Genomic DNA, 230686 nt, shown 5'->3' with positions numbered 1-230686 from the left:
AATTAGCTATAACAAACTGTATTACAGCAGGTAATAGCTCAATATCTTTTCACTGTAAAAACATTACATTTTGTCGATAAAATTAATCCTAACAAATAGCCAAATATTCCGTTTAAAAATTACATTTTTGCCCCAAAATTTTTAAGGATGCAGAGTTACCAGGAATTTCTTGACTTAAGTGTAGGCTTTCCACAGGATGGTTTTGAGATCATCGACGATGAGCTATACTTTCAGGACCTAAATTTGATGGAGATGATTGAAACGTATGGTACCCCCCTACGCTTTACTTATCTGCCTTTGATATCTAAAAAGATCCAGCAGGCTAAACTGCTGTTTCAACAGGCTATCATCAAAAACAACTATCGCGGCAGTTATAAATACTGCTATTGTACTAAAAGCTCGCATTTCAGGCATATTGTTGAAGAAGCGCTGAAAAACGAGATCCACCTGGAAACATCATCAGCATTTGATATGCCAATGATTGATGCCCTGGAGAAAAAAGGTACCGTAACAAAAGATATTACCGTAATATGTAACGGTTTTAAAACTTTCCAATACAAAACTTATATCATCGATATGCTGCATGATGGCTTTAAAAACATCATCCCGGTATTGGATAATAAAGAGGAATTTAACCTTTACGATGATGAAATTGAGATGGATACTCCTTGTAACCTGGGTATCCGTATAGCGGCCGAAGAGCAGCCAGACTCTCAGTTTTACACTTCACGTTTAGGTGTACGTATGGAGGATGTTATCGATTTTTACCACAATAAAATTGAGGACAATCCTAATTTCCAGGTTAAATTATTGCATTTCTTTATCAACTCAGGTATCTCTGATACACCATACTATTGGAATGAGCTGGAGAAATATGTAACGCTTTATTGCAAATTCAAAAAAGTAAACCCACATCTGGATACGCTTGACATTGGCGGTGGTATGCCATTTAAAGATTCCCTGGTTTTTGATTTTGATTATGAATACATGATCAACGAAATTGTGAGCCGCATTAAAGAGATTTGTGCCGAACACGATACCATGGAACCGGATATCATTACCGAGTTTGGTAAATATACCGTAGCCGAGGCTTCAGGAATCCTGTATAAAGTGTTAGGCCGCAAGCAACAAAACGACCGCGAACGCTGGTTGATGCTTGATGGTTCGTTTATTACCAACCTGCCTGATGTTTGGGCGCTGAACCAAAAGTATATTCTGTTGCCTGTAAATAACTGGGATTCGGAGTACGAGCGCGTAAACCTTGGCGGTATCACCTGCGATGGTCAGGACTATTACAACCAGGAAGCGCATATGAACAGCGTATTTATGCCTAAAACCCGTAAGGTGCAATATTTGGGCTTCTTTAATACCGGTGCTTACCAGGAAGTATTAAGTGGTTACGGTGGCATCCACCACTGTTTGTTGCCATCACCTAAGCATGTGATTATTCGCCGCAACCGCGACGAGACTTTCAACTTTGAGGTATTTGGCGAGGAGCAAAACAGCAAACAGGTATTAAAGATCCTGGGCTATACTACATAATTCTTACAATATCAATATAAACAAAAAAGGTGGCCATTTTGGTCACCTTTTTTGTTTGTTAACGGCCTATTGTGCCATCACCAACGCCTGCTCCCTCAACATTTGGATCCGGGAGATCGGCCAGACTGCCATCCTCATGTAAAACTCTAAAGTGTAATTTTTGAGGACCTTTGGTTTCGAGGCATGGATTGCGTCTAACAGCATTGTTGTAGCTGTCGTTCATGTGGCTTCCCATTGCCCCTTTAATATTACCCTGCCCGCGGGCAGCGTCATCATTTCTATAATCAATCATGATTATATCCTCCTTTTTATTAAATCCCTTCAGTACCGGGCTCATGACCAAGCATACGGCCAGTTGTGCGGCCATGCGGACGGCTCTCAAAATCAGTTTTGGCCGGTCCTACCGAAGGAAACTCCTTTTTATTTGGCGGGGTTACATCTGTTTGCTCGCTAAACGAAGTATCTGCGCTTCTGTTGGGCTGATCTACTTCTGATTGACTATGGGTGCCCACCCGTTCTTTTTCGGTCTTTTCTACCTCGGGTCTGTCATCATCAGCTATATCGTTAATCTCATCCAAATCATCGTCATCACTTTCGAGATCACGGTTTGCTCTGGCTTCAACGCCATTTATAGAAAACGAATTGGTATTGTTTTCAAAATCATCGCGCTCATTATCCCGGTTTTCCCAGTTCTCATTATTGGTATTCATAGGTTTTAATTTTAGTTGTTATTAAATTAAACCTACATTACAGTCGTATTGTTTTATTTTTTATCCTTTTAAGAAAGGTTGAAAAACAATAAATTCAACTTCTATCCCACAAAGTTCCCTGATTAATTAGGAAGTGATCCGAAATGGTTTATAAATTTTTTAAATAGAACTAATTGATTGCACTTCTACCGGAAGCTGGTTGCATCAGCCACTTATAGTGATTTTCTCACAAAGAGGTAGTAGCTACTCAATTACAATTAATTAACGTTTTTAAGAATTAAAAAGTATGTTGAGGGCACGTTACTTTATAACGGTTATTAAGCAGGATACCCAACACAATTTCGTGCGAACCGTGGCTTACTGTGTTTAAAGCAGATGTAGTAAAGTCATAAGAATAACCAACATTGATGAGCGAGTTCAGGTTAAAACCTACTAAAGCTGCATATGAATCATTACGACGGTATGAACCTCCTATCCAGAATTTGTCTTTGAACGACATCTTCATGTTTACATCGAAAGTTACCGGAACCGGCGCGATAAATTTCAATAAAGCCGAAGGCATCAGTGTAATATCGTCAGATACAAAAAGCTTTACACCGCCGGTTACAAAGTAATGTGGCACTGTTTTGTTTTGTACGGCAGTAGTTGAAGTGGTTACATATAAATTTTGCGGAAGGATTTGCTGTACCGATGCACCGAAGAAATAATTAGACGAATATGCCCATACACCTATACCCAAATCTGGTTTCCACTGCGACCCGGTAATGTTATTAATTGTAGGATCGTTTTGATCAACGTAGGTAAGTTTGCTCACATCGATAACATTATGGCTCACCCCAGCCGATACCCCTACTGCTAAATTCAATGTTTCGGTAAGTCCAAGGTGATAAGCGTAAGTAGCATCAATATTGGTTTGCGTTATTGGCCCTGTTTTATCAGATACTACCATTAAACCCACACCATGATGCGGCTCGGCAGCCATGTAATTTTGTGTATATGACCTGCTTGACGGATTTAAGCCACCACCAGCTGGAAATGCAGTAGCATCGCCCTGTAAAAATCGGTTACCTATAGGCGTGTTTACCGAAAAATAAGATGTTACCGGTGCACCTTCAAGGCCTGTCCATTGGCTGCGGTACCCTAATTTTACATCGGTATAGTTTTCAATACCGCTTAATGCAGGATTTAAGAGATAGTTATTAAATACGTATTGCGTGTACTGCGGTCGTTGCTGAGCTTTTGCAAATTGAGTTGTTGCAGCAATAACAATTAAAGTATATAGGATTCGCTTCATTTTTATCTGATAATGGTCACATTACCTGAAATAACCTCTCGGCCATTTTTGGGGTCAATAATATAATAATAAGTTCCGGGAGGCAAATATGAACCGTTGTATTTACCGTCCCACGGTACACTATAACCAATTGACGAATATACCCTTTCTCCGTATCTGTTGTATACGTCAACCTTATTATTTGGATAACTTTCTAAATATTTAACATTCCAAATGTCATTTACGCCATCCCCATTAGGAGTAAACACATTGGGGATAACTAAAAACTTTAAAACCTTTACCGATACACTAGTCATGGCCTGGCACCCGTGTGCCGATGTAACTACCAGTTGGTAGGTAATATCCTGAGCCGGGCTCGCTGACGGGTTGGCTACATCGTCATGATCCAGCCCTGTTGCCGGCGTCCATTTATAAGTTAAATTATCGTCGTTAACTATCGGTTTAAAGATATGTTTAGTGCCTTCGAGCATGGTAAAATCCTGCCCTAACGAAACAAGCGGCGACACGTCCACTTTAACCTGTTGTACAACCGTATCTGCGCAGGCATCGGCAGTTGTATAAATATACCTGATGTCAAATGTGCCGGCATTGGAAACGGCAGGGTTAAACATGCCATCTGCACTAACCCCGGTTCCTGAAAATACTCCGGAACCTGTGGGCCCATCAAGCTTAGGTATCAGTTTATAAGGCTGTGATTCGATGCAAAAGACCGGCGCCGGATCAAAGGTTACATTGGGAGATGCTTTTAACGTGAACTGAATTGCTTTAACATCAGAGCATGAAGTACCTGAATATGCTATTGCCCGTATAGTAACCGTACGCGTTCCCGTAGTAAACAAAGGATATTTGTGTCTTAGCCGTAGCCCTAATGCTGGGTGATCATAAACCACAGTGGTTGTTGGATCGGCGTCGTCATATGTAACCTCAAGCCGGGTGATCTCACCGAAATTAACCGACGACTGGTTTTCAAAAAAAACCTCTTGCGCACTGCATAAGTCGGCAGGATTCAGAACAGTTATTGCTGCTTTTGGCTTACTCCCGTTAATTGTTAATGATTTTGAAGCAGAAGTAACAGAACATCCGTATTTTGACGTAACCTTAAGCGTAACCTGGTAATTACCGGCTAAAAACTTGTGCTTAGGATTTTTATCATGGGAAATATCAGGATTACCTGCAGTTGCATTGGCATCGCCGAAATTCCATTCATAAGCAAAATTGGCTTCTGTTGCATCGGCAATAGTACTTTGATCAGTAAATTGAGCAAAGTCATCTTCACAAGCATCGGGTAATAAAAAATCAACTACTGGCACAGGATAAATGTTAACAACCTGCGGAGCTATATTACTTATGCAACCATTACTATTTGTTACGGTTAGCTTAACCAAATAATCTCCCGGCGTATTATACTTATGGTTAAACGGATTTTTACTCGTAAGGGTTTCAACAGGTGTGCCATCGCCAAAGTCCCATTGCCAGCTAACAATATCCCCATCTGCAGATGTGGAGTTATCAGTAAACGTAATATCCTGACCAACACAGCCAGGCGCTGAATAACTAAACAACGCGACAGGAGGCTTTGATATATGTACTTTTATGGGATCTGATGTTTCTCCGCAACCATTTTCATTGGTAATAAATAAAGTAACCAGGTAATCGCCGGGTTGGGTGTATTTGTGTACGGGGTTTTGTACTACATCGGTTGTACCATCGCCAAAGTCCCAGTGCCATGTTTTTATTTGCCGGGTACCTGATGTTGACTGGTCTGTAAATTTAACGTCGTTACCAAAACAGGTATTTGCAAAAGTAAACTTTACAACCGGCGGCACCGAAATATTGAAATCAAACTCAATATCTTCGTTTGATCCACACTCGTCGGCAATTGGGTTAAATACAGTGGCTACTACGCTGTAGTCACCATCGGGATACACTTCGTCTGCAGGATACTCATAAGTGTAAAGCACTTTTGAGTCTTTTACTGTAGAACCGGTTGGTATTGGGTTATTAATAGTGACGGGCTGGGTTCCGTTTTTAAGATCCCATGTAATTTTGTTTGTTTGAAATGGCAGTGTAAGCTGTAACTTATAATGTATCCCGACGCAGCCATTGGCCTGTGTTGAGTTATTTGTCGGGTTTCGTAATACAATAAACTCATTCAGGTTTTTAAGGTTGGTACCTGCAGCATAGCCATATGATTCTGTTCGGCCAAACCCATATGCTATGGCATTAAATCCATCTGACGCTTTAATATTATGTACGCCGGCGTTTACGCTGATCTGCGCGTATGAATAACTACTGTTAGGCACTTGTGAAAATTGGGTATAAGGTTGGCCGTCGAGCGAAAAAGTAGGTACGGCAGCTGTTTTTATAATGACATTAATAAAATCATTTTGTATCAGGTAATTATGGGTTGAGTTTAGCGTAACATGATCAAGTGTTTGCTCAATAGGCGTTAGATATATCATTTCAGGGTCACCTATATCTCCGTTAATGAGCTGGCAATTTAAACCCTCGCCCTGGGTTACCGCGTATTGTACTACCTGGATTGGCTTATCAGCAGCAATAACATTGGTTGTAGTTGAAGTAAATTCATAATAAAGGCCATTAATTAACCCTCCCTGAGGTGCCGCCCCATTTACTGTTACCTTTGTATCCGGCGAACTAAGTACTATTCTTAAAATATCATAGTTGCGGGTCTTTAAAGGGGCGGTTATATAATTTTTACCCCAAACCGCTAAAGGATAAACCTGCTGAAAAAGGTTGTCTGATGATCCCTTATCGCCCTGGCACCCGATGCTTATTTTTGAACTGCCTGAAAAAACGGCAATTTTTTTGCAAGCCCCGGTGGCACTAACGATTGAACGGATGCGGGTGCCAGTTAAATCCATGGCAGATAAGCCCTGGTATACCTCGCCTTTTTTTAAATTTATGGTAAAGGGCTGGTTTGCGGGAATACCGTTTAGCAATGGCTGTGAAGGTGTTATTTCAACGGCGGTATTATCTTCAGTTGCTATTACTGCAAAAGTTGAATAAGAAGGCACCCCCTCTGTAGTTTTTGTACCATTGTTTGAGTTTGATATTTGTTTATAGTTGATAGAAAGATAATCTTTACCCAGGGTATTTACAGGTAGCAAAAGTGTTGCCCCGGATACATTCTGCGCAAAAATGTGTGCGTAAACTGCAATAGGTTTAAGCGAAATAATATGAATGCCCTTTAAAAATTGCCCCTGGGTGCCAATAAAAGCCCCCGGCGGGATATCGACAGTCAATATATCATTGGCCTTAACCTGGTATGTGCTTAAAAAACTACCATCAGCAACTTCAACGGTTACAGATGTATTTACATCTGCAGTTATATAAAGTTCCATCCGGCTACCATTGCCCAAAGCGTCGGGATTGCCAGCAGCACCATCAACATGGTCAATATACGCGGTGTAAAATTCTGTACCTTGGTTTGATGACCCTTGAGCGTGAGTGAAAATAGCAAAGCATATAAAAATAAACGCGAGGCTTAACGACCGCAAAAAAGTTAAATTGCTCAAAGGAGTTCAGTTGGATTTGGTTTTGCAGTATTAAACTACCCTTTAAAAGTACAAAAACCTTTGATGCTACAGCCGGATAATTATGTAAAATTAACCACGCTGTTTGATTGCGTAGCCATTTTAATAATATAACATCCCATCAGTGTGAATTAAAGTTCAATGATCTAAAACCCACTGTTCTTTTAAACTGGGCTGATAGTTAAAAAAACTTATCCGGATTGGGCACCAAATTCAGGAACTTTTCAAAGTTTTCTTCGTAATGCGACTGATCAAGTTTGTAGTAAAATGCGCCTTTTTTTGACGAAAGTTTGTCTTTTTCAGGAAGCTTTACAAGCAGCCCTGTCGAAAGCAGTTTGCGGCTAAAGTTTCTGTCATCAAACTTAGTTTGATAAACGCCTTCATAAAGAGCCTGCAATTGCGGAATGGTAAATTTTTCGGGCAACAGCTGGAATAATATAGGGTGAAGCGCAGCTTTGTAGCGAAGTTGTCTTTTGGCAAACCGCACCATCTCATTATGGTCAAATATCAGGTCGGGCATCTCATTAAGCAAGAACCATTCCGGGTGATATTCCTCGCTCAACTGTGCCTCATATTTATGAATATCAATAAGGGCAAAATAAGCTACAGAAAGGGTTCTTTCTACCGGGTCACGTTCAGGCTTGCCAAATACCTGAAATTGCTCCATGTATACATTTTTAAGCCCCGTACGCAACTCAAGCACACGGTTCGCAGCATCTTCGGGTGATTCGGTCGGTTTTATGAAACCGCCTATCAGGCTCCACTTGTGTTTTTCGGGCTCCAGGCCACGCTGTACAAGCAATAATTTAATGTTTGCCCCGTCAAATCCAAATATGATACAATCTGTTGCAACTAAAATGCGCGTTTCGCCGCTATACTTATGCATAACTTAGGTTAAGTTTATATGCAATGGTAAAAATAATTTAGCAATTATTTAGTGTTAATCGGACAACTATTTTATACAATAGTATTTTATTAACCTAAATTAAAAGGATTTATCATGCGCTAACGAAAACGGGGCAGTTTTCAGATATCTCAACTAACCCTTTTACCTTGCAGCAACAGATCCATAGCATCGTCAAATGACCCTGCTCTGATCACCTCGCCTGAGTTCACAAAAAATATTTCATCAGCATTCTCAATCGTATTCAAACGGTGTGCTATGATTACCCTGGTAGTAGTTTTTGGCAGGTTATCCAAAATATCGCTTAGCAGCTTCTCAGTAATGGTATCGATATTGGCAGTAGCTTCATCTAATATCAGTATCTCCGGGTTTCGTAACACTGCGCGCATGAACGCAATAAGCTGCTTTTGACCTAAACTGATGCTATCTCCACCAGATAAAACTTTGGTATCCAGCCCCTCTTCAAAAATTGCCAGCAAGCTGCCCAGGTTTGCATCCCTGATCACCTGTTCCATTTCCTCGTTGGTATGATCTTTAAAAAGTTCGTTACCATATAGAATATTATCCCTTACCGTACCTGTAAACAAAAATGGCTCCTGCAAAATAAACCCTATCTTTTGGCTTCGCTCTTCTGCTGTAAAGCTGCGGATATCTTTTCCTCCAAGCAATACCAAACCTTTAGTTGGGTCATATAAACGAGCTATTAATGAAGCTGTTGTTGTTTTACCGCCGCCTGTGGGGCCAACCAAAGCATAGGTTTTGCCGCGTTCCAATTTAAAGCAGATATTATGGAGTATCTCCCTGCTTTCGTCATAGCTAAAATGTACGTGCCTAAACTCCAGCAAGGCAGCTTCCGGCTCGTCAATACCAGCTTGAATTATCGGCAGGTCAGTTTCGAGGGATAAAATCTGCGAAATCCTGTCCCAACCTGCCATGGCCAGCTGGAAATTTGTCCATAAAGCGGCCAACTGTCTTAAGGGGTTATAAAAGTTAGTAGCGTATGATAAGTAGCTCACCAGTAAACCAACAGAAAACAAACCCTTACTTATGAGGTATATGCCAAACGATAGTACAATAAGTTGAGCTATGCTGGCAAATAAACCATAAACCGGTACAAACACATTGTTAGCAAGGCCAGATCCAATAGCTGTTTTATAGTTTTGATCATTAGCGATATTAAAACGCTTACGGAAATAATCGCGTCTGTTAAAGGCAATGATTACCTTGAAGTTGTTTAAACTTTCCTGTATCTCTCCACTTAGGGCACCTGTGCTTTTCAAGTTAGCCGCATTTTTTCCCTTTATCCATGACGATAACGTCAGCGTTAAAAAGAGGATCACCAATGCAGGGCACAAAGCAGCAGCCCCCAACTCAATATTAATAGCCAGTAAAAATATACCGGCACCAATCATGATAGATATATTACCAATAAACTGCATCAATGACTGAGAGAAAAACTGGTTAAGCTTGTCAGTATCATTGTTTACCCTCGATATCAGGTCGCCGGCTTTGTTTTGGTTAAAGAAAGCAACAGGTAACTGTTGTAACTTATTAAAGATAGAATTACGCAAGGTAAACAACATCCTTTGCCCAACCCCTCCCATCAGCGTAGTTTGCTTATAACTGGTAAACAAAGCTAACAGGTACATGCAAAATAGAATAGCAGCGTTATGTAAAACACCGTTAAAGTCCTTGTGTTGCACATATTTGTCTATTGTATGGCCTATAATAAGCGGCCCCAGCAGGTTAAGTGTTGAGTTAAGAAGGATGGCAAAAAAAGCTATAATGAGCGTACGCTTTTCATGGGCAATTAGCTGTAGCAGCTTTTTTAACCCCGCAAGCGTAGATGTTTTCTGTTGATTTTTACCTAATTGGTTAAGATCGTAGTTCATTGTGATGAATATTTTTCAGTTGCTAACGCAATGTTTAATGGTTAACACCTTGTTCGTAATTGCTGGTACTTTGCTGCGAATTAAAGATTTGCACATAATCCGGACTGGTTTTCATCAGGTCGTCATGAATTCCGCTGGCTACAATTTCACCTTGCATTAACAAAATGATCTGGTCGTAGTGTTCAACAGACGCTATTTTCTGGGTCACCGAAATCAGTGTTAAACCCGGATAATTTTTTTGAATATTGGCCAGGATCTTCTGCTCCGTGCTGTTATCAACCCTTGCCGTAAAATCATCAAGCAACAAAATCTTTGGATTAACAGCGAGCGCCCGGGCGAGCATAATACGCTGTTTTTGACCACCCGAAAGACTTGATCCCCGTTCAGAAACAACGGTGCTCAGCTTATCTGGCAGGTTATCTATAAATGTACTTAACTCGGCTGTTTCAATAGCCTTTTGAAGTGATTCATCGGTTACAGTATCACTGAAAGCGATATTTTCACGGATGCTCATGTTAAAGATGATACTATCCTGAAAAACAAATCCTACTTGCCGGTGAAAGGTTTCGCTATCATATTCTGCAAGCGCTTTACCATCAAACAACACTTCGCCACTGGTGGCAGGGATTAACCCCGTGAGCAGGTACAGCAATTGCGTTTTACCGGCCGATGTCGGCCCGATGATAGCAATCTTTGAACCCGCTTTAACATTGAACGTAACGTCTTTCAGCGCCGACTTTTGACCATAAGTTATGGTAACATTCCTGAGTTCAACATCGCCATGTAAAGTTTCCTTTAATGGACCACCATCCGTAACATCCGGCGCATTCAAAACAATACTTATGCGGGTAAATGAAGCTGAAGCCTGTGCTATCAGATTGCTCATAAAGCCCAAAATAAAGATCGGGAATATCAATAATGAAAGGTAGCTGTTAAAAGCAGCGAAACTACCAAGGCTCATGCTGCCGCTGATCACGAAATGTCCGCCCATCACCAAAATAGTAAACGCCGCCATATTAGCTGTGAACGTTACAATGGGGATAAGGCCAGCGAAAAAACCAAGGATTCTCAGGCCGTAATCTTTAGCTTCGGTATTGGCAGCCAGGAATTTATTATATTCCAATTGTTGTGAGTTAATCACCCTGATAAGCGCCGAGCCAAGTATACTCTCGTTAATAACCTTATTAAGCTGATCAATGACGCCCCGGCTTTTCATAAACAATGTACGCACATTTTTTAAAACATAGAAGAAGGTGCCTCCTATGATAGGAATAATGGTGATTACCACCAAGGCAAGTTTCCAGTTAATGGTTAGCAGCATAACACTGCAACCAATAATGATAAACAAAGATGATACAATAGAAACCAGTGCCTGCGATACAAATAACTTAATAGAATCTATATCTGATGTAAGGTTGGTTAGTAGTTTTGATGGATTTGCCTGTTCGATAAAAGCATGGGTTTGGCGGGATATTTTGTCTGCCAGTTGCTGCCTAAGGTCTCGCGCTACCTTTTCAGATGCAAATATCTGAACAACAGCCTGTAAACCTGCAAATAAAAACACCACTAATGTAGCGGTCAGGAATTTGGCCATTACCTCACTTATCACAAAATGATGATTGGAATAGGCATCAATACCGTTAGCTATAATTTTAGGAAGCCAAAGGTTCATGGCATTGCCAAGTAAAGCAAATAGCAGCAATAGCGCCACAAGGCCCTTATATGGTTTCAGTAAGCTAAATACACCAGGTGGCTTACCGTTTGTTTTTTTTGTAGGATCAGGTTGCATATGATCTTTGATTTATAATTCTTTTTTGCGGATCTCAATTGAGCCTTTATTGTGGTTGACGACTGAGCCAGAAAAACATTTTTATTCAACTTAAAATTATCGAAATAAATCAGAACCAGACTGCAAGCTTTTCTTATTTTCCAAATACTTCAATTTCGATACAGTTCAACAAATATATTTCTATTTGGAAACAATTAAAACTATTTGGAAATAAATATTTAATTTTACATCCAAATTGTAATAAATGAAACCAATAGTGCAATTAGTTGAGGAATGGACTGCTTTTGAAGAAGTGAGCGATCAACCCAGTGTAGAAGCATTTTGCCGTTATTATCTGCAAAAGCAGCGTCCTAAGCCCAAACAAGCTGGTAAAAAAGGCGAACGGATCATGAATGGTGCTTATTTACTTAAAACCATTGGCCGTATATTAAGTGCTTATTCGCTGTATTTCCGGTCGGCGGTAAATTATATTGGCATCCCTCCTGCCGAAAGCTTTTATTACCTAAACGGCTTATTGCATCTTGGCGAGGTAAGGAAAAGTGACCTGATCAATTATATGTTTGCCGAAACAACTACCGGCATGGAAGTCATCAACCGGCTCATCCGTGAACACAAAATAGATGAACGCGTGTCACCGGATGACAAACGGGCTAAATTGATTAAGGTAAACCAAAAAGGACTTGCAGCACTGGATGAATATTACAAGGTATCGGGTAAAGTGGTTGAGATGACATTTAAAGGTATCGACGATGATATTTTAATAGATTGCTACGAAATGCTCAAATACTGCGAACAACGAAATTCATCGACGGCTATCGAACTAAAAAACAAACCGTTCGATCAGATGTATGAGCATATCATGACTGATAAAGCTTAGTTTTTAAACTGGCTTACATTAACTTTTAACCAGTATTAAACTCAATGTCAGCTAAAAGTAAAGATGGCATAATACTTGAATAATCAATGGCCGGGCTTGGTAACAACCCTGGCTTTTTTGTATCTATACCATAAAAAAATATCTGTGGACAATATCCTCAACATCTCCAATTTAAGTAAAACATACCAAAGCGCAGGTCGCACGCTTACAGTACTCGATCAAATAAATTTTTCGGTAGCAGTCGGTTCAACCAATGCCATAGTTGGGCCATCAGGTAGCGGAAAAACTACCTTACTTGGACTTTGCGCCGGGCTCGACCGCTCAACCTCGGGCGCTGTTGAGCTCAACGGCATCACCCTCAACAAACTTACCGAAGATCAGCGTGCGCAGGTACGCAATCAGCACGTGGGATTTATATTTCAAAATTTCCAGTTATTACCAACGCTTACAGCACTCGAAAATGTGATGGTGCCACTCGAGCTCAGGGGCGAAAAAAACATTCGGGCAAGGGCTTTGGATCTTTTAGATAAAGTGGGCTTGTCAGAACGTGGTCATCACTATCCACTCCAACTTTCGGGTGGTGAACAGCAACGTGTATCATTAGCACGTGCTTTTTCAAATGCCCCCCGAATCCTTTTTGCAGATGAACCTACAGGAAACCTGGATGCAGAAACCAGCGATAAGGTGATCAAACTTATTTTCGACTTGAATAAAGAAGCGGGTACTACACTTATAGTGGTGACCCATGATCTTGAGCTGGCAGCCAAAACACAACGCATCATCAGGATCAAGGGCGGTAAACTGATTTCAGACGAAAAAACCATTAACGGATAAGCTAATGGATAATACTGCGATTGATTTCAAAAGAAAAATAAATATCCCCTGGCTGTTTCGGATGGCTTGGCGCGATAGCCGGCGCAACCGGTCAAGGCTGTTCCTTTTTATATCGGCCATCGTATTTGGGATTGCTGCGCTGGTAGCTATTTATTCTTTCAAATACAATGTACAAAATGATGTGAACGACCAGGCTGCTACGCTGATTGGCGCCGACTTATCTATTTCCGGCAACAAACCTGTCGACGATAAGTTAAAACACATGCTCGATTCATTAGGCGATCAACGTTCGCAGGAACGAAGCTTTGCATCTATGCTTTATTTCCCCCGTACCAAAGGAACGCGGCTGGTGCAGATCAGGGCATTGCAGGGAGGCTTCCCCTACTATGGCACATTAGAAACCACACCAGAGGCTGCCGGGCTTACCTTTAAAAAAGGCAGAATGGCACTCGTTGATAAAACCCTGATGCTACAGTTCGATGCCAAGGTAGGCGATTCCGTAAAAGTTGGCAATCTCAATTTTCAGATAGCCGGCATCCTGAATAAGGCACCCGGCCAAAGCGGCGTAATGGCTGGTATTGCCCCTGTGGTTTATATCCCAATGCAGTACCTGGAGCAAACCGGGCTTGTAAAAATAGGCAGCCGCGTTAATTACAGCTTTTATTACAAGTTTAATTCGTCGGTTAATGCGGATAAGCTTGGCAAAAAGATCGACCCAATGCTTGACAAGGCCGGCATGCGTTTTGAAACTATCGAAACAAAAAAAGATAACACTGGCCGCGCCTTTGGCGATTTAAGCCGATTTTTATCATTAGTAGGCTTTGTTGCCTTACTATTGGGCTGCGTTGGGGTAGCCAGTGCTATCCATATTTATGTAAAAGAAAAAATTGCATCCATTGCTATCATGCGCTGCCTGGGTGTTAAATCATCCGAAGCATTTTTGATTTACCTGATACAAATTGTCGGTATCGGGATTATCGGTTCGGTTACCGGGGCTATATTGGGTACAGCTGTTCAACATTTATTGCCCCTTGTATTTAAAGACTTTTTACCGTTTACTATTTCGGTACAAATATCATGGATGGCTATTGGCCAGGGCATTTTGCTGGGCGTGATTATCTCTATTCTATTTGCGCTGCTACCTTTAATCTCTGTTCGAAATATTTCGCCACTCAATACACTTCGTATTTCGTTTGATGAAAGCGGCAACAGGCGCGATCCTTTGCGTTGGCTCGTGTATTTGCTGATACTGATCTTTGTAATAGCTTTTACTTATTTGCAGTTGGACAGCGTGGTGGGAAGTATACTGTTTACGTTAGGAATCCTGATTGCCTTCATGATACTAACCGCAACAGCCTGGCTGTTAATGCGCATCACAAAAGCTATAGTAAAAGGTTCATGGAACTACTTATGGCGACAGGGATTTGCGAATTTGTATCGTCCCAATAATCAAACCATTATCCTTATTGTATCTATCGGCTTAAGCACCATGTTTATTTGTACATTATATTTCGTGCAAACATTATTGGTACAGCAGGTTAACCTTTCAACCAGCGGCAATCAATCAAACATGATCCTGTTTGATATCCAGAGCAGCCAGGAAAAAGGGGTTGTTCAATTAACCAAACAGCAGGGACTTCCTGTATTACAGCAGGTACCTATTGTTACGATGCGTATTGAACAGATCAACGGTAAAACCGCTGCAGATCTTACAAAAGACACTACTATTAAAATACAGCATGGCGTGTTTGCCTGGGAGTACCGGGTAACATTCAGGGATTCGCTAACGTCGTCAGAAAAACTATTGGATGGCAAATGGATTGGCAAGGCCGATCCTTCAAAAGAAATCCCAGTATCTGTTGAAGAAAACCTGTCTAAACGGGGCAATCTTAAAATTGGCGATAAGATAGTATTTAATGCACAGGGCGTGCAGATGCCGGCCTATGTTGCCAGTATCCGCAAGGTTAACTGGGGTAAAGTGCAAACCAATTTCCAGGTAGTTTTCCCTAAAGGAGTACTTGAAGATGCACCGCAATTTCATGTATTGATGACACATGTGCCTTCAAACAAAGTGTCTGCAGCTTTTCAGCAGGTTATAGTGAAGGCCTATCCTAATGTTTCCATAATCGATCTGGGTTTGATTTTAAGTGTTGTTGATGAATTGCTGAGTAAGATCAGCTACGTTATCCGTTTCATGAGTGCATTCAGTATCATTACAGGTATTGTAGTGCTCATAGCTTCGGTACGTATCAGCAAATATCAGCGTATCCAGGAGAGTGTCTTATTGCGTACCCTTGGCGCAAGTCGTAAGCAAATATTCACTATCACTGCGTTGGAATATTGGTTTTTAGGGAGTTTGTCGGCATTGACGGGCATCCTGATTGCATTTGCTGGCACTTATTTCCTTGCAAAATATAGTTTCGAAATATCATACAGCGTTAATGTTTTACCTGCTCTTGTATTATTTTTGATAGTCAGCTTGCTAACCGTTGTTATCGGTTTGCTGAACAGCCGTGGAGTGTTAAACAAACCACCGTTGGAGATTTTAAGAACAAACGCATAAACGCATTGTATTTATCTGATATGAACAAAGTTACTTTAAGCGGGATCCTGCTTGCAGCCCTTATTATGGCGGGCTGCGGCAACAGCGCTAAATCACCAAATAATGACCAGGCCCAGGCTACTACCGAAGTGGCAAAAACCGACTCGGCATCAAAGAAAATAGTTTTATTTTTTGGCGATAGCCTTACCGCAGGGTACGGGCTCGATGACCCGGCAGATGCTTTCCCGGGAGTGATCAGCCACATGGTTGATTCGCTGAAACTGCCTTACAAAGTAATAAATGCAGGCTTGAGCGGCGAAACTACCGCAGGCGGTAACGGGCGCATTAACTGGCTGTTAAAGCAAAAAATAGATGTGTTTGTACTTGAACTCGGCGCCAACGACGGACTTCGTGGCATCCCCGTGAATGAAACAGCGAAGAACCTGCAATCTATAGTTGATAAAGTTAAAGCTAAATACCCCGATGCTAAACTTGTTTTATTAGGCATGCAGGTGCCACCCAACATGGGGGCCGATTATACCGGTAAATTTAAAACCGTATTCCCCGATTTAGCTAAGAAGAACAATATGGCACTGGTACCCTTTCTGTTAAAGGATGTAGCGGGCATACCATCACTCAACCAGGGCGATGGCATCCACCCTACTGCCCAGGGTGCAAAAATTGTAGCCGATAATGTTTGGGCGGTTCTGAAAGACGAATTGAAATGATCAATCATTCAAAGCCTGGTACACCATAGCTCTGAATTTATCCTGGATCTGGTTGTGAGGAAAGGGCCAGTTTTGTACAAATAACAGGCAAACAAGGTGCTCTTTAGGATCAACCCAGTACAACGTTCCGTAAAAACCGCCCCAGGCAAAGGATTCTTCACTGATACCGAGTTTGGCCGAACTGTTTTGCGAGGTGAGGCCAAAGCCCAAACCAAATTTATCTTTATCGGGATTAATATACAGATCGCCAATTTGGTTCATTGTCATCAGATCGACGGTATGGCGGGCCAGTAAACGTTGCCCGTTATACACGCCGCCGTTAAGCATCATTTGTAAAAAAGTGGCGTAATCTTTTATAGTTGAACTTAGGCCTGCGCCACCGGCAAAGTATGTACCATTGGCCTTGGGATAATTCACATCAAACGCAGGAAATGTAGATTTGCTCCAATTGGTGATGCGGCCACTTTGATCAAAGGTATAAGCAGTAACCAAACGGTTTTGCTTTGAGGCAGGGATATAAAAATAAGTATCGTTCATGCCCAGCGGGATAAAGATCCGCTCTTTGAAAAACTGATCAAGACTTTTGCCGGATATTTTTTCTACAAGGTAACCCAACACATCAATATTCATTCCGTAAGTCCATCGTTCGCCAGGTTGGTGCAGCAAGGGTAGTTTGCCCAATTTGGTCATAACGTCGGCCAGCAGGATCTTATCAGCTACAAAACCAGCAGGAATACCTGCCTTAGCATAAATAGCCTTCATTTTTGGAGAACCGATCTGCGCATATTCGATACCCGAAGTATGGGTTAGCAGATCACGAATAGTAATTTCACGCTTTGCGGGAATGGTGGTATATGTGCTATCCTTATCATTAAACTGATCAACCACTGTAGGATGCGCGAAGGTGGGCAGATATTTGGAGATTGGATCGTCCAGTAAAAACTTGCCCTCCTCAAAAAGCATCATCACGGCCACACTCGTAATAGCTTTTGTTTGCGAGGCTATACGAAAAATGGCATCGGTACTCATTAGCCGCTTTTGCTCTTCATCCGCCAGGCCAAATGATTTATTATAAACTATTTTTCCATCGCGGGCTATAAAGCCCACCACACCTTTTACATATCCCGAGTCGATATTTTGCTCGATCATGGCATCTATCCGTTTTAACCTATCCGGCGAAAACCTTGCCGAAATTGGGTCGGCAGTTTTTAAAACGGTGCCTTGCGCAAAGGCATTGGCAACAAATGCTACAAATAATAAGAAAGTAAAGGTTCTTTTCATCACGCAAGGTCCTGGTTTATTGGTGATGCAAAATAGCTATTTTAGTTTGATGAATCCCTGATAATTAATTCTGTAGCCAATGTTATGTGTTGATTTTTTTGTTCGGAGGCAGTGGCATTAAGCCTTTCCATCAGCAGCTTGATCACGTTATCAGCTATTTCGTCAATGGGCTGGGCTATAGCGGTAACTGCCGGAGTGTACAGTTCAAAAAGCTCATAATCATCAAAAGCAATCAAAGCGATATCTCCGGGCACACTTTTTCCTGCTTTTCGGATAGCCTTCAGCCCGCATTTTCCCAAATGATTATTGGCAAACAAAATAGCGTCCACATTTTTGTTGTTTTCAAGAAAATCCGCCATTAATTTAAGGAGGGCCTGATCTGTTGTATGGAAATCAACCTCAGTTATGTTGGACTTCAATTTACTTTGGCGCATAGCTTTTTCATAACCTTCTAACCTTTCCATCATTTGGGTTTGGATAGAACTATAGGTTATAAAAGCAATATTTTTATGCCCTTTATCTATTAAATATTGTGTAGCATTAAAAGTGCTGAACAGGTTATCAACCACAACATAATCCGTTGCCACTTTAGGCAGATAACGGTCAAAAAGCACAACCGGAAAGCCATCTTTGATCAAATCGCTGATATCTTCTTCAATATTATCCGGAGGGGTAATAATATAACCATCAACATGCCTGTCACGAAACATAGCAATCAGTTCCTGAGTTTTTTGAGTATCGTTATCAGTACTGCTGTAGATGATCTTGTAGCCGCTTTGATAAGCCAAATCTTCAATCCGACGGGCTATAGTAGCAAAAAAGTGATTAGAAATATCCTGTACCAATAAGCCTATGATATTTGATTTACCTGTCCGCAAGCTCTTGGCTAATGAGTTAGGTTTGTAACCTACCTCCTTTACATATTGCAATACGCGTTTTACAAGTTCATCGCTGATGCGTTTTTCCTGTGCCCGCCCGTTAAGGATAAAAGACACAGTGGTTTTAGAAATATTCAGACTATTGGCAATGTCAACTATAGATAATTTCTTCTTCAAGGATTTAGTATTTAAAACCAAATATATAATATAAATGGTAATGCTAAACAGGTTTAGTAGATAATAAACGGTTTATTTTGCTTATTAATTTAATTACCGCCGGATAAGTTCCAAAATCTAAATAAGTTTTAAAACAAAAAAAGATCGCCCCTAACAGGCGACCTTTCAGTTAATATATAGGGAGTTAGAATATTAAAATCTGCGCATGCCCCTGCCGGAGTCTCTGTTTTGAGTAAAACGTTCTCCACCGTTACCTCTGTCATGACCGCCATCATTTGATGGTCGGCCGCCCCAATTGCCGCGGTTGTCGTGATCGCCATGATTGTCATTGTTGCCGTTATTTTGTTGATGGCCGTTGCCCCAGCCGCCATGATTATCGTGGTTTCCGTTGTTAGGTTGTTGGCCATTACCCCAACCTCCGCGGTTGTCACGGTTACCGTTGCCCCAGTTGTGATTATCCCTGTTATCTCTGCCATTACCCCAGTCGCCACGGTTATCGTATGGATTAGGCCTTCTACCCCAGCTGCCACGGTCGCCTCCCCAGCCTTGACGATAAGCGTAACCATTCATAGGCCTTCTGTCAAAACGGTGGCCCCAGTTACCACGGTCGCCCATGTAGCCACCCCATCTTTGCCTGTAAAAGTCGTGATGCAGGTACGGACGCGGAGCCCTTACTTCATAACGTACACCAGTACGCCAGTTATAATCCCTGTACGCGCCGGGTAGGTAAGCGCAGCTTACCCAACGGCTGCCATCATTGTAATAATAGCATCCTGCGCCTACATTATAGTAAGCTTCAACTTCTGGCAAATAGTAGTAATCATCATCGTCACTAACGTTTACGTTGTCGTTATCATCATAAACAGGTTCTTCTTGAACCACAGGTGGCGGAGGAGCCGGTACATAAACGCGATGAGCAGGGATATTAATACCAAATTGTATAGATACCTGAGCGTTGGCTTTGCTGATAAATAAGCTTCCGGCTGCTATTGCTGATAATATGACTAACTTTTTCATAATTGTAAATTTTATATAGTTAGGACGATATCTATCAGCAATGGTTTAACCAGATATTACTTTATGTGTTAAAACATTAGTTGATTAGTACTATCTTTTATTTAGAGCGGCTTTAACCAAACTTTATTTCGAAACAAAGCCAAGGCAATCTATTGCTGCCAAATTTTATTAGCCTGGCCGATCGCAATAAAAATGAAAGTCTCACTTTAATACTACAAAACAGATTTTAGGATTATAGGTATATTTACTTAATTTGATAACCTTTAATCAATTACCATGAAAAACCGCAAATTATTACATTCCATACTACCCATAGTTGCTGTGGGAGGCTTTATGTTTTTTACAGCCTGTAAAGGCAACAATGATTCAAAGAAAGCTGCAGACAGTACATCTACCCCTGCTTCGACAACAGAAAACGCAGGTCTTAAAACTCCCGAAGGCTTTAGCGCCAGTATTATTGCCGAGAAACTTGGTGGTACCCGCCATATTGCTATCACTCCGCAAGGCGATATTTATGTAAAGCTCACCAACGTTAAAAACAGCAAAGGCATATTAATGCTGCATGAAGAAGGTGGCAAAGCTTCAGTTAAAAACAGCTTTGGCGCTTACAGCGGCACGGGCATGTCCATCAAGAATGGCTATCTGTATGCTTCATCTGACGAAGAAGTTTTTCGCTACAAGCTGAACGATAAAAGCGAAATTATCAATCCTGATCAACCTGAAAAAATTGTTACAGGTTTGATCAGCCGTCATGAGCACGAAGCTAAAGCAATAACACTTGATAACGATGGCAACCTCTACGTTAATATCGGCGCCTATTCAAACGCCTGCCAGGTTCAAGACCGTAAAAAAGGTTCACCCGGTCAAAAAGGTTGTCCTATCCTGGATTCTGCAGGCGGCATCTGGCAGTTTAAAGCAGATAAGCTCAACCAGCATTATGGCGACGGCCTGCGTTATGCCACCGGCCTGCGCAATGTTGTAGGTATCACCTGGAACCAGCAAAACAACCAGCTTTTTGTGATGCAACATGGCCGTGACCAGCTTTACGAATTTTATCCTCAATATTTCACAGCCAAACAATCGGCTATATTACCTGCCGAATGTATGTACGCCCTTAAAAAAGGTGACAACGCAGGCTGGCCCTATATGTATTATGACCAGGAACAGCACAAAAAAATGCTGATGCCTGAATACGGCGGCGATGGTAAAATTGAAGGCGGAAAAGATGCTATCGATCCGGCCGCTGCCTATCCTGGACACCTTGCCCCTAACGGTTTGTTATTTTACACCGGCGATCAGTTCCCGGCAAAATATAAAAACGGCGCCTTCATTGCTTTTCACGGTTCATGGAATCGCGCACCGGAGCCACAAGCTGGCTATTTTGTAGTATTTCAACCGTTTAAAGATGGCAAGCCAGACGGCCAGTGGGAAGTTTTTGCTGATGGCTTTTCAGGCTCTGCTGCTAATACAGCTTCAGGTGCAGCAGCGCATCGTCCATGCGGTTTGGCGCAAGGCCCAGATGGTTCGCTTTATGTTACCGATGATGTAGCTGGAAATATTTACAAAATCACCTATAAAAAATAACAATGGACTTTAAAAAAGCCCTTCTGCTATTATTCATAATCTTATTTACAAGCGTTGCCTTACAAGCACAAACAAAACATAAAAAGCCGGCAGGCAGGAAACCTGCCGCCGGCTTAAAAGCATCCATAACCCGAGGTCAGGCACTCTTCACTCAATATTGTGTAGCTTGTCATCAGGCAGATGGTTTGGGTGTACCGCATATGAACCCACCATTGGTTAAAACCACCTATGTTTTAGGCGATAAAAGCAAGCTTATCAAAATAGTACTCAACGGTTTTGACGAAGATGTAGAGATAAACGGCGAAACCTACTCAAACACCATGGCCGCGCATGATTTTATGAAAGATCAGGAAATTGCCGATGTGCTTACCTTTGTACGCAACAGCTTTGGCAACAAGGCAAGCGCTGTTACTATTGCGCAGGTAAAAGCTACAAGGGCTACTAATAAAAAATAGCAGAATCAGACTTACGAAGTTTTGGAAACTTCGTAAGTCTTAATATATATTACTTCTTTCTGATAATCGCAGTCGCTTTTATCTCAATTAAAATATCATCCCTGAAAAGTTTGCTCACTTGTACCAACGTACTTGCCGGTGGTTGTTTGGTATTCACAAACTTATCTCTGATACCACGAACCAGCTGAACCTGCGATGCATCCATAAGGTAATAGTTTAGCTCAACGATATCATTCATAGTGCCGCCTGCAGCTTCAACTATATTCTTGATATTAGTAAAGATTTGTTCTGTTTGATTGGCCAGGTCGCCATTACCGGCAAGTTTGCCATCTTTATCCAAACCAACCTGGCCCGACATGATCACCATCTTACTTTTGCCAAGATCAACAATTACCGCATGCGAGTAGCCGAATGGTTTACCTACTGTAGCTGGATTTAAAAAAGTTACGTCTTTATTTACTTCCTGGGCAAAACATGCCGACGAAGCGCTGAACAAAATGAGATACAGGATTTTTTTCATAAGGTAGTTTTTATCGCACAAAGTTGAGCATCCTGCTGCAAACTTACAATATGGTTATACCTGCCGACCAGCCAATCCAGCCTTTTGTGCGATTTCCCCAATCAATCAAACCCGGTTTATTTTTTATGATCTGCTGAATATCGCTATCGCCGGGGTGATCGCCATAATTGGTGTAAACGTTAAACGATGGCCCTGCAAAAAAGCTCGCTTTTGAACCGGCCCTGAAATTAAGCAAAGCGCTTACCCGGTTTATCTGATTTTGGTTTTTCCATCCTTTGGCCAACAATGCATGTGTTGAACCTTCGGCAGAAAGGGAGAAGCTATTATTAAAAATAAAATCATGGCCCAACCCAAAACCATAGCTGTAAAAAGCGTGCTTCTCGGTAAAATTAACACCTCCGGAAACAACAGAATACAGCTTGGCATTACCCGATTTGAAAGCAATATTTGTTGTGGTGACCTCATCACTGTACACTTCAATTTTAGCATAACCATTACGCGATATATTGAGTAAACCTATACCATAACCATCCAGCGTATCTGCAATATTTACCAATGCAAATGATGCGCCTTTTATAACCCGGGCCTTATTAAAAATCCCGGCTACCTGCATCCCGCTTGCTTCATTACCGGTAACGTTGGCTATCCCGGCAATGCTGAAGCCTTTGGTATTTTTGCGGGTGTAGTTGTAAATACCGGCAGCCTGAAAACCTTTACTATTGCCGCTTACGTGATTAAAGATCCCGGCCAGCTGTACACCATTAAGGCTATCCTTTACCATATTATATAAACCGCCTGCCTGAATACCCGTCATGCTTTTTTGATCATTATTACTTACAGCAGCCAGTTGAATCCCCTTACTGTTACCTCCCACAATATTGAAGAGCCCGGCAGCCTGAACATATTTAACATCCTGCTTGTTGATATTAAATAGCCCGCCAAGCTCAACACCATTAACGCCTCCGTTATATCCCCCTAAAAGATTAAAAGAAAAGTTATTGACTATTTGTCCGCTCATGATACCGTGGCTCCCCAAACTTGGCACAAGCGAAGCCTGTACCGGAACAGTTGAAAGATACCCACCCAGGTTAAGGTTCTGTATTTTTTGCCCTGATGAAAGAAACATCCTGCCCAGCCAGCTCCTGTCTGATTTTGAGTTGGCTGCATCTGCGCTGTAATAATACTCGCGCGGCTTTATAGATACATTTACGTTGTTTAAAAGATTAATGCTTGTATCACGATAAAGCTCCTTGCTTACATTAAGCGTGATCATGCCATTGGCTTTTATTTTAAGCTGAAAATGCCCATTTTGATCGGTAAGGGTAGATTCGAGGGAGTTTCTTTCATACACACTGGCATTGTAAAGTTTTTTACCTGTTACATCATCGTACACATAACCGCTTATGTAATAAACATTGCCCGGACCGGCTATAGTATCGGGCACAAGGCTTAACCTGTACGGCGTAGGCCGGAGTATAATATACCCCGGCGATTCTTTATAATCAACCTTACCATGAAACAGTTCATCGAGTAAATTCTTGATAGTTTGGCCCGATGTTACCATGCTCACCACACTATCGGTTTTAATAACATCGTTACTGTATGAAAAATAAAACTTACCCTTTTCGCCAATGATGTTAAGGATGTCGGCTATCTTTTTTTGTTTAACATTGAGTGCTACGGTACGGTTCAAGTTATCCTGCGCAAGTGCATTGGTAATTAGCAGGCACCCCGCCAACACCAGCATGATATAAAATAATATGTTTAGTTTCTTTTCCATCAGTTTTTAATTATGATGAGATGAGGTTTTTTGATCACTTTAACATCTCCAAATGTTTCTGCAATTGTTTTCAGGATGTGATCCAATGAATCCGCTTTAAATGTGGTTGTTATGGTTCTGTTAGCCAGCTTTTTATTATCTATTACAATATTTGCGTGGTAAGCTTCATTAAGCACATCAACCAGTCGCCACAGCGGTGTTTTATTGGCCACAAACTTCTGGGTGCGATAATAATTATACAACTCATCCTGGCTGCTGCTTTTTTGCATACGGCCGCCCTGTACCGATGCTTTCTCTTTCGGTTTCAGCTTCACTACAATTTCCTGTTGAATTACCTGCACCACGCCGGTTTCAACAATAACCTCGGTATTGGGGCCAGTGGTTTTGATATTGAACGATGTACCAACCACCTTTACAACCACATCATTCACATGGATCATAAATGGCTTTGATTTATCATGGGCTACATCAAAAAAAGCTTCCCCTTTAAGCGAGATTTCCCTGGTGTCGCCGGTAAACCTGTCGGGATAATTCAATACCGAATTTTTATTCATGGTGATAAGCGAGCCATCGGCTAAAGCAACCTTGCGTACCATATTGCCGCTTTGCAGCGTAAGCACGTTGGGCTTACCGGGCTTAAGCACTGTATATAGTATCCCCGCGCTTCCTAATATGACAAGCCACATAGCCGCAATTTTAAGCCAGCGGTTTGCAGCGTTTAAATGCCGCACTTTAGCTGATACTTCAGTCCTGTTTTGAGCCAGCTGCTTAAATTCGGCCCATGAGGTATCGGGATCAATCTTGCTTTCTATCTTAAGCTCGCGACTGGTATCCCATATCAGTTTAAAGTGATCGAAATACTTGCGGTTGTCTTCACTTTCGCTGAGCCAGCGGTTGATGGTTTCATTCTCAACCGGCGTGGTTTCATTCAGCATGTATTTGGTTAATAAATCTTCCATCATCTTAAATAATATTAAAAGCCCTGCTAATAAGCCAAATGATCAACGGCAGGTAATCAACTAATTTGAGCCGTAATGTTTTCAGGGCCTTGCCCATCTGATTTTCTACTGTTTTTATGGAGATACCCAATTCATCGGCAATTTCCTGGTATTTCAAATCCTCAAACCTGCTCATCTGAAACACAGTACGGCATTTTTCAGGTAGGTCATTCAATGCTTGCTGTAACTTTTCTTTAAGGTCAAGCAACTCCATGCCTGTGCCTTCATCCACTTTATCCTTCGTCATATACAGTACATGTTGCTGGTGGTTAACCTTTACTTTTTGGTGCCTGAGGTTATTAAGGCATTCGTTATAAACGGCCCCATACAGGTAAGCCTTTATCGATCCGCTGAAGTTCAGCCGCTCTTTACGTTCCCACAGCCGCATGAAAACATTTTGTACCATACCTTTGGCGGTATCTTCATCTCTTAAAATAGAGATAGCATACACGTGCAGCGGCCTGATGAAGTGCTTATACACCTGTTCAAAGGTTGCTTCATCACCGGAGAGCAGCAGCGGGATCAGTTGTTCGCTATTTAAATCCAAAATATGATCTGTTTGGGTTAACATTCAATTAAATCTCAATGCGGTAATTAATAGTTGGAAGTATGCCTATCCATTTATTTTTCTCAATTATCCGCTTGCTCTGGTTATAAAATAAACCTGTGTTGTTGCGCCTGTTAAGCAGATTCTGGATATCGAGCAGTAAAAAGTGCGATACTTTTTTGCTGTTGATCCTGTAGCTGGCCGAAAAATCGACACGAATATAGGGATCAGCAGTTAATGTGTTGGTTTTAGACTGATCAATCACCTGCTCATCACGCTGAAAGGTTTCATCAACTAAAATAGGTGTATACCTCCTGCCACCTGCATAAATAACCTTTCCGTTTAAACCGAACAGGTTTTTATGATTAGGCCCGGTGGCCCATTCCTTCCCCGCTACCAGGTTAGTTACATACTGGGTGTTAAATGTGGTATTAAATTCCTGCCCGCTCAGGGCTTTGTATTTTGAATTGAACACAGAGGAGGTGATCATAAAATAATACCCTTTATTTAACGACCGCTCTACAGAAAACTCAATGCCATAGTTTTTGCCGGTTCCCTTGTTCACTAACGAATGATAGTCGGTACCGCTGATGGCAGAGTTATCTGATACATTAAGCACCGAGAAATTATTAGCAGGATCGCTGGATACGGGCACATCATACAAATGCTGATAGTATGCCTCCGTTTTAAATTTCAGGTGACCGGAAAATAACTTCTCATAACCTAGCACCAACTGTGCTGATTTGGTTGGCGAAAGCTTGGTGCTTACCGCATCATTAGACTCGGCACTTTTGGCAAAATAAAAAGACAGTGGTTCGAGCCTGCTGTAAGCACCAGCCGCTAAAGATATTTCCTGATCAGATGTAACATACCAGTTTAAACCGGCTCTTGGTTCGTAGCTCCAGGTTTTGCTCAGATCAAAATAGTTGACATGGATGCCGGTGTTTAAACTCAGCTTATTACCAAAATCATGCTTGTTTTGAATGAAACCATCAAAAGTTGCTACGCTGCCTTTCTGGTTTAAAAGTTCCTTAAGTTGCCGTGTATCATATTGGTATTCCAGGTCATATAAATTATAAGTGAGAAAACCGGCGTTTAAACCAGCCCGAATGTTATTATTTTCGCCGGAGCGATAGTTTACAATACCGGCATAGCGGACAGCTGTATTATCATAATGATTTTTCTGCAATAAACTCGGCTCAAATTTAGATGTGAGACTATCTACCTTGGATGCATTACGACTGCCTGAGAAAGATATGATGTTACTGAAGTTAAGCTTGTTATTGGCGATGTAGATATTCTTCAGGCCAACACTTCCGGCTTTATAATTATAACGAAGATCGTACGAATCCATTCTTTCGTCCCATTTGGTAGTATCACGTTTAGCATCGGTATTTACATTACCCGCACCGCCTACGCCAAATACAGAGAACGTACCCATGCTTTTTGTCGGGAAAACAAGATTAAAAGATAAATCCTGGTATTGCGGGATACCTGAATCAGATACATCAACACCTACAGCTTTAAGCAAACCAAGTGTGGAATAGCGATAGCTGACTAAATAAGAGGCATTTCCTCCCTTAACAAACGGCCCTTCCATGGTTGCGCCAAGTCCAAGCACACCGGCAGTAAAAGTATATTCGCGTTTATCTGTATTGCCTTTTCTGAAACGCAGGTCAAAAACACCTGCTGTGGCGTTGTTATATTCGGCAGCAAGCGCACCTGTATAAAAATCAGATGTACCAATCACGGTTGAATTAAGCATACTCACCCCACCACCTGCCGAGCCTTCATTATTAAAATGGTTAGGGCTGATGATCTCTATACCCTCCAAACGCCATTGCAAACTTTTGGGCGAATTGCCGCGCACAATAATCTCGTTATTATCGCCGCCTGCTACCACGCCTGCAAAGCCCTGCGCCATACGCGCCGGATCAAAAAGGGCACCGGCATAACGGTTAGTTTCTTCGGGCGAGAATGACCTGCCGCTGGCCATCGCCATTGAATTAATAGGGCGTTTGTTGGATGTGGCGCTTACAACTACTTCGCTAAGCTGAGTGTTGGCCGTTTCCAGCTCCACGTTCAGTTCAATTTCTTTACCGGTTGTTACCAGCACATCTGATAATACCACTTTATTGTAACCCGCGTAACTGATTTCAACTATCTGCCTGCCGATAGGTACCTGAGTGATATGAAAAACACCATTTGCATCGGTAATGCCTGCTCTTTCGGGTTGTATAGAAACAACTTTCACGGTTACACCCGGCATGGTCAGCTTTGAGCTTTTTTCAACAACTGTACCTTTTATGGTTTGGGTAAAAGTTGCTCCGCCGGGTTTGACCTGGGCCGTGACTTTATAGCCCTTGACCAGTAAAATAAATAAAAGTAATAAGGAGGATAACTTGTTCATTTAAGTAAAATTTCCCCTGAAACACGCCAGGATTATTTTACCCCTATGAGCAAATTAAATTTTTATTCAGATGTCAAATTAAGACACTTAAGATTTTTTCAGGCGTGCTCCTGCTTAAAAACGTAGTGCAGCACCTTGCTATGCAATTCGTCGGGTAAAAATGGCTTCATTACGATGTCGTCAAAGCCTGTATTATAAGCTTCGTCTTCCACGTCCTTAGGAAGATTGGCGGTGAGCGCTATAATAGGGATATTTACTCCGTTCAATCTCATTTTTTTTGTGGACTCATAGCCATCCATAACAGGCATTTGTAAATCCATCAACACCAAACGATGCTTTGATGTATCCAACTTGTCAAGTGCTTCCTGACCGTTGGTTGCTACATCGGTAGTGGCGCCCCAGCGCTTTAGATAAGTTTGGGCTACCAGCACATTCATGGGGTTATCATCAACCAGCAAAATAGAGATTCCGTCAAGAAGCTTATCCGCCGCATCTTGCTTAACGTTAACATTAACTGCTTCGGGTATATCGTCGCCTTTTTCAAAGGTTTGAATAAAGTAAAATATCGACCCCACTCCTTCCTCACTAATCAATTGCAAAGACGAATCCTGTAATTCCAATATTTTTTTGCTGATGGCAAGACCTAAGCCTGTTCCCCCAAAACTTCTTGATATAGATGAATCGGCCTGGGTAAAGCGTTCAAATATTAATTTCTGTTTGCCACGGGGGATACCGATACCTGTATCTTTCACAAACACCATTAACGTAGCAGTCGTATCGGTTTGCTCCTTCACCTCCATCCCTAATACCACCTCGCCGCTTGGAGTAAATTTGATGGCGTTATGAACAAGATTGCTAATCACCTGCGATAACCGGGTGGGGTCGCCAAGCAGTTTGTGCTTCAGTTTTTTATCAAAATCAAGCCTCAGTGCAATACCCTTATCATGAGCTGCTGTTTGTAAACCGCCTACCACATTACGTGCAATAGCAGCCAGATCCATCTCTATGTGTTCGAAGGTAATTTTACCTGCCTCTATTTTGTTATAATCAAGCACATCGTTCACTATCGCCAAAAGGTTATTAGCCGAAAAAAGCATGACATCCAGATGTTCGATTTGATCTTTTCGCGGCTCGTTCCTGAGCAGCAGATGGCTCATGCCTATTACCGAATTTAGTGGTGTTCGAATCTCATGGCTCATCGTACTTAGAAATTCGCTTTTAACCTTTAACCCCTGCTCAGCTTCGGCCTTTGCCTTTTTCAACACAAATGATACCCTATGCGCCAGAACAAGCGATTGCAAAAAGAAAAATGCGATATAACCAAAAAAACTAACCAACTGCAAAGGAGGTATTAACGCCCAGTAGTGAAAAAGAGAAATACCAAATACCGACATTAAAGCAAATGCGCTCATCAAAGCATAAACAGACCCCGGCCGGTTGTTGCGCCATGCTTTTGAGTACACGTAAGGAATATAAACGAGGCAAAAAAGCATCACCACTAAAAAGGGGTTTACCAACTGAGTAAAAATCAAAGCAGGGCTGAACAATGTCATTAAGGTAAATGAAAAGCTTATACCATTAATGACATTAACTACCCGGCTGTTTACATCTGCAGGGTATAAGTATAATGTGTAAAGGCCAAACAAACCTATTCCTAAAAATAAGCTCATATATTCCAGTCTTGCCGTTATGTACCAGTTAATATCAGGCAATAAAGTATGCAGTACATAATTATCCGTACCGATGATCCGGTAACTATAAACCATTGAGAAGAGGGCAAAAAGTAAAATGGCTTTATCCCGGCTGCCCAACAAATACAAACCAAGAAAAAATAACCCTCCCATCATTAAACAGCCCGTCAGCATCAGGTCAATACCCTCTGCCCTATGCCTGGCAAGATCAATTCTATCTGCGGGGCCTATGAATATGGGCTTGCCGATACCACCTTTACTGTGTATGAAATTGGAAATTTGCAATGTTATATTAATAGTATCACTATTGGGCAAGTCGATAGCATGATACTCCCAATGCGCTTCAAAACCCTTTTCGGAAGTGGTAACCTTTCCGTTTGATGACGATAATTTACTGTTAATATAAAGCCTGTAGGCGCTGTAAACATCTGGCATCGCCAATTTTAAAACACCATGCTTTTGAGGCAGTAAAACTTTAAGCCTATAGGTTCCATAACCAAACGCAGGTAATTTTTTCCCTCTCCAGGTATAGCCGTTCCATTTAAAAGGAAACTCAACCAGCAGCCTGTCTTTAATAACATCCGTATCACTGGGGCTTAGCAACTGGTTCCAATAAAACAACCAATTCCCGGTAAGCTCAATTTTATCGTTGATAGGTTTGCTGCGCAGATCTAATATACCGTGAACCGCTGCTACATAATTAGTTTGTGCAGATACCCGTGCAACGGTTCCGATCAATAAAACAAACGCGATATATAGAACTCTGCTGATCCTCATTGACTTACGGCCTTTATTATGAAAATCAAAAGCCAATAAATTTGTTTCGTTTTAGATTAGGGAATACGCTTAATTTTCCATAACCGGCTTAGGGATTTTCATAATAAAGTGTGAATATAACAACCCATACGAATATTTTGAACTATTATTATTGCATATCGATTGATATAAACAATAGGTTAAATTTACAATCGGGTATAAGTAGTAATAGTTAAAGTCAACCCTAAATTATCTTGATTAGCAATTACAAAAAAGGCGGCAGAATGATTTTCCTGCCGCCTTTAATCGCATTCAATTAATTAAATGAATATTATTTGATTACCGGGCCATCTAATACAGGCACAGTTACGGTATTAATCTCTGTTTGTTTAGTATCATTTAATTGATCAAGTACAACGATACTATTTGCTCCTTTTTTAAGCCAGCAGCCCGGCAGGTATAATGTTTGTTGCGGACCAATCTTCCAATAGCGGCCGATGTTAATACCGTTTACAAATACAATACCTTTACCCCAGTTTTTCATATCCAGGAAGGTATCACCCAGTTTGCTGAGGTCAAATGTTCCCTGGTAAAGTGTCGGGTTACCGGTTGTATTTGTTGTTCCTGTCGTAAGTGCCGGAACCTTATCCATAGGCAGCTTGTACATTTGCCAGTTACCGGTAATTTCATGATCATCAATTTTTACCGGGCTGATAATACCTTTTAGGTTGTGAATGATTTCGCCACCGTAATTGATGCGGCCAAGATTTTCAACCAAGATATCCAAACGGGCATTAAATGGAATATTTATCGGGCATGTAAATTTATTGCCTTGCCTGTTAACCTCGCCAACTCTTTCACCGTTTACATAAATCGTTGCATAATCTCTTAATCCTTCCAGATTTAAAGTACCACTAATGGGTTGTGTAAACTTGCGGCTGTATAATACATAGCCGTGCCCCTGGTTAAGCGTTTCGAATGTTTGCGGGGTATCGCTTTCTACGGCTTGCTGATTTTTTGCAAATTCCAGCAAATCGGCAGTTTTAGTAAGTTTAATAGCAGGGATCTGGATCACAGGGATTGATGCAGGCACTTCAGGAATTGAATAAGCCGCATATTTCTTCATCAGGTTACGGATAGCCGTAAATTTAGGTGTAACCCATCCGGCTTCACTGATTGGGGCATCGTAATCGTAACTGGTAATATCCGGTTGAATCTGATGCTCTTTGCTATAATTGGCACCGCTTGTAAAACCAAAATTGGTACCGCCATGTGCCATGTAAACATTAAATGACACAGTATCTTTCAGGTATTTCTCCAGGTCTTTAATTACTGAAGTCTCTGACACTTTCTCAAACTTCTCACCCCAGTGGTCAAGCCAGCCTGGATAATATTCGGCCACCATGTATGGGCCTTTTCCATCGTTATATTGATTAATAAGCTTCTTCAGGTTTTTGGTATCCCCTTCTCCGTTAGCTGTTGGCAATGCGCCTTGAATTACGCCGCCTTGAAACAGCCAGTCACCATCTGAAGTAAACAGAGGTACGTCAACACCGGCTTTTAAAAGTAAATCTTTTATAGCGGCACTATAGATTTTATGATCGGCAAGCGGCACGTCCTTGCGCTGCGCCACATATGATCCAAATTCATTTTCGGCCTGAACCATGATTATAGGCCCTCCGTGAGTTATTTGCAGGTCTTTAACCTGGCTCATTAACTGGTTAATGTACGTTTTGCAAGAATCCAGAAAGCGATCATTTTTGCTGCGGATAACCAGTTGTTTGTCATTTTGCAGCCACCAAGGATATCCCCCAAATTCCCATTCGGCACAGGCATAAGGCCCCGGTCTTAATATCACCATCAGGCCCTCCTGCTGTGCTGTTTTTATAAACTCGCGAATATCGCGGTTATCAGTTTTAAAATCCCAAACACCCGGACTAACTTCATGATGGTTCCAGAAAACGTAGGTTGCAACGGCATTCATGCCCATTGCGCGAAGCATCTGCAGGCGCTGTTTCCAGTAAGCCTTTGGGATCCTTGCAAAATGCATTTCGCCGGAGTGGATCTGGATTGGTTTTCCATCGTAAATAAAATTACCATCGGCAATTTTAAAAGTGTGTTTTGCCTGGCTAAAAGCCTGTGAAATAATGAGGATTAAAAGGAATAAAGAGAGAAGTGCTTTTTTCATTTGCATTTGTAGAGTTGACTCATGATAGATCATGTATAATTATACCGACCGCTATGTTTACGAGCCCCTAAATTATAAAGCTTAAATAGGAATGCCTAATTTCCGGCGATCTTAATTTAACGCAAACGTTTGCCAAACAAAAAAGCTGTAATTAGATGCAGTTACTGCAGGATTTGAATCCCCAATTAAACAGATGAGGTTGGTCGATAAGAAAGCCACAGTAAAGTTCTGAATACTAATAGATTTCAAACTTTTGAAGCCGGGCGTTTTCCTGAAGCTTGGTGATTGCGCGGTTCCTTAGTTGCCTCACCCTTTCTGCGCTAACCCCAAGCCGGTTACCAATTTCGGGGGCAGAAAGTTCACTGTGCCCGTCCAGGCCATAATGATAAAATATAACCGACCGTTCGGCACCATTCAACCTGGCAAGTAAATCATCAAGTTGTTGTTTAAGTTGTGATGTCTCCAAAAAGCCTTCAGCTCCCGGTTCATCAACCTGTAAACGATCAAGCAAACTATAACCGTCATCGCTGGCCGAATCTGCTTTATCATACGAATGCGTAAAAGGAGCTACATACAGCGCCTCTTTTACCTTCCACTCAGCAGTTTCCAAAAATGCAGCTATCTCATCCTGAACAGGCAGCCGTTCGAGCTGTTGCTCCAAAACACCTGTTGCCCTGTTAACGTGAACAATCATATCTACCTGGTTGGCAGGCAGCCGGATCATGCGTGTTTTATCAAGGAGTGCTTCCATAATGCGCTGCCTGATCCACCAAACAGCATACGATATAAACTTGAAACCGCGGGTTTCATCAAAACGCTTCGCCGCTTCAAGTAAGCCTAAATTACCTTCGCTTATCAAATCGCCCATGGGCATGCCCTGATGCTGATATTTTTTTGCGACCGATACCACAAACCGCAGATTAGCCTTTACCAACTTATGCAAAGCCGATAGGTCTCCCTGCCGGATCTTTCCGGCCAGCAAAACTTCTTCTTCCGCATTAATAGTTGGTTCACGGGCAATCTCGCTAAAATATTTCTCCAGCGACGCAGCATCCCTTGCGGTGATTGATTGGGTAATATTCAGGTCTCTCATTAGGCCTTCGTTTAACTCATAGTTGCTGCATTGCTGTTTTTATAAACCGGCTCCAGGTGATCAAACATGTCTTTGGTCATTGCTGTCAAATCGTATTCTGGCTGCCAGTTCCAGTCATGCCTTGCTACGGCATCATCAACGCCGGCCGGCCATGAATTTGCGATGGACTGGCGCTTGTCTGCATTATAGCTGATGGTAAAGTCGGGGATATGCATTTTCAACGCTATTGCAAGTTCGGCAGGGGTAAAACTTAATGCACCTATATTATAAGCACCGCGCTCTTTGAGGGCTTCTTTTGGTGCGTTCATCAATTCGAGTGTAGCCCTTACCGCATCATCCATATACATCATAGGCAATGCAGTATCCGGGTTCAGATAACATTCGTAAGAACCGTTTTGTAAAGCTTCGTGGAATATAGCCACAGCATAATCAGTAGTACCACCACCAGCCGGAGCGCTATAACTGATCAACCCGGGATACCGCAGGCTGCGTACGTCCAGCCCGTAATGCTCCCTGTAATAAGCACACCATTGTTCGCCAGCTTCTTTGCTGATCCCGTAAACTGTTTGAGGGTCGAGCAACGCATCCTGCGGACTTATTTTACGGGCTGTTGACGGGCCAAATACGGCAATACTGCTTGGCCAAAACACTTTATCCAATTTATGATCTTTAGCTACTTCCAATATATTAAGCAGGCTTTGCATATTCAGGTGCCATGCTTTAAGTGGTGCTTCTTCTCCTTTGGCAGATAAAGTAGCCGCCAAATGATAAATTTGGGTTACGCCATAAGTAACAACCAGGCTTTCCAGGTCATCTTTATCCAATACATTTAACTGATGATATGGTCGCTGCTGATCCGGTATTGCTGCGGCATCATGCAGGTCGGTAGCGATTACTTGTTTCCGGCCGTAAACCTTTCTTAAAGCGGCAACGAGCTCCGTGCCAATCTGCCCACGGGCGCCGGTAACGAGGATTACAGTTGATGGTTGATTTTTGTGATGTTCCATAGTATTATGATGTAAAATTGTATATTCACAAACTCATAATCCATAGAGTACTTAAAATTTGGTTTTTAGAACTATTTTTACATTAAAAAACAGTTTGTAAAACTTTTGATAAATATTTAAAGCTTCCATTTTAGTTTTTATAACTCCTATGCTCAACCAACTCGACGAAACCGATATTCGCATACTCCAGCTTTTGCAGGAAAATGCCCGCCTTACCGGCCAGGAAATAGGCCTTAAGCTCAACAAAACCACTACACCTATCAATAACCGCATCCGCTCCTTACAGGAACGGGGGTATATTAAAAAATACGTTGCGGTACTTGACCATGAAAAACTGGAGCTTGATTTCATGACTTTTACACACGTGCAATTAAAAGACCATAGCCAGCACAGCCTGAGCCACTTTGAAAGCGAGATCATTAAACTACCCGAGGTTTTGGAATGCTATCACCTTACGGGCGATTTTGACTTTATCCTTAAGGTGACTGTAAAAGACCGCAAAGAATACTATGACTTTTTGATGAACCGGCTTTTCGCGGTAGTCGCTATTGGCAAGGTAGAAACCAAGCTGGTAATGAAAGCGGCAAAAACAGAAACGGCATTACCTATCGGGAAGCAGTAGTTCAAATCGTCAAAAATAAGATTCTGTTGAGGCAATCAGCTCAAGCAGTTCAAGCTTAGGTTCAACCTCTAAATCACTGGCTTCAAGTTCGGTGGCGAATTTATGAAAGGAAGCCAATCCCTGTAGCACCAGGTGAGCTTCCTCATTTTCCAACTGATCGAAATGCATAAATGTTTTACCGTCGGGCAATAGCCATGCGGTGTACTTTATGCCGGGATGATTTAAGGTTTTCAACTCTTCAACAATGGCGGCTATGTTGCGTTGATTGATTGCAGCAAACTCGGGCCGTGTGGTATATTGTACTCTTACTACTTTCATATCATGAAGCTACGTTAAATACCATCTGCATTAAACAGGCAAACGCGCCAAGCAGCAGGGGCATTTGTGACAAATTTTAAGCATCACCAAATGTTTTCGTTTAACCGGCAACTATACCAGCTTCAGGATTGTCATTTTTATGTTTTAAATACATAGAAATATTTCTATATATTAATATTATCCTACCTTTGCATCACCAATGTTGATTAAATATCATCTGAAGTAAAAGATAATGGACAATAAAAAAATAGAAAAAATATCCAGGGCGCTAAGTGACACAAACCGGATAGCTATTTTACAACAGTTTAAAAAGAGGAAGGATTGTTTGTATTGTGCCGAGGTGAACGATCTTCTTGACCTTACCCAGCCTTCTGTTTCACATCACCTTAAACAATTAGTTGATGCAGATTTGTTGTTACCGCAAAAGGAAGGCCGGAACCTCAAATACGTGCTAAACCAGGAAGTACTTGACGAGTACATCGCTTCGTTGAACGATTTAAAAAGTTAAAATTAGTTTTTATCAATAAAATTTAGTTTTCAGGACACGAAACATCGAAACATTTAAATATTCAAATACATCTACTCATGAATAAATCAATCTACATTATGGCGCTGGGCGCATTCGGTATAATCACTACCGAGTTTGGGGTTATAGGCATCCTCCCCGACCTTGTAAAAGAGTTTCATATTTCAATTGATACAGCAGGATGGCTGCTTAGTGCCTTTGCATTAACAGTGGCGCTTGCCGGGCCGTTTACTAATATGCTCACCGCCCGCCTTAACCGCAAATTTGTAATGTGCCTGGTATTGGGAATATTTGTGATTTCCAATTTATTATCGGCAGTTGCGCCAAACTTTACCGTGTTGATGATAGCCCGCATATTACCGGCATTTTTACACCCGGTATTCTGGGCTGTGTCTATGACTGCAGCCGCCAAACAGGCGGGACCTAAAGATGCGCCGAAAGCCATTTCTATAGTTATGGCAGGATTAAGTGTAGCAACCGTACTTGGCGTACCTTTAACCACCTACATGGCCGATCTTTTTAGTTGGAGGATATCATTTGTTGTATCAGCTATCGTAAACTTACTGGCTTTTGGTGCGTTGGCGCTTTTTTCACCATCAATGCCGGTTAATGAAGAATTGGCCAGCCCTAAAAGTCAAATAAAACTGCTTCGCAATGTCCATTTATGGGTCAAACTACTGGCTTCAACCATCATATTGGCGGGTATGTTTGCCACTTACGGATATCTTGCCGAATACCTTGATAAAGTATCGCACATGAGCGGGGCTCAAATCAGTATCATGCTGCTGGTATTTGGCGGTACAGGCATTGCCGGTAACTGGTTAATGGGTATTGCGCTTAGCAAGAATGTAACACTTACCACACGCCTATTTTTACTTTCATTGATTGCAACCCATATATTGGCTTATCAGTTCGGCGGGCATTTTATTCCGATGGTTATTATTCTTTCGGTTTGGGGGTTTATACACACCGGGGGATTTTTGGCTGCCAACATACAGCTTACACACGGTATCGAAGAGCCTGCACTTGACTTTGTAAACAGCCTGCTTCCCTCCTTTTTTAATGCAGGCATCACACTGGGCACTTTACTTGGTGGCTTTGTGATTGCCCATTACGGTATTCAACAGGTAATCTGGATGTCGGTACCGTTGCTTTTACTTGCATTTGGCATGAGCTTTATTAAAGCAAATACTTCAGAGAAAACTGTATCGAAAAATATTGAGGAAATACCGAAACCCGAAGCTGTACAAATGGCTGTTTGCGAATAATCGATCAGCTCAATAGCGAACTAAGGTATTATTAAAAAAGAAAGGCCCTGATTAGTATCAGGGCCTTTCTTTTTAGCATTCTTAATTTTTAAATAATTTGATATTAAACACAGTGAAGTAGCTGCCAGGATTGCCATTGCCGACAATATTTCCTAAGAACCCAATCGACACCACTTGCGGTGAAGAAAGTGTAAATGTGAATGACCGCACTTCTCTTGAGTTTGGACTTGTAGCACCCACACCGGCCCCGTTAAACATGCTAACAGACCCTAAAGCTGTAGACAAATTAGCAAGCACCGGAATACCGTTACCACCTGCAGCAACCACACAATAAACAGACGAATTTGATTGTACCTCTGAATATGAATCAAACGTAACAATATAATTTCCGGCAGGCAATGCTGAAGAAGTAGGCTGGTATACAATTCCGTTTACAACAGGTGTATTATTCCATGTTTCCCAGTTAATGGTTCCACCTCCGTCTGAACTGTAGCCACCGTTCGTTCCTCCGTCTTTATTTTTGGCGGCAGCATTGGTTATCCACGGGGCAGCAAGAGTTCCCCAGCGACCATCAAAAGTATTTCGTTGAAAAGGCCCGGTATTTGAGAGGTAAATACTGGTTACATCGGCCTTAACACTATGATCCTGGAAATCTGTATAGAAGGTATCAATAGCTGTCTTATTAGGTTTAAATGAGGTACGATAACTGATAACACTACCGGCTTTGAATTTAGGCAGCGATGTACTTAACCCCGAAGGCAATGAAACAATAAGCGTATCATGCTGTTTGTTAGAGGCATCTGTATATTTGATCTCCATCGACTGCAATCCGTCATCGGCGTTTACATCGGCCCAGTTAATTAAGGCCGAGCCATCCGTTTGAAGTTCGGCCTTGGCAATACCACGGTTAATAAGGGAGCTTTGATATAAGCTGCCATAAACATTGCCTGCAAGGGTAACCGGAATAGATACATGTCCTTCACCATCATAAGTGCGAACTTCAAAGGTCATGACGCCTTCGGGCAAATTTGGTATAAATAACTTTGCTGTATCAACCCCGGAAGTACGGGTTACAGGGGTTACTATCGAGTCCTGTTTGCTGTTCCAGTATACCTTATATTTTACGATTTTAGGATCTGACGTAAACAGACCGGTTAGTAAAACCCTGTTCCGGCCCGAAAACACCTGTACCGAATCCAGTTTGCCCGGGTATATGATAGGCCCGTTGGGCTCATATTTCTTTTTGTAGTCATCCATTTTAGTACAGGCGCTCATAACGAAAGCCGTTAACATTAACAGATAGTATGATATGATTTTATATGGTTTCATAATTGAAATTAAATTGAAAGAAAGCTTCCGCACATTTTACTACTTTCCAAATAAGGTAAACTCACTGATACTCATAAAGTACGACCCTGTCCAGTTGCGCAGACTTCTGATCCTGAGGTATCTGTAACCGCTTAAGCCAGCCGGGAAGTCAAAGCCCCACCCATCATGGGCATAATTATAATCGGCGGCAGTTTCTGTACCGGATGGTGAGCCTGATGGTTTTACCACATTACAGGTTATCAGTTTTGTCCACGAAGCATCAAGGGCGCCATTCACATTTGGTGCGTTCGATCCCCATATTTCAAAGTCGCGCAGGTTACCACGTACATAATAAACATTACCGATCTCGATGAATGGGTTCAATATAAAGCGGCTGAATACACGCTGTTTACCAAGATCGATAGTAACCATTTGCGGGCTGCCTGCACTTTCAACAGTGAAAAGACAATTTGGCCAGCCGCCGGTAAAGTTTCCATCAAAAATTTTGGTTACATCGGTATATGAATACAGGTTGGTAGCATCACCAGGCAATGCATAAACAGACCAATCAGCTTTCGAAAACTGCTCTTCATAAAACGGTGTAAACTTTAAGAACAAGGTATCAGACTTATTTAAAAACCTGTCACGTACAAAAAATGCGTATTTACGTTCAACCGCAGGCTGGCCCCTTACTGCAGCCTTTATCAAAACGCTGTTGCTGTAAATATTGTCCATACCCTTTGGTTGCACGTATTGGCCATTATTGGCAGTATCAACCATAGGCACAATAGCAAGGTTATCTTTAGCTGCGTTATCACATACCACATTAAAGCCACCGAAAGTCGGCGTTACCTTAAGCGAACGGAAGGCAAGCAAAAATGGGGGCGTTAAAGGGTTTACTGTAACTGAAACCGGTGCCGAAGCCTTTTCGCTGGAGTTAACCGCGTATAGTTTTACCACATGTGCCAGTGTATCGCCGAAGCCATCAACAGTTAAATTGTTGGTATAATGCGAGGCAATCACCTCACGCGTTTTACCCGGCGAGGTTTCGTAAACAGCTTTTACATAAAAAAGATCATTATCGCCGGGCAGCGAATATGTTAAAGTAGCCTGACCATTAAGGTTTTGCACCTGAACATTGCTTACAACTCCGGGGCCATTATTATTTGTTATAGTTGGTTTATTGAGTGATTCCTGCTTGCACCCTGCTATTACTATCATTGATAACAATAGGCACCAAACAGCTTGTATTTTCTTTGTTTCCATGTTAATGCTTTTTGTGTTAAACATATTATTGCTACGCAATTACCAGTTAGGGTTTTGCACCAGGTTTTGATTAACCAGCAGGTCACTTTCCTGTATTGGCCATAAATAATCGCGGGGGATCACGAAATGCCTCGAATAAATGGTGCGTTCGCGATAATACAATTCGGGCGAGTTTTCACTGATTGACCAACCTGTTACGTTTCCGTTAAGCTCAACACCGGCGGTTTTCCAGCGTAGTAAATCCCAGAAACGGTGCCCTTCAAAACAAAGCTCAAGGCTACGCTCACGCTGAATGATTGAGCGCATACCATCTTTTGTTGTATACTTAGTTGGGTTGATGCTAAAGTTTGACCATGACTGCTGAACCGTAGGCAAACCAGCCCGTGCCCTAATGCGGTTTACATAGGTATACACATCCGCTACAGGCCCCTGTGCTTCATTCAATGCTTCCGAATAAAGCAAATACAGGTCAGACAGGCGCATTTCGGGCCATGGATAATTAATATAAGTTACAGTTGCCCACTCATAATGCCAGTTCAGCGCTTTTTTCATGTAAAAACCAGCGATAGGTATTGGCGATGACTGCCCTACTTCGGCGCCGCGCGATTTCAACCACCAGGTGTTTTCGTCGGTTTTGGTTGGGCTGTTGGCCATATACCAAACGCCGCGATCAAATCCCAAATCGGCATAATAACGGGGCTCTCTGTCAAAATTGAGCCTTGCAGTGGTTTCGCCTTCTTTAATATTAAAACGATCTGCATGTGTACCAACCTTTAGCTGTGCTATGTCGCTAAAGTCAAGCGTTTTATCTTCATTAATCGGTACACCGTTTTTAGTGTAAAACATTTTGGCCATTTTTATAGTGGGGCCAAGCAACGGACGGTTTGCTGATTTCGCGGCATCAGCATTGTTGAAATCATACTGCCCGGCACACATCGACTGAAAAAATGAATTATAATTGATGTTGTTATTGGCAGTTAATCCCCATATCAGCTCATCATTCCATTTTTCGCTCATTGCATTCCTGATACTCATTTGCGTCATAGTAGTATCGCTAAGCGGAATTGTTGGCGTAGGGAAAGTATATAAACTGATATTTTGTGATTCGCAGAAATCTATAGCTGTTTTGCAGGCATCTGCAGCACGTTGCCATTTTTCGGCACTAAAAGCAGGATTAAATAGCTGCTCGCCATCTTTATTTTTAAATGAGCTATAATCCGGGTTGCCATTAAACAGCGGGCTTGCAGCTGTTACCAGCAATTTTGCCTTCATACTTAAAGCTGCTGCTTTTGTAACGCGACCAAGCTCGCTCCCTTCATTACGGATTGTTAAAGGCAATTTTGCTGCCGCCTTATCATATAAATCGGCTATGTAGTTCACAACCTCATCAACCGGGCGTCGCTTCACCCTAATTTCATCAATAGATGCATCAATAGCCAGGTTTTTATCGATGATAGGTATTGGACCATAAGCCCTAAATAACTGAAAATGATAAAAAGCTTTCAAAAATTGAGCTTCGGCAATCCAACGTTCACGAGTGTCGATATCAAGATCGCGAACTTTGGTTTGGTCGCTTACATTTTCAATAAAAACATTACAATCGCGAATTGCTTTATAATTCGCAGCAGCATCCCTGGTACCATTCATGTAGTTGGCAATAGGATCTGATGAATTTTGAAACCCTCTTGGTAACTGCAACACGTTTGTCGACCGTATGTGATTTGCAGGGTCTTCTACCCAAACCTCGTCACCAGCAGTTAAACCAACGTTATAAGTAGGATCGGTTTCTGTAGGCAGGTATGAATAGCAGGTAAAAAGGTATTTTTCTGCCTCGGTTTTTGAAACAAAAGCATTAGCTATTGTTGATACGTTATCAGGAACAACATCCAGAAATGACTTTTTGCAGGATGATATCGGAACAATCATTATCAAGATCAGCATTACAAAAGAGATATACCCTTTAGGCGCGTGACTTAATACTGAATCCTTAATTTTTTGTATAAAATTACTTTTCATATAAAGTGATTTGAAAGCTTTTAAAATTCTACCCTTAGGCCCACGTTAAATACTTTTTGAATTGGATAGCCAAGGCCTGATGTTCCCATTTCCGGGTCCCAAAGTTTAAAGCTGCTTAAGGTTAGCAGATTGAGGCCGTTCAAGTAAATACGGGCACTGCTCAAATGGATAAACTTAAGCTGGTTCTTGGTAAAATTGTACCCAAGTTCTGCTGATTTAAGACGAACAAACGATCCGTTACGCAGCCACCAGGTGGACGTTTGGGTATTGTTACCCTGTATATTGGTACTTAATCGCGGCCAAAATGCATAGGGGTTACGATTATCTTCCGACCAGTGGTCGTTAGCTATTGTGCTTAAAAGCCCGCTTTGGTTACCAGTATTAAGGAGGTTAGGCTGTAAACCGTTAACCAGGTAAAAAGGAGAAATATCTGCTGAATTAATAACAAAAGATGAGCGTGCCGATCCCTGGAAGAATGCGCTGATATCGAAATTTTTGTAGCCAAAAGAAAAGCCAAATCCGTAGATAATTTCAGGTACAATCGGGTAACCAATCGGCACAACGTCCGAACTCGATATTTTCCCGTCGCCATTCATGTCACGGTATTTGATATCACCGGCTTTATAATCGCCAAAGCTTTGTACCGGTGAGTTGGCAACGTCTTTATCATCGATAAATAACCGCTCGGCAACAAGGCCGTAGATCTGGCTCAATGAGTTGCCAACCTTGCTCAGGTATTTAAGGTCATCCCCATAAACCGGCTCTTCGTTTTTTAACAATTTACTTTTAGAATAAGTAAGCGTACCACGGGATTGAACCCAAAATGAATTGCTAAAGCTCTTTTTATAATCCATGGCTATATCAATGCCTCTGCTGGATGATTTCCCGGCATTTGATGATATATTGGCTTGTAAACCCATTGAAGTAGGTATGGTGCTACGTACCATCAGGATGTTATCGCGTTTTTGCTGATAGGCGTCTACGGTTAAAGTAAAGTTTTTAGCCACCGTTAAATCCATACCAATATTGGTTTGCCTTGATTGTTCCCAGGTTATGTTTTGGTTTTCATAACGGTTGGTAACTATACCCGGCCTGCTGTAGGTATAGTTAGTACCAAACTGACCATATGAGCCATTATTTAAGTTAACATCTGAGAGGTAGAAGAAACGGTCATTGCTCGAACCGATTTGGTCATTACCTACTAAACCATAGGTAAACCTGAATTTAAGATTATCGATAGTTGACAGCAGTGGTTCAAAAAACTTCTCGTTTGATACAACCCAACCGGCACCTACAGAAGGGAAAAAGCCAAAACGGTGATTGCTCGCAAAACGTTCAGAACCATTATAACCAAAGTTAAACTCAACCAGGTAACGGTTATCATATCCATAAGTAAACCTGCCCGATACCCCCTGGTTTCTTGATGGTAAGGATAATTGAAGCGTTGGTGCATTAGCAGTAAGATAATTACGCATAGTGCCGATTAACAAACCGCTAACAGCATGTTTTTGCCCAAATGTGCGGTTGTAATTTACTGCTGCTTCAATATATGTAGTTGAGTTGGATACGCTGCCGCCGGGACTATAAGTTAAATACTCGGTTGGCGTTGGACCTACACTGCCTGCGGCTCCGCTATTAAGTAAAGTTAAACCATTAAATTGCCCGTTAACTACATTTGACTGGTAATAGTAAGGACTGTATTGACGTGAAACTGTGAAGTAAGAATACCGCGTTGTGTACGCCATTACCCTGCTGGATAAGCCTTGAGTAATAAAATCAAGTTTTTGACTTAAGTTTAATTGCGCCGTCAGGGTGCTTGTATTTGAAGTTTGGTAACCCGATAGAGATTGCGCATACGGGTTCATATACAGGCCGCCGCCGGGTATAAGAGCATTACCAAAAAGCGGGTGACTTGCGTACGGTAACAAATTACCGGGATAAATAGCCGGGAATGCTACCGGGTTACTCCACAAAGCATTTAAAAAAGTGTAACCGCCGCCATTAATTGGCCCGTGATAGCTATCAAACTGACCTTTTAAGCTCACCACCGCCTCGGTTGTTTTGGTAAGGTTTAAAGTAGTATTTGATAAAATAGAGTACGATTGCAGCTTAATGTTATTACTAAAATTATTAAGGCTGTTTTCGGCAAGGTTACCATTATCAATATTGTAGGTCATGGCCAAATAATACTTAGCCTTTTCTGACCCGCCACTGGCGTTCATGTTATACCGTTGATTATTGGTTTTGGTTTTGATCAACTGCTTAATCCAGTTATTACTGGGATATAGCAACGGGTCATCTCCATTTGCAGTATGATCTATTTTATTTTGTGAGTAAGGCAAGATGCCCAGTGGATTACGCGTAAGCACAGCTTCATTAGCCAGTGTCATATACGTAATATTATCAGCCAGATCAATGTTTTTAATATTAGATGAAGTTGAGTTTTCACCCCGGATATTAAACTTAACAGCGCCTACGTCGCCACGTTTGGTGGTTACCAATATTACGCCGTTTGCCCCCCTCGCACCATACAATGACGAAGCAGTTGCATCTTTCAATACCGAAAAGCCCGATATATCGTCTGGCTGAAGTCTTGCCAGATCGGTGGTACTCGATTCAATACCATCAATTAATATCAATGGGTCAACCTTGCCTGCACCGAAAGTCCCAACCCCCCTTATAAAGAACTGGGCATTATCCGCACCAGGTTCACCGCTTCTTTGATAGGAGATCATGCCGGGCACAACACCTGCAAGCATGGTGGTCAGGTTACTCGAAGGCCCTTTTAGTTGCTTTGGGTTTACAGTTGTAATGGAGCTAACAAGACTTGTCTTTTTTTGCGTACCATAGGCAACAACTGCTACTTCTTCAAGGGCATTTTTATCAGCGCCCATTTGCACATTTATTTTATAAACGCCGGTGGCCGATGGAGAATAATTTGCCAGATCAAACTCCTGCGATTTTGATCCTACAAATGAGAACACAATAATTGAACTTCCGCCCTCCTTTAAGGTAAGGGTATACTTTCCGTCCACGTCTGACTGCGTTCCATTCATGGTTCCCTTAACTTTAACGCTCACGCCAGGTAAGGTAAGCCCCTTATCATCAGACACAACACCTTGCACTCTTTTTGGGATAACGGCGCCCGAGGGTTCTTTTTTTGATGGAGCTACCACAGGAGCGGGTTCGCTTTTTTCAATAACAATGAGCTGATCGCGCAATACATAGTTCAAGTTTTTTCCTTTTAAAAGAACGCCGAAAACTTCTTTCAGCTCGGCGCTTTTAAAATCCACAGTAACAAGTTCCTTGTCGTTCAAAAGATTGTTACTGTAAAAAACTGTTAAGCCTGTTTGCTTTTTAATTGATTTAAATACTTCGGCCAGACTAATATTGGCCTTTTTAAGTGTTATTGGTCCCGTGGTCTGTGCTTGCACTACACCGTACCGGATTACCAATAAAAGAAAAATAAAGGGCAGTATAAGCCGCCGGTTGAATAAAATTCTATCCATACTTATTGGGTTTATGATTTGGTTTTCTATAAGACCGTATCCTGATGAAACGGGTGAACTGGAACAGGAAAAAAAAAGTGTTTTTTTTATTTTTAAATTCAAAAACTTATAATAGTCAGTATTTCAATTGGTTAAATACCAATAACTCAATTAATAAATGACAATAAATTCCCATATGCCCAAAAAAAGCATTCAAAAAATATCCGAAATGAATTGTGATTTATCCCCGGGGAGATAAGTTACCTGATATGTAAAACCCCTTCCTTTAAAACAGCCGTAACCCCGGCAGATGCTCTGATATTTTGTATAAAAACATCAACCGGTTTATTTTTCTGAATAGCACCGCTAAATGTTTCGTCGGCTGTACCGGAATCATCAAAAACAACCTTTACGTCGAACCAGCGTAGCAGCACATCGCTTATGTCATGCAGTTTGGTGTTATGGAAATAATAAATATCGTTCATCCACGCCAGCTCAATGGCAGGATCAAATGGTTGAGCACGAAAACCGCTTCCCGAAGTATAGACTGCCTGATAGCCCGGCTCTAAAAGTATTTTCTGCTTATCCTGGCCACTTGTTGATACTGAGCCTTCAACCAAAGACGTTACCGTTTCATTGGCTTTGTAAGTATTTACATTAAACTCAGTACCTAAGACTTTTACATCTGTTTGGCCGGTATGAACAATGAAGGGATGAGCGGCATTTTTTGCAACTTTAAAAAATGCCTCGCCAGTTAAATACACTTCCCTGGTTTTGCCTAAAAATGAAAACGGGAAGCGAAGACTTGACACCGAATTTAACCAAACCTGTGTACCATCTGAAAGTACAATCTTGTAATTTAATTTTGAAGGAATAACAAGCGTGCTCCACTCTTCTTTTTTATTATTATCTACTTGATAGCTTAATCCGTTAACACCTTTTTGTAAATGGGCAAAAGGCATATTAATTACCCTTTTTGAAGTATCCGACAGATCGATATGCTGCCCATTTGCCATTTGTAGCTCAATGGTCGGCGCTTTAACATCCTGTTTTGTTGCAGCGGTTTCATTAAGAGGCGTTTTTCGCCAGTAATATCCTGCCGTAAAAGCTATACATAACAAAGCCGCCATAGACATCCACTTTATTACTTCTCCCCGGCGTGACATAGTGGGCCGCGATGTTTTTATTTCCGGCTCAATTTTATCCCATGCCTTATTTTCATCAATACTGTTAAAAAAAGTTTGAGCTTTATTGGAGTTTAGTGTCTGTTGCATTTCATCCCACAGTTGTTTTACCCTGGGATCATTTTGTATAGCTTCATTAAGCAAAAGGCTGTCTTCGTCACTTATTGCGCCGGCAATTTGCTCAATTATTAGTTCCTGAAAATACGCTTTATTGTATGTCATTATATATAAGACCTCATTATGGATAAAAGGGTGAACTTATTTAGCACTTTTCAACCCTGCTTTTAAAGTTTTTACCGCCAGTTTTAAATGAGTTTTCAAAGAATTTATGCTGATGCCCATTTCAAGGGCAGCATCTTTATATTTTTTATTTTCATAATGTACCAGGGTAAAAGCCTGCATCCTTTGCATTGATAAATCGGCCAGTATTTTTTCCGGATAAATTTCGGGCAACGGTGCCTCTTCTTCCTCCTCTATTTCGGTAAGTGTATATTTATAGTCAATTAATTTTTTTTGCGCGCGTGATTCACTTTCAACTTTTTTCAGGCAACGGTTACGGATCGCTGTAGTTAAATAAGCCTTTAACGACGAATTGATATTGGTATATAATTGTCTTTCCCAAAGATCAACAAAAAAACCCTGAACAGTATCTTCGGCTTCCATTTCATCCTGTAAAATGTAAAAAGCCGATACATTAAGCAACTTGTAGTATTTTTTAAATACTGCCTCAAAGGCCTCCTTGTTCCCTAATCTTAATTGCTCAACCATATGAGCATCGTTCAAAATTTCCATGAAGTAGTATTAACTGGTTTATAATTAAATAGGTTGGGCTATCTAAAGAAAGCTAAATGTAAAAACTTTTATTGTCAAAACAACAATTATTAAAAATTTATTGAAAATATCTCCTTCATCAAAACCACAAGTCCTAAACAAAGCCATTTCTAAGCCATTATACTTTAAAGAGGCAGGATTTATAGCTAAAAAACAAGGCAGAGAATTATGAGGCCGGGCAATCATCTGTTTTGAAAAGGTTGTTTCAACGCAATCGATATCGAAGATAAATTAATGTACTTAGAACAATTAAATAAAGTTAATACCCAAGGTAAAACCCGTTCAAATATTTAGTAGTGATGGCTTGTTTTAATATAACTAAAGAAATAAAGTTATGATGTTGATGAGCAATCAGCATCAAATGATACTTGTTTTATGCCTGGTTAACCCTATTCGGATGCATTTACCTGGGTTAATATCTCAAATTTGATTTAATCCGGCTTTTGTTTTTAAATTTGTGTTGATGATGAACAGCTTACAAATTAAACTTAACAAAGGGCAGCTTGATGAGCTAAAGAATGAGCCTGCAAGCTTAGCAACGTTTCTGGATATTGTATTCGAGCCACTTTCGGCAAACTACGAACAACTTAAACATGCGCTTGAGCGCGAATTCAGGCCGGAAGGTTCGCCGGAAGTAACGCGTTTAAATTTCGACAGGATCAAATTTGATCAGAACACGGGACAAGGAAGTTTCCGTATAGTGCTCGACGTTAACTATTCGTTTGGTTGCGAAGACCTTGTTACTTACAAAAAAGATCAAACTTCAGAATGGACATTCCTTGTTGATTACGACCTCTTGATTATAAGTTTTTATAGTTCGCCATATATTGATAGCCGAACCACGGCCGACGAGTTTTAACTCTTCATTTCAGGCATGCAACAGTCCGAAGCTATAGCACTGATAGAAAAAGGAATCACAAATGAACTGCCTCAACACTGGGTTGATCTGGGTTGCGGAAACGGCACATTTACGTTTGCCCTTGCAAGCCTGTTACCTCCGGAAAGTAATATTACAGCTATCGACAAAACGCAACAATATTTTCCTGCTTTTAGTGGTAACGTCAAAATAGATTTTAGAAAAGTTGATTTTGTAAATGAAGCGATTGGCGCAACATCGCTCGATGGGTTACTTATGGCAAACTCATTGCATTTTGTAGCTGATAAACCAAAATTGATAAAACAGTTAGAGAAAGTATTTAAAGGTGATCCCAAATTGCTGATTGTAGAATATGATACCATTAAAAGCAATCCCTGGGTTCCCTACCCTATATCATTTCAAAAGTTAGAGATCGAGTTTACCCTCTTGGGCTATAAAATCTCCAAACTGGCACAGGCACCATCAAGGTTTGGAGGAATAATCTACTCAGCAATCGCTCTTAAGTAAACCGCCTCTCTGTTGGCATCTGTTCGTATCCTGATTACTCTTTTTGCGCCGTTACCTGGTTGTTATAAATCCTGATATCCTGGCAGTCTTTTAAACTTATCAATTGATCAATATTTTTAATACTGCCGGTTCCTGCAATTCTATTCCCTGTAACTTTAATTCCGGCTGTACTTGAAGCTTCAAAAAATTGGGTATCCTTCAATGTGATCTTATTATCAATTATTTTAATCCCGGAATGAACCGGAGCCGTTGATTTTACTTTGTTTTCCGGCGACAAGGCTATAACCGGCCCTCCACATTCGTAAAAGGTATTATTTGCAATAGTAACATCTTTTACCGCCCCCGATTCATACCAGCTCGACGCATCATCATTGATCATAATTGCGCTGTTGTGGGTTCGGTTAATGATATTGTTTTCGATTATCACTTTCCTGGGAGTGGTAACCAGGATACCCCTTGTCGGGATCTTTTCAATGGTATTATGATGGATCCATACCTGTGGCGTGGCAGTTATGTTCTCCACAACGTCGCCTGTTTGCATATCATCGGGCATCGGGTTGCTAAAATTCAGCAAAAACTCCCTGTTATTCAGTTTCTCAACTTTTGATACCTTATTACTTTGATAAGTAAGCAAGCTTGCCGGATGAACAAGACCAATACTGTCATCCGCAGCAAAAGCATCAAATCCGTAAGTTTGATCGTGCATGAACCTCACTTTAACCTGCGTTGAAGAAATCTTTTCTGTTATTTTCAGAAAAGTACCATGTACATTAATTGCATCGTCATTGGCCGCCGACAGGTATGAACCTGCAACTTCGATTTTACCGCTACAACCCGAAAAATGCAGGATATCTGCCCAGGCAGCGCAGGTACGACCATCTTTCGCCTTTACTACAACATGATTAAAGTTCAGGTCCTTGCTAAACTGGCTTACCACGCCCATACCATGCATAAAGTAAATGCGAATGTGGTTTAAACTGATATTACTGCTTTTCTGTATAAAAAAACCGGCGCAATCGCGGGTAACATCACGATTTTGATAGGTTAAGCCTTTTTTAAAGCCCGGATTGTTTTTGAAAAATATTCTCAGGTTATGCTCTCCTGCTGCTTCATAGCGAAGCCCTTCCTGCGGAATATCCATTCTCGATAATTCGTTGGTGGCGTGATCATACACCTGCCAGTATGATCCGGGCTGATAACTCCAGCCCTCTCCAAGCCATGTTAGTTTGCCCTCTTTAATACTGAATTTGTATTCAGCATTAACCGCAACATCAGCATATTTTGATGTTATTGTTACCACGCTAAATTCGGAAACCGTTGGGCGCTGGTAATCAAAACTCAAGCCGCTCAATTTAATATGATGGCTGTTATTGACATATGTTTCGATCATTTTTCCGCGAAGGTTTACAGTTGCCCCGACACCGTCAATATCCACAAACCTGCTGCTATCAAGCATTAATGCAATTGCTTTTAATCCGTAAGGAACATCATTGGTATTGGAGATTTGCAATTGTGTTCTGTAAGCTCCATCCGGAAAAAAATTATACTGCCCTGGGGCAAACCAGATCTTTACAGGTCTGTTTTTAGTTCCGAAAGCCATAATTGCCAGTGTTTCATGAAACCCTCCCGGCGATAACACTTTCACAACATCACCCGGCGATAAAATAAGGCGATTAATACATATAAATGTTTTCCATGCCTTTGCGTCCGTTAACCCTGTATTATTATCATTGCCCTTAACAGGATCGATATAATAGGTTCGGTTGCCTCGAGAAACATGCCTTGCCGACGAAGCTAAATATTCAACAGGCTTATTTTGAGCTTTTAATAAGTTGCACACCAGCAACGAGGTTAAAAGTAACAGGCATTTTATTGTAAAATATCTCATGGTATATATCAGGTCACTAATATATGGTGTAGATGCCAAAACATGTAAACACAACATCTATAAATTTAGCCGCCCCGAACCTGCATTTAAAATTTATGCTGTTTTTACTTCAGACCTTATAGTTAAAACAGTTATCTCAATGCCTATAATATCTAACGCAATTGACCATACGCGAATAAAATACAGGTTAAATATTTGCCGTCCACCGAAAGGTGCTGATAGTCAATCGTGCCCGTCATCGGATGATTATATTATTTTTATCATTATCATTGTTCCTCAAAACCATTGGCAACGGCGGCATCAATTTTAAATTGACACTGGCCGAAATACTGATGAAAATAACTATATGAACGTTTTATCAAGGAAGATACTGCTTGCTTTTTTAGCTTTTACCATAATTTTAGTTATTGCTGCCCTTTTTGTGAGAGACAAGATCACCGAAAGATTAGCCCATACAGCCCAGATATCGCACCTGATGGACCTTAACAATTCCAGGCCCCAACAAGCGCTGCTATTACTTCACCAAGCCGAGGATTTATTTCAATCTTCACTCGTAGATGCCGACGCAACTAAGGCCCAGGCTTACCAGTCCAAACTATCATTAGCCTTTGCCGAAATTGATACCCTGCTAAACATGCAGCATGACACTACTAAACTAAATGCTGAACAGCGCGCTCAACTTCATACATGGCATAACCAAAAGGTAAAACTATCCACTGATCTTATTTCTGCCCGGCACGACTTTGATTCCCTGCTCACAACATACGCCGATTACAGCACCGCGACCACTCAAAATAAACTTGCTGTTAAAAGCAGCCGTACCGTGCAAAACAGTACAGACACTTTAACTCAACCCGGCAAACTAAAAAAGAAAGGCTTTTTTGCGCGAATTAAGGAAGCCATTCAAAATAAAAATGCTTATGCTACCGGTTCCGGCGGCGTCGTTATCAATCACCGGACACGGATCTATGTAGACTCCGTTACGCAAAAACTTCGCAATAAAGATCAATCCAACTATCTTAATAAAATCAGGCAGTTACAACAAAGCAACTCCAAGTTACAGGAAGCGCAAAGGCAACTCATCGCCCTCAATATGCGCATTACCCATAAAATGGAGCAGTTAATTACTACTATTAAGGATATTAACTACAGCATGACCGATGCCTTTAAAGGTTTAGCTTTTAACAGTTACCTGGAAACAACAAGTTTATTAAACAGGCTTTACCTTATTGCACTTTTATTGCTTTTGGCTTTCGCAGTGCTGCTGATTGTGTTTGTTATTAAGCTGGGACAATCTGAAGAGCTTTTACTTAAAGAAAACGAACGTGCAGTAATGATAGCGCGTCAAAAGATGGATCTGTTACTGCATATGAGTCATGAAATCCGTAACCCGCTTACATCTATAAATGGCTTTTTATACATTTTCAGCCGAACGACCTTAACACCAAAACAATCAGAAATGTTGGGCACAGTAAGGGCTTCATCCGACTTGCTGCTGCAAACACTCAACGATACACTCGACGCTGCAAAAATGGAAGGCAGCGAACTCAAGATACATCATGATCCTTTCTGCCCGGATAAAACATTGAAAGAAGTAATTGAAAGTATGGCATTTAGTGCCGATAAAAAGCAGCTGGAATTAAATTATCATTTTGAAGGTGATCCGGAAGCTGAAGTTTTAGGAGATAGTTTCAGGCTAAAGCAGATTATCGTAAACCTTGTCAGCAATGCTATTAAATATACTGAGGCAGGAAATGTAAAGATTAAAGCTACGCTGAAATTAACCGCAGGCAAAGGCGGATTAATAGTTGATATTATCGATACGGGTGCCGGTATAAGCCAGGAACAGCAGATTAACTTATTTTCCAAATATTACCAAACCAATTCGGCCAAAGGCAATACCGGTACAGGTCTTGGTTTATATATCTGCAAGCAATTGATCGAACTGCAAAAAGGTAATATCAGCGTAAAAAGCGATGCGGGCAAAGGAAGTACTTTCAGCTTTGAAATCCCGTACGAGAAGTATGAAATAGATTAAATGCCGGCGTTATTGGATTGAGCTTTAAAGCTTTTTATTTTCTGGCCAATAAAAAGGCATGAAACTAAACCTAAAAGTACCATTCCCATACTAAACGGAAATATATACAACATTCCGAAATGACTGGCTACCCCTCCTATCAGAGGCCCGGTGAGCCCAAGCGAAATATCAAGGAACAAACCGTAAGCTCCTAATGCAGCGCCTTTATTTGAACCAGGCACCAATTTAACTGCTTCTACCCCAAGTGCCGGGAATACAAGTGAAAACCCGAGCCCTGTTATTCCTGCACCAACAAGTGCTACCTGCGGCATATTGGCCAACCAAAGCACCGCCAAACCCACCGATTCTAACGCCATACAGGCAACAGCCGTCTTTAGTCCCCCGTAATTGTCAATTGCACCGGCAAAAATTAACCGGCCTAAAATAAAAAAGACGCTAAAAACTGAAAGACAAAGTACTGCGTTAGTCCAGTTTAAATATGCATAGTAAAGGGTTATAAAGGTAGATATAGTGCCAAAACCTAAAGCAGCCAATGTTAGGCATATCCCGTACGGAGCAATTGTTTTAAGTACCGAAGCAAATGATTTTCGTTTTTCGGTACTTTTAATTACTGCGTCGTTTTTTCTTGTGGCCAGCAAGTAGCCAACGATGCCAAGTATAAAAACCACAATACCAATACCTGCTATACCATAATTATCGGCAAGCAAAATCCCTATGGGGGCGCCTACTGCAAGTCCGCCGTAACTTGCTATTCCATTATAAGATATAGATCTTGCTGTATTTTGTTCACCTACGGTATTAATAGCCCAGTTTATAGGGCTTGATCCTATCAGCCCTTCGGCAAAACCGGTTATAAGTCGGGTAAGCGCAACTAAAATCAAACATAGTTCATGATGCTCTTTAAACAAAAAGGCTATACACAAAAACAGGCCGCTAATAGCAAAACCAGCTAATCCGGAAAGTACAGCAGTTTTTGGGCCTTTTTTATCTATGATGTTGCCCGCATATCCCCTGAACAAAAAAGTACTTAAATATTGCAGGCTTATCACTATACCCGCAATCATAGCACTATATCCCAACTGATTATGTATAAAAACAGGAAGCACACCAAGGCTTAAGCCAATGCTGACATATCCTATAAAAGTAAATTTAACAAAACCGGCTATTTCTAAAGCTATTGACGACGTTGCACTTTTTATACCAGAACCTGCTTCCATGCCGCAAAGATAGCCAGTTTCTTCACGTACTTAAGTGTAAATAATACACTTTACTTTTAAATAACATTTCATAAAAGTTAAGGCTGATCAGATTGTATGGTTCTTTTATTTCAGACAAAGTATTATACCCTCAACAACACGTTTGGTTTCATCCGGGTTGCGCACCTGAATACAATCTGCTCCGGTTGTACGGGCCGGATGATCGTTACCGCCTTCAAATAAGGCATCGCCAATAAATATCATTTTCTTGATTGGGATGTCTAAAGTATGCTGTAGCTTATTAATGCCGTAAGCTTTATCAATACCGGGTTTGGTGATATCAATAGAAGTAGCCCCTCCTATTTGTACCGAAAAACCAGTGAGCGATTTATCGAGCAGGGCTTTGATTTTTTTGCGTTTGGCATATTTAGGGTCCCACTTCTTTTTTTCATCGAGCGGAGCATGCTGGCCTAACGCCGAAAAGGTGATCTGACTGCCACGATCTTCTACTTGCTTGCCCCAGGTTCTCTTAAATTTTATACCTGATGCTTCAACTGCATCATTCAATTTACTCATGATCTCTCGCCTTTCGGCATCAGTAAAATCTTCGGAATACAATTTTTTCCAGCCCGATTTTTTATACTGGTAGTATTTGGTACCACAGGTTGGCAATATCGATAAGTTTTTGAGTGATCTTTTGTCGGGAAGGTTTGATAATACCTGCTTTTCAAATTGAGGCCAGTCGCCACCCGATATGATAGCCACTTTTGCGACTTTCATTAAATCGGATAGTAGTACAGCCATTTCTTTATCAAGGGCTGCCTTACTTTCGGCAAGGGTGCCGTCCAAATCAAATATGATCAGTTTTTTCATTATGGGCAGATATGTAAATAACCCAACAGTAATCAACTGAGCTTGTTTTATAACAATGCTGTTATAAGTTACACCAGTACGTCCACTTTAAAGTAAGCTGTCGGTTTTTTACGGTATAGGGAGACGGTGTAGTGTTATCGCCATAAACTATAAAAAGATCCGATGCCGGCTTATAACGCCATTGCAGGCGCGTGTTAATATTGATATTATCAATCTGCTGGTTGTATTGTACGTAAGTTGTAAAGTACAGGCTGTTGGTGAAGGTGACATCAACTTTAGGACCTACAAGCCAGAACGTGTTATGCCCAAAAGGTTGCGGCAACCTCAAATCATTGAATGAAGTATTGACAGCGATGTTTACATAAGGCTGAAAACGATAGCCGATCAAACTTGTAATGCTATTACGTATGCCCTTATCATAATAGCCCCCGTGCGATGCCTCAAGCAAATAAGTAAATACATTTTGCGGCTTTGAAGCAAACTGAACATCAATGGTATTCCAGTTGTGTTCAGAGCCTGTTGGCAACAGACCTTTACCTATGTTGGTAGGATCGTAAGGCTTTAACAATCGCACATAATCGTTAATACCAGATACCGATAAGGTTGCCCGGTTGCGGAATGTAATAAGGTACGACAGGATACTTTCATTATCTGTCCGGTGAAATGATTCGTTAAAAAAGTAATTAGATGTAAGCTGAACGCCGTGGCTCAGGATATTTCCCTGCTTAGGGAAAAAATTACGCAGCAGCAGCGGGCTTAGCTTCACATAACCAACACGGGGCACATAACCCACTTCGGCATTATAGTTTCTGCCCACATATTCTTCCTGCATGTACAATGTCCAGTATTTGCTTAGGTATTGGAAATGATCAGAAACAACGTAGTCATGCCCGCTTACACCCGGTGTAAATGATTTAAGTGCAAGCACTTTGCCTGTCCAGATATTGCTTCGCGATGCAAGGTTAAACTCGGCACCAATATTACGGTTATACGCTGTTGAGCCTGTATTAGAACCGGGGATATTGGCTGTAGCATCTTTGTTTATAAACAGGAAACCAATATTGGAGCGGTCGAGCACTCGTCTTTGCAAAGTAATAATACCATAATTTTCAGGCGCTTGTGCAACACTGCCCGAACCGCCGGTTTGAATATCCATAGCGCCAATACGCCAATCTTTATCCAATTTACCGGTAAGTCGTGCCCCAAAATCTATCGGAACATTTAAGCCTATCCGCCTTGAAAAAAATGGCCGGATATCCGAATAACCAAAATTGGCAAACAAATCACCATTCTCTAAAAAGAACTGCCGCTTTTCGGGGAAGAAAAGCTCATACCTGTTGAGATTAATTACCTGTTGATCAACATCCACCTGTGAAAAATCCGGATTAACCGTTAAATCAAGATTTAAAGATGGCGTAACCGATATCTTGGCATCTCCTCCTATCTCATGTTTATATTCAGTTTTGGTATTATGCTGATAATCCTTGGATAAACCTGTAAGTGCATAAGGGATAATAGATACGTTACTGCTTGCAGTTGGTGGTGCTTCGTCCCAAACCAAAGTGCCGGTATATGCCAGTGAGGCGGTAGGGAATTGCCTTGGAATGGGTGTCCAGCTTGATTTTTCGGCAGTTTTAAGATCATTACGACTAAAATTGATTCCCCACTCTTTAATTCCTTTTTTATAACGGATACTCTTAAACGGAATAGAAGCCTCCCAAACCCATTTATCAGGATAATTTTTTACGGCAGAGTACCAGCGGTTATCCCAGCTCAGGTCAACTTTACCTCCCTCGTACATGCTCCCATCCCACTGGCCCCCTGCTGCGTTGGCTCCAAAACTAAACCCATCCGTACGGGCATCAAACGGATCCATGAAGATCAGGAAATTATCATTTTTAAGAAAATTGAAATCACGTTTCAATGACTCAACCATATACGGCCCCGGTACCGAATTATAGTTGATGGCTATAATGTACAGGTTTTTATCATCATAGGTCATCCGTACTTCGGTTTTCACCTTAGCCTTACTGGTATCCATCGGCAGTACCATAAAAAAGTCGCCCGCCGAATCGGCCTGCATCCAGGCCTGCTCGTTCATCACCCCATCGATAGTAATAGCCGATGTTGCCCTGCGGATATGGTACTTATACCCGGCGTTCTTTTTTTGCGCGGATGCATAAAAGCAGGTTACGCAACACAACATGATAAGCAATAGCAGTTTTACAGGAAGCAGGCAGGCACGTTTAAGGGGCATTAAGACAAGAGTATATAAGTTTATTGGTTACGGATTTTAAAACTACATTTTTTAACCACAAATCTGTCAGTTGTATCACATTATTTACGGCCGGCCCATGGTTGTGTACACCGATAATTGCATACACACCAATCTGTATTACTTTTTGTTAAAAAAATATCAACCAATACCCCTATCCGTTAAAATTCCGATTATTTCCAACCGCTGCCGTTTTTCTCACAATCGATTGCGAAAAAGCTCAAAAAACCCTGTTTTAGCGCATTAATATGGCCTTTATTAATGTATTATTTATTTTTTATTAATGCACGCCTGTTGTTTTGCACTTGAAATTATAAACCAACAACAGTGTTTTTTACGGCTTGCCAGCAACAAATCACTGTATTAACCAACGCTTTTAAACCATGTATTACCACGACCCTAACCCACCGTAAGGCATGCCGCGGCATGCGCTATTTAGTACCCAACCGGGTAATGATCAATTTAACCTTAAACAATCAACAAAGAGAGACGATATGAAAAAATATAAATACTTACTTATACTTTTCTTCCTTTTCCCGCTTGGTTTGTTAGCCCAGCAAACTACCATTAACGGGAAAGTTATAGACTTAACCGATGGGTCGACACTTCCGGGGGTAAGTGTAAAGATCAAGGATACAAATACTGGCGCCATTACAGATGTAGCCGGCAAGTTCCAGCTCCAGGTACCTGGGCCTAACGCCATCCTGCAGCTATCCTATATAGGCTATGTAACACAGGAAATAGCCGTTAAGGATATCAAAGACGGCACCATCGCCCTAAAAACAAACAATAAAAGCCTTGAGGAGGTTGTAGTTGTAGGTTATGGTGTGCAAAAAAGGGCAACCATTACGGGTTCCATTGCTACACTTCAAAGCAAAGAGATCACCACAACCAAAAACGAAAGTGTTATCAATATGCTTACCGGTAAAATACCAGGTGTACGTATTGTTCAAAATACTGCTGAGCCAGGGTCATACGCCAATAATTTAAACATTAGGGGCTATACCAATGCGCCGCTCGTTGTAATCGACGGTGTTATCGGAGGAGACCAGTCAACTATTGGCCGTATGGATCCAAATGAGATCGAAAGTATCTCGGTACTCAAAGATGCCGCTGCTTCTATTTACGGTATGCGCGCTGCCGGTGGTGCTATTTTGATAACGACTAAAAAAGGCGGTAAAAACGGCAAAATCAATATTAATTATTCAGTTAACGATGCTATTCAAACATTTTTGGGTATGCCCGAAGGCGTAGGCGCTGTTGATTATATGCTGCTGACAAACGAAAAGGTTAAACGCGATTTTGCTAATAACTTTGTACACAACGTAACTCCGCAATATTCATATGCGGATATGAAACCATGGCTTGATGGTACCCGCAAATCAGCTGATTGGATTGGCCTGGCTTTCAAAAAAACAGCTAACCAGATACAACACAATTTAAATATTGATGGTGGAACTGATAAGATCAGCTATTTCTTCAACTTTGGTTACCAAAAACAAGATGGTGTTTTTAAAAGCGGCGACTTAAATTACAATAAGTATAATTTCCGGTCGAACGTTACTGCAAGTATCACCAAAGGATTAAAGGCACAGGTATTAACATCGGCTTGGATGGATGAGAAAAACCAACCCTATACCGATGAATGGACCATTTATAAGTATACCTGGAATCAGATACCTATAAACCAGGTTTATGCAAATGACAACCCATTATACCCCAGCCTGATACCTCAGGGTGATAACGTGAACCCAGCCATTGCCACTGATGCTGATAAGGTAGGTTCAAAAAGATTCAGGAACAAAAACATTACAAGTCAGTTAAATTTACAATATGATATACCTGGCGTCCCTGGCTTAAGCGCTAAGGCCTTATTCAACATCGAATATGGTACTGCTGATAATAATATCATAAAAAGGTCATTTAACTTATACACCTACAATGCAGAGGACGATACTTACCTCCCCAACCTTGTAAATTCCCCGGGCGGCATTACCCGTCAATATTACACCCACCTGAATACCTTAAGCCAGGTAACATTAAATTATGCTCATACTTTTTTTAAAGACCATAACATTACTGCTATGGCTACTTATGAGCAAAGTCATGAAACTGCCGATAACTTTAATGCTTATCGTGATGTTGAGATCCCTGTCGACTACCTCTTCGGCGGTTTGCAAAACTCAAACATGGCTGGCGGTATGGATGCTGGAGCCTTACAGGACCGCGCCCACAGAAGTATCATAGGCAGGTTCAATTATGATTATAAAGGCAAGTATCTTGCCGAGTTTAGCTTTCGTAGGGATGGTAATAACCTGTATAAACCAGGGCCCGATCAATGGGGGTTTTTCCCGGGCGGGTCAATCGGCTGGGTATTAACCAGGGAGAATTTTTTCCGCAAACTGGTATCTGAAAACATCCTTACCAACTTAAAAATCAGGGCTTCATACGGCCAAACAGGTGATGAGGCCAACGCGCCCGCATTTAACTACGTTGATGGGTATACCTATCCTATTAACAGTTACATATTTGGAGCAAGCGCGGTAAATGGCTCTGCCCCCAAATTGGGCAATGCCGGTTTAACGTGGTCAGTAAGTACCATCAAAAACATCGCCGTTGATTTTAGCTTATTTGGCGGAAAAGTTGACGGTACTGTCGAGGTTTTCAGAAACGACAAAACAGGGTTACCGGTTACACCAGCTGTAGCCTTACCGGGAACGGTAGGTGCCCCGGTGCCATCTATCAACTATGAAAGTAATCGGGCACAGGGTTTAGATTTTAACCTTTCGTACCGTAACACATTTGGTCCTGTAGGTTTAAACGTTACCGGAAACATCGGTACAACCCGTTTAAAGAAAATAAAAGTACTTGAAGGCCGCGCCGGTAATGAGTACGAACAATGGAAAAACAGCCAGGCCAACAGGTACCAGAACATTTGGTGGGGACCTGAATATGCCGGCCAATTTACCTCATATAACCAGATCTATAATTATGGTGTAAATACTGGTGGTGGTAACAATAATACCATTCCCGGTGATTACTATTACAAAGATTGGAATAACGACGGCGTAATTGACGGCAAAGACAGTCACCCTATTGCCACTTCTGATATCCCCTTGTACAATTATGGCCTTACCATTGGCGTAAGTTATAAAGGCTTTGATATGAACATGCTTTTACAAGGGGCTGCCGGTGTTTACGTACAATACGGTGAGCAGTTTGCATCGCCACTGATGTATAACAGGAGTGCGTTAACACGTTTCCTGGACAGCTGGCACACGGTTGATCCATCTGCCAACGTATTTGACCCAAACACCCAATGGATACCCGGATTTTATCCTGCAATGGGTTCACCAGACGCGCAGGGCACAAAAGCTATCCAGAGTGCCAGTTACCTCCGTTTAAAAACACTTGAATTTGGTTACTCACTATCGCCATCTGTATTAAAAGCCATTGGTGTCAGGAAATTCAGAGTTTATGTAAACAGCTATAACCTATTGACATTTACAGGTTTAAAAAACTACGATCCAGAGCACCAGGGGCCTAAACCGGGAGACAACGGCTTTGGCGCTACCGCTTTAGGCGGATACACCTACCCAATGAACAGGACTTTTAATCTGGGCGCTAACGTTTCCTTTTAAATTATCGACACATGAAAAGTATACATAAATTAATCTTAACAATATCTGTCGGGGTAGGTACTCTGGTAACTTCATGCCAAAAACTAAATATTCCGCCAACAAATATCTTTACCCCTAATATTATCTACGATAGCGAAGCTGGTGTTAAATCATTTTTAGCAACCATTTATCGGAATCTCCCCATTGAGGATTTTAAATACCGGCCCGATGGCGGAGAGGATGTGGATGTTAACGGTATTCATTATTCGCACCCGGGCTTTAATCCGGGCAACCCGTGGATGAACTTTTATACTTCGGCCTCTGTTACAGGCGAAGAAGTTGGGCCTTTCGGCGGTATGGACATTGGCGCGGGTTTTGGCTTTTGGCCATATGGCGACATCCGCAATGTTAACACGCTGATTGCCGAACTACCTAAACATGCTGCGGCATTAACACAGGCTAAGGTAGACGCATTATTGGGTGAAGCTCATTTTTTAAGAGCTTATTATTATTTCGGCATGGCTAAACGTTATGGCGGAGTACCTATCATCACGGTACCGCAGGACCCGGCAGCCCCCATTTCTCAATTGCAGGTTCATCGTGATAAGGAAGAGGCCACCTGGGATTTTATCGGTGCCGAACTTGACTTGGGTTACAAAATGATGCCCGAAACTAACGATGCCGGCAGGGCTAACAGGTATGCTGCCGCCGCCTTAAAATCGCGGGCTATGCTTTACGCTGCCTGCGTAGCCAAATATGGTTCAGTAAATTTTGTCGACGGTCCGGCTCATTCACAAGGCCTGGCGGGGATTCCGGCTGCTAAAGCAAATACTTATTTCCAGGCAGCTTATGATGCTGCAAAATTGCTTGAAGGTCATTATTCGCTTTACACAGCAAATTCAGACAAAGTTCAAAATTTTGCCGACGTGTTTTTAAAAAGCGGAAGTCCGGAAAACATCTTTATCAAACAGTATTCAATTGCTAACAATACGGCCCATAGCTGGGATGCAACCATGTCGCCGCGTTATATGACGGCAAATGCCTTATCACGCGCATACCCAACGTTAGATTTGGTGCAACTTTGGGGAGACTTGCCGGTAACCAATTCAGACGGCACACCTCGGCGTTTTAATGACCGAAGCGAATTGATGCAGGGTGTTGAGCCAAGGCTGTTGGCCACAGTATATTTTCCCGGCGCTACTTTAAGAGGGCTTACCTTTGATATGCAAAGGGGTATTTATCCATCCTTTAGCGGAACGGCCGCCGCCGAGGTTGCTAAACAACCAAACTCACGATTATACATACTTTCGGGTGATACCAAAACATTATATCAGGGAAAACAGGTAATTGGCTTTACAGGCCCTTGGACTGGCGGCGATGAGCTAACCCGTACAGGTTTTTACGTGCGCAAATATGTTGATTACAACAAACCTCAGGCCTCCGTTGATCTTTACCGTAGTGAGCAACCCTGGATAGATCTGCGTTATGGCGAAATATTATTAAATCGTGCCGAAGCCGCAATGGAATTAGGTAATGCAGGCGATGCCCTGACATCTGTTAATCTTATCAGGAGCAGAGCAGGTGCTACACCTTATGGTTCTATCGATCTGGATAAAGTGCGTAAAGAACGACGCATGGAACTCGCTTTTGAAAATCAGTATTACTGGGATTTAAAAAGATGGCGTATTGCTGACGTGGTGCTTGACCGCGCGCACTTTAAAGGCCTGATGCCTTATTATGTATTTAACGAAAATAAATACATTTTCCTGGCCGAACCAGAGCTTTATAATCGCGAATACACCTTCCAAAAACAGTTTTATTATGAGCCAATACCGAGCGGTGAAATTGGCAAAAACCCTAACCTGCTTCCTAACAACCCTAATTATTAAGAATTTAAAAGTTAAAGACATGAAAAATCTGATTGGTAGAATTTTGGTGGGCATAGCTATACTGGCAAGTTCTGCATGTACAAAAACAGATAACTACGATGGCCCCAACGCTTCATTGCAAGGCAATATATTATCATCCGAAGGCGGCAATCTCCTTACCTCGGGCGGCAGTACCACTATCAAACTGCAGCAAATAGGCTGGACTACCCCGCAAACCATTCCAAGTAAATTTGATGGCACTTATGAGGATTCAAAGTTGTTTAAAGGCGGGTATAAAATTGTGCCTACCGGCGGCGCTTTCTGGCCGGTTCTTGATACCGTAACCGTTAACATTGGTCAAGGCACCAAGCATGACTTTACGGTTACACCGTATATCGTGATCAAAAACTTCACACATACGTTAACCGGTACAACGCTTACGCTCACATTTGATATCGATGCGCCTATTATTGCCGGTTTACCAACTATTAAAGATGTGCAGCCATATGTAAATACCACCAAACTGGTAGGTACAGGCGCTTCAATCCGCGACTTTTCCGACTTGAACGCCAAAACCATCAACAAGGCATTTATTGACATGAGCGCTGCCGAAAAATCGATAACACTTACCGTATCCAATCTTATTCCGGGCCGTACCTTTTTTGTGCGGGTGGGCGTTCGTCTAAGCGATAGCTTCAACAGCTCAAATTTTTCGGAGATAGTACAGGTAGATATTCCTAAAAGTTAACCTAAAACCAAAAAGGAAATGAAATTCAATAAAACAATGATGGCTTGCTCCATCCTCATGATAGGCTTGATTGCTGCAGGCTGCAAAAAAGAAAAATATATTTCACGGGATACTTCGTACCTGAAACCACCGCCGCCTGATACCACGGCGCCACCGGTGGTCGACCCTACGCTGATCACCTTTGACAACGCAGATAAAGCTGACGGCTGGCAAACAGTTGGTACCCCCGCAATAGCCACTACCGGTCAAAAGGAAGGTGCAGGCTATTTGAAAAACACTATAGCCAGCGGCAGCGATTTTATGCAGTTCATCAAAGACCTGTCTACCCCGCTTGATACCAAACTCACCGGTAATAACGGGCAGTTCAAATTCTGGTGGTATGTATCGGATGTATCCTTGCTGAAAGCCGATGGCTCTATTGAGATCACCAGCTCAGGTAAATCAGATGATCATGAATCGGCCTGGGATGTGGCACCATTGATCCCTACCCTTAAGAACGGCTGGAATGAGATCGCCCTTAATTTTAGTAAGGCGATCAAAACAAACGACGGCGGGGCCGATTATTCGGCTATCAACCACTTCCGGATCTTCTTTTTTACAGCAAGTAAAGATCATGGCGATTTGGTAACCGGGGTTGATGACCTCGTATTCAGGGCCGCACCAGCCCCACCTCCGGTAGTATTTGACAATGCTGACAAAGCTGATGGCTGGCAAACGGTTGGCACACCAACAATAGCCACAACCGGCCAAAAAGAAGGCACAGGCTATTTAAAGAACACTATTGCCAACGGCAGTGATTTTATGCAGTTCATTAAAGATGTTACCCCGCCGGTTAACAGTTCTTTCAGCGCTGCTGATGGCAGGTTCACATTCTGGTGGTATGTTTCGGATGTATCGTTACTTAAAGCCGATGGTTCTATCGAGATCACCAGTTCGGGCAAATCCGACGATCACGAGTCGGCCTGGGATGTAGCGCCGTTAATACCAACGCTTAAAAACGGCTGGAACCAAATCACACTGGATTTTGACAAGTCTATAAAAACCGGAGATGGAGGTGCCGACTACACAGCTATTAACCACTTCAGGATTTTCTTCTTTACCCAAACCAAAGATCACGGCGATTTGGTTACCGGTGTTGATGACCTGAAGTTCATATCCAAATAATTATTCCCCAATCATAATAAATAGAAAGCCGGCCGCAGGATATCGACTGTGGCCGACTTCAATAACACGAAGATATCGTAATGAATTTAACCAATCTATTTAAACCACTGGCAATAAAAACTTTGCCTGCAACGCTGGCTATAACATTTGTGCTTGCCGGAAACAGTTGCACCAAAGCCCAGGAAAAAGCAAAACCACAGGAAAAAACTACCGCCGATACCACCACCGGCAACCCATTTATCAGGAGCATGTACACCGCCGACCCATCTGCACACGTTTGGGCTGATGGCCGCTTGTATGTTTATGCCTCACACGATATTTTCCCGGCAAGGGGTTGCGATCTGATGGATCAGTATCATGTTTTTTCGACAGATGATATGGTACACTGGAAAGATCATGGCGAGATTCTCCGCGCCGCACAGGTGCCCTGGGGCCGTAAAGAAGGCGGTTTTATGTGGGCCCCGGATTGTGCTTATAAAAATGGTACCTATTATTTCTATTTCCCGCATCCAAGCGATACCAAGTGGAACGACAGCTGGAAAATTGGTGTAGCAACCAGCAAAAGCCCGGCAAGCGGCTTTACCGTTCAGGGCTATATTAAAGGGCTTGAATCGATGATTGATCCTTGTGTATTCATTGACGATGATGGACAAGCCTATTTTTATTACGGAGGCGGCGGTACCTGTAAAGGCGGCAAACTCAAGGATAATATGATGGAAATTAACGGCGAAATGAAAACAATGGAAGGCCTTAAAGATTTTCATGAGGCAAGCTGGGTGCATAAACGCAATGGTATTTATTACCTCTCATATTCAGATAACCATGACGTTAACGGAAAGCATAACCGCATGAACTACGCCACCAGTAAAAGTCCGCTGGGCCCATGGACCTACGGTGGTATTTATATGGACCCAACAGATAGCTATACCAATCACGGCTCCATCGTTCAATATAAGGGCCAGTGGTACTCATTTTATCATACCAGTGCATTATCACATGAAGACTGGTTAAGATCCATCTGCGTGGATAAACTTTATTACAATGCCGATGGTTCTATCAAAATGGTTGAACCAACAGCTTCAAAATAGCCAATCGAACACATAACCCCTTTAATCAATGATCGATGAAAAATATCAGAAGTAAAAATTCAACAACATTTTGCATTGCCGCCATGATGGTGGTAGCATTAAGCTGTTCAAAGAAAAGTAGCGGAGGAGGCGATGTTACGCCGCCAGATAAGCCAAAAGACACAATAGACCTTACCCCCTCTCCCGTTGGCGACGTTGTGGGTAAAGTAGTTGTAGGTTACCAGGGATGGTTTGCAGCAATTGGAGATGGCTCACCGATTGACCGGTACTGGCATTGGGCACAAACCTGGGAACAGCAGCCCTCTCCTACCAATGTTGCTATCGCGTCATGGCCCGATGTTCGCGACTACACCAAAACCTTCCCTACTAAGTATGCCAACCTCAACAACGGTCAGCCGGCTAATGTATTCTCATCTTTTTCAGATCAAACTATTGATGTGCAGTTTAAATGGATGAAGCAATACGGTATCGACGGCGCGGCCCTGCAGCGTTTTAACCCAAGCGGATTGGAAGGTCCGGTACGTGATGCCATGGCGGCGAAAACCAAAATAGCAGCCGAAGCAAACGGCGTTAAGTTTTACATTATGTATGATGTAAGCGGCTGGAAAGATATGCAATCGGAAATCAAAACTGACTGGACCAACAAAATGTCGGTTTATACCGCATCTCCGGCTTATGCAAAGCAAAATGGCAAGCCGGTAGTATGTATCTGGGGGTTTGGTTTTAGCGACGACAACCACCCTTTTACCGCTGCACAATGCCAGGATGTGATCAAATGGTTTAAAAGCAAAGGGTGTTATGTTATTGGCGGTGTGCCTACTCACTGGCGTACCGAGGATAGCGACTCAAAGCCGGCATTCCTTTCAGCTTATAGTGCCCTGGATATGATATCCCCATGGATGGTTGGCCGCATTGGCAATAAAAGTGAATCGGATAGCTTTTACAGCTCGGTTAACCGCCCGGATGTAGCCTATTGTAAAGCCCATGGTATCGATTATCAGCCTTGTGTTCTTCCCGGCGATTTACAGCAACATCAGCGTGCCCACGGTGATTTTATGTGGCGCCAGTTCTTCAACATGAAAAGCGTTGGCGCGCAGGGCCTTTACATTTCTATGTTTGATGAATATAATGAAGGTAACCAGATAGCCAAGACCGCCGAAAGCCAGGATTTTGTACCGGCAGGCTCATCATTTGTAACCCTTGATGAAGACGGTACAGCTTGCTCTGCCGACTACTATCTGAGACTTACAGGCGATGGTGCAAAGATGTTTAAGGGATTAATTCCGCTAACGCCAACAAGGCCTACACCGGTTAAATAATAAGGCCTTGTCACAAATGTAACAGCCCCATTTACGGATCGGTAAATGGGGCTGTTGCATTTTTATACGGGTGCGGAGGCCTGTCACCCTGAGCTTGTCGAAGGGTCGTGCGCAGAGGCCTTGCCCACCATGCTTCGACAGGCTCAGCATGACACCCATATTTTTAACTATTTTTAATTAATACTCTCCAGCATCTTAATATACAACTCAATACCTTCCCTGATCTCATCCACATAAACAAACTCATCAGCAGTATGTGAACGTGCGGAATCGCCGGGGCCAACTTTTATGGATGGAATATCCAGTAATGATTGGTCGGATGTTGTTGGTGAACCGTAGGTGGTACGACCGAGTGCTATGCCTGCCTGAACTATGGGGTGTTCTTTTGGGATAGATGATGGTTTTAATCTGATAGAACGTGGTTTTACATCGCTTGCAACATGTTCACGGATGATCTCTAATACTTCCTCGTTACGGTAAGCATCGGTAACGCGCACATCAACGGTATACACACAGCTGGCAGGCACTACGTTATGTTGTGAGCCTGCGTTAATAATGGTAACCGACATTTTTATCGGCCCAAAAACTTCCGACTCTTTAGGAAATTTAAACGAGCGGAACCATTCAATATCAGTAAGGGCTTTGTAAATAGCGTTCTCCCCTTCTTCGCGAGCGGCATGACCGGCACGGCCATGAGCGGTACAATCCAGCACCATTAAACCACGTTCGGCAATGGCCAACTGCATCAGTGTTGGTTCGCCTACAATACCAAATGATAACTGCCCTAATTCGGGGATGATCAGCTCCAGGCCATTCACGCCTGAGATTTCCTCTTCGGCAGTAGTGGCTAAGCAAAAATTGTACTTTAGGTTTTCCTTATCATGAAAGTACAGGAACACCGCTATGAGCGAAACAAGACAGCCTCCGGCATCATTACTGCCAAGGCCATATAATTTACCGTCTTCAATTTTGGCATCGTACGGATCGCGTGTATAACCCGAATTGGGTTTAACAGTATCATGATGCGAATTAAGCAGGATGGTTTCTTTTGCCGGATCGAAATGTTTGTTCCAAGCCCAGATGTTATTTAGTTTGCGATAGGTGGTTACTCCATGCGACTCAAGAAATTCGTTGATCAGATCGGCTGTGCGGTCTTCCTCTTTACTAAACGACGGGATGGATATCAGTTGTTGCAGTAATGTTACTGCCAGTTGAAATAAATTACTTGTTTCAGTCATAAATTTAAGGGTTATCCCTTGTAATGAACGGGCAAAATTAATACTTTTTATTCACGTGGATGAAATACATTTCCTGAACATTAACCAGGCTTGATAGATTTATCATTAATTTAACACCTAATTTACGCGAAGGTTACATACCATCTACACATCTGTAATTTGCACATCTAAAAATTTACTCATCTTCCATTTTTGAGTGTTTACGCGTATCGTTCATAGTGATGTACAGGATCAATGACAGCGCAATGCAAATAGTTACATACCAGTAAAACCATTGCGCATGATGTTCATTCTTGAACCATAAGGCGATATACTCGGCAGTACCGCCAAATAACGATACGGCTATGGCATAAGGGAAGCCCACCCCAAGCGCACGAACATTAGCAGGAAAAAGTTCGGCCTTTACAACCGCATTGATTGAGGTATAGCCACTTACGATGATCAGTGCGCAAAGGATCAATGCAAATGCTACCCATACATCTTTGGTATGACTTAGCAAGGTCATAATAGGGATAGTGCAAATCGTACCCAGTATCCCGAAACCAATAAGCAGTGGTTTACGGCCAATTTTATCTGATAATAAGCCGAATAACGGCTGTATCACCATAAATACGGCTAAGGTTAAAGTTGAGATCAGCGTAGCATCGCTTTTACTGAAACCGGAAGTATTAACCAAAAACTTTTGCATGTAGGTAGTGAAGGTATAAAAGGCCAATGTACCACCAATGGTTAAACCTATTACCGTAAAAACAGCTTTTGGATGCTGCGTTAAAGCTTTTATAGTACCGTTCATGGCATTAGATTTAGCCCCCTCCTTTTCAAATGAGGACGATTCCTGTAAGCTCCTTCTTAAGTACATGGTGGTAACAGCCAGTATTGCTCCTATACCAAAGGGAATGCGCCAGCCCCAGTCGTGCAATTGTTTTTCGGATAAAAACGCTCTCTGCAGCAAAACCAATACGCCCAGTGCCAGCAACTGCCCCATGATGAGAGTTACGTACTGAAAGCTTGAGTAAAAACCACGATGCTTTTTCGTGGCCATTTCGCTTAAATATGTGGCGCTGGTACCGTACTCACCACCTACACTCAAGCCCTGGATAATACGAGCCAAAACCAGCAATATAGGTGCGGCAACACCAATAGATTTATAGCCCGGCGTTATGGCAATGATGAGCGAGCCAACGCTCATCAACAATACAGAAAACGTGAGTGCGGTTTTGCGGCCGCGTTTGTCGGCAAAGGTCCCCATCACCCAGCCTCCTATAGGCCGCATTAAAAAGCCGATGGCAAAAATACCCGCAGTATTTAATAGCTGTACCGTTTGATTATCTGAAGGAAAAAAAGCGTCTGAAAAATAAAGGGAAAAGGCTGTATAAGCATACCAGTCGTACCATTCAACCAAATTACCCAGCGATCCGCCAATGATGGATTTGATGCGCCCACCCGTTGTTTGGGATACTGGTGATTTTATTTCATTCATAGGCTTGGGAGATATTGTTGGTTTCCGTAATATTAGGGATTTTAAAATAGAGCTGCAATACCCGGGTAATAACCAGGCCTATATAAACAGATGAAAACCTAAATAACCAACAGTATCACATGATAAGTAACTCTTACACCGTTTTACAGGTTAGTCCAGTATCTAACGGCTTTTCTTTTTACCTTGTAATTAAATGGTGGGAGACTTTAGCATTTATTGCTATAATCGTTTTAATAATCTATTTAATAAGGAGAAAACGAAATAAAATATAATTAGTATTTTAAACCTTTAGGATCTAAAGGAAAGTTGCAAACCGGCATATTTAACTTTATAAAACAACATAATCAACCCAATCTAACCTTATCAACCACTCACCGAACATGCTTTTCACCGAAGATTTTTTGCATTACATCTGGAAATTCAGACTTTTTGAGCGCGAAAACCTGCAAACTGTAGATGGTGAAGAACTGGAGATCTTTTCGGCAGGACTACATAATTCAGATTCAGGCCCTGATTTTCATAATGCAAGGATCCGTATCGGCGAAACGATTTGGGCCGGGAATGTAGAAGTGCACCTTTCTGCTTCCGACTGGCAAAAGCACGGACATACGCATGATGGTGCTTTTGATAACGTGATACTGCATGTAGTTTATCGCAATGATGTGCCGTTGTTTCTGCCAAACGGGCGCAAAGTTCCAACACTTGAACTGCAAAGCCGCATCAGTGAAGAGCTTTATAACAAATACCATAAACTGGTTTTCGGCAATCAAACCTTTATTCCCTGCGAAGCTGGCATTGCAACCGTTGATGGCCTCACCATGCAAAACTGGCTTACCCGCGTGCTGGTTGAAAGGATGGAAAAGCGATCGGCCAATGTAGCGGCAGCTTTAGCACTTAATAAGGGCGACTGGGAAGAAACTTTTTACCAGTTTCTGGCAGCGAATTTTGGCTTTAAAGTTAATGCCCTGCCATTTGAACTAATGGCTAAGTCCCTGCCACAGTTGATCCTCGCCAAAAACAAAAACAACGCCATGCAAATAGAGGCGCTGATATTTGGGCAGGCAGGCTTTTTGGAGGGTGAGTTTAAAGATGAATACCCTTTGAAGCTTCAAAAGGAATACGGATACCTCAGTAAAAAATACAACCTTAAACCGATAGAGAACCACCTGTGGAAATTTATGCGGTTAAGGCCTCAGAACTTTCCAACCATCAGGCTGGCGCAGTTCGCGGCGCTTATAGTACAGTCAAACCACCTGTTATCCAAAATACTGGAAATTAAAGAAGTGAAGGCATTGCGTGGTTTGTTCACGGAGATCAAAGTGAACGATTACTGGGAAGATCATTACCGGTTTGATTTACAATCCAAGCCGTCGTCAAAAAGTATGGGTGATGGATCTGTTGATATCTTGCTGCTCAATACGGTGGCTTTGTTCCTGTTTAGTTATGGCAAACAGCATCAGCAGCAATATTATATTAGTCGTAGTCTTAAATTATTAGAAAATTTACCGGCCGAAAAAAACAATATTATCGCCGATTTTGTTAACTTAGGAGTGAAAATTGATACTGCGTTTGAATCACAGGCATTGCTTGAGTTAAAAAATAGTTACTGTAACTATAAGAAATGCCTGCAATGCGGCGTTGGTAATAAGATACTAAAACTGGCCTGACACCATGCTACAGCGAATACTCACTTTTTTTGAACGGTACTCTTTTGGCGTATGCACCTATCTTGGCGAACGTTTTAATATTTCTATCTCCAAAATCAGACTTTTCTTTATCTACTCCTCTTTTTTAGCAGTGGGCTTTCCGCTGATATTTTACTTTTTTGCGGGCATTGTGTTGGATATCAGGAATTTCATCAAACGTAAACATACCGGGGTTGCCGATCTTTAACCGCTGACTTTTTTGATTACATTGATTTCGCTGATTTTTGTTCTGGGGATTTCACCAATTGCTTTCTGATTTCACCGATTTCGGATTGGTGAAACCTATATCATTCATTAAACCAATTTGCCCGTTTTGACTGCATCCTGTAGGTTGCGCACTTTAAATTTGGGAGTGTAGCAGTATTGAGCCAGCTGTTTAACCCATGTGGTGTTGTAGCCAAACATCAGTTTTATCATTTTTACCCGGGTTGAGCCTTTGGGATAGCCATATTTATACCAGCTGAATTTGGATGGATCGACATTAAATTCTTCGGCAAAATCTGCAAGAAAAAGGTCTATCTCAATATCAAAAATATCCAGATCAAGATCGATACTGGTCTCGAGGCTCAGGCTGTGCGGATCAACCTTATGGATCTTATACCTGTTGCAATAATCAACAATAAATTCTTTTAAGGGTGGCAGTATCTCTTCCATTTAAACGAATATTAATTTGACCATTTAAGTTATGAGACGTAGCTTTTGAAATAAGGTTGCATACAAATTTACTTTATTTTTAAATCGCTTAAATTGAGCTCAATAGTTAATAAATGTTAAATATTTATTGATGCTTAACGGCCCTTTATGCTGCTAAAATCAACCTGATGTATTATTATTGCACCAGGTAAACCAGATACTTCAAATGAACCTAAAAGTAATTGCCTTTGATGCCGACGATACCCTTTGGGTAAATGAACCTTACTTTCAAGCTACCGAAGAAAGGTTTTGCAGTCTGCTCGAAAACTTTTCGCCCCAGCATACCATTTCCAAAGAGCTTTTTAAGGTTGAGGTTGATAACCTGCCGCTTTATGGCTACGGAATAAAAGGCTACATCCTGAGCATGATAGAGGCAGCGCTAAGCATTTCCGAAAAAAACATCAGTGTTGAGGTAGTTGAAACCATACTACAGTATGGCAAGGATATGCTTAATCAACCTATAGAGATCCTAAATGATGTAGAGCATGTATTATCTTCATTAAAAGACCACTACAGGCTGGTTGTAGCTACCAAAGGTGATCTGCTTGACCAGGAACGCAAGCTCAAAAAATCTGGGCTGGCACATTACTTTCACCACATCGAGATCATGAGCGATAAAAAGGAAGATGATTACATCAAGCTGATCAAACACCTCGACATCAATCCCGAAGAATTTATGATGATCGGTAACTCCCTAAAATCAGATGTGATGCCGGTGATCAATATTGGCGGGCATGCTGTTCACGTACCTTTTCATACTACCTGGGCACATGAACACGTAGAAACTGTTTTAACCCACGAAAACTTTAAACAGGCTGATAAGATCAGCGAGGTGCTGGAGTTTGTTTTGAAGTCCTAAGGCTTAAGTTCTAAGTCTTGAGTCTGAAGCTCTAAGCCGATTTATACCAAATTCAACCAATGAAGTTCTAAGTCTTGAGCCTTAAGTTTAAAGTCAATTTACTCTGCTTAGCACTTTCGACTAAAAACTTAGAACTTAAGACTTCCGACTAAAGACTCTAAATACTTTTCTCCATCACTATCAGTTCAATATGCTGTTTAGCATCGCCGAAACGTCCATGGGCGTGAAAAGGCTGGATTTCGCCGGTTGGTTTGTAGCCGCGGCGTTCGTACCAGCTTATCAGTTCAAAACGGGTGCTGATCACTGTCATGGTTAGCGTATGGCAATTGTGTTTACGTGCGTAGACTTCCGCTTCTTCAATTAAAGCACGCCCTACCCCTTTATTTTGCAGCAATGGCGATACACTAAACATGCCCACATACAGCTTCGGGTACCTGATCTCAAGATAAACCGTACCGGTAATATAGCCATCTTCGTCGGTATGTTTTAAAATGATGATATTTTCATCATTCATATAAGTGGTAAGCGTTTCTTCATCAATGCGGATGCCATCAATTAAGTTGGCTTCAGTTGTCCATCCCTTTTTGGAGCTTTCGCCACGGTAAGCACTGTTCACTAAAACGTTAAGTTCAGAAACATCAACAAGGGTAGCTTGGGTTATTACAGGCATATGCTTTAATTTAAGGACGCCAAATGTAGTATTTGCAAACTTTAAATAAAAGGCCACTGGTCATAATTTTAAAGCCGGTGCACTTATATCAAATGACATTAAAAAAGCCATTCGTTTTAAAACCAAGCTGTATATTTAATAGTTAATAACACATCTGTTTATATTAAACCCAGCCATGGCTTTTATAGATTATTACAAAGTATTAGAGCTTGATAAAAATGCATCCGAAAAGGATATTAAAAATGCATACCGCAAACTGGCCCGCAAATATCACCCCGATCTTAACCCTAACGACGAAGAGGCCAACAAAAAGTTTCAGCAGTTAAACGAGGCAAATGAGGTATTAAGCGACCCTGAAAAGCGAAAGAAATACGATAAATACGGTGAGAATTGGCAGCATGGCGAAGCGTACGAACAACAGGCACGTCAACAGGCCGGCGGCTTTGGAGAGTATGGCGGATTCGGCGGTGCGGAGGGATTTAGCAGCGCTGATGGTTTTGGAAGTGAAGATTTTTCAGACTTTTTCCAGTCGATGTTTGGCGGTGCCGGAAGCGCGCGCGGAGGCAGGCAGGCAAAATTCCGCGGGCAGGATTATAATGCCTCGTTGAGCTTAAATCTTCGTGACGTACTTGAAACACACAAGCAAACACTAACCGTTAACGGTAAAAATATCCGCATCACTATACCCGCAGGTATCGAGAACGGACAAACCATTAAAATAGCCGGGCATGGTGCTCCGGGTGTAAACGGCGGCCCTGCCGGCGACCTCTATATTCAGTTTAACGTTGCCCCTGATGCCAGCTTTAAACGTGATGGAAACAATTTATATACTACATTAAAACTTGACCTGTACACCGCGGTTTTGGGCGGAGAAGTAACTGCTGATACATTAAACGGCAAGGTTAAAGTGAAAGTAAGCCCCGAAACACAAAACGGTGCCAAAGTAAAGCTGAAGGGCAAAGGTATGCCCGTATATAAAAAAGAGAATGAATTTGGCGATCTGTACCTGACCTATGATATCCAAACTCCAACCAACCTTACCGAGAAACAAAAGCAACTGTTTGAAGAACTGGCAAAATCATCAGCCTAAATTAAACGCATTATGAAAACAGCAGAGTTAATAGCCGCAAACGATTTTTGTGTATATCATAATGTTGAGTACACGTTCATTACTTCATTACATGAAGCCGGGTTGGTTGAAATTACCATCATCAACGAAACCACCTTCATCCCCCAAGCCGAACTTCAAAAGCTGGAAAAGCTGATCAGCCTGCACGAACTGGATATCAATATAGCAGGTATTGAAGCTATCTCCCACCTACTTGAACGGGTTGAAAAACTACAGGAAGACATGAGATATTTGAAAAACCGGCTGAGGTTGTATGAGGATTAATTAATGAGATTTTGTTAAAGTTCCCTCAGGATTTCTGCAAGAGCCCCCGAGGGAACATGAAAAATATGCCATTGCGAGCGTAGCGCGGCAATCTCGCAGCCAATGCATGTCCAGTCTGTATAGCTACGAGATTGCTTCGTCGTGCCTCCTCGCAATGACATGACCTTTTAAACCAACATTTTCAATTGATCTGCATCTTCCGAACACCTGTGCGGCTTACACCAAATACCTATTCATCATTCGCTCACTAATAATATCAGCTTCATCAATAATAGTTTCGGGATATCCCATTGATTTGAGTATGGCTATGCCGTTGGTGCTTTTAAGTAAACCTTGTTTCAACAGATAATCAAACACGAGTACCCGACCGTCTTTTGAATCAGAAAATGAGTACACAATAAAATCTTCATCAAGCAGTTCGGCCAGCTCCAGGTCATGGGTTGAAACAAACACAAAGTTCTGGTTAGCGGTGATATACGAAAGCACCGATTTCGCTGCTGCTATACGTTCAATGGTATTTGTCCCCCTGAAAATCTCATCGATGATCACCAGGCTTTTTATATCTTCTTTCTGAGAGCTGTTATCGATGATATTTAAAATAGCAGAGGCCTGCGCCTGGAAATAACTCTTTTGTTCATCAATATTGTCGCTGGTTTTAATACTGGTTTTTATTTTTAACACAGGCGCTTTATAGGCCTTTGCGCAGCTTGTAAATATGGTTTGCGACAGCAGCGTATTTAATGCCAGCGCTTTAATGAATGTAGTTTTCCCCGCCATGTTCGACCCGGTGATCAACGCTCCCCTATCGGCCTCTGTGGTATACAGCGAGTTGGTTACACAATTAGCTACCAGCGGGTGAAAGAGTTCGGTAAGTTCTATTTTGCCATCAACACCCGTAAATTCCGGCTTTGAATAAAGCGGTAAGCCATCCCGGATAGATTGTATAGTTATCAGCGTATCAGCCAGGCCAATAAATTCATATACTTCTTTGATATCGGTGCTATATTTAGCAATCTGTTTTAATGACGATGTATAGGTGTTAGGCTCAATTACAAAAAGCAATTTAAACAACTTAAACGCGGCATAACCGATATCGCTTGTACTACTCGCGAAGCGGCTTTCTATATTCACAAACTTAAGTGCACGTTTTAAACCTGTTAAATTAATAAGGCTCTGCTTTACTGCTGTAGTCGAGCCAAATTCCCCGCTTTTTACCAACGCCACTGCTACCTTATACATGATCAGTAATTGCGGTAACGATCTGGCATATCCGGAGATGGCCTTGCGGCTGGTAAGATGTATCCCGATGTTGTAAGCAAACAACAACACCAAAAAGATAAAGCTATAGATATTGGGTATAACGATGAGCGATATTAAAGCCGCGATGACCAAGAATGGAGAAACCTTTGCATAAAAATTTACTACCGACGAAAATACCGGTTTATGTTCTTTAAGAAAAAGATCTGCGATAAAATACGCGTCGGGACTATTAAGTTTTGATAGTTCAACTTCTATAAGTTCCCGGCCGGGGATATCCATATTAAGGTCTTCAACAGCATTATCGAGGTCATGTAAAGCATCGATATCAGTTGTGGGCTGATACAGTAACTTAAAAAGATATTGTTTGCCTGGTTTACTGTTTGTTCTGTCGATATAATTAAAAACGCTGATCAGGTCAAGGTCGTCGGCCGTCTGAACAGAAACTTTATTTTTATCATTGGCCGAGTCTAAATAAGTTCTGATCAGGTCGAAATTTCGTCGGGTATTGAGCGGCTTACCCCATTTACCCTGAATTTTCACCAATCTCTTTTTTGCCCAGCGTAACCTGTCATAATATGATTTGATATAAAGTAAGCCAACTATGATGAGAACAACTATTGTAGAAAAGACAAAGTAATACATACCTAAAAATATAAATTTTTGATTAAACCAACTTTCTTGTCGCCAGTCATAATTGTGTATTACAATTTAGGTATTAACTAAAATTTACAACTATGAAATTAATTCGGTTTTCAATAATAGCTTTTGTGATGGTATTTTCTTTTCAGTTTGCAAAAGCACAAAGTATAAGTATAAATGCTCATTTTGGCCGCCCATATCACAGGGTAGTTTACGCAAGAGGATATTACGCAAGGCCTGTTTATTACGGACCCGACGTTTATTACGGCCAGCCTCGTTACTACGCTACCCGCTATTATGATGCTCCCGTATATTATCACCGATATTACCGTGCACCCCGTTACTGCAGGCACTGGTAAAACAATAAGAAGCCCCGGGATTGCCGGGGCTTCTTATTTAATCATGACTGGCAGCATCACTGGCCATTTCAACAATTACGGCATCGAGGCGTTCAAGCTCTGTGATCATATAATCCAGCGTCACGGTATCCGTAGGATTGTCCTTTAATAATTCTGCCAGACCTTTAAGATTAGCCACAGGACTACGCATATAATGCGATTGCTTCCAGGCCATGTTTTTTATGCGATTAATATGGTTATGGATGCGTTCGTAGGCTACTTTAAGATTATTTTCGATATTCTTTCTTTCGGTAATATCATAGAGCGCCATCATTAATCCTAAGATATTTTCCTGGCTATCCCTGATAGGGAAAAGGCGCACATAAAACCAGCATCTTGAACCGTCCGTCTGAACATAATCTACCTCATAACTCACATTTTGGCCATTCAAAACCTGCTGGTTAAATTCAATAAATTGCGGAAAACGTTCGGGCGGAAAGAAATCGGCAAGTTTATCACCATTTTGCGGATTATGATTAAACTGGCTTCGCACAAATTCTACAGCTTTATGATTAAATGCCAAAACCTTCAGATCTTTATCAAACAGGGCATACGCGGTATCTGTTGTGTTTAAAATGGTTTGCAAGTTTGCTTCTGATTTTTGAAGTAACTCTTCCGACCGGAGTTTTTCGGTGATGTCATTAGCAATCGAAAGCCTCACCAAACGCCCTTCATACATAATATCCTGTCCAAAGATCTGCACATTGATCATCGACCCATCCTTTTTGCGATGGAGAGTAGTTATAGTATTGCCCCAATTAGGTGCTTTTTCAGCATAACCTTTATACATTTCGTCCCACTCTTCGCGGGGCCTTACATCTTTAATGGTCATGCTTAAAAACTCTTCGGCAGTATAGCCGTAGTGTTTGGTGGCAGCGTGATTTACAGCTATAATTGAAAGATCACTTTTGGCTATCATCCACATTGGCAATGGATTACTATCAAAAAGAAGCTTATATTTTTGTTCAGATAACCGTAGCTCTTCCTCAATCTTTTTCCTCTCCGTTATATCAATCATTGAACCAATAATAGTCGGCTCATCATCAATTTGCGTTCGGGAGCCATAAAATTCAACCCAATTGTTTGAGCCATCTTTACGGATCCCCATTACTTCATAATTGATGCTCTCCACTTCTCCCGCAAGTCTTGCCCGCACATGTTCAAGAGTGATGGCTTTATACTGTTCGCTAATAATAACATCAACAGACGAGACGCCAATCAATTCGTCAGGTTCATAACCAAAAACATGAGCAAAACGCGGATTAACATAGATAAATGTGCCCTTTTGAACAATGTAAACGCCAACCACTGATTTTTCGGCCAATGTGCGGAATTTAAGCTCGGCTTCTCTAAGACCAGCCTGCATTACTTTGCGGTTGGTAATGTCACGGGCTATAACAAGCACATTGTCTTTAGTAAATCTCTTAACATTAACCTCTACATCAAATACCTGCCCGTTTTTCTTCACAAAACGCCGTTCTTTCATTACCGCCGTATGCAGATCATCCGGGCCAAGCACTACCGGTTCGGATTTTAAGTTTTCGGGATCAATGATCTGTTCAACTTTAAGCTGTAGCAATTCTTCGCGGCTGTAGCCCGTCATTTTACACAAACTGGCGTTTACTTCAGTGAAACGCCCTTCAAAGTCAATCACGTAAATAGCGTCGGAAGCTTGTTCGATAAGTGAGCGATATTTTTCTTCACTAACCTCCAGTTTAACAACAGTTTCAACAAGTTCAGCAGTGTGATGCTGCATTCGTTCGGTAAGGGCATTATTAAGCTTAATGATCTTTTTTTCGCTTTTAAGCCGCTTATTTTCAATATAATTAAGCAGTATAAGGGCGGTGATGGTTATAGTTATACATGCTATTGTATTGAGCAGCCAGCTTGTTATCAGCAAACAAAAAACAAGCATGATAAGCATGCTTATAATAATAACGAACTTGTTTTTTTGAGGATAGTTCATTCAAATAAAGTGATGAGCAATGAGGCCCGCGTAAAACGACTATCTTATTGGTTAAAAAACTGATTTAGGTGTACAAATGTTAAATTACAACTAATCTGTTAAAAATGAGAAGCATCTATGAAATTATATAAAAACAATGCCAAACTCTACTTCACCCTATTCCAATTACTTTGACTTATTGTTAAAAAAGGAATTCAATGACTGTTGTGTAAATTCCGACAAAACCAGTTCGCCGCTTATGGCTGCACGTTGCTTAAGCAAATCATCCCAGTCAGCAGTTCCCTCCCAAAGTATCTGCTTTAAATGAGTAAGTGCTTCAGGATTATATGAAGCAAGTTTTTGTGCAAGCTCAGATACCGCAGCGTCAAGAGATGGGAGATCTTCATAAACCTCGTTATACAAGCCGTTTTGTTTTGCCCATTGGGCAGTTTGAAAATCAGTTGCCTGGATGGTAAGCTGAGAAAAAGCAGCCAATCCTGTTTTACGCATCACTGCCGGCGCTATTACAAACGGGCCGATACCTATAGTAAGCTCACTCAACTTTATTGACGCAGCCTCGCTGGCGAAACAGTAGTCGGCGGCGGCAGCGAGGCCTACACCTCCCCCAACTGCTTTTCCTTGTACCCTCCCGATAATAATTTTAGGACATTTGCGGCAGGCGCTGATGACGTTAGAAAAACCTTCAAAAAATAGCGCACCGGTTTCCTTATCCTTAATTTGCAGTAGTTCATCAAAACTTGCACCCGCGCAAAACGTACGCTCTCCCTCGCTCTTTAAAACTATTACTTTCGTTTGCGGGTCATTGCCAGCATTGAATATGGCACCGGCAAGCTGCTTCAATAATGCAGAGGGCATTGAATTTTGTGCCGGATGATAAAAACTAATGATTGCTATACCATCAGCTGTGTTCGAGATAGATACATTTCCGTTTTCGGCAGACATATTTTATATCAGGTTTTAAGGCCAATATCAGAAGTATTCCAGTCAACTGCAATTTTGCGTTCAAATAAAATATACACTTACTTTTCATGCAAAGGCAGCTCAAAGTAAAAAGTGGCACCTTCGCCAAGTTCACTTTCAACCCCTATATCACCTTTATGGTTGTTAATAATTTCGGCCGATATATATAGCCCCATCCCAAGGCCGCTTGTCATAAATTTTTTATCCTCAACCCGATAAAAGCGTTCAAAAATATGCTCGATTTGCCCAGCCGATAACCCGATGCCAAAATCCGTTACCGATACCCGTACCTTGTCATTTATACGCTCGGTCGCAATAATGATCTTTTTATTGCCAGTTGAATATTTTACGGAGTTATTGATAAAATTCACCAGTACTTGCTCAAGTCGTCCGCCGTTTCCGTCTACAAAAAAATCCCTTTCAGATTTATTAATAAAATTAAATTCAGGATAAAGGTGGACGGCACTCTCCAGTGTCAGAGCTACAAGTTCCCGAAGGTTTACTTCGGCCATGGCATACTCAAGCCTGCCTGCGTGTATTTTACTTACATCAAGCAAATCATTAACCAGGCGCTGAAGCTTATTTAAAGCACTACCCGCCTTTTCAACATATTGCTTCACCGTCAACGGTACCTCCTCCTTTTTATAAATAGCAATAAGCTGCAAATAACCCTTCAAACTTGTTAAAGGTGTTCTGAGCTCATGACTGGCAATCCCAATAAACTCATCCTTTAAATCAAGTTGTTTTTTCTGTTCTTCAATATCGGTAGCAGTACCTACCCAAAAAAGGATCTCCCCTTTATCATCTCTTAATGGTTCTGCCCGGTTTAAATGCCATCGGTAAGTATTATCCCAGCGCAGGTACCTGTTTTCCAGTTCAAAAACTTTTCCGCTATTTAACGATGCAAGGTAAACATCCATCGTTTTTTGCAGGTCATCGGGATGTACTATCTGTTGCCAGCCCCATCCTGCTGTTTCTCCATATCGCCTGCCTGTATAGTCAAACCAGCGCTGGTTATAAAAATTCACTTCGCCCCCAGGCAGGTTTGTCCAGGTCATTTGAGGAATGTTATTAGCCAGTAATTTAAAATGCTCGCGACTGATGAGCAGGTCGGCGGTACGTTCCCTTACGGTATCTTCAAGCTCGTTATTCAGCCTTTCAGCAATATTCTGGGCCTCTTCCAGCTGATCATTTTTAACTTTCAGCTCCCATTCTGTTTCCTTCTGAGTGGTCAGGTCTGTTAAGATCAAACTTAATGCTGTACCCTCATCAAGGTCGAGCGTAGTACAGGATAATAAACAGGGAGTCAGCTTACCATCCTGGCTTGATAATAATATCTCACCTTTACAGTCGTTATTCCAGCCATCCCTTATTACCTCCTTATATTTTCCTGCCGAAACTTCCGCGATAAAAGCATCAAAATAAACACCGATCACTTTTTCAAGCGGTTCATTAACCATTGCCGCAAAGCGCGAATTACTATATAATATAATGCCTTCCCTGTTTAGGGTTACGGCACCTTCGTTCATTTTTTCAATAAATACACGATAGGTTTGATCGGCAGTTTTCAGGGTATAAAGCTGGTGCCCTTCCTCGCCTTTAACCACAAGCGCATCAACCTGGCCACTACGAATAGCATCAATAGTATCGTTGGCTTCCTCTAACTGAAAACGAAGTTCGTTGTTTTCGGTCAGCAACTGCTCATATGTATATTTGAATGATTCCATGATCAACTTTCTGAATATATACCAAGCCCCTTCAAAACCTTAGTGGTGTTTGACATATCCCCTATCAGCTTCCGTTCAATACCCGGTGATTTTTTGACAAGTAAGGGTAATGCTACAATCTGTTCGGCTTCGGCTATAAGTGGTTGCTGGTAAACATCAATTATTTCCAGCTCATAATTGGCTTTTATATGTTGTTCACAAATATTTTTAAGATTAGTAATTGCCCGGATGGAATTGGGCGATGCTCCAATCACAAATAAACGCAATCGAAAAAACTGGCTTTCGCCATCGCTTAAGTTATCATCGGCATTTAAAGGCGATTGGTTTTGCTCCGTCATCTATTTATTATTTACAGGCCTGATGTTTAATCCCACCAAAACTTTCTCTTCGTTACTTAAATCGCCTATTATTTTGCGAATCGGTTCAGGTACTTTCCTTACCAGCGTGGGCACAGCAAAAATCTGATCCCCCTCGGCCAATTGCGGCTGTTGCAGTAAGTCAATTACTTCAATAACATACTGGCCTTTTAAATGTTCTTCACAATATTTTTTAAGATTGGTGAGCGCAGTAACGGATTTAGCCGTTTTGCCTGCCACATACAATCTCAATTCATATTTTATAGCTTCTTCCAGTTCCATTACTTTTTATTTTTTGATTTACTTTTAGGAGGATTGACGTTTCCGCGGCGGATATCGGTTATTTGTTGACGGTTCTTTTCAATGATTTCCTGTTTTAATTCATCCTCAAGGTACATTTTGTTCAGCTCTTCCTCGGCCGACTCAAACTCGGCCTGCAGGCTTGCAATTTTTGATTCAAGCATCATACGCCTGCGCAGTATCTCTTTATCCTTACGGGATACGGCAAAGTCCCTGAGGGCGACACCGGTTTTTTCCTTTAATTTTTGTGCCTCACGGGCCGAGCCGGTAAGCACCCCTTCAGGGCCAAGATATACGTCAACCAGGTTTAAGCCATTATCAGTTATGGTAAATTCCCGCACCTGGTTTGAATGGCTCATACCACGTGATTTCATTATATAAAGCCCCCTGTTACGTTCTCCGTTCGACTCAATATCCCGCACAAGCAGCCAGGTATCAACCAATGATGATACGCCTTCATCAGTTTGCTCGCTCACCACCGTATTTAAACTAAGCGCAGTGAACATGACAGTGATCTGCTCGTCCTGTAAAAAATCTATCAGCCTGATAAGCATGGATTTTACCTCGCTCACCGAACCTACAGTAATCAGGTTGGTAATAGGGTCAAGGATTACGGCCGCCGGTTTAAATCTTTTAATGATCTTATAAATAGCCACCAGGTGCATTTCGAGCCCATACAATGTAGGGCGCGAAGCATGAAACTCAAGCAGGCCGCTATCAACATATTTTTGCAAATCGATGTTGATTGATTTCATATTACGAAGAATCTGTTTGGGCGATTCCTCAAAGGCAAAATAAAGGCACTTCTTTTTATTTCGGCAAACCTCATTAGCAAAGCTGGCTGCTATACTTGTTTTGCCGGTACCTGCAGTGCCCGAAACAAGGATACTACTTCCCTCGAAAAAGCCCTTGCCGCCAAACATACTGTCGAGCGACGGGATGCCGGATGAGATCCGTTTTGATGATACTTCTTTTTCAAGCTTTAAAGAGGTGACGGGCAATACCGAAATACCCTCTTCATCAATTAAAAATGGATACTCATTGGTACCATGCTGAGAGCCACGGTATTTTACCACCCGTAAACGTCGGGTGGAGATTTGGTTGATTACCCTGTGATCGAGCAATATCACGCAGTCTGAAACGTACTCTTCAAGCCCTTGCCTTGTTAAAGCCCCTCCTTCGCCTTTCTCTCCGGTTATAATGGCTGTTACCCCTTTATCTTTTAAAAAATTAAAAAGCCGCCTTAACTCGGCACGGAGTATGACCTGGTTTGACAGGCCCGAAAAAAGATTTTCCAGTGTATCCAATACTACCCTTTTGGCCCCGATACTATCAATGGCATAACCTAAACGAATAAATAAACCTTCCAGGTCATATTCACCCGTTTCTTCAATCTCGCTCCGGTCAATATGCACATGATCAAGCCTTATTTTTTTATCATCCTGAAGTTTACGCAAATCAAAACCAAGCGATGCCACATTCGCGGCCAGCTCATCTGCTTTTTCTTCAAAAGCCATAAATACACCTGGTTCATTAAACTCGGTAGCGCCCCTTATTATAAATTCAAGCGACATTAGCGTTTTGCCGCAACCAGCTTCACCACATATCAAAGTAGGTCTTCCTTTAGGTAAACCGCCGCCTGTTATTTCATCTAAACCGGTGATACCTGTAGGCGTCTTAGGCAATTGATCAAATGAGGAGATCTGTTGTTTTTTATGCAATTTGGTCATATAAATCCAATTTGTTTAAGTCACCTGCATGTCGCAACCATCAAGCATACAGGATTTTGTTTTATTGGTATGGTAATAAAAATACTTGTAAAATTGTTTTGGAGTATTTGATTTTGTGACAGTAAAAAGTTGAAAACAATACTGAATTAACGATGCTAATAATACGAAAAAATATATCCCTTAATAGCCTATTATTTAAAACATCTACAACTAATGCCTCTAAATGAAAACTCAAACATTTATATACATTTTCTGTTCTCATAAACAAATTTCACATCACTGCCGCTTGTTTAACAACATTCGCATTTTACACCTATACTGCTTAATATTTAATTCAAAAGCACGGTTTACACGCTGTTGATACTTTGGCATTTTCAATCATTATGGATTATATTTATACGTTTTATTTGCGCAATGAATAACCAAACCACCCTGCATCAACAATTAAACGAAGATGTTTTCCGTATTTTGATAAAGGAATCGCCAACACCGGTGGCATTGTACACAGGTGAGGAAATGGAGATCAGGATAGCCAACAAAGCTATCATCGATATATGGGGTAAGGGTGATAATGTTATTGGCCGTACCTATTTTAACCTGCTGCCCGAGTTAGAAGACCAGGGCTTTCACGCTATCTTATTAAACGTTTATAAAAGCGGCATTGCTTACGAAGGCAAAGAACAAAAAGTTGATTTGTTAGTAGATGGCAAGCATGAAGAATTTTATTTCAACTTTACTTTTAAACCATTACGAAACGATAACGATGAAGTTTGGGGGGTATTGAACACAGCCGCAGATGTTACCGAACTGGTAACAACACGTCAAAAGCTTGCCGAAAGTGAGCAGCGCGTTCAGTTTGCCCTACAGGCAGCCGAATTAGGCACATGGGATTTAAACCCCAAATTGCAAACCGTAATATGGGACGACCGTTGTAAAGAGCTTTGCGGTTTTCAAAAAAACGACGAAATAAAATATGCCGATCTGCTGAAATTTGTACATCCGGAAGACGAACAACGATTGCGCACAGCTGTGATGCAAGCCTATAATCCCGCTACAGGTGGCAACTATGATATTATTATCCGCACCGTAGACAACAGTGGACATTTGAAATACTGGATTCACCTCAAAGGGAAAGCTTATTTTAATGACAAAAATGAAGCTATACGTTTTGCTGGCACGGTACAGGATATAACCCGTGAAATACTTGACAAACAGGAACAACAAAAGCTGCTTGCCTTGATTGACAATACTGCCGATATGGTTGCTGTAGGAAGCATGGATGGTTCGGTAACCTATATCAACAAAACAACATACGCCTTATTAGGTATAGAGAGCACTAAGGAGGCTTTGAAACCGGGCGTTGAATATTTTGCAAATAACGAAGCAGATAAAGTAAGCAGTGAAATTGAACCTGCAGTACAGCAACACGGTAAATGGGAAGGTGAAATGCACTACCAGCATTTTAAAACGGGGGAAAGCATCCCGGTTTACATTAATTGTTTCAGAATTGACGACCCGTTAAATGGCCAGCCTATCGGCATGGCATCAGTAGCCCGCGACCTTCGGCCCGAAAAAGCCGCAAGGAATGAACAATATAAATTACTGTCGCTCATTAACCATAGTTCAGATTTTGTAAGCCTGTCTGACCTGGATGGCAACGTTACTTACGTGAATACTGCCGGCCGAAAAATGTTAGGGATTACGGGCATCAATGAACATCGCAGACATAATAGCGAGTTTATTATGCCAGGCGAGCTTGCAAAGCTCAAAGACCACGTAAATAACACCTTAATGAAACACGGGAAATGGAGTGGTGAAATCCTTTACCGTCATTTCAAAACAGGCGAAACCATACCCGTATATGGCACCACGATGCTGGTTTATGATGCTGTAACCGGACTACCACAAGGGCGGGCTTCAATTGCACGAGACTTGAGACGGGAAATTGCCGATAAAAAAGCCCTTACGGATAGTGAGCAATTACTTAAAAATATTACTAATGCATCGCCAACTGCACTGTGGATGGCTGACGCAGAAGGTAACATCACTTACGTCAATCAAACCTGGATTGACTGGACTGGCATTGAATATGAAAAACATATGGGCTTTGGCTGGACCACTGCTATCATAGAAGAAGACAAATCCCGTGCTGTTGAAAAATTCATGGCAGACTTAAATGCACGACGGTTTTACGAAGTTGATTTTAGAATTACGCGAAAAGATGGTGAAATAAGATGGTGTATTGCAACCGGTAATCCGCAGTATAACTCGGGTGGGGAATTCACAGGCTACATAGGTGCCTGCACCGATGTTACTGATAAGACACTTGCCGAGCGTGAAGTACAATTACGAAACAGGGAACTAAATGAACAAATCAGGCAGTTTGAGTTTGTTACCGACTTTATGCCAGTACAACTTTGGACAGCACGCCCCGATGGTGAGCTCGACTACATTAATCAGCGCGCTGTAGATTACTTTGGTGTGGCTGCTCAGGAAATATCCGGCCCGTCATGGCTTAACAATGTTCACCCCGATGATACTGCCGGTTGTATTGAAGCATGGAACAACGCAGTTAATACCGGAAATATTTATCAATGCGAGTTTAGATTAAAAGACAAAGATCAGAATTACAAGTGGCATCTGTCCAGGGCTTTACCTTTCATAATTGATGGTAAAATAATTAAATGGTTTGGCACTAATACAGACATTGATGAGCAGAAACAACTCCAACGCCAAAAAGATGATTTTTTAGGCATTGCAAGTCATGAGTTAAAAACCCCGGTTACAAGTATAAAAGCCTATGCGCAGGTGCTTGGCGCCATGCTTACCAAAGAAGGCGAACATAAAAAAGCCGAAATGGTACTTAGAATGGATGCTCAAATCAACCGTCTTACAAACCTTATAGGCGATTTGCTTGATGTTACCAAAATTAATTCGGGCAGGTTACAGTTTAATAAAACATGGTTTGATTTTAATGAAGCCCTGCAAGAAACCATAGAAGACCTGCAGCACACTACACAAAAACATAAACTCATCCAAAACTTTTCCCCAACAGGTAAAATTTATTCAGATAAAGACCGCATAAGTCAGGTTGTTACCAACTTTATCACAAACGCCATAAAATATTCTCCGCATACCGATACTATCATCATTACTGCCCAGCGCGAAAATAATGAGGTTATTGTTTGTGTACAGGATTTTGGTGTCGGTATCCCCGAAGATAAGAAGGACCGCGTGTTTGAGCAATTTTATCGGGTGAGTGGAAATAAGCAGCATACTTTCCCCGGTTTGGGGTTAGGATTATACATCTCTTCAGAAATTATTAAGCGCGAAGGCGGCAGAATGTGGGTAAACAGCGTTGAAAGCAAAGGGTCTACTTTTTGCTTTGCATTACCCGTAGATGATACTCACAGTTAATTTTTGTTGGGTTAGTTTACGAGTAGTTTAGTTTATTACATATAATTTCAGAGGGTTTAACCAAGCCCTTACGCCTAAAATGGATGCCAAGAACAAAAAAATCATGATTGCAGATGACGACCCCGGCATTGTTGACGCTGTGGAAATGCTGCTTGAATTTGAAGGCTACGAAGTAACATCAACCGTTGATGGTGCAACGGTACTTGATATGAAAGATGAACTCCCCGATTTGCTGCTGTTAGATATTTGGATGAGCGGCGAAGACGGCCGCGATATCTGCAAAAAGCTAAAACAAAACGAGTTAACCAAAGATATACCCGTTATCATGATATCGGCAAGCCGTGATATACGTGATTCTGCAATGATAGCCGGTGCTGATGACTTTTTAGCCAAGCCTTTTGATATGGATGAGTTACTGAAAAAAGTGGCCCATTTTGTTCAAAAAACCAATATAACGCAACAATAGACAAGCAACATCATCAACTAAATAACCATTACCCCTCTTCGGGCAGAACCTTGATGGCGGCCGTCTCACCCGGTTGCCGGTTCTCCCCGTTGCTTAAGTACAAGTTTAAATCAATATAGAAGTGACGTACTAAAATGCTATTACCCCTCCTCGGGATGAGCCCTGGCGGTGGCCGTTTACCCGGTCGCCGATTCATCCCGTTGTATTTAAGAGCATGCGGTTTAATAGTCATCTCACGTCAATACCTAACCAAAATATAAAAACATTAACCCATAAGATATGTTATTTATTAAAACAAAATAGCGAAACCATGGGAGTTTTACAGCACGTACAGCATCAGATCTCAGCACTCAATGATCTGATCAAAATAAATAACGACAGGATAGCAGGATATCAAAAAGCTATCGAGGCTGCAGACGAAGCAGGTTTGAATTTACTTTTTAATGAATATATTGATCAAAGCAAAAGTTACGTTAGTGAAATACGCGATTACATTCACGTATTAGGCGGGGATCCTGCAGAGGGCACTACACTTTCGGGCAAGTTTTATCATGCCTGGATGGATGTAAAATCAGTTTTTGCCAGCAAAGACAATCGCTCGATACTTTCAGATTGTGAATATGGTGAGGACGTAGCAAAAAAAGCTTATCGAGCCGCACTTGATGATAAGGAGCTGATATGGGAAGATGAGCAGGTTGTAGCCATGCTTAATAACCATTTAGAAGGTTTAAAAAAAGCGCATAACACCATCAAATCCTTAAGGGATACGGTTAATGCCTGATCAAATTTTTATAAGCAAATGAGCAATTCAAATCAAACATCTTTTTCAGCATGCAACGTGCCGGATCAATACAACAAGGTCACATGCACGCAGGACAAGATAATTTACACGCTTTCGCACTTAAAATATGCTACAGTAGCTGATATTGCATTAAAGCTGAGGGAATACGAACCTGCGGTAAATACTTTTACCCACGAAAAAAACACGATTGAAGTGCTTAATTATCTTTTTGACCGGGGATTGGTAAAGATCACCAAACAAAACGGCGAGTTAAACTACAACCTGGTTAACGTTTAAGCAGGTTGTAGTTTAATATATTTTTGTTACATGCCCGGCGCAAGTGGCTTGGCTGAAACTACGCTGTCAACCACAAAAACGCTTACTCCCCGCCACGGTAACGCATGCAGATATTCTTTATAGTGAAGCTCTAAAAATGAGCCGGCATTGCTGCTCAGTTCTTTAGCTACCTTTTCGTCGGTTACAGAAAACATAAATTCATTTGAACCAATTGTGCCACCGGCTACTTGCGTACGGATTCCGCTTTGAATCAGCCTGCCTTCATATGTTTTAAATACATAGCCTTTCTTTACAAAATAGTTCATTGTTCCGGCTTTAGTTCCCTCGCCAAAAACAAAATAATAACGATAGTAAAAAAAGCCCACTATAATTAGCAGCAATATAACAGTGATAATAAGCTTGGTTTTTGTTTTCATCGTAGATTTTATTTGCTAACTAAGCTACAAAAACTTAGCAGGTAAGCAAATATTTATATCATAACCATCACCCGTTTAATTTGCTTGCTTCTCTCCTTCTTTAATTTTAGTGAGGTTTACTTTTCTAAAAGACTCTACTAAAAAATTAACCAAACCGGTTAAATTAAAAGGAGGATCGTTAGTAGTTAGTGTAAGTTTATCTTTACTGTTTTCAAAATCAATATCGAAATAATAATTAGGTGCATCCGTAACCTGACTGCCTTGTTTCCAATCGTACATTTTTTTTAGCTCGCTACGTTTTAGCCAATAGTTAAGGCTGTCAAGCTGCATACGGGTAAGCCTTCCGGTATAGTCACCTTTGTAGGGATCGGCAAATTCGCCGCCTTTTAAACGATAAGTACCATCGGCCCAAATATTAATCAACAATTGAGGGCAATTGCCATAACATGTTGAGGACAGGAAACGCAGTTTAGAAAATTTGACGCCGTTATCAAAACTTGCCTTATAATTTTTAAACTGCAGCGGAGGACGACCGGCTAATTTTATAGCATTTTCATTAACCGCTTTAATGGTTAATTTTTTGCCGTCGAAATAGTTGATGATAAATTTAGCAAGATCAATATGCTGCTGTTTAAAATTATCTGCACTGGTGGTATAGGTATCCACTATTTTGAGCGTATCATGCTCTATTTTGTATTTATTTTCATGTTTCTTATACCCGTCGAAATTGAAATAAACCTTCCCGCCATTAAAATAAAGATAACCGAGATCTTCAGTAAGCCATTGCTCCGACTCTACGGTTGCACGCTGGCCAGATACCGAACCACACAGGATAGTTAAAAATAAAACAAGCAGTGATACGCTTTTCATGTAAACTTAACTTACAAACTCAAATAATATTGGGTAAGAGATTCAAAATCGTCGAACTTAACGTCATAATCGTCCGTGTTGCCAAAGCCGTAGCTAACAAACGCAAACGGTATACCGGCGATGCGTGTCTGCTCGGCATCACCATTGGTATCACCTATGTAAACCGGACTTTTCAAATTATGCTTATCCATGAGCAAATGCATGTTATGGCTTTTGGGCATCTGATTAGTACCATAAGCAAAGCTATCTGTGATTACTTCATTAATACCGGCCCACGTTAAAAACAGTGGAATAATCCCCACGGCGCAATTGCTCAGTACAAAAAGTTTGTATTTGTTTGCCAATTGCTTTAAACCCTCTGTAACCCCATTGTACATCATACCACCACTGGTGGGTAATATTTCGCGCCTTATTTGATTTACTGCGTTGTAAATCTCCATGCCCTTCGCTTCGTCAAATTCAGGCAACAGAACACGTGTCAGCTTTTTTCCATCCATGCCTATTACATGGAGAAGTTCATCTCTTTTAATTATTCTTTGAATATCAAGCTTTTGAAATATGAGGTTCCATGATTGGGCGTAGGTGTCAACGGCATCCCAAAGGGTTCCGTCCATATCAAAAATGAGGCTATCAGGTTTCTGCATTAGCTAAAATTATGTTTTTCGCTAAGATGAAGATTTAACAGCAATTAATGTTCATGTTTTCTTCATTATTAATCCTCACCTTAGCATTGTGATAAGGTTAACGCGGGTCGGCTTAGCAGGAGGCTGAGCCCGCAAAGAACCCCCGCCTCTCGGCGGGGGTTTCTTTTTTTATGCTATACCAGATCTGCAATTTTGAACGATAATTATTTCGAAATACGTTCTACTTAAAACTTCTGGTTAAAGACTTATCCCGTCCCCTACTTTATAAATTTCATGAAATTTGATGCCTTGCTTATCAAAATGCTTTTTGTAAGCGCCGTACCGTTGAAGGATTAAAAACTCTTTAGCATATCCGTCATGCACAGGCAAAATTTGTTTAGGATGTAATTCATCGGCAAAGGCCGCAATTGTTGGTTCGTTAGCAAATGGCGCCATAGAAACCATGATCAACAATTCGATGGCCTTAAAATTCAGTAACTTATCCTCCATGGAGTCAACCGGATGCAAAACTTTGTTATTGATCAGGAAGCCCGTCATCTGAGGCAGGGGATTATCCAAAATTAACTCATGCTTAACCGGGAACGCCTGAAGTTTAAAGGGCCCGGCTTTGTGGGTTCCTTCTTCAAGCAACGTATATTTTAAGTTTATTTTCTCCAATTCCTTACCTACCTGTGTGTTGGTGATTACCTCAGCTCCGCTTAATTCAACAATACTTTTTAAAATATCAATATCGAAATGATCGGGATGAATATGCGTAATTACAATACTTTTTACTTCGGTAAACATTTGCGGGGTAACCAGGCCTTCGATAAAAGAGAACTTCCCCGGGTCAAACAAAAGCTGATAATTATCCAATTCAAAAAGCAGGCACGAATGCAGGTATTTTGATATTTTCATAAGTAGAGGTTTATTTCCTAAAGATACACAGGAAAAACTTATGAAGTTTTAGAAAAATTGATTGCCTGATGGAACAATGACAAAAATGTAAGATTTAGGAAGTTTTTAAAACTTCCTAAATCAGGTACCTACAGCAACTCTGTAGCCAAATTAGCCAATTCGCTTCTTTCCCCCTTTTGCAGAGTGATATGAGCATAAAGCGGGTGTCCTTTGGCTTTGTCAATAAGATAAGACAATCCGTTACTTTCGGCATCGAGGTATGGCGTATCTATTTGGTAAATATCCCCTGTAAATACAAATTTGCTATTTTCACCGGCACGGGATATAATGGTTTTAACCTCGTGCGGGGTTAGGTTTTGTGCTTCGTCAACAATAAAGAAAATTTTACTAAGCGTGCGCCCGCGTATGAAGGCCAGCGGCGCGATAGAGATCTTATCGTTGTTAACCAGCTCATCAATTTTGGCCTGCATCTTTTCATCATCGGCAAACTGATCCTTAATAAATTTCAGGTTATCCCATATCGGGGCCATATATGGATCTATCTTTGATTTAATATCGCCGGGCAAAAAGCCGATATCTTTATTGCTTAAAGGCACTATGGGGCGGGTAACAAAGATCTGGCGGTAATATTTACGCTGCTCAAGGGCGCTGGCTAAAGCTAATAGCGTTTTGCCTGTACCGGCGTTCCCCTGTATAGTTACCAGCTTAATATCCGGGTGTAATAAAGCATGAATAGCAAAAGACTGCTCCATGTTACGCGGATGAATATTTAAGACAGGCTGCTCGGTAACTTTTTCAAGCTGTTTAGTTTGCGAATTATAAAAACCTACTGTATCGCCTTTTTTTCCTTTTAATACGTAAAAGTGATTATTGGTGTACGAGCCTATCTTTAAATTTTCGGCCGGCACATTTTCATTCTTATTCAGGGTAGTGATCAGCTTTTCGGTTACCTTATCTACATCCGTTTTACCGGTATACAGCTCCTCCAGATTTTTGATCTTGCCTGTTTCATAATCTTCGGCATGCAGGTTAAGCGCTTTGGCTTTAAGGCGAAGACAGATATCTTTTGATACCAGCACAACTTTCTTCCCGGGGTTTTCCTCCTGCAAGCCGAGTGCCGCGTTCAGGATTCGGTGATCTGTTTTGTCGGAACCAAAAATCTCCTCGGCATCCTGCCCCGTAGTTTTGGTATCCATGGCCACTTTAAAACTACCTTTAGTTTTTCCGTTAAGCGGGATCCATTCATTGATGAGTCCGTTGTGCGACAGGTCATCCATCAGCCGGATAAAACTCCGGGCTTCGAAGTTTCGGGTATCGTTACCGTTCTTTTTATTGTCGAGCTCTTCCAATACCTGGATGGGTATGGCTACGTCATGCTCCTGAAAGTTTTGAAATGCGTTGTGATCATACAGGATCACAGAAGTATCTAAAACAAATATTTTCTTCTGGTTACGCTGACCGTCCTTCATATCCGCCTAAAATAACGATTTTAAGTTTTGAAGAAAAATTTCTCCCCAAACAAAAAAACCTGTAAAAGCGAAAACGGGAGTCATCTCTTGCGATTTGAACTCCCGTTTCCAAACTGTTGCTTAACCGTAGTTGCCCAACAGCATCAAGTTTTGTGTATCTCTTACCGACATGATCTTCATCGGTTGCTCTCACGAGCGGTCGATTATTCTCAATGTCACCGGTTTCTGTTGTTTCCCTCCGTAGAGTTCTTCTTCTTAATTCCGGCACCTCATTTAATCACCTTCTTTTTTCAAAAGACTTTCGCCTTCTTCATTTTTTCTTGTGACTCAGGGACTTCCCTTGATCTTTAGTTCCCCCGAAGGTTCACCCGATTCAATTTCTGTTTTCCTGAAAGGCTGTCAAAGTACGTCGTTCTTGATGATTTCAATATCGGGACATTCGCCTGATTGCGCAAATATTTTTGATTGTTTTTATTAACAGGTTATTAACTTAAAACAGCCGGTTATCCACAATGTAAAAACTACCAATTTCAAGTATAAATACTGACAATCAGATAAATAAAGACCAACGTTACTAACATTGCCCTTTTTCAACAAGAGCCACCAAAAACAAGATACAGGCCAAGATAAAAAAAGCGTAAAATCAGAAAAACCTTAAATTTTCTCTGTTAAATGCCGCCAATATCGCTTGGGAATATGACGCACGTGAAGCTTCGTATTTTTGCGAGAAACGATATTTACGCTGTTAAAATAGTTTTTCCAAAGGCTTTGATAAACGCATTCATCTTCACTATATGCGGCGATTACATTAACAGGCTTATTCAATTCATCAAAATCCATTTCGATGAATTGCGTATCATGGAGATCGTAGTATAGCCCGTAATTTCTTTTGATATCATAGATCATCCATTTTTGATCGGCATACCTGCTTTTAAAATGCTTGATTAGCAGCGGCAGCACATTAAAGTCAGGCTCAATGGCGGCGTAAAAAGTACCATCATTCAGTTTTTGAAACCGAATGAATGCTTCCATTCTATGCTTTTCGCGCCGCACCATTTTCAAAATCTCCGACAGCCGCATCACATACCTGTTACCATAATCTTCCTCAATATTTTGATCACTATCAAAAACATGACGAATAAAGCCAAGTACATTGCAATCTTCGCCCTCAACTTCCGCGATGTGGCTAATGTAAAGACGCTGCACCCCGGCTGCTGAAAGCTTTTTGCGCAATCCCCTTAATACCCGGTTGGCGCGGGCTTCGTCGGTAACAACAGGAATAACTTCTTCAAACAGGGCACTATTACGCCACTCCCCTTTCAACAATTTTACCGGGTACAGTTTACGCTCGTAAATCTCAAACACTGCAGTAAGCAACCCCTCAAACGTTCCGTCATAAACCAGCGTATTCATATCAAAACAAGTTAAGTTGGGTTTGCGTGTTTTTAATGTATTTGCTTTGCGATGAGGCCATGATAAACTGCTTAATATTTTGCCCGGTTAAATCACGCTTTTCAAATTCATTACTATTACACGTAATAAAGTATCGTGCACGGTTAATGGCTACTCCTATTTTTTTTAGCTGCTCCCAACCCAACCTGGCAAATTTGCGTGCCGCCACTATTTTTTGCGCCGATAATAAGCCGATACCAGGCACACGAAGTATCATCAGTAAATCAGCTTTATTAATATCAACAGGAAAAACCTGCATATTCCGGATAGCCCAGCTTAACTTAGGGTCGATATCCAGATCAAGCAAGGGATTTTGATTATTTACGATCTCATTTACCTGGAAACCATAAAAACGCATAAGCCAATCGGCCTGGTAAAGTCTATTTTCGCGCACTAACGGAACAGCAGTATTAAGAGCAGGCAGGCGTTGATCTGCCAATACCGGCACGTAGCCCGAATAGTAAACCCGTTTTAAATTGAAATTTTTGTAAAAATAGTTAGCTGACTGTAACACTTGCTCGTCACTTTCGGATGTAGCCCCAACAATAACCTGCGTACTTTGGCCTGCAGGAGCAAACATAGGGGCTTTTTTAAAAAGCTTTTTTTCTTCCGCGTTCTGAATAATCTCCTTTTTCAGAAATTGCATAGGATCAATCATATCCTGCCGGTTTTTATCTGGCGCCAGCAGCTTTAACCCTGCCTCGGTAGGCATTTCTAAATTCACACTGAGTCTGTCGGCATATAAACCGGCTTCCCGCATTAACTCTTCGCTTGCACCGGGGATAGACTTTAAATGAATATATCCATTAAAGTTATGCTCGGTACGCAGCTTTTTGGCCACCCGAACCAATCGTTCCATGGTGTAATCAGCATCCTTAAAAATGCCGGAACTCAAAAACAAACCCTCAATATAATTGCGGCGATAAAAATTAATGGTAAGATCAACCACTTCCTGCACCGTAAAGGCGGCCCGCTTGATATCATTGTTTTTACGGGATACACAATAAGCACAATCAAAAATACAATGGTTGGTAAGTAGTATCTTCAGTAACGACACACATCGTCCATCCTCAGTATAGCTATGGCAAATACCATTACTCGCATTCCCCAGGCCTTTATCCTTATTTTTTCTATCACTGCCACTCGAAGCGCACGATACATCATATTTAGCCGCGTCGGCCAAAATATTGAGCTTTTCCGTTATCCTGTCCACATTCATATCAAATCAAAAATACTAATATTTTTAGCAAAAATTCAAATGCCGACAAATTTATTTTACAACCAAAGATTGGTTAAGTGTAAAAAAAAGACCGCCCCAGAGGGGCGGCCTTCAAACCAAACTAACTACTTTATGAAAACAGTCTTTAATTATTTTACAGCTATTTCTCTTGTTTGAAATTTAGCTTCTTCTTTTTTTGCTATAGTAAGTTTCAAAATACCAACAGCATAATCAGCATCAATTTTTGATTGATCAGCGCTTTCAGGCAAGGTGAACGACCTTACAAATGAATTGTAGCTATATTCACGTTTGCTGAATTTTTTACCTTCTTCAACGTTTTCAGCTTTCTTTTCAGCGGCTACACTTAACACGTTTTTATCAAGATTAATCTTGAAATCTTCTTTCTTTAAACCAGGAACAGCCAGTTCAACATAGAATTCATTTTCGGATTCTGCGATGTTTACAGCAGGCACACGGGCAATTAATTTATCGCTTAAAAACGAATCATTGATCAGTGAATCAAATACATCACTAAAAAATGGGTTAGCTGAAGTATTTTTAAGGCCGTTGTTAAATTTTACTAATGTCATTTTTATATCCTCCTAAAGTTTTGTTTTTTGTTAACTTCGTAACCTATTGATCAACTGCTGTACCAACGGCAAAAAAGCCCGAAACGAGCGACAAAAAGTCATCAATAAATGTTTTAGGCAGACAAAATGACCGAAAATGACTGAAAAACTTTCTGATTATAAATACAAGACCCCTATTCCTATCCGTTTTTCGGATATCGATTCATTCGGACACGTAAATAACGCAGTATATCTTACCTATTTTGAAATAGCCAGGATTGGCTACTGGAAGGAAATTATCAACTGGGACTGGAGCAATACCGGCATTATCCTGGGCCGCTCGGAAATCAATTATCTGAAACCAATTACCGTTCAGGATAATATTGCCTGTTATGTACGTACTATTCGCATAGGCAATAGCAGCTTTGATATGATGCACGTTTTGGTAAAGATTACACCCAACGGCGAAGAGATTGTAACAACCGGCAAAACGGTTTGTATTAGCTACGATTATTCGACCAATAAATCAGTACCTATCCCATCGTCCGAAAGGCATAGGATGATCAATTATGATGAGCCAAGGCTAATTTTGAATACGAATTGATTGTTAGATGTAATTCTTAAATCGTCATTACGAGGAACGAAGCAATCCCTAACTATACAGAGCAGCTCTGCTAATCGGGGATTGCTTCGTTCCTCGCAATGACGATTTGTGTTTTCAACTAAAAATCTTCCCGGGATTTAAAATTCCTTTAGGATCAAACACCTGTTTTATCCCTTTCCATAATGCAAAATGCACATCCGAATACTTTATCGGCATAAAATCTTTTTGCACCAGGCCTATACCGTGTTCGCCTGATAAAGTACCACCAAGCGACACGGTTAGTTCAAATATTTCCCTGATACCGAATTTAAGCTTATTGTTCCAGTCGCTATCGCTCATGTTGGCTTTAATGATATTTACATGCAGGTTCCCGTCGCCGGCATGCCCGTAACAAACTGATTCAAAACCGTATTTAGCACCGGTTTCTTTTATTCCTTTAATCAATTGAGGCAAAGCAGCACGGGGCACAACGGTATCTTCTTCCTTATAAACCGAATTTGATTTAACCGATACGGCCATGGTGCGCCTTAAACGCCAAAGCTCTTCTTTTTGAGCAGCAGAATCGGCAAATAATACATCACGACAATCAAATTCTTCAAGTACTGCGTTTATCTTTTCGCAATCAGTAAAAATTACATCCTGGTTTGTGCCATCAACCTCAATTAACAAAAATGCTTCGATGGCATCCTGAAGATCAAAAGCAATATCATCATGTTGTTTAACCCACTCTACCCCTTTCCGCTCCATAAACTCCAGCGCTGACGGGATAATTCCAGCCCTGAATATAGCTGAAACCGCTGCACAAGCAGCTTCGTTTGTTGGGAACGAGGCCAGCATTAAGGCATCCAGCGTTGGGGCCGGGATAAGCTTCACTACTATTTTAGTAACAATGCCCAGGGTACCTTCAGAGCCTATCATTAACTGGGTTAAGTTATAACCCGATGCATATTTTAAAGTATTAGCTCCGGTCCAAATAATTTCGCCGGAGGTTAAAACCACCTGCAGGTTTAACACATACTCGCGGATGGTGCCGTATTTAACAACTCTTGGGCCTCCCGAACCATGTGATACGTTCCCTCCGATAAAGCAACTTCCTTTACTGGCCGGATCAACAGGGTATAACAGGCCTTTTGCCGCCACCTCGTTCATAAACTCTTCGGTTACAACGCCGGGTTCAACGGTAGCCTGCAGGTTTTGCTCATCAATTTCAAGCACTTTATTGAAACGCTCCATCGTAATCAGCAATCCCCCCCTAACCGGCAAAGCCCCGCCGCTTAAACCTGTTCCGGCTCCGCGCGGCGTAACTGGTATTAAGTTTTCGTTGCAAATTTTTAACAATGCCGAAACCTCCTCGGGCGTTTGTGGCCTCGCAACCACTTCCGGGTAGTAAACCAGGTCTTCAGTTTCGTCATGACTATATTTTTCAAGACTTTCATGGCTGGTTAAAACATAGCTTTCACCAACCACTGCTACAATGGCTTCTAATATATTAGCCGATATTTTATTGAATTCCATGATCAGGATTTCTTATAATTTATGATAACGGCCGAATGGGCCACTTTGCCGCTTAACGGCGGAGTAAGCTTTTTTATGACAACTTCGATGCTCTCCACAAACGGATATTTTTTCTTTATGCGATCAATAATTGCCTGCCCAACAGTTTCTATCAGTTTACGTGGATGCTTCATCTCTTCGCATACTATAATATACACACGTTCGTAATCAACTGTTTTACTAAGGTTGTCTTCCAGCAGGTCGCCGGGCGGCACAAAACCTACGTTTACATCAACTAAAAAACGGCAACCTATTTTTTGCTCTTCAGGGTAAAATCCGTGGTAGGCGAAAAACTCCGCTCCTTGTAAGGCTATATTGATCATGTTCAAAAGTAATAAAAGCCATATCTAAATCTCATCACGAACCAAAAGACTTTTCAAATTTCTTTCAATCCCCCAGATTTTCAAGCCTTAAAAATATTTTCCTGCCAAAAACATGCTTTAAATCATTTAAACCTACTTTTTGCAATAAAGTGGCTCCACATACCAAAAAACAGCGTTTTACGCTTGCTTTTACCGGCTTTAAATACTTTATATTTGCTCACCAACTATAATATTATGGCCAAAACAGATCTGTACGAAGCTCCTGATTATTACCTGTTAGACGAGTTGTTAACTGACGAACATAAACTAATCCGGTCATCAGTTCGTGATTGGGTAAAAAAAGAATTAAGCCCCATTGTTGAGGATTACGCTCAAAGAGCTGAGTTTCCTTCGCAACTATTAAAGGGACTCGCCGAAATTGGTGCCTTTGGGCCTACCATACCAGCTGAATATGGTGGTGCGGGTTTGGATTATACTGCTTACGGTATCATCATGCAGGAATTAGAGCGTGGCGATTCAGGTATTCGCTCTACAGCTTCAGTACAAGGGTCATTAGTAATGTACCCAATTTATGCCTACGGTAGTGAAGAGCAACGTAAAAAATATCTTCCCAAACTCGCAAGCGGCGAATTGATGGGTTGCTTTGGCCTCACCGAACCAGATCATGGCTCAAACCCCGGCGGCATGACCACCAATATTAAAGACGCCGGCGATCATTATATCCTTAATGGTGCCAAAATGTGGATCTCCAATTCGCCTTTTGCGGATATTGCAGTTGTTTGGGCCAAGGATGAGGCAGGCAAAATTCGCGGTTTGATAGTTGAGCGCGGCATGGAAGGATTTACCACCCCAACAACCCATAACAAATGGTCGTTAAGGGCATCAGCAACCGGCGAGCTTGTTTTTGATCACGTTAAGGTCCCTAAAGAAAATCTTTTACCTAATGTAGCCGGTATAAAAGGCCCATTGGGTTGTTTAAACCAGGCCCGCTACGGCATTGCCTGGGGTGCATTGGGTGCTGCTATGGATTGCTACGATACGGCCCTGCGTTATACTAAAGAGCGCGAGCAGTTTGGCAGACCTATAGCTGGTTTTCAGCTCCAGCAAAAAAAACTGGCCGAAATGATAACCGAAATTACCAAAGGGCAATTACTGGTTTGGCGTTTAGGCACACTCAAAAACGAAAACAGGGCCACTCCTGCCCAAATATCAATGGCTAAACGAAACAGCGTTGAAACAGCTATTACCATAGCCCGCGAAGCGCGTCAAATGCTTGGTGGCATGGGTATTACCGGCGAGTACCCCATCATGCGGCACATGATGAACCTTGAATCAGTAATAACTTACGAGGGCACTCATGACATCCATTTATTAATCACCGGCATGGATATTACCGGGCTTGACGCTTTTAAATAACAGACGGTCAGCGCCATTAACTTTTAGTAACATAGATGTTATTCTCACGCAAATATATTGTTCGTTATAATTACGAACATTATATTTGCTAAGTAAACACTTAATGTTGGCGCCCCCTAATAGCCCGGTTAATTTAAACAAACTGTTGTTCAACCATTTCGTTTGGCTGGCTATTGCATTTTTATTGTCCTTAAATTCCTGCATAAACAGTGTTAACGACACAGGGGATTACTCTAAACAATTTAAGCCGGTATTTGATACTGTAAACCTATACGACGGTGAAAGGTCTCAACCCGAAAGAGGCCTTGAATACCTTGATTCGGCCTATTCAACCATAAAAAAACCATTCGTAAGCGATAAATTCCGTTTTTACGCCTTTCATTTTCTTTACAATTTAAAAGCGTTGCATGACCCCAAAAAAGCCATGCCTTATGCTGATACGATGCAGGCCGTAGCCGCAGAAAGTGTTACTGCAGACCAACACATTGCTTTAGCTGCAGAAGCAGATTTTGCTACCGGAGATGCTTATTCAGATATGGTAAAGTATGATCAGGCGTACAGGTACTTTTATAAGGGCTACTCTATTGGTAAAAATGCTATTGACGATGCTATACTGGCTGAATATACTTACCGCATGGGCATGATCATGTTTAAGCAGGGGCATTTTAAGGAAGCCGCCAATTATTTTAAGATCAGCCACAAGCAAAGCTATGCTTATACAGATGATTTTCGTGCTTTTTACCAGCGTCAGGAGCTTTTGGATAATATTGGCGAGAGTTATAAAAACAGCGGTGATATTGATAGCTCAAAACATTATTTAGACAAAGCCCTTGCCTATATCAACGAAAACAGTACAAGATTTGCCGAAAGAGCAAACCTGCTTGAAGTAGCCAGGGCAGTTGTTTTCGGCAACCAGGGCGACCTTGCCTTGTTAACTCATGATTACAACCTGGCCAATGAGTTATTGAAAAAAAGCATCGCCATTAACTTAAAACCGGGCTATGATAACCGCGACGCGGAATTAACGGAAATAAAACTTGCCCGCTTATATTCAATTACTGATAAAACAAATGATCTTTTTGAGTTGCTAAAAAGTTTACGTACCCAGCTCGACACCATCAAAAATGATGACGTCGAAACTAACTGGAATGGTTTGATGAGCAGTTATTATCTGCAGAAAAAGGACTATCAGAATAGCCTGTTTTATTTAAAAAACTATTCGGCATTAAAGGACTCGGCAATCAAAAGAACATCATCTTTAAAACGAACGGACGTTAACCAGCAGCAAGCCAGTTTTGACAAGGAAAATCAGATAGAAGACCTTAAAGGGCACAATAAACTACAATTGATCTATATATGCCTTGCAGTACTTTTTTCTGTGATGGCAGTGATCATTATTTTCCTTGTTTTTCGAAACCTGAAAAGGTCAAAACGGGATATCGTAGCCATAAAAAAGCTTAACGATCAAATTAAACAACAAAAAAGCGAATTAGAAAACACCCTTGAAGAGGTAAACCAGGGAAGCAGGGAAAAGGACCGCATTTTGCGCGCCGTAGCCCATGATCTTCGTAATCCGCTTGGGGGCATTGCGTCACTGTCAGCAGCGATGGTTGAAGATGCACAGGATGAGGAACAAACAGACCTTATTAATCTTATTAAAGAAACTTCTTATAATTCCCTTGAACTTATTAATGAAATTTTGGAGGCTGCAAATACAGCAAATGTAACCTTCAATAAAGAATGGGTTGAAATTAATAGTCTCATTAGCAACAGCGTTGATCTGCTCCGGTTTAAAGCAGCCGAAAAGGATCAGGATATTATGCTTAGCTTATTGGACACGCCTACCGAGCTATTGATAAACAGGGAAAAAATATGGCGGGTTATCAGTAACCTGATCAGCAATGCCATAAAGTTTAGTCCAAAAGGCGCTGTTATTTATGTAATTGTAAACCAAAAGAACCCAGGGGTTGAAATATGTGTTAAAGACTACGGTATAGGTATTCCTGACAAATTACAGCAACAGGTGTTTAATATGTTCACCGAAGCTAAACGTCCGGGCACCGATGGTGAAAAATCGTTCGGCCTCGGGCTTTCCATATGCCGGCAAATAATCGAAAAACATAGCGGAAGGATCTGGTTAAAAAGCGATATCAATAACGGTTCAAGCTTTTACGTCTACCTTCCGGCACAGGCATCGTAGCATCGCCTACTCTAATCACCTTTAATTTTCACCCAAATAAAAGGAGAACAATTATAAATAATTAAAAATATCGGCAAAGCAACATGGTTTTTTTGAAATTTTTCATAGTTTACCCTTGTTTTACAACCAACTCTAAACCTGCTTAATTTCATATTAATGTTTATGTACAAAGGCTTCAGGCAAATATGGCTATCCGGTGAAATATGGAGATGTTTGCTTTTTGCTTTTTTTTTTCTGCTAATCAATTCGTGCCAACAACAGCCAAAAGGCTTTCTTTCATCCTCTGCATATAGTAAAGCGGTTGATACTGCAACGATAATGTATGATAACGGCCATCAAAAAGCGGCTGTTGGCTATCTTGATTCGGCTTTTCGTCATTCAAACAATCTTGGTTTTAAACAGGTATACAACTATTATTATTTTAAATACACCTATGCTTCCCATATAAAAAGCGACCGCAAAATGGCTTTATTATATGCTGATAGCATGATTAATATTTTTGATACGCCCGAAAAGAAACTAAAATTTACCAGCGAATACGGGCAGGCACATCTTGCAAAAGGAGATGTACTGTTTGACGAGCATCGTTACAACGAGGCTTACGGCTATTTTTATGAAGGTAAGGTGATTGCCAACAACAACCTTGATGATTGCACCATGGGTGATTATAGCTACCGGATGGGTATGATTTTGTACAAGCAGGAACATTACAGCCGGGCAGCCGTGTATTTCAAAAAAAGCTTTGAGGAAACCAGCTCATGCGAGGGAACCTTCAATTATTTTTACAGACGACAAGAGTTATTGAATAACATAGGTTTGAGCTATAGCAAAATGCTGATGAATGACAGCGCCATGTATTTTTACAACAAAGCCCTTGATTACATTAACGATAATACTGCAAGGTTTAAAGACAGGCCTCAGATGGGTGAAGTATCTAAAGGTGTAGTTTATGGCAATATGGCCGAAATAAGCATCAGGCAAAAGGATTATAACAAAGCTAAAAATTTGCTAAAAAAAAGTATAGCTATCAATCTGCGTAAAGGAAATGATAATAACGATGCACAATACTCCGAACTGAAACTTGCATCCATATACGATCGCCAAAATGCCAATGATTCTTTACTAAACCTTCTCAACACTATCAGGCTCCAGTTTGACAGTATTAAAAGCCCCGAAACCAGGCAAGACTGGCATTTATTAATGTCAAATTATTTTGAAAAGCAAAATGATCACCAGCAAGCTATGTTGCATTATAAGCAATACGATGAGCTGAAAGACACCATAGCGGATGAAAATAAAAAACTAAAAGAAGCAGATGTTGCCGAACAGGTTAATAGCCTTGAAAAAGATAATGAGTTTAATAACCTCAAAAAAAACAATGAATTACAGCATGTTTATCTCAGGGTAACCATTGTTTTTGCATTAATGCTTATTATCATTATTTCCCTGGTATTTTTAAACTGGCAAAAATCAAAAAACAATGTTAAAACCCTTGGGAGCCTTAATGACCAGATCAATCATCAAAATCATCACCTTGAGAATGCGCTCAACGATTTAAAACTTAACAACCAGGAAAAAGACCGCATATTACGCACTGTTGCTCATGATCTGCGCAACCCTATAGGTGGGATAGCTTCGCTTACCGGCGTAATGACAGAGGAAAATTATACCGATGAACAAAAAGAGCTTTTAAATATTATACGGGAAACTTCGTTTAACTCCATTGAACTGATCAATGAAATACTGGAAGCTACAGAATCAGCTTCTGCTGTATTGAACAAAGAAGCAGTTGAGGTTAATTCTTTATTAAGCAATAGCGTTGAATTAATGCGCTTTAAGGCTGCCGAAAAACATCAGGTTATCAACACCTTCCTGTTAAATTCACCACTTGAGATTTGTATTAGCCGTGAAAAAATATGGCGGGTGATCAGCAACTTAATTAGCAATGCTATTAAATTCAGTCCGGAAGGATCGGCTATTTTACTTATGGCTGTCGAACTGGAAAACGAAATCGAGATTTCAGTTAAAGATCACGGCATTGGGATTCCCGAAAAACTAAGAAACCAGGTATTCAACATGTTTACCGATGCAAAACGACCGGGCACTGCCGGCGAAAAGTCATTTGGCCTTGGGCTTTCCATCTGCAAGCAAATTATTGACGATCATCACGGCCACATCTGGTTTGAGAGCGATACCGAAAATGGCACATCATTTAAGTTCACATTGCCTAAAAACTAAAGGCCTACTTTAAAAACTCAGCATACCATTTACCTGAAGCCTTCACTGTGCGCTGCTGGGTTGCGTGATCAACATGGATCAATCCAAAACGCGGGTGGTAGCCTTCGGCCCACTCAAAATTATCGGTGAGTGTCCATACAAAATAGCCTTCAATTTTATGACCTTCGTTCTTCGCCTTTAATACCTGTGCTAAATTATCCTTAAGATATTTCAGCCTTTTAGGGTCGTTCACTTCACCATCAGTTATCTCATCAGGAAAAGCCGATCCGTTTTCGGTAATGATGATTTTTTTAACATTGGGATAAGCATCATACTTTTTGATCATATGATAAATAGAGGGCGGATAAATCTCCCAGCGCATAGCCGTAAGATCAACGCCCCTGTTTTCGGCTTTGACCATGCTTGCATGAATGTATGGCGTAAAAAATGAATATTTTACAATTTCGCGGGTATAATTCTGGATGCCGATAAAATCAAAATCAAAGCTCAGTTTATCCTCATCACCGGGATAAAAATACTTTTTAAGATCTTTAAGTGCGGGAAGGTCATTGATTGGATATCCCATCCCCAGTAAAGGCTCGATATATAAACGATTGATCAGCGCATCGGCTCGAACGGCCGCAGCAATATCCCTTGGTTTACTTGAATAAGGCTCAATCTGCGAGCATGAAAATGTCGTACCTATTTGCGCAGTTGAAGGCAGCAATTTTCGCAATATCCTCCCTCCTTCAGCTATGCTCATGGTAACGTGATGTATAGCAGGTACAAAATTTTTCATACCACTACGGCCCGGCGCATGGATACCGAAAAAATAGCCGGCGCCTGTAAACACTACAGGTTCGTTCATCACCATCCAATGCTTTACCCTATCGCCAAAGTTTTGAGCGCAGATAGTAATAAACTCGCTAAACCAGCTTATTGCTTCCCGATTTGTCCATCCGCCTTTAACTTCAAGCACATGAGGCAAATCCCAGTGATAAACGGTTAACCAGGGTTCAACACCTTGCTTAATACAATAGTTGATTACCCGGTTGTAATAGTCGACGCCTGCCTGGTTGATCTTCCCGGCACCCTCAGGCAAGATGCGGGTCCAGGATATGGAGAAGCGAAAATTAGGAATATTAAGTTCTTTGATGAGGTCGATATCACGCTCATATAAATTGTAAAAATCGCACGCAGTTTGTGCATGATCGCCATTCAGGATCTTCCCCTTTTTTGTTGTAAAAGTGTCCCACACCGATAGCCCCTTTCCATCAACGTTATGAGCACCCTCAATTTGAAAAGCAGCTGTTGAAACGCCCCACTCGAAGTCGTTACCAAAAAGATCTTTGCTTAAATGTATTTCCTGGCCAGTAAGTTCCATTAATTTGAGCTACAAAAGCCCAAAAGTGCGATTATATTTACAAATGAAGAATTATAAGTGATAACTTAATGTATGAACGATGAACGCATACTTTTAAGCATCATCCACTGACGGAAATTAATCAGCAGTTTCGAAATATTGATAATGAATTTCATGCCCTTATGTTATTTAACTAATAATAAAGGTAACAAGCAGATGTTTGCTGAATGTGACAACTATGTTATTTAATTGTTAACCAGCATTTATACTAATATACAAAATAGCTTTGATAAATTTAGCCGATAATATAAGCGCCTTATGAAAACGTACTTTTTAAAAATATTTGGTTACAACCTATTCGCCAACCAGCAGTTGATACAGGCCATGGAAGCAAGCGGTTCGCCGGCTATAACGCTCAAATTGATGAGCCATCTGCTGGCTGCCGAGCAAGCCTGGCTTGAAAGATGCAAACTTGTCCCTCCATCCATGCTTAACACATGGCCCGAAAACGTTACAATTGAGCAATGCAAAAAACAGGTATCCGAGCGTTATGAAGCATGGGTGACGTTTTTAAACGAAATAAATGAGGATGAGATAAACAAGCTGATCTCCTATCATAGCTTTACCGGCGACTATTTTGAAAACCAACTGGGCGACATTGTTACGCAGGTGCTTAACCATGGTACGCACACCAGGGCACAAATAGGGCAACAGCTAAAGTTTGCAGGCGCAAAAAGTTTACCTGTTACAGACTATAGTTATTATTTAAGAGTGTTAAACAGCTAAACATTTAGCATATTTGCCAAGTTTTATCACGCTATCAAACCCATGAAAAAACATCTATTAGCAGCCGCGGGCATTACCCTGTTATTGGGTTGCACCGACACCAAAAAACAGGAAAAAGACCTTTTAAACCAGGTAATTGCCGTACATGATAAAGTAATGGCCAATGACGAGCAATTAATGAAAAACAAGATGCTACTCGATAGCCTGGTAAAAAACAACGCTCCCAATATTAATATAGATACAGCAAAAGTATATTTAAAACAGGTTGATGATGCGGATAGCGTTATGAGCGACTGGATGCATAAATTTGACGCAGAAAACAAGGGCAAATCGCATCAGGAAATCATGGATTATCTTGAAACTCAAAAAAAGCTCATCAGCAAAATAGATACCCAAATCAATGTAGCTGTTACTGCTTCGACTAAATACATAACCCAAATACCGGCAAAAAAATGAGGAAACTGTGGATAGGCATCGTGATTTTAATGCTTTTTAATGCCTGCAAATCAAATACTAAAACCGCCCTCCCTATATTGGGTTATAAAACACCTGTAACTAAAACTGTTAACGGAAAAACGGTAACGGATACAGAGTACGCCACTATCCCCCCCTTCAAGTTTGTTAACCAGTACGCCGATACTATCACACAAAAAAACCTTGAAGGGAAAATCTATGTGGCAGACTTCTTTTTTACCACCTGCCCTTCTATTTGTCCGGTAATGCACCGCAATATGCTCAACGTGTATAAGGAGTTTAAGGATGATGATAATTTCAGGATCATTTCGCATACTATCGATCCCAAATATGACACTGTACCTGTATTAAAACGCTATGCTGATAAATTAGGGATTAGTGGTAATACCTGGTGGTTGTTGCATGGTGAAAAAGGAGATACATATAAAATTGGCAAAAGCTACCTGCAAAGCGTATCCGAAAAAAATCCGAAGGGCGAATACATTCATGATGGTTTCTTTATTTTGATAGATAAGCAAAAACGTATTCGAGGTACTTATGAGGGCACAGACCCGGCAGAAGTAACCAAGCTGATAGCCGATATTAAAACCCTGAAGGCCGAACCAGACCAAATTGCTGCTAAATGAAGATAAAGGTAATAGGCGCTATAGCTATTTTGTTAATTGTGATTGGCGCATCATGCCAAAGCGACGATCAAATTGAGTTTAAACGCTATTATTCTGCAGGCAGCCTTGTTTATCAGCAACACTGTCAAAATTGTCATGGCGATAAAGGTCAGGGCCTGTCATCACTTATCCCACCATTAACAGATTCAACTTATCTAAAAAACAATAAGGCAACACTCGCCTGTTTTATCAAAAACGGCCTTAAAGGGAAAATAACCGTAGCCGGTCGTTCTTTTGATGACCAGATGCAGGCCGATGACATAGCGCCGCTTGAAATCGCCAAAGTGCTTACATATGTTGCCAATTCCTTCGGTAATAAAATGGGCACTATTAGCTTGCAGCAGGTTCAGGATGATTTAAAAAACTGCAAATAGCTTTTTGTCCATAGATCATGGTTGATGGTTCATAGCAAAAATGTCAGTCGACCATTGTTGATAGTCCATGAACTATCAACAACGAACCGCAAAAAATTCCGTACCTTTATCGCCGCAAAACGTTCTATCGCTGCCAGCTTTGTTTGGCGGAGGAAAGTCCGGGCAACATAGAGCATCCTGCTTCCTAACGGGAAGGCGCCGGCAGCCGGCGACAGCAAAGTGCCACAGAGAAAATACCGCCCGCTTAGGTGGGTAAGGGTGAAAACGTGAGGTAAGAGCTCACGGCATAACCGGGCGACCGGCTATGACGGTAAACCTCAGGAGTTGAAAAACCAAATAGGTCCTGAAAGCGGAGTTGCTCGCTCCCGTATCTGCCGCAAGGCAGGTCGTTAGGATGGGTAGGTTGTTTAAACCTGTTAGTGATAACAGGGCCAGATAAATGATAGAAATTGCCCTTTAACAAGGCAAAACAGAACCCGGCTTATAGGTTTGCTGCTGTACTACCCCTTGCTGTAAAGCGAGGGGTTTTTTATTTGTGCCAATTATTTTCAATAAATTTCATAATGTTGCAAACATTTACCTGTCCTAAACCTTTATAGCACATTAAAAGTGTTTGTTTTTCTATACAAACCCATATATTAGCAAATAACAATTACTATCGGTACATAATTATAAAACATGGCTAAAATTTTAATAATTGATGATGAGCGGTCAATACGTAATACGCTTCGCGAGATTTTAGAATACGAGGATTACGAGGTTGAAGACGTAGATAACGGCGTTGACGGTCTTCAGTTGATTGAAAAAAAAGACTATGATCTGGTACTGTGCGACATTAAAATGAACCGCATGGATGGTATGGAGGTACTTACCGAAGGCCTCGCCATTAAACCCGATCTTCCATTTATAATGATATCAGGCCACGGTACAGTTGAAACCGCTGTGGAAGCCAGTAAAAAAGGGGCATTTGACTTTATCTCCAAACCGCCCGACCTAAACCGCCTGCTGATCACCGTTCGCAACGCACTTGACAGAGGTAGCCTGGTTGTTGAAGCCAAGGTACTTAAACGTAAAGTATCAAAGGTACGCCCTATATTAGGCGAATCGCAGGCTATTGTCAAGATCAAAGAAACTATCGACCGTGTAGCCCCTACCGACGCCCGTGTATTGGTTACAGGAGCCAACGGTAGCGGTAAAGAACTGGTTGCACGCTGGCTGCACGAAAAATCAAATCGCTCAGGTGCGCCTATTATTGAGGTTAACTGCGCGGCTATTCCATCTGAATTGATAGAAAGCGAATTATTCGGTCACGAAAAAGGTTCGTTTACATCGGCAATTAAACAACGCATTGGCAAATTTGAATCGGCAAATGGCGGCACGCTTTTTTTAGATGAGATTGGTGATATGAGCCAGTCGGCGCAAGCTAAGGTTTTACGCGCGCTGCAGGAAAATAAAATAACCCGCGTAGGCGGCGAAAAGGAAATTGATGTTGATGTACGTGTGGTAGCGGCAACCAATAAGGATTTGCTTAAAGAAATTGAGGCAGGTAATTTCCGTATGGACTTGTACCATCGTTTAAGCGTAATATTGATCCATGTACCACCGCTTATTGAACGTAAAGACGATATCACGTTGCTAACTCAAAGCTTTTTAGATGAAATTTGCAACGAATACGGCATGCCGGTTAAAAAGATATCAGATGCTGCATTAGATGCACTTAAAGCCCTGCCCTGGACCGGAAATATCCGCGAACTGCGCAACATGGTTGAGCGTTTGATTATCCTGAGCGATAAAGTTATTACGGATAATGATGTGAGGGCATTTGCAAACCCATCTGCACCGGCTGCAGTTGGTGCTGGTAGCACAGCCGCTCCTGCCCCGCAAACAGACTTTGACCAGTTCAATAACTTTCAGGAATATAAAGACTTTGCAGAGCGCGAATACATCAAATTCAAGCTGGAAAAAAACAACTGGAACGTTTCAAAAACTGCTGATGATATCGATATCCAACGCAGTCACCTATACAGCAAAATTGAAAAGTTTGGCCTAAAGCGCGGCGAGTAACATAAACTTTTGAAATTATTTAAAAAAGCATCGGCAAATGTGATAGCCGATGCTTTTTTTATGCTATTATTGTATATCAATAACCTTTATTAACACCATGAGAACCTATTACTTAGCATCTTTTTTATTGCTTGCGCTTGCCTCATGCAGCAATCCGCAAAAACAAACTACAGAAACGGTACAACCTGCCGGCAAACTTGACGGAACCTGGCACCTGATATCAAGCAAAAGCATCACTAAAGGCGATACTGCTGTAACTACCCCTCCAAAAGATCAGGAAATGTTTAAGATGTTTAACGCCACTAACTTTGCCTTTTTTACACATGACCTGGTACACGGCAAAACTGCCAAACCGGTTTATTCGTCGGGTGCCGGCACCTATACCCTATCCGGTGATGATTATACCGAGCACCTGGCTTATTGCGATGCCCGCGATTGGGAAAACCGGGATTTCAAATTTAAACTCACGGTAAGCAATGATACATTGGTACAAAAAGGCATCGAAAAGATAGATAGCCTAAAAGTTGATCATGAAATTATTGAAACCTATGTAAAGGTGAAATAAATTTTATGATATAAAATAACTCAATAATATATAAAAGTCCCGGTCCATTTGGCTCGGGATTTTTTTATTTACATCCCGGCCAACTCTTACATCAAACCATAAAATCGTTATTCTATATATTAAATAAAAGTTATATAACTTTTAACCGATCCGTTCACTCACCTTCAAAAGCGCCATGGAAAATACCATAACTATCTAAAAATAAATTAATTATACATTATTTATAAAACTTTAAAGAGTAACGTAACCCCAAGCCTAAACTATACGTTAAAACACACATAACTACACTACTACTCATATTCCTGAAACTTTAAATAAAAAAATAACTCCGAAAGGTTCATGGGATAGTTATGCGGTTTCCGCTGCCTCTGAAAACATTAAATATGTTTTTTTATTAATCTTTATTAATTGTAGCTTATGAGCACAAAATCGCAACGGGGCATGCAAATCCTATTTCAAAGTAAAATCCTGACAGTCATTTTATTCTCTACCTTTTTATTTGGCAGATGCCGTCCGGAAAAAATTATTTCACCCGAAAAAAACTCTGGGAAAATCTCAGCCGGAGCTAATCTAAAGCTAAGCTCATACAGCGGTGTTGGCGTTCAGTTGAAAGATATGTTTGGCATTAATGCTTATGAGTGGAACTTCCTGCAGGATCCTGCTAATCCTAATCTAAAAAGTACAATCTATGAAACCAATATGTCGCTAATCAAATCATTCAGCGGCGTAAGGCACTATCTTGGATGGGCACGGATGGAGAGTACAAAAGGCAATTATACTTTCAGCCCTACACATGAAGGCAGCTGGGATTATGACCTTATCTATACCCGTTGCAAACAGGATGGGATTTTGATTTTGGCAGATATAAAGAACTGTCCGCCATGGCTGGTAAATACCTATCCTAATGATATGCAGGACCTCGAAAATGCGCCTCTCCTTTATGGTTTAAGCAAAGCCGATCCGGCAAGTTATATTGACCAGGCACATATGGCATTTCAGTTTGCCGCCCGCTATGGTTACAATGCAAATATTGACAGATCGCTGGTAAAAGTTGACTCAAGTGTCCGCTGGACTAACGATCCGCCAAACCAGGTAAAGGTAGGCATGAGCGTTGTATCGTACGTTGAATGTGATAATGAGCGTGATAAATGGTGGAAAGGCCCAGCAACACAACAAACCGCCGAAGAATATGCCGCCAACATGTCGGCCTTCTATGATGGCGACAAAGGAAAATTAGGCAAGAATGCTGGTGTAAAAAATGCTGATCCAAACATGAAAGTTGTCATGGGCGGATTAGCTACAGCCAATGTGGATTTTGTAAAGAAGATGGTAGAGTGGTGCCGTACTAATCGTGGTTACCGTGCAGATGGTAGTGTTGACCTTTGTTTTGACATCATCAATTATCACTACTATAACAATAATGGCAATATTTTAACTCATGAATCTGCCACCATAGGTCTTCCTCCTGAACTTTCTATGGCAGGCCAAATTGCCGACTCATTTGTTCAATATGCAAACTCTTTAGCTAAACCAATTCCGGTGTGGGTAACCGAATCCGGCTATGATATAAACCAGGGCAGCTATCAGAAAGCCCTATATGTGGGCGATAAATTACCAAAGGATACACAGGCCGACTGGATTTTGAGGACCTCCTTACTTTACATCAGGCATGGCATTCAGCGTGTATTTTACTACCAGCTGTTTGATGATACCCCAAATGTTGATGTTCAATATGCAACATCGGGCCTGGCCGAAAATGGAAAGCGCAGACCAGCAGCCGACTTTATACTGCAAACATCAAAATTAATGGGAAGTTATACTTATGCAGGAACCATTAATGCCGATCCATTGGTTGATAAATATTTATCTGGTTCGCAAATCATGTATGCCCTAACAATTCCCGACTTTAGGGCACGTACTGGTACCTATACCCTTGACCTTGGTACTCCCAAAGCCAACATTTATACTTTAAAAACAGGCGCAGATGCTGTAGTTACAACCCAGGTTAATACGGTAGATGGGAAATTAACCGTAAATGTATCCGAAACACCAACCTTCGTACAAGGCACAAACTAAATAAATAACGAAAGATTTTCTCCAACCTGTTTGGCGTACATACCGCCAAACAGGTTTACATGAATCAGCAAGGGATATAAATTCCAAAGCTTAAGCCGTTGTTGCCAGCCATGCTGTAAAGGGAATTCGTTATTGTAAGCCTCATAAAAAGCACGATCAAAACCGCCAAAAAGTGTAGTCATTGCTATATCAAACTCCCTGTTTCCATAGCTAACCGCCGGATCGATCAGATAAGGTTTTCCATCTGTATCAATCAAATAATTGCCTCCCCAAAGATCACCGTGAAGCAATGCAGGCGGCTCTTCGGTAAATAAACCTGGGAGCTTTTTATAGAGCTGATCAAACTGGTGAACGTCGTTCCTGGTAAGTTCATTCTTATCTGCCGCCATCTTAACCATTGGCTGCAATCGCTGCTCAATAAAAAAATCGCTCCAAGTGGTATACCAATTATTAGTTTGAATTAGCGACCCCGTATAGTTATTAGTATAAAAACCAAACCTGGGGTTGGTACTTTTATGCAAATGTGTAAGCTGCATCCCTAACTTAGAAGAGGCAAGCATATTAGCCGAACCAACATTTATCCATTCTAATATAAGATAGCTCTCATTGCCAAACTCTCCCTGCAAAACAACCTCAGGAACTGCAATTGCGTTAGTTTCACGAATGGCATCCAATCCCTGCTGCTCTTTCGCAAACATATCGGGGTATTTATACCTGTCATTTACTTTTAATAGATAACTGTAGTCATCGCACTGCAAACGGTAAACATTGTTTATATCGCCACCGCTCACTGCATCAACATTAATGACGCTAATATTAAGTTTGCTTTGAATATGATTTAATAAAATATCGGAGATAAAGTTTTTAAACATAGCGGCGATAACAGAATCATCAAATCTGCCCAGGCTAAATTATTTGTTTTATTACACAATTAAATTTCAATAATTATATTCGTGTAATATTTATGTCCTTATCACAAAATTAAATGGAAAATCAAATTCCTGCAGCCGTTCAATTAACGGAAAACTGTGCACACTGCAACACGCAAGCAAAACCCGAAGATACTTTTTGTACTCAATGTGGCTATCCGTTAAAGGGAACTGAAGCCGAACAAAACATATTTATTTCTGAACGGCAGGTTGAAGAAATAGATATTTTTACCTATAATAAAACACTCAGACAGGCGAGCAACACATTATATTACCTTGCAGGCATTTTTATTTTGAGCGGCCTTGTATATTTTTTCATACATAAAGATGATGAAGATGTGGTAACTGTAGTCATTACCGATTTAATAATGGCAGCTATATTTTTGGTTTTGGGCGCTTATAGCAAAAAGAAACCCTTAGCCTGTATTATATCAGGCTTGTCCCTGTATGTGATTGTGCAGGTATTAAACGCCATAGTTGAGCCAATATCAATCGCCAAGGGCATTATTATAAAAATCGTGATCATTGGTTACATGATCAAAGGCATCAAATCGGCAATGGAAATCGAAAAAATCAGGAAAGAAAAACATATAGCTTAGTCCTTTGCTGTCCGAACAACAACAAGAAACCGAAGCAAGGCACTGCATGCAATGCGGTGTCTCAAACGCCGCTAACGTTAGGTTTTGCAGTAATTGCGGGTACCGGCAAGAGCATAAAGCAATCGATGAAACTGCTCATAACTGGCAATTGCTTAAGCAGGCAGCCTTGTTCTATGGTATTTACATCCTGGTATGCGCATTATCATCATTCGTTGATTACTTTAAAACGGTTGGCTGGTTCCTGGTTGTTGAAATTATAGGTGCCGGAACCGCAGTATTGTTTTTTGCCTATAACTGGAATGATTATAAAAAAGTACTCCGCTGGCCATCGTTTTCGTGGCAAAAATTAGCAGCGTATGGAGCAATAGCCATGGCCAGCAATCTGCTAATCCATTACATTGCAAACTGGATCAATATAGTCATCTTCTCGCGCGACTATTACTATTATTCCATTTTTGCCGGTATGCCCTATGCTGCCTATTTAATTATATTTTTCACGGCTATAACTCCGGCTTTGTTTGAAGAACTTGGCTTTAGGGGATATTTGCTACAATCGTTATTAAATATTGCCGATACCGGGCAGGCAATTTTTATTTCAGCTTTCTTGTTTGCTATTATTCACCTCAGCTTCATTTCCCTGTTCTGGTTAATCCCATTCGCTTTGTTTCTTGGCTATGTTAGGGTAAAGGAAAACACTATCTGGTATGGCGTATTCTTTCATTTTTGCTTTAATTTAACCGCTTGTTTATTTGAGTTACTATAGTGTTAAAGAAATAAAAAGCCAATTAAAAAACTCAATACCAAATTATCATCCTAAAAAGCTATTTTTGCGGTTCAATGGAGCACATTCGTAATTTTTGTATCATAGCACACATCGACCACGGTAAGAGTACACTTGCCGATAGGTTATTAGAGTATACCAACACTATTACCCAGCGCGAATCGCAGGCACAATTGCTTGACGATATGGATTTAGAGCGCGAGCGCGGTATCACCATTAAAAGCCATGCCATACAAATGGATTATGAGCTTGATGGGCAAAAATATGTGCTCAACCTGATTGACACGCCCGGACACGTGGATTTTTCATATGAAGTATCACGTTCAATTGCGGCTTGCGAAGGCGCATTATTGATAGTTGACGCTGCACAGGGCATTCAGGCACAAACAATCTCAAACCTGTACCTCGCTTTAGAGAACGACCTGGAGATTATCCCTATCCTGAATAAAATGGACCTACCGGGCGCTATGCCGGAGGAAGTAAAAGACCAGATAGTTGACCTGATTGGTTGCAAACGCGAGGAAATCCTTGCTGCATCGGGCAAAACAGGTATGGGAGTACATGATATTCTTCGTGCAATTGTTGAGCGTGTACCTGCTCCGGTAGGTGATCCTAAAGCACCGCTACAGGCCTTGATATTTGATTCGGTATTCAACTCGTTCCGTGGTATCATAGCTTATTTTAAAGTTGTTAACGGCGAGATTCGCAAAGGCGATAAAGTAAAATTCGTAGCTACCGAAAAGCAATACCTTGCCGATGAGGTTGGTACGCTTAAATTACGCCCATTAGCTAAAGACGTGATCAAAACCGGTGACGTAGGTTATATCATATCAGGTATTAAAGAAGCAAAAGAAGTTAAGGTTGGTGATACCATCACCCAGGTTGACCGCCCTTGCGAAGAAGGAATACAAGGTTTCGAAGAGGTAAAGCCAATGGTATTTGCAGGCATTTACCCTGTTGATACTGAGGATTACGAAGAACTCCGCGAATCAATGGCAAAATTACAGCTGAATGATGCATCGCTGGTTTTTGAACCTGAATCATCGGCAGCACTGGGCTTCGGTTTTCGTTGCGGTTTCCTTGGGATGCTGCACATGGAGATTATCCAGGAACGCTTGGAGCGTGAGTTTAACATGACGGTGATCACCACCGTTCCCAACGTATCGTACCTGGCCCATACTACAAAAGGCGACTCGTTTACGGTAAATAACCCGTCAGATTTGCCCGACCCATCAAAAATTGATTTTGTGGAAGAACCTTACATCAAGGCAACCATCATCACAAAATCTGAATTTGTTGGCCCGGTAATGTCGCTTTGTATTCAAAAGCGTGGTACTATTACCAATCAGTCATATCTTACATCTGAGCGCGTTGAGCTGATCTTCGAAATGCCAATGGGCGAGATTGTATTTGACTTTTACGATAAGCTGAAAACTATTTCAAAAGGTTATGCTTCGTTTGATTATCACCAGATAGGTTATCGCCAGTCAGATTTGGTTAAGCTCGATATCCGCTTAAACAGTGAGCCTGTTGACGCACTTTCGTCTCTTATTTTCCGGGGCAACTCTTATGATTTTGGTAAAAAGATCTGCGAGAAATTAAAAGAGCTTTTACCACGTCAACAGTTCGAGATCATTATCCAGGCATCTATCGGTGCCAAGATCATAGCCCGCGAAACGGTGAAAGCCTTACGTAAAGATGTAACTGCCAAATGTTACGGTGGTGATATCTCCCGTAAACGTAAACTGTTAGAGAAACAGAAACAAGGTAAAAAACGCATGCGCCAGGTTGGTAACGTAGAGATACCACAGTCGGCATTCATGGCAGTTTTGAAGTTGGATTAATCCCTTAATTCCTTTGAACGGAAGCGGGGTGAGTAAATTGATATATTCTGTACAGGTTAGTTACATATTTTACAGCAACCGGATTTGTTAAACATATTCATTTAGGAGACTTTGTTTATGGCAAATGGATTGTGTACGATGCCGGCGAACCGAAATATTATATTGATGCTTTCAATAAAGATGTAGATTCAAATAAAATTATATTTGAAATGCTGCTGAACAATAAAACGGAAACTATTGAAAGTATCATTAGCAAGATCAATCAAAATCACGGATTAAAATTATCCCTGGACAACAGGCCTTTTATAAAAGTACGAGTAAAATCAGAGCCGGTAAATTTAAGTTTGCCGCCGTTGCCTGATCACTTCGTTAAACACATTTAATAATGCAGCTTTTAGACGGAAAATACGTTTCAGAAAAACTTAAGGTTGAAATAGCTGAAGAAGCAGCTAAAATATTAGAAAAAACTGGTCGCAAACCACATTTGGTTGCAGTACTGGTTGGTCATGATGGTGGTAGCGAAACCTACGTAGCCAGCAAAATGAAAAATTGCGAAAAAGTTGGCTTCAAATCATCGCTGGTACGTTATGAAGATGACGTTACCGAAGAAGAATTATTGAAAAAGGTAGAAGAACTGAATGCTGATGCTGACATTGACGGCATCATAGTACAGCTTCCGTTACCAAAACATATCGATCCTGAAAAAGTAACCGAGCGTATCGACCATCGCAAAGATGTTGATGGCTTTCACCCGGTTAATCTGGGCCGTATGCAGCGTAATTTACCGTCGTTTATACCGGCAACTCCTTATGGCATTACATTAATGCTTAAGGAATACGGCATTGAAACCGCCGGTAAACATTGCGTGGTTGTTGGTCGCAGCAATATTGTTGGTTCGCCAATGAGCATCCTGATGGCTCGCAACACCACCCCAGGCAACTGTACGGTAACCATTTGCCACAGTCGTACACCTGATATCAAAAAGTTCACACTTGATGCGGATATCCTGATCGTTGCCATCGGCAAAAAGAATTTTATTACGGCCGATATGGTAAAAGATGGCGTTGTTATAGTTGACGTAGGTATGAATCGCGAAACTTCAACTACAACAAAATCTGGCTTCAAGCTGTATGGCGACGTTGATTTTGAAAACGTTGCACCAAAATCATCATGGATTACCCCGGTACCGGGCGGTGTAGGTCTCATGACTATTGTTGGTTTGCTTAAAAACACATTGGCCTCGGCTAATAAAGAGGTTTATAAATAGCGAGTGGTTTATTAAGTTGATTAGGTGAATGGCTTTTCTTTTTCCATTCACTTAATCAACTACTCACTTAAAACCATTTTTCAATTTATCCCAAATGGAGGCGACACCAACGTAAACTCCATCTTCCTTTATTTCAACGGGGTAAGTTTCAATAAAATCATTTTGCCCTTCGCCACCTTTTCCTGTTTCAAGATCATAAGTATACCGGTGATACGGACAAACGATGAGCTTTCTTACGCATAGTCCCTCACTCATATCCGCTCCGGCATGCGGGCATTTAGCCGATACCGCGTAAAGCTTAGCCTCAAAATTCACCAGGCAAATACTTTTGCTGCCGGCCTTAACCTTTTTAATAAATGGGATGGAAATATCGGATAGAGAGTCGACTTTATACCAGGTCATAATTAATTAATAGCAAACCCCTGCTCAAAAATCGATCTTCAAATTCATCACATTCGGATTTTTAATTACCTCATCCATACTGGTAACAAGCGTAACTTCCCTCCTGTCGGCCGAAAGCATAGCCTTTGAATTATTGATCTTCTTTACTGGATGGGCAAACTTTAAAATTACCTTATAGGGCATATCAATCAGCATAGCTTTAGCCATCATGAAGGTGGCCTGGGTTTTCTTTAAAAAGGCGTTAAATTTAGCCTTGTCAATAATACGGTAAAATTTATGAGGAGTTATATCATACGAGTAATAGTCCTGCCCTCCTACCATTTGCCGTGCATCAAATGGCTTATTTGTTTTATCGGTAGTAGTTATGGCGCTTATCTGGGTATTAAGTGCAATTTTTGATACATTTTGCAAATAATATTGCAGGTCTGCTGCGTTTTTTGCTGTATGATTAAGTGTTACTTTCATAACACTCTTTTTAAGGTTCATATTAACAGTTAGCTCACTGCTTTTGGCCATTTCAATTTCCTCAGCTTTCAGTTTCTGTTGGGCGCTGTCGGGTATTGCGCTATAAAAGTTAAGTGTTGTATCCTTAACCAAACTAAATTGTGGGGTCTCTTTAACTGAATCAGACATGAGATTAACCAACACCGATACCGCCTTACTCATATCAAAAGCATAGGCAACTTTACAAGTTCCATCGCTTTTAAAATCGTAATGCTCTTCAATATCCACACATGAACTAAAACAAAGCACTACCAGTAAAAATAAAGGAAGGTAAAGTTTTTTCATACCCGGATATAAATTAAGCGTTAACGATACAGTTATTGCATTTTACGAAAAAGGAGTTAATTGGTTATCTTAAAATTAAAGTAATTATAACAATTATAAATGAAAATAAAAAAGGGATAAAAGACAAAAGGTGGTTTACAGCGCCACCTATAACGTAGTGGATAGTTGATGAAAGGCAAAACCTTTGGCTTTTTACTTTTCGCCTTATAAAGATACTTCCATATTAGTGTAACCTTTTAGCTTTCACCTTTTAGCTTTCGCCTATCTTTCAGTACCTTTGCACCCTTAAATAACTATGGCACACCAAATACCAGACGATGGCACGCTGCTTCCTTTAATGGAAGAGTTTTATACGATACAGGGCGAGGGATATAACACGGGTAAAGCCGCATATTTTATTCGTCTCGGTGGCTGCGATGTAGGTTGCCACTGGTGCGATGTTAAGGAAAGCTGGGACGCCGAGTTGCATGCACTTACTGCCGCCGACACCATTGTGAGCAACGCCGCCCTTCATCCGGCAAAAGCAGTTGTAGTAACCGGTGGCGAGCCTCTTATATACAATCTTGACTATTTAACCCACCAACTCCACGAAAAAGGAATCAAAACTTTTATCGAAACCTCAGGTGCTTACCCGCTTTCGGGCGATTGGGATTGGATCTGTCTTTCGCCTAAGAAATTCAAAGCACCAACGCCAAACGTGGCCGAAAGTGCTCATGAGTTAAAAGTTATTGTATTCAACAAATCTGATTTTGAATGGGCCGAATACCATGCCAAAATGGTATCGCCCGACTGTAAGCTTTATTTGCAGCCCGAATGGTCAAAATCAAAAGAAATGACACCTCTTATTGTTGATTATGTGAAAGAAAACCCTCAATGGGAAATTTCATTGCAAACACATAAGTATCTGAATATTCCATAATTTTTTTAACTTACGATATTAATTATCCTAAGTTAAAAATGAAGATTGCAGTATTTTTGGTGCTTGCATTGTGTGTACCTGCTTTGCTTTGTGCCCAGCAGCCTGCCCGATATTCGTCATCCAATAAAGAAGCTGTGAAATTTTTTGGTTCTGCTTATCAAAACCTTGATCAGCATCTTTATGATGAAGCCATTCAAAACTCATTAAAGGCTATTGGCCAAGATCCTAAATTCATAGAAGCCCATTTATTGCTTGCCGATTTATACCGGATGAAACGGATGTATAAACCAGCCGTAGAAGAGTATGGAAAAGTAATTGCATTAAGCCCTGAATTCAATCGTGGTGTATATCTTAAAGCTGGCGAAATGGAAATTCACGATGGAAACTATACACTGGCCCAACAGCATCTTGAAAAATATCTTACCTATCCCGACCTCAGCTCTGACAACATCACTTACGCAAAAAAAATGCTCGCCGATGCTAAATTCAGCATACAGGCTATGGCACACCCAGTACCATTTAAACCTATAAATATCGGGCCCGAAATAAATACCGCTAACGATGAATACCTGCCCGTTGCCACTGCCGACGAAAGCACGCTGATTTTTACCCGAAAGATCAACAACAATGAAGATTTTTATAAAAGCGAAATGGTAAACGTTAAATGGACTACCGCCACTTATCTAAGCAACCAAATTAATACTGAAAAATACAACGAAGGTGCACAATCCATATCTCAGGATGGTAAATATCTTTTTTTTACCGGCTGTAACCGTCCGGATGGATTAGGCCGGTGCGACATCTATATAGCTCAAAAAAAAGGTAAAGATTGGGTAAAACCAGTAGATCTTAACCCTCCTGTAAATACTTCCGGCTGGGAGTCTCAGCCTTCTATAAACTTCGACGGACGGACGCTTTATTTTGTAAGTAACCGTAAAGGAGGCTACGGCGGTTATGACATCTGGAAAAGCACATTAGGCGAAAAGGGTTGGGGCGAGCCCGAAAATCTTGGCCCTAATATTAACACTCCTTATAACGAACAATCGCCATTTATACATCCGGACGATAGTACGCTTTATTTCAGCAGTGACGGATGGCCTGGTTTGGGAAGTAAAGATTTGTTTGTTAGTCGCTTAGGCCAGGATGGAAAGTGGCAAAAACCCGAAAACCTTGGGTATCCTATTAATACCAGCGGTGATGAAGGAGGCTTATCATTAACCGCCGCCGGTGACTATGCTTTCTTTTCGTCAAATAACTTAAATGGTTTTGGTGGTTATGATATCTACAAATTTGAACTTCCGGTAAAACTACGGCCTCACTTAGTAACTTATGTTAAAGGTTTTGTGAAAGATGTAAAGACCAAACAACCTTTGGAAGCCGCCATAGAAATTATTGACCTTGAAAGTAATTTGCCGGTTTACCAGGATTACAGCGACGAAGAGCAGGGCGACTTTTTAGCCACCTTAACTTCGGGCAAAAACTATGCGCTTAATATCTCAAAAGGTGGATATCTGTTTTATTCCGAAAACTTTTCGCTTAAAAATCATAAAACTAAAAACCCATTTAATATTGTGGCTTTGTTATCACCTATTGAAGTTGGAAATAAGGTGATACTCAAGAATATTTTCTTTGATACCAATAAGTTTGATCTTGAAAAAGAATCAAAAGCCGAACTTCTTAAGCTTATTGAGTTTTTAGTGGTAAACCCAGGTGTACGTATTGAAGTGTCAGGGCATACCGACAATGTAGGCAATCACCAAAACAATCAAACGCTATCTGAAAACAGGGCGAAATCTGTTTATCAATATCTTGTATCAAATGGTATAGCGCCCGCGCGACTCGTTTACAAGGGATATGCCGAAACACAACCCATAGCACCAAATACAACCGAAGATGACAGGGCTAAAAACAGACGAACAGAGTTCATGATCATTACTAAGTAAGCATTTGATGATGTAAGTAAGAATGAAAAGAAACCTTTTAGTTTTAACAGCGACAGCATTAATACTATCGGCCTTTATTTATAAAAATACCGGCAAACCATGGCATGGGAAGATGCAGCAGCTTCCGGGCAGGCTGGAATGTGAATATTATGATGAAGGAGGTGAAGGAATAGCCTACCACGACACTGATATCGTAAACAATGGAAGCGGGAAACTTAACCCTGCCAATGGCACTTTTTTAAATGAGTTCAGGATGAACGAGGGTGTTGATATTTCTTATACTAAAACAGGGAATATTGATAACAACGCCTACAACAGAGTTCCCCGGGATCTTAATAAATTATACGTTGGCTGGACAAAGCCAGACGAATGGATCAACTATACTGTTAAAGTAACTAAAACCGGCACCTATCCTGTTGGGGTTTTATATACATCTAATGGCGATGGAAGCATCTCGCTTGATATTGACGGTAAAGATGCCACAGGTCTACTCAGGATAGCTTCAACACATGATGATCGTGATACTGTCGCATGGCGGCAATGGCATCATTGGAATGCATCCGACTCAATTGGTTCAATAACGCTAAAAAAGGGAATTCACCTGCTTACGTTGCACATAGTTACCAACGGCAACATGAACCTCGATTATTTAAATTTCGGAAAGGCTATCAAATAAAAAAGCCTTCAGAATTTAATCTAAAGGCTTTCCATATTATAAAGTCCCTAACTGTTAGTTTCCTAATTCTGACATGAACTTGATGCGCATTAACTGCACTTCCTCGCGGGTATAATCGTCGCTGCCCAATTCGGCTAAAGCTTCATCAATTGAATCGGCTTCGGCAGTACGGAAATAATCAAACACTTCTTCCTGCTTATCCTCATCAATAACTTCGTCAATATAGTAATTAAGGTTAAGCTTAGTTCCTGAGTTAACAATAGTTTCAACCTCTTTCAGGATCTCTTCATAAGTAAGACCTTTTGAAGCAGCTATATCGTCGAGATTTAAATGCCTGTCGATATTTTGAATAATGAACACCTTAAGGGCTGATTTGTTGGCTGCGCTTTTGATCACCATATCAATCGGCCTGTCAATATCATTATCTTCTACATATTTCTGGATCAGGTCTGTAAACGGCTTTCCGAATTTCAACGCCTTACCTGCACCAACTCCCGAAATTTGCTTAAGCTCTTCAGTATTGATTGGATAATGTGTACACATCTCCTCTAAGGATGGATCCTGGAATATTACAAATGGAGGCAGTCCCTTTTGCTTTGCGAGTTTTTTACGCAACTCCTTGAGCATTTGCAGTAATTGTGTATCAAGTGCGCCTCCGCTTTGTTTTGGCCCGTCATCATCACTATCGTCATCGGTAGCCTCCATGATCTTGTTCAATACAAAACGAATGCTGTGCGGATTTTCAATAAAGCTATTTCCGTTTTTGGTAAGCCTTAAAAGCCCGTATTGATCAATATCTTTTGAAATATAATTATTGAGTAAAGCCTGCCTCAAAAGCGAATTCCACAGGTTTTTCCCAAGCTCTTTGCCCGCACCATAATAATCAAGCTGATCGTGCTCATAATTTTTGATCTGCGCATTTTCCTCACCCATTAATATGCTGATGATATGGTGGTCATCAAACTTCTCACCAATATGCTTGATTAAACTTAGTGCCCTGTGCAGGTGTTCCTCACCATCAAAATGCTCTTTATGGGTGCAGCAATTATCGCACATGTTATTACAACCGGCTTCATTAAAGTTTTCACCAAAATAATGCAATAGCTGTTTACGCCTGCAAACCGACGATTCGCAGTAGTCAATAACTTCCTTAAGTATCTGGGTACCTATTTCGCGTTCCGAAACAGGTTTATCTTTCATGAATTTTTGAAGCTTATCAATATCCTTTTCAGAATAAAAGGCCACACAAACACCTTCTCCGCCATCGCGTCCGGCCCTACCCGTTTCCTGGTAGTATCCCTCCATGCTTTTGGGCACATCATGATGTATTACGTAACGAACATCTGGTTTATCAATACCCATACCAAACGCAATTGTAGCCACAATAACATCAACATCTTCCATCAGGAATTTGTCCTGCGTATCGGCACGAACTTTAGGATCAAGACCGGCATGATATGGCAATGCTTTTACTCCGTTCAGATTGAGCACCTCGGCCACTTCCTCAACCTTTTTACGGCTAAGGCAATACACAATTCCAGACTTACCCTGATTTTGCTTTACAAACTTTACTATCTCTTTTATAACGTTGCGCTTGGCACGCACCTCATAAAATAGGTTACCGCGGTTAAATGAAGATTTAAATACGGTTGCGTTATTCATTTGCAGGTTTTTTTGAATATCCTGCTGAACTTTAGGCGTAGCGGTAGCTGTTAAAGCAATGATAGGGATGTTTTCGCCAATATTACTTATCACCTGGCGTATTTTACGGTATTCGGGCCTGAAATCATGCCCCCATTCCGAAATACAGTGAGCCTCATCTACAGCAACAAACGATACGTGGTTCAGGCGTAAGAAATCAATATTTTCCTGCTTGGTTAACGACTCCGGTGCAACATACAGCAACTTGGTTTTTCCTGCAAGCACATCTTCTTTAACCCTGGCTATCTCTGATTTTGTAAGTGATGAATTTAAAAAGTGGGCTATACTATCTGATCCTCCGAAAGCCCTAAGCTGATCTACCTGGTTTTTCATCAGGGCTATCAGCGGTGAAATTACGATTGCTGTACCATCGCTCATTAAAGCCGGTAACTGATAACACATCGATTTGCCACCCCCGGTAGGCATAATAACAAATGTATCATTGCCGGCCAGGATATTGGTTATTATCGCTTCCTGCTCCCCCTTAAAATTATCAAACCCGAAAAAATTCTGGAGATTGTCAAATAGCGATTTCTTTGTTTCTATCATTATTTTAACAAATTCTTAAATTGTATTTAAAAGTTTAAAGTAACAAAATTTTCTAAATAAACGTTGGATTTACTTTTAAATTTTATGTAAAAATGATGATCAGATGAAAAACAATTTCTTCTGTTGTTCATTTAAAGAACCAGACAATTTTGTGATTGAAACACGCTGTTAAATTATTTAGATACACTTAATCGATAATTAACAAATTATTACACATTTTTACGGTTGATATACCAAATTAAAATTCTTTACTCGCTCATGAATAAAAACTATTATGCGATAATTATGGCTGGAGGGATTGGAAGCCGCTTTTGGCCGATAAGCCGTACATCGCACCCTAAACAGTTTATCGACATACTTGGTACCGGTAAAACCTTAATACAAAACACCTACGAACGTTTCCTGAAAGTTTGCCCTAAAGAAAATATATACATTGTTACCAACGAAAATTACACCAAGCTTGTAAAACAACAGCTACCGGATATGGAGGATCAGCAGATCCTTACCGAACCCGTAATGCGCAACACAGCCCCCTGCATTGCCTATGGCTGTTTTAAAATTGAAAGCCTTAACCCTGATGCTGCCATTGTTGTGGCCCCCTCAGATCAGCAAATCCTGGATGAAGACGCTTTTGTTGCAGCCATCGAAAAATCATTACAAACCGCTGCTTCAAATGATTACCTGATAACCCTGGGCATTAAACCGTCAAGGCCCGATACCGGTTATGGATACATACAATACACTGATAATATTATCAACGAGGAGTTTCATAAAGTAAAAACCTTTACCGAAAAACCAACTCTCGAAATAGCAAAAACATTTATTCAAAGCGGCGACTTTTTATGGAATGCCGGTATTTTTGTTTGGTCGGCCAAAGCAATTGTTAAAGCCTTTGGTCAACACCTGCCCGAAATGCATGAAATATTCGCCGATGCAAGGCCTGTTTATAACTCTGATGATGAAAAAACCTATGTTCATAAGGCATACCAGCAATGCGTTAATATCTCGATAGACTATGGCATTATGGAAAAGGCAGATAATGTGTATGTATTGCCTTCGGATTTTGGGTGGAGCGATTTGGGCACTTGGGCATCGATATATGACCTGGCCGAAAAAGATTATGTAGGTAATGCTGTGATCCCGGCCGAAAAAGTGATCATGTATGATTCATCAAACTGTATGGTAAACGTACCAGGCGAAAAGCTGGTAATACTGCAAGGCCTGCACGACTATATCGTAGTAGAGTCAAACAATTCACTGCTTATTTGCCCACGCGATCAGGAGCAAAATATCAAACAGGTTGTGACTGATGTAAAAAATAAGTTTGGAGCGAAGTATATTTAAGGACTGGTGAGCGGAGAGTGGTTGATTAAGTGAGTGGTTTGATTTTTCAAGAACGATTTACTTAATCAACCGCACACCCAATCGACCATTAAATAACTACTCACCCAATCAACTTAATCAACCAATTACAGCAGAGCGCTGCCTTATCGCTTCATACAAAATCACCCCTGTTGACACTGATACGTTTAAAGATTCGATTTCTCCAAACATTGGTATTTTTGCCAAATGATCTGAAATACGAATAATCTCGTTACGGATCCCATCCTCTTCCGACCCCATAACAATAGCCGTAGGTACGGTGTAATCAGGTTTATAAATATCATCTTGCGTTTTTTCAGTACAACAAACCAACTGCAAGCCCGATTCCTGAAGAAAGCGTACTGTCTGCATAAAATTATCATGCCTGCAAACCGGAATTTTATATAACGCGCCGGCAGATGTTTTAATAGCATCAGGGTTGATCTGCGCCGACCCTTTTGCCGGAATTACGATTGCGTGCACACCTGCACATTCGGCTGTCCGGGCAATTGCGCCCATGTTCCTCACGTCGGTAATGCTATCTAAAACTAAAACCAACGGCGTCTCCCCTTTTTCAAATACGTCGGGTATGATGTTTTCTATTTTTTGATAAACAATGGGCGAGATCACGGCTATGACCCCTTGATGGTTTTTTTGTGTAATGCGGTTGAGTTTTTCAACGGGAACCTGTTGTGCAGTTATCTGATACTCGTTCATCAGCTCTTTAAGCTCCTGAATAAGACCGCCGCCTATACCTCGTTGTATAAATAACGCCTCGATCTCTTTACCAGACCGGATAGCTTCCACTACCGCCCTGATCCCAAAAACCATTTGATTGCTTTCGCGCTGAGGCCTTGAATTAAATGCCATTTTGTAATTTGAATTTTGGCAAAAGTAGCTATATTAATTGATTAAGCCGTTATTGAACTGATAACCCTTTTGGGTTTAACAGCATTTGAGTGCAATTGCTATCAACATTCCAAAACTTTATTAACATCGTTTCAATTAACTGAAAATCAACCGTTCTATATTTCGCTAAAAAGTTATCAACACTCCGGTGTTTATTAAAAAGCTTTAAATTATTGCCCTGTGTATGATTATTTTAAAACGCCGATACACTATGTTAGGTGTTTCCTTTGCCCGCCGAAACTTTTTTTGTATATTTTTGTATCCTTATGAGTTTTGAGAATAACAACCAGTATAACAAGCCGAATACTTTTGAGCGACGCAGCCGGGTTCCCAATCCAACTCCCTTTATTGGAGGCGGCAAATTGCAACCTCAGGCTACGGATTTGGAAGAAGCCGTTTTAGGTGCACTTATGCTGGAGAAGGATGCCCTTTCATCAGTTATAGATGTTTTAAAACCCGAAGTTTTTTACCAGACCAATCACCAGAAGATATTTTCTGCCATAAAAATACTGTTTGAAAAAACGCAACCAGTAGATATCCTTACTGTTACTGCCGAGTTACGCAGATTGGGCGAGCTTGAAATGGTAGGCGGTGCTTACTATATAACAGAACTTACCAGCCGTGTTGCTTCAGCTGCCAATATCGAGTTTCACTCCCGTATCATTATCCAGAAATTTATTCAGCGGGAACTGATCCGAATATCTACAGAAGTGATCAACAGTGCTTATGAAGATACCAGCGATGTATTCGACCTGCTGGATATGGCCGAAAAAAACCTGTTTGAAATTGCGCAAAGCAACCTACGCCGTGATGCCCGCAACATGGACGATCTTGTTCACGAAGCATTACGGGATATTGAGGCCCTGAAAGATAAAAAAGATGGTTTAACGGGTGTTGCATCTGGCTTTACCGGACTTGATCGGATGACCTCAGGCTGGCAAAAGTCGGATTTGGTTATTATCGCTGCCCGTCCAGCTATGGGTAAAACAGCTTTCGTATTAAGTTGTGCCCGTAATGCGGCGGTTGACTTCGATAAACCGGTGGTTGTGTTCTCGCTGGAAATGTCTTCGGTTCAGTTGGTTAATCGTTTGATAGCTGGTGAAGCAGAAATTGAGCAGGAAAAAATACGTAAAGGAACGCTTGAAGAATGGGAATGGCAACAGGTACACTCCAAAATTGGCAGACTTGAAAAAGCTACATTCATCATTGACGATACCCCTGCCCTAAATATCTTCGAGTTCAGGGCAAAATGCCGCCGCCTGAAATCACAGTATGATATCCAATTAATCATCATCGACTACTTACAGCTGATGCATGGTAAGGCCGAGGGCAAAGGCGGTGGTGGTAACCGTGAGCAGGAAATCAGTAGTATTTCACGTGCATTAAAATCAGTTGCCAAGGAGTTAAGTGTACCGGTAATTGCACTGTCTCAGTTAAGTCGTGCCGTAGAAAGCAGGCCGGGTAACTCAAAAAGGCCAATGCTTTCAGACTTACGTGAATCGGGCGCTATTGAGCAGGATGCCGACATGGTATTGTTCCTATATCGTCCTGAATATTATGGTTTGACCGAAGATGAAGACGGTAACCCAACCCAGGGTGTAGGCGAGGTTATTATAGCCAAACACCGTAACGGTGAAACAGGTACTGTCCGATTAAAATTCGTAGGTAAATATGTGAAATTTGCTAACCTTGAAGAAGGTATGGACGGCTTCCCTCCACCTGCGGGTAATGCTTTCGCAGGCCTTGCTCCTTCACAGGATTTTGAAAAGCAGAGTAACTTCATCATTCGCCCTTCAAGAATGGACGATATGGATGATGAAGCACCGTTTTAATTCAATTTCGATTTTCGATTTCGGATTTATTAAATGCAAAATTCCGAAATCGAAAATCCGGAATCCCAAATCAAAATATCATTCCCAAAACCACACCGATAATAATCACTATCGGTGTTTTTATTTTGGTAAAATGCAGCATCAGGAACGTACCAATCATCAATGCGTAGGCTGTCCAGTTTAAACCAAAAGGCTTTACCAGTAAAATCAACGCTGTTGCCATAAATCCTACGGCTACGGCATTTATCCCACTCAGGGAGTTTTTAATGCGTGTTATTTTCTTCAAATCCTCCCAAAACGGAACAATAAAAAGAATGAGGATAAGGCCGGGGGTGTTGATGCCAATAACAGCAACAAGGCTGCCAATCACCTGTCCCCAAATGTTATAGCCTTTATTGCCAAGTGTTATGCCACCCAAAAAAGATGTAAACGAAAATGTAGGTCCGGGCAAAGCCTGCTGCAGGGCATATCCCGACAAAAACTCCGACCTGCCCAGATAATGTTTAACCTCAACAAATTCGGTATACATTAGTGGCACAAGCACCTGCCCTCCACCAAAAATGAGTATTCCATTGCGGTAAAAATTCTCGAATAAACGGATAGGCAAACTAAAGGGCGATGTTTGGTTAACCACAGCACCTAATGCCGCAAAGAAAAGCAGGATGCCGATGAAATAAGCTACCTTATTGGGGTTTACATTTGAATACAACTTAACCCTTAATTCGTTTTCATGCTGCTGGGTTTCCATGGCCGATGATATGATACCGCCAAGCAATATCAGTATCGGGAAAGCGTAGGCATTTTGAAGGATCAGTGTAACAATAAGTGAACCAACAGCCAGCATGGTACTAATCCTCGTTTTTAAAAATTTATTAGCAAAAGTATAGGTAGCGTATGCAACTATACCTACCGCTATAGGCTGTACATAACTGATCACATGCGCAAATTTGGCCTTATTGGCAAACATATTATAGCTTATGGCAGCCATACACATGATAGTGGCTGAAGGAAGGATCCAGATCAGAAATGTAATGATGGCCAGCCTGAGGCCGCCTACTTTCCAGGCTATCCCAACCAGTGTTTGAGTTGATGAAGGCCCCGGCAAAACCTGTGACAAGGCATTGAGTTCCATCAACTCATCTTCAGTAATATATCTTCGTTTCTCAACAAATTCCCGCAGTAAAACGGCGATGTGGGCCTGAGGGCCGCCAAAAGCAGTAAAGGTATATATCAGCACATCCCGAAGGAATATAAGTTGCTGTTTTTTCATTTTTTTGTTTGCAGATAGTTCATAGGTCATGGAAGAAAGATCATAGCATATAGTTCATGGTTCATAGAAGAACGGAAGGGCTAATACCCCAGAGCCGCCATGAACTATTGACAATGAGCCATGAACCGCTAATAATCGTCATCATCGTCCTCTTCAAAGCCAATTGCCTGCCTGTATACAGCTTGCAATTCAGAAAAAGCGTGATTATCCCGCTTTTCTTTGGTTACTTTCATGCCGTTTTCATAGGTTTTAATGGCATCGTCTTTACGGTTTAATGCTTCATAAAGCTTACCTAAATGATAATAGGTACCTGTGTAGCCAGGGTGATTATTCACTAAATCTTCGTAATAAGCAAGTGCCTTATCTGTCTCATTCAGACGCAGATATTCTGTTGCAAGGGCATATTTCAGAAACTCGTCATCCGGTTCATTTTTTATAAATTCCAGCAGCTTATTCAATCTGTTCAACTCCATTTTAAACTCTATCTTTTTTAATTAAATTTGCAAAAACCTATTGATATGAAGATTCTGGTATGTGTAAGTAATGTTCCTGATACCACCACAAAAATAACTTTTACTGATAATAACACGCAATTTAATACAAACGGGGTACAGTTCATACTTAACCCTTATGATGAAATTGCACTTGCGCGCGCCATTGAGTTAACCGACGGCGGTAAAGGCACAGTAACTGTAATAAACGTTGGTGAGGCAAATACCGAAGCCACTATACGCAAGGCGCTTGCTATTGGCGCTACCGATGCTGTGCGCATAAACGCTAAACCGCACGATGCGTGGTATGTAGCTTATCAAATTGCACAATATGTAAAAGCAAATCCCTTCGATCTCATCCTCACCGGCCGTGAATCCATTGATTATAACGGCTCAAAAGTTGCAGGCATGCTGGGCGAACTGCTTGATTTGCCTTCGGTATCCATTATCAAAAAATTAGATGCTGGTGACAACGAAGCAACTGTTGAACGCGAAATAGAAGGCGGTAAAGAAGTTTTAACCATACCATATCCATTTGTGGCCGGTACTGCCGAAGGTGTGGCTGAACCCAAAATCCCTAATATGCGTGGTATTATGTCGGCACGGACTAAGCCACTTGCTGTTGTAGAACCTGTTGATGTAAAAACATTTTCAGAAATCATCGGTTATGAAACACCTGCCCCGCGCGGCCAGGTTAAACTTGTTCCTGCCGATGATACTGCAAAACTGGTTGAACTGCTGCATGCAGAAGCACGTGTTATTTAATTTATGATCTAAATCACTTACAGATAAATATGTCAGTTTTAATATATGCGGAAAATGCCGGGGGCAAATTCAAAAAGTCAATTTTTGAAGCCGTTTCTTATGCCCGTGCTATTGCCGATCAAAGTAATACTTCTGTTACTGCTGTGTCAATTGGCAACGTTGATGCAACCGAATTAGCTTTATTAGGTAAATACGGCGCAGATAAGGTACTTAACGTATCAGGAGATAAATTAAAGGACTTTGTAAACCAGGCCTACGCTTCTGTTATAGCTGAAGCTGCTAAAAAAGAAGGCTCGGCAGTTGTGGTATTATCAAATACCTTTTCGGGCCGTGGGTTGGCGCCAAGGGTTGGCGTAAAACTGGAAGCAGGCGTAGCTGATGGAGCGGTTGCTTTACCAGAACAAGCCGGAGGCTCTTTTAAGGTAAAAAAGACCGCCTTTTCGGGAAAAGCTTTTGCTACGGTCGAGCTTACGGCGGCTATTAAAGTTATTGCGCTTGTACCCAACTCCTACAAAGTAGTTGAAACAGGTGGCACTGCTCAAGTTGAGGACTTTAATGTCGAACCCAAAGCATCTGACTTTAAGGCCATGATCAAAGAAATTGTCCGTTCAACCGATAAAGTTTCGCTTCCTGATGCTGAAATTGTTGTTTCGGGCGGTCGTGGTTTAAAAGGCCCCGAAAACTGGGGTATGATAGAAGAGCTTGCCGAACTCTTAGGCGCAGCTACCGCATGTTCAAAACCTGTATCAGATGCGGGGTGGAGACCCCATAGCGAACACGTTGGACAAACCGGTATAGCTGTCAGTCCAAATTTGTATATTGCAGTCGGTATTTCAGGTGCTATTCAGCACCTGGCCGGGGTAAGTTCATCAAAAGTTATCGTCGTAATAAACAAAGATCCCGAAGCGCCGTTTTTCAAGGTAGCGGATTACGGGATTGTAGGCGACGCATTTGAAGTACTCCCTAAATTAATTGCAGCCGTTAAAGAATATAAAGCTTCAGCATAAATACAGGTGTGATGGGGAATAACATGAAAAAAATAAAGCTTGATATTGTCGGCTTATCGTACAGTCAAACTCAATCTGGTGCGTATGCACTTGTTTTGGGCGAGGTTAGCGGCCGTCGTCGTTTACCTATTATTATCGGAAGCTTTGAAGCCCAGGCTATTGCCATCGAAATAGAAAAGATGACCCCAAGCCGCCCTCTTACGCATGATTTGTTCAAGAGCTTTGCCCAGGCTTATCAAATTGAAGTTCAGGAAGTAATTATTTACAACCTTGTTGATGGCATTTTTTACGCCAAGCTGGTTTGCAGTGACGGGAAGCGTTCTGTAGAAATAGATGCCCGCACTTCTGACGCCATCGCTGTAGCCGTACGTTTTGACTGCCCTATCTTCACATATGAATTTATTCTTTCAACAGCGGGCATTGTTATTGAAGGTAATGACTTTGTGTATTTAGAAAATATCAACGAAGCACCTGAGGAGAAATCGGTTAGCGCATCGGTTAGCGGTTACGCTTCTATCAGTACCGAAGAGCTCAAAACCAAACTACAGGAAGCTCTTGCCGAAGAATCGTATGAAAAAGCAGCGAAGATCCGCGACGAACTAAATAAACGTAAAGCATCCTAATGATTTAGGAATCCGGGTTTTCGATTTCGGATTTGCCAAAAGATAATTTATTGCATACAATATAACAGAAACTCAGCCCCTGGGTTTCTGTTTAACAATCGTAATTTCTACACTTGTAGCTTTCTGATTCACATTTATTTCACTACTTTCCGCTTTTAATTTAACACTGACTAAATTTTATTTAAACCGGGTACCCATATGAATATTAAGTTCCGCTTAATACTGATGAATTTTATGCAATTTTTTATCTGGGGGGCCTGGTTGCTTACCATTGGTGCATATTGGTTTCAGGATAAACATTGGTCGGGCGCTCAGTTTGGGGCTATTTTTAGCACCATGGGTATTTCGGCTATATTTATGCCCGCCCTTACCGGTATTATAGCTGATAGGTTTATTAACGCAGAAAAACTATATGGCATCATGCACATATTTGGTGCGGCATCATTATTTACGCTGCCTTTAATTACCAGCCCTTCCGCATTTTTTTGGGTAATACTCATCAATATGATCTTTTATATGCCAACCCTTTCGCTTTCGATAACTGTAGCATATTCGGCATTAAAAAGCAGCAACAAAGATGTAGTTAAAGACTATCCTCCTATTCGCATCTGGGGAACTATCGGCTTTATCGCTGCCTTATGGACGGTGAGCCTTACCCATAATGAAACTTCGCCAAACCAGTTTTATATAGCGTCGGCTGTGGCGCTTGCATTGGGCATTTATTCATTTAGCCTCCCCAAATGCCCGCCGCTTTCTGCCAAAACAAATAATAAGTCGTTTGTCGACTCATTGGGACTGAACGCCTTTAAACTGTTCAAAGATCCGAAGTTTGCTATTTTCTTCGCCTTTTCGATGCTTTTAGGAGCAGCATTGCAACTTACCAATGCTTATGGCGACACCTTTATACAGGATTTTAAAAATATAGCTATTTATAAAGATTCTGTAGGGGTAAAATATCCGGCTATAATTATGTCGATATCCCAGTTCTCTGAAACATTTTTCATCCTGGCTATACCGTTCTTCCTGCGTAAATTCGGTATTAAGTATGTAATGTTATTCAGTATGTTGGCCTGGGTGCTGCGTTTCGGCCTTTTTGCCTTTGGCGACCCTGCGGGCGGTTTATGGATGATTGTTTTATCGTGCATTGTTTATGGCATGGCTTTCGATTTCTTCAATATATCGGGTTCGCTGTTTGTTGAAACACAAGCTACCCCTGATATCCGGGCAAGTGCACAAGGCCTGTTTATGATGATGGTAAACGGTTTCGGGGCATTTTTCGGAAGTATCGCGAGCGGCCTTATTATCGATCACTTCTTTCTGCTGCCCGGCGGAGGTAAAGACTGGCACGGCATCTGGCTTACATTTGCCGGCTATGCTTTGGTAATCGCCATTATCTTCCCGTTCGTGTTCAGATATAAACATAATAAGGCGCTTGTTGAAGCCATTCAGCACGCATAGGAACCATGATTTTTAGGATTTAAGGATTTCTATGATAGTTGCGATAGATAAAAAAGACGGCCCACAAATTTGTGGGCCGTCTTTTTTATCATGGAGATCAAGAAATCCTTAAATCCTAAAAATCATGGTTCAGTTCTTCCTCCCCATCGCATACTTAATACCACCTAACAAATGGTTTAAATATAACGGATCGGCATACGATTCATCGGTGTGTCCAAGCTCTGTATAAAAAGCCCTGCCTCCATCGAAGTTATGATACCAAGCCATCGGATGATTGTCACCGTTTTCGCCACCAGTGTAGCTTTTCTCATCAATTTTAATCAGCACATGCAGGTCATCACCTATCCATTTGTAGTTATACCATTCGTCCCAGCGTTTCCAGGTTTCAGGCAGGTGTTTGGTAGCTATAAAATTACGATCGACTACATCTAAAGTAGCCTCTTGCTGCTTTGGATGACTTTTAAAATAAGCGCCTACCAGTTTTCCATACCATGGCCAGTCGTATTCTGTATCGGTTGCGGCATGTACACCAACAAAGCCACCGCCGGCTTTAATGTATTGCTCAAAAGCGGCCTGCTGGGTATCATTCAAAACATCACCAGTGGTGCTCAAAAATATCACAGCCTTATACTGTTTTAGATTATCAATAGTAAACTTTGCAGCATTGGTGGTGCTATCAACATCAAAATTATTCTCCTGGCCTAATTTCATAATAGCAGGTACACCTACCGCTATTGAGTTATGATGAAAGCCAGCCGTTTTACAAAATACAAGTACTTTATCTTTAGCAAGTACTTGGGTAATGGATGCGCCTATTAAGAGGCATATGGTTAGTAGTTTTTTCATTGGTTGGTGAGTGGTTATTGTTTGGTGAATGGTTAATTGTGTTGATTAGTGAGTGGTTGGCCTTTGGGGAAAATAGAACTGAACTATTCACCTAATCAACCACTCACTAATCACCAACTTATAAATTTCCTTTTTTTAATTCATCTACGGCGAAATGAGCGGCGCGGGCTGTCATAGCCATATAAGTTAACGATGGGTTTTGACATGCTGACGAAGTCATGGCAGCGCCATCGGTAACAAAAACATTTTTGGCATCCCATACCTGGTTGTTGCCGTTAAGCACTGAAGTTTTAGGATCGCGTCCCATCCGGGCTGTACCCATTTCATGGATCCCGTCGCCAACATTATGGCCGCGATCGTGTGTTTCAATATTTTTTACACCGGCGCTTTCCAGCATGGCTTTGGCTTCCCGCACAATATCAATACGCATTTTCTTTTCGTTTTCCTTTATCTCGGCGTCCATCGCTAATATTGGCAGCCCCCATTTGTCCTTGCGGGTTTTATCAAGCGTGATTTTGTTTTCATGGTAAGGCAGCAGTTCTCCAAAGCCACCAATACCAATTGTCCACGGACCGGGCTCAGTGAGTGCATCTTTATATTGAGCCCCAATATTGTATTCGGCAATTTCACGATTCCAGCCCATACGGCTTGCAGCGCCCTGGTAACCAAAGCCACGCAGGTAATCGCGTTTATCGCCAAACAGGTTAGCAAAACGGACTACATAAATACCATTAGCACGGCGGCCGTAATAATATTTATCCTCAAAACCGTCAACCAGTCCACTTGCGCCAAGATTATAATGGTGATCCATAATGTTATGACCAAGCTCTCCACTGCTGCTTCCTAAGCCATCTGGCCAGATATCTGTAGCGGAGTTCATCAAAACCCAGGCGCTATTAAGTGCCGACGCATTGACAAAAACTATTTTTGAATAGTACTCATAGGTTTGATTAGTTTCCGCATCAAGCACCTCTACCCCTTTAGCCTTTTTAGTATCCTTATCATATAATATTTTAGTAACGATAGAGTACGGCCTAACCGTTAAATTTCCGGTAGCCAAAGCAGCTGGTAAAGTCGATGATTGTGTACTGAAATATCCGCCAAACGGACAACCTTCCCAGCACCGGTTCCTGAACTGGCAAGCCGTACGCCCCGGAATAGCGGCGGTTAAATTAGCCGAGCGGCCAATGATCATATGCCTGGTCCCACTGTAATTTTTCTTAATCCGGGCAGCCACATCCTTTTCAACCGCGTTCATATCCATTGGCGGCAGATAATGGCCATCGGGCAGTTGTGGTAAGCCCTCTAATGAGCCGCTGATACCTGCAAACTTCTCTACATGATCATACCATGGAGCAAGATCTTTGTAACGGATAGGCCAGTCAATAGCCCAACCATCTTTGGCATTAGCTTCAAAATCAAAGTCACTCCAGCGGTAGCTTTGCCTTCCCCATAAAATAGAGCGGCCACCAAGCTGGTATGAACGCCACCAGTTAAAGGGCTTGATCTCGGTATAAGGAGCAGCTTGCTCGTCGGTCCAATAGTCCATAATAGGTTCTGTAGCGCCCCAATTACGTGAGATCACCGGGCGTTGTTTACGCTGTGCCTGAGTTGGCCTTCCGGCATGATGAAGGTCCCAGGGATCCTGGCTGGCGCTCTTATAATCTTTGATATGTTCAAAGTTTCGGCCCCGCTCAAGCATAATGGTTTTTAAACCCAGTTCTGATAACTCTTTTGCCGCCCAGCCGCCGCTGATACCAGAGCCTATTACAATAGCATCATAGGTATTATTAGCCTTGGCTTTGCCGTTTACATTAGTTAATGGCATAGTTTTATAAATTGGTTTTGAGATTGGATAAAACAAGTATATTAATTAAAAATTGATATAGCAATCGATTGTGAAGAAAAGTATGAACCGTGATTTTTAGGATTAAAGGATTACCCCGGTTATAAGTTCAGATTTAGATATCATGAAATCCTTTAATCCCCAAAATCATGGTTCTTTTATTTATTTTTACCCCATGCTCCAGGTAAGCGAATTATATATCTACCCAATCAAATCATTAGGCGGCATTGCTGTACAAAGCGCTGTGGTTACCAGTCGCGGTTTAGAACATGATCGGCGCTGGATGCTGGTTAACGAACATGGGCATTTTATAACACAGCGCGAGTTTCCACAGATGGCTTTATTAAAACCAACAGTAGAAACAGATGGTATAGCTGTACATCATCATTCAAGTTCATCATTATTAATTCCGTTTCATTGCGAAAGGCGGCCCTTGCACCAGTTTGCAGTTTGGGATGATACTTGTTTTGGGCAATATGTAAGCGAAGAGTTTGACCAATGGTTTAGTGATGCGCTCAATATGAAATGCCGACTGGTTTATATGCCGGATGACAGTGAACGTGAAGTTGACCAGCGGTATGCAAAACCTGGTATGATCACCTCCTTTGCCGATGCCTATCCTTTCCTGCTTATCGGGCAGGCTTCGCTTGATGATCTTAACAAACGAATGATGTTGCCCTTACCCATGAACCGCTTTCGCCCCAATATCGTTTTTACCGGCGGTGATGCTTATAGCGAAGATCTGATGAATCACATAACCATAGCAGGCATCACCTTTTACGGAGCAAAACTTTGCGCCCGTTGTGTATTGACTACCATCGATCAGCAAACAGCGATGAAAGCTAAAGAGCCGTTGAAAACCCTGGCCTCATACCGCATGAAAAACAATAAGATTATGTTTGGGCAAAACCTGGTGCATGAAAATACAGGCATAATTTCTGTTGGTGACGAACTTAGTGTTTTAAGTTCCCATACCGAAGAAAGATTTATCGTAACCAAGAAACCTATAACGGCAGCATGAAACCTACCATAACTATTGAATATTGCCCTAAATGTAACTGGATGATGCGTGCCGCTTACATGGCGCAGGAACTGCTTACTACGTTTACCGATGATGTGAACGGGGTTACCTTGAAACCAAGTGAAATAAATGGCAGATATACGATAAGTGTTGATGAAGAAACGCTGTTTGACCGCAAACGCGACGGGCATTTCCCCGAGATAAAAGAGCTAAAACAGGCCGTTCGTGATAAAGTAAATCCGGGTAAAAGTCTTGGCCATTCGGATAGACATCAACTGTAACTTTTATATAACAATGTCTGTATAAAATATCCTTTCTATATAATCTATAATATTACTCGAAAAAATAGTTAATTTAGATGATATCTTTCTTTAACTTTGTGAGTTTTTATTTTAGAAAATGCTTTCAAAAAAAACTAAATACGCTATAAAGGCACTTGTGGTTCTTGGCAAGAACATGGACCAACCGCCTATGCAAATTTCGAAGATTGCCGAAACTGAACGGATTCCCAAAAAGTTTCTTGAGCAAATATTGCTCGATTTGCGCAATGCCGGTTTTTTATATAGTAAAAAAGGCGCTGGGGGTGGCTACAGCCTTAACCGCGATCCCAAAGAAATATTCCTGGTAAGTATTATGCGCATCACCGATGGGCCTATAGCCATGGTACCATGCGCAAGCTTAAACTTTTACCACAAATGTGATGAGTGCCACCAGGAAAGCACTTGCGGCATAAGGGATGTGTTTGTTGATGTAAGGGACGCTACACTTAAAATATTAAGCGAAACCAGCATCGCAGATATCATTAAACGCGAAACCACTCTCATTAGCGTTTAATTTCAAAACTTCATAAAACTGTCATAAGGCAGTTTTTTTTATTTAAATGCTACCTTTTCCGTATACTATATATATATTTGGGAAATGAATCGTGAGAGCATTAATATTACCGGCCGTAACCAAATGACCTATTGCCGCATGTGCAATGGCAAAACGGGGCTGTAAACGTAATATTTAACCATATATGCCTCTTTAGCCACAGCCAAAGGGGCTTTTTTATAAAAGATTAATACATAGAATATGCAGAGCTTCAGAACAGAACTGGAGAATCCTATTGTTGAGAAGGATATTATCGACCTTGAAAAAAAGATCCACGCTTTTCGTGAAGGTAAAATTCATGATGAAAAATTCAGAAGTTTACGTTTAGCTCGTGGTGTATATGGCCAGCGTCAGCCAGGCGTACAGATGGTACGTATTAAACTGCCATTCGGTAAGGTTACCTTTAAGCAATTATTAAAAATTGCCGAAATCTCTGACGAATTTGGAAGCAGTAACCTGCACCTTACCACCCGTCAGGATATCCAGATCCACTATGTAAGTCTTGATCGTACACCACAACTTTGGGCTAAGCTTGAGCAGGATGATATTACCCTTCGTGAAGCCTGCGGTAACACCGTACGTAACGTTACGGCCTCTCCTACTGCCGGTATCGATCCTAAAGAACCATTTGACGTTTCGCCATACGCTTACGCTACCTTTGATTATTTTCTGCGCAACCCGATATGCCAGGAAATGGGTCGTAAGTTCAAGATCTCCTTTTCATCAAGTGATGAGGATACCGCATTTTCATATATTCATGATATTGGCGCCATCCCTAAAATAAACGCCAACGGCGAGCGGGGGTTTAAGATCATGCTTGGTGGTGGTTTAGGTGCGCAGCCTATTTTAGCAAGCATTGTAGAGGAATTTTTACCTGAAGATCAGCTGATCCCTTATATCGAATCGGTGATCCGCGTGTTTGATCGTTATGGCGAACGTAATAACCGTAATAAAGCCCGCATGAAATATCTCATCCAAAAATTAGGATTGGATGAAGTACTACGCTTAACCAAAATTGAGCGTACAGCTAATAAGGTAAAGTCATACCCTATTAACCGTGATGCTGTTGATGTTCCAGCTCTGCCACCAACCGATAGCTATCCTGAAGTAACTATCAGCAATCCGCTCCGTTATGAGCAATGGTTGGCAACCAACGTTTTTGAACAAAAGCAAGAAGGCTTTTATGGTGTTTATATAAAAGTACCAGTAGGCGATATATCATCTGATACCGCCCGTGCATTAGTTAAAACCTTAGAGCCTTTGGTTGGCAACGAAATCCGCATTACCCAAAACCAAGGCTTGCTCCTAAAATATGTTCAAAAAGAAGCTTTACCTGCCTTATACGAAGGTTTAGCTAAACTGGAACTGGCTGCACCCGGCTTTGACAGTATTGCTGACGTTACCACATGTCCGGGTACAGATACCTGTAACCTTGGCATCTCGAACAGCATGACCATGGCTCGAGTATTGGAAGACCTGATCTATAACGAATACGAGGATTTTATTTATAACCGCGAAATCAAGATCAAAATAAGTGGCTGTATGAACTCCTGCGGTCAGCATGGTTTAGCTCATATCGGCTTCCATGGCAGTTCGTTAAAAGCGGGTGCTAAAGTGCTACCTTCTGTACAGGTAATGTTAGGTGGTGGTACCGTTGGCGATGGCATTGGCCGTGCTGCTGAGAGGGTAATTAAAGTACCTACCAAACGCGCTACTGATGTGTTAAGGTATTTACTGAACGACTATAAAGAGTTTTCGCCCGAAGGAGAAACTTACCATGAATATTACGACAGGCAGGGGAAAGATTATTTTTATCGCTTGTTGAAACCTCTTGCTGATCTGACTACCCTTACCGACGATGAATACATTGACTGGGGCCACCAGGAAACATTTGTTACAGCTATTGGTGTTGGTGAGTGTGCTGGTGTGATCATAGATTTGGTAGCTACCCTGTTGTTTGAATCGGAAGAGAAATTGGGTTGGGCTAATGAAGCCTATGCTGCAGGCCGTTGGGCTGATGCTATTTACCATGCATACAATGTTTTTGTAAGTTCAGCAAAAGCTTTATTACTCGATAAAGGCGTTAACAGCAGCACACAAATTGGTGTGATCCGCGAATTTGATGCGAAATACGTTGAAAAAGGCGAGTTTGAGTTAAACGGAACATTTAATGACCTGGCACTACAACTCAATCAAAACGAGCCTTCGCAGGAATTTGCCACCGCATACTTAGCACAGGCTACAGAATTTTTAAGCAGAAGTAAGGATAAGAGAGAGGCGCTTGTACAATAATGACTGATAGTAATAAAAATATAAAAGAGCCGCGCATCACGCTGGTGGGCGCCGGCCCTGGTGATGCCGACCTGATAACCATAAAAGCCATAAAAGCTTTAAAAACAGCCGATGTTGTTTTGTACGATGCCTTGGTTAATGAGGAGCTACTTGATTATGCCCCGCAAAACTCCACAAAAGTTTATGTTGGCAAACGTTCCGGCGACCATGCCTTTTCGCAGGAAGCAATTAATAACCTTATGGTTGATTACGCCAAAAACTATGGCCATGTGGTTAGGTTAAAAGGCGGTGACCCATTTGTATTCGGTCGCGGATATGAAGAGTTAATCATTGCAGCGAAACACAATATAGCGGCTTCGGTTATTCCGGGTATTTCCAGTTCGATAGCTGTACCCGAGCTACAGCAAATCCCTGTTACCCACCGCGGTTTAAGCGAAAGTTTTTGGGTAGTTACCGGCACTACGGCCAATGGTAAGGTCTCGAACGACCTTGTTGATGCTTCACGCTCAAACGCTACTGTAGTTGTATTGATGGGAATCCATAAGTTGGCCGAAATTACTGAAATATTTAAGTTACAAGGCAAGAACAAACTACCTGTAGCCGTTATCCAAAGCGGATCAACAGCTGAAGAAAAAATTGCCGTTGCAACTGTGGATACCATTGTTAATGCCGTTGAAGAAAGCGATATCTCATCGCCTGCAATTATTGTTTTAGGCGAAGTGGTATCACTTCATCCAAAATTCCAATTGATACAAGAAGTTTATGACGTTGTTGCCCGTGGATAAAAGTTTAACCAATATTCAGGATGAAAAACAGGAAGGCAACCAGCTTTTCCCTGTTTTTTTAAAGCTGAATGACCTGCATACCGTGCTTATTGGCGGCGGCAATGTTGGTTTGGAAAAACTTACCGCTGTGCTTAATAACAGCAATAGTGCGAGGGTAACCGTTATTTCGCGCGAATTTTTGCCTGAGATACATACGCTTGCATCACAATACCCCGGTATCCGCATCGTACAAAAATCATTTACTGATGATGATCTGAACGAAGCCGATATAGTTATCGCTGCTACCAACGATAGCGAGCTTAACAATTACATCCGCAACGCGGCTCATGATCGTAAATTGCTGATCAACGTAGCGGACAAGCCTGCATTATGTGATTTTTACTTAGGATCGATAGTGCAAAAAGGCGATCTGAAATTAGCCATATCTACCAACGGAAAATCACCAACTGTGGCCAAACGACTAAAAGAAGTATTAAATGAAAGCCTTCCTGCCGAGCTTGATATCACTTTGCAGCAAATGAGCGAACTAAGAAATACCCTTGAAGGTGATTTTGCCGACAAGGTAAAGAAACTAAACAGCGTAACATCTGTACTGGTTGAGCCTAAAGCCGCCAGCCGCAAAAATTTCATCTGGTTGATTTGGTCAACCATTATCGTATCGTTGGCCATTGGTATAACCGCACTATATTTTAAGGAGCCTAACTTTAAAAACTTCGTAACCGGTATCGATCCTATCTTTTATTACTTTTTAGGAGCTGGGTTTGTATTTGCTATGATTGACGGCGCCATTGGCATGTCGTACGGAGTTACCTCAACCACATTCTCTCTTTCAATGGGTATCCCTCCGGCCTCGGCCAGTATGGGCGTGCACCTTTCCGAGATCATGAGTTGCGGCATAGCCGGCTGGATGCATTACCGCATGGGCAACATCAACTGGAAGCTATTTAAACTCCTGGTTATACCGGGTATCATCGGTGCTGTAACAGGGGCTTACTTGTTGTCATCGCTTGAGCATTACAGCATGTATACCAAGCCTGTTGTATCTGTTTATACACTGATATTAGGTATAGTAATATTCAAAAAAGCATTCAACACTCAAAAGAAAAAATCGGCTGATAAAGTAAAACGCATTTCGCTGCTTGGTTTAGGCGGCGGCTTTATTGATGCCGTTGGTGGTGGCGGCTGGGGTTCAATCGTGCTATCTACCCTGATTGCCGGCGGCAGGAGCCCTCGTTTTTCATTAGGTACCGTTAAGCTTTCCCGTTTTTTTGTAGCGATAATGGGGTCCATAACCTTTATTGCTATGGTGAGCAGTGATCATTGGCAGGCTGTAGCAGGCCTTATCTTAGGCAGTGCGCTTGCTTCACCAATTGCGGCTAAGATCTCCAATAAGATCTCTGCAAAAACTATCATGGTAGCGGTATCGATAATCGTTATCCTCATCAGTATCCGTTCTATTATCATGTTTATTACTAAGGTTATATAAAAATGAGCACCGCATTACAACAAATACAAGGCGTAACTGCCGGGCTCGCCCCTATTGAAGCCCTGACCAAATTGGCAGAGCAGTTTCCGGGCGAGGTGATTTTCTCAACCAGCTTTGGCTGGGAAGATCAGGTGATCAGTCACATGATATTTTCCAATAACCTGCCTATAAAAGTATTTACGCTTGAAACCGGCAGGCTTTTCCGTGAAACTTATTCGGTTTGGGCGGCTACCATGAACAGGTACCAGAAGCCCATTCATGCCTATTATCCAAATAACGAGTTGCTGGAAGAAATGGTGAGCAAAAAGGGCCCTAACAGCTTTTACGAGTCGGTTGAAAACCGTAAAGAGTGTTGCGGGATCCGTAAAATAGAACCGCTTAAGCGTGCCTTAAAAGGCAATAGGATTTGGGTTACAGGCATCCGTGCCGAACAGTCGGTTAATCGCCACGATATGCATGACCTGGAATGGGACGAACAAAATCAACTGGTGAAGTTCCACCCTATTTTTAGCTGGACGCTTGACGAAGTGAAGGCTTACATTAAACAATATAACATTCCATATAACTCACTGCATGACAAAGGCTTCCCGAGCATCGGCTGTATGCCATGTACCCGTGCGGTAGCCGAAGGTGAAGATTTCCGTGCCGGGCGCTGGTGGTGGGAAGATCAATCTAAAAAAGAATGTGGGTTACATGAAACAGCAAAACCCTGATGAATAGGATTTAAGGATTAGCTTGAAAACAATGCAAGTTGATCCTATCAAACTAATTCATGAAAATCCTCCGATCATGTAAATCAAGGTCAAAGACGCTTTTTTTTATACGTAGGTCAATTAATCGAAAGATTGGTTGGCCTTTTTTTTACCGCTGATTTTTTTGATTGCATTGATTTGGTTGATGACTTTCTATGCTTTATAATGATTTGATTATTTATATTAATATCTCTTACAATCATCTATTTCTATCACAGTTAAAAAATCAGCGTAATCACAAAAATCATAGAAAAATCAGCGGTCAAAAAAGGGGATGAAGTTTTTACACCTCATCCCCTTACAAACTAATATAAACGTAATAAAAGCGCTTACTTGTTGCTGTTACCGGCTAACAATCCGTCAAGTGTTACAGAAACATAGTATAAGCCACCGATGGTTGGACCGCCGGCATATTGATAATACCTTTTGTTAAAGATATCAGTAGCGCCTAACTTAAATGTTGCGTAGTATGAAGGCACGCGGTAAGTAACCTGAGCATCAACTGTTTTAATTGAAGGCACAGTACCGGTAACCAATGGGCTCTCCCACAGGTACGATTGTTGCCATTTGTAAACCACGTTAAAACCAAAGTTTTTAACCACCTCGCGGTTACCGAACGATACGTTGCCCGACCATTCAGGAGTATTGAAGCCTGTAACAAAGATATCTGAAGCTGTTTGGGCTTTCAACTTATTAAAGCTTACGTTACCCGATACCGTATAGTGCTGGTAGAAATTATAAGTGATACCTGCCGATGAACCATAATTATGATAGATGTTTTTGGCGTTGGTATAAACACGGTACCTGCTTTGACCCTGGCTGGCAGCGTTAGTTGATGTACCTGTTGTAGGGTCACGGTTGATATCAAGCATTGATAATACAGCTGCATCCGAGCCTACAGTAGCACCATTTGGCACAAACACCTGCACCTGACCAAGGAAACCGTCATAGCGGTTAGTGTATGCATCAATGTCAATGAACACTTTGTTATCGGCTACTATGCCTTTGTAACCAACTTCAAAAGAAGTAATCTGTTCAGGACGTGCCGGTGGCAGGTCCGCTACTTTTAACAGGTTACGGTTAGCCAAAGCTGCCTGATCTGAGCCGCCTGCAGCATTCACAGCTGCGTTAAATGCCACTACTGATGTTTGAGTATAGCTATTACCAAGATATCCTAAGCCTTCGTTAATGAATGGTAAACTGCCCACACGTTTTACGCGACCGTTATTTACGTATGATAAAGCCTCAAACAATGAAGGGAAACGATAGCCGTTCTGGAATGTAAACCTGAAGTTATGATTTTGATTAACGGTGTAAACAGCGGCTAAACGCGGTGTAAATTTAGGATCGAAGTATGGGTTGCGATCCCAGCGGATGGAGCCGAATAATTTTAGTTTTTCATCAAAAAAAGTTTTGGTAACCTGGGTAAAGGCGCCATATTTTTTGTAGATCACATCTTTACCAAAAGTGCCGTCAGCCAATGGTGTATTCCTGTCGGCAATTGGGCGGCTAAAATCCACGAAGTTGTTACCATCAGGTGTAATGCTGTACACACGTACATCAGCACCAACCAACAGGTCAACAAATTTAACTTTGCTGCTCAAATCCCACTGAGCCTCGCCGTTGTACATATGGCTTTTTTGAACCAATGCTGCACCACCTGTAACCGGTGCATTAGGGATCAGGCTCGACTTAATATCCCAGTTATTAATACCTATAATGGTTTTCCTCAAAGCATCAAACTCAGGAGTACCTGGCTCAACCCTACCTTTATCAGCTGCAGCGCGGGCAGCCTGCTCAGCCGCTGCGAGATTTGCCGAAGTAAGTACACCACCATTATAAGCTTTTAAAGCATTACCATATAAAGTTGCCCAGGCCGAGTTGCTGGCATGATTAAGATCAAGGTTATCTGCCAGTGGTTTTACGTTAAATGAGTTACCGGTATTTTCGATCGATTCGTAACCACGAACCAGGAAATCTTTTCCTTTTAACTCAATTTTATGGTTCTGAACGGTTGCGCCTTGCAACGAAATTTTGTTACCACGCTGAAACACGCCATCAAGCCTGCCATAACGGTAGGTATATGACAGTACAGTGCTTGGCGATAATTTATAAGCCAGCGTACCATCTAACTTCAAGTTTTTCACATGCGGATCAACCAGGTCAACCTCATTGTATCCTGTACGTGCCACGGTAAGATTTGGGCGGGCTTTACCATCAACCGTGATTCCTTTTATTGATACAGTATTACTGCCGGCAAGTGCGTCGTCACCATATTTGTTCCAGCCGTCATAAGCCGCGTTGCTGGTGCCTGTTAATTCAGGATAAGCCGGATTTGCTGATTTTAGGTTGGTTGGATTTTGATCAAGGCGGGTATCTGATTGCCAGTCCTGACCTTGCATATAGCTGAAGTTTACTTTAACGGCAAACTTATCGTTAAAGGCTTTGGCATAACGTAAAGCATCTTCGGTAAGTGAGCTTGCCCCTAACCGGTCGTTACCCACATGGTTAACGCCCTGGCGATGGTAAAAACGTAAGCCCTGGTATTTAAAGGCATCTTTAGTAAATAGGTTCGACAGTCCGTTAATGGCATTAGTTCCGTAAAGGGCAGCAGCAGCACCCGGAGTAATTTCCACGCTGGCTATATCCAGTTCGGTTGGGCCAATAGCGTTACCAAGTGGAACACCCAATGTTGCCGATTGCATATCAACACCATCAACCAACTGCATAAACCTAAAGTTGTTTGGGCTATTGAAACCACGCGTGTTAGGCACTTTAAGGGTGATACTCGTAGTGGTCATCTGTACGCCTTTAACGTTCTCCAAAGCATCATAAAAGCTGGGGCCAGGCGACTGTTTTAAAGCAGTGATACTCAGTTTTTCGATAGCAACCGGTGAACGAAGCAGTTTTTCTTCTTTACGCGATGCCGTTACTACCACCTCATTAACCAGTAATGATTGCGTTGTAAGCGTAATGTTTACCGCGCTATTGGCATTTTTTATATAAAACTCCTGAGGCTGATAACCTACTGCTGTAAAAACAAGCGTATAGGGTAGTTTAGCGCTGGTAGTTAAAGAGAATTTACCGGTTGTATCGGTTGATGTTTTATTAGTTGTACCTTTAATAGATACGGTAGCCCCTACCAGCGGTTTGCCCTGGTCATCGTCTACTTTTCCGCTCAATATATATGAGCCGTTCAGTTGCGCGTAACTTAGCCCCGGTAACAGTACCAGGAAAAGCACAACTATCTTAATTGAGTTTGTAAAAATTTTCATGAAGTGATTTTGTGTGGTGGTAAAAAGTGATTGGTTGGTTGATTATTGTCAATTGGAAGGCTATTCTCAACAACAACACATCACAGCATGGGGCTGCATTTTTAACATAGGTTGAATGGCAAGTGCATTAAAATGATACATTGTCTATAGAATTAGTCGACAAAAATATAAATTTATCATTGGCTGTCAAGAATTTTTAAAGTATTTTTTTAATTGATACCTTTTTCTTGATTGATCCCTCGGTTTTAGCCTATGAGTAATGGTAGAAAACTAATGTAACAAGTGACTACAATTGATATGCATCAGGCTAAACTCAAAAAATGAATTTCTATTTTTTAGAGAATGATGACAGCCAGGAACGGCGTCATTTATTTGTATGCCTTTACCCGGATATATTCAGTTTCCGATACATATTTACCATTTTTGATAAATTTCGGAACAAAAAACACATATTTAGTGTCAAACAAGAGCAATTAATAACGTTTTTAAGAAAAACAACCGAATATACAACAACAAATAACTACTTTACTGCAAAATCAATCATTTTTTTGGAAATTTTAAAATAAAACAATTTAAATCAACACCAAATTAGTAATATTGAAGCTTTAATCCGTACTCAGCTAATGGCTTTCAATTATCAACGCATCGTTATCAAAATCGGCTCAAATGTTATTACCCAGGAAAACGGCCTCCCCGACCTACCCAGGATAACCCATTTGGTTGAACAGATAGCTGCGATAAAAAAGCAAGGTATTGAAGTGATACTGGTTTCATCGGGTGCCGTGGCATCCGGCCGCAGCCTGATTACTGTCGCAGAAAAGTCCGACGCTGTCGCCGCCCGCCAGGTACTGGCTTCTATCGGTCAGGTAAAACTGATCAATACCTATTCGCATTTATTTGAACAGTTTCAGATATTATGTTCGCAGGTTTTGGTTACCCGCGAAGATTTCAGGGACAGGATGCATTACCTCAACATGAAAAACTGTCTTGAGGCTTTACTGCAATACGAGGTGATCCCTGTAGTAAATGAAAACGACGTAGTATCCGTAACCGAGTTAATGTTTACAGATAACGATGAATTGGCAGGCCTCATAGCCTCTATGCTTAATGCCAATGCCCTCATTATCCTCACCAACGTTGATGGCATTTACGACGGCGACCCCAAGGCAGCCGGATCGGCAGTAATAGATGAGGTTAGTGGTAACGAACTTGATTTTTCAAGCTTTGTTTCGTCGGGCCGTTCGCAATTTGGCCGTGGTGGCATGATCACAAAATCAACCATGGCGCAAAAAACTGCGCAGCTTGGTATTTCGGTACACATTGCCAACGGAAAACGGGATCAAATTTTAACCGATGTTCTGGAAAACCAGGTTACGCACACCCGTTTCATACCAAATAAAACGGCATCAGGCAAAAAGAAATGGATTGCCCACTCCGAAAAATCAGCAACCGGCAGTGTACTCATTAATGCCGGTGCAAAAGCTGCACTGATCTCGAACAAAGCAACCAGTTTATTACCGGTTGGAATTGTTGGTGTAATAACCGACTTTAAAAAAGGCGATATTATTAAACTGATTGATGATACCGATAAGCTTATTGGTTTAGGCATTGCCGAATATGGCTCAGATAAGGCCCGTGAACGCGTTGGCCAAAAAAACCAAAAGGCACTGGTACATTATGATTATCTTTATTTACAAGGCTAAATACCATGAATTATAACAGCTATTTTGATAAAGCACGTGAAGCAAGCCGCAAAGCCCCTCTTGCCCCTTCCGTAATCAATAGGGTTTTGGAGGATGTTGCAGCAGAAGCTATAGCCCAAACCGAATACATCCTGGCCGAAAACCAGAAAGATCTTGACCGCATGGATCCGGCAGACCCCAAATATGACAGGCTTAAACTTACTGCCGACAGGATTAAAGGTATTGCCGGCGACATGCAGAGTGTTGCCAAACTGGATAGCCCGCTTGGCAAACAACTTTCGGCTACCGAAATGCCTAATGGCTTATCGATATCAAAAATACGCGTGCCACTTGGCGTTGTTGGTGTTATATACGAAGCCCGGCCCAATGTTACTTTTGATGTTTTTGCACTTTGCTTTAAAACAGGCAACATCAGTGTATTAAAAGGTGGCAGCGATGCCGATTTTTCCAACCGGGCGATAATCTTGGTTATTCATAAAGTATTGGCAAAACATGGTATTGACGTTAATGTAGTTACCCTGCTCCCTGCCGAACGTGAGGCTACAACAGCCTTATTAAGTGCAATTGGTTATATCGATGTACTCATACCAAGAGGCAGCCAATCATTGATTGACTTTGTACGGGACAATAGTAAAGTACCGGTTATTGAGACAGGCGCCGGCATTGTACATACTTATTTCGACCAATCTGGCAACCTGGAAAAAGGGGCAGAAATTATTGCCAACGCCAAAACGCGCCGGGTAAGTGTTTGCAACGCTTTAGATTGTTTGATCATTCACTCAGCCCGTCTAAGCGATTTGCCGCAACTGGCTCAAATCCTTAAAGAAAAAGAAGTGGAGATCTTTGCTGATGAACAGGCTTTTGCAGCTTTAAAAGATGATTACCCGCCCAGCCTTTTACATGAGGCCAGCCCGGAACACTTTGGTACTGAGTTTCTTTCTATGAAGATGGCTATCAAAACGGTAGCTTCATTTACTGAAGCTTTAGCATATATCGCCGTTAACAGCTCAAAACATAGCGAGGCCATTATCTCTGAAGATGCTGAAAATATTGCTAAATTTTTAAATGATGTGGATGCAGCAGCGGTTTACGCCAATGTTTCAACTGCGTTTACAGATGGAGCACAGTTTGGTCTCGGAGCCGAAATTGGCATCAGCACTCAGAAACTCCATGCCCGGGGCCCTATGGGCCTGGAAGAACTTACCAGTTACAAATGGATAGTTAAAGGCAACGGACAAACCCGCAATCCGTAATCGTCCCGGTAAAAATCTTATATAATAAAAAAGGTGCTTACAACCTGTAGTAAGCACCTTAAACGTGTTATTCGTATTGTTAAGCGTTACTTTATTAAGTAGTTGGCTGCAGCAATAAAGCAAATAATCACTAAAATCACGCCCTGTAATTTTTGTTCTAAAGTCAATTGAGTTAACATTCTTTTATTAATTAGGATATAGCAAATTTATAATGTAATAGGTCTGTTACAATAGCTGGTATCATTTTTACATTATTTTTAATAAATAATGTAGCTTGTTTTTATAATAGTCAGCTCTACATTTATTAATTAAACTTTTATCAAAAAAAAAGCCCTAATGTTGAAATTGGTGTATCACTTACACCCCTTTTTCATGTAACATTTATAGTGATTTTGACACTATAAACGCAAGGTTTAACTGGTTTTACTGATATGTAATTTTACGTAGCTTTTTATTTGCCTGTTACACTAAGTCCGTCACTTTCTTACTCCCCCTGTGTTTAATTATAATATATATTAATATAATGTTAAGCTTATACCGGCTCGCACACTTAACTCACATTAATGAAACAACAGCGCAGATAATACCACAACAGAGATTTTATCGATCATGCCTTTCAATAAAGAGGCTGTATTTTATCGGGACAATTACTTAATGTAACCAACACAAAAATTTGATTAACAATACAAATTAACTATTGATTAATAGTAAAACTTGGCAAAGTGAACACATTTTACCCTTTACTGACCAAGCATATGTTAACATAAAAATCAAATAGGTATCTTTGCAGCATTATGAGTAAGCATGGCAGGATATTAGTGGCAATGAGCGGCGGGGTTGATAGTTCGGTAGCGGCAGTGATGCTGCATGAGCAGGGCTATGAAGTTATTGGTTTAACCATGAAAACCTGGGACTATGCCTCATCGGGTGGCAGTTCAAAAGAAACTGGCTGCTGCAGTTTGGACAGTATAAATGATGCGCGTGCGCTTGCAGTTGGTTATGGCTTCCCTCATTATATATTGGATATCCGCAATGAGTTTGGCGATTTTGTGATCGATAACTTTGTTGATGAATATCTGGCGGGCCGCACTCCTAACCCATGCGTTTTGTGTAACACCCATATTAAATGGGAAGCATTACTAAAACGTGCCGATAAACTCGATTGCGAATTTATAGCTACCGGTCACTATGCCAATATCCGTTTGCAGGATAACGGCCGTTACGTGATATCAAAAGGTAAGGACACCAATAAAGATCAATCATACGTATTGTGGGGGGTATCTCAAAAAAACCTTGCACGTACCAAATTCCCGTTGGGTAGTTTTTCAAAACCCGAGATCAGGCAAATGGCGCTTGACATGGGGCAAATTGAGCTTGCCGGTAAAAGCGAAAGCTACGAGATTTGCTTTGTACCTGATAACGATTATCGCTCATTTCTACGCCATAAAGTTGAAGACCTTGACGAGCGGATTGGTCCGGGTAATTTTGTACTTACCAATGGCACCGTAGTGGGCAAACACCAGGGTTATCCTTTTTATACCATTGGCCAGCGTAAAGGCTTGGGCGTGGCATTAGGCCATCCTATGTTTGTTACCAAAATCGATCCTACTACCAATACAGTTGTTTTAGGTACCGCCGATGAACTTGAGCGTAAACAAGCCTGGGTTAAAAACCTCAACCTCATTAAATATGAAAATATAAATGAGCCGCTTGAAGCCATTACCAAAATACGTTACAAAGATGCCGGAGCACAAAGCACTATTCTTCAAATGGGCGAACATATGAAAGTTGACTTTCATCATAATGTATCAGGTATAGCACCGGGCCAGTCGGCTGTATTTTATGAAGGAGATGACTTGGTTGGTGGTGGTTTCCTGATGTAAAGCACCCTTTTCCTGCAATCTTTAAACTTAACAACATAAGCTGCCGCATATGCTTGTTATCATTTTGTTAAAATCAGTTTAGATATTTTGCAACAATATAATTTTCACGGGCATTTTGGCGCAAAAATCTCAACTTAAAACGTAATTTACCTTCAACTTTTACACCTTTTACCAAAAACTAATTGGTGTTTCGCTTACTTTATGTTTTATTTGCAAAAACTAAAACTGATTAAATGGCCAAAAACTTACTGATAGTTGAATCACCTGCGAAAGCCAAGACCATTGAGGGTTACCTTGGAAAGGACTTTACAGTAAAGTCCAGCTATGGGCATATCCGTGATCTGGTTAAGTCAGAAGATGCAATTGATATAGCTAATAACTTTAAACAAAAATACGAAGTACCTGCCGATAAAAAGCAGGTAGTTAGCGAATTAAAGAAGTTAGCTAAGGAAGCCGAAATGGTTTGGCTCGCATCGGACGAGGACCGCGAAGGTGAAGCCATTTCCTGGCACTTGTTTGAAACACTGGATCTGAAAGATGTAAGCACTAAGCGTATTGTTTTTCACGAGATCACAAAGCCCGCCATTTTAAAAGCGATAGATACACCCCGTAAAATTGACTATAACCTGGTCAACGCACAACAGGCTCGCCGCGTTTTGGACAGACTGGTAGGTTTTGAGCTCTCCCCTGTTTTATGGAAAAAAGTAAAACCATCACTTTCGGCGGGGCGCGTACAATCAGTTGCAGTAAGGCTTATTGTTGATCGTGAACGTGAGATCAATAAATTTAAATCAGAAGCATCATTTAAAATTGTAGCCATATTTGGCAAAGGCAAAGAAACCTTCAAGGCCGAACTCCCTGAGCGTTTTCCTAAACAGGAAGATGCTGAGAAGTTTTTACAGGATTGTATTTCGGCAGATTTTGATGTTAAATCATTAGATACCAGGCCGACAAAACGTTCACCTGCCGCACCGTTCACAACATCAACCCTGCAACAGGAAGCAAGCCGCAAATTGGGCTATTCCGTAGCAAGAACTATGCAGGTTGCGCAAAGACTATACGAATCAGGTTATATTACCTACATGCGTACCGATTCGGTAAACCTTTCTGAACTGGCTTTAAATTCGGCTGCCAGCGAGATCGTATCTGCCTACGGCGAAAAATACCATCAGCAAAGAAGATATAAAACCAAAAATGCCAGTGCACAGGAAGCGCACGAAGCAATCAGGCCAACATATTTCAATAACCATTCTATCGACGGCGAATCGGCAGAAAAGCGCTTATACGAGCTGATCTGGAAACGCGCCATCGCTTCGCAAATGAGCGAAGCCCAGTTTGAAAAAACTACTGCAAAAATCGGAATCTCCACCCGTAGTGAAGACCTGGCAGCTAACGGCGAAGTAATGAAGTTTGATGGCTTCCTGAAAGTTTACCTTGAATCGAAAGATGACGAGGACGAACCACAGCAAGACGGCGAAAATGCAATTCTGCCACCTTTAACCAAAGGTCAGCGTTTGGCTTTACAGGAAATGTCGGCTACAGAACGTTTTTCCCGCCCTGCCGCCCGCTATACAGAGGCAAGTCTGGTAAAAAAGCTGGAGGAGCTTGGTATCGGTCGCCCGTCAACCTATGCTCCAACCATCTCAACCATTCAAAACCGTGGTTATGTTGTTAAGGAAGAGCGCGAGGGCAAGCAACGTAATTTCAGGGTATTAACACTGAAAGAAGGCAGCATCGTAAAAGAAGAAAAAACGGAAAACACCGGTGCCGAACGCGGAAAACTGTTCCCTACTGATATCGGTGCTGTTGTAAATGATTTCCTGGTACAATATTTCAAGGACATTGTTGATTTTAACTTCACAGCCAGCGTTGAAAAGCAATTTGACGAAATAGCACAGGGTATGAAAGAGTGGACTGCAATGCTTCACGATTTTTATAACCCCTTCCATAAGGAAGTTGAAAACACTATTGAAAAAGCAGACAAAGCAACCGGCGAACGGGAATTGGGTATTCACCCCGAAAGCGGAAAGAAAGTTTCTGTTAGAATAGGTCGTTTCGGCCCGTTTGTTCAGGTGGGTGAAAGTGCGACAGAAGAGAACGAAGAAAAACCGTTGTATGCCAGCCTTCGTAGCGGTCAAAGCATCGAAACCATCAGTCTTGAAGAGGCGCTCGAACTATTTAAGTTGCCAAAAGTTGTAGGTGAATATGAAGGTAAGGTAATGAAAGTGGCTATCGGCCGCTTCGGGCCTTATATCAGCCACAACAGTGCTTTTGTGTCGTTACCTAAAGAGATCGACCCCCATGATGTTACTGAAGAACAAGCGATTGAGCTCATTAACCTAAAGCGTAAAAAGGATGCTGAAAAGCTGATCAAATCTTTTGACGAAGATCCGGACGTTAAAGTACTGAACGGCCGTTGGGGCCCATATATTGAATTTGGCAAGCTGAACGTTAAGATCCCTAAAGATAAAGATCCTTTGACCCTTACCTATGAGGAATGCAAGGCACTTGCCGATGCGACACCGAAGGATGCTAAAAAAGGACGCTTTGGTAAAGCCGCCGCGGCAACCAAGCCTGCTGCAACAAAAGCACCGGCCAAGAAAAAGGCGGCAGCGAAGAAAAAATAATCAAGTGAATGGTTGATTGAGTTGATTAGGTGAACGGTTAGACAAGCGTGCTCAGAACCACTCACCTAATCAACTCAATCAACCCAATCAACTAAAAGAATGAAGAAAGACCTGCCCGAAAATAATGTAAAGGATATTGCTATTGCTGTAGCATTGGAGAGCGAAAGCGTAGAAAGTAAGGTATGGTACGTATATCTCATCAACCTTAAAAATGAGCCTATTGAAAATGTGCTCATTACTTCAAAAGGTTATGGTGAAAAGGATGGTGAACAGGTAAAAACATCTACCCTGCGGCATATGATCCCCCTTGTTGACAGTAAAGCGTATAAGCTTATCGAGCCCATAGATGAGCAAACTTTCGGCCTCAATAATGAATATTGGCTAAGCTATTACATCGGCAAAGACATTTTCGACAAGAAATTTATTTTCCTTCCTGAAAGTATTGTGGAGATGAATTTTATCAAGATCCCGGTTTTAAATAAGCCAGGAGTTATGATAAAATAATTTTCGCTTTAAATTATTTATTGTCATAAATTTTATAATTTACCTGATAATAAATAAACCTATTTCATGGAAAACGGATACAGTCAGTTCCGCAAACGTCGAACCTTAATCACTGTTATTACTACCATTGCGCTTGTTTTACTCATTGTATACCTGATAGCAAGTGGTCATAAAAAAACAGTTGTCGACCCAGCTTTCAGCAAGTATATCGAATCATACACCACCGGTGTTGTTTCCAAACAGAGCCCTATCCGTATCAGGCTGGCAAGCGATGTTCAGGTAACACATCAGCAAAATGAAGAAATAACCGAAGATCTTTTCAACTTTTCGCCATCGATAAAAGGAAAAGCCATCTGGACTGATGCACGAACCATCGAATTCAGGCCTGATGAAAAACTTGATCCTGGTAAAAACTATACAGCTGATTTTAAGTTAAGCAAGCTTATTGAAGTGCCGGGCCATTTTGAGCACTTTAAGTTTAGTTTCCAGGTTATTCAACCCGATTTTACCGTGTCATTTATTGGCATGCAAACAGCCAGCAGCACTTCAAATACCGAAATGAAGCTTACAGGCGATATTCAAACCGCCGATGCCGAAGATCCATCCGCAGTCGATAAACTTATCGTACCTAATTATGATTCGCCGGTTAAAATAAACTGGGAGCATGACGCAGCCCACAAAAATCATCATTTTACCATAACCGGTTTAACACGTATAGCCGGCAAAGCCAGCCCGCTCACTATCAACTGGGACGGCAGCAGTATTGGTGTAGATAAAAAAGGCAGCCAAAATTTTGAAGTACCTGCAATTGGCGATTTCAAAGTTTTGAATATCCGCGCCGTTCAGGATAACGACCAATACGTTGAAGTACAGTTTTCGGATAACATTTTAGTTGGACAAGAGCTTAACGGGCTCATCAGCATCAACAATATTACTGATCCTGCATACAGCATTGATGGCAGCCTGGTAAAAGTTTACGCCCCAGACCGTTTACAGGGTGATTATACAGTGACCGTGAATGAAGGCATAAAAAACACGCTGTTAAAAAGGATCACCAAAAGCTACACTGCTAACCTATTTTTTGAGAACCGCCTGCCCGCCGTTACCATCCCCGGCAAAGGTGTTATACTCCCCGATTCGGGGCGGATCATGATGCCTTTTGAGGCAGTTAACCTGAACGCAGTAGATGTTACCATCATAAAAATCTACGAAAACAACGTACCTCAATATTTTCAAAGCAACGGTTTTGACGGAAGCGCCGAATTAAGGCAGGTTGGTAAACCAATAGTTCAAAAAACTATTCGACTGGATACAGACAAAGGCCTTAACCTGCACAAGAAGAACCGTTTTATGCTCGACCTCGACCAGATGATCCGCACCGAGCCAGGCGCCATTTATCGGGTGGTTATCGGCTTCAGGAGGTCATATTCGTTGTTCAACTGCAAGGTCAACAGTGGCAAGGTTCAAAAGGATAATGGTGACGAAGAAGAAGGCGGCGGCTATTATGGAGGTGATTACAGCGATAATACATCAAAAGTAAGTGATGAAGACGACGACTTTTGGAAACGCTACGATAACTACTACCCCGAAGGCTACAACTGGCAGGAACGTGACGATGCCTGTACAGATTCGTACTACAGCAAACAGCGTTGGGCTACGCGTAATATCATTTCATCAAACATAGGCCTTATTGCCAAACGGGGCAATGATAACAATATGCTGATAGCTGTTACCGATATCCTGACTGCCGAACCCATGAACAATGCAGATATTGAGCTGCTGGACTATCAGAAACAGGTGATCTACAAAACCACTACCGATGGCGACGGCTTGGCTAAATTCAATCTGAAGAAGAAACCATACTTATTGGTAGCTAAAAAGGGTACGCAACGCGGTTATCTAAAGTTGGATGATGGCAGCTCTTTACCTCTATCAAGGTTTAACGTTGGCGGCGAGGAAGTTCAAAACGGTCTCAAAGGATTTATTTACGGCGAACGAGGTGTTTGGCGGCCGGGTGACTCCATTTATACCTCGTTTATCCTCGAAGATAAATTAAAAACTCTTCCGGCTGATCATCCCGTAGAGTTTGAATTGTATGACCCAAGTGACAAGCTATACAGGCGAATTACGCAAACCAAAAGTTTAGATGGCTTTTATAGTTTCCATACGGCAACCGAAACCTCTTCCCCTACCGGCAATTGGACAGCCAAGGTGAAAGTTGGTGGCGCTACGTTTGAGAAAAAGATAAAGGTTGAAACCATAATGCCTAACAGGCTCAAGCTTAGCCTGTCGTTCGGCGGGGCTGTAGAATTGACTAAAGGCAACAACGCCAATGGTAAGTTAAGTGCTCAATGGCTATTTGGTGGCGCGGCCCAAAACTTAAAAGCCAAAGTCGACGCCTATTTATCAGCACAAAATACCAGCTTTAAAAAGTATAAAGACTATGTTTTTGATGATCCTACGCTTGCCTTCAATACCCAGGTACAAACAGTTTTTGATGGTAAGCTAAGCGAAACAGGCACAGCCGATGTTGATGCTAATGTAAACGTAGAGAAACAAGCCCCGGGGCAGCTTCGTGCAAATTTCCTGGTTAAGGTATTTGAGCCGGGCGGCAACTTCAGTATAAACCAGGTTACCATGCCTTATAACGTTTATCAGGGCTACGTAGGTATAAAAACACCCGAAGGCAGCGACTTGTCGGGAATGCTGGTTACTGATAAAGATCATATAGTTGACATTGCCGATGTTGACGTGAACGGCAACCCGCTGCTGGGCAGCCGCGATGTGCAGGTTGAGCTATACAAAGTGCAATGGCGCTGGTGGTGGGATCAAACCGGCAATGAAATGAGCAACTTTACACAGGATAAATATAACAAGCTCATCAAAACTGAAACCGTAAGGCTTACAGGTGGCGCAGGCAAATGGCAACTGCACGTCAACAAAGCCGACTGGGGCCGTTACCTCATTAAAGTTAAAGATGAACAAACCGGCCACTCAACAGGTAAAATCATCTATGTTGACTGGCCAAACTGGTCGGAAAGGTTGCAATCAACCAACCCAACCGAAGCAGCAATGTTGTCTTTTACTTCGGATAAACCAAGTTATAAAGTTGGTGATGAGGCTACTTTGACTATTCCAACCGGTGAAGCCGGCAGGGCATTGATCAGTTTTGAAAATGGCAGCAAGGTTTTAAAAACAGCCTGGATAGATACTAAGAAAGGACAAACCCGTTATACATTTACGGTTGATGAAACAATGGCGCCAAACGTTTTTGTGAACGTTACGCTGCTGCAAAAACATTCGCAAACGGTTAATGACCTGCCCATTCGCATGTATGGCGCTATTCCGCTAAAGGTTGAAAATCCTGAAACTATCCTGAAACCGATCATCAGTATGCCTGATAAGATCAGGCCAGAGACCCAATCTGCTATTACGGTATCGGAGGCCTCGGGCAAGGAAATGACCTATACCATTGCCATTGTTGATGAAGGGCTGCTGGATATCACCAATTACAAAACATCCGACCCACATGATACCTTTTATGCTCATGAAGCTTTAGGCGTAAAAACCTGGGACCTATTCGACTACGTAATAGGCGCATTTGGCGGTGGCCTGGAGCGTATCTTAAGCATAGGTGGTGACGGGAACCTCGGCAATAACAAAAACGTGTCTGTAAACCGCTTTAAGCCCGTTGTAAAATTCCTTGGACCTTTTCACCTCAATGCAGGCGAAAAACAAACACAGCGCTTTATATTGCCACAATACGTGGGTTCTGTTAAAGCTATGATAGTGGCCGGTCACAATGGCGCGTATGGTATTGCTGAAAAAGCCGTAGCAGTTAAAAAACCTTTGATGATACTTGCTACCCTGCCGCGCGTACTTGGCCCTTCAGAAAGCATTCAATTGCCGGTTACTGTGTTTGCTATGGAGAACAATATTAAATCCGTAAGCATACAGGTACAGAGCAATGCTTTCAGCAACCTTGGCGGCAACAACCAGAAAACACTAACCTTTGATAAGCCCGGCGATCAAATGGTAACTTTTGATTTAAATGTCAAAGATTTTGTTGGTGTAGGCAAGGTGAAAATAATTGCCAAAAGCGGTTCAGAAACAGCAGCCTATGATGTTGACCTTAATGTACGTAACCCCAATCCACCGGTTACACGCATTATCCAAAAAGAGCTTGCACCGGGCGAAGTATGGAATGCCGATTACCAGCCTGTTGGCATCAACGGTACCAATAAAGCAACACTTGAGGTGGCTTACATCCCGCCGTTAAACCTTTCAAAGCGTTTGGATTACCTTATTGAATACCCGCACGGCTGTGTTGAACAAACTACTTCATCGGCATTTCCGCAGTTATACCTGAACCAATTGCTCGATCTTTCACCAAAACAACGGGCCGAAACCGACCGTAATATCAAAGCCACCATCAACAGGCTCAACGGCTTCCAGGTACAGGGCGGGGGCTTAAGCTATTGGCCTTACGGCGGCGAAGCCGATGAATGGGGAACAAATTACGCCGGACATTTCATGTTAGCTGCCCAGGCAAAAGGCTTCAGCATGCCTATAGGCTTTATCGATCGCTGGAAAAAATATCAGAAAGAAAAAGCCCTGAGTTGGGCACCACGCAAACAACCATACTATTACGAAGACGACCTTACCCAGGCCTACCGCTTATACCTGCTGGCACTGGCCCGTTCGCCCGAAATGGGCGCAATGAACCGCCTGCGCGAGTTTACATTATTGAGTGACGCAGCAGCCTGGCGCCTTGCCGCTGCTTATAAACTTGCCGGGCAGCCTGAGGTTGGATTAAGGATGACAGCAAAATTATCAACCACTGTTAAACCATATAACAGCCTTTACGGCACTTATGGCTCCGACCTGAGGGATGAGGCCATGATACTGGAAACCCTAACCCTATTAGGCGAAAAACAAAAGGCCTCAGGGTTAGTACATACGGTTGCCTCCCGCTTATCGCAGGATGATTGGTATAGCACCCAAACCACAGCGTACTCGCTGATAGCGTTGGCGCAGTTTTACGGGCAAAACAAACCCGCTGGCAAACTTGAATTTAACTATGTTAACGGCAACGCTAAAGCTACCATTAGTACAAGTTCGTATTTATGGCAGGGGGCGCTGGCCGGCAATGGCGGTAAAGTTTACCTTAAAAACAACAGTAATAACAAACTGTACGTTAGGTTGATACAAAAAGGACAGCCATCATCAGGACAGGATACTCAATCAATTATCAATCCAGATGTATTACAGATGCGCGTTGGCTATTTCTCGCTCAAAGGTAAACCGATAGATCCTTCATCATTAAAGCAGGGTACCGACTTTGTAGCCCAGGTAAATATCAAAAATCCGGGCAAACGCGGCAGATATGATAACCTGGCCCTCACCCAGATCTTCCCTTCGGGTTGGGAAATCTTGAATACCCGTCTGCTTGGCGACGAAGCATTTAAATCATCGCCTTCTGATTATCGCGATATTCGTGACGATAGGGTAAACACTTACTTCAGTTTAAACGAAGGTCAGGAATCAACTTATTATGTAATGCTTAACGCTGCTTATACCGGCAAATACTATTTATCTGCGGTTTATTGCGAAGCGATGTATAATAACCAGATAAGCAGCTTGTTAAAAGGCCAATGGGTTGAGGTGGTAAAGTAAGCTACAAATACAGTTCAATCCTTACACCAGTTAAAAACGAGCGCAAGGATTGAACTGTATTAAATCATGTCATTGCGAGCGCAGCGTGGCAATCGCATACTATACAGGGCGGCTATACTTCCGTGCGATTGCCACGCTGCGCTCGCAATGACATGGTAAAAAAAAGCGCTTTTTACTTATAATGGTAATAAACCCTTACAACCTACCTGTTCTTGAAGGTTGATCTTTTTCAGACACATAGTTAAAACTTTGTGTTTGATCACCAAGCTGGATCTTAAACTCGCCAGCCTCAGTTACTGTTTTGCTTACATCATTCACAAAGGCAAGATCTTTCGGGCTTATTTTAAAGGTAACTGTTTTGCTTTCACCCGGTTTCAGGCTGATCTTATCAAAAGCGCGAAGACGTTTGGTATCAGGAGCTATACTGGCATAAAGCTGACTGATATACAACAACACCGATTCCTTTCCTTCCAGTTGGCCGGTATTTTTAACATCTATAGATATACTTAGCGTCTCATTATCTTTAAGTTCCGGCTTGCTGATACGCAAGTTACTATAACTGAAAGTAGTGTAACTTAGGCCATAACCAAATTCATATAAAGGATTATAACCGTGTTTATCATCGGAATTACCGTTCTCTAAATTCTTGCGGTAATAATTTACAAGCGCGTTTGTATAACGAGGATAAGTGATAGATAACCGGCCCGATGGGTTAACATCTCCAAATAAAACACCGGCAATAGCATCCCCACCCTCATTGCCCGGCAGGTAAGCCATAATGGTAGCGGCAGATTTACTCTCGGCATCGGTAACAATTCGAGGGCGGCCCTCGGCCAATACCAGGATCACCGGTTTGCCGGTTTTAGCAAGTTCCAAAGCCAATTGAGTTTGCGCTGCGGGCAGGTTCAGATCGTCAATATTACCTACGTTTTCGGTGTAGGAAAGTTCACCCAGGCAAAGTACAATAGCATCGGCATTTTTAGCGGCTTTTACCGTTTCATCTATGTTCTGGAGGCTGTCGAAAGAAGCGCCGGCTTCATATGTTACGTTCTCCTTTCCTATTTTTTGCTGGATAGCTTCCAGTATTGTGTTTTTATTAGCTGCGAATTTGTCCGATAGATCGCCTTGCCAGGTATAACTCCATCCCCCATCTAACGAACGCATGGTATTTGCCGTAGGGCCGGTTACCAACACTTTAATATCTTTTTTTAGCGGAAGCACATGGTTATTGTTTTTTAACAATGTAATAGCCTCATTAGCGGCCTGTACACTGGCCTGCCTAAACTCATCCGATCCGAATTTAGGATAGTCATCAGGGTTGCCAACCGGGCGCTCAAATAAACCAAGCTCATATTTAACCTTTAAAATACGATGAACGGCTTCATTAACCCGGGCTATTGATACCTTACCTTCTTTTACCAGTTCAATCAGGTAGGTATAAAAAGTATAGTCATAAGGTACCATGCTCATATCAACGCCTGCATTTACAGCAATCATTACAGCATCTTTTTGGGTAGCCGCTACATGGTGACGGTCATGCAGGTATTGAATATCTCGCCAGTCGGTTACAGCAATACCGTCAAAATGCAGTTCACCGCGCAAAACATCAGTCAGCAGATATTTGCTTGCGTGAACGGGGACGCCACTTATCTCGCCCGAGTTGATCATCAGCGTCTTAGCCCCTGCTTTAACGGCTTCGGCAAATGACGGAAGGAAATACTCGCGCATATAACGATCGGGAATCCATGAAGGGGTGCGGTCTTTTCCGCTCAGCGGGAAACTGTAGCCGAGGTAATGTTTCATACAGGCGGCAACATGGTATTTATCACCTACATCGTTACCCTGATATCCCTTGATAATTTCGGCACCCATTGTTTTTACCACGTAAGGGTCTTCCCCAAGCGTTTCGTAGATCCGCGGCCACAAAGCCGACCGACCCAGGTCTAACACCGGAGAGTAATTCCATGGGATATAACTTGCACGGGTTTCATAGGCAGTGATCTCCCCCATTTTACGCGCAAGACTTTTGTTAAAGGTTGCAGCCAAAGCTATTTCCTGTGGGAACAAAGTACTGCCAACAGTATATGTAACACCGTGAATAGCATCAATACCGTAAATAACCGGAATTTTTAAACGGTCCTGATCGGCAGCTTTCTGGATCTGCGAGATCACATCGTACCAATGGCTACGTTCATAGGCTGTTCCGGTAACATTCAATATCGAACCAACGTGATATTTCATGATGGCTTCTTTTAGTTTTTCAGGGTCGAGTTCATGAGCGCCGCCACCGGATTTAGAAACAACATCAGAGGTAACTTCGGTCATTTGTCCAACCTTTTCTTCGAGTGTCATTTTGGTTATCAGGGCATCAACCTTTTTATCGATAGCGCTGGCAGCAAGCGGCCTTTTTTGGGCATTTACAGTATAGCACAACCCGTTGAGAAAGGCAAGGCTAATCATTGTAATGTAGAGTTTCTTCATGTTGCGAGATTTTATATTTATTTAGTTGATACTTGATTGTCTAATTCGTGTTGCAAAGCCTCCATTGCGTTAGCCAGGTAAGCCAGCGGTGCATTCCAGTTTATAGCTATCTCATTTGCGGCATAAGCGCGCTCATCGTCGACATAAGCTTCGTCAGGTATTTTTGATGGCACTTGGATACCATCCTGCATTCCCGGGTTTGATCCGCCTACCAGCAAACCTGGCACAGGGTCTACTATCCCATCTGCGGCCGATGGTCTATGGTGCGGGTGCATGGGCGTTTTTGTTCCATATTCCGTAACAAAAGAATATCCCGTACCATTGCGCCCGAGCAGATAATCAAGATTAGCCAAAGCGTAATTCAGATATTTTTTGTTGTGAGTTAGTTTATAAGCCTGAATAAGCAGGATCCCTTCGTTTGCGGCTTCAGAGGTACTGCCCCAGCCAAAATGCCTTACAGATTTTGTCATTACAGTTTGGTAGGCGTTTGAATCAACCCCGCTGATCATATCATCGGCAGTAGCGATAAGTCGCTTTTTGATCTCCGGCAGGTCCGGTACAGCTTTTTCTGTAATATCATTTTTAATTAACGTATAATAACCCAGCAACCTAACTTGCGACCAGGTTGGCACCGGCATCCTGTTATCTGGTACGAGGTTGATATTTTTAAGATAATCTGCATTACCGGTGGTGGCCACCAGCTCCGATGCAGCCCAGATAAACTCGTCAGTAAAATTATTGTCGCCATAAGCGCCCGTAGTGATCTTAGGTTCAAACTTCTTATTTAACTCTTCCTGACGATAAGCTACTTGCGGGTTTTTAACCGCCCAATCCCATGCTTTTTTGGCAGCATTTAAACATGAATCAGCAAGGCCCGGTAATTCTTTGGGATAATGTCTCAAAATCCTTGAAGCCTGCGCCATAACAGCAGCAAAATCAAGCGTGGCGGCAGTGCCTTTTTGTACCACATAGCGTGGCGACTTATCTTTATCAGGCATTTCAAACTTATCAAAAGCCGCGTTAGTAAGTTTATGATAAACGCCCCCATCGGCAGGATCCTGCATGGTAAGCATCCAGCGAAGGTTCCAGAGTACCTCATCCAAAACATCCGGCACTTTGTTACTGCTTTCGGGGATATTAAGCCTGACCGTTTTCATATAAGCAGGAAAATCCTCATACAACGAAAGCAGCGTACTTGTAGTGATGCCACTGTTTACGATATACTTGTTATAATCACCTGCATCGTACCACCCACGAGGCGACGATATCAGGGAACCTGCTTTTCGGCCCTCATTTTCGGCAGACGGATGAATCAGCACCATGGTGTCAGGATGCCCTTCAGCCCTGTGCCATTTACCGGCATATTTTTCGGGCAACGTAGTACCCGACCGCATAAAATAGTATGCTTTGATAGCGGCATCGGCTACAGCTTTATGAACTGAAGCTTTGACTTCGAAAGGATAAGAGTAACCTACCGTTGGAACGTAAAGTATATACTTGCCGGGCTTGCCAAAAGCACTAAAATCGGCATATTCAACAATATGGCCTGCAAAGTTTGGCTTAAGTGAGATTTTCAGCTTCCCGGTAAATACTGTTTGCTTTTGAATGGTTTGGATAAAAAAAACGCTTTCCTTATCGTTTAAAACTATAGCCCTTTTTACAGCGCCTGGATAAAAACCTATTTGATTAAGCCGGATAGGCCTTGAAGCAGTATCTTTTTGTTGTGCCGAAACATTGCTTCCAATCAGCAACAGCACGAATAAAGATTTACTAAATGATATAAGAAGATACTTTTTCATCTGCCCTGAATTTTAGGAAACACCTGTAATCTGCGTTTAAACAGATAACAGACATATAAATGGCAGATAAATATAGGTGTACGTTGTACAATAAGTATAATACTATTCTATCAATTAAAAGCTAAAATATAATACTAAATATACAATCGATTGCACTGCTTGAACTACAGTTAATTTATGCCCTGATTTAAAGCAAAAAAGCCCTGCCGGTACCGGCAGGGCTTTCTATATTTCTAAAGATCCTGGGAATTATAACGAGAACAGTTTGTAAGCAACAGCCAGGCTGAACAAGCTCACACGTGTATGCGAGTTATCATTGCCGTAGGCTATTTTATTTAAACCGCCTTCGTAACGAAGATCGATTGAAAGACTGCTGATATCAACACCGGCACCTACCTGTATAGCATAGTTAGCATCTTTGTAGTTAAGCCTTGCAGCATTAGAAGTTGCTCCTGAAAGACTCTGATCTTTATTTACAGTGAATGACAATACCGGGCCGCCATAAAATCTGCCGCCTAAGCCTAAAGCTCCTACTTTACCACCAAGCAGTAACGGCACATCAACACTTGTAAAGTTTGCTTTAGCTGTACCGGTACCATCATTGGTGTTTACCGTAACATTTTTTCCTGTAACATAGAGCTCCGGCTGAAAAATAAAGCCCAATCCGCCTATGCGAGCCCATGCACCGGCCTGGTAACCCGCTTTGTTATCATTGTTAAAAATACCGTTTGACGGAAACGTTGAATAATTTAACCCGCCCTTAAGACCGAACGAAAAGCTGGGTATTACCTGGGCTTTTGATATGCCGATTGACAGCAAAAAAATAGATAAAGAAAGTAAAATTGATTTTTTCATATTTATTAGGTGTTTGGATGATGTAAAAAGCTTTTGCAAGCCATATTGTTTGCAAAACTGCCGCTAAAATAGAAATATCCGGTTAAACCTAACCGATAAGTTCGGTAAAAGTTCAACCAGATATTTAACTGATAATCGGGAATAAAAGTATAGGTTTTAAAAATCTTAAAGAATTTATCAATTAAAGCGCTAAGTTACCTTGGTAATAATCAAGGATTTTGGTACGGATAAAATAGTCATACCTGGCATTAATCAGATTGGTATTAGCCTGATCGAAGTTCGATTTGGCTATCACAAAATCAACCGAAGTAATTGCACCTGAATTAAATTTAACTTCAGCAATCCGGTATGATTCACCGTAGGCATCAACCTGATCGCGCAGCAGGTGATAACGCTCAAGAGCCGATGTCATATTAATATAGGCCTGATCGATATTTTGTTTTAACTGGATCCGTGTAAAGTCGTTGTTATATTTTGCAGTCTGAAAATCGATGCGGGCAAGGGCTACTTTATTACGGTTTTGAAAATAGTTAAGGATAGGTATACTTAACCCAACTCCAAAGCCCGAACTGTAATTATTTTTCAATTGCGAATAATATCCTGTATTACCGGTGCTTGAGTAGTTGGTTGCCAATGATCCGAACGCCGAGATAGTAGGCCATAAAGCACCTTTGGCGGATTTCACCTCCTTTTCGGCACTTTTTAAGCGAAGGTCATAGGCTTTAACCAAGGCAAGGTCGTTAAGCGCTTTGGTATAAATTTCATCTGCCGTTTTATCATAACTGCCAGGTAATTGATCTGCCGATAAACGGGCAAGTTTAATATCCTTGCTAAGCGGCACATTCATGATCTGCAACAGGTTAATCTTTGAAATCCCCATTGCGGCTTTGGTGTTAACAGCTCCAATTTGGCTGGTTGCCAGGGTTCCCTTCAAATCATATAATGTAGCAGGCGGTGTAGCACCGTCTTTATTCAATATAACCAGCCTGTCTACCTGTCTCTGCGCCTGTTCAACCTGTATATCTGTTGCCTTCAGCAGGTCCTCGTTGTCGAGCACCTGAAGATAGGCAGTAATCACGTTTAACGTAACAAGATCTTTAGCTTGCTGAAAATCCATTTTACCGGCCTGGTACGCCAGCGAGTAACGTTTAATATTGTTGATAAGGCTCATGCCATTAAACAACGTCAGGTTACTGTTCAGGTTATACTGAGCATAAGTAATTTGCTGAGTTACGTAGTTATAATTTGTAGGGTCCTGGCTACGGCCGTTACTGATATTATGGCTTACATTGCCATTAATTGAGGGCAGCAGGTTTTCGCGTGCCTGGTTATAAGCAATTTCCTGTGTTTGCATTTGCAATTCGCTCGTTTTAACACTGAGGTTATTTTTAATTGCAAGATCAATACACTGCTGTAACGTAAGCACAGAATCTGCCGGAGCCTGGCTGTAAGCCTTTAAGTTTCCAAATACAACAAGACCGAGAAATAGTAATTTATAGTATCGCATTTTATTATTGAGTTCAGAGTTTTCTTGATGAATCGATCCGGCCGTCCAGCAAATCGATAATGCGCGAACCATATTCGGCATTTTTTTCGGAGTGGGTAACCTGGATAATGGTTACGCCATCTTCCTTATTCAGCTTGCGGAACAGTTCCATGATCTCCTCCCCTTGTTTTGAATTAAGGTTACCGGTTGGTTCATCGGCTAATAACAATTTTGGTTTAGCAATAAGCGCACGGGCTATACCCACCAACTGTTGCTGGCCGCCCGACAACTGAGCCGGAAAAAGATCCTTTTTACCTACGATGCTAAAGCGATCAAGCATATCGGCAACCATAGCCTTACGCTCAGCGTTTTTAAAATCCTGGTAAATAAGCGGAGTTTCAATGTTTTCGTAAACAGTCAATTCGTCAATTAAGTGATAAGCCTGGAAAACAAAACCGATGTATTGTTTATACAAAGCAGAACGCTGTTTTTCTTTAAGCTGATGCACTGCATGGCCTTCAAAATAATGGTAACCGTCGGATGGTTCGTCGAGCATGCCAATGATATTCAGCAATGTTGATTTACCAGAACCTGAAGGGCCCATGATAGAAATAAATTCGCCTTCGTCAACTTCAAGGCTAAGATCATTCAGGATGATGTTTCTGTTGCCCCCTACCTGGAAATACTTTGAAATATGCTGCAGTGATAACATTTTTAATTATTGAATTAGTTTGTTAGTAAATAAATGAGTTAAACAATAATACTCATCATTTTGCGATTAACATATCAATAACATACCAAAGTTATATCTAACTAATTATCAACAATTTAAATCATCTTACCAAAACATTACTGTACGCTTATGTAACAAGATGCGTTCGGTTATGATACAGTGGGGTTTAGTGATTAGAGGTTGGTAGTTAGAGATTAGATTAAGTTTGATTTCGGATTGAGATATTGAATTTTACTTCTCCTGAAACAAGTATGTAGTTGGGAGTTAAGGATAGCTTACTCGTACCCGCTGCGAAAATTGACTTAATCAAAAAGGCCGGCTGTAAAAAATATTTTCTTACAGCCGGCCTCCTATGTTTTCAACTAATCACTAATCACCAACCTCTAATCACTGGACCTCAGACTCTTCACCGGATTAGCAAGTGCAGCCTTAAGGGATTGCACGCTTACGGTGATAAAGGCTATAAGTATGGCTACAGCACCTGCAGCTATGAATACCCATATTTGGATACTGATCTTATATGCAAAATCCTGTAGCCAGCGATGCATGGCGTACCAAGCTATCGGCGAGGCTATGATAACCGATATGATCACCAGTTTCAGAAAATCACCCGAAACAAGTTTCACTATACTGAAAACGCTTGCGCCTAAAACTTTGCGTACACCAACTTCTTTTACCCTTTGCCTGGTTGAGAACACTGCCAGCCCAAATAAACCCAGACAAGAAATAAAAATGGTAACCAAAGTAAACGCGGTTAGTATTGAACCGGTGCGTTGCTCGGCTTTGTACATATCATCAAACTCCTGATCAAGAAAGTGATATTCAAAAGGTGTGGCAGGATTAAAAGCACTCCATTTTTCTTTTACTGCTGATATGGTTTGGGCAATATTATTTCCAGAGGTTTTGATAAGAATCTTACCAAAATAATCTTCAGTGAACATCACAATTGGCGTAATTTCCTGATGAAGGGAAGCAAAGTTGAAGTTTTGTACAATTCCTCTTACTTCGCCGGTGCGTCCGTTAAGGCTAATGTGTTTGCCCACTGCCTCTTCAGCTTTCCAACCCAATGCCTGTGCGGCTTTTTCATTAATGATAAAACCATAATGACGCTTATTTTCATCAGGCTGGGTAGAGCCTTTTTCATCGGCATCGGTAAAATTAATGCCCTGCACCAGTTTAATACCAAGCGTATTTAAGAAATTCCTTTCTACCGGCAATGCTGTTACCGAAAGGTTATAGTCGCTGTTTTTACCATCTGCCTGATTAATGCTATAGCCACCATGAACATCAACCGGCGAATCATACGAAGCAGTTGCGTTAAGCACCCCGGGTAATTGAGTTACCTCGTTATTAAATGACTTGATATCTTTCAATGACTTGCCGCCGATATCGATCACCATTACCTGCGACCGGTTAATACCTATATTCAGGTGCTGAATATATTGCAGCTGACTACCTGCTATAACTGTACAGATCATGAAGAATACGGATACCACAAATTGAAATATAACCAACGATCTGCGTAAAGCCCGACCGCCAGAGGTATTGGTGAGTTTCCCCTTCAAAGTAACAATAGGATTAAATGCCGACAGATACAATGACGGATAAGTCCCGGCTAAAAATGTTACCGATATAAACAAACCGAATAGTGCCGTGATCAGCCACGATGTATTCCAGGTTTGAAACCCTAAATGCTGGCCCGAAAAATCACTAAACCATTTGAAACTTACATCAGCCAAAAACAAGCCCCCTAACAGCGACACAAGGGTGATCATAGCAGATTCGATGATAAATTGTGTGAAAAGTTGCGTACGTACCGCACCCATTACCTTTCTTACCCCTATTTCGTGACCTCGTTCTATGGCTTTGGCTGTTACCAGGTTTAAGAAGTTTACACAAGCCAGCAGCAACAAAATAACCGCTACTGCGCCTAAAATGTAAATATATTTGATATTGCCGGATGGCGTTAGCGGGTAGGTAGCTTCCGATTTAAGGTGAACATCTGTCAAAGGCTCGAGCTTGAACCACATTTTATGCCCCTGCCTGAAATCATCTTTAAACATCTCGGCTACATAGTTGTTCATTTTTTGCTCTACCGAAGCCATATTAACACCCGGCTTTAACAACAGGTATGAATAATCATTAGCCGAATCCCATCTGCGCGTTTTGGAGTGTTCAGTGATAGCATACGAGCCTACCATGTCAAATTTGATCTGCGAATACTCGGGCACATCCTCTACCACGCCGGTAACCATCATGTTTTGTTTGTTATTGACCTTCAAAACCTTACCGATGGCATCCTCATTACCAAAGTATTTTTTTGCGGTAGATGCAGTGATCACAACGGCCGACGGGTCTTTAAGTGCAGTTGCGGCGTTACCCTTCAAAAACTTAAAGCTGAAGATTTTAAAAAATGGTTCGTCGGCTAATAAAAACCGTTTTTCGTTAAATAGCTTATCCTGGTATTGCACCGGGTTATTGTACCAATAAATTCGTACGCCATCCTCAATTTCCTGCAATTGCTGCTTAAATACGGGTACCGGCGCAGTTGGCGTTACCGACGTTGATTTTGCCTCGGCATCATCAGATGACTTGTAATTATAAGCCACACGCACAATACGATTGGCATTAGCGTGAAACCTATCGTACCGCAGCTCATTTAACAAATAAGTAGCTAATAATATAAAGCACCCTATCCCAACTGCCAAACCTGCAATACTTATTAATGACGTAACCTTGTTTATAACCAGGTTACGCCATGCTGTTTTTATATAGTTTTTAATCATTCTTTAGTTTATTAGTTCGATGGTTCATTAGTTCATTGGTACTTGCATGTTCGTTAAAGGTGTCTTTCCGCGTTTACACTAATGAACAAGTGAACCAATGAACGCAATTATTCAGATCTAAGGCTTTTAACCGGATTAGCCACCGCCGCCTTAATAGCCTGGAAACTTACGGTTGCAAACGCAATAATGAGCGAAGTAAAACCGGCTACGCCGAATACCCACCAGCTGATGTCAATGCGATAAGCAAAATCTTGTAGCCATTTACTCATGGCATAAAACGCGATAGGCCATGCGAGTACGTTGGCAATCAGCACCAGTTTTACAAAATGGCCCGAAAGCAGCATCACAATATTTTGTACCGATGCACCAAGCACCTTCCGGACCCCTATTTCCTTGACCCGTTTCTCGGCCGAATATGATGCCAGACCAAATAAACCAAGGCAGGATATAATAATGATCAGTCCCGCTAAAATACTTACTACGGTGCTTACCTGGTTATCAACACTGTAAACTTCTTTAAAATGATCGTCAAGAAACTGGTATTCAAAAGGTATCCCCGGAAATTCTTTCATCCAGGTTGATTGAATAAATGCTACCGCTTCCTTAGCCCGGCCACCGTTGATCTTAACAGACATTTGGTTGAACCCTTTACCATTTACCAGGAACAGCGTTTCGATTTTATAATGCAGGGAATTGAAGTTAAAATCTTTAGCTATACCGGTAATTACACCCAACGAATCAAAACCAAACCTTTGCCCCAATAAGGATTCCATGTTTTTCCCTTTATGATCTTTCAGCAACTCCTTAGCCAGCGCTTCGTTGATGATGTACTGCTTCCATACGGCCGAAGTATCGGTAGAAAAATTCTTGCCAGTCAACAGTTTAATCTTATACAAGTCGAGGTAATTATTATCAACTACCAGCAAGGTTGACGTAAGCTGTCGTAACGGGGAATCGCCCAGTTTAAATGAGATCCCGGTTTGATCAAGATGGCTGCCTAAAATATCCTGCGATGCAGTAACTCCCTGCACCATTGAGTTGGAAAGCAACTCCTGTTTAAACAGATCATATTTGTTTTGCGGGATCAAGCCTAATGGAACATTTACAATCTGATCGCGGTTAAAACCCGGATCTTTTTTTTGCATAAACTTAAGCTGTTTGATAACCAGCACGGTTGCTATCATCAAGATCACAGCACTTGTAAACTGCCCTACAACCAAAATGTTTCGCAACGGTACCCTATTACCTCCTACCGATGCTAAAGCTCCCTTCAATACCTTAACGGGCTGAAACGACGATAGGAAAAGTGCCGGGTATATGCCCGAAATAATGCCAACAAGTACTGTACTTATAAGCACCACTCCTATAAGCATCTTGTTATCGTGCAATGGCAAACTGATATCGCGCTGACTTAAACTATTTACAAAAGGGATTGCAATGCTTACCAAAATACAGGCAAAAACCAAAGCTATAAGGGAAAGCAACACCGTTTCGCCAAGAAACTGCATAGCCAATTGAAAACGGCCGGCACCGATAGACTTGCGCACGCCAACTTCTTTAGCCCGCTCAGATGAACGTGCAGTTGAGAGGTTAATAAAGTTGATACATGCTATAATCAGAACAATGATGCCTATTACAGTAAATAAGTTAGTGATATGCTTATCAAATTTTTGATAGTTGATATAATCCAACCCAATATCGGCCGAGTTAGCATGCACATCTTTAAGCGATAACAGGAAAAGCTCATAATTTTTAGAACCGCCTTTGCCCCTGTATTTTTCAAGATATGCCGGAAACTTCTTTTCAAGAGCCGCGACATTGGTACCGGGAGCCAGTTCAAGATAGGTATTTAACCAGTTGCCGCCCCAGTTGGTAAACATCCATTTTTTATAAATGCTACTGAACGAAAATAGACAATCAAACTGCAATTGTGAATTTTTTGGCACATTAGCTAATATACCGGTAACCGAATAGGTTATGGTATCCTGCCCGTAATTGGTAACCGTTTTACCAATCGGATCATCATTCCCAAACATACGTTTGGCGGCATCTTCAGTTAATAAAACGCTGCGTGGTTTTAATAAAGCAGTTGCCCGGTCGCCCCTAAGTAGTTTAAAATCAAACATCTTCAAGAAAACCGAGTCTACAAAAAATACCTGCGGCATGTACACACGTTTAAGTCCGTTGTTGAGCGGAAATTTTTGCTGCCAGCGCACGCGGGTAAAGTTTTTTATTTCCGGAAAATCGGCTTTAAGCGTGGGTCCCATCGGAAACATAGATAAGGCAACTTTTTGCGTGGCCCCCATGCCCTCAAACTTTTGCACCTCGTTTAATCGATAGATGTTTTTGGAATGCAGGTTATCAAAGCTTTTTTCATAATAAACAAAAAGCGTGATCACGATGCAAGCCGCCATGCCCACGGCCAACCCAAAAATGTTAATTGCCGAAAAGACCTTGCTTTTCCAGATATTCCGCCAGGCGGTTTTGAAGTAATTTTTTATCATCGCATTAGTTCATTTGTTCACTGGTTCATCAGTTCATTGGTGTAGGATGTACAGTGTTGCCAACTGGAAACTGCCACTGCTAACTATTTATTCGCTTCTTAAACTTTTAACCGGATTGGCAATTGCCGCTTTAATAGCCTGAAAACTGATTGTTACCAGGGTAATCACTATGGCAACTATTGCCGATATGATAAACACACCAGGCCCTACGGTTATCCTGTAATCATATTTTTGTAACCAGCCCTGCAAAAAGTAAAACGCCACCGGCGATGCTATTACGCAACTGATAAGCACAAGCAATACAAAATCCTTCGACAGTAAAAACCATAGCTGGCTTACTGTTGCGCCCAACACTTTACGTACCCCAATTTCTTTAGTGCGCTGCTCTGCGATGTATGCCGCTAAGCCGAACAGGCCAAGGCATGAAATAAAAATAGCCAGACCGGCAAATATGCCTGATAGCTTACCAACCAATACTTCCTGGCCAAACTTGCGGTTATAATCATCGTCTACAAAGCGATATGTATAAGGATAAGCCGGGCTATATTTTGAAAACACCTGCCCTATTTTATCAACAGCGTCATGCGGGTTTACTTTAGCCGAAAGGCGATAGATCAAATTCCCATGCGGATCATTGTTGTACAAAAACATTGTTGGGTCGGCCTGCGCAAATGGCGATAACATCAATGCGTTTTTAACCACACCAATTATCTTGCGCTGCATACCTCCATAAGTTATTACCTGGCTTATCGGATCGCCTTTAAGTCGTAAGCGCTTAATTGCCGCTTCATTGAAAACTATGTTTAATGAGTCGGAAATTGTATTGTTAAAATCTCTTCCGGCAAGCATTTTCATGCCGGTGGTTTTAAAATAATCATCGGCAACGGCTACCACACCCATTTCAACGGTTTCACCGGCAAATTTCCCGGGCCATTGGTCAATATCATTATGCATATCAATATCTGTAACAGCACTTGATGCCGATGAAACGCTTTGCACCACTCCGCTTTGAATTAATTCATTTTTGAATGCATTAAAGTGTTTACCGAGATCGTCGTTCGCATTGGTGGCCATCAATCTGTTGATATCATACCCATTAGGCCTGTTTTTTGCATATTGAATTTGCTTATAAATAACCACCGTACTAATGATCAGCGCAATAGAGCAGCTAAACTGCATCACAACCAATACTTTGCGCGAGTAAGATGCAGAACGGCCAACCTGGATAGTACCTTTTAAAACTTTAACCGGATTAAATGAAGAAAGATAAAATGCCGGCCTGCTGCCAGCGATTACGGCGGTAAGCAACATACAACCAATAGCTATAAGCCAGAAAGTGATATTATCAAAAGGTATGGTGATTGTAGTACCAGTAAGCGAGTTAAACGGGCCAAGCGCAATCTGTACAAAAAGTATCGAACAAACAAAAGATATAAAAGTGATTAAAGCCGATTCGGTCAGGAACTGAAAGATGAGGTGTTGACGCTGCGAGCCAATAGCCTTGCGTATCCCCACTTCGCGGGCGCGCTTTTCGGAACGCGCTGTTGTTAGGTTAATGAAATTAACGCACGCTATCAATAATACCAATATGCCGATAACGCTAAAAATGTGCACATAATCAATAAAGCCGGCGCTGGCTATGCCATTCTTATAGTCAGAATACAGGTGCCAATCGAGCATTGGCTGCATGATCACTTCAGAATTTCTGGCGTTTATATTATCCTCTCCTTTTTCGATGTTTTTGATCTTAGCAGCGAGTTTAGTATAATTTACGCCTGGCTTTAATTTGGCGAAAAGTTGATAGCCGTTATTGCCAAAACTCGCGTGTGCACCTTTCATGTACGACTGCGTTTGCTCCAAAAGGCTAAAAGGTGTCACGAACCTGAATTGCATCGACGAGTTTGAGGGAATATCCTGCATTACCCCGGTAACCTTCAGATTATACGCGTTATCTATCCGTACAACTTTATTGATCACATTCTCGGTGCCGAACAAAGCAATGGCAGTGGCCTTTGTTAATACAATTGAATATGCGTCCTTCAAAGCTGATGAACGGTTACCCTGCAACATCGGATACGAAAAGATCTTCAGAAAATCATTTCCGACTTGTATTCCGCTAATCGATAATTTCTTATCACCAACCATCAGCCCATGCGTACCGGTCCAATCCGTAGTTGCTACAGATTCGATTTCGGGGATGGTGTGTAACACATCTGATAACTTCAGCGAAGTTGAACTAAACGTAAGTGTTTCGCCATTACTGTTAAAGTTACGGCGTACCTGATATACCCGTTCGGCGTCGGGCAAAAACCTGTCATACGAGTATTCATTGGCAACCCAAAGTGCTATCATCAGAGCAACAGCCATGCCGGCTGCCAATCCCAAAACATTGATAGCTGTATAAGCCTTGTTATTAACAATGTTTCGCCAGGCTATTTTGATGTAATTTCTAAGCATATTTTATATCATTAGGTCATTCTAATAGTCATTAAGTCATTTTTGCTTTACGTCTTTGCAATGACTCAATGACGCGAAGCAAAAATGACTCAATGACCAACTATTCAGAACGCAAACTCTTAACCGGATTTGCCAACGCTGCCATGGTAGCCCGATAGCCTACCGTTATCCATGCTATTATAAGGCTTGACAGTATCGATATCACAAATATTTGCGGGCCGATACTGATCCTGTATTGAAAATCTTTTAAGTAATTATGCATCGCCCACCATGCCAGTGGAGCAGCTATTACAAATGCAACCAGCAGCAATATGCTGAACTCTTTACCAAATAACCATAAAATACTGCTGATATTTGCTCCCAGCACTTTACGTACACCTATCTCCTTGGTTTTACGCACTGCCATAAACGATACCAAACCATATAAACCAAGACAGCCTATAATGATGGCTATCCCGGCAAATGCCTCAACCAGTGTTAACAGGATATTGTCCATTTCGTAAAAGTGGGCAATCGTATCGTCCAAAAACTGGTATGAATACAATTCTTCGGGGAAAGTTTGGTTCCAGATCTTATCAATCTGTGCTAATGTAGCTTTAGCATTCCGCATGTCTATTTTCACGGCAACGGTACCCAGGTCCTGGTAATTAGGCATTACACATAAAGGCGAAATTTCTGAATGGAAGGAGTAATTGTAAAAGTCTTTCATTACGCCAACAATGGTACCTTTATAATTGCGGCCGTTAATTGCCATTTGCTTTCCAATTACATCCTGCGGTTTAAGGCGAAGCTTTTTAACAAAGGTTTCGTTCACCAAAAGCTCTTTTACCGAATCGCCCTTGAAAAAATTTCTGCCGGCAATTAGCTTAATACCGAAGGTCGAAATATAATTTTCATCGGCTTGTTTGGTATTGATGCTCCAGTGTTCATCTTCGGCACGGTTATCATATTGAATACCAGTATTGCTATTTGAACGGGATGCTGGCGCATTAGCACAGTAAGATACATTTTCAACCCCTTTAATTTCGCTGATGCGGTTGCGCATGGTACTCATTTTGATCTTGTCATTTTGAGGAAGCGGCACCAGCACTATGGCATTTTTGTTAAAACCAAGATCGGCAGTTTGCGAATAATGTAACTGCGATACTACGATGATGGTACCAATAATCAACACTTGCGATATGGTAAACTGGGTGACCACCAACACCCTCCGTAAAGAAAACCCGCCAACATCTTTTTGTGAAAGTTTGCTTTTAAGTGCCTTGATAGGCTGAAACCTTGCCAATACCAGTCCCGGATATGAGCCAGAAAGAAAAACTACAATAACAGTAATCAAAACGGTAAACAAGCTTAGCTCCGGCCAGTTGAAGGTCATCCTTGCGTGAAATAGTTTATTCAATGCCGGCAAAGCTATTTCAGACAAACCGATGGCTACACCTACAGCTATGATGCTAATAATGGCTGTTTCTGCAATAAATTGCCAGAACAACTGAAAAGGCTGACTACCCAGCACTTTGCGGATCCCGACCTCTTTTGAGCGGTTTAATGCCTGTGCAGTAGCCAGGTTTATAAAGTTAACAGAGGCAGTGATAATCAGAAATACGCCGATAAAGAACAGCGCCCACAAATAGCTTTTATCGGCATAGCCACCAAGTTCACGGTCAAAATGCATTTCGGCAATGGGCTGTAATTTAAAGCGCCAAACCTGTAAATCGCGACCGGTATAGTTTTTCTTTACTAATTGTAGCATGGCTGTTTCAACCTGCGCCTTGGTTACCCCCGGCTTCAACCGGGTAAAGCCCTGGCATCCGCTGTAAACACCACCCCAGTTATTTTCACGATCTTTCCCGGCGTAGGCTTCCATACTGGCATACGAAATAAAGACCTGCTGCTTTTGGTCGGTGTTATTTGGCAAATCCTGCAATACACCGGTTATAGTAACGGTTATGTTATTATCCAGCTTAAAAATTCTGCCTATCGGGTTATCGTTACCGAAATATTTTTGGGCCATTTTTTCGGTAACCAGGGCTTCATTGGGATTAGCAAGAATAGTTTTTCTATCACCTTTAAGCAATGGAAAATTCAGGATATCGAAATACTCCGGCTCAACAAAGGCAACGCCATCATCCTCGCCAAACTTTTTAACTTCGTTTCCCTTGGTAATAGTGATCAGCGTTTTGTTGAAACTGATATACCTCGCTGTTTTTTCGCTAAAAGCTAAGTCATTACGATAGCCCTTAGCCATCGGCTGCGGGATAGCGCCTACGCGGTCTACTCCCTGATCATGAAATTCGGTGTAGAAGCGGTAGATTCTGTCTTTATCCTTATGAAAGGTATCAAAGCTCAGGTGATAGGTGATCAGCGTAAATATCAACACACCGCAGGCTATACCCAAAGCTAACCCAATAACACTGATGGTTGCGTAAGCCTTATTACGAACCAAATTTCGCCAGGCAATTTTTATGTAGTTTTTGATCATATCTTTTATTATTCATTAATCATTTGGTCATGAAGTCATTGATGCCCGCGTCCAAATGACTTCATGACACGAAGCAAATGACTTAGTGAAATTATTCCGAACGCAAACTCTTCACCGGATTGCTCAATGCTGCTTTAATAGCCTGAAAACTTACCGTTGCCAGTGCTATAAAAATTGCTGCTATTCCCGCGGCAGCAAATACCCACCATTGTACGGTTACCCGGTACTGATAACTTTGCAACCAGTTATTGATGGCATACCACGCAACCGGAAAAGCTATCAGGCACGAAACAACAACAAGCTTCAGAAAATCACGCGATAGCAAGCCAGTTAAACCAACCACAGATGCACCAAGCACCTTGCGGATACCTATTTCTTTGATCCGTCTTTCGGCAGTATAGGCGGCTAAACCAAATAGGCCTAAGCAGGATATTACAACGGCCAGCGACGCAAATACCCCCGACAGCTTACCGGTAAGGGCCTCGGTTTTAAACAATTCATCAAAATCGGCATCAACAAACTTGTATTCGAATGGATAGCCCGGGTTGGCACGTTTATAAACTTCGCCGGTTTTAGCCAGAGCATCAGTCAAATTAACGCCCTGTTTAAAGCGGATAGTTAAGATATTATTGTTTTGCGGACGGCTAAACAGCATCAGCGGTGCGCCCGAAACGTACATATCATTGTAAAGGAAATCTTTGATGATCCCAGCAATTTGATAAGGCTTATTACCCCCATCCCTAACAATACCACCCACATGCCCCGCTTTGCCCATTTGCTTAGCAAAAGCCTCGTTAATGATCACGTTGCTACTATCAAGCTTGGCATTGGCATAAAAATCCCGGCCTGCAACCAGTTTCATATTCATGGTTGATACAAACTGCGGGCTTACACTTTCAATAGTGATTAAAGGATTTTTTGAGGCGTCTTTGCCATCCCATGAAAAGTTATCGGTATTACTCCAAATCTGCAAAACAGGATACTCGCTTAGTGATGCGTCGGCAACAACACCAGTTTGCTTCAACTCATTATTTACAGCAGTAAAATGATCGGTTATTTTGCCTTTGGTATCGATGTAAACAAGGTTATCTTTTTGATAACCCAATTCTCTGTTTTTAACGTGCTGAATTTGTTGATATATAATTACTGTGCCTATGATGAGTATAATAGATACAGAAAACTGGATCACCACCAAACTTTGTCTGATAAAGCCCGCGCCTGCTGCCGATGGCAATTTAATATTCTTTAATACCGTTATCGGGTTAAATGATGACAGGTAAAACGCCGGATAGCTGCCGGCCAGCAAACCGGTAACTAAACCTATCGACAGTAAATAAAACAAATGGAACGGTTGTAAGAGATCAATAGTAAGCTCCTTTTGAACCATATTATTGAACGATGGCAAAGCAGCATAAACCAAAACCACTGCAATAATTACTGCTATAAACGCCATGATCACTGCTTCACCTATAAACTGGGTTATAAGCTTACCTTTACCGGCACCCATTACTTTATGAACACCAACCTCCTTAGCCCGCTTTTCGGACCGTGCGGTAGAAAGGTTCATGAAATTAATGCAAGCTATAATGAGGATAATAAATGCGATTGCCGAAAACAAGCGGACGTATTCGATCCGGCCACCACTCATTTTACCGTCGGTAAATTTGTCGCGCAGGTTCCAGTCGTTCATACCGAAAAGGAAGCAGATTGTTCCGTTGCCGTTTTTCTTGGTACCAAGATAGTGAGCCAGCTTTTTGTTAATGGCATTAACATCTGCTGATGGTTCCAGTTCTACATAGGTGCGTGTCCAGTTAGCTCCCCAATCCTGCTGCCAGGGCTGCATATGCTCGATGTTCTTTAACGGAGCAAACCATTGCATCTGGAATGTAGAGTTTTTTGGCAGATCGGAAAACACGCCAGTAACTGTAAAGTCGTGCTCATTATTCATTTTTAACGTTTTGCCAATCGGGTTGGCATCACCAAAAAACTTTTTAGCCATAGTAGTATTAATCACTACCGAATGCAGATCATGAAAAACATTTGCCTCGTCACCCTGAACAAAAGAAAGCTTCAACATTGGAAAAATCTCAGCATCGGCATATGAGCCTTGCTCATTAATCACTTTTTCGCCCAGTGCAAATACCATTTCGTTTTCTCCACCCATCCGGGCGGCATTTTTCACTCCAGGGATATCGCCTTTCAACGCTGCAGCCATTGGCCCCGGAGTAGCGCGAAATGTTGAAGTTTTACCATCATAGGTTTGATTTTCGCGAACCGTGTATAAGTTATCCCGCTTTACAAAACTGTGGTTAAAGGTCAGCTCATCCTGTACCCATAAAAATATCATAGATGCGCAAGCCACACCAATAGCCAAACCGGCTATGTTCAAGAAACTGTAAGCCCGGTTTTTCGCGAGACCACGTACAGTGGTTTTAATGTAATTTCCTATCATGGTTCGGTCATTAGGTCATTTACGTTGCATCATTTGCTTCGCATCATTTGCGTTGCATTATAGGTTACTAAGTCATTTTTTACTTTGCGTATTTGTCAATGCAACAATGACGCGAAGCAAATGATAAAATGACTATTCCAATCGCAGGCTTTTAACCAGGTTAACAAGCCCGCTTTAACAGCATATCGTACAGTAATTTTCAATTTCAATGTAAAACATATACCAAAATCAAAAACAACTGAATATCAAATACTTAATACAAATAAAATCCAGCAACTGTTCGTAAGCGTAACACATTGTGTACGATATTGATACAGTGTTTTTGATTTTGGATTTCGGATGTTCGATTTCGGATTTAGAATTTTATTGGGCTTTTGGTGCAGGCGAATACTTTGCAATTGTAAGAGCAAAGTTTACTGGTGTCATTTCAGCATTACAACAAAAAAGGCCAAGATATTCAAATCCTAACCTTTATATCATTATACAACTAATCTCTAACTCCAACCACTACTCACCGCTCTTTAAACTTTCAACCGGGTTTGTCATTGCCGCTTTAATGGATTGGAAACTTACTGTTATAAATGCAATCAGTAAAGCCGTGAAAGCAGCAAGTACAAATACCCACCATTGAATATCTATCCGGTACGCAAAGTTTTGAAGGTATTTGCTCATCATGAGCCACGCAATAGGTGATGCTACCACCACAGCTACAAGAACCAATTTCAGAAAATCAACAGAAAGCAGCCTGGTAATATTGATTACCGATGCACCGAGTACTTTCCGGACGCCTATCTCTTTGGTACGCTGAAGCGTTAACAACGATATCAGGCCAAGCAAACCAAGGCAGCTGATAAAAATGGCTATTACCGCGCTTGAGGTGATCAGCTTATTTAGCAAATCTTCCTTTTGATAAAAATCGGCTATTTGTTGGTCCAGGAAGCGAAATTCAAATACATTATCAGGATAGACGGCCTGCCACTCTTTTTTTATGCGATCGATAACGGCTGAAGGGTTGCCCGCACCAATTTTTACACCTACGTATTGGTAGCCTTTTCTAAGCGTGGAAATGTATTCGGGAGCGATAGCTGTATACAATGATTTTGCATGAAAGTCTTTAACCACGCCTACTATAATCCCCGGATTGTTGGATAGATCGCCGGCAGTGAACCGCCTTCCAAGAGCCTGTTGCGGATCTTTAAGCCCCAACTTGCTTACCAACAATTCATTAACCAGGTATTCGCGGGCGGTATCGCTTTCAACAATATTGCGCCCTGCTACCAATTGCAGTCCAAAAGTTTTAACATAGCTGGCATCGCCTATTTGGGTATAGCCAACAAATTTTTCCCAGTCGCGGCTGTCAAATTTAATAGAGCCTCCTTTATCTGCGGTTGAAGATGGTGCCCGATAACAAAAAGAAACACTTTTTATTGCAGGATCAGCCAACAGTTGATCACGCAAAAAATCAGTTTTGCCTTTGTCGTTATTAGGAACGGGCAACATTATAACGGCATTCTTATTAAAACCGAGGTCTGTTGTTTTAAGGTATTTAACCTGCATGGTTATTAATATCGTGCTGATGATTAGCACCTGTGCTATTATATTTTGAACCACTATTAAACTTTTACGGGTAAAGCCCGCTGCCTGCGTTTTCCCGCCAACCTGGTTTTTCAAGGCATTTACTGGCTTAAACCGACTTAATATCAGCGCAGGATATGAACCGGCAGCTAATATGATAATGGTTAAAACTGCTATTATAAAAACTGCAAGCTTATAATCGGTAAAAAAGTTAAAACTTAGTTGAGTTTGCAGCCAGCTGTTCAAAACAGGTATAGCTACCATCACCATTGCAAATGATAACAACGCGGCAAAAACTACGATGTACGAGGTTTCGGAAATAAACTGGATAAATATAGCCCCCGGCGAACTACCCAAAACTTTCCGGGTGCCAATTTCTTTCGCCCGTTTAAAGCTTTGCGCTGTAGCCATGTTGATGAAATTAACACAAGCTATAATAATAAGCAGCAAACCAATTACGCCCAGGGTTACCAATAACGACCGTTGGATAACACCTGCGAAACGGCCGTCAAAATGTACTTCGCTTAGCGGCAACATCATAAAGTGGTATGGTTTGGCTTCTGCCGCACCCTGTGCCTTCACATTGAACTGGTTTATATCATTTTCAACAACATCAGCACTCATCCTATCTTTGAGTTCAACGTAAATGGAATTGGTTGAATTAATAAAATTCCAATCGTTATACATAGGCGTATAAACGTCCGGGTAAATATTCTTAAGTGTTGATATAGAAAGAAATACATCTGACTTGATATCGGTATTTGCCGGGTGATCTTTTACAACGCCTGTTATCGTAAAAACATTTTTATTATCAACTTTAATAGTTTTACCAATAACATCCTGAGTACCGAAATATTTTTCGGCCAGTCCATGACTTAGAACAGCTGTGTTTGGCTCAATAAGAGCGGTGTTTTTATTGCCCTGCTCCCATTGATAATCGAACAAGTTAAAAAAGTGACCATCGGTTATGCCTATATTTTCGTGTTCGGCAAACATTTTCTTGCCGGCACCGTCATTTTGGGGAATAGTTACATTGATATCATGCATCCGTAGTAATGCGGCTACATCTTTAACCCTTGGATCGTTTGCTTTTACATCCCGGGCCAAAGCTAAAGGAGCTCCCTGGTCATATATCGGAGCACCCTCGAAGGCAGTTAACCGATGAACAACCCTGTATACTTGTTTGGCATTATGGTGGTAAGTATCAAAACTCAAATGATAGGTAATAAATTGAAAAAGTATAACGCTACAACCAATGCTCAGCGCCAGGCCAAACATATTGATAAACGTATAAAACTTATGCTTCCAAAGGTTGCGCCAGGCTATTTTAAAGTAGTTTTTTATCATACCAAATACTTTATACGATAATACGCAAAACCCTTTAAATGAGTAGTTAAATTATGTTAAAAGGTGAAAGGTGAAAGGTGAAAGGTGAAAGGTGAAAGGTGAAAGGTGAAAGGTGAAAGGTGAAAGGTGAAAGGTGAAAGGTGAAAGGTGAAAGCGTCCAATATTTTTCAAATATCGGACGCTTTCATAGATTATCCTCAACCTTTTGGTTTTCGCCTTTAACCTTTCGCCTCAAAAATCACTCGCTCCTTAAGCTATTTACCGGGTTGGCCAATGCAGCTTTGACAGATTGGATGCTCACTGTTATCAGGGCTATCAACAGTGCGATACATGCAGCAACAGTAAAGATCCACCAGGCAATGTTTGTTCGGTATGCAAAATCCTGCAGCCATTTATTCATCATGTACCATGCCACCGGAAAAGCTACAATATTGGCTATTATTACCGTTTTTAAAAACTCTGCCGATAACAGTTGGATGATATTTTGAACACTGGCACCAAGCACTTTACGGATGCCTATTTCCTTTACACGTTGCTCGGCGGCAAAGGCGGCAAGCCCAAGCAAACCCATGGCTGATATTGCAACAGCTATAATAGCAAAAGCTGCAATGAGTGTTGACGAACATTGTTCGGCATGGTAAAGTTTATTGTAACCATCATCAATAAAACTATAATCAAACGGCTGATCCGGTACAAATTCGTTCCACACGTTTTGGGCTATCTTTATAGCTGCTGCTGTATTACCGGGAGTGGTTTTGATATAAAAACTACGGGCCCAATCTGTATGATTATTAATAACCATGGGGCCTATTCTTTCATGAAGGCTCCTGAAGTTAAAATCTTTCACCACACCGGCAACAATACCCGAATCACCGTTGATCTTAAACCGCTGACCTATTACCGGTTTATGGATACCAAGCTGTTTTACCGCTGTTTCATTTAAAACCACGTTATGCTGATCCGAGCCATTTTTATCAAACCAATGCCCTTGAGCCATTTTGAGGCTTAGTATGTGTTGAAACTTTTCGTCGGCCGATATAGTAGATACAGAAGGTTTATAATCATCTGGTCGACCTTCCCAATCCATCGATCCTGAAACTTTATTGCTATTATTAAAAAAGGCATCGTTAGCCGAGCGGGAGACTTCACCTATCGCGCTTTGCTGCCTTAATTCATTGGCAATACTTATCAATTTCGATTCCCTTATTTTATCGTTAAGCCCGAGCACCTGCCAGGGTATGGTCATTACAAAAACATGCTCGCGATTATATCCCAGATCTGCTTTTTTCATAAAATTAAGCTGGCGATAAATGATCATTGTGCTGATGATAAGCATCACCGAGATACCAAACTGCAAAACAACCAGGGTTTTGCGAATACCGCCATCCTTGAAGTTCAATAATGCCCTGCCCTTAAAAACACTCAACGGCTTAAATGACGACAATAGTACAGCAGGATATATACCATTAAAAACAAAACAAACCACCAATGTACCCAGCAATATCAGCCACGTTGCGCCGGATGCCAGTGGCTGTACAAAATGCTTTTCTGTAACCTGGTTAAACCAGGGCAAACAGATCTGGATAAATAAAATAGCTAATAATAATGACAGGAAGCTTACAACCAATGATTCGGACATAAACTGCGCAAAAAGCTGCCTCCTGCCGGCTCCTACAATTTTACGCACACTTACCTCTTTTGAACGTACACTCGCCCTTGCAGTAGTTAGGTTTACATAATTAATGCACGCCGTTGCCAAAAGTAAAAAAGCCAGGACCAGGAAGATATTAACCAGTTTCAAATTGCCGTTTTCAAATGATGAGTTTAGCAAACCGCTTTCAAAATGGATATCCTTGAGGCCGATTACACTCATGGTTGTGTTTTCGCTGCCCTTGTTATTTTTCCTGATAATTTGGGTTAGCTTTTGGCCTACATTCTTAACATTTACTCCCGGTTGCAGTTTCAAAAATGTAAGCCCGCTATAGTTGCCCCAATTGCTTGCCTGGCTTTTTTCATGGGCATCGCTTAGTTTAGCTTCAACAGGAATCAGGATATCATACTGAAAGCTTGAGTTTGCCGGGTTATCCTTAACAACTGCCTGTACCTGGTAGTTCATTGAGTCAACCTTCAGCATCTTACCAACTGCATCGCCGTTGCCAAAATATTTTTTTGCTGTTGATTGCGTGAGGATTAAACTGAATGGATTTTTTGAAAAGCTATCGGCACTACCTTCAACAAAATCATAATGGAATACCTTAAACCAATTGGCATCTATATATGCATACTTTTTTTCGGATATCAGCTGGTTATTACGATGTACTGTTATCATATATCCTGGCCACAGAAACGTGCAGTTCTTTATACCCGGTATTTCCTGTTTGGCAACAGGGCCTAACAAATAAGGTGATGACTCCCAGTCCCACACTTCGTCTTTAGTAAGGCTTAGCTTCGTTTTTATCCGGTAGATATTATCAACGTCCGGGTGATAATTATCAAAACTGTATTCGTTTTGTACCCACAGCATAATAAAGGCGGCTGCGGTAATACCGATAGTAAGCCCGGAAATATTAATGATGCTAATAGTACGGTGCTTAGCTAAATTACGGAACGCTACTTTAAAATAATTTCTGAGCATAGGTGGTTCATTAGTTTACTTGTTCATTAGTACCCTTCTTAGTGTATATATGTTATTCATCGATTTTGTCCACGTTCACTAATGAACAAGTAAACTAATGAACTATTCGCTTCTTAAACTCTTTGTTGGATTAGCCAACGCTGCCTTGACGGTTTGAAAACTTGAAGTGATCAATGCGGTCAATAACATTCCGCCGCCGCTTACTACAAATATCCACCAGCTTATGGTTGTGCGGTCGGCAAAGGTTTCCATCCATTTGTTCATAGCATACCAGGCCAGTGGCGTTACCAATACAAAAGCCAGTACAATAAGCATCACCAGCTCGGTTGAAAGCAGGGTAACTATTTGCCCCACGGTTGCGCCCAAAACCTTACGTACGCCAATCTCTTTAGTGCGCTGGTTAGTGTTATAAATAGCCAAACCCAACAGGCCGAGGCAGCTGATAAATATAGATAAACCAGTAGCCCAGGTTAGCAAGGTTGAGGTATGCTGTTCAGCATCGTAAAATTTAGCGATGCTGGCATCAAAAAAGTCATATTGAAAATCATCTTCAGGATAAATCTCCTTCCACGATTTTTCTATTGACGCGATAGCTTTCTTCCAATCATCACTGCCAGCGGTTTGCGGCTTCAGTGCTATATGAAAGGTGCCATTGTTATAGTAGCTATTGCTGATATGGATACACGTAGGTTTTATGGTCGCGTGCAACGATTCGGAATAAAAATCGGCCACTACACCTATGATCTGCATTCTTTTATCACCATTGAACTTATCTATATATTTCCCAACAGCATCATTAGGATTTTTAAAACCTATGAGTTTTGCATACGTGTTATTGATTAAAAATGCACTTGTGCTGTCACCGTATTGGATATTACGCCCGGCCAAAAGCTTGATTTTATATACATTGATGTAATTAGGATCTCCATATTTTTCATACAGCTCAATTTTCATCTCCTTTTTACCATCAATATAAGTAGCCTCTGTTGAGTTGGTGCTGTTTGACGATGGTGCAGCCTTACCTGCGCTTACCAACTCAACCTGCGGTATTGCCTTTAATTTGTTCATAAATACCTGGTTCTTACTAAGCGTGCGATTTTTCCAGGGAGAGTTAATGATCAGGATAGCGTCCTTTTTAAAACCCAGGTCTTTTGTAAGCGCATAATGAATCTGTTTGCTTACGAGCACGGTAGCCATGATAAAAAACTGAGCAATAACAAACTGTGTTACAGTTAATGATTTACGCAGCCATGCATTACGCGTTTTACCGGTGTTTGATGAGGCCTGATTTTTAAGCACTAAAACAGGTTTGTAGCCCGATAACAAAGCGGCGGGGTAAAAACCTGACAATAAGCTTACCACTATTGTCAATAAAAACAGAAACACAAAAAGATGAGGTTGATGCAGCAGATCAAGCTTAATACCTATGGCTATAAAATCTTTAAACAATTTTAATATAGCGGGCGCCAATGCCACCGAGATAATGACGGCCAAAAGAGTTATAATGAATGTTTCGCTTAGAAACTGGGTGATAAGCTGGGCACGACTACTACCCATTGTTTTACGTACACCAATTTCCTTGGCCCGTTGGGTAGCCTGCGCCGTAGTTAAATTAACAAAATTGATACATCCTAATAATAACAGGAACGCAGCGATAACCAGTAAACCGTAAAGTGTTGTTTTATTAGCCGGATTACCGGAATCAAACGTTCCGTATATACTATTAAAATGCAGATCGCTCAAAGGCTGCAAGGCAAAATTACGTGTATTACCCTTATTTTCGGGTTTTGGCGGGTTGTTCTTTTTAAGGATAAGGTTTAGTTGCCTTTCAAAATTGGCTACGGTGGTGTTTGGAGCTAATTTAACAAAAAGTATAGATGAAGAAGTGGTACCACCCCAGTTGGTGAGGCTCAACTCATCAGCAAGCGCTTTATTATTCTTAGCAGTTGAATAGGAGATAAAATCATGAAAGGTAAAATCGTTGTTGCCCTTTAATGGTTCAACAATACCGCTGACGGCTACGCTGATCGTATCATAAGTGATTACCCGGCCCATCATCTGACTATATGATAGTTGAGGAAAATATTTTTTTGCCTGATCAGAAGTGAGCACTGTTTGATTGGGAGCATTCAAAGCAGTCTTAGCCGAGCCTGCAAGCCAATTATATTTAAACATGCTGAAATACCGGCCATCCGCAAGGATCACATTATCCTGTAGTTTAAACTTAACAGGAACGCCCCTTTTTTCGGGGATAAATACATTGGGTTGATTCAAATAGAAAAATGGTGCAGCAAGTTCTACCCCACTCACTCCATTTCTTACCGCTTCCGGCACAGGGCCCGAAACACCGCGATTATGCGCTTCTTCGCCCGAAAAGGTATAATTTGATACCACCCGGTAAATCCGATCGCCATTATCAAAATTTTGATTAAATGTAAAATCAAAATGTACTATCAGGTAAATAACCAGTGCCGAACTGATGCCGATAGCTAAACCGATAACATTGATGAAGGTAAAAAACTTGTGCCTCCAAAAGTTACGCAATGCAATTTTAAAATAGTTTTTAAACATCTTTATTGGTCATTAGGTTATTGAATCATTAAGTCATTTTTTTCATTGAATCATTATATCAATAAGCCGTTTTTTCTTTGCATTAATCAAAATGACTTAATGACGCAAAGCGAATGACTCAATGATCACTCACTTCTAAGGCTTTTAACCGGATTAGCCATTGCAGCCTTTATAGATTGAAAGCTTATGGTTGCAAAAGCGATGATCAGTGCAATTACACCCGCCATTACAAATACCCACCATTGAATGCTCACCCTAAAGGCAAAATCAAGCAGCCATTTGCTCATGGCGTACCAGGCAATCGGCAGGGCAATCACCGCTGCTACGATCACCAGCTTCAAAAAGTCCTTCGATAACTCGGTAACAATTTGCGGGATGCTGGCACCAAGTACCTTGCGTACACCTATTTCTTTTACCCGTTGCGATATGGTGAAAGCCGAAAGCCCGAATAAACCTAAACAGGCTATGAATATAGCCAGGCAAGAAAATATGGTGAATAGATGGCTTTGCTGTTGTTCGCTGTTATATAATCTTTGAAAGCGCTCATCCAGGAAAGTATATCGAAAAGGTGTTTCAGGCTGGTATTTTTTCCAGGTTTGCTGTAGAGTTGCCAATGCCGCATCGGTGTTGCTCCCACCAATTTTAATCGAAATCTTGCCGTAATTGTTATTTGCAAATGATGGCATCTCCATCAGTAACGGAACAATATTTTGGTGTAATGATTCGAAATGAAAATCATTAACCACACCAATTATCTTTCCTTTTGTGCTACCGTAGCTCATATCCCGCCCAATAGCATTCTCGGGAGTTTTCCAACCTAACACTTTTACTGTTGCTATGTTGATCACAAAATTATTGCTATCGGTAGCAAAATCGCGACTGAAATTCCTGCCCGCTGCCATCTTGATACCATAGGTTGGGATAAAGCCATAATCGGTATTGATACACTTGATATCGGCTTTAACGGGCAGTGGTTTATCGCCATCAAAAACAGAAGCGCCCTGATCATCCAATAATCGTCCGGATGGGATACGCGACGAGCGGGCAACGTCCTTTATCGCCGGATCACGGAGTATATCAGCTTTAAAAGCTTCAAACTGATTAGCCGGGATACCCGGTATTGTTAACAAATGATCTTTATTAAAGCCCAATGATTTAGTTTGGATATACCTTAACTGCTGGAAAACTATAGTAGTAGCAACAATAAGGATAATAGAAATTGAAAACTGCGTAACTACTAATACTTTACGAAACGAAATGTTGCCCGATCCTACTTTAAGGATCCCCTTTAACACTTTTATGGGTTTAAACGACGACATAAAAATAGCCGGATAAATGCCACTGATGAGCCCTATGACAAGTGGCAGCAATAATACCGACGCTAAAATTACCGGTTGATACAAGCTATCGATCGATAATCCTAATTCAGAAAATCGGTTGATAAGCGGTAGCAAAACCCAGGTGAGGATTAGGGCCAGTACCAGCGAAAAGTAAGTCACCAATACAGATTCGCTTAAAAACTGGGTAATGATCTCCTTTTGCTGTGCACCAATCACCTTACGGATCCCTATCTCTTTAGCCCTTAAGGTAGAACGTGCAGTAGACAGGTTCATGTAATTGATACAAGCTATCAGCAAAATAAACAAGGCGATAGCCGAAAATATATAAACTCTTTTTATATCCCCGTTTTGTTCTACCTCGTCGTCAAGGTGCGAGTGCAGGTGAATATCCAGGAACCTTTGAATATGCAGCTGGGTGAATTTTGACTGGCGTGGCTGCCCCGGAGAATTCATGTATTTATCTATGAAAGCCGGAAACTGTGAACTGATGCGATCAATATTATAATTATCGGGCAATAACAGGTAGGTAAAAAATGAATTATTACCCCAATTGGTTCTCAATGCATTTCTGCCATAAACCTTGTCATCATTCAGTGTATTGAACGACATCAGCATTTGTGGGTGCATTTGCGAATTAGCGGGGAATGGCTTGAAGATACCGGTAACTTTAAAGTTAAACTGGTTATCGAGCCTGATCTCCTTGTTTATAGGGTCTTCATTACCGAAGTATTTGTGTGCCATCTCCTCGGTCATCATTACCGTATAGGGTTCGCTGAGGGCTGTTTTAGGATCACCGGCCAAAGTTTTCAGATCGAAGAATTTAAGAAAGTTTTCATCGGCAAAATATGATCCCATTTCAGTGAACAATTTCTCCTTATAGCGTAAAACCACATCTCCGTTAGGGAACAGCCTGGTAACCATTTTGATATCCGAAAACTCGTTTTTAAGCAGCGGACCAAATGGCGGCGCCACGGCACCCAAATGCAGGTTAACAATACCGTCGGCTGTGTTAAAACTCCGGCTTACCCTGTAAATATTAGGGGCGTTATGATTAAACTTATCATAGCTAAGCTCTTTAACTATGTAAGTTAAAATAAGCAGGCAACAGGTTAACCCAATGGTTAAGCCCGATATATTAATGAACGAAATAAATTTGTGCCGGGCAATATTGCGAAAGGCACTGCGTAAATAGTTTTTTATCATGATTTTTGGTTCATTAGTTCAATTGTTCATTCGTTCATTGGTATAAGCATATCATTTATCCAAGCTTTTAAACTTGTCCCGCGTTCACTAATGAACGAATGAACAAGTGAACCAATGAACGTATCACTCACTTCGCAGGCTTTTAACCGGATTAGCCAAAGCCGCCTTAACCGATTGAAAGCTTATAGTTATGGCAGCCACCAGCAACGCTATGGCACCCGCCAATAAAAACACCCACCATTGTATGCTGATGCGGTACGCAAAATCCTGCAGCCATTTATTCATGGCAAACCATGTTACCGGGAATGAAATGATTGATGCAATAACGATCAGTCTCAAAAACTCCTTCGATAACATAACCGTGATACTCCCGGTTGATGCGCCCAGCACCTTGCGGATTCCGATCTCTTTAACCCGGAGCCTGATCATAAAGGCAGCCAGGCCAAACAAACCTAAACTGGCAATGATCAGTGCCACGCATGAGAATACCGTAAATATTTCCCCTGTTTGCTGCTCAGATGCGTAAAGCGAAGCATATTGCTCATCAAGAAATGAATAGCTGAAAGGTGCTTCAGATCTGAAATTATCCCATTCGGTTTTAATGTTGCCGATAAGTGATTTTACATCTGCAGTTTTGATCTTTAAGATAATTGCGCCCGTGCTATGCCCCGATAGCAGCATCAATGGCGCAATTTTTTGCCTGGCTGAAGCATAATGAAAATCTTTCACCACGCCCACAACAGTGTATTGTGTACGAGCCGAGCGTACTATGGTTTTACCAATAGGATTTGCACTACCCCATCCCAAGCCTTTCACTAACGATTCATTAACCAGGACCGACATAGAATCGCCGGGAAAAGATGGATAGAAATTACGCCCGTTTATCAACTTTAAACCTAAGGTGGGCACGTAACTTTCATCAACATGGTAAATGTTGGTATGGATCTCGGCATGGCCTCCTTTATCATCAAATTCTTTGGCATCTATTTGTGTGCCATCTATACCGCTTGATTTACCAGGCACACTGCTTGATATAGTGGCATTTAACACTTGCGGATTACGTAAAAGCTGATTTCTAAAGGCATCGATATTATGGCCTAAAGGATAGGCATCATTTATAACCAGCACCTGGTCTTTATCATAACCCAGCTTTTTATTTTGCATGTAGTGCAATTGCTGGTATACCACAAATGTTGATATAATAAGCGCTGTTGATACGGCAAACTGGAAAATGATCAACCCACTCCGCAATGTTCCTTTTCCTTCGGCTTTGGTAGCACCATTGCCTTTTAATACGCTGATGATCTGGAATGAAGAAAGGAAAAAAGCAGGGTAAATGCCCGCTAAAACACCAACTACAAAAGCTGTGAACAGTTGGATGATCAATGCTTTAGGCGATAAGAAGAAGCCGATCTCAATATGTTTTCCGGCTAAATTATTGAACAATGGCAATAGCAGGTATACTATACCCAATGCCAACAATAAAGCCCCAAAGGTTAGCATAACCGACTCCGTGAGGAACTGTGAAACAAGCCCGCTTTTTTCAGAACCAAGCACTTTACGGATACCCACTTCCTTTGAACGTTTAGCTGAACTTGCCGTTGAAAGATTAGTAAAATTAATGCAGGCCAATATCAATATAAAAGCGGCCAATGCGCCGAAGATGTAAACGTAATGAATATCGCCATTAGGCTCCAGCTCGTATTTAGTTGCTGAGTGCAGGTGTATCGCACTTAGTGGCTGTAAATAAAACAGAAAGGTATTAACAGATTTACTTGCCTCTGCCACGCTTGTACCCATATCATGAGCTATCTCTGGCACTACAAATTTCCTCACCATCTCAGGGAAAGCAGCTTCCAGCTTTTTAGGATCGGCATTTTTGTTTAATACGATATAGGTAAAAAAGCCAATGTTGATCCAGCTTTCCTTTGCATGGTCAACAAAGGGAGCCATATTCAAAAACGCATCCCCATGAAAGTGCGAATCATCAGGTATTTTGTCAATTACACCTGTTACTTTATATGGCTTGCTATCTATAGTGACCGATTTACCAACTGCTTCCTGATTGCCAAAATACTTGGTAGCCATGGCCCGGGTGATCACCATGCTGTTAGGTTCAGTAAAGCAGGTTTTATCATCCCCATCAATCAATGGTATCGAAAACAGTCGCAGGAAATTAGCATCTATCATTTGTACATGCTCTTCCTTAAACTGCCTGTCGTTATATTTTATAAAAACCGGACCACGACCGGCAAGTCTTGTAGTTTCAAGCACTTCAGGAAACATATTTTTGATACCCTGCCCTACCGATATATCTACCAAAGGATATTCGCTTACTCCATTATTTTCAATGGAGCGCAAACCAACGCGGTACATCTGTTTGGCTTGTGCCGGATATTGATCATAATTTAATTCACTATATACATAGGCACAAATAAGCATACAACAAGCTAAGCCCACAGACAGACCAAACACATTAATAAAGGAGAATATCTTATTCCGCCTTAAGCTTCGCCAGGCGGTTTTGATGTAGTTTTTGAACATAAGTGTACGATTAACCTGTTCAATGGTTTTAAAATGCATACCAATAAATAAAAGCACTAATTATCAATTAGTTGCAAATTATTTCTTAATAAAACTGTACGAAGATGTAACACCATGTGTTCGGTTATGATACACTTCAGGCAATGCAAAAGGCCTGTCGCTATTTGAGCAACAGGCCTTTGTAATATTCTTTACACTGATATTAGTTTACCGTAAGATTAACACGGCCGTTACCTCTTACTTCAACAAGAGATCCGCCACCGTTAAGTTTACCTTCTACCCTTTCTTTATCCTTGTTACCAGAGAAGTTATCTGTAAGGTTACTTTCTATTTTGTCGCCACGCACGTCAAGGTTAAGGCCTTGTTTTGATGGTAACTGCAGATCAACATGGCCCGAGCTAACATCAATTTTAACAGATTTACCAACGCTTACAAACTGCGCATGAAAGCTGCCGGCGCTTGTTGAAGCATCAAGGCTGCATGACAAATCGGTAAGGTTAATGCTGCCGCCTGATGTACCAGTAATGAAATCACCGTCAATTTTATTACCGCTGATACTGCCGCCACTGGTGGTAGCTTTGATATCACCTTTTAAACCATCTAAATGTAATGAACCACCAGAGGTTTCCAGCCTGATATGCCCCATGCAATTACGGGCTTCAATACTGCCACCTGAGGTTTGCAGATCGATACTTTCTTTCGAATCGCTTACATGAATGCTCCCGCCAGATGTACGACCTTTGATAGTGCCGGTAATTTTATCAAGATGCAAACTACCGCCACTGGTTTCAAACTGCTGAGAACCAGTTAAATTATCAAGGTGGATGCTGCCGCCGCTTGTGTTCAGGGTGGTTGCGACATTGCCGGGCACATAAACACGGAAAGAAATGCTTAGTGACCTTTTCCAATCCATGTTATTCTTTTTGTTTTTTGCCGATGCGTGCAGTTCGCCGCCGCTTACATCTACTTTAAGATCGTAATTTTCATCGAGGCGCTTTTGGATCTCTTCTTTCGGTAAATCGCTGTTACCATTGTTTCCCTGGATAAAAACTTCAACCCTCGGCTGCTCGTCCGAAGCGCCGCTTACCGTGATGCTGCCACCAGATGTATTCACAAATACATCTTTAATTGACTGGCCGGATAATGATTTGGTTAAATATGGTGTTTTCCAGTTATTTTGAGCAAAAGCGCTGCTGCCTGCAAAGGCTACAAATAACACGAGTAAATACTTTTTCATAATAATGATCTTTGGTTTATATATACAAGACCAACACTTTGGCAGATATGTTGCATTGGCGTGAAAATAATTTTAAAGGTATTGGCATAAAAAAGCCCGTGAGGACACGGGCTTGGGGAAATTACTTTTTAACTGCAAACTGCAACTGCTATCTGCCAACTGCTTTTATTCGCTTCGTAAACTCCTGATAGGATTTGCCAATGCAGCTTTTAATGATTGAAAACTGATAGTAACAACAGCTATAACAAAGGTGAGCATGGCCGCCGAAGCAAAAATCCACCAATATAGAGGCGTTTTATAAGCAAAACTTTGCAGCCATTTGTCCATACAGTAATAACCTAACGGAATAGCGATCACTGTGGCTAATAACACCGGTTTCAATAAGTCTTTAGATATCAGGATAAGAATATTTTGTACCGATGAGCCAAGCACTTTGCGTACGCCAATTTCCTTGGTGCGTTTTGCAGCAGTAAACGAGGCTAAGCCAAACAAGCCTAAGCAAGCTATAAAGATTGCCAATCCCGAAAAGATGCTTAACATGGTTTGCTGCCTTATATCATTGCGGTAAGTGGTATCAAATTGCTGATCAAGGAAACTATACTCAAACGGGTAAATTGGTGCAACCTCAGCATAAGTATTCTTGATAGCAGCCAAGCCGGCCTGGATATTCCCGGGTTTCAGCTTGATTACGGCAACACGTCTGTCTTCGCTTGGCGATATGATGAGGGCATCCATATTCTCTTTGAGCGAAAGGAAGTTAAAATCCTCTACCACGCCGATGATGTTGCGGCGGTTATTATCCCGTACCGTATTCTTAACCCATTTGCCGATAGCCTGTTGCGGAGTAAAACCAAGATCCTTTGCAGCCGTACGGTTAATTAATACCGAGTTAGTGGTATCGGTAGCAAACTGTGGTGAAAAATTTCTTCCGGCAATAATCTTTAGCCCAAACGTTTTTACATATTCGAAGTCGGCGTACTCAGTTCGTGATTTAAAGGTTTCATGCTGCCCCTCTACATCAAAACCCTGAATGTCAAAAAAACCGCCCGGTTCACCCGACATCAGGGACACCGATTTTACATAATCAGAATTTTGCAGCTGATGCTTAAACGTTTGCCTGTGATCATAGATATCGTTATTATCAATCTTCACAATAACAGTTTGCTCCTTATCATAACCCATTGATTTGTTTTTCACGTACCGCATCTGGTTAACTATGACAATGGTGCCTATGATCAGCAATACCGAAATACTGAACTGAAACACAACCAACGTTTGCCTGAAAAACGACCCGCCTTTGCCCAGCTTCAGCTTACCCTTCAAAGCCTCGATAGGCGAAAAGGCTGACATGAATATCGCTGGGTAACTCCCTGCAAGGAACCCTACAAATAAGATAACCCCCAGGAGGAACAGATAAATCGGTGCGCTGTTCCAGGAAACGGTAAGCTGATAACCCAGCAGACTATTATATGCCGGCATCAGCACAAACAATAACCCAATAGAAAGCATACAGGAAATAAGTGCCAGCAGTAACGACTCGCCAATAAACTGCCATACCAAATGGTTCCGCAATGCACCTAAAACCTTGCGCATACCTACTTCTCTTGAGCGTTCAACCGCACGGATGGTGGCCAGGTTCATAAAATTAATGCAGGCAATGATCATGATAAGCACAGCTATCGAAATGAAAATGAACACAACAGTTTTATCTCCATGCCTTACGTTATCAAACGACGATGCACTTTCAAAATAAATATCTTTAAAGGGCCTTAAGCTCAGGTTAAATTTTGTGCCGAAGCGCTTCATATCTTCGCCCATGTACTTTTCCATAAACTGCGGAAAATGACTTTCCAACACAGCAGGGCTACTATGTTCATTCAACAGCAGGTAAACAAACAAACCATTGTTAATCCATACATTAAAACCGGGATCATGAGTATAGTTGGCAATCGGCACTACTAAATCAAAATCGAGGTGCGAGTTGGAAGGCACATCTTTAGCTATACCGGTTACTTTTAATTGCATGCGTTTATCCATCTTCACTACCTTACCCATCGCATTATCAACACTGCCAAAATATTTTTTAGCTGTAGTTTCGGTAAGCACCACGCTGCCTGGATTATTTAGTGCCGAAGCCGCATCGCCCCTGAGCAGCGGAAAGGTAAACAGGCTAAAAAAATTGGAGTCAACTGCGTAAACCTTTTTTTCGTTAAATGACTTTTCGCCAAAAGAGATCAAATCGTTTTGTGGCGAAACGCGCACAGCCATCTTTATATCCTGCGAAAAATCATTCAGCATAGCAGGTGCATAAGGACCGGACAGATACGAAGTAGGCGCTTTCGCTTTATCAAAACCACGCATTACCCTGTAAATATTTTTGCCCTGCTTATGAAAATTATCCACACTAAATTCATTCATGATGTACAGGAATATCATCAGGCAAACGGTTATCCCCATGGTTAACCCCAAAATATGGATCAGCGAAAATGCTTTATTACGATAAAGGTTTCGCCATGCTGTTTTTATATAGTTTCTAAGCATATTTTATATCATTATGTCACTGGGTCATTAAGTCATTTTGAAAGCGACGTCCAGATCGACCAATGACCTAATGACGCAAAGCAAAATGACTTAATGACTAAATTATTCGTTCTTCAAACTTCTAACCGGATTAGCCAGCGCAGCCTTAATAGATTGAAAGCTGATAGTTACAAAAGCAATTAACACCGCTGAAACCGCGGCTAACACTATCACCCACCATTGTATATTTTGCCGGTAAGCAAAGCCCTGCAACCATTGCTGCATGGCAAACCATGCTACCGGGATAGCTATTACTATGGCAATGACCACCAGTTTTATAAAATCTTTTGATAACATGCCTACAATTGCTGTCACATTAGCGCCCAGCACTTTGCGGATCCCGATCTCTTTGGTACGTTGTTCGGCAGAGTAAGCTGCCAGGCCAAACAATCCTAAACACGCTATGACGATGGTTAAGCTTGTAAAAATGATGAATATGGTACCCATCCGCTGTTCGGCACGGTACGATGAATCAAAGTCCTCATCCATAAAGGAATATTCAAACTCCTTGCCCGGCTTTATGGATTTCCATTTGTCTTTGATCATTCCCATCAGCGCGGTAATGTTAGCGGTATTTACCTTTACACTTAAAGCACCGGTATTTTCACCATACATTAATATTACCGGGGTTACGTTGTTGCGTAAGGAAGCAAAATTGAAATCTTTAATAACACCTATAATATGATATTCTTTGAAAGTTTTGGCCATGTTATCCATAGGTAAATACATTGGCTTATTAAGCGGATCACGTACACCCATCAATTTGGCAGCTGTTTCGTTAACAATCATGGCTGCCGAATCAGTTGGCATCTGGCTTGAAAAATTACGGCCTTTAGTTAGCTTTATGCCGAGCGTAGACAGATAGGTGTCATCTACTACCCAGGTTTGGGCCAATACCGCCTTTTTAGGATCGAGTGCCCGCTCCTGGAAAACGCTGCTGCTATTGCGGTAATCGGAGGTTGGCAAAAAGCCAGTCATAGTTACGCCCATTACACCTGGTAGTTGTTTTACCTCATCCCTAAATACTTTACTCTGTCCGCCGAGATCGTATACACCATGTACAACAAGCACCTGGCTGCGGTTATAACCAAGGTCTTTATTCTGGATATATTTAAGTTGATTATAGATCACCAGCGTACCTATAATAAGCGTGATTGATATAAAGAACTGAAACACCACTAACGAGCTCCTAAGCATCTCACCCTTAAATCCCGACGAAAGTTTACCTTTTAAAACATCAATGGGCTGAAACGCCGAAAGGAAAAATGCAGGGTATGAACCGGCCAAAAAGCCAATAACCAAAACGGTAGCCAGCAATGCCGGAACAAGCCAAATCAACGAGCCCACATTAAGTTCCATTGTTTTGCCTGAAATATTATTAAATACCGGTAGCAGAAAGTAAGCTATCACCATGGCAATTACGGTAGCTATAAACGTTACCATGATTGACTCGGACAGAAACTGGGCAATAAGTGATTTACGCCTTGAACCAAGTACTTTGCGCACCCCTACCTCCCGGGCCCTGTTTGCAGAACGGGCAGTTGAAAGGTTCATGAAGTTTACACAGGCTATCAGCAATATAAAAATTGCGACAGCGCCAAAAATATATACGTACTGGATATTCCCGTTATGATCAAGCTCCGACATGAGATTTGATTTAAGGTGAATATCATTCAGCGATATAAGGCTTAACTGATACCTGTTACCTGCCGATTCAAAGGCATCAAAATTGAGGTGTAAGATATCCTGCAACTGCGGACCAGCATATTTACGCATTAAGGCTGGAAATTTGGCTTCAAACTTTTTTGCGTCGACACCTGGTTTCAGCAGCACGTAGGTATTAAAATTATTGCTAAACCAGGCATTCTCCTTACTTTCCTGAGCCGAAGCCATTGATATAAAAAAATCGTAATTAAAGTGAGATTGTTTAGGCAGATCCTTAATAACCCCAGTAATCTTATACAGCAATTTTTCATCAAACGTAAAAATTTTACCTACAGCCTGTGCAGTATTAAAATAACGTTTAGCTGTACTTTCCGTAATGACAACGGTATTAGGTTCAACAAGTGCTTTCTTAGGATCGCCGGCTATCATTGGCAATGTAAAAACATCAAAAAGGGTTGAATCGGCCAGCACCATTCGGTTTTCATGAATAGTTTGGTTCCCTTTTTTTACGTTATATCCCCCACGCATCAAAAAACGACAGGCACGTTCAACCTCCGGATAGTCGTTTTGAAATGCGGCACCTAACGGAGCAGGAGCACATGCATAACTTTGGTCAATACCACCAAACTTGATCTGCATATTGACACGATAGATCCTGTCGGCCTTAACATTGAACTTATCATAACTCAGCTCATCAACTACGTAAAATACGATAAGCAAACACGTAGCCAGCCCAAGGGCTAAACCAAATACATTAATTGCTGTGAAACCCACATTTTTTTTCAATGTGCGAAAAGCGGTTTTAAGGTAATTTCTAAACATGGACCCCTCCTAACCTCCCCAACAGGGAGGGATTTAATTAATATTAAGATATTATAACCCACTTGTAAGCCCTCTCCTTTGGAGAGGGTTGGGTGAGGTTTTACTCATTTTTCAAGCTGTTAATCGGGTTTGCCAGGGCTGCCTTTACAGATTGAAAACTTACTGTTACAATAGCTATTACCACGGCGCCCGCCCCCGCCAGTACCAATACCCACCATTGTATGCTGATACGATATGCAAAATCCTGCAGCCATTTGTTCATTAAATACCAGGCTAAAGGCGTTGTAATGGCAATAGAAATCAATACCAGTTTTATAAAATCTTTTGATAAGGTATTTACTATAGCGGATACGCTTGCGCCAAGTACTTTGCGGATCCCGATTTCTTTGGTGCGTTGCTCGGCTGCATATGCAGCTAAGCCAAACAAACCGAGGCAGGCAATGGAAATAGCCAGTACGGTAAATATGATGGATATGGTACCAGTTCGTTGCTCGGCCCGGTAGTTGGCGTCAAAATCCTGATCCATAAACGAGTAGCTGAACTGGCTCTGCGTCATACCCTGCCATTTGGTTTTTATCTGATCGATAAGGGCCGGCAAATTAGCTGTATTTAACCTGACGCTCAGGTTACCGTTGTCTTCGTCCATTAAAAAAATCATCGGACTGATGTTTTCCCTCAGCGAGTTGAAATTAAAATCCTTAACTACGCCTATAATATGATAAGCTTTTATATGATCGCGGTTGCCGTCCATATTACGGTACAGGATTTTATTAACCGGATTGGTAAAGCCTAAAAATTTGGCAGCTGTTTCGTTGATTACAAGCCCGGTAGAATCAGTTGGCATATTTGCCGAAAAATCGCGCCCGGCGGAGATCTTCATACCAAGAGTATTGATGTAATCTGCATCTACCCGCCAGCTTTGCGGAAACAGGGCAGTTTTTTGATCAGCTGCCGCTTCTTTGTAAAAAATAGATGTTCCCCGGTTTTTACCGGTTGGTAAATAACCTGTTAAAGTTGCGTTAACCACGCCGTGTAATTGCTTTACTTCATTTTTAAAAGTTTTGGTATGGCTACCCAACTCAAATGCATTATTGATAACAAGTACCTGGTTGCGGTTATATCCCAGGTTTTTGGTTTGAATATAGTTAAGCTGATTATAGATAACGATGGTACCAATGATGAGAAATATCGAAATAGAAAACTGGAACACAACCAATACACTCCTGAGCCAGCTACCTTTGAAGCCACCGGCCAGTTTACCGCTTAACACATTAATGGGTTGAAATGCCGAGAGGAAAAAAGCAGGATATGAGCCTGCGGCGAAACCTACTACCAAAACAATTAATAGTAACGCTGGCAACAACCAGGCTAAGGTTTGCGAACCAACAACCAATTCCTTTCCTGATACCTGATTAAACAGCGGCAATAAAAGTAATACGGCAAAAAAAGCAATAACTGCCGCTGCCAGAGTCACCAGTACTGATTCGGTTAAAAATTGCGCTATTAAATATTTGCGTGGGGAACCTAAAACCTTGCGTACACCAACCTCCCTTGCCCTGTTAGCCGAACGTGCCGTTGACAGGTTCATGAAGTTGATGCCAGCTATAAGCAATATAAATATGGCTATGGCCGAAAATATATAAACATACTGTGCCGAGCTATTGCTGCCTAACTCACCGGTACGGTTTGAGTGCAGATGAATATCAGTTAACGGGGTAAGGTTAAGCCTGAAATAACTGCCGCTTTTTTCAAAATCAGCAATATTTACGTGTAAGGCCGTTTGCATTTGCCCCTCGCTGTATTTTTTCAGCAAAGCAGCTAACTTTTTCTCAAATAGCTTGTAATCTGTACCCGGTTTTAATACAACGTAAGTATTGTAATCGCTCCTTAGCCATTCCCCCGAACGGCTGTCAGGCCAGCTCACCATCGACATAAAAAAATCAAAATGAAAGTGTGATTGCTTTGGCAAGTCCTTTATCACTCCGGTAACTTTTAATAACTGGTTATTATCAATAGCAAGTGTTTTCCCTACGGCATTGGTACTGTTAAAATATTTTTTTGCTGCGCTTTCGGTGATCACTACGGTGTTAGGCTCCTTCAAAGCCGTAGCCGGGTTACCATTAACCATGGGCAACGTAAACACATTAAAAACCGATGGATCGGCATAAACGGTACCATACTCAAGGATGCTTTCATTACCTTTTTTGGCATGAAAACCTCCAGCAGCTTTAAGCCTTGTTGCTTCTTCCACCTCCGGTAGGTCTGTTTTTAGCGCCTGAGCCAGTGGCGGCATTGCAACCGCATATAATACGTTGTTGTTACCAAATTTCAGGTCTTCGTTAACACGGTATGTGCGATTGGCTTTATCGTTAAAACGGTCGTAGCTCAACTCGTCGGCTACATAAAGCACAATCATCAGGCAGGTAGCCAGGCCAAGGGCCAGCCCCAATATATTTATAACCGTAAACCCCACGTTTTTACGCAGGGTACGGAATGCTGTTTTTAAGTAATTTCTAAACATAATTCAAATCATTAAGTCATTGGGTCATTAAGTCATTTTATCTTCTTCGCTTTTCAAATCATTTAATGACCTAATGACGCGAAGCAAATGACACAATGCCTATTCACTTTTAAGGCTCTTCGCCGGGTTAGCATTCGCTGCCCTTACTGACTGTACGCTCACGGTTACAAAAGCAACAATAACCGCCAACACGCCTGCTACAGCGAAAATCCACCAGTTAATATCTACGCGATAAGCAAAGCTTTGTAACCATTTGCTCATGCCGTACCAGGCCAGCGGCGATGCAATCAATGTGGCTATTACTACCAACTTCATCAAATCTTTTGACAACAGGGTAACTATAGAGGTTACACTTGCACCTAAAACTTTCCTGATACCAATTTCCTTTACCCTTTGCTCGGCTGTAAAGGTCACCAGGCCAAACAGGCCAAGGCAAGCTATACTGATAGCCAGTATGGTAAATATGAGCAGGATATTACCCTGCTTCTGTTCGGATTGGTATTGTTTGGCAAAATTTTGATCGAGGAAATGGAACTCAACCTTGTTTTCGATATCAAAACGGCCGTAAACTTTGCTGATATAGTCGAGGGTTGCAGGAATGTTGTTTTTGCCAACCCGGATATACATATTGTCCTCATCATTGGCGGTAAATGGCAGATATAACATCATTGGTGCAACCTTGTGCTGTAACGAATAAGTGTTAAAATCTTTAACTACACCAATTATTTTCCGGCTGATCACATTGCCTTTATCATCTACCCCAACCCTTACAGAGCGGCCGATGGCATCCTTCCAGCCCATCTCGTTAACCAGCGTTTGGTTTACAATAATTGATTCAAGTCGGTCGGTACTCATATCCGATGAAAAATTGCGCCCTTTGGCCAGCTTCACCTGCAGGGTTGGTATGAAATCCTCATCAATAATGAGGTTCTCAACCATCTTTGATTCAGAATTGGCTTTTCCATCGGCACCGATATTGAAATTGCTTGAACCGATATCGTTATTGCCAATTGGATTGCCGGCAATACCAACAGCCTCAACAGCCGGATTTTGCAATAACTGACTTTTGATAGCAGCAATCTTTGTCCGTGCAGATTTATCGCTGATATGAAATGTAAGTGTCTGGGCTTTATTAAAGCCAAGGTCCTTGTTCATGACATAATGCAGCTGCCTGTAGATGATACATGATCCGGCTATCATGACAATGGTGATCACAAACTGAAATACTACCAATGATTTCCTGAACACAATGGTGGCAACCTGGCTGCCCATTTGTCCCTTCATAGCAGCTATGGTACGGAACCCCGATAAGAACAATGCTGGATACAATCCGCTTAAAACACCAGTTAATAAGGCAAATAAGCCGAATATGACAACCGTTTTGCTGAAACCAAATTGTAATAGCACCAGATTTTTACCAGAGAGCCGGTTGAAATATGGCAATAAAAACTGCACGATCACAGACGCTATCAGGGCAGCGATAACAGTAAACAAAACTGATTCGGCAAAAAACATCATGATCAGCTGTTTTTTGCTGGAGCCAATTACTTTACGCACACCAATCTCTTTAATACGGATTGATGAACGTGCTGTAGTTAGGTTTACATAATTAATAACGGCGATAGCAAGTATCAGCAGCGCTACAATACCGAATACATATACATAGGTTATATTGCCATTGCTGCCCAGTTCGTAATCAAGATTAGAGTTAAGGTGAATTGACGTAAGTGGCTGTAGTTCCATGCGATACTGCATGGCCCCGAGCGGCCCCTTTAAGTATTTGTTAAAAAATACGTCAGAACCAGCCTGGATCTTTTTAAAGTCATCATGGTTTTTCAGCAGCAAATAAGTGTAGACATGCGAATTGGCCCAGCCATCAGTATATCCATCAGGTAACGAGCGAAGGGCACTAAATGTAAATTGTGAGTTGGCAGGTACATCGTCAATTACCCCGGTAACGGTACTCGGGTTGTTTTCGATGAGTATTGTTTTGTCCAAAGCATCTGCAGTGTTACCAAATAGTTTTTCGGCAAGGGTTTTAGTAAGCACAATGCTTTGGGGCTTGGTTAAAGCGGTGTTGGGATCGCCAGATAAAAAGTGATGGGTAAAAAGATTAAAGAAGCCTTTATCTGTAAACAACATCGCCCCCTCGTTAATCTGCTTTTCGCCATAGGTAATCTTTCCTCCCCCTTCAGCATCAATACGGATAGCATCTTCCACTTCGGCATAATCATTTTTTAAGGCCGGGGCATATGGCGGCGAAGTAACTGCAAGATTGAATTTACCTCCATTCCAGGTACCATGTTGTACTACACGAAAAATACGATCAGATTTGAGGTTATAACGATCGTAACTCCATTCATCAACCACATAAAGGCTGATAAGCCAGAACGCTGCAATACCCGTAGCTAAGCCGAAGATATTGATAAACGAAAAAACCTTATGTTTAATGAGGTTTCTCCAAGCTATTTTAATGTAATTACGTAACATGGTAAATGGTTTATACTACTAAAATATTAAAACCCATACCAATTATACAAACAATTAAATATCAGCACATTAATAAAAACAAACAGAAATAAAACCGTTCGGTAATGGAACACTTACAGTGCGAATGTGAACGATATCCAGAAGAGATTAGAGGTTGGAGATCAGAGATTAGTTTAAAAACTCATTGGCAATCACAGTCCTGATCTCTAATCTCTAATCTCCAACCTCTAAACACTTATTCCGCTCTCAAACTTTTAACCGGGTTTGCCAATGCTGCTTTTATAGATTGAATACTGATGGTAGCCAGGGCAATCAGCGTTGCACCGCCGCCGGCAAGCAGGAAAATCCAAACAGTCATATCAATTTTATAGGCAAAATCCTGCAGCCAGTTACTCATGGAGTACCAGGCTATAGGTACTGCTATCAGGATAGAAATAATGATGAGCAGCACAAACTCACTTGCCAATAAACGGATAATGCCGCCAACACTTGAACCTAACACTTTACGGATGCCTATCTCACGGGTTTTAACCTGTGCCGAATAGGTTGCCAACCCGAATAAGCCGAGACATGATATTACTATGGCCAACGCCGAAAACACATTAAATAATGAACCTGTTCGCTCCTCAGTTTTGTAAAGCTGACTAAAGTTTTCGTCTAAAAATGAATAATCAAGCGGCGTATCATTATTATATTGTTTCCATATGCTTTGAGCTGCATTAATAGCTTTTTGCGCATCACCGCCGGTGGTTTTAATGAAGATGCGATAGGCACCCGGGGTATGATAGGTCAGTACCGCAGGTTCTATCTTCTTTCGAACCGTGGTATAATTAAAATCTTTCACTACACCGATGATGGTACCTTTGGTTTTCTGGATCCTCAGACTTTTACCAATCGGATCCTTCATCCCCATAGCAGCTATAGCTGCCTCATTAACAATAAAGTGATTTGAATCGGCAACAGCCCCGGTAAACAGCGCTCCTTCTTTGAGTTTGATTTTAAAGAAACTGGTAAAGTCCTTATCAACATCAATAGGGTGAAAAAACAGGTTTGCCTTAGCTGGTTTCCCGTCCCAGTCGTTATCACCTGTCCAGCCGTTATAATCAATAATATTGGTACTGCCACGGGTTACTGCCATTATGCCCGGTTGCTTTAACAACTCGGCTTTGGCAGCGTCATAATGTGCCTGCATGCCTTGCATCATAAAGGTAAGCACATTTTCCTTGTCATATCCCAAATCGCGGTTGCGGATAAAGCTTAACTGTTTGCCGATGATCAATGTGCCGATGATAAGCACAATTGATACCGTAAACTGCAAAACCACCAATACACGTCTGAAAGCCGCATTGCCTATGCCAGATGTAATTCGCCCTTTAAGTGCCTTCAAAGGCTCAAATGATGAAAGCAATAATGCCGGGTAAATACTTGATGCAGCCAACGTAGCCACTAACGTTAAGGCGATATATCCCCCAACCTGGTAATTGCCAAGAGAAATTTGCAATTGCTTGCCCGAAAAATCGTTATAAACAGGCATCAGCACGTACATTAAACCAACAGCCAGTACAGTAGCAATCAGAAACAATACCGTAGTTTCGATCATAAACTGCAAAAATAGCTGCAGCTTACCTGCTCCGATGATCTTTCGCATGCTCACCTCCTTAGCTCTCAGCATTGACCGCGCTGTTGATAGGTTTACATAGTTGATGCATGCTATCACCAATATCAAAATAGCTACTATTGCAAATGTACGTACCGTAGAAATACCAGCGTCGCCCCCATCTGCTTTGTACAGGTGCATATTTAATAGCGGCTGTGCCAGGTATGGCACAGGAGCATCGTCGGGCTTGTTATGTTCGTGGATGGCCTGTAATTTCTTTTCCAGTTTGTGAATATCGGTACCCGGTTTCAGCAAAAGGTAAGTTTCAAAACTGAAATTGATCCAGTCGGCATCCATAGATGAGATCCGGGAAGTACCGTTATAGCTCCGGCCAGATTTTACATAAGCTTCGTAATTAAACTTGCTTATTGGTAATAATACATTACAGGTAACACTTGAGTTTGCCGGGTAATCGGCAACAACACCGGTAACTTTAAAATTATCGCTTTTACCTAAGGTAATGGTTTTGCCTATCGGATTTTCTTTGCCAAAATATTTCTCTGCAATTTTTTTGGTTATCACCACCGAATTATTATCCGGAAAGGGATTTTTACGATCTCCCTGTATAATCGGAAAATCAAAGACCGAAAAGTACGATGCATCAGTAAAAGCTATATGGTCTTCATTAAAGATCTTGTCTTTATACCTGAACGATGGATTGCCGATATTCATGATCCGCACGCCGTCCGTTACTTCAGGGACCTCATTTTTTGCAAAAGTTGCTACAGGTGCTATAATATAGGTAAAAATTTGCTTGCTGGCTTCGGTACCGCCAACAATACCAATACGATAAATGTCTTTCCCTTTTTTATTAAAAGCGTCAAAGCTCAATTCATCCTGCACCCAAAGTAGCATGAAAAGTCCTATTACCAGGCCAAAGGTTAAGCCTATTACATTAATGGCGGTGTAAAACTTATTGCTTACAATATTACGCCAGGCGGTTTTTAAATAATTTCTAAGCATGTTCTTTTATCATTAGGTCGCCGGGTCATTAAGTCATTAGTCAGTATTCAATGACTTAATGACCAAGTGGCCCAAATGACGGGGTTACTCATTTTTTAGACTCTTAACCGGGTTACTCAGTGCCGCTTTAATAGCCTGCCAGCTTACGGTAAGCAGGCAAACAACCATGCTTATTGCGATAGTTACAATAAATACCCAGGCACTTATATCAGTGCGGTAGGTATAATGCTGCAGCCATTTACTCATGTTATACCAGCTCAGGGCCGAACCAATGACAAAAGAGATAATCACCAATATTAAAAACTCTTTAGACAGGTTGAACCACAGGCTGCTGATACTTGCACCAAGCACCTTGCGGATACTGATCTCTTTTTTACGTTGCTCGGCCGAGAATGAAGCCAAACCAAATAAGCCTAAGCATGATATAATAATGGCAAGCACTGTGAATGAGCTTGACAGCGTACCCAGCAGTTTTTCATTATCAAACTTATCGGCGAAACTTTGATCAATAAATCTGTATTCAAAAGGAAATTCAGGGTTATATTTTTTATAGATCTTTTCAATAGATTCCAAACTCTTTGACACCGGGGCGTTGGGGTTTAAACGTATACCTATCATATTAGCCCAGTTTTTATCGAAACCAATGATGGCCGGCTTTACAGGTTCATAAGGTGAACCCCAAACAAAGTCTTTAACAATGCCAACCACGGTACAATTACGACCCTGCCATTTCACTATCTGCCCAAGCGGTTCTTTCAGGCGCATCAACTTCACAGCCGATTCATTCATGATAAGCGATAGTGAGTCGGCCATGCGGCCTGGTATATAATCGCGACCTTTTATTAGTTCAAGCTTGTATGTTGATATAAAGTGGAACGAAGTAACGATTTGATCGATAGGAATTTTATCTTCTCCCGGTAATTGTCCCGGCCATGTGATACCCCAGCTGCTACTGTTGGCACTGGAAATAGAACCCGATACTTCGGTTGCATCAACTACGGCTCCTGAAGCAATGATATCGTTCCTGAAACTTTCAAATGATTTAACCAGGTTATCTTCAAGATCAATTTCAATCAATCCGTTTTGTGAATAACCTACAGGCCTGTTCTTGATATAGGTAATTTGTTTATAGATCAAAATACTGGATAGGATTAAACAGGTAGCAAACACAAATTGAACAACAACCAGCACTTGCCTTGAGTGCAGTGTTTTTTTACCGCTTTTGCCGATTCCCTTTAAAACCTTCACTGGTTTAAATGACGAGAGAAATAAAGCCGGATAACTGCCGGCTAATATGCCTGTTAATAAAGTAACCATTAAGGCAGCACCCCAGGCCCAGGCATTGGTAAATGGAATAATTAGCTGTTTATTTATGATCTCGTTAAAGTAGTTGATGGTAGCCATCATAATTAAAACCGCAACAACGAACGACAGGAATGCGGTTAGTACCGATTCGCCTAAAAACTGATGGATAATGGCTATCCTGCGGGCACCTACTACCTTGCGGATGCCAACCTCGCGCGAGCGGCGTTCTGAACGGGCGGTTGAAAGGTTCATGAAATTAATACAGGCAATTAATAATATACCTATCGCCAAAAACAGGAATAAACGTACATACTCAATGGCACCACCGGTATTCACACCGTTTTTGAACTGCCCATACAAATGGCCTTTAACAAAAGGGTATAGAAACAATTTGTTTTCTTTGTTATTAGGATCGTATCGTTCAACCAGTTTACTAATCTTATTGTTAAGTTTATTTACGTCGGTACCTGGTTTCAGCAATACAAATGTCTGGAATGAATAGTTACCCCAGCCCGACTCCCTTATCCATTGGTTATCGGCTTCATATTTTTTCCATGATTCGAATGCTTTAAACCGGAAACTTGAATTTTTAGGCAGATCTTTAAATATCCCGGTTACTTTTAACGGCGTTTTTGCGTTAACCTTAACTGTTTGGCCCATCGGATCTGCATCACCGAAGATTGATTTGGCCGCCGACTCGGAAAGGATAATCGAAGAAGGATCTTTGAAAACATCACTTTTATTACCTTTTACAAATTGAACCGTAAACATATTCAGGAACGCCTCATCGGCCACCAATGTATTAATCTTAAGTGGTTTGTTATTGTAATTAAACAATTGATCTCCGCCCCATGTTGCGCGGGCTACATTTTCTATTTCAGGGTAATCCTTTTGCAATGCACCAGCCGCCGGTACCGGGGTCGAATTGTTGGTATATATTTCGCCGTTAGAAGGCTGGTTACGGAACACCGAGTATAACCTGTCTTTATTTTCGTGAAACCCATCATAGGTAAATTCGTTATAAACATATAACAGCAGCATAAAGCTCACTGCCATACCAACTCCCAAACCGCCAATATTGATGGCCGAATAAAGCTTATTTTTGATTAAGCTTCTCCATGCAATTTTTAAATAGTTCCTAAACATATCTTTTGTGCATTAGTTCAATTGTTCATTAGTTCATTGGTGCTTGTCTATCCTCGGTTTGCAGGCTAATCTGCGGTAGCTAACCTCCAATCACTCCGATCGTAAACTTTTTACCGGGTTAGTCAGCGCCGCTTTAATGGCCTGAAAACTTACAGTAGTAAAAGCAATAACAAGCGCCAGCACCCCGGCAAAAACAAAAATCCACCAGCTAATGCTGATACGGTACGCAAAATCCTGTAACCAGCTGTGCATAGTTAACCACGCTACCGGGAATGCTATTAGTGATGAAATCAATACCAATATCAAAAACTCTTTAGATAACATGTTTACAATCCCGGAAACCGAAGCGCCCAAAACTTTACGGATGCCTATTTCGCGGGTGCGTTGTATGGTACTATACGATGCAAGTCCGAGTAAGCCGAGGCATGAGATAAATATGGCCAGTACCGCAAAATTGAGGAACAGGTTACCAAAGGTTACTTCCGAAGCATATTGCTTGTTAAAAGTCTCATCAACAAACACATAATTGAAAGGCCTTTCAGGCGCTAAGGTTTTCCATTTGTTTTGTAATAAAGAAATGGTTGCAGGCACTTCTTTAGCTGCTATTTTCAAAGTAAAGGCGCCTGTTCCTCTCAAATTGATGCGCATATTAAGAGGCTTTACTGTTTCCTGTAATGACTGAAAGTGGAAATCTTTTAATACACCGATAATCTTACCTGTGCGCCCCCACTGTGAATAGTTTCTGCCAACTGCATCGGCTGGATTACGATATCCAAGACTTTTGGCCGCGGCTTCGTTTATAACAATGGCCTGGGTAGTATCGGTGCCAAATGCTTTTGAGAAGATACGACCGGCGGCCAGTTTCATCTCAAATTGTGGAATGAAATCATAATCAACATCGTACATATTCATATTCATTTGCTGCATAGCGCCAGCCTGGTTCTGAATTTCGGAATACGCTACGCTATTACCGAAACCTGGAATAGCACCCGATGCCGTGGCGCCTAAAACATTAGGAATTTTCTTTAACTCATTTTTGATGATCTCCTGCCTGCTTTGTATTGCTGAATCTCCACTAAAATCAATGGTTAACATTTGGCTTTTCTGAAAACCGAGCGATTGATTACGCATAAAACTCAATTGGTTATAAACCACTATAGTACCTATGATAAGCACTATCGATATGGTAAACTGTGTAACCACCAAACCCTTGCGTAATAAAATTCCCTTGACCGATTTACTGAACCTCCCCTTTAATATGGTAACAGGTTTAAAGTTTGACAGCACCAATGCCGGATACAAACCAGCGCATAGCCCAATAACACAGGCAATTAAAAACAGCTGAAACAGGTAACCATTGTGAAAAATACTGTCGCTTATTACTTTACCTGCCAACTGGTTAAATAAAGACAATAGCAAAAAGCTGAATAAGGCAGAAAACAGGAAGGAAATTAAACAAATAATTACCGATTCGCTCAGAAACTGAATGGTTAGCTGTTGTTTCATGGCTCCAATTACCTTACGGATACCAACTTCTTTTGCCCGTTCAGTAGCCCGGGCTGTTGTAAGGTTTATGAAATTAATGCAGGCTATCAATAAGATAAATACAGCTATGATAGAAAAGATGCGAACATTGTACAGGTTGCCTGATTCGGGTGCACCTCGTTTAGATACCATGTAAACATCTTTCAATGGTTCTAAAAAGTAGGCATAGTCCATGCCTTGTTTTTTATCAGCTTCGGTATAATGCCTGTTAACAAAGGCCTTCATTCGCGATTGCAGTTTGTTGACATCGTATCCCTTTGGCAACATGACATAGGTAAAATTACTAAAGTTGCCCCACTGGTTTAGCCTGTCTTTGTTTTGTTTTGCTATAGTGGCTATAGACACCAGCATATCAAACTTAAAATGTGAATTTGATGGCACATCTTTTACTACTGCCACAACATTTGCCGGGTTTTTACCATCAAGAATCAATGACTTACCGATTGGATCTTCGGTACCAAAATATTTTTTTACTGCTTTTTCAGTCAGAACGATGGTATATGGAAGAGAAAATGCCTTACCGACATCACCTTTTACCACCGGGAACGTAAACATTTTAAAAAGCGAAGGTTCGGCAAACAACGCGTTATTTTCCTGGAGTTTTAAATCGCCACGCTGAACAAGAAAACCAGCTCCAAAAATGCGGGTATTGGCCTCAATCTCGGGGTAATCCTGCTGCAAAGCCGGACCGATAGGCGCTATAGACGATGACCAGTTTAAGGTTTCGGTAGGCGTTTTGATATCCGATACTACACGATAGATCTGGTCAGACTTTTCGTTAAAATTGTCGTAACTCAGTTCAAACTTTACGTACATAAAAATCAGGAAGGCAGCTGTCATCCCAACAGCCAGCCCGATAATATTAATTATCGAAAACCCTTTGTGCCGCCAAAGGTTCCTGAATGCAATTTTAATGTAGTTCTTTATCATGATATTAGTTCATTGGTTCAATTGTTCATTAGTTCATTGGTACTTACAGCTAATCTTTGTGAGCTACTATTCAGCCCTCAAACTCTTCACCGGGTTTGCCAGTGCTGCCTTCATGGCCTGGAAGGCCACAGTAGCAAAGGCTATTACAATCGCCATGGCTCCGGCAAATGCAAAAACCCACCAGTTTATTGCTATGCGATACGCGAAATCTTGCAGCCATTTATTCATGATAAACCATGCTAACGGAAAAGCTATCAATGCTGATAGAACCACCAGTTTCAAAAACTCGGCAGACAGCATATTGACAATGCCTGTTACAGAAGCACCGAATACTTTGCGGATGCCTATTTCGCGGGTACGTTGTATGGTGCTATAGGATGCTAAACCGAATAAGCCCATACATGAAATAAGTATAGCCAATACAGCAAAATACATGAAGAGGTTACCGAAATTAACCTGTGCCGCGTATTGTGCGTTAAAAGTTTCATCAACAAACGCGTAATTAAATTGCCGTTCGGGCACAAGGGTTTTCCACTTGCTTTGAATAGCAGCTATAGTTGCAGGAATATTTTTTGTAGTTATTTTAAGCGTAAGCATCCTGTTAAAATCCGGGTCAACGCTAATACTCAAAGGTCTTACAGGCTCCTGTAATGATTGAAAATGAAAATCTTTCAAAACTCCGATAATCTTTCCAGTTCGCCCCCATTGCAAGAGCTTACGTCCTACCGCTTCAGACGGGCTGCTATAACCAAGGCTTTTTGCGGCCGCCTCATTAATTATAAAAGCCTTTGAGGTATCGGTACCAAACGACTTTGAAAATATGCGACCGGCGGCCAGTTTCATTTCAAACTGTGGGATAAAATCGTAATCGACATAGTATGCATCAATAAGTATTTGTTGCATAACACCAGCTTTGTTCTCGATCTCCGAATCGCTATTCCCGTTACCAAAACCAGGTAAACTCCTTGAAGCCGTAACTGAAGCTACATTTGGTATTTTTTTCAACTCGTTCTTTATCAACTCAACACGATGCTGCACAGCTGGATCTGATGAAAAATTAATGGCAAGCATTTGATCTTTTTGAAAACCGAGCGGCTGGCTGCGCATATAATTTAATTGGGTATAAACAACGATGGTGCCAACAATAAGAACTATGGATATAGTGAACTGAGCCACTACCAGGGTTCTGCGCAATAATATGCTACCTGATTTGCTGAACTTCCCTCTTAAAGTGGTTACGGGCTTAAAACCGGAAAGCACGAAAGCGGGATATAAACCTGCACCTATACCGATACAGCATGATACTATAAACAGATGAAACACATAGTTATGCGTGAAAATAGTTGTATTTGTAACTTTACCTGATAGCTGATTGTAAATCGGCAATAACGAATTGCTGAATATAACAGTCAATAAAAAAGCTATTAAACACAAAACCACCGATTCACTTAAAAACTGAATAATCAATTGCTTTCTTGCGGCCCCTATGACTTTACGAACCCCTACTTCTTTCGCCCGTTCGGTAGCCCTTGCCGTTGTTAAGTTTATGAAATTAATACATGCTATCAATAATATAAATACCGCAATGGCCGAAAAAATATGGATGTTGTGCAGATCTCCTACCTGCGGTCCGCCTCTTATTGTATCCATGTAAATATCTTTTAAAGGCACAAAGTGATAGCCATAATTTACGCCTTCTTTTTTATCAGCCTGGGTATAATGCCTGCTTGCAAATGCCGGCAACTGACTTTCCAGTTTATGAAAATCATATCCTTTTGGCAATACGATATAGGTAAACCCATGAATACCGGCCCAGTTTTGCAATACATCTGGATTGAGTTTTTCAAAAGTTGCACAAGAAACTGCCATATCAAATTTAAAATGGGAGTTTGCGGGCACATCTTTTATCACAGCAGTAACTAATGCCGGATACTTACTATCAAGCATTATGGATTTTCCGACGGGATCGGCATTGCCAAAATATTTCCGGGCCATTGTTTGTGTCATTACAACCTTAAAAGGAGCCTCAAAGCCTTTTTTAACATCGCCTTTTATAACGGGTAAAGTAAACACATTAAATAAAGAAGGATCGGTATATATTATGTCATCCTCCTGAAACTTAGAATTACCATATTGTACTAAAAATCTCGCGCCAAGCACCCTAACATTTGCCTCTACTTCCGGATAGTCTTGTTGTAGGGACGGCCCTATTTGCACAAACGCAGCCGGTGTTGTTATAACAGGAGCATTAGGATGTCTTACATCAACCGCAACACGATAGATCTGATCAAACTTCTTGTTAAATGTATCGTAGCTTAGCTCAAATTTTATATTAATATAGATAAGAAAACAGGCAGTTAAGCCAATTGCCAGGCCGATAATATTAATGAGCGAGAAACCCTTGTGTCGCCAAAGGCTTCTGAATGCTATTTTAATGTAGTTCCTTATCATTTCTTTGTTTCATTAAGTCATTTGATCATCAGTATCCTGTTAAAACCTTTCGCCTTTTACCTTTTTCCTTTTACCTCACTTTATTCGTCCCGCAAACTCTTAACCGGGTTTATCGCGGCTGCTTTTATGGCCTGGTATGATATGGTAACCGCAGCTATAATAAACGACGATGCTATTGCAATGACGAATATCCCCGGGCCTATGTCAATATGGTATGCAAAGTTTTGCAGCCAGTTATGCATTACATAATAACCCAGCGGAGCGGCTATCACAAAAGCTATCGCTATCAGGTAAATAAACTCTTTAGTAAACTGCGCTACGATACTTGATACCGGTGCGCCCAATACCTTACGAATACCAACTTCTTTGGTGCGCTGTGATGCCGCGAACGCGATCAACCCGTATAAGCCCAAACAACCTATAAATATGGCGATGTAAGAGAAAAGCTGGAATGCTACGTATATCTTTTGCTCCTGTTTGTAAAAATTGGCGATGTGTTCATCAACAAACTGAAATTGAAAAACATTATCAGGATAAAGAGCAGACCATTTTTTACCAATATAACTGATAGTTTCACTCATATTGGCAGGCTGCATTTTAATACTCGCCATGAAAAACCTGTTCGGGTTATACTCCAGTACGCAGGAGCGGCGCTTTTTATGTTTTGATTCGCTTTGAAAATCTTTTACCACACCTATTATTGTGGCTTTTTGATCGCCATTTAAAGTTACATGCTTGTTCAAAGCCAATTGTGGGTCCTGAATACCCAACTTTTGCATCATAGTTTCGTTGATGACCACTTTGGGTATGGTATCCTTTTCATTCTTTTTCCAGATCTTTTGCCCTGCCAGCATTTGCAAACCGAACATATCTGTAAATTTTTCGTCTACAGCTTTGTACTCGGTAACATCATCTTTGGGAAAGCCCAGTTCGACTGATGAAAAGCTGGTAAAATTGCTGTTAAAGCCTGGCGCACCCGATGAAAAGCTAATCTCTTTAATACCGGGATAACCGGCGAGTTGCTGGTTAAACACGTCCCGTTTTTTCATATCGGGCAGGCCTACAGATACCACCGCTTCCTTATCAAAACCAAGGTCCTGATTTTTAAAAAAGTCCATTTGTCCGGCCACAATCAGGGTACCTATGATCATGATCTGCGATATGGCAAATTGCCCAATCACCAGTCCTTTACGTAAGGTAAGCTTCCCGGCACCACCGGCATTTTTATTTTTAAAACTATCAACCGGTTGAAATGCCGACTGTACAAACGATGGATATAAACCTGCGAGCAAGATCACAGCCAGGGTAATAGCAGCTATCCAGCCTATCACGGTAGGTTGCATCAGTTGTGTAGCGTCAACATTGATAGCCATCCATGCTGCCGCTTTAGACAGGAACAATGCGCATACACCAACACCTAACAGCACGGAAAATAAAACAAGGACAGTGGTTTCGCCCAAAAACTGTTTAATAAGCTGAGGGCGGCTTGCCCCCAGCACCTTGCGCATCCCTACTTCTTTTGCACGCTTGATAGCCTGGGCAGTGGCAAGATTGATGAAATTGATACAAGCAGTAATGATAATAAGTAAGGCTACGCCAATTAAGGCATAGTAGGTATCCTTTGAAGTTGGCGTAATAATATTATTAATATAGCGCTGATCAAAGTGAATATCCTTTAATGGCTGAAAGGGCAAAACAGCCGCTTTTGCTACATCCGCTCCCCAGTTCTTTTTAATAAAAGCGGGCATTTTGCTATTCAATTGTTTAATAGAATAGTTTTTAGGTAATACAATGTATGCGTAACTGCCTCCGGGGATAGCCCAGAAGTTGCTCATCATCCCTTTTAAGTTTTTTTCGATACTGCTTAATGAAATCAGGAACGAAAATGGTACGCTGGTGTTTGCAGGCAGATCTTTGATAATACCTGTTACCTTTACATTCAACTGGTTTTCAAAGTTGATCAGTTTACCTACAGCGTTGCTTTTGCCAAAGTATTTTTTTGCAATACTTTCGGTAAGTACAACGCTATTAGGTTCTTTAAGTGCCGTGTTCGGGTCGCCGGCGAGCCACTGGTAATCAAAAACCTTATCAATCTGATCATCGCCAAAAGCTACATTATGTTCGTTATACCGGTTTTCCCCAATCTTGATCATGGCGTCGCCCTGGTAAAAAAATTGCGTTGCTTGTTCCAATTCCGGAAAATCTATCCGCATAGCGGGTATAATCGCGAGGGATACATTGGAGTTAAAATCAAGTGCATGGAGTGTTACACGATAAGTACGATCGGCTTTACTGTTGTAACTATCATAGCCAAGTTCATTTCGTACGATCAAAAAAATCACCAGGCAAGCCGCTACTCCCAGCGTGAGCCCAAAGATATTCAGGAAGGCGTAACTCAAGTTACGACGGATATTCCTGAAAGCAATAACTACATAACTCTTTAACATTTTTCCCTCCTTTTTATTGATCATTAGGTCATTGGGGCATTATGTCATCGGCTTATCGTTTATATTACCAATTACTTTAACAAGCCCTTCAAAATGACTTAATGACGCAAAGCAAATGACCTGATGATTATTCACTTCTTAAGCTTTTAACCGGATTAGCAAGCGCCGCTTTAATCGATTGGAAACTGATTGTTATAAAAGCAATCACTATCGCCGCTCCACCTGCCCCGGCAATAACCCACCACTGTATGTTTATCCTGTAGGCAAAACCCTGCAGCCACTTATCCATAAAATAATAAGCTACCGGCGATGCAACTACAAAGGCGATGAATACCAGTATTAAAAACTCTTTTGATAACAAAGCGGTGATATTGGTAACCGAAGCACCAAGCACTTTACGAATCCCAATCTCCTTTTTGCGCCTCAATACGACAAAAGCAGCGAGGCTCAACAAACCAAGGCACGAAATAAGCATGGCCAGACCGCCAATGATGGCAATCATGCTTCCAGCCTGTCTTTCGGAATGATATACTTCATTAAAATGACCATCAATAAACTGATAATCAAACCTATTGTCGCCACTTATACTATTAAATACTTTCTGTATATCTTTTAATGTTTGGCTAACATCAGTACCCGAAACCTTAACATATAAATTGGTTTGCCAATAAGGTATATAATCCATACTGCCAATAATAAGCGGCTCAATGGTTTTGTGTAAACTACTGTAATTGAAATCTTTTACAACGCCAACAATCCTGCCGGGAGGCAATGACGTGATGTTGATAGGCTTACCAACAGGATCAGCGTAGCCTATTTGTTTGGCCAGGGTTTGATTGATAATATATTCATTCTGCTGATCCTTATTAAAGGCCCTGCCGGCTATCATCTTCATGTCGAAAAAACTGATATAATTAATACCAGCATTCTCCATGTTTACAGTGATCTTTTTGGCTTCGCCGTTTGGTGCAATAAAGTCGATGCCAAATAATGAACCATTACCGCCCATTTCCATAAAGCCATTGGTGATATCTTTAACTCCTTTTACTTTAGCAATTTCTGCTTTAAGTACCGGCATTTTTTTTGCCAGCTGCAAATCCATCGGCAATTTTATAACCTGACTATAAGAATAGCCCAGATCGCGTTGCTGCATATATTTTAGCTGCTTAAGTATCACCATTAAACTGATCATGAATATAACGGCAACCGCAAACTGACCGGTAACCAGGACATTACGTAACGATGATTTTGAACCACCCAATAACACCTTTGTTTTTAAAGCTTCACCGGTGTTAGCTCTTGAGATGAACCAGGCCGGATAAATACCAGCCAGTAATGTAGTTCCTATCAGTATACCTGCAAAAACAACAACCATAGCGCCGTGATAAATACTTTCTGAAGTAAGCTCTCTGTCAAGTAGTTTATTTAACAATGGCAAAAAGATGGTAATAAGCAACAGCGCTGATATCAGCGATAATAGCACCGAAAAGAAGGTTTCGATAAGTACCTGGAAAACTACATGAAAACGCCTTGCGCCCACAATTTTTTTAACGGCCACTTCTTTACCACGATAGCCCGCAATGGCTGTAGTAAGATTAACAAAATTTACACAGGCAATTAAAAAAACAGCAATAGCTATTACTATAAATATATTCAGGTATTTACCATCTATCTTTTTATAGTTGAGCTCATCATAGCTGATATTAACAGAGCCGGTATGGATACGGTTTAAAGGTTGTAAGGTAAAATCAATAAATTTGCTCTTGGTATGGATAGTTTTTGTCAACCTGCTTTCAAGTAAGCTTATATTTTTATTATTGGATATTCTCAAGTACGTTGCCCCCATTAAAACATTATAATTTGTACCCAAAAAACTATTTAAAAACTCTTTAGGGAAGGGCACCATTGCCTCAATCTGCAAATGGGAGTTTTTAGGCATATCGGCAATTACATTGCTTACAGTAAAACTGGTTGCCGTGGTATCAGCGGTGCGTAATTGAATGGTTTTATTCAATGCAGGGCTATTGCCAAAAAGCTTACGCGCGAGACTGGCGGTAAGTACAATTGTATTTTGATCGCGGGTAAACTTATTTCTTTCGCCCTCAATAATAACCGGGTTAAACATGCTGGCAAAGGAGGTATCAGTACAAGCCAGCTTCTCCGCTTTTATCTTTTTACCCTGGTACTCCATAGTTACCGATGGATAAACAAGTGGTACTGCAGGAAAAACACGGGTATAGCTATCTATCTCATTATTATTAGCCTTCAGAAACGGCGCAACCGGCGGACCAACAATTGCGGCTGTTGATGGTGCCGTACCATCGTAATGCATATATTCATTAAGGCGATAAACCTTATCCGCATTTGGTACAAAGTTATCAAAGCTTTTTTCGTTACTAACAAACAAACCAATGAGCACACAGGCAGCAATACCAACAGCAAGGCCCAAAATGTTTACAAAAGCGTAGACTTTGTTTTTGAGTAAATTTCGATAAGCCGTTTTTAAATAAATTTTAAGCATCCTGGGTTACTGATTAATTGGTATAAACTTCCTCCTGCTGTTGCTACATCTCTATCAATATTTATTCTGATCTTAAACTCTTAACCGGGTTGGCCAAAGCCGCTTTCACAGCTTGGAAACTAATGGTAGCAAAGGCAACAACAACGGCTACCCCACCTGCAACAGCTATAAGCCACCAGTGAATTTCGGCGCGGTATGCATAATCCATCAACCATTCATTCATGGCATACCAGGCTATGGGTGATGCTATTATAATGGCGAGTAATACTAACACCAGAAAATCACGCGATAGCATGGTTGTGATATTGGTTACACTGGCACCAAGTACCTTACGAATACCTATCTCTTTAACTTTTATTTGTGCAGTATAAGTTGCCAATCCAAAAAGGCCAAGGCATGAAATAAATACGGCTATGCCTGCAAACATATTGAACAGCGTGCTGGTGTGTTGCTCAGATCTGTACATTTCATTGTAAGCATCATCCAGGAAACTATACTCGTACGGAAAGTTAGCGTTATACTGTTTCCAGTATTTCTCAACCAGTTTAATCGCAGCCGGTGCATCCTTGCCGGTAGTTTTTACAAACATTTGCCATGAACTTGGTCTGTAGGAGAATACTGCGGGTTCAATGGTTTGCTTTAACGAGGCAAAATGAAAGTCTTTCACAACTCCTATAATTGTTCCGTTAAGGTTGTGAAGCTTAAAGCGTTTGCCAATAGGATCTTTAATTCCTGCAAGCTTTATAGCGGTTTCGTTAAGGATATAATGCGCTGAATCTGACTTTGTACCGGTAAAGCCTGTGCCTGCCGCAAACTTTAGCTTGAACATGCCAATGAAATCCTTATCCATATCAAATGGACTGATTAACAGGCTTACATCTGGTGCTTTACCGTCCCAATCAGTATCACCGGTGCTTCCGTTCCCGATTATCACACTTGTATTACCTGTACTTACACCTTTAATTTCGGTATGGCTTAGCAGCTCAGCCTTAATAGCTTCATAATGATCTTGCATCGCCCGCATAGGCAGTGCAAAAACATGCTCCTTATCGTAACCCAATTGTATAGAATGAATGTATTGAAGCTGTTTATTGATGATCAATGTACCGATGATAAGCCCTACAGAAAACGCGAACTGGCAAACCACCAGGATCTTTCTGAAGGTGGCGTTTCCCGCACCAGCTACTTTTCCTTTAAGCGCGCTTATAGGCTTGAAAGATGAAAGCAGCATTGCCGGGTATATACTTGATGCAACAAGCGTTGCAATAATAGTCAAAGCAATAACCTGCCAAACGTTACTGTTAAACAGGTCAAAGTGCATTTGCTTACCCGAGATGCTGTTATAAACAGGCATCACCGCATATATAAGCGTAAAAGCCAGCACCATGGCTATCGAAAAGCATAATACAGTTTCGATAATAAACTGCATAAAAAGCTGGCTCCTTTCGGCGCCGATAATCTTGCGTACGCTCACTTCTTTTGACCGAAGCATTGAACGGGCAGTTGAAAGATTGATATAATTGATGCAGGCAATAAGCAATATTAATACTGCAACAATCGAAAATATTTTTACTATTTGTATCCCTGCCGATGTACCGTCGGGGTTATACAAATGAATGTCTTTTAAAGCTTGCAATTGAAAAACTCCATCGGTAGGTTTTATACCAGGTTGATTTTTCATATGGATGTCTGTAAGTTTATCGGCAATGGCTTTGGTAGAAGCATCGGGCCTTATCTGCAAAAAGGTAGTAGTATAGTAGTTGCCCCAATCCTGATCCATTGATTTCCAGAAATCCTTACCTGTATATTGTTTCTTTTTTACATTGATGGAGAATAAGATATCTCCACCTATACTTGAGTTGGCCGGAAAATCCGCCAACACCCCCGAAACTGTATAAGGATCTTTACTATCACCGGTAAGTGTTTTACCTATCGGATCCTCATTACCAAAATATCGCTTAGCAGTGCTTTCGGTAATAACTATTGACTGGTCATTGGGAAAAGGCGTTTTGATGTTCCCTTTCAATAATTTGAAATCAAACATGGTAAAGAAGGCATTATCGACATACGAAGCCTTCCCAAAATCTTCCTTCAGCAGTTTGTCTTTATATCTGAAAACTGAATAATCATAGGAGGTTACAACCCGTACCGCACTCACCACGCCCGGCACCTCTTTTAACGCGAAGGCTGCTACCGGCCCGGGGACGCCACCCCAAACCTGTTTGCTTGCGCCCGTACCAATAGACGCGTTTACTTTATAAATATTATCGCCCTTAGCATGAAACTGATCATAACTCAGCTCTTCCTGCACCCAAATTAAAATAAGCATGCCAACTGCCAAGCCAATTGTAAGGCCAACAATATTTAAAGCGCTGTAAAACTTAGTGTTAATTAAGTTACGCCATGCGGTTTTCAGGTAATTTTTAAACATAGAAATAGCGGTTTAATAACAAAAACACTCCAAATGCCCTTCTCCACAAATGTGGTGAAGGGCAACAGAGGCAATTATTAACTTATCTATAAACTGATTTCGGGGGCGTTGGTCTAAGTCCGGAGTTGTTAGTTTTAAGTCAAAAGTCCTTTCTTACCATGAACTATTAACCGTCAACTATTAACTCAAAAAACTACACCATAATATTTTCCATAACGGTTTGTCCGTCGAGCAGGCGTATAATGCGGTGGCTGTAACGGGCATCATGTTCAGAGTGCGTAACCATGATAATGGTAGTTCCCTGTTCGTTCAAATCGGTAAGCAGTTCCATTACATCGTTACCGTTACTGCTGTCAAGGTTACCTGTGGGCTCATCCGCAAGGATCAACTTAGGTTTGTTAACAACCGCACGGGCAATGGCCACACGCTGTTGCTGACCACCTGATAGCTGCTGCGGATAGTGATTACGACGGTGCATGATCTGCATTTTGTCTAACACCTCTTCTACCCTTTTAACACGTTCTGAAGCAGCTACACCGGTATAAATCAATGGTAACTCGACATTTTCAAACACAGTAAGCTCGTCAATAAGATTGAAGCTCTGGAACACGAAACCGATATTATGCTTGCGCAGATCGGCGCGTTTGCGCTCGTTAAAATGGGCAACCTCTATTTCGTTAAAAACGTAGCTGCCTGCATCAGGATCATCAAGCATGCCCAAGATGTTTAACAAGGTTGATTTACCACAACCCGACGGGCCCATGATGGCCACAAACTCGCCTGTTGCTACTTCCATCGACAGCTTGTTTAATGCGATGGTCTCTACCTCTTCGGTACGGTAGAATTTCTCAAGATTAGAAATTTTTATCATTGGTGCCTCCGTTATTCACTCCGCCTTTATGGCAAAATGATCTTATTTTTTGTTTATCTTAATTTATTAATTAGTTCGATTTAATATTATAATGACGCTTAAACAGTGCCCGGCGTTGCAGCCCGGTTAAGTTATTTTTTCAGCACAAGCTCCTGAATATCACCGTATGTTTCATAGCTTGAAGTAATAACCTTGTCGCCCGGATTTAAGCCCTCTGTTACTACGAAATAATCAGGGCTCTGGCGTCCAAGCTGGATGTTCACTTTATAAGCCTTGGTACCATCTTCACTTACTTTAAAGATCCAATTACCACCTGTTTGCTGGAAGAAACCACCTTTAGGCACCAATACTGCCTGCATCTGATCACTCAATGCTAACCTCACCTGCAGCGTTTGGCCTTTGCGGATGCCTGTAGGTACTTTGCCTACAAACTGCATATCAACCTGGAAACTACCTGTTGTTTTAACCTGGGTATATACCTTTTTAATGACCAGGTTATATGTTTGCTCGGCAAACTGAAAATCACCTTTTAGCCCGGCATAAATACGTGAAAGGTAATGCTCATCAATATCAACCCTAACTTTGAAGCCTGATTGTACGTCTATCTGACCTAAGTGCTCACCTTTATTTTTGCTCTGTCCTACTTCAGCATCCATTGAAGTTAACTGACCATCGGTAGGTGCTACCAATACTAAACCTGCCACTTTTTTACGCATCAACTCAAGCGTGGTTTTCATGTGGGCATATTGCTCCTGCGATTGTGAAGCCTGTTGCTTAACCAATGCTGTATCCTGCGAAAGGATCTGCTTGGCCAGTTTATAACGGTTCAACTGATAATCATAAGTATTTTTTGCTGATTGATATTCCTGTTGACCGATGGCTTTTTGATCGTAAAGATGTTTATCCAGTTTGTAGATCCTTTCGGCTTCCTTAAAGGCATTCTCCACATCAGCCATCGTGTTTAGTTTGCTGATGGTATTTTGCTGGGCATTATTGTGCGAGATCTGCATTTGAGTTTGTTCGGCATAAACCGCAGTTTCCTGGTTAGCCAAGGTAAGCTCAAGGTCGGTATTAGACATTCTTAGGATGCGGTCGCCTTTTTTAAGGTTAGCACCGTCCTCAACATATTTTTCTTCAACAACACCACCTTCAGATGCATCAAGAAATATGGTAGTCAGCGGCATAACTACTCCGTTAACCGGTATAAACTCCTGGAAAGGGCCTTTAGTAATAGTACTTATAGTTAAGCGTTCAGTATCAACATCAAGCTTGCTTTTACCCGATGTAAGATAAATACTGCCGCCAATTAGTAAAATAACGCCTGTAATACCTGCAATGGTAAGTATCTTCTTGCTGTTCCAGGTCTTTTTCTCAATTTTTCTGTCCACTGTATTTTTATAATATTTTGAAATGTTATAACAAAAAGACATGCCACAAATTAAAACACTGTTTTTCAATCATTTAAACACAAAATATCATATTAAAGCGTACGCTTCTGTTACATCAGGTGTACGGTATTGATACAGTGTATTTTTACGCTTTAACAGCATGTTTCGGGCAAATATTGGTTAGCACTTCATTGTGAAGTATTTATGTAGTTTATCATATAAAAAGGAGGCATTTAGCATAAAAATTGTAACAGATAGTATCATTAGTGAGTCTTTGATTTGTGTTCGTTATTGAATGGTTCATGGCAATAATGCTAAAAGTTTATTTCGGTAGCTTCGATAAAGAGTTACAATTTAATTTAAATTTATAACTTTTATTAAATTGACAACCTCAACAAGCATATGCTATTCTTTTGAGGCGCCATGAACAATCAATCTATGAACTATTAACTAAAAATAAATGATACTTAAAAAAGCTACCGTTTTAATTGTTGACGACGATCCGGACGTACTTACCGCGGTTAAACTTTTGTTAAAGCCCGAAGCCCGGGAAATCATCACCGAAAAAAACCCTGAAAACCTGAACTGGCTGTTGCAACGCAACGAGGTTGACTTGATTTTGCTTGACATGAACTTTAACAGCGCAATAAATACCGGCAACGAAGGATTGTACTGGCTGCGCAAAGTAAAAGAATGGAAACCAGACGTTTGCGTGATCATGATAACAGCATATGGTGATATTGACCTTGCCGTGCGTTCGCTTAAAGAAGGTGCTAATGATTTTGTAGTAAAGCCCTGGCATAACGAAAAACTGATAAACACCATAAAAGACCTGCTTGACAAAAAAGAAGGCGGCGCAAAAACCACCAAAACACCTGTTAAAAGTACAGCCGGTGATACTTCCATTCTCGGCGAATCAGACGTTATGCAGGATATTTTTTATAAGGTGAACAAAATAGCCCCTACCGACGCCAATATCCTGATCCTCGGAGAAAACGGTACCGGTAAAGACCTGATGGCGAAAGCTATTCACGAACGTTCGCTCCGTGCTGATAAGCCTTTTATTAAGGTAGATGTTGGCGCTTTGACGGATACCTTATTTGAAAGCGAACTCTTCGGCCATAAAAAAGGTGCTTTTACCGATGCACGGGAAGACCGTATGGGCCGTTTTGAAGAAGCCCAGGGTGGCACTCTATTTTTAGATGAGATCGGCAATATTAGCCTGCAGCAACAGGCTAAACTACTTACAATTTTACAAAACCGCCAGGTAACCCGTTTGGGCACCAACAAACCCGTAGATGTTGATATCAGGCTGATTTGTGCAACCAACGTGCCTTTGAGTGAGCTGGCCAATGAAAACAAGTTCCGTAAGGATTTGATCTATCGTATCAATACAGTAGAGATTAACATGCCGCCGCTTCGTCGTCGTAATGAGGATATTGTGATCCTGGCCCGCCACTTTGCCAAACTTTACGCAAGCAAATACCTTAAACCATCCATGGACTTTGATACGGCAGCTGTTAACAAGCTTAAGTCGTATAACTTTCCGGGCAATGTGCGTGAATTACAATATACAATTGAGCGTGCCGTGATCATGGCCGACGATAACACTTTAAGGCCCGACGATCTGATTTTTTCGATCCTGGAAACATCAACAGAAAGCGTGGCGGATGCCGATAATATTCCATTAAGTGCACTTGAAAAGAACGCTATATTGCGGGTTATCGAAAAGCACAACGGCAATATTACCCGCGCAGCCAAAGAGCTGGGCCTTACCCGCACCGCCCTATACCGAAGATTAAGCAAATATGATATTTAACCGTTACGAATGGCGGCTGCTGCTGCGTGTATTTTTATTGCTGCTCGTACTTATCGTTACGGCTTTTGTTATCGTAAGCCTTGGTCAACTTTTGTACCTCGTGATCTTGCTGCCATTGGTTGCCTACTCGGTTGTGGATATGATCCGCTTTCAGAAAAAAGCGCAGGATGAAGTAAACCAATTTGTTGAGTCGATCCATTACCGCGATTTTTCCCGCCATTTTGATGTACGTAAAGCACCTAACGAGCTTAAGCCCCTGCGTAAAGGTTTTAACGATATCAATACCACATTTAAGCTCATCAGCCGCGAGCGCGAAACGCAATATCACTACCTACAAAAGATCCTCGAACTGGTTGATACCGGTATTTTATCCTACGAAGAAGAAACCGGCGAAACTGGCTGGATCAACGAGGCCTTTAAAAGCATCATAGGTGTACCTTATTTAAAAACAATCCATTCGCTTGAAAAACGCGAACCATTATTGTATGCGGAGCTTATAAAACTTAAGCCCGGTGATAGTAAGATCATTACCGTTACACGTAACCAGCAGCAGGTTAAAATCCTGGTAAACGCCAGTCTGATGCGCAGTGATGATAAATTATACAAACTCATCGCTTTTCAAAACGTGAATGAGGCTTTGGATGAAACGGAATCAAAGGCATGGTCAAAACTGCTTAATGTAATGACACACGAGATCATGAACTCCGTAGCACCAATCTCCTCACTGGCCGACACACTCAAAAACCGTCTGCAAAGCCCCGATATTGCAGAAAGCCTGCCACACAGCGATCTGGAAGATATTGAGCTTGGTATCGATACCATCAAACGCCGCAGCGAAGGCTTGCTTAAATTTACCGAAAGCTATCGTAGCCTTAATAAGATCACCAAGCTTGATCTGAACAAGATCATGGTGCGTAACATATTTGAGAACCTGAACAGCTTAATGACGCCTACGCTCGAGAAAAAGAAGATCGAACTGGAGATCATTCTCCGTGACCCGACGCTTTCTATCGAAGCCGATATCAATTTGATTGAACAGGTCATGATCAATTTGTTGGTTAACGCTATTGAAGCTGTGAAAGACCGCGAGGAACCTCGCATCACGCTTACTGCTGAAATTCAGGGCGGCAAAACTTTTGTAAAAGTTATTGATAATGGCTTAGGCATGCCGCCTGAACTGCTTGATAAAATCTTTATCCCTTTCTTCAGTACCCGAAAAACCGGCAGTGGTATTGGCTTAAGCTTATGTAAACAGATCATGCTGCTACACAAGGGCAATATCCAGGTGCAATCAACCGAAGGTAAAGGGTCGGCGTTTATTTTGTCTTTTGTATAGTTTGCCCGGCCCTGAACTATCGTGTGGACGCATCTTTTTAATCTTATCATCAATAGAAAAAAATGTCATTTCCTTTAGATTAGCTTCAACAGAATAATAGAGGTTATTATTATTGTTGAAGCTTTCTTTTTGCTTCTTTTTCTTTGTTAATAACCTGGAGTTTTGTGGAAAAAGTTAACAGCGGTAAAGGCGCATTATTGTCATTTCCAGGCGTTGGGGCCTATTCGTCGATTTACTCCTTTACCGCTTGTTTTAAACTATGGCATCAAATAGAAATTAGAGTTTACGAGGCTCATTAGTAAGGAATTGATGGTGTTTAAAACATGTTAACTGTTTACTAACATAAACAGGGTAAAGATATGGAATTTGAATTTTTCATTGGCATTGATGTATCCAAAAGCGAGTTGGATATAGCTGTTCAACAAGGCAGGCGGTTGCTATTTCACAAGGAGATATGCAATGATCCCCATGATATTAATGCTTT

General features: G+C 41.5%; 159 protein-coding genes and 1 other RNA gene. 69 read left to right on the top strand and 91 right to left on the bottom strand.

Annotated features, from left to right (window positions below; genetic code table 11):
* Positions 1–147 precede the first annotated feature (147 nt).
* Entirely contained in the window at positions 148–1542 is a 1395-nt protein-coding gene (locus tag BMX50_RS00815; protein ID WP_091206294.1) for an arginine decarboxylase, read from the top strand.
* Between the two features lie 58 nt (positions 1543–1600).
* Here the strand turns inward: BMX50_RS00815 and BMX50_RS00810 are convergent, their stop codons facing one another.
* From BMX50_RS00810 to BMX50_RS00780, 7 genes are all read right to left on the bottom strand, one after another.
* Positions 1601–1834, bottom strand: coding sequence for a hypothetical protein (locus BMX50_RS00810; protein WP_091206291.1), 234 nt, complete (start codon positions 1832–1834; stop codon positions 1601–1603).
* A 19-nt stretch (positions 1835–1853) separates the two neighbouring features.
* Positions 1854–2252 (bottom strand): hypothetical protein, encoded by a 399-nt coding sequence (locus BMX50_RS00805; RefSeq protein ID WP_091206288.1) that lies wholly within the window; start codon positions 2250–2252, stop codon positions 1854–1856.
* A gap of 277 nt (positions 2253–2529) precedes the next feature.
* Complete coding sequence (locus tag BMX50_RS00800) at positions 2530–3546, bottom strand: PorP/SprF family type IX secretion system membrane protein (RefSeq protein ID WP_091206285.1); 1017 nt, start codon at positions 3544–3546, stop codon at positions 2530–2532.
* A gap of 2 nt (positions 3547–3548) precedes the next feature.
* Positions 3549–7085 (bottom strand): PKD domain-containing protein, encoded by a 3537-nt coding sequence (locus BMX50_RS00795; protein ID WP_091206282.1) that lies wholly within the window; start codon positions 7083–7085, stop codon positions 3549–3551.
* Positions 7086–7284: 199 nt separating this feature from the next.
* Positions 7285–7989 carry an NUDIX hydrolase gene (locus BMX50_RS00790; protein ID WP_091206279.1) on the bottom strand — a complete coding sequence of 235 codons (705 nt, stop codon included), beginning with the start codon at positions 7987–7989 and terminating at the stop codon, positions 7285–7287.
* A 149-nt stretch (positions 7990–8138) separates the two neighbouring features.
* Positions 8139–9899, bottom strand: a complete 1761-nt coding sequence (locus BMX50_RS00785) for an ABC transporter ATP-binding protein (RefSeq protein WP_091206276.1) — start codon at positions 9897–9899, stop codon at positions 8139–8141.
* 34 nt (positions 9900–9933) lie between these two features.
* The gene (locus tag BMX50_RS00780; RefSeq protein WP_091206273.1) at positions 9934–11688 is read right to left on the bottom strand and encodes an ABC transporter ATP-binding protein; all 1755 of its coding nucleotides are present in this window, start codon (positions 11686–11688) and stop codon (positions 9934–9936) included.
* 244 nt (positions 11689–11932) lie between these two features.
* On the opposite strand from BMX50_RS00780, the gene BMX50_RS00775 reads away from it, so the two are divergent.
* The 4 genes from BMX50_RS00775 to BMX50_RS00760 all read left to right on the top strand — a co-directional run bounded on the left by BMX50_RS00775 (position 11933) and on the right by BMX50_RS00760 (position 16669).
* The gene (locus BMX50_RS00775) at positions 11933–12565 is read left to right on the top strand and encodes a MarR family winged helix-turn-helix transcriptional regulator (protein ID WP_091206271.1); all 633 of its coding nucleotides are present in this window, start codon (positions 11933–11935) and stop codon (positions 12563–12565) included.
* Positions 12566–12709: 144 nt separating this feature from the next.
* A complete protein-coding gene (locus BMX50_RS00770) occupies positions 12710–13399 on the top strand; it encodes an ABC transporter ATP-binding protein (protein ID WP_091208505.1) in 690 nt (229 codons plus the stop codon).
* Positions 13400–13403: 4 nt separating this feature from the next.
* Positions 13404–15962 (top strand): ABC transporter permease, encoded by a 2559-nt coding sequence (locus tag BMX50_RS00765; RefSeq protein ID WP_208864617.1) that lies wholly within the window; start codon positions 13404–13406, stop codon positions 15960–15962.
* A gap of 20 nt (positions 15963–15982) precedes the next feature.
* Positions 15983–16669 carry an arylesterase gene (locus BMX50_RS00760; RefSeq protein WP_091206268.1) on the top strand — a complete coding sequence of 229 codons (687 nt, stop codon included), beginning with the start codon at positions 15983–15985 and terminating at the stop codon, positions 16667–16669.
* Here BMX50_RS00760 and BMX50_RS00755 read toward each other — a convergent pair whose 3' ends face one another.
* From BMX50_RS00755 to BMX50_RS00745, 3 genes are all read right to left on the bottom strand, one after another.
* Positions 16670–17950 carry a serine hydrolase domain-containing protein gene (locus tag BMX50_RS00755; protein ID WP_091206266.1) on the bottom strand — a complete coding sequence of 427 codons (1281 nt, stop codon included), beginning with the start codon at positions 17948–17950 and terminating at the stop codon, positions 16670–16672.
* 41 nt (positions 17951–17991) lie between these two features.
* On the bottom strand, positions 17992–19005 hold the full coding sequence (locus BMX50_RS00750) for a LacI family DNA-binding transcriptional regulator (RefSeq protein ID WP_091208500.1): 1014 nt from the start codon (positions 19003–19005) through the stop codon (positions 17992–17994).
* A 192-nt stretch (positions 19006–19197) separates the two neighbouring features.
* The gene (locus BMX50_RS00745; protein WP_091206263.1) at positions 19198–20022 is read right to left on the bottom strand and encodes a hypothetical protein; all 825 of its coding nucleotides are present in this window, start codon (positions 20020–20022) and stop codon (positions 19198–19200) included.
* 276 nt (positions 20023–20298) lie between these two features.
* Here BMX50_RS00745 and BMX50_RS00740 point away from each other — a divergent pair, with 276 nt between their 5' ends.
* A complete protein-coding gene (locus tag BMX50_RS00740; protein ID WP_244280795.1) occupies positions 20299–21606 on the top strand; it encodes a PQQ-dependent sugar dehydrogenase in 1308 nt (435 codons plus the stop codon).
* Between the two features lie 2 nt (positions 21607–21608).
* A complete protein-coding gene (locus tag BMX50_RS00735) occupies positions 21609–22061 on the top strand; it encodes a c-type cytochrome (protein WP_091206260.1) in 453 nt (150 codons plus the stop codon).
* Positions 22062–22110: 49 nt separating this feature from the next.
* Here the strand turns inward: BMX50_RS00735 and BMX50_RS00730 are convergent, their stop codons facing one another.
* The 9 genes from BMX50_RS00730 to BMX50_RS00690 form a co-directional block, all read right to left on the bottom strand.
* A complete protein-coding gene (locus tag BMX50_RS00730; RefSeq protein WP_091206258.1) occupies positions 22111–22581 on the bottom strand; it encodes a RidA family protein in 471 nt (156 codons plus the stop codon).
* Between the two features lie 43 nt (positions 22582–22624).
* Entirely contained in the window at positions 22625–24361 is a 1737-nt protein-coding gene (locus BMX50_RS00725; protein ID WP_091206255.1) for a carboxypeptidase-like regulatory domain-containing protein, read from the bottom strand.
* The gene (locus BMX50_RS00720; protein WP_091206252.1) at positions 24361–25323 is read right to left on the bottom strand and encodes a FecR family protein; all 963 of its coding nucleotides are present in this window, start codon (positions 25321–25323) and stop codon (positions 24361–24363) included. Before BMX50_RS00720 ends, BMX50_RS00725 begins: the two co-directional genes overlap by 1 nt.
* A 1-nt stretch (position 25324) precedes the next feature.
* Positions 25325–25930, bottom strand: a complete 606-nt coding sequence (locus tag BMX50_RS00715) for an RNA polymerase sigma-70 factor (RefSeq protein WP_091206248.1) — start codon at positions 25928–25930, stop codon at positions 25325–25327.
* Between the two features lie 4 nt (positions 25931–25934).
* A complete protein-coding gene (locus BMX50_RS00710) occupies positions 25935–28316 on the bottom strand; it encodes a TonB-dependent receptor (RefSeq protein WP_091206245.1) in 2382 nt (793 codons plus the stop codon).
* Between the two features lie 98 nt (positions 28317–28414).
* The gene (locus BMX50_RS00705; protein WP_091206243.1) at positions 28415–30784 is read right to left on the bottom strand and encodes a response regulator; all 2370 of its coding nucleotides are present in this window, start codon (positions 30782–30784) and stop codon (positions 28415–28417) included.
* A gap of 310 nt (positions 30785–31094) precedes the next feature.
* Positions 31095–32951, bottom strand: coding sequence for a glycoside hydrolase family 35 protein (locus tag BMX50_RS00700; RefSeq protein ID WP_208864616.1), 1857 nt, complete (start codon positions 32949–32951; stop codon positions 31095–31097).
* 235 nt (positions 32952–33186) lie between these two features.
* A complete protein-coding gene (locus BMX50_RS00695; protein ID WP_091206237.1) occupies positions 33187–34044 on the bottom strand; it encodes a sigma-70 family RNA polymerase sigma factor in 858 nt (285 codons plus the stop codon).
* Positions 34045–34055: 11 nt separating this feature from the next.
* The gene (locus BMX50_RS00690) at positions 34056–35051 is read right to left on the bottom strand and encodes an NAD-dependent epimerase/dehydratase family protein (protein ID WP_091206234.1); all 996 of its coding nucleotides are present in this window, start codon (positions 35049–35051) and stop codon (positions 34056–34058) included.
* A gap of 148 nt (positions 35052–35199) precedes the next feature.
* Here BMX50_RS00690 and BMX50_RS00685 point away from each other — a divergent pair, with 148 nt between their 5' ends.
* On the top strand, positions 35200–35673 hold the full coding sequence (locus BMX50_RS00685) for an Lrp/AsnC family transcriptional regulator (protein ID WP_090525447.1): 474 nt from the start codon (positions 35200–35202) through the stop codon (positions 35671–35673).
* A 9-nt stretch (positions 35674–35682) separates the two neighbouring features.
* Here the strand turns inward: BMX50_RS00685 and BMX50_RS00680 are convergent, their stop codons facing one another.
* Entirely contained in the window at positions 35683–35991 is a 309-nt protein-coding gene (locus BMX50_RS00680; RefSeq protein ID WP_091206230.1) for a hypothetical protein, read from the bottom strand.
* Between the two features lie 232 nt (positions 35992–36223).
* Between BMX50_RS00680 and BMX50_RS00675 the strand changes: the two genes are divergently transcribed.
* Positions 36224–36499 carry an ArsR/SmtB family transcription factor gene (locus BMX50_RS00675; protein WP_091206228.1) on the top strand — a complete coding sequence of 92 codons (276 nt, stop codon included), beginning with the start codon at positions 36224–36226 and terminating at the stop codon, positions 36497–36499.
* Between the two features lie 77 nt (positions 36500–36576).
* Positions 36577–37785: an MFS transporter gene (locus BMX50_RS00670; RefSeq protein WP_091206225.1), complete on the top strand. Its 1209-nt coding sequence runs from the start codon at positions 36577–36579 to the stop codon at positions 37783–37785.
* Between the two features lie 81 nt (positions 37786–37866).
* On the opposite strand, the gene BMX50_RS00665 is transcribed toward BMX50_RS00670, so the two are convergent.
* The 6 genes from BMX50_RS00665 to BMX50_RS00640 form a co-directional block, all read right to left on the bottom strand.
* Complete coding sequence (locus tag BMX50_RS00665) at positions 37867–39114, bottom strand: DUF4998 domain-containing protein (RefSeq protein ID WP_091206222.1); 1248 nt, start codon at positions 39112–39114, stop codon at positions 37867–37869.
* Positions 39115–39153: 39 nt separating this feature from the next.
* Positions 39154–40359 (bottom strand): DUF5000 domain-containing lipoprotein, encoded by a 1206-nt coding sequence (locus BMX50_RS00660; protein WP_091208493.1) that lies wholly within the window; start codon positions 40357–40359, stop codon positions 39154–39156.
* A gap of 39 nt (positions 40360–40398) precedes the next feature.
* Entirely contained in the window at positions 40399–42375 is a 1977-nt protein-coding gene (locus tag BMX50_RS00655) for a RagB/SusD family nutrient uptake outer membrane protein (protein ID WP_091206219.1), read from the bottom strand.
* A 20-nt stretch (positions 42376–42395) separates the two neighbouring features.
* Positions 42396–45884, bottom strand: coding sequence for a TonB-dependent receptor (locus tag BMX50_RS00650; protein ID WP_091206217.1), 3489 nt, complete (start codon positions 45882–45884; stop codon positions 42396–42398).
* 239 nt (positions 45885–46123) lie between these two features.
* The gene (locus BMX50_RS00645; protein WP_091206215.1) at positions 46124–47269 is read right to left on the bottom strand and encodes a FecR family protein; all 1146 of its coding nucleotides are present in this window, start codon (positions 47267–47269) and stop codon (positions 46124–46126) included.
* Between the two features lie 36 nt (positions 47270–47305).
* Positions 47306–47839, bottom strand: a complete 534-nt coding sequence (locus BMX50_RS00640) for a sigma-70 family RNA polymerase sigma factor (protein ID WP_091206212.1) — start codon at positions 47837–47839, stop codon at positions 47306–47308.
* A gap of 502 nt (positions 47840–48341) precedes the next feature.
* On the opposite strand from BMX50_RS00640, the gene BMX50_RS00635 reads away from it, so the two are divergent.
* Complete coding sequence (locus BMX50_RS00635; RefSeq protein WP_143065053.1) at positions 48342–48737, top strand: hypothetical protein; 396 nt, start codon at positions 48342–48344, stop codon at positions 48735–48737.
* A 15-nt stretch (positions 48738–48752) separates the two neighbouring features.
* Positions 48753–49262, top strand: coding sequence for a class I SAM-dependent methyltransferase (locus BMX50_RS00630; protein WP_091206206.1), 510 nt, complete (start codon positions 48753–48755; stop codon positions 49260–49262).
* 34 nt (positions 49263–49296) lie between these two features.
* Here the strand turns inward: BMX50_RS00630 and BMX50_RS00625 are convergent, their stop codons facing one another.
* Positions 49297–51150: a right-handed parallel beta-helix repeat-containing protein gene (locus tag BMX50_RS00625; protein ID WP_167667776.1), complete on the bottom strand. Its 1854-nt coding sequence runs from the start codon at positions 51148–51150 to the stop codon at positions 49297–49299.
* A gap of 346 nt (positions 51151–51496) precedes the next feature.
* Here BMX50_RS00625 and BMX50_RS00620 point away from each other — a divergent pair, with 346 nt between their 5' ends.
* Positions 51497–53188, top strand: coding sequence for a sensor histidine kinase (locus BMX50_RS00620; RefSeq protein ID WP_091206201.1), 1692 nt, complete (start codon positions 51497–51499; stop codon positions 53186–53188).
* On the opposite strand, the gene BMX50_RS00615 is transcribed toward BMX50_RS00620, so the two are convergent.
* From BMX50_RS00615 to BMX50_RS00605, 3 genes are all read right to left on the bottom strand, one after another.
* On the bottom strand, positions 53185–54405 hold the full coding sequence (locus tag BMX50_RS00615; protein WP_091206198.1) for an MFS transporter: 1221 nt from the start codon (positions 54403–54405) through the stop codon (positions 53185–53187). The two genes, BMX50_RS00620 and BMX50_RS00615, sit on opposite strands and share 4 nt — an antisense overlap.
* Positions 54406–54510: 105 nt before the next feature.
* Positions 54511–55257 carry an HAD-IIB family hydrolase gene (locus BMX50_RS00610; RefSeq protein ID WP_091206195.1) on the bottom strand — a complete coding sequence of 249 codons (747 nt, stop codon included), beginning with the start codon at positions 55255–55257 and terminating at the stop codon, positions 54511–54513.
* 61 nt (positions 55258–55318) lie between these two features.
* A complete protein-coding gene (locus BMX50_RS00605) occupies positions 55319–57514 on the bottom strand; it encodes a carbohydrate binding family 9 domain-containing protein (RefSeq protein WP_208864615.1) in 2196 nt (731 codons plus the stop codon).
* Positions 57515–58026: 512 nt separating this feature from the next.
* Between BMX50_RS00605 and BMX50_RS00600 the strand changes: the two genes are divergently transcribed.
* From BMX50_RS00600 to BMX50_RS00575, 6 genes are all read left to right on the top strand, one after another.
* Positions 58027–61173 (top strand): SusC/RagA family TonB-linked outer membrane protein, encoded by a 3147-nt coding sequence (locus BMX50_RS00600; RefSeq protein ID WP_091208486.1) that lies wholly within the window; start codon positions 58027–58029, stop codon positions 61171–61173.
* An 11-nt stretch (positions 61174–61184) separates the two neighbouring features.
* Complete coding sequence (locus tag BMX50_RS00595) at positions 61185–63041, top strand: RagB/SusD family nutrient uptake outer membrane protein (RefSeq protein ID WP_091206193.1); 1857 nt, start codon at positions 61185–61187, stop codon at positions 63039–63041.
* A 19-nt stretch (positions 63042–63060) separates the two neighbouring features.
* A complete protein-coding gene (locus BMX50_RS00590; RefSeq protein WP_167667775.1) occupies positions 63061–63768 on the top strand; it encodes a DUF3823 domain-containing protein in 708 nt (235 codons plus the stop codon).
* A gap of 18 nt (positions 63769–63786) precedes the next feature.
* Entirely contained in the window at positions 63787–64932 is a 1146-nt protein-coding gene (locus tag BMX50_RS00585) for a hypothetical protein (protein WP_091206187.1), read from the top strand.
* An 80-nt stretch (positions 64933–65012) separates the two neighbouring features.
* Positions 65013–66020, top strand: a complete 1008-nt coding sequence (locus tag BMX50_RS00580) for a family 43 glycosylhydrolase (RefSeq protein ID WP_167667774.1) — start codon at positions 65013–65015, stop codon at positions 66018–66020.
* A gap of 35 nt (positions 66021–66055) precedes the next feature.
* Entirely contained in the window at positions 66056–67339 is a 1284-nt protein-coding gene (locus tag BMX50_RS00575) for a glycoside hydrolase family 99 protein (RefSeq protein WP_091206184.1), read from the top strand.
* Positions 67340–67512: 173 nt separating this feature from the next.
* On the opposite strand, the gene BMX50_RS00570 is transcribed toward BMX50_RS00575, so the two are convergent.
* Positions 67513–68577: a M20 family metallo-hydrolase gene (locus tag BMX50_RS00570; protein ID WP_091206182.1), complete on the bottom strand. Its 1065-nt coding sequence runs from the start codon at positions 68575–68577 to the stop codon at positions 67513–67515.
* A 175-nt stretch (positions 68578–68752) separates the two neighbouring features.
* On the bottom strand, positions 68753–70057 hold the full coding sequence (locus tag BMX50_RS00565; protein WP_091206180.1) for an MFS transporter: 1305 nt from the start codon (positions 70055–70057) through the stop codon (positions 68753–68755).
* A gap of 380 nt (positions 70058–70437) precedes the next feature.
* On the opposite strand from BMX50_RS00565, the gene BMX50_RS00560 reads away from it, so the two are divergent.
* Together BMX50_RS00560 and BMX50_RS00555 are read left to right on the top strand one after the other, a co-directional pair.
* Positions 70438–71724: a DUF2851 family protein gene (locus BMX50_RS00560; protein ID WP_091206178.1), complete on the top strand. Its 1287-nt coding sequence runs from the start codon at positions 70438–70440 to the stop codon at positions 71722–71724.
* A 4-nt stretch (positions 71725–71728) separates the two neighbouring features.
* Positions 71729–71950, top strand: a complete 222-nt coding sequence (locus BMX50_RS00555; protein WP_091206176.1) for a PspC domain-containing protein — start codon at positions 71729–71731, stop codon at positions 71948–71950.
* Positions 71951–72057: 107 nt separating this feature from the next.
* Here the strand turns inward: BMX50_RS00555 and BMX50_RS00550 are convergent, their stop codons facing one another.
* Positions 72058–72417, bottom strand: coding sequence for a DUF1493 family protein (locus BMX50_RS00550; protein ID WP_091206173.1), 360 nt, complete (start codon positions 72415–72417; stop codon positions 72058–72060).
* Between the two features lie 205 nt (positions 72418–72622).
* Here BMX50_RS00550 and BMX50_RS00545 point away from each other — a divergent pair, with 205 nt between their 5' ends.
* Positions 72623–73315: an HAD family hydrolase gene (locus BMX50_RS00545; RefSeq protein WP_091206170.1), complete on the top strand. Its 693-nt coding sequence runs from the start codon at positions 72623–72625 to the stop codon at positions 73313–73315.
* Positions 73316–73472: 157 nt separating this feature from the next.
* On the opposite strand, the gene BMX50_RS00540 is transcribed toward BMX50_RS00545, so the two are convergent.
* Positions 73473–73985: a GNAT family N-acetyltransferase gene (locus BMX50_RS00540; protein ID WP_091208482.1), complete on the bottom strand. Its 513-nt coding sequence runs from the start codon at positions 73983–73985 to the stop codon at positions 73473–73475.
* 175 nt (positions 73986–74160) lie between these two features.
* Here BMX50_RS00540 and BMX50_RS00535 point away from each other — a divergent pair, with 175 nt between their 5' ends.
* A complete protein-coding gene (locus BMX50_RS00535) occupies positions 74161–75075 on the top strand; it encodes a DnaJ C-terminal domain-containing protein (protein WP_091206168.1) in 915 nt (304 codons plus the stop codon).
* Positions 75076–75087: 12 nt separating this feature from the next.
* On the top strand, positions 75088–75378 hold the full coding sequence (locus tag BMX50_RS00530; RefSeq protein WP_091206165.1) for a chaperone modulator CbpM: 291 nt from the start codon (positions 75088–75090) through the stop codon (positions 75376–75378).
* Positions 75379–75594: 216 nt separating this feature from the next.
* On the opposite strand, the gene BMX50_RS00525 is transcribed toward BMX50_RS00530, so the two are convergent.
* On the bottom strand, positions 75595–77280 hold the full coding sequence (locus BMX50_RS00525) for a MutS-related protein (RefSeq protein ID WP_091206161.1): 1686 nt from the start codon (positions 77278–77280) through the stop codon (positions 75595–75597).
* A gap of 92 nt (positions 77281–77372) precedes the next feature.
* Here BMX50_RS00525 and BMX50_RS00520 point away from each other — a divergent pair, with 92 nt between their 5' ends.
* Positions 77373–77636 carry a hypothetical protein gene (locus BMX50_RS00520; RefSeq protein ID WP_091206158.1) on the top strand — a complete coding sequence of 88 codons (264 nt, stop codon included), beginning with the start codon at positions 77373–77375 and terminating at the stop codon, positions 77634–77636.
* Between the two features lie 37 nt (positions 77637–77673).
* Here the strand turns inward: BMX50_RS00520 and BMX50_RS00515 are convergent, their stop codons facing one another.
* The 6 genes from BMX50_RS00515 to kaiC all read right to left on the bottom strand — a co-directional run bounded on the left by BMX50_RS00515 (position 77674) and on the right by kaiC (position 84714).
* Positions 77674–79590 carry a PAS domain-containing protein gene (locus BMX50_RS00515; protein ID WP_167667773.1) on the bottom strand — a complete coding sequence of 639 codons (1917 nt, stop codon included), beginning with the start codon at positions 79588–79590 and terminating at the stop codon, positions 77674–77676.
* 216 nt (positions 79591–79806) lie between these two features.
* Positions 79807–80583 carry an enoyl-CoA hydratase/isomerase family protein gene (locus BMX50_RS00510; protein WP_091206152.1) on the bottom strand — a complete coding sequence of 259 codons (777 nt, stop codon included), beginning with the start codon at positions 80581–80583 and terminating at the stop codon, positions 79807–79809.
* Between the two features lie 77 nt (positions 80584–80660).
* Positions 80661–82328, bottom strand: a complete 1668-nt coding sequence (locus tag BMX50_RS00505; RefSeq protein WP_091206150.1) for a PAS domain-containing sensor histidine kinase — start codon at positions 82326–82328, stop codon at positions 80661–80663.
* 2 nt (positions 82329–82330) lie between these two features.
* On the bottom strand, positions 82331–82666 hold the full coding sequence (locus BMX50_RS00500) for a circadian clock KaiB family protein (protein WP_091206147.1): 336 nt from the start codon (positions 82664–82666) through the stop codon (positions 82331–82333).
* Positions 82667–82966: a circadian clock KaiB family protein gene (locus tag BMX50_RS00495; RefSeq protein WP_091206144.1), complete on the bottom strand. Its 300-nt coding sequence runs from the start codon at positions 82964–82966 to the stop codon at positions 82667–82669.
* Complete coding sequence (gene kaiC, locus BMX50_RS00490) at positions 82966–84714, bottom strand: circadian clock protein KaiC (RefSeq protein WP_091206142.1); 1749 nt, start codon at positions 84712–84714, stop codon at positions 82966–82968. The genes BMX50_RS00495 and kaiC overlap by 1 nt, the downstream gene beginning before the upstream one ends.
* Positions 84715–85128: 414 nt before the next feature.
* Between kaiC and BMX50_RS00485 the strand changes: the two genes are divergently transcribed.
* From BMX50_RS00485 to BMX50_RS00465, 4 genes are all read left to right on the top strand, one after another.
* Positions 85129–88131 carry a PAS domain-containing sensor histidine kinase gene (locus BMX50_RS00485; RefSeq protein WP_091206139.1) on the top strand — a complete coding sequence of 1001 codons (3003 nt, stop codon included), beginning with the start codon at positions 85129–85131 and terminating at the stop codon, positions 88129–88131.
* 79 nt (positions 88132–88210) lie between these two features.
* Positions 88211–88597 carry a response regulator gene (locus BMX50_RS00480; protein WP_091206136.1) on the top strand — a complete coding sequence of 129 codons (387 nt, stop codon included), beginning with the start codon at positions 88211–88213 and terminating at the stop codon, positions 88595–88597.
* Between the two features lie 310 nt (positions 88598–88907).
* Positions 88908–89378: a ferritin-like domain-containing protein gene (locus BMX50_RS00470; protein ID WP_167667772.1), complete on the top strand. Its 471-nt coding sequence runs from the start codon at positions 88908–88910 to the stop codon at positions 89376–89378.
* A gap of 18 nt (positions 89379–89396) precedes the next feature.
* Complete coding sequence (locus tag BMX50_RS00465) at positions 89397–89675, top strand: hypothetical protein (protein ID WP_091206126.1); 279 nt, start codon at positions 89397–89399, stop codon at positions 89673–89675.
* Positions 89676–89701: 26 nt separating this feature from the next.
* On the opposite strand, the gene BMX50_RS00460 is transcribed toward BMX50_RS00465, so the two are convergent.
* From BMX50_RS00460 to BMX50_RS00425, 8 genes are all read right to left on the bottom strand, one after another.
* Complete coding sequence (locus BMX50_RS00460) at positions 89702–90091, bottom strand: hypothetical protein (RefSeq protein WP_091206123.1); 390 nt, start codon at positions 90089–90091, stop codon at positions 89702–89704.
* 75 nt (positions 90092–90166) lie between these two features.
* Entirely contained in the window at positions 90167–90514 is a 348-nt protein-coding gene (locus BMX50_RS35155; RefSeq protein ID WP_394332294.1) for a DUF6438 domain-containing protein, read from the bottom strand.
* Between the two features lie 458 nt (positions 90515–90972).
* On the bottom strand, positions 90973–91605 hold the full coding sequence (locus tag BMX50_RS00450; protein WP_091206118.1) for an HAD family hydrolase: 633 nt from the start codon (positions 91603–91605) through the stop codon (positions 90973–90975).
* A gap of 237 nt (positions 91606–91842) precedes the next feature.
* Positions 91843–92502 (bottom strand): MBL fold metallo-hydrolase, encoded by a 660-nt coding sequence (locus BMX50_RS00445; protein WP_091206115.1) that lies wholly within the window; start codon positions 92500–92502, stop codon positions 91843–91845.
* 128 nt (positions 92503–92630) lie between these two features.
* On the bottom strand, positions 92631–93971 hold the full coding sequence (locus tag BMX50_RS00440; RefSeq protein ID WP_091206111.1) for a PhoH family protein: 1341 nt from the start codon (positions 93969–93971) through the stop codon (positions 92631–92633).
* Between the two features lie 654 nt (positions 93972–94625).
* Positions 94626–95384, bottom strand: coding sequence for a TIGR03915 family putative DNA repair protein (locus tag BMX50_RS00435; protein ID WP_091206108.1), 759 nt, complete (start codon positions 95382–95384; stop codon positions 94626–94628).
* A 1-nt stretch (position 95385) separates the two neighbouring features.
* Positions 95386–96642: a putative DNA modification/repair radical SAM protein gene (locus BMX50_RS00430; protein WP_091206106.1), complete on the bottom strand. Its 1257-nt coding sequence runs from the start codon at positions 96640–96642 to the stop codon at positions 95386–95388.
* Between the two features lie 149 nt (positions 96643–96791).
* A complete protein-coding gene (locus BMX50_RS00425; protein WP_091206103.1) occupies positions 96792–97232 on the bottom strand; it encodes an Hsp20/alpha crystallin family protein in 441 nt (146 codons plus the stop codon).
* A 136-nt stretch (positions 97233–97368) separates the two neighbouring features.
* Between BMX50_RS00425 and BMX50_RS00420 the strand changes: the two genes are divergently transcribed.
* Entirely contained in the window at positions 97369–97815 is a 447-nt protein-coding gene (locus tag BMX50_RS00420; RefSeq protein WP_091206100.1) for an acyl-CoA thioesterase, read from the top strand.
* A 114-nt stretch (positions 97816–97929) separates the two neighbouring features.
* On the opposite strand, the gene BMX50_RS00415 is transcribed toward BMX50_RS00420, so the two are convergent.
* Together BMX50_RS00415 and folB are read right to left on the bottom strand one after the other, a co-directional pair.
* Positions 97930–99330, bottom strand: coding sequence for an FAD-binding oxidoreductase (locus tag BMX50_RS00415; RefSeq protein WP_091206097.1), 1401 nt, complete (start codon positions 99328–99330; stop codon positions 97930–97932).
* Between the two features lie 2 nt (positions 99331–99332).
* Entirely contained in the window at positions 99333–99692 is a 360-nt protein-coding gene (folB, locus tag BMX50_RS00410; protein ID WP_091206095.1) for a dihydroneopterin aldolase, read from the bottom strand.
* A 234-nt stretch (positions 99693–99926) separates the two neighbouring features.
* Between folB and BMX50_RS00405 the strand changes: the two genes are divergently transcribed.
* The 3 genes from BMX50_RS00405 (at position 99927) to BMX50_RS00395 (ending at position 105546) form a co-directional block, all read left to right on the top strand.
* The gene (locus BMX50_RS00405; RefSeq protein WP_091206092.1) at positions 99927–101108 is read left to right on the top strand and encodes an acyl-CoA dehydrogenase family protein; all 1182 of its coding nucleotides are present in this window, start codon (positions 99927–99929) and stop codon (positions 101106–101108) included.
* 145 nt (positions 101109–101253) lie between these two features.
* A complete protein-coding gene (locus tag BMX50_RS00400) occupies positions 101254–103308 on the top strand; it encodes a sensor histidine kinase (protein WP_167667771.1) in 2055 nt (684 codons plus the stop codon).
* A 318-nt stretch (positions 103309–103626) separates the two neighbouring features.
* On the top strand, positions 103627–105546 hold the full coding sequence (locus BMX50_RS00395; protein WP_167667770.1) for a tetratricopeptide repeat-containing sensor histidine kinase: 1920 nt from the start codon (positions 103627–103629) through the stop codon (positions 105544–105546).
* Positions 105547–105550: 4 nt separating this feature from the next.
* Here the strand turns inward: BMX50_RS00395 and BMX50_RS00390 are convergent, their stop codons facing one another.
* Positions 105551–106909, bottom strand: a complete 1359-nt coding sequence (locus BMX50_RS00390; RefSeq protein ID WP_091206083.1) for a GH1 family beta-glucosidase — start codon at positions 106907–106909, stop codon at positions 105551–105553.
* A 297-nt stretch (positions 106910–107206) separates the two neighbouring features.
* Here BMX50_RS00390 and BMX50_RS00385 point away from each other — a divergent pair, with 297 nt between their 5' ends.
* The 8 genes from BMX50_RS00385 (at position 107207) to BMX50_RS00350 (ending at position 113892) form a co-directional block, all read left to right on the top strand.
* Positions 107207–107674 (top strand): DinB family protein, encoded by a 468-nt coding sequence (locus BMX50_RS00385; RefSeq protein WP_091206080.1) that lies wholly within the window; start codon positions 107207–107209, stop codon positions 107672–107674.
* 42 nt (positions 107675–107716) lie between these two features.
* On the top strand, positions 107717–108130 hold the full coding sequence (locus BMX50_RS00380) for a hypothetical protein (RefSeq protein WP_091206076.1): 414 nt from the start codon (positions 107717–107719) through the stop codon (positions 108128–108130).
* The gene (locus BMX50_RS00375; RefSeq protein WP_091206073.1) at positions 108127–108774 is read left to right on the top strand and encodes an SCO family protein; all 648 of its coding nucleotides are present in this window, start codon (positions 108127–108129) and stop codon (positions 108772–108774) included. Before BMX50_RS00380 ends, BMX50_RS00375 begins: the two co-directional genes overlap by 4 nt.
* On the top strand, positions 108771–109187 hold the full coding sequence (locus BMX50_RS00370) for a c-type cytochrome (RefSeq protein ID WP_091206071.1): 417 nt from the start codon (positions 108771–108773) through the stop codon (positions 109185–109187). Before BMX50_RS00375 ends, BMX50_RS00370 begins: the two co-directional genes overlap by 4 nt.
* Positions 109188–109298: 111 nt before the next feature.
* Positions 109299–109687: RNase P RNA component class A (rnpB, locus tag BMX50_RS00365), an RNA gene on the top strand.
* A 178-nt stretch (positions 109688–109865) separates the two neighbouring features.
* Positions 109866–111251 (top strand): sigma-54-dependent transcriptional regulator, encoded by a 1386-nt coding sequence (locus BMX50_RS00360; protein WP_091206068.1) that lies wholly within the window; start codon positions 109866–109868, stop codon positions 111249–111251.
* A 97-nt stretch (positions 111252–111348) separates the two neighbouring features.
* Positions 111349–111816 (top strand): hypothetical protein, encoded by a 468-nt coding sequence (locus BMX50_RS00355; RefSeq protein ID WP_143065052.1) that lies wholly within the window; start codon positions 111349–111351, stop codon positions 111814–111816.
* A 441-nt stretch (positions 111817–112257) separates the two neighbouring features.
* Positions 112258–113892 (top strand): hypothetical protein, encoded by a 1635-nt coding sequence (locus BMX50_RS00350; RefSeq protein WP_143065051.1) that lies wholly within the window; start codon positions 112258–112260, stop codon positions 113890–113892.
* Here BMX50_RS00350 and BMX50_RS00345 read toward each other — a convergent pair.
* A complete protein-coding gene (locus tag BMX50_RS00345; RefSeq protein ID WP_091206060.1) occupies positions 113889–114764 on the bottom strand; it encodes a fructosamine kinase family protein in 876 nt (291 codons plus the stop codon). The two genes, BMX50_RS00350 and BMX50_RS00345, sit on opposite strands and share 4 nt — an antisense overlap.
* 113 nt (positions 114765–114877) lie before the next feature.
* On the opposite strand from BMX50_RS00345, the gene BMX50_RS00340 reads away from it, so the two are divergent.
* The 4 genes from BMX50_RS00340 to BMX50_RS00320 all read left to right on the top strand — a co-directional run bounded on the left by BMX50_RS00340 (position 114878) and on the right by BMX50_RS00320 (position 119312).
* Positions 114878–115420, top strand: a complete 543-nt coding sequence (locus BMX50_RS00340) for a zinc ribbon domain-containing protein (RefSeq protein ID WP_091206055.1) — start codon at positions 114878–114880, stop codon at positions 115418–115420.
* Positions 115421–115424: 4 nt separating this feature from the next.
* Positions 115425–116183 (top strand): CPBP family intramembrane glutamic endopeptidase, encoded by a 759-nt coding sequence (locus tag BMX50_RS00335; RefSeq protein ID WP_394332287.1) that lies wholly within the window; start codon positions 115425–115427, stop codon positions 116181–116183.
* A gap of 74 nt (positions 116184–116257) precedes the next feature.
* Entirely contained in the window at positions 116258–118045 is a 1788-nt protein-coding gene (lepA, locus tag BMX50_RS00330) for a translation elongation factor 4 (RefSeq protein WP_091206052.1), read from the top strand.
* Between the two features lie 385 nt (positions 118046–118430).
* A complete protein-coding gene (locus BMX50_RS00320; protein WP_091206048.1) occupies positions 118431–119312 on the top strand; it encodes a bifunctional 5,10-methylenetetrahydrofolate dehydrogenase/5,10-methenyltetrahydrofolate cyclohydrolase in 882 nt (293 codons plus the stop codon).
* Between the two features lie 63 nt (positions 119313–119375).
* Here BMX50_RS00320 and BMX50_RS00315 read toward each other — a convergent pair whose 3' ends face one another.
* Both BMX50_RS00315 and BMX50_RS00310 read right to left on the bottom strand, forming a co-directional pair.
* Positions 119376–119714 carry a Rieske (2Fe-2S) protein gene (locus tag BMX50_RS00315; protein ID WP_091206044.1) on the bottom strand — a complete coding sequence of 113 codons (339 nt, stop codon included), beginning with the start codon at positions 119712–119714 and terminating at the stop codon, positions 119376–119378.
* A 24-nt stretch (positions 119715–119738) separates the two neighbouring features.
* Positions 119739–120503: a hypothetical protein gene (locus BMX50_RS00310; protein ID WP_091206041.1), complete on the bottom strand. Its 765-nt coding sequence runs from the start codon at positions 120501–120503 to the stop codon at positions 119739–119741.
* Between the two features lie 295 nt (positions 120504–120798).
* On the opposite strand from BMX50_RS00310, the gene BMX50_RS00305 reads away from it, so the two are divergent.
* The 3 genes from BMX50_RS00305 to BMX50_RS00295 are packed head-to-tail and all read left to right on the top strand — an operon-like array spanning position 120799 to position 124041.
* The gene (locus BMX50_RS00305) at positions 120799–121422 is read left to right on the top strand and encodes a 7-carboxy-7-deazaguanine synthase QueE (protein WP_091206038.1); all 624 of its coding nucleotides are present in this window, start codon (positions 120799–120801) and stop codon (positions 121420–121422) included.
* Between the two features lie 38 nt (positions 121423–121460).
* Positions 121461–123365, top strand: a complete 1905-nt coding sequence (locus BMX50_RS00300; protein ID WP_167667769.1) for an OmpA family protein — start codon at positions 121461–121463, stop codon at positions 123363–123365.
* A 22-nt stretch (positions 123366–123387) separates the two neighbouring features.
* Positions 123388–124041, top strand: a complete 654-nt coding sequence (locus BMX50_RS00295) for a carbohydrate-binding protein (protein WP_208864614.1) — start codon at positions 123388–123390, stop codon at positions 124039–124041.
* A gap of 54 nt (positions 124042–124095) precedes the next feature.
* Here BMX50_RS00295 and recQ read toward each other — a convergent pair whose 3' ends face one another.
* On the bottom strand, positions 124096–126288 hold the full coding sequence (gene recQ, locus BMX50_RS00290) for a DNA helicase RecQ (RefSeq protein WP_091208472.1): 2193 nt from the start codon (positions 126286–126288) through the stop codon (positions 124096–124098).
* Positions 126289–126549: 261 nt separating this feature from the next.
* On the opposite strand from recQ, the gene BMX50_RS00285 reads away from it, so the two are divergent.
* Complete coding sequence (locus BMX50_RS00285; RefSeq protein WP_091206035.1) at positions 126550–127635, top strand: mannose-1-phosphate guanylyltransferase; 1086 nt, start codon at positions 126550–126552, stop codon at positions 127633–127635.
* A 117-nt stretch (positions 127636–127752) separates the two neighbouring features.
* On the opposite strand, the gene rlmB is transcribed toward BMX50_RS00285, so the two are convergent.
* Positions 127753–128523 (bottom strand): 23S rRNA (guanosine(2251)-2'-O)-methyltransferase RlmB, encoded by a 771-nt coding sequence (gene rlmB, locus BMX50_RS00280; RefSeq protein ID WP_091206032.1) that lies wholly within the window; start codon positions 128521–128523, stop codon positions 127753–127755.
* A gap of 305 nt (positions 128524–128828) precedes the next feature.
* Here rlmB and dnaB point away from each other — a divergent pair, with 305 nt between their 5' ends.
* Complete coding sequence (gene dnaB / locus BMX50_RS00275; RefSeq protein ID WP_091208470.1) at positions 128829–130394, top strand: replicative DNA helicase; 1566 nt, start codon at positions 128829–128831, stop codon at positions 130392–130394.
* Positions 130395–130464: 70 nt separating this feature from the next.
* On the opposite strand, the gene chrA is transcribed toward dnaB, so the two are convergent.
* A complete protein-coding gene (gene chrA, locus BMX50_RS00270; protein WP_091208467.1) occupies positions 130465–131664 on the bottom strand; it encodes a chromate efflux transporter in 1200 nt (399 codons plus the stop codon).
* A 128-nt stretch (positions 131665–131792) separates the two neighbouring features.
* A complete protein-coding gene (locus BMX50_RS00265) occupies positions 131793–132137 on the bottom strand; it encodes a tetratricopeptide repeat protein (protein ID WP_091206030.1) in 345 nt (114 codons plus the stop codon).
* 45 nt (positions 132138–132182) lie between these two features.
* Between BMX50_RS00265 and BMX50_RS00260 the strand changes: the two genes are divergently transcribed.
* From BMX50_RS00260 to BMX50_RS00245, 4 genes are all read left to right on the top strand, one after another.
* Positions 132183–132920 (top strand): electron transfer flavoprotein subunit beta/FixA family protein, encoded by a 738-nt coding sequence (locus tag BMX50_RS00260; protein ID WP_091206029.1) that lies wholly within the window; start codon positions 132183–132185, stop codon positions 132918–132920.
* Between the two features lie 29 nt (positions 132921–132949).
* Complete coding sequence (locus tag BMX50_RS00255) at positions 132950–133927, top strand: electron transfer flavoprotein subunit alpha/FixB family protein (RefSeq protein WP_091206026.1); 978 nt, start codon at positions 132950–132952, stop codon at positions 133925–133927.
* Positions 133928–133950: 23 nt separating this feature from the next.
* Positions 133951–134550, top strand: coding sequence for a bifunctional nuclease family protein (locus BMX50_RS00250; RefSeq protein WP_090526212.1), 600 nt, complete (start codon positions 133951–133953; stop codon positions 134548–134550).
* Positions 134551–134748: 198 nt separating this feature from the next.
* Entirely contained in the window at positions 134749–136008 is a 1260-nt protein-coding gene (locus BMX50_RS00245; protein WP_091206024.1) for a nucleoside permease, read from the top strand.
* Between the two features lie 129 nt (positions 136009–136137).
* On the opposite strand, the gene BMX50_RS00240 is transcribed toward BMX50_RS00245, so the two are convergent.
* Both BMX50_RS00240 and BMX50_RS00235 read right to left on the bottom strand, forming a co-directional pair.
* Positions 136138–136854, bottom strand: a complete 717-nt coding sequence (locus BMX50_RS00240) for a ThuA domain-containing protein (protein ID WP_091206021.1) — start codon at positions 136852–136854, stop codon at positions 136138–136140.
* A gap of 118 nt (positions 136855–136972) precedes the next feature.
* Entirely contained in the window at positions 136973–138682 is a 1710-nt protein-coding gene (locus BMX50_RS00235; protein ID WP_091206018.1) for a GMC oxidoreductase, read from the bottom strand.
* A gap of 193 nt (positions 138683–138875) precedes the next feature.
* On the opposite strand from BMX50_RS00235, the gene BMX50_RS00230 reads away from it, so the two are divergent.
* The 7 genes from BMX50_RS00230 (at position 138876) to BMX50_RS00200 (ending at position 145870) form a co-directional block, all read left to right on the top strand.
* Positions 138876–139721: an MOSC domain-containing protein gene (locus BMX50_RS00230; RefSeq protein ID WP_091208465.1), complete on the top strand. Its 846-nt coding sequence runs from the start codon at positions 138876–138878 to the stop codon at positions 139719–139721.
* A complete protein-coding gene (locus BMX50_RS00225; protein WP_091206016.1) occupies positions 139718–140002 on the top strand; it encodes an Rdx family protein in 285 nt (94 codons plus the stop codon). The genes BMX50_RS00230 and BMX50_RS00225 overlap by 4 nt, the downstream gene beginning before the upstream one ends.
* Before the next feature lie 118 nt (positions 140003–140120).
* Positions 140121–140555 (top strand): RrF2 family transcriptional regulator, encoded by a 435-nt coding sequence (locus BMX50_RS00220; protein ID WP_091206014.1) that lies wholly within the window; start codon positions 140121–140123, stop codon positions 140553–140555.
* 240 nt (positions 140556–140795) lie between these two features.
* On the top strand, positions 140796–142886 hold the full coding sequence (locus BMX50_RS00215) for a HEPN domain-containing protein (protein WP_091206011.1): 2091 nt from the start codon (positions 140796–140798) through the stop codon (positions 142884–142886).
* Entirely contained in the window at positions 142886–143671 is a 786-nt protein-coding gene (gene cobA, locus BMX50_RS00210) for a uroporphyrinogen-III C-methyltransferase (protein WP_091206010.1), read from the top strand. Before BMX50_RS00215 ends, cobA begins: the two co-directional genes overlap by 1 nt.
* Complete coding sequence (locus BMX50_RS00205; RefSeq protein ID WP_091206008.1) at positions 143649–145157, top strand: TSUP family transporter; 1509 nt, start codon at positions 143649–143651, stop codon at positions 145155–145157. Before cobA ends, BMX50_RS00205 begins: the two co-directional genes overlap by 23 nt.
* Positions 145158–145159: 2 nt before the next feature.
* Positions 145160–145870: a phosphoadenylyl-sulfate reductase gene (locus BMX50_RS00200; protein WP_091206005.1), complete on the top strand. Its 711-nt coding sequence runs from the start codon at positions 145160–145162 to the stop codon at positions 145868–145870.
* 368 nt (positions 145871–146238) lie between these two features.
* Here the strand turns inward: BMX50_RS00200 and BMX50_RS00195 are convergent, their stop codons facing one another.
* Entirely contained in the window at positions 146239–149184 is a 2946-nt protein-coding gene (locus BMX50_RS00195) for a TonB-dependent receptor (protein WP_091206002.1), read from the bottom strand.
* A 623-nt stretch (positions 149185–149807) separates the two neighbouring features.
* Between BMX50_RS00195 and proB the strand changes: the two genes are divergently transcribed.
* The 6 genes from proB (at position 149808) to BMX50_RS00160 (ending at position 162830) form a co-directional block, all read left to right on the top strand.
* A complete protein-coding gene (gene proB / locus BMX50_RS00185) occupies positions 149808–150887 on the top strand; it encodes a glutamate 5-kinase (protein WP_091205996.1) in 1080 nt (359 codons plus the stop codon).
* A gap of 5 nt (positions 150888–150892) precedes the next feature.
* The gene (locus BMX50_RS00180; RefSeq protein WP_091205993.1) at positions 150893–152140 is read left to right on the top strand and encodes a glutamate-5-semialdehyde dehydrogenase; all 1248 of its coding nucleotides are present in this window, start codon (positions 150893–150895) and stop codon (positions 152138–152140) included.
* A 794-nt stretch (positions 152141–152934) separates the two neighbouring features.
* Positions 152935–154023 (top strand): tRNA 2-thiouridine(34) synthase MnmA, encoded by a 1089-nt coding sequence (mnmA, locus tag BMX50_RS00175; RefSeq protein WP_091205991.1) that lies wholly within the window; start codon positions 152935–152937, stop codon positions 154021–154023.
* Positions 154024–154256: 233 nt separating this feature from the next.
* Entirely contained in the window at positions 154257–156650 is a 2394-nt protein-coding gene (topA, locus tag BMX50_RS00170; protein ID WP_091205989.1) for a type I DNA topoisomerase, read from the top strand.
* Between the two features lie 99 nt (positions 156651–156749).
* On the top strand, positions 156750–157154 hold the full coding sequence (locus BMX50_RS00165; protein ID WP_091205987.1) for a hypothetical protein: 405 nt from the start codon (positions 156750–156752) through the stop codon (positions 157152–157154).
* A 66-nt stretch (positions 157155–157220) separates the two neighbouring features.
* Entirely contained in the window at positions 157221–162830 is a 5610-nt protein-coding gene (locus tag BMX50_RS00160) for an alpha-2-macroglobulin family protein (RefSeq protein ID WP_091205984.1), read from the top strand.
* Positions 162831–163025: 195 nt separating this feature from the next.
* Here the strand turns inward: BMX50_RS00160 and BMX50_RS00155 are convergent, their stop codons facing one another.
* The 29 genes from BMX50_RS00155 to BMX50_RS00015 all read right to left on the bottom strand — a co-directional run bounded on the left by BMX50_RS00155 (position 163026) and on the right by BMX50_RS00015 (position 227047).
* On the bottom strand, positions 163026–165311 hold the full coding sequence (locus BMX50_RS00155; RefSeq protein ID WP_091205981.1) for a glycoside hydrolase family 3 N-terminal domain-containing protein: 2286 nt from the start codon (positions 165309–165311) through the stop codon (positions 163026–163028).
* A 17-nt stretch (positions 165312–165328) separates the two neighbouring features.
* Positions 165329–167110, bottom strand: coding sequence for a glycoside hydrolase family 9 protein (locus tag BMX50_RS00150; RefSeq protein ID WP_091205978.1), 1782 nt, complete (start codon positions 167108–167110; stop codon positions 165329–165331).
* A 249-nt stretch (positions 167111–167359) separates the two neighbouring features.
* Positions 167360–167965, bottom strand: a complete 606-nt coding sequence (locus BMX50_RS00145; RefSeq protein ID WP_091205975.1) for a porin family protein — start codon at positions 167963–167965, stop codon at positions 167360–167362.
* Positions 167966–168146: 181 nt separating this feature from the next.
* Positions 168147–169472, bottom strand: a complete 1326-nt coding sequence (locus BMX50_RS00140) for a TolC family protein (RefSeq protein ID WP_091205972.1) — start codon at positions 169470–169472, stop codon at positions 168147–168149.
* Between the two features lie 13 nt (positions 169473–169485).
* Positions 169486–170163: an ABC transporter ATP-binding protein gene (locus tag BMX50_RS00135; protein WP_091205970.1), complete on the bottom strand. Its 678-nt coding sequence runs from the start codon at positions 170161–170163 to the stop codon at positions 169486–169488.
* 404 nt (positions 170164–170567) lie between these two features.
* Positions 170568–172970: an ABC transporter permease gene (locus BMX50_RS00130; protein ID WP_091205967.1), complete on the bottom strand. Its 2403-nt coding sequence runs from the start codon at positions 172968–172970 to the stop codon at positions 170568–170570.
* Between the two features lie 107 nt (positions 172971–173077).
* Entirely contained in the window at positions 173078–175474 is a 2397-nt protein-coding gene (locus BMX50_RS00125; protein WP_091205965.1) for an ABC transporter permease, read from the bottom strand.
* A gap of 87 nt (positions 175475–175561) precedes the next feature.
* Positions 175562–177931 (bottom strand): ABC transporter permease, encoded by a 2370-nt coding sequence (locus BMX50_RS00120; RefSeq protein WP_091205962.1) that lies wholly within the window; start codon positions 177929–177931, stop codon positions 175562–175564.
* Between the two features lie 100 nt (positions 177932–178031).
* The gene (locus BMX50_RS00115; protein ID WP_091205960.1) at positions 178032–180410 is read right to left on the bottom strand and encodes an ABC transporter permease; all 2379 of its coding nucleotides are present in this window, start codon (positions 180408–180410) and stop codon (positions 178032–178034) included.
* A gap of 91 nt (positions 180411–180501) precedes the next feature.
* Entirely contained in the window at positions 180502–182862 is a 2361-nt protein-coding gene (locus BMX50_RS00110; protein ID WP_091205957.1) for an ABC transporter permease, read from the bottom strand.
* 507 nt (positions 182863–183369) lie between these two features.
* Complete coding sequence (locus BMX50_RS00105; protein WP_091205955.1) at positions 183370–185784, bottom strand: ABC transporter permease; 2415 nt, start codon at positions 185782–185784, stop codon at positions 183370–183372.
* A gap of 238 nt (positions 185785–186022) precedes the next feature.
* Positions 186023–188419, bottom strand: a complete 2397-nt coding sequence (locus tag BMX50_RS00100) for an ABC transporter permease (RefSeq protein ID WP_091205952.1) — start codon at positions 188417–188419, stop codon at positions 186023–186025.
* A 102-nt stretch (positions 188420–188521) separates the two neighbouring features.
* Positions 188522–190990: an ABC transporter permease gene (locus tag BMX50_RS00095; RefSeq protein WP_091205950.1), complete on the bottom strand. Its 2469-nt coding sequence runs from the start codon at positions 190988–190990 to the stop codon at positions 188522–188524.
* A gap of 125 nt (positions 190991–191115) precedes the next feature.
* Positions 191116–193533, bottom strand: a complete 2418-nt coding sequence (locus BMX50_RS00090) for an ABC transporter permease (RefSeq protein WP_091205947.1) — start codon at positions 193531–193533, stop codon at positions 191116–191118.
* Positions 193534–193656: 123 nt separating this feature from the next.
* Positions 193657–196077 (bottom strand): ABC transporter permease, encoded by a 2421-nt coding sequence (locus BMX50_RS00085; protein ID WP_091208462.1) that lies wholly within the window; start codon positions 196075–196077, stop codon positions 193657–193659.
* Positions 196078–196279: 202 nt separating this feature from the next.
* Positions 196280–197314 carry a DUF4097 family beta strand repeat-containing protein gene (locus tag BMX50_RS00080; protein ID WP_091205945.1) on the bottom strand — a complete coding sequence of 345 codons (1035 nt, stop codon included), beginning with the start codon at positions 197312–197314 and terminating at the stop codon, positions 196280–196282.
* Between the two features lie 165 nt (positions 197315–197479).
* Positions 197480–199855, bottom strand: a complete 2376-nt coding sequence (locus tag BMX50_RS00075; RefSeq protein ID WP_091205942.1) for an ABC transporter permease — start codon at positions 199853–199855, stop codon at positions 197480–197482.
* 102 nt (positions 199856–199957) lie between these two features.
* Positions 199958–202345, bottom strand: coding sequence for an ABC transporter permease (locus tag BMX50_RS00070; protein WP_244280791.1), 2388 nt, complete (start codon positions 202343–202345; stop codon positions 199958–199960).
* A gap of 136 nt (positions 202346–202481) precedes the next feature.
* Positions 202482–204902 (bottom strand): ABC transporter permease, encoded by a 2421-nt coding sequence (locus tag BMX50_RS00065; protein WP_091205937.1) that lies wholly within the window; start codon positions 204900–204902, stop codon positions 202482–202484.
* Between the two features lie 99 nt (positions 204903–205001).
* On the bottom strand, positions 205002–207392 hold the full coding sequence (locus BMX50_RS00060; RefSeq protein ID WP_091205934.1) for an ABC transporter permease: 2391 nt from the start codon (positions 207390–207392) through the stop codon (positions 205002–205004).
* A 235-nt stretch (positions 207393–207627) separates the two neighbouring features.
* Positions 207628–210012: an ABC transporter permease gene (locus tag BMX50_RS00055; protein ID WP_091205899.1), complete on the bottom strand. Its 2385-nt coding sequence runs from the start codon at positions 210010–210012 to the stop codon at positions 207628–207630.
* An 84-nt stretch (positions 210013–210096) separates the two neighbouring features.
* Entirely contained in the window at positions 210097–212463 is a 2367-nt protein-coding gene (locus BMX50_RS00050) for an ABC transporter permease (RefSeq protein ID WP_091205896.1), read from the bottom strand.
* Positions 212464–212553: 90 nt separating this feature from the next.
* Complete coding sequence (locus tag BMX50_RS00045; RefSeq protein WP_091205893.1) at positions 212554–214938, bottom strand: ABC transporter permease; 2385 nt, start codon at positions 214936–214938, stop codon at positions 212554–212556.
* Between the two features lie 66 nt (positions 214939–215004).
* Positions 215005–217389 carry an ABC transporter permease gene (locus tag BMX50_RS00040; RefSeq protein WP_091205889.1) on the bottom strand — a complete coding sequence of 795 codons (2385 nt, stop codon included), beginning with the start codon at positions 217387–217389 and terminating at the stop codon, positions 215005–215007.
* A gap of 80 nt (positions 217390–217469) precedes the next feature.
* On the bottom strand, positions 217470–219836 hold the full coding sequence (locus BMX50_RS00035) for an ABC transporter permease (protein ID WP_091208460.1): 2367 nt from the start codon (positions 219834–219836) through the stop codon (positions 217470–217472).
* 127 nt (positions 219837–219963) lie between these two features.
* The gene (locus BMX50_RS00030) at positions 219964–222357 is read right to left on the bottom strand and encodes an ABC transporter permease (protein WP_091205886.1); all 2394 of its coding nucleotides are present in this window, start codon (positions 222355–222357) and stop codon (positions 219964–219966) included.
* Between the two features lie 61 nt (positions 222358–222418).
* Complete coding sequence (locus tag BMX50_RS00025) at positions 222419–224788, bottom strand: ABC transporter permease (RefSeq protein ID WP_091205883.1); 2370 nt, start codon at positions 224786–224788, stop codon at positions 222419–222421.
* A gap of 193 nt (positions 224789–224981) precedes the next feature.
* A complete protein-coding gene (locus BMX50_RS00020; protein WP_090525339.1) occupies positions 224982–225659 on the bottom strand; it encodes an ABC transporter ATP-binding protein in 678 nt (225 codons plus the stop codon).
* 131 nt (positions 225660–225790) lie between these two features.
* The gene (locus BMX50_RS00015; RefSeq protein ID WP_091208457.1) at positions 225791–227047 is read right to left on the bottom strand and encodes an efflux RND transporter periplasmic adaptor subunit; all 1257 of its coding nucleotides are present in this window, start codon (positions 227045–227047) and stop codon (positions 225791–225793) included.
* Positions 227048–227507: 460 nt separating this feature from the next.
* Here BMX50_RS00015 and BMX50_RS00010 point away from each other — a divergent pair, with 460 nt between their 5' ends.
* Together BMX50_RS00010 and BMX50_RS00005 are read left to right on the top strand one after the other, a co-directional pair.
* The gene (locus tag BMX50_RS00010) at positions 227508–228866 is read left to right on the top strand and encodes a sigma-54-dependent transcriptional regulator (RefSeq protein WP_091205881.1); all 1359 of its coding nucleotides are present in this window, start codon (positions 227508–227510) and stop codon (positions 228864–228866) included.
* The gene (locus BMX50_RS00005; RefSeq protein WP_091205878.1) at positions 228856–230202 is read left to right on the top strand and encodes a sensor histidine kinase; all 1347 of its coding nucleotides are present in this window, start codon (positions 228856–228858) and stop codon (positions 230200–230202) included. The genes BMX50_RS00010 and BMX50_RS00005 overlap by 11 nt, the downstream gene beginning before the upstream one ends.
* Positions 230203–230686: the final 484 nt, after the last annotated feature.

Origin of the sequence: Mucilaginibacter gossypiicola, assembly GCF_900110105.1 — a bacterium.
Lineage (GTDB): Bacteria > Bacteroidota > Bacteroidia > Sphingobacteriales > Sphingobacteriaceae > Mucilaginibacter > Mucilaginibacter gossypiicola.
This window is presented reverse-complemented; position numbering and strand designations above follow the sequence as displayed.

Excerpts from the sequence above, each read along its gene's own strand:
- BMX50_RS00815 (WP_091206294.1), top strand. The coding sequence starts at position 148 with ATGCAGAGTTACCAGGAATTTCTTGACTTAAGTGTAGGCTTTCCACAG.
- BMX50_RS00810 (WP_091206291.1), bottom strand. The coding sequence starts at position 1,834 with ATGATTGATTATAGAAATGATGACGCTGCCCGCGGGCAGGGTAATATT.
- BMX50_RS00805 (WP_091206288.1), bottom strand. The coding sequence starts at position 2,252 with ATGAATACCAATAATGAGAACTGGGAAAACCGGGATAATGAGCGCGAT.
- BMX50_RS00800 (WP_091206285.1), bottom strand. The coding sequence starts at position 3,546 with ATGAAGCGAATCCTATATACTTTAATTGTTATTGCTGCAACAACTCAA.
- BMX50_RS00790 (WP_091206279.1), bottom strand. The coding sequence starts at position 7,989 with ATGCATAAGTATAGCGGCGAAACGCGCATTTTAGTTGCAACAGATTGT.
- BMX50_RS00785 (WP_091206276.1), bottom strand. The coding sequence starts at position 9,899 with ATGAACTACGATCTTAACCAATTAGGTAAAAATCAACAGAAAACATCT.
- BMX50_RS00780 (WP_091206273.1), bottom strand. The coding sequence starts at position 11,688 with ATGCAACCTGATCCTACAAAAAAAACAAACGGTAAGCCACCTGGTGTA.
- BMX50_RS00775 (WP_091206271.1), top strand. The coding sequence starts at position 11,933 with ATGAAACCAATAGTGCAATTAGTTGAGGAATGGACTGCTTTTGAAGAA.
- BMX50_RS00765 (WP_208864617.1), top strand. The coding sequence starts at position 13,404 with ATGGATAATACTGCGATTGATTTCAAAAGAAAAATAAATATCCCCTGG.
- BMX50_RS00760 (WP_091206268.1), top strand. The coding sequence starts at position 15,983 with ATGAACAAAGTTACTTTAAGCGGGATCCTGCTTGCAGCCCTTATTATG.
- BMX50_RS00755 (WP_091206266.1), bottom strand. The coding sequence starts at position 17,950 with ATGAAAAGAACCTTTACTTTCTTATTATTTGTAGCATTTGTTGCCAAT.
- BMX50_RS00745 (WP_091206263.1), bottom strand. The coding sequence starts at position 20,022 with ATGAAAAAGTTAGTCATATTATCAGCAATAGCAGCCGGAAGCTTATTT.
- BMX50_RS00740 (WP_244280795.1), top strand. The coding sequence starts at position 20,299 with ATGAAAAACCGCAAATTATTACATTCCATACTACCCATAGTTGCTGTG.
- BMX50_RS00735 (WP_091206260.1), top strand. The coding sequence starts at position 21,609 with ATGGACTTTAAAAAAGCCCTTCTGCTATTATTCATAATCTTATTTACA.
- BMX50_RS00730 (WP_091206258.1), bottom strand. The coding sequence starts at position 22,581 with ATGAAAAAAATCCTGTATCTCATTTTGTTCAGCGCTTCGTCGGCATGT.
- BMX50_RS00725 (WP_091206255.1), bottom strand. The coding sequence starts at position 24,361 with ATGGAAAAGAAACTAAACATATTATTTTATATCATGCTGGTGTTGGCG.
- BMX50_RS00720 (WP_091206252.1), bottom strand. The coding sequence starts at position 25,323 with ATGATGGAAGATTTATTAACCAAATACATGCTGAATGAAACCACGCCG.
- BMX50_RS00715 (WP_091206248.1), bottom strand. The coding sequence starts at position 25,930 with ATGTTAACCCAAACAGATCATATTTTGGATTTAAATAGCGAACAACTG.
- BMX50_RS00710 (WP_091206245.1), bottom strand. The coding sequence starts at position 28,316 with ATGAACAAGTTATCCTCCTTATTACTTTTATTTATTTTACTGGTCAAG.
- BMX50_RS00705 (WP_091206243.1), bottom strand. The coding sequence starts at position 30,784 with ATGAGGATCAGCAGAGTTCTATATATCGCGTTTGTTTTATTGATCGGA.
- BMX50_RS00700 (WP_208864616.1), bottom strand. The coding sequence starts at position 32,951 with ATGAAAAAAGCACTTCTCTCTTTATTCCTTTTAATCCTCATTATTTCA.
- BMX50_RS00695 (WP_091206237.1), bottom strand. The coding sequence starts at position 34,044 with ATGAGAGACCTGAATATTACCCAATCAATCACCGCAAGGGATGCTGCG.
- BMX50_RS00690 (WP_091206234.1), bottom strand. The coding sequence starts at position 35,051 with ATGGAACATCACAAAAATCAACCATCAACTGTAATCCTCGTTACCGGC.
- BMX50_RS00685 (WP_090525447.1), top strand. The coding sequence starts at position 35,200 with ATGCTCAACCAACTCGACGAAACCGATATTCGCATACTCCAGCTTTTG.
- BMX50_RS00680 (WP_091206230.1), bottom strand. The coding sequence starts at position 35,991 with ATGAAAGTAGTAAGAGTACAATATACCACACGGCCCGAGTTTGCTGCA.
- BMX50_RS00675 (WP_091206228.1), top strand. The coding sequence starts at position 36,224 with ATGGACAATAAAAAAATAGAAAAAATATCCAGGGCGCTAAGTGACACA.
- BMX50_RS00670 (WP_091206225.1), top strand. The coding sequence starts at position 36,577 with ATGAATAAATCAATCTACATTATGGCGCTGGGCGCATTCGGTATAATC.
- BMX50_RS00665 (WP_091206222.1), bottom strand. The coding sequence starts at position 39,114 with ATGAAACCATATAAAATCATATCATACTATCTGTTAATGTTAACGGCT.
- BMX50_RS00660 (WP_091208493.1), bottom strand. The coding sequence starts at position 40,359 with ATGGAAACAAAGAAAATACAAGCTGTTTGGTGCCTATTGTTATCAATG.
- BMX50_RS00655 (WP_091206219.1), bottom strand. The coding sequence starts at position 42,375 with ATGAAAAGTAATTTTATACAAAAAATTAAGGATTCAGTATTAAGTCAC.
- BMX50_RS00650 (WP_091206217.1), bottom strand. The coding sequence starts at position 45,884 with ATGGATAGAATTTTATTCAACCGGCGGCTTATACTGCCCTTTATTTTT.
- BMX50_RS00645 (WP_091206215.1), bottom strand. The coding sequence starts at position 47,269 with ATGACATACAATAAAGCGTATTTTCAGGAACTAATAATTGAGCAAATT.
- BMX50_RS00640 (WP_091206212.1), bottom strand. The coding sequence starts at position 47,839 with ATGGAAATTTTGAACGATGCTCATATGGTTGAGCAATTAAGATTAGGG.
- BMX50_RS00635 (WP_143065053.1), top strand. The coding sequence starts at position 48,342 with ATGATGAACAGCTTACAAATTAAACTTAACAAAGGGCAGCTTGATGAG.
- BMX50_RS00630 (WP_091206206.1), top strand. The coding sequence starts at position 48,753 with ATGCAACAGTCCGAAGCTATAGCACTGATAGAAAAAGGAATCACAAAT.
- BMX50_RS00625 (WP_167667776.1), bottom strand. The coding sequence starts at position 51,150 with ATGAGATATTTTACAATAAAATGCCTGTTACTTTTAACCTCGTTGCTG.
- BMX50_RS00620 (WP_091206201.1), top strand. The coding sequence starts at position 51,497 with ATGAACGTTTTATCAAGGAAGATACTGCTTGCTTTTTTAGCTTTTACC.
- BMX50_RS00615 (WP_091206198.1), bottom strand. The coding sequence starts at position 54,405 with ATGGAAGCAGGTTCTGGTATAAAAAGTGCAACGTCGTCAATAGCTTTA.
- BMX50_RS00610 (WP_091206195.1), bottom strand. The coding sequence starts at position 55,257 with ATGAAAAAACTGATCATATTTGATTTGGACGGCACCCTTGCCGAAAGT.
- BMX50_RS00605 (WP_208864615.1), bottom strand. The coding sequence starts at position 57,514 with ATGCCCCTTAAACGTGCCTGCCTGCTTCCTGTAAAACTGCTATTGCTT.
- BMX50_RS00600 (WP_091208486.1), top strand. The coding sequence starts at position 58,027 with ATGAAAAAATATAAATACTTACTTATACTTTTCTTCCTTTTCCCGCTT.
- BMX50_RS00595 (WP_091206193.1), top strand. The coding sequence starts at position 61,185 with ATGAAAAGTATACATAAATTAATCTTAACAATATCTGTCGGGGTAGGT.
- BMX50_RS00590 (WP_167667775.1), top strand. The coding sequence starts at position 63,061 with ATGAAAAATCTGATTGGTAGAATTTTGGTGGGCATAGCTATACTGGCA.
- BMX50_RS00585 (WP_091206187.1), top strand. The coding sequence starts at position 63,787 with ATGAAATTCAATAAAACAATGATGGCTTGCTCCATCCTCATGATAGGC.
- BMX50_RS00580 (WP_167667774.1), top strand. The coding sequence starts at position 65,013 with ATGAATTTAACCAATCTATTTAAACCACTGGCAATAAAAACTTTGCCT.
- BMX50_RS00575 (WP_091206184.1), top strand. The coding sequence starts at position 66,056 with ATGAAAAATATCAGAAGTAAAAATTCAACAACATTTTGCATTGCCGCC.
- BMX50_RS00570 (WP_091206182.1), bottom strand. The coding sequence starts at position 68,577 with ATGACTGAAACAAGTAATTTATTTCAACTGGCAGTAACATTACTGCAA.
- BMX50_RS00565 (WP_091206180.1), bottom strand. The coding sequence starts at position 70,057 with ATGAATGAAATAAAATCACCAGTATCCCAAACAACGGGTGGGCGCATC.
- BMX50_RS00560 (WP_091206178.1), top strand. The coding sequence starts at position 70,438 with ATGCTTTTCACCGAAGATTTTTTGCATTACATCTGGAAATTCAGACTT.
- BMX50_RS00555 (WP_091206176.1), top strand. The coding sequence starts at position 71,729 with ATGCTACAGCGAATACTCACTTTTTTTGAACGGTACTCTTTTGGCGTA.
- BMX50_RS00550 (WP_091206173.1), bottom strand. The coding sequence starts at position 72,417 with ATGGAAGAGATACTGCCACCCTTAAAAGAATTTATTGTTGATTATTGC.
- BMX50_RS00545 (WP_091206170.1), top strand. The coding sequence starts at position 72,623 with ATGAACCTAAAAGTAATTGCCTTTGATGCCGACGATACCCTTTGGGTA.
- BMX50_RS00540 (WP_091208482.1), bottom strand. The coding sequence starts at position 73,985 with ATGCCTGTAATAACCCAAGCTACCCTTGTTGATGTTTCTGAACTTAAC.
- BMX50_RS00535 (WP_091206168.1), top strand. The coding sequence starts at position 74,161 with ATGGCTTTTATAGATTATTACAAAGTATTAGAGCTTGATAAAAATGCA.
- BMX50_RS00530 (WP_091206165.1), top strand. The coding sequence starts at position 75,088 with ATGAAAACAGCAGAGTTAATAGCCGCAAACGATTTTTGTGTATATCAT.
- BMX50_RS00525 (WP_091206161.1), bottom strand. The coding sequence starts at position 77,280 with ATGTATTACTTTGTCTTTTCTACAATAGTTGTTCTCATCATAGTTGGC.
- BMX50_RS00520 (WP_091206158.1), top strand. The coding sequence starts at position 77,373 with ATGAAATTAATTCGGTTTTCAATAATAGCTTTTGTGATGGTATTTTCT.
- BMX50_RS00515 (WP_167667773.1), bottom strand. The coding sequence starts at position 79,590 with ATGCTTGTTTTTTGTTTGCTGATAACAAGCTGGCTGCTCAATACAATA.
- BMX50_RS00510 (WP_091206152.1), bottom strand. The coding sequence starts at position 80,583 with ATGTCTGCCGAAAACGGAAATGTATCTATCTCGAACACAGCTGATGGT.
- BMX50_RS00505 (WP_091206150.1), bottom strand. The coding sequence starts at position 82,328 with ATGGAATCATTCAAATATACATATGAGCAGTTGCTGACCGAAAACAAC.
- BMX50_RS00500 (WP_091206147.1), bottom strand. The coding sequence starts at position 82,666 with ATGACGGAGCAAAACCAATCGCCTTTAAATGCCGATGATAACTTAAGC.
- BMX50_RS00495 (WP_091206144.1), bottom strand. The coding sequence starts at position 82,966 with ATGGAACTGGAAGAAGCTATAAAATATGAATTGAGATTGTATGTGGCA.
- kaiC (WP_091206142.1), bottom strand. The coding sequence starts at position 84,714 with ATGACCAAATTGCATAAAAAACAACAGATCTCCTCATTTGATCAATTG.
- BMX50_RS00485 (WP_091206139.1), top strand. The coding sequence starts at position 85,129 with ATGAATAACCAAACCACCCTGCATCAACAATTAAACGAAGATGTTTTC.
- BMX50_RS00480 (WP_091206136.1), top strand. The coding sequence starts at position 88,211 with ATGGATGCCAAGAACAAAAAAATCATGATTGCAGATGACGACCCCGGC.
- BMX50_RS00470 (WP_167667772.1), top strand. The coding sequence starts at position 88,908 with ATGGGAGTTTTACAGCACGTACAGCATCAGATCTCAGCACTCAATGAT.
- BMX50_RS00465 (WP_091206126.1), top strand. The coding sequence starts at position 89,397 with ATGAGCAATTCAAATCAAACATCTTTTTCAGCATGCAACGTGCCGGAT.
- BMX50_RS00460 (WP_091206123.1), bottom strand. The coding sequence starts at position 90,091 with ATGAAAACAAAAACCAAGCTTATTATCACTGTTATATTGCTGCTAATT.
- BMX50_RS00450 (WP_091206118.1), bottom strand. The coding sequence starts at position 91,605 with ATGCAGAAACCTGATAGCCTCATTTTTGATATGGACGGAACCCTTTGG.
- BMX50_RS00445 (WP_091206115.1), bottom strand. The coding sequence starts at position 92,502 with ATGAAAATATCAAAATACCTGCATTCGTGCCTGCTTTTTGAATTGGAT.
- BMX50_RS00440 (WP_091206111.1), bottom strand. The coding sequence starts at position 93,971 with ATGAAGGACGGTCAGCGTAACCAGAAGAAAATATTTGTTTTAGATACT.
- BMX50_RS00435 (WP_091206108.1), bottom strand. The coding sequence starts at position 95,384 with ATGAATACGCTGGTTTATGACGGAACGTTTGAGGGGTTGCTTACTGCA.
- BMX50_RS00430 (WP_091206106.1), bottom strand. The coding sequence starts at position 96,642 with ATGAATGTGGACAGGATAACGGAAAAGCTCAATATTTTGGCCGACGCG.
- BMX50_RS00425 (WP_091206103.1), bottom strand. The coding sequence starts at position 97,232 with ATGACATTAGTAAAATTTAACAACGGCCTTAAAAATACTTCAGCTAAC.
- BMX50_RS00420 (WP_091206100.1), top strand. The coding sequence starts at position 97,369 with ATGACTGAAAAACTTTCTGATTATAAATACAAGACCCCTATTCCTATC.
- BMX50_RS00415 (WP_091206097.1), bottom strand. The coding sequence starts at position 99,330 with ATGGAATTCAATAAAATATCGGCTAATATATTAGAAGCCATTGTAGCA.
- folB (WP_091206095.1), bottom strand. The coding sequence starts at position 99,692 with ATGATCAATATAGCCTTACAAGGAGCGGAGTTTTTCGCCTACCACGGA.
- BMX50_RS00405 (WP_091206092.1), top strand. The coding sequence starts at position 99,927 with ATGGCCAAAACAGATCTGTACGAAGCTCCTGATTATTACCTGTTAGAC.
- BMX50_RS00395 (WP_167667770.1), top strand. The coding sequence starts at position 103,627 with ATGTATGATAACGGCCATCAAAAAGCGGCTGTTGGCTATCTTGATTCG.
- BMX50_RS00390 (WP_091206083.1), bottom strand. The coding sequence starts at position 106,909 with ATGGAACTTACTGGCCAGGAAATACATTTAAGCAAAGATCTTTTTGGT.
- BMX50_RS00385 (WP_091206080.1), top strand. The coding sequence starts at position 107,207 with ATGAAAACGTACTTTTTAAAAATATTTGGTTACAACCTATTCGCCAAC.
- BMX50_RS00380 (WP_091206076.1), top strand. The coding sequence starts at position 107,717 with ATGAAAAAACATCTATTAGCAGCCGCGGGCATTACCCTGTTATTGGGT.
- BMX50_RS00375 (WP_091206073.1), top strand. The coding sequence starts at position 108,127 with ATGAGGAAACTGTGGATAGGCATCGTGATTTTAATGCTTTTTAATGCC.
- BMX50_RS00370 (WP_091206071.1), top strand. The coding sequence starts at position 108,771 with ATGAAGATAAAGGTAATAGGCGCTATAGCTATTTTGTTAATTGTGATT.
- BMX50_RS00360 (WP_091206068.1), top strand. The coding sequence starts at position 109,866 with ATGGCTAAAATTTTAATAATTGATGATGAGCGGTCAATACGTAATACG.
- BMX50_RS00355 (WP_143065052.1), top strand. The coding sequence starts at position 111,349 with ATGAGAACCTATTACTTAGCATCTTTTTTATTGCTTGCGCTTGCCTCA.
- BMX50_RS00350 (WP_143065051.1), top strand. The coding sequence starts at position 112,258 with ATGCAAATCCTATTTCAAAGTAAAATCCTGACAGTCATTTTATTCTCT.
- BMX50_RS00345 (WP_091206060.1), bottom strand. The coding sequence starts at position 114,764 with ATGTTTAAAAACTTTATCTCCGATATTTTATTAAATCATATTCAAAGC.
- BMX50_RS00340 (WP_091206055.1), top strand. The coding sequence starts at position 114,878 with ATGGAAAATCAAATTCCTGCAGCCGTTCAATTAACGGAAAACTGTGCA.
- lepA (WP_091206052.1), top strand. The coding sequence starts at position 116,258 with ATGGAGCACATTCGTAATTTTTGTATCATAGCACACATCGACCACGGT.
- BMX50_RS00320 (WP_091206048.1), top strand. The coding sequence starts at position 118,431 with ATGCAGCTTTTAGACGGAAAATACGTTTCAGAAAAACTTAAGGTTGAA.
- BMX50_RS00315 (WP_091206044.1), bottom strand. The coding sequence starts at position 119,714 with ATGACCTGGTATAAAGTCGACTCTCTATCCGATATTTCCATCCCATTT.
- BMX50_RS00310 (WP_091206041.1), bottom strand. The coding sequence starts at position 120,503 with ATGAAAAAACTTTACCTTCCTTTATTTTTACTGGTAGTGCTTTGTTTT.
- BMX50_RS00305 (WP_091206038.1), top strand. The coding sequence starts at position 120,799 with ATGGCACACCAAATACCAGACGATGGCACGCTGCTTCCTTTAATGGAA.
- BMX50_RS00300 (WP_167667769.1), top strand. The coding sequence starts at position 121,461 with ATGAAGATTGCAGTATTTTTGGTGCTTGCATTGTGTGTACCTGCTTTG.
- BMX50_RS00295 (WP_208864614.1), top strand. The coding sequence starts at position 123,388 with ATGAAAAGAAACCTTTTAGTTTTAACAGCGACAGCATTAATACTATCG.
- BMX50_RS00285 (WP_091206035.1), top strand. The coding sequence starts at position 126,550 with ATGAATAAAAACTATTATGCGATAATTATGGCTGGAGGGATTGGAAGC.
- rlmB (WP_091206032.1), bottom strand. The coding sequence starts at position 128,523 with ATGGCATTTAATTCAAGGCCTCAGCGCGAAAGCAATCAAATGGTTTTT.
- dnaB (WP_091208470.1), top strand. The coding sequence starts at position 128,829 with ATGAGTTTTGAGAATAACAACCAGTATAACAAGCCGAATACTTTTGAG.
- chrA (WP_091208467.1), bottom strand. The coding sequence starts at position 131,664 with ATGAAAAAACAGCAACTTATATTCCTTCGGGATGTGCTGATATATACC.
- BMX50_RS00265 (WP_091206030.1), bottom strand. The coding sequence starts at position 132,137 with ATGGAGTTGAACAGATTGAATAAGCTGCTGGAATTTATAAAAAATGAA.
- BMX50_RS00260 (WP_091206029.1), top strand. The coding sequence starts at position 132,183 with ATGAAGATTCTGGTATGTGTAAGTAATGTTCCTGATACCACCACAAAA.
- BMX50_RS00255 (WP_091206026.1), top strand. The coding sequence starts at position 132,950 with ATGTCAGTTTTAATATATGCGGAAAATGCCGGGGGCAAATTCAAAAAG.
- BMX50_RS00250 (WP_090526212.1), top strand. The coding sequence starts at position 133,951 with ATGAAAAAAATAAAGCTTGATATTGTCGGCTTATCGTACAGTCAAACT.
- BMX50_RS00245 (WP_091206024.1), top strand. The coding sequence starts at position 134,749 with ATGAATATTAAGTTCCGCTTAATACTGATGAATTTTATGCAATTTTTT.
- BMX50_RS00240 (WP_091206021.1), bottom strand. The coding sequence starts at position 136,854 with ATGAAAAAACTACTAACCATATGCCTCTTAATAGGCGCATCCATTACC.
- BMX50_RS00235 (WP_091206018.1), bottom strand. The coding sequence starts at position 138,682 with ATGCCATTAACTAATGTAAACGGCAAAGCCAAGGCTAATAATACCTAT.
- BMX50_RS00230 (WP_091208465.1), top strand. The coding sequence starts at position 138,876 with ATGCTCCAGGTAAGCGAATTATATATCTACCCAATCAAATCATTAGGC.
- BMX50_RS00225 (WP_091206016.1), top strand. The coding sequence starts at position 139,718 with ATGAAACCTACCATAACTATTGAATATTGCCCTAAATGTAACTGGATG.
- BMX50_RS00220 (WP_091206014.1), top strand. The coding sequence starts at position 140,121 with ATGCTTTCAAAAAAAACTAAATACGCTATAAAGGCACTTGTGGTTCTT.
- BMX50_RS00215 (WP_091206011.1), top strand. The coding sequence starts at position 140,796 with ATGCAGAGCTTCAGAACAGAACTGGAGAATCCTATTGTTGAGAAGGAT.
- cobA (WP_091206010.1), top strand. The coding sequence starts at position 142,886 with ATGACTGATAGTAATAAAAATATAAAAGAGCCGCGCATCACGCTGGTG.
- BMX50_RS00205 (WP_091206008.1), top strand. The coding sequence starts at position 143,649 with ATGACGTTGTTGCCCGTGGATAAAAGTTTAACCAATATTCAGGATGAA.
- BMX50_RS00200 (WP_091206005.1), top strand. The coding sequence starts at position 145,160 with ATGAGCACCGCATTACAACAAATACAAGGCGTAACTGCCGGGCTCGCC.
- BMX50_RS00195 (WP_091206002.1), bottom strand. The coding sequence starts at position 149,184 with ATGAAAATTTTTACAAACTCAATTAAGATAGTTGTGCTTTTCCTGGTA.
- proB (WP_091205996.1), top strand. The coding sequence starts at position 149,808 with ATGGCTTTCAATTATCAACGCATCGTTATCAAAATCGGCTCAAATGTT.
- BMX50_RS00180 (WP_091205993.1), top strand. The coding sequence starts at position 150,893 with ATGAATTATAACAGCTATTTTGATAAAGCACGTGAAGCAAGCCGCAAA.
- mnmA (WP_091205991.1), top strand. The coding sequence starts at position 152,935 with ATGAGTAAGCATGGCAGGATATTAGTGGCAATGAGCGGCGGGGTTGAT.
- topA (WP_091205989.1), top strand. The coding sequence starts at position 154,257 with ATGGCCAAAAACTTACTGATAGTTGAATCACCTGCGAAAGCCAAGACC.
- BMX50_RS00165 (WP_091205987.1), top strand. The coding sequence starts at position 156,750 with ATGAAGAAAGACCTGCCCGAAAATAATGTAAAGGATATTGCTATTGCT.
- BMX50_RS00160 (WP_091205984.1), top strand. The coding sequence starts at position 157,221 with ATGGAAAACGGATACAGTCAGTTCCGCAAACGTCGAACCTTAATCACT.
- BMX50_RS00155 (WP_091205981.1), bottom strand. The coding sequence starts at position 165,311 with ATGAAGAAACTCTACATTACAATGATTAGCCTTGCCTTTCTCAACGGG.
- BMX50_RS00150 (WP_091205978.1), bottom strand. The coding sequence starts at position 167,110 with ATGAAAAAGTATCTTCTTATATCATTTAGTAAATCTTTATTCGTGCTG.
- BMX50_RS00145 (WP_091205975.1), bottom strand. The coding sequence starts at position 167,965 with ATGAAAAAATCAATTTTACTTTCTTTATCTATTTTTTTGCTGTCAATC.
- BMX50_RS00140 (WP_091205972.1), bottom strand. The coding sequence starts at position 169,472 with ATGCGATACTATAAATTACTATTTCTCGGTCTTGTTGTATTTGGAAAC.
- BMX50_RS00135 (WP_091205970.1), bottom strand. The coding sequence starts at position 170,163 with ATGTTATCACTGCAGCATATTTCAAAGTATTTCCAGGTAGGGGGCAAC.
- BMX50_RS00130 (WP_091205967.1), bottom strand. The coding sequence starts at position 172,970 with ATGATTAAAAACTATATAAAAACAGCATGGCGTAACCTGGTTATAAAC.
- BMX50_RS00125 (WP_091205965.1), bottom strand. The coding sequence starts at position 175,474 with ATGATAAAAAATTACTTCAAAACCGCCTGGCGGAATATCTGGAAAAGC.
- BMX50_RS00120 (WP_091205962.1), bottom strand. The coding sequence starts at position 177,931 with ATGCTTAGAAATTACATCAAAATAGCCTGGCGAAACATTGTTAATAAC.
- BMX50_RS00115 (WP_091205960.1), bottom strand. The coding sequence starts at position 180,410 with ATGATCAAAAACTACATAAAAATTGCCTGGCGAAATTTGGTTCGTAAT.
- BMX50_RS00110 (WP_091205957.1), bottom strand. The coding sequence starts at position 182,862 with ATGATAGGAAATTACATTAAAACCACTGTACGTGGTCTCGCGAAAAAC.
- BMX50_RS00105 (WP_091205955.1), bottom strand. The coding sequence starts at position 185,784 with ATGATAAAAAACTACTTTAAAATAGCCTGGCGCAACCTTTGGAAGCAT.
- BMX50_RS00100 (WP_091205952.1), bottom strand. The coding sequence starts at position 188,419 with ATGCTCAGAAATTATTTTAAAGTAGCGTTCCGTAATTTAGCTAAGCAC.
- BMX50_RS00095 (WP_091205950.1), bottom strand. The coding sequence starts at position 190,990 with ATGTTTAAAAACTATTTTAAAATTGCATTGCGTAACTTTTGGAGGCAC.
- BMX50_RS00090 (WP_091205947.1), bottom strand. The coding sequence starts at position 193,533 with ATGATAAAAAACTATTTACGCAGTGCCTTTCGCAATATTGCCCGGCAC.
- BMX50_RS00085 (WP_091208462.1), bottom strand. The coding sequence starts at position 196,077 with ATGTTCAAAAACTACATCAAAACCGCCTGGCGAAGCTTAAGGCGGAAT.
- BMX50_RS00080 (WP_091205945.1), bottom strand. The coding sequence starts at position 197,314 with ATGAAAAAGTATTTACTCGTGTTATTTGTAGCCTTTGCAGGCAGCAGC.
- BMX50_RS00075 (WP_091205942.1), bottom strand. The coding sequence starts at position 199,855 with ATGCTTAGAAACTATATAAAAACAGCATGGCGAAACCTTTATCGTAAT.
- BMX50_RS00065 (WP_091205937.1), bottom strand. The coding sequence starts at position 204,902 with ATGTTTAGAAATTACTTAAAAACAGCATTCCGTACCCTGCGTAAAAAC.
- BMX50_RS00060 (WP_091205934.1), bottom strand. The coding sequence starts at position 207,392 with ATGTTACGTAATTACATTAAAATAGCTTGGAGAAACCTCATTAAACAT.
- BMX50_RS00055 (WP_091205899.1), bottom strand. The coding sequence starts at position 210,012 with ATGCTTAGAAATTATTTAAAAACCGCCTGGCGTAATATTGTAAGCAAT.
- BMX50_RS00050 (WP_091205896.1), bottom strand. The coding sequence starts at position 212,463 with ATGTTTAGGAACTATTTAAAAATTGCATGGAGAAGCTTAATCAAAAAT.
- BMX50_RS00045 (WP_091205893.1), bottom strand. The coding sequence starts at position 214,938 with ATGATAAAGAACTACATTAAAATTGCATTCAGGAACCTTTGGCGGCAC.
- BMX50_RS00040 (WP_091205889.1), bottom strand. The coding sequence starts at position 217,389 with ATGATAAGGAACTACATTAAAATAGCATTCAGAAGCCTTTGGCGACAC.
- BMX50_RS00035 (WP_091208460.1), bottom strand. The coding sequence starts at position 219,836 with ATGTTAAAGAGTTATGTAGTTATTGCTTTCAGGAATATCCGTCGTAAC.
- BMX50_RS00030 (WP_091205886.1), bottom strand. The coding sequence starts at position 222,357 with ATGCTTAAAATTTATTTAAAAACGGCTTATCGAAATTTACTCAAAAAC.
- BMX50_RS00025 (WP_091205883.1), bottom strand. The coding sequence starts at position 224,788 with ATGTTTAAAAATTACCTGAAAACCGCATGGCGTAACTTAATTAACACT.
- BMX50_RS00020 (WP_090525339.1), bottom strand. The coding sequence starts at position 225,659 with ATGATAAAAATTTCTAATCTTGAGAAATTCTACCGTACCGAAGAGGTA.
- BMX50_RS00010 (WP_091205881.1), top strand. The coding sequence starts at position 227,508 with ATGATACTTAAAAAAGCTACCGTTTTAATTGTTGACGACGATCCGGAC.
- BMX50_RS00005 (WP_091205878.1), top strand. The coding sequence starts at position 228,856 with ATGATATTTAACCGTTACGAATGGCGGCTGCTGCTGCGTGTATTTTTA.